We start from the raw sequence: 230,686 nt of genomic DNA, 5'->3' as shown, positions 1-230,686 counted from the left end.
ACGGCGCCTACACGGATTTCGCCACCAAAATCGACGGTCGCCACATCCGCCACAGTGATTGGGGTGCCGTCACGTTCGGCGACAGGAATCGAGGCAATGGCTGCCAAACCTGCGGTTCCCGCGGGTAACAAGCCATAACCACGCACCACTAACTGTTCTTCACCTCGGGGCATAAACCAGCCACCCGCATTGCGGTTACTCTCCTCCAACGTCTGCTGTAATTGCGCCAAACTCAAATGATATGCTCGCAGTTTGTTGGCATCGACCCGCACCTGATACTGGCGGACCTCGCCACCGAACGACAACACATCAGTAACGCCAGCAACCGGCATCAACAACAGTTTCACCAAGTAATCATTGAGACTGCGTAACTGTGCGGCGTCCACCCCACTTGCTGGCGTTGCCCGCAGCACATACTGATATACTTGGCCGAGTCCTGAGGTGTTGGGGCCAATCTCTGGGGTTCCCAGCCCAGCGGGGATCAAGGTTCTAGCCGTTGCTAACTGTTCGAATACCTGCTGTCTGGCGAAATAAATATCGGTGCCTTCGGCAAAGACCACAGTCACCACTGACAGCCCGGTGCGCGACAACGAACGCACTTCAGTCACATCCGGCAGCGAATACATGCTGGACTCCACCGGGTAACTGATGAGTTTTTCCACCTCTTCAGCGGCTAAGCCTTCGGCCTCGGTATTGACCGTAACCTGCACGTTAGACACATCAGGAAATGCGTCCAGATTCAGCTTGGGCACCACCACAATCCCGGCGATCAGCAGCGCAAATAAGGCGAGCAACAGTAACAGACGATTGCGCACCGCCTGTTGAATTAGGGTAAATAACATATGGCCGCCCTCAGTGGTTGTGCACGTCAAAACCGGACTTTGCCAGTTCTGATGCCAGGAAGAATGCGCCAGCAATTACGACTGGCGTACCGGGCGCGATCCCCGTCACCAGATTCATCCCACGCTGCTGCTGTTGTACCTGTACTTCCTGTGCCCTGAATCCTGCGGCCGTTTCGACAAACACCTGCCAATCACCGTCTTCGCTGCGACTCAGCGCCGCATCGGGTAATAACACTCCGGGTTGTTCTGGCTGTGGCAGAAAGACCTCGGCAAACTGGCCGGCATGCCAATAAGTCTGGCGGTTATCGAGTTGCGCAATCAGCCTTTCGGTGCGGGTACTGCTAGAAAGCTCGTGTGCCCGACCTATGATACTGGCGCGAGCCATAGTGGCACCGACGCTCACCAGCAGTTCATTAGCCTGCGTCAGTTGTGCCGACTGCTGTGGAGTCATCTCTGCCACCACCCACAAAGAGGATTCATCCGTAAGTTGCAACAAGACGCTACCGGCTTCTTGCAGTTCGCCTAAACGGGTGTTGTCCTGTTGTACCCGCCCGTTGATAGGTGCCAACAGTTGATAACTGCCGATGAGTGTCGGATCAGCCTTCAGCGCAGCTATCTGTGCGGTTGTCATCTGCAACGCTTGCAGTACCGCGCGGCACTGTTCCTTAGCCACCAGCGCCGCTGCCGCTCACTATCGCTGATCGCCGTAGCACTCATAGCACTGATGCGCTGCCAGTTACTGGCGGCATTGATGAAATCGGCCTGCGCCTTGGCCACCTCAACGCCGCTCAGCGTCAATAATGGCTGGCCGATAACCACCTGTTGCCCAGGCACGACATGACGCTGTTTCACTATCACATCCAGTTGCGGTGTTAAGGTGAAAGTGCGCTCACGGTCAACCTGTAACACAGCATTGGCCACCAGCTGCGGGCTAAAACCACTGTTGGCGGGAGCCACCTGAATACCCGCCAACTGCTGCTGTTCTGCACTCAGCGTTAATAATGGTGGTGCATGTTCATCGCTGTGGTCATCGGCTTTAGCGGCAAAATGTAGCCACCCAATAACCAGCACTATCACCTGATACTTGGTTGAAATTTTTGAAAGGATCACGAAATACTCCTGCAACTGCGCTCACAGGAAATGCCTGCTGATGATGCAGTTGTTCTGCAATTAATCTGACGCGTCCACGTCCGACATGGACGTTAACCCAAGACAAAATGGTTCAGACAATTACAGCAATCGGAGGGCGGTAAGCAGGTTCAGAAGCGACTGGCAGATAGGAGGCCATTGCTGCGCTGAGTGAGTGGGAAACCAGCAAGGCATGAGCGAACAAGGGCTGTATAGGCAGTGAGATATGACCACCGTGACAGGGGCAGTCCAGACACAGATCTACCTGTTGCAGCTCCTGATGTGGCAGATGATGCATCGCCGATGGTTCAGCCGCCAGCGGTTCACCATCATGACGTTCACAATCGGCCACGGCGACAATTGGCTGGGTAATCTGTAAATGGCTATGTTGCAGTGTTTCTTCGTAGCTGTTACCGGCATGCAACTGGTGAGTACCAATGTCTGATACTGCAAATTGCAGCATCAGCAGTAATGCCAAACACCAGGAAAGCCAACGGCCGGTAACTATCATAGAGGATAAAACTTATTTGAATACGCAGTGTTTGGCGTAATCTTTGGCTTCATTAGCCGTCCAGTCACCAGAGGGCTTTTCCTTCATCTGTTTGCACCAGGCTTCACTGCCGACTTCTGGCGCACAAGCACTGAGCAGGCTTACTAACAGCAAAGACAAAGTAACAATGGTTAATTTGGACATAATATTTCCTTGTTTTGAACAGTTATCCTGGTGCTAGCTTACCAGAGCCCGCCATATTTCCACACTACTTATCCGCGCGCAACCACTTGCGAACGTTTGTGGATCCATTGAATAGCCTCGGTTTTACGCTCCAACGGATACCAGGCAATCTCGCCGGCAACAAAAGGTCCAAGCAATCGCACCGCATTGCCCACCCAATCGGGGCCACCAACCAGTACCAGCGCATCAAATCTGGGTAACTGCACTTCGCCGATACCCGACAACGACTTAGTTTCCCAGCCTTCCAGCAGCACATCGGCTTCAATATACAGGCACACTTGGCCCCAGTTGTCGCGAGCACTTTTGATGGCAGGTTGTAGCTTGGTGCGATAGTCCAGTGCCGTTAAACGACCGCTGACAAACAAACTGATCACGCCCTTGGTAATTTCCGGGATTTGACACAGCATATGCGCTCCTGCAGCAAAGACTCTGGGCATCATAACAGTCACGGCTGGGGGTTGCGATCTGCATCATCGCACCATTAGTGATAAACTGCCCCACAGCTTACTCACCACTTTTTTGCACTGAACGGGACGATGATTAAAATTTCCAATCGGGTACAACTCCCTGAACAGGAATTAGACTGGCAGTTTATCCGCGCCAGTGGTGCCGGTGGTCAACACATCAATAAAGTTTCCACCGCGGCACAACTGATCTTTGATATCCGCGCCTCATCGTTGCCAGAAGTTTATCAGCAAAAACTGTTACAGCTGAGCGATCACCGTATCAGTGCCAGTGGCAAAATCATCATCAAGTGCCAGCAAAGCCGTAGTCAAGATGACAACCGTCAGCAAGCATTGGCGCAGTTTTGTGAGCTGATCCTGAGTGTCACTCGCGTGCAAAAAAAGCGCATTGCCACCAAAGCGACCCGTTCCAGCCAGATAAAACGCGTCGATAGCAAAAAGAAACGTGGTGCCATCAAATCCATGCGGCAACAGAAGATCGCCACATAACCGCAGTGGGAGTCGACAAATCACCTGGGATTTGCTGAAATCAACCACTGGCGACATTGCCATTGCCAAGGACATCGCATGAGAGATAAAGCCAAAATACTGCTGCTCAACGGCCCCAATCTGAATCTGCTGGGGCGGCGGGAACCGGAAATCTACGGGCATCAGACATTAAACGATATTGTCACCGACTTGATGCAGCAGGCATCAGATGCCGGGTTTACGCTGGAACATCTGCAGTCTAATGCTGAGTTTCAACTGATCGATGCAATTCATGCCACCGATGCGGCGTTTGTGGTCATTAATCCCGGCGGTTTTACCCATACCAGCGTGGCATTACGAGACGCATTGCTGGGCGTAGATTTACCTTTTATTGAGATCCATCTGTCCAATATCCACGCCCGCGAACCCTTCCGCCATCACTCTTATCTCTCAGATAAGGCCAAAGGCGTGATTGTCGGTTTGGGTGCCCAAGGCTACAGTTTTGCTCTCGCGGCCGCGATTAAACATTTGCAGCAATAATATTGCGGCGATATTTAACATCGCCGCCTTAATATCACTCAGATGCTGAGGCATCGCCGACAGGCACATACTGCTGGATATTCCAGTCAAACCGATAGAGCTGTCCCTGCCATTGGTAAAGTGTGCGACCATCTTGCTGAATGACTTTGGCATTCGCGGGTAGCTCACTACGACCTTGAGGGCCGACATTCACCACCCGATAGCCAGTTGTTACCTGCGTCGGCACAGTTGTTACTGTGGTAGCGACCGATGGCGAAGCAGGACGTAGCGGTTGCGCTGCTGGCGCCATATAACGGGGCTGTTGCCAACTGTAGTTGTCCCAAACCCAAGGACTCAACCATAAAGCGCTCAGCCCAAGATTCCAGCCCCAGTTATTGTAATGATGATTGTGATGATAATGATGGTAACGGGGCGGGTGCGGCCGATGTCCGGCACTGGCCGGCAAACTAAAGCTGGCAGCTAAGGCAACACACAGCAACAGACCGATGCGATATTTAGCCGAATGAATTGCTGACATAACCTTCTCCTATCACCGCTAATGCTTAAATAACATGCTACTCCAGTCATGATGGTTATGCACCCGTCAATCCCCCATTGCCCATCGCTTTTCGCCTTAGCAGTTACCTCGCCAGCAGAAAAATGCTATAGTGCGCGCCATCACATTTTTGCGTGCTGGGCCTAATTCCATATGAGTTTTAAGGATTTACGCAGTTTTCTCGATCATCTTGAACAGCAAGGTGAACTGAAACGCATCAGCCATCCGGTTGATCCACATCTTGAAATGACCGAGATCGCTGACCGAGTATTGCGCCGCGGTGGGCCAGCACTGCTATTTGAAAACCCCGTGGGTAAATCCATGCCGGTATTGCTGAACCTGTTTGGCACACCAAGACGGGTGGCAATGGCATTGGGAAAAGAAGATCCGCTGGCATTGCGGGAAGTGGGAGAACTCTTAGGCTTTTTAAAAGAGCCGGAACCTCCACGTGGTTTTCGTGATGCACTGGAAAAACTGCCACTGTTCAAACAAGCATTGAACATGCCGCCCAAATCGGTACGCAAAGCGCCTTGTCAGGAAGTGGTGCTGAGTGGCGATCAGGTCGATCTGACGCAACTGCCAATACAGCACTGTTGGCCTGGAGATGCGGCACCGTTAGTGACTTGGGGATTAACCATCACCAAAGGTCCGCGGCAGAAACGGCAGAATATCGGCATCTACCGTCAACAGTTGCTGGGCAAGAATAAGCTGATCATGCGCTGGTTGTCACACCGCGGTGGCGCGCTGGATTTTAAAGATTTCACCGAAAAATTCCCCGGAGAAAAATATCCGGTGGTGGTGGCATTAGGTGCCGATCCCGTGACCATTCTGGGCGCGGTGACCCCAGTACCAGACACCATGAGCGAGTACGCATTTGCGGGTTTGCTACGGGGCGAGCGCACTGAAGTGACCAAAGCGCTGAGTTGCGATCTGGAAGTGCCAGCCACCAGCGAAATCATACTGGAAGGTTATATTGATCCGCAGGAAACTGCGGTTGAAGGCCCTTATGGCGATCACACTGGTTACTACAACGAAACCGATACCTTCCCGGTATTTACCGTGACCCATATTACTCATCGCCGTGACCCCATTTATCACAGCACTTATACTGGCCGGCCACCCGATGAACCGGCAATGTTGGGGCTGGCATTAAATGAAGTGTTTGTGCCCATCCTGCGCAAACAATATCCGGAGATTGTCGATTTTTATCTACCGCCAGAAGGTTGTTCCTATCGCATGGCGGTGATCTCCATGCGCAAGCAATATCCAGGGCACGCCAAACGGGTGATGATGGGCGCTTGGTCGTTCCTGCGCCAGTTTATGTATACCAAATTTATTGTGGTGGTAGACGATGACATTAACTGCCGCGACTGGAAAGATGTGATCTGGGCCATCACTACCCGCATGGATCCTATCCGCGATACCGTACTGGTTGATAACACCCCGATTGATTATCTGGACTTCGCTTCTCCAGTTTCCGGACTCGGCTCCAAGATGGGGTTGGATGCCACTAACAAGTGGCCGGGCGAAACCCAACGTGAATGGGGCACGCCTATCCAAATGGATGCGGCAGTAAAACAGAAAATTGACCAAATTTGGGAGCAGTTGGGCATTGATGATGCACCCACGCTGTAACTGTGACAAACCGGCAAAGTCCGGCAGATAAAGGTAAACCGATGAACAGCATTCGCTGCAAAGTTGAAAAAGTGACGCCCTTTAATGACGCCGTGTATCAAGTGCTGCTGCGTCCACAAACCCCGCTGACCTTCGCCGCAGGCCAGTATCTGAGTATTGTAATGGGCGACAAAGATAAACGGCCATTCTCTATCGCTTCAGCGCCCGGCAGTGAACTGCTGGAGCTACACATTGGCGCCGCCGTCAGCGAGAGTTACCCGATGCAAGTCGTTGAACGACTGCAAAACCATGAGACTATCGAAATTGAAGCCCCTGCGGGTGAAGCCTTTTGCGCCATCAAAGCAACCGACCGCGACTGTTGATTGCTGGCGGCACTGGCTTTTCCTATATCAAGAGCATTATCGAGCAGCAAATCGCGCTGGGACAACAGTTAGAAACCACCTTCTATTGGGGTTGCCGTACACCAGCAGCCATGTATTACCAGAGTATCGCCCAGGAATGGCAACAACAGCATCCTTGGCTACACTTCGTGCCAGTTGTCGAGCAAGCAACGGCCAACTGGTCAGGTAAAACCAACCTGTTGTTGGCGCAGATACGCCAGGACTTTGTTAGTTTGGTGGGGTACGACATCTACATCGCTGGCCGTTTCCCAATGGTAGGTGCCGCCCGCGAGATGTTCCGTGAGATGGGCGTAGATGAAGCTCACCTGTATGGTGATGCCTTCGCTTTTATCAAATAACTTTCTGCCAGAACCTTAAAACAGCCCGCAGATGCGGGCTGGTGACATATTTAGCGACTTTCTTAGCTACTTTTACTGCCGGTGTACACAGGGTCACGATCGTCTATCAGCTTATCCTGCTCAAAAAACTGTGCTAACACTTTGGCTTGCGAGACTTCGTCCACTTTGAAAACCTGCATCAGATAACGCAGGAAATTCTCGTTGTCACACATGGTTTTCCCAGGCGTATCCGAGATTTTCGCCACAGGTTGGCCATTGAGTTGGGTCAGTTTCATTACAATATTGATCGGCTCGTTGACAAACATATCGCCCATCAGCCAAGTACCAATGCCAAACGAGGTATTGATACGCCCACGGAAATGGCGGTAGATTTTTACGGCTCGCTCAAAGTCTAGTGCGTCAGAAAAAACTAATCGCTTGTACTGTGGATCCACATCGAGTGCTTCCAGTCGCTGGATGATTTTCTCGCCCCAGATGATAGGATCACCGCTGTCATGGCGGAAACCGTCATACAGTTTTGCAAGATAACGGTCGAGGTCGCGACAAAAAGCATCCACCCCGATGACATCGGTCAGTGCCACGCCCAAATCGCCACGATACTCCTTCACCCAGTTTTCCAACGCCATTTTCTGGCTATCCACCAGCCGATAGTTCATCGCCTGATGGCTTTGCAGCCATTCATGGGCCATAGTGCCCTGGCAGCGTAGATTCAGCTCCAGCGCCAAATGCGGATTAGAAGTACCGACAAAGTTATCGGGTAACTGTTGCTGTAACTGGGTGAGGATCTGCTTTTGTGCCCGGAAACTAAAGCGGCGGCGAGTTCCAAAATCTGTGAATAAAAAATCGCTAAGATCCACTTCATCCCCGAGGCGCTCCAGCATGGCAATCTTTTTACTGGTCGCGGCAGCAATCACCTCACAGTCCACTTCTGGATAGCGGGTGCGGTTACGGATCTCAGAGACCAGTGCCAGCACTGGGATCTCCATGGGCGACACATGCATCAGCGGCCCATGCGCTTCAATCACCAACTGGCCATCGATGGCATTGACTTTGAGGAACTTGGGATTAAAACGGTACAACCGCAAAAATTCCAGATAATCAGCTTTCAGGAAAGGATAATTGCCAAGATGTGCCAATTGTTCTTCTGAGGCACTGCATTCTGCCAGTTGTTCAAAGGCTTCCTGCAGCGGTGTTACGTATGCACTCAAGTCCTCATTACTGCGACAACGAAACGTCCAGCGGGACTGGGTAGCGGGCTGTTGATGCAAATAAGCCTGCTGCATCGTGAGTTTATAAAAGTCGGTATCCAGTAAACTCTGGATCGCCGGTTCTCCAAACATAATCAATTGCTCCCTTGCAGTGACGCCGCCAATGCCTGGCTGTCTTTTACCAGCAAAATCCCGGCCTGACGCATCTCATCACATGCGGCAACAGCGCCAGTTTCACTGATCGCCCGACATGCCGCCAGATTCAGATAAACCTTAAAACCTGCTGCTGCCAGTTGTAAGGCGGTGGTCTTAACACAGAAATCCAACGCTAGACCGCCAACCAGAACGGTGTCCACATCATGATATTTCAACCATTCAATCACGCCGGTAGAAATACGGTTGGCCAAATCGTGGTAACAAGCACCGTATGGATGCATGGCGGTTTCCACGCCTTTGTATACCAGAAAATCGTACGCCGATGCTTCAGGGAGTCCGGGGATCAGTTCAAACCCGGCGGTACCCGCCTCGGCATGTCGCACCCACGTAAGATCTGCATCTGGATAATCCAACGGCTGTAGCATGTTAGCGTGACTGGCGACCACCCATTTAGCCGCTGGAGAATGGGCGTCTTTAGACGCTATCCGCAACTGCGCCAACTGCGCCTGTGCGTTTAACTCAGCGGCAATTTCATCCCCACCTGCGACAGGCAGCTCATTGGGACACAAAGGTGTAAAGGTGCGTTGGGCATCGACATCAAAAGCGGCAATCATAGATAAATTCCGTTCAAAAACCGATGGCTGCACTATACCAAAAGTGTGAGTTAGCTCTAAGCACTAATATGGTATCAGGCAAAGAAAACCCCAACGCTGCGATGCAATACCACAGCGATTTACTGAAAATTAAATCCTAAAGTTGAGTTGTTAACCCGATAAAAAATCTGGCAAATTTGTAAAGGTGAACCACACTTTAAGGAGTCGCATCCAATGCGACTCCCGACATAACTCCCAAAGGTACAACTAGATGAAAATTGCTTCCATTCAGGGAAAAATTGCAACTGTGGCAGGGATATGCCTTTTGGGTTCAGCTATCGTGTTAATTGGCTACGCACTCTTCTCGGCTAAGAATACCGAGTCTCTGGTATCTAACCGTGTTGGGTCGTTGGTACAGAAACAAGCCAGTGACAGTCTACAAACACTTGCTGAAGAACGTGCTGGTAGTATTGCTACCGAATTTGAACATGCTCTGGATATCTCTGGCACACTTGCCAGTAGCTTTGAATTAGTTCATGCAAACTCGGGGACTGTCAAACTCAGCCGTCAAAGCGTCAATGACATTCTGCGGAATGTGCTCACCAAGAATAAAAATCTTAATGGTACCTACAGCTGTTGGGAACCGGATGGTTTAGATAACAATGATCAGGCATTTGTGGGCGGTGGTGATGGCAATAATCCACAAACCGGTCGATTTACCCCTTATTGGACCCGCAATGCCCAAGGCAATATTGCCGTACAACCGTTAGTGGAATATGACTCTGACAGCCGCCATCCCAACGGTGTACTAAAAGGTGGCTGGTACAGTAAACCAAGGACATCACTGCAACCCAATGTGCTAGACCCCATTCCTTATGTTGTACAAGGGAAACAGGTGTGGCTGGCGACTATCTCGTCACCGATTGTTACCAACGGCAAATTTTACGGTGTAGTTGGCGTCGACTATGACCTGACATTTGTCCAGACGTTGACGAAAAAGCTGCAACAAGAGCTGTATAGCGGTGCGGCAGATGTTTCGATTATCAGCTATCAGGGGCTGTTAGTGGCCAGCAGTAGTCATGCCGATGATATCGGCCAGCCACTGAGCAAGTTTCTGGCGGCAGATAAAGCGGACACCTTGATTAAACAAGTGCAGCAAGGGCAATCCCGAGTGTGGGAAGATGCCGACAATATGAGCGTGATTGCGCCCATTGTTATGGGCAATACGGGTAAACCTTGGGCAATCCAAATCTCTGTTCCCAAAGCCAATGTGCTAGCCGAGGCGATTGCGCTGACCGATGAACTCAGTAACAACAGCAGTAGTAGCAGTACCTGGCAATTCGTGGTCGGCATTGTGGTGACCTTGTTGGCGCTAGCTGCCTTATGGGTTGCCGCAGGTAACATAGCTCGCCCCATCCGCCGCGCAGCAGAATTAGCCTTGACCATCAAAGATGGTGACTTCTCGCAGCAGATGACACACAAATCAGAGGATGAAGTGGGTCGGCTCGCCAGTGCACTGAATCAGATGTGTGGCAGTTTGCGGCAACGGGCGGTTCTGGCTAAAAAGATCAGCGAAGGCGATCTCACTGTTGATGTAACGTTAGCGTCAGATCGCGATCAACTAGGGTTGGCACTGCAAGAGATGGTTGGTCATCTGAGTCAACTAGTGAGCCAAATCCAGCGCAGTGCTGACAGCATAGGAACCAGCTCCAGCCAGGTATCGCATCTCAGTGAAGTGCTATCCGATGGTGCCATGCAATCTGCCTCCTCCATAACGCAGATGGGCGCGGCGATGGTGGAGATCTCCAGTCAAACCAACGCTAACGCTGACAATGCCAGCAAAGCCAATCGTTTCTCGCGGGAATCCACAACTTCTGCCGAGAAAGGCAGTGAACATATGGGAGAAATGGTGGCGGCGATGGAAGCTATCCACGCTTCCGGCGAGCGTATCCACCAAATCATTAACGCCATTGATGAAATCACCTCGCAGACGAATCTGTTGGCATTAAATGCTGCCATTGAGGCGGCCCGAGCGGGCGATGCAGGCAGAGGCTTTGCCGTGGTTGCCGATGAAGTGAGACAGCTAGCACAACGCAGTGCCGATGCTGCCAGCGATGCCGCCAAACTGATAGATGAGAGCTCTGCCAATACCCAGTCCGGTATTGAGATCTCCCGGCGCACCGCCGATGCCTTGGAGCAGATCCGCCGCAGCACTGGTGAAGTATCAGAGTTGGTTGCCAGTATCGCTATCGCCTCTGAAGAACAAGTGCAAGGCATCAACGAAACCACCACTGGACTTAATCAGGTTGATGGTGTCACGCAGCGTAATAGTGAAAATGCCCGCGACTGTAAAAATGCCGCCGCAGAACTATTGCAAGAGGCCACACAGTTGAAGCAACTGCTGCAACGCTTCAAGGTAAATTAATGCGTTATGACGACCCGCTGTCTGTGGCGGGTCGTCATTATTAGCAGCATTACACCTGCAATGTGCCTCGTAGCACAGTGACCGCTTCACCGCGTAGCCACACCCGGCCAGCATCCTGTAATTGCATGAATACAGTACCGCCACGGGCGGATGCCTGATACCCAGTCAGCACCTGACGCCCCAGCTTTTTACCCCAATAAACCGCCAGAGCACAATGCGCAGAACCGGTGACGGGATCCTCATCAACACCAACCCAAGGAGCAAAGTAACGGCTTACCACATCTTCTGGCCGTGTTGCGGCCAGCGCGGTAAGCACGACCCCGCGACCAGGTAAGCGACGTAATGCCGAAAAATCAGGCTTAAGTGCCAGCAGTTTTGCCTCGCCAGCCAGTTCCAGCAACAACTTAGTGTCAAATGTGGCACTGGCAATAACATCCGCCCGAGTCAATGCCAGGGCAGACAATAAGGCATCGGTTACTGGCACCTGATAATCCAGAGTAGCCTGTGGAAAATCCATGGTCAGCATTGAGCCTTCGCAGGAAACAACTAGCGGCCCAGATAATGTATGAAAAACGACACTCCTGCCATTTCCCAACAGTTCCAGTTGCCGTAAAACATGCGCAGTGGCCAGCGTGCCATGACCACACAAGGCCACTTCAACATTTGGCGTAAACCAGCGCAAACGCCAGTCATTTAGACTAAGGAACGCAGTTTCAGATACGGCCATCTCGGCGGCAATGGCCTGCATCAAGCCAACATCCAGCGGTTCACGGGTAATACAAACGCCTGCCGGATTACCACTAAAAGCCTGTCCGCTGAAGGCATCCACCTGATAGATGTCCAACTCCATATACAACCGCCTCCGTCATGGCAACAAAATAGCGTTAAGCAACAGACTGCAGCATGCCACAGTCTTATCTTAGTTGCCGCAGATTACCCAACGGCAATGCGTTGAGCAGCTCGCACGACAAATATTGCATCGTTATTTTGGTTAAAATTTTGTTATCAATAGCAAAAAGTGACCATCTGCATATAAACTCTAACTATTGTCCTTATGTCCAACCAGTGAGCAGCCGAGTACTAATTTGCCGCATCCACAAACCAAAGCGGATTACGAGTCGCCGCAAAGAAAACTATGGAGCTACTCGACCCTTATCAGTATGCCAGTATTAAGTGATTTGCTACTGATAATAATATGGATGTTGTTATGGAAAGTCGCTTCAATCATGGAGTATGCACCGCATGCCAGTATCTGGTTTCCACCCGCGGGGCTGACATTTTCCGCCATTTTATTACTCGGGCTGCGTGCCATTCCAGCCATCGCCTTTTGCTGCATGGCGGCAACGTTTTGGGAGGATGCCACTTATGGCACCCAACTCCCTTGGCAACAGTTGCTAGAAACCGGCGCCTTGTTCACCCTTGCCCATATTTCGGCTTACGCCATCGGTGCCAGCCTGCTGAAACTCCTGATAAGCCGCCGCGATGCGCACCAGTTACCCTCGTTATTATTAGCCTTCACAATTATCGGCCCCGCCTCGGCATTGCTGGCGGGTTATCTGACTCAAACAGCACTGATTATCAGCGGCATGCTACCAGATTCGCCAAGTGGTCATCAGTTGTGGTTACCGTTATGGGTGGGTGATCTGCTGGGAATTTTGGTATTGACGCCACTATTGATTGGTGTGCTACGCCGGATTTACCCGCGTTATGGCGTCTGGGTCAGTGAACTGGGGCTACGACAATTGCCCGGTTCTGGCTGGGAATTTTTATTAAAACTCGCCACTACCTTGTTACTGATGGTAGTCGTGATGTTGCTGACAGCTAGTCTACAGAGCAAAGAGATGGCCTTTGCCATATTTTTCCTGTGTATTCCGCAAATGTGGATTGTTTACACCGAAACCCCGTTACGCAGTGGTATCAGTATCGCGTTGATGAGCTTTGCCACCGCGTTGTTGGTTAAATATCTGGCGTTACACGATGATGCGTTAGTCTTTCAGTTTTCAATAAGCGTCCTAGCTGCCAGCACTTACTTCGGGCTGTTGATCCCAGTACTGGCATCCAGTAATTCGCGTCTGCGGGAAATGACCCGTAAAGATTCACTGACCCGCGCCTATTCACGGCAACACTTTTTTCAGGCAGAGTTAGAGATCCAACGTGCCCGTTATTACCAGCAACCCATTTCACTCATAGTGTTCGATATCGACTTCTTTAAACAGATCAATGACAGATTTGGGCATACTGTCGGAGACTTGGCATTGATTTCACTGGCAGAACTGGCCACCACACAACTACGGCAAGCCGATATGTTGGGGCGTTTTGGCGGCGACGAATTTATGTTACTGCTCCCCGGTAGCGGGCAAATAGATGCAACGACGACCGCAGAAAGATTACGACTGGCACTGCCCAACTTGCGTGTCGAAGGACTAACCAGCCAGATTACCGGGAGTTTTGGGGTTACCGAGATCGCGGCGGAGGACACGGTTAATTCCGCTTTTGAAAAAGCCGATGTGTTGTTACTGGAAGCCAAACGGCTCGGACGCAATCTGGTGCTTGGAACCATTACCGCCACCGAGTGAGTGGCGCACTACGCCCAATGTTTTTGCCTGTGGCATAATGTTGCACCTTAGGCGTCATCCTTTGGAGAACAGGATGCAAATCATTCGCTGCAGCTATGAAGCTCATGGCGCTGCCATACAGCAAATCTTCAATTTTGCCATTACCCAAACCACTGCGCTTTATGAATATCAGCCGCGGGATCAACAGCGCATTGCTCAGTGGTTTGCCGCTAAAACACAGGGTAATTGGCCAGTAATTGCGGCGGTAGATGAGCAGCAGCAACTGTTGGGATTCGCCAGCTATGGGCCATTTCGCGGTTATCCTGCCAACAAATATTCCGTGGAACATTCTGTCTATGTGGCACCGGAGCATTATGGCAAAGGCATAGCCACGCTACTGATGCGACAGTTAATTGAACTGGCACAGGCACAACAGTTACATGTCATGGTGGGCGCTATTGACGCCGATAACGCCGCCAGCATTGCCCTACATGAGAAACTCGGCTTTAGCCACAGTGGCACTTTGCCTCAGGTGGCATTTAAGTTCGGGCATTGGCTGGATCTGGCTTTTTACCAGTTGATACTGCCAACGCCCGAAACCCCAACAGAACGTTAATCCTTGAGTTTATAGCTGACTTCAACACGATCACTGAAAGTCACCTTGCCATACTGGTAACTCTGACTTTCAGCGCTATCCATCATCGCTTTGCGACTCACACTAAGCATAGGCACAGGTGTTTGGTCGAAATAACGAATAGACCAGACGCCGTCTAGTTTAGCGCCAAAACCCGCGGCGAGTTCCTGCGCTTTTTGCTTAGCATCTTTAATGGCCGCATCGCGCGCCTGTTTACGCAAAGCGGCTTCATGGCTGGATTTCAAACTGATCTGCCGCACGCTGTTAATCCCTTCCTGTAAGGCTTTATCCAGCACAGCGTTTAACTGCTCAAGCGCTAGCTCCAGCGTTACAGTTCGGCTCGCCCGATAACCTGATAACTTGGGCTCGCCGCCATGCTCTGGGTACACATATTGAGGTTGTAAATTCAAATTAGCACTGCTGATGTGATCCTTGCTCACACCCGCCTGTTGCAGCCGTTCAATAAAAGCAGTTACGGCTTTATCGGCCTGTTTCTTGGCATCTGCGGCATCATCCGCTTTTATGATCACTTCTACCGTGACCTGCGCCTGATCAGGATCGGTTTCAATCTGGCTCACACCAACGGTTTCCAATAATGGCCGTTCCTGTGCACCTACGTCGTCTGCCAAACTCAACATGGGTAACACCAATGCCAACATCATCCCGGGTAACATTGCTTTATTCATCAGAGCGTTCCTTTAATATTTCCATTGCTGCCTAAGCTAGGCAAAGCCGCCACCGTTGGCAAGTTTAATCCGCATATCATTCAGCTACGCTTCAGCATATTTTTTAACCACTTGAGCTGTACCTTTTGGCTGGCTGCGGTATAATCGCCGCCACTTTTTGCCCGGCCAGACCGGTAGCCAATCAACTGTATTGCGGAACGCGGATCTTGAAAAACCCTGTAGAAACTTTTGACCCCAAACAGACCACCACATTGGACACGCCAGCCAAAACCATCGCCCAGACAGCCGCCGAATCCGATGCGGTAACTGGCGCTAATCGCATTGGTTTTGTCAGCTTGGGCTGCCCGAAAAATCTGGTGGACTCAGAACGTATTCTGACCCAATTACGCATTGATGGTTATGAAGTCACCAACACCTACAATGACGCCGACTTGGTGATTGTAAACACTTGCGGTTTTATTGATGCAGCGGTGGAAGAATCACTGGATGCCATTCGCGAAGCGCTGGAAGAAAACGGTAAAGTGCTGGTGACAGGCTGCCTTGGTGCCAAGGAAAACCAGATCCGCGAAGTTCACCCAGATGTATTGGAGATCACCGGCCCGCATAGCTATGAAGCGGTGCTGAATCATGTGCACAAATACGTCCCCAAGCCAGAGCATAATCCGTTTACCTCACTGATCCCGCAAACCGGAGTAAAACTGACGCCCAAGCATTACGCTTATCTGAAAATTTCTGAAGGCTGCGATAACCGCTGCACTTTCTGCATTATCCCATCGCTGCGCGGCGACCTTGATAGCCGTGATATTGGCAGTGTACTGGATGAAGCCAAACGTCTGGTGGAAAGCGGTGTGCAAGAGATTTTGGTGGTGAGCCAGGACACCTCGGCCTATGGTAAAGACAAAGCCGGCCGCACCGGTTTCTGGAACGGCATGCCAGTTAAGCAGAACATCACAGAACTGGCAAAACAACTTGGGCATATGGGGGCTTGGGTCCGTTTGCATTATGTTTACCCTTATCCTTGGGTAGATGAGCTGATCCCGCTGATGGCACAGGGGTTGATCCTGCCCTATCTAGATCTGCCGCTGCAACATGCCAGCCCGCGAATTCTCAAGCTGATGAAACGTCCAGGGCGAATCGATCGCCAGTTAGAAGCTATCCGCAAATGGCGCGAGATCTGTCCAGATCTGGTGATCCGTTCTACCTTCATCGTCGGTTTCCCCGGCGAAACGGAAGCCGATTTCCAGATGTTGCTAGATTTTCTGCAACAAGCCCGTTTGGATCGCGTGGGTTGTTTCAAATACTCCGAAGTGGAAGGTGCCGTTGCCAACGATTTGGGTGAAGCATTAATCAGCGAAGAGGTGAAAGAGGAACGCTATGCCCGCTTCATGGAACTCCAGGCAGAGATCAGTGCCGAACGGCTAGCGCGTCTGGTTGGCCGAGAGCTGGACATTCTCATTGATGATGTAGACGAAGAAGGTGCGATTGGCCGCTGTTATGCCGACGCCCCGGAAATCGATGGCATGGTGTTTATCAACGGTGAAACTGAGCTGGAACCGGGTAATTTGGTACGGGCAGTGATCACTCACTCTGATGAGCATGATCTGTGGGCTGAACTGGTCGATATGCCAGATGAGACTGAAGCGCAATAACCTTTGCTTTTAGCAACATAACCCATATAAATCAGAAGGGGCAAAGCCCTTGTAAGCTTGCCCCTTCTGGTTACGTTGTTTGCGTTGGAATGCCCCTTTGCCTTTCTTGGTTTTTTCCGTGCGGCTGCGAAACAGCTGACTGGTTACCAATGCTTTAAGCGCATTATCCTTGATTTCACCACGGCCCAAATCGTGCGGCTGTGGTACTGATGGTGTTTTACTCATATAGCCTCCTAAAGTACTCCCGTTATTCGACCAACATAGACGTTGGACGTTCAATAACGCGCAAATTTTATCCTTTATGCCATAAAAAGCCAGCCATTCATGCGGTCCGAAATAGCCCGTCACTTTGTGGCAACTGCGACCTTATTACCAAGGATTGTCTTACTGGATGTTAAAAATATTCGTTATTTGAGTACATTCCAGACTGTATTTATCTGACCGCTTGTTTTAAATTGAAGCGACAGATTAAACGATCCATCAGAGATCGCTGGGTTTATCTGCAAAACTGCAAGATACAAACTCAATAAGTACAATCTATTGAAGGTTCACAATTGATGGCCGTTAGCATAAAAGGATTACTGCGCGCGAGCGTATTGCTGTTTTACCCTATTAGCCTGTACTGGTGCCAACCCGCATCTGCCGTACCGGTGAGTATTCCACCACTGATGACGGCGGCCGAGATGCTGACCCAGTTGAATCAGCGCCTAGTGCATAGCAAGAATGCCCCGGCAACGCTAAGTCATTGGTGCAGCCAGCAATTGAACAACGCCGATGCTTGGCAAGTTATCTTGGATACTGGCAGACAATTACCTCCGCCAGCCGAGGTATATCAGTTACTGAACATTGCCCCCAAGACACCGCTCAGTTATCTCAAACAACGTTTCATGTGCAGTGGCAAGGTCGTGGCCGTGTTTGATCACTGGTTCCGCGCCGATATGCTAACGCCAGCCATGCAGCAAGCATTGGCAAAACAAGATACCGCCTTGGGCAGTATCGCCCGAGAGGCCGGTTTTTTCGCCGGAGTCTCAGCAATAACCCGTTGTGGCCAGATGAAGGCTCATTGCCGGTTTTTGTCATGGAACATCAAGCGGTCATTTACCGCAGTGACAATACGCCATTCAGCTTCGTCCAAGAACATTACACCCGGCAGTTACTACCACGAGCACAGCAGTTAGATCCCTATTAAAAAGGCGCCAACTGGCGCCTTTTGCTGCAATGTCACTCAAGAGTTAACTGCCCGCAATCTTCATGTTGTCCAGCAAGATTGCTCCGGTACGGATGGATGAGCGCAGTTCTCGGTCGTTGGCAACGGCCTGAATGTTACGGAACATCTCCCGCAGATTGCCAGCAATGGTAATCTCTTCAACCGGGTAACAGATTTCACCCTTTTCCACATAGAAACCCGCAGCCCCACGGGAATAATCGCCGGTGACCATATTGACGCCCTGGCCCATCACTTCTGTGACGATCAATCCTTTATCCATACTGCGGACTAACTCCTGGAAGCTCTTACCACTGTCAGTCACGGTCCAGTTATAGATGCCACCGGCGTGACCGGTATTCTGCATGCCCAGCTTGCGGGCCGAGTAACTGGTAAGTAGATAGCTCTGCAATATACCTTGCTCAACAATATAGCGATCGCGGGTAGCAACCCCTTCACTGTCGTAATTGGCACTGGCAAAACCACCCAGCAACTTGGGTTGTTCGTGAATGGTAAACCACTCAGGAAAAATCGGCTGACCTAAAGCATCTAACAGAAAGCTTGATTTACGGTAAAGCGTAGAGCCGCTAATGGCGCTCACCAGATGCCCCAGCAACCCTGTGGCAACATCGGCAGCAAATAGCACTGGCAGATTCCCGGTCGCCAGTTTGCGGCCGCCTAAGCGACTGAGCGTCTTGTCAGCAGCACTGATGCCCACTTTATCTGCCGCCAACATCTCATCAAACTGCCGTGCCACGGTGTAATCATAATCACGCTGCATATCACCGTTATCATCACTGCCGATCACCACACAACTGAGGCTGTAGCGACTGCTGCAATCCCCTTGCAAAAAGCCATGACTGTTACCATAAACCCGCACACTATTATGGGCATTGACGGAGGCGCCGTCTGAATTGGTAATGCGCTTATCACGACCTAGCGCAGCAGCTTCGGCAGCAATTGCCAATTGTGCCAGTTCATCTGGAGTGGTATGCCGTGGGTGATATAACTGTAAATCGGGAAACTCAGTGGCCATCAACGCCTTTTCTGCCAGACCAGATGCAGGATCCTCACTGGTATAGCGGGCAATACTGTCAGCGGCTTTCACTGCTTCACGAATCGCAGCGGCGGACAGATCTGAAGTCGAAGAGTTGCCCTTGCAGCCATCGCGATACACGCTAATCCCGAGGGCACCATCTTTATTAAATTCAACGGTTTCCACTTCCTGCAAGCGCGAGGAAACACTCAATCCCTGTTGTTTACTGATCGCCACCTCAGCGGCACTCACGCCCAACCCTTGGGCAAATTCTAGCGCCATAGCAACTGCATCTTTCAAGGATTGCAGTTCACCATCGATAAAATGTGCAGACACAACGATACTCTTCTTTGAAGACATGTAGCCTAGCATAACAAACACAGCTAACATTCGCAGCGCAAACTGACCAAGCAGCGGTAAAAATCCGCCACAAGACGCGCCTTAGCGACAATGTTACAATTAACCGCAGTAGCCAAATAGAGATGTTGAGTACCATGAAAATCGTTGATGACTCCGAAAAGATGAAGCAGCCCTACGACGATGATGAAAATTACGTCAGTAAATCCGCCCTCAAGCGGGAAAGTACCGCCGCGCAGGAACTGGGGAAACAGCTATTGGGACTGAGTAACAGCCAGCTAGAACGTATCCCGCTGGATGAAACGCTGCTGGACGCACTCGCCTTAGCCAAACGCATCAAAGTCAATACCGATTCCCACAGACGACAAGTGCAATACATTGGGCGGTTGATGCGTGATGCTGACTTGGACGGCGTGAAACAAGCGCTGGATAAAGTACTGAACCGCTCCAACCAAGTAGCGGCGCAAGATCAAATCACTGAAAAACTGCGTGATAAACTGTTGGCTGAAGGTGATGACGCCATTCAGCAACTGCTGGACGAACAACCGCATCTGGATAGACAAAAACTCAGGCAACTGGTGCGTCAGACCAAAAAAGAGTTGGAGAAGACCCCAGAATCAAAATCTGCACGAGAACTGTTCCAGTATCTACGCCAAGAACTCGAATGATATAACGCCGACGACCGTCGGCGTTTTACTGTGTCATCAAGGCGCCCTGCTACGCGAAAAACCGCGATTTTTTACTCAAACGGTGTTTAACACATTGCGGGATTTACAGCTTTCTATATTATGAATTTCAATATAATTTGATTTTTATCAAATAGTTAAATAAAAATCTTCACTGTCATTATCGGCATAAATGGCTCGATACGGCTAGCAACACCAATGCAGTATCATGTTGGGGAAATCACCCGCACAGCGGTAACGCGTTAGGAAGCTGTTACAAAGGCATCACCCATTGAATTGTGCTGCCCGATTAGATTGGTGCTACCGCCAAACAAAAAGCGAAATGGAGTAACCGAGTCGTACAACTCGCCATGAATGCCAAGCGCTAGTTCGCCAAAATCGAGAGATTCACGCCAGGACAGAAACATACCGGTTAACCAGCGTGAGCCGCCGCCATCAGATCTGACGGGATAGCCAACAGCTCACCGTCAGTTGCATTGAGCCAATCCAGCTAACTTGCACCAATACCTCGCCGTGGTATGGCCCAGATTTATGTTACCAATAAGCGGTTTTACTATGAGCGCTCAGCGTTAAACCCCAATTATCAGATTGATATCACATAACATTGTGCTCATTTACTATCAAAAATCTCAAAACTGTGTAATAAATAATCAGTTACTTTCTTTTTGTTAGCTACCAAGCAGTATGTATTGATTAGCCAATGATTCTATCTGAAGAGGGGTCTTACTGTGCGTCAAAATAACTCTGATACCAAACCTGTAGCTAAGATCCAAACCACAACATCTGCTGCGCTTAGTCGGCGCGTTGAGGAACAACCAGCAAGCAGTGTGGACGCTGACACTTGTACATTAGCAACGCCGGTCACGGATAATGTACCAACGCATACCCACACACCAACCGATTTTGACTTTGATTTCTATTACACCCAACCAGACATTTCCCGTATTCTGCAAAACCTGAAACAGTTTCAGGCACAAATCTCCCCGCAACTCGATGGCAATGTGGAAAGACAAAGCCAAATGCATGGGTTTCCATCTATCTGTCTTATTGGTCTTGGCCGTTGTGGCTCCAATATCGCCACTGACGTAGCCTTACTGGTGCATGGCGCCCGTAATTTCTATCTCAACGAGTTTCTCAAAACCGAAGAAGCGAACGCCAAAAAGGCGGGCAAGGCGAAATCTTCGGGGGTGGCTGGCTGCAACGGGGTTTAAAACTTCATGGCACAGGAGCCAAACCAGTATTTCTGATTGAACCGTTAGTGATGTTGGGCGATTTAGATAAAGATATTGAAGGACGAGTTCGTTATTCCTCTAATGGCCGGGGCCAATTACTTGAGGACTACCATAAACTCAAAATCATGAACTTCAGTGAAGTGCATGCAGGCGGTGCCGGTAATGCGCCCATTCTTGGGCAATATCTCGCCAAGATTATTCTGAATAAAGATACCGAGCACTTTAGCAACGCGGATTGGCCTTTTATACATTCCTACTTAGTGGATTCCTGCGGTATTCGCGCTAACCAATCACGGTTGTATTTTTATATTTTCAGTGCCGGAGGTGGTACAGGTTCTGGGATGGCATCGGAATTTGGACTGGCACAGCAAAGCTCTTATATCCGCAAAACCTTTGATATACGTCCAGAGTCAGATGTGGATGGACAGAATCAGTCATTTGTTTTCGAGCCAATCTTTACCAGTGGTATTTGTATTTTGCCAACGATTTCCGCCTCACCCGATATGTCTGAAGCGCTGCATATCAATGCTGGACGCCTGTTATGCAAATACCTGGCTGAAGAGTGGAATTTCTCTTATAACCCCGAAAACATTAATGATGAGAGCTACGACGTGACACAACGCGTCCGGCCATGGAATGCCATGATGTTGATATCTAACGATATCATGAGTTATGCCGAGCAAAGTAATGAAGACAACAGCCGCTATATTGATGTCAACTCAATGGAGAAATATGCCAATCAATATATCAGCCAGCAGATTTTCAACATCCTCAGTGCGCAGGCGGTCACCTCGGATTATGACGAAAATTACTTCCGCCGTGCGGGCATCAACATTGGTGAAACCATCCGCTTAGATGCCAATGATCTATTCATGAGTCTGGCCGGACCTGTCGCCACGGCTTATGCAGAATCTGTCGTGCCTGACAACTCCACCATGGCAGAAGGGCGACGGCTATTTGAAAATGATAAATCGAGATTGGATATTGACGATCTGTTCTGCCGCTCAATCGATTTACCTCATTTTAATAATAAGACCCAGGCCATCGAAGGGATCAGCCTGCTGCCAATAGCGGCAACTCAATATCGTGAAGCGTTGACCAAATACCGTGAGTCAGGTTTCAACGCTGATCACCTAAAAAACCTGTGTTTTTTCAATAGCTGCTCCTCAGTGGTATGTATTGTGTCCCTACCTAAGGACTACAAACTCTCTTATGTGGATTTAAATAAACTCAAAACCCATCTTAATAATCTGTTTCCTAATACCACCCTTAAACGTTATGCACTCGTCATTGGCGCTTCGGCCAACCTGTCATTGACTACGCTGATTGCCAAGAGTCCGTGTATGAGTGATGACTTCCTAACCTTGATTGTGGCCTATATCAAACGCTGTTTTGCACGAGCAGAGTATCGCTATGGCGATATGTTGGAAGAGGCGGTGTTAGAGTGTATCCGTCAACCCGAATTCGACGATAAATGTCTCGATGAGATGTTAGATGAGTTTGAAAATCCCGCGAAAATCCTTGATACCAACTGGCACGCGATAAAGCCGATGTACGAAAAGAAATACCGGGAGCTGATCCGTGACGCCAATAAGTTTATCTCTATCAATGACATTCGTCTTAATAGAGATTCGGTGAAAAATGCCATTAAGTACTTAAGGGAGATTTATCGTCACCGTGTAAGTAAAACCAAAATCGTCAGTCTCAATAATTATGCGGCCACCAAGACCAAAACAGAAAAATCTGAATAGTTGCACTGAGACAATCACAATAAGCGGGTGTCATCACTCGCTTTTTTATTGCCGCGGCTTAACCGTTTTATTGAAGAGATAAATTACATCATGCTGCCGTTAGTGCTAACTGTTTGCAGCGGCGATGCACGCCCCACCAAGCGAGCGGCAGATATAACGCTAATAAGCCCCACAATTGCAACCAACGCGGCAAGAGCTGACTCCAATCAGCCCCTAACTGATTCAGTTGTAGCATGCCCATAATACCCGGCACAGCCGGCACCAGTTGTGATAACCACACCAATGGTTGCGGAATAAGCGTCAATGGCCAGACAAAGCCGCTGACAAACAGAATCGGCATGGAAGATAACAGCAACACCTGCGTTGGTAGATCGCGGCGATTAAACAAGGTACTGAAGGCCACCCCACAACAGGCGGTTGCCAGCAAAAATGGCAGCATCAGCAGCAACACTTGGCCGAGCGAGGCGAGCAAACCGACACCATACAGGTAATAACACCAGCCGATATAAAAGGCACTGAAAAAGCAATACAACAGCGTAAACGTACCGATGCGGCATAACACAATGGCCAGCGGACTTAGCTGGTGCCAGTAACCGTGCTGCCGCCACTGTCCTGCCCCTAAAATCCCGGTACCAATCAACAACGTCTGATGCAGGATCAGTAAAAACAGCCCAGGGATAACATACGCCGGATAGCCTAATCCTTTGTTAAATACCGACACCGCGTTCAATGAGATGGCATCCAGGCTCTTTTCAGCTTTAGTGGGGTTAGTCCCTTGAGCCAACAGGCCACGCAACTGCACTTGATGGCCGATATCGAGTCCGGCCTGAGTCAGCCCCTGTACCACTGCCGAATAGATCAGAAAGTAACTGGCATCGCCGCCATAACCCAGCGTGACTTGTTTGCCACGCAGTAACTTATGGCGAAAGTCTTCTGGGATCACCAGCATACTGCTGGCTCGACCATCGATCAGCCACTGGCGCGCCTCATCAGTAGAAGCAGCATAACCCTTGACTGAGATGCCAGGATTGGCATCTGCGTGGCGGATCATCTGCCGCGATAACGCCGAATGATCCAAATCTACGACGACCAGCGCCTGAGCCGTTGGCACATTATTCAGATAAGGCGAGGGATACAAAATGGCGTAAAAACTAATGCCGCCAAACAAGGTCAAGGCGATTGCGCGGTCTTTCACCACCGACAAGAGATCGAGCCATATCCAGCGCCACCAACTCATAGCAGTGCTCCCGAGGCTTGGCGCTCAGGGTACAGTGCCCGGCCATAACGCCGCGCAAAATACCAAGCGGGCAGCAATAACAGCAAAAAACCAAGGTAGCTAGTGCTTTGCTGCAGTACAGTGAGCAGCCCCTGCCCATGACTGACTATCGCAACATGGGTCTCAATATAGTGGCTGGAAGGAATTAGTGCACGCCACCACTGGGCAACCAGTGGCATATTCGATGTTGGAAAGGTAATGCCCATAAAGGCGAATGCCGGAGCAAACAATCCGGTACACATGCTGATGATGCGGGCACTATCCGCCATCACGAAGAACATTGCCTGCACCCAGAGCCAAACGGCAACGAGCATGATCAGTTGCGCGGGGAGCAACCACAGCAGGTTGCCGGCCATAGGCAAGCCGAGATAACCGTACATCATCACCAACAGCAACATGCCGTGTAACAGTATTAACGGTGTATAAAATAGGAATTTTGCTGCCAGTACCCGCACTATGCCAAGCTGATAACAGTGCGCCAGCGATTGCTCGCGCAGCTCCCGGCTAAGACTATTGGCGTAACAAAGCATAGCCACCAGTTGCCACAGAGCAATCAGCATTGGTGGCACCAGAAATCCCACATAATTCATATTACGGTTGAACAGTGCGGTACTCTGAGCCGCGACGGGAGTCAGCCGCACATCGACCTGAGCCGGGTTCACCCCCGCCGCCAGTTGTTTCGCTCTGGCAATCTGCTGCAACCCGTCCGCCAGCGTTAACTGCAACTGGCTGGATAACAACTTACCCACTAGCAAAAACTGGCCGTTGTAACGCAAGTCGATAGTGGGTTTGTGCCCGGTCAATAAATCTTGTTTTAACGCATAGGGTAAGCGCACCACGGCAAATACTTCACCACTGCGCATGGCTGCCACGGCTTGTTGAATATCGGTATAGGCTATCGGTTCGGCGACCGAATTGGCATCGATGTAACGACCCAACTCGCGGCTGACACTGGAGTGATCTTCATCCACCAGGGCAACCGGCAGTTGTTGTGGCAACGCCGCAGAAAACAACCACCAGAGAAACAGAAAACCCAGCACTGGCACATAACTTATTAAGGCCAACTGCCAGCCATCACGCTGCAAGGCATGAAATTCCCGTTGCAGCAACTGCCACATTATTTATCTCCGGCCAGCAGTACTGACATTCCAACGCGCAGATCGGCGATCGGCTGAGTAGGACGCAGTTCTACTTCAAAGGTACGCATATCAAAATCGTGACCGCTTTCGGTGGCACGCCAGGTGGCAAAATCGCCCAACACACTGATATAGCTCACCTGATATTCGTAGTCCTTACCCAGTGCTGGAATTTTCAAACGCTTTTTATCGCCTTTATGAAACTGTGCTAACTGGTCTTCCCGCACCTGAAACACCGCCCAACTGTCACTCATATCTACCAGCGTTACCACTGGAAAGCCTGTCGGAGCCAGTTCACCGGGTTGCAGCAGCACATCGGTAATTTCTCCCGATTTAGGCGCCTTCATCTGGCTGTCGGCCAGTACCGCGTTAACCTCCTGCACGGCACCTGCCGCCCGTTTGGCATTCCCCGCCGCAGCGGCTTTTTGCTCATCACGGGCGCCTTCTGCCGCCATATCGTACATGGCTTTGGCCGCCTGCTCGGTGTATTTGGCCGCTTGCCACTGCGTAAAGGCTTCATCACGTTTTTGTCTAGCCAACACGCCGTCGCTGAACAGGTTTTCAACGCGATCATACGTCGTTTTTGCTAATTCACTGGCCGCTTTGGCTTTCAGCCACTGTTCCCTAGCGGCGGCAATCTGTTGCTTACGCGCGCCATTGTCGGCTTCTTGCTGCATGGCTTTGGCAGCATCCAAGGCACCACTGGCTTGTGCCAGCTTGGCGTTAAGTTCTGGACTGTCGATGGCGAACAGCAGATCGCCAGCCGCGACATCATCGCCTTTACGTACCAGCACCTGCTCTACCCGCCCGGCCACTTTTGAGGAAACATTGTATTCGCGCGCTTCGATTTGTCCTTGTAACAGCTGTGGCTTAGGGCTGTAAGCGAGGATCAGTCCATAAATCAGTGCGGCTGCCACTGCCGCCAGTGTCACTGTTGCCAGTAATGGATTAACCCGCATGACCTGTCTCCTGCTGCTTACTGTGTCCGATAAATTCATCCAGTTGTCCACTGACCGCCATCAAGCGAGCATAAGCCTGCAGATAACGATAATGCGCTGCCAGCTCCTTGGTTTTCACGGCGCTGAGTTTGATTTCTGCATCGACCCGCTCCAGCGAAGTGGATAATCCCTGACTGAAAGCGAGTTCTCGCAGTTTGAGGTTCTCTTCCGCCAGTGCTTTGGAACTTTCGAGCGCGGTGATCTCTTCCTGTGCCTGTAGCATCTGCCGATAACTCTGATCCACCAGCAGACTCAAATCTTGAGTGGTTTGTGCTTTGGTATAACGCGCTTGCAGCAAAGCGCTCTTGGCGGCCTGTACCTTGCCGCTGCGGCCATCGCGAGTGAGCAGTGGCACTTTAACCCCCACGCCGACCATCCAGTCTGGCGTCATCTGCGATAGCAGTGAATCGTCTTCATAAAGGGTGTAATTGCCGTAGAGGTAAACGGTGGGCAGATACTTACCGTTTTCTAGGTCTATCAGTCCCTTCGCTTGCTGTTCTTTAGCGTTGAGCAATTTCAGCGCCGGATGCTGCTTCAGTGTCAGCTCGGTCAATTGGGGCAGAGAAAGCGGATTTTGCAGCACAAACATGGGCGAGCTGATACTGGCATCGGCATCATGTAACAACCGCGACAGGGCAATATGTGCCATCTCATATTGGCGTTTGGCACTGCCAAGGGTAACGGCGGCATCGTCCAGTGCCACCCGCGCATTCAGGCGCTCCACTTTGGCAATCTGGCCTTGTTGTTCCAGCTTTAATGCATGTTGATAGTGCCGCTGTAAAGAATCCACCAGTTGTTGCTGGGTCTGCACTAGGGCTGCGGTCACGCTCACGGCGTAATATCGGTCGACCAGTGTGGTAAATAACTCGCGGCGACTCAGTTCATGCTGCTGCTGTTCTTCTGCAACTTTAGCTTTTTGGATCCCTTGCGCGGCGGTGATCTGTCCACCAGTATAGATGGGCCACATCGCCTGCAAACTGGCACTGAAGATATCCTGTTCAGTAAACGGTGTAACAAACATAGAGCCGGGAATGGCGCTGAGAAGCGCCGCATATTCGGCGGGTAAGGTAGCCACATCCAGCGATGCCAGAGGATTGAGTTTACGCAGATCCAGCTCCAACGGCTGTTCCATGCGGGTGTAGCTGCCGTTGATGCTGAGGGATGGCAGATATAAATCTTTGGCGGCGTCTCGTTCAGCCTCGGCCCGATGCAGTTGCTGGTTATCAGCGGCAAGTTTATCACTGACATTAAGCAGTCGCTGCCAAGCCCTGTCAAAGCTGAAATCTTCAGCAAAAACGGAGGGTAGCGCCAGTGGCCACAATAGCAACCAGACGAATCGCAGTCTTTTCATTCACACCTCTAGAGTAAAAACTCTAATTCCTTGTTGAATGATAACATTTAAGCTTTTGCCTTACTACTGGCGCAAAAGCCTCCAGATCAGGCAGTACCGCCAACGGTAAGCCGTGCTATTTTCAAGGTTGGCTGACCAACGCCCACAGGCACACTCTGCCCATCTTTACCACAAACGCCAACGCCTTGATCCAGCGATAGATCATTACCCACCATGGCGATTTGTCCCATGGTTTCCGGGCCATTGCCAATCAGCGTTGCGCCTTTAATGGCCTGAGTGATTTCACCTTTTTCGATGAGATATGCCTCTGAAGCAGAAAACACAAACTTACCGGACGTAATATCGACCTGACCGCCACCAAAATTGGGCGCATAAATGCCCTTATCTACTGAGCGAATGATGTCTGCCGGATCTGACTCGCCAGCCAACATATAGGTGTTAGTCATGCGCGGCATCGGTAGATGGGCGTAGGATTCACGGCGACCATTACCGGTCGGTTGCTGCCCCATTAACCGCGCGTTGAGTTTGTCCTGCATGTAACCTTTAAGCATACCGTTTTCAATCAATACGGTACGGTGAGTTGGTGTACCTTCATCATCAATAGTGAGCGAGCCGCGACGATTGGCAATGGTACCATCATCCACAACTGTCACTAACGGTGACGCCACTTGTTGACCAACGCGACCACTAAAAGCACTGCTGCCTTTGCGGTTAAAGTCACCTTCTAAGCCATGACCCACGGCTTCATGCAGCAACACTCCCGGCCAGCCAGGACCAAGCACTACTGGCATTTCACCTGCTGGTGCATCTACCGCATTAAGGTTGACCTGTGCTTGGCGTACCGCTTCGCGAGCAAAGGCAAAGCACACTGGCAAACCATCGTCGCCAGCAAGCATCAGCGCATGGTAATCGTGACGCCCACCGCCACCGGAACCTCCGCGTTCACGACGGCCATTTTCTTCCAAGATCACCGAGCAATTAAAGCGCACCAATGGCCTAATATCAGCCGCTAAGGTGCCATCGCTGGCGGCGACTAGGATCTCTTCATAAACGCCTGACAGGCTGATCACCACCTGGATAATTCTGGGGTCGAGACTGCGCACATAGGCATCAGCCTGTTTTAATAGCTGGATTTTCGGCGCTTCGGTCATTGCCGCAATGGGATCGGCACTCTGGTACAGCGACTTTACACCGCGCCGTTTCCAGGCATGAACTTTGCCTTTGTCACCACTTTGGGCAATACCACGAGCCGCCTCCACCGAGGCATTCAGCGCTACCGGCGAAATATCATCGGCATAAGCGAATCCGGTTTTTTCACCAGTGATGGCGCGCACGCCCACCCCACGTTCGATGTGGAAACTGCCCTCTTTGATAATGCCATCTTCTAGTACCCAAGACTCATGACGGCTGCCTTGAAAATAAAGATCCGCGAAATCCACTTGATGCCGATGGATCCGCTCAAGATAGCGGTGCAGGTCTTCCAGTGTCAGTCCCTGCTGCAGCAAACTTTGTCCCACTTGGGTTAACAATGACATGTATGCTCTCTCAATGGGCCACGGCCCGTATAACTGATTAATATTTGGCTGACGACAATAATGTCGGCGGCGAAAATCGATTGTGTTGTGACACCGGCATCTGCTGGCGAATTTTTTGCAGTTCATCCATATCGAGCCGCGCCTGTAGCCAACCGGTGCCTGCTGGTAACTGCGCCATAATCCGTCCCCAGGGGTCAACTATCATACTCTGCCCCCAAGTTTCCCGGCCCCCTGATTGTGGCTGCCCCACTGCGCGGCCGCCAACACATAACACTGGGTTTCAATCGCCCGTGCCCGCAACAGCACTTCCCAGTGGGCCGCCCCGGTAACCCGGGTAAACGCCGCCAGGCACCAGTATGATCTGCGCACCTGCTAGGCGCAATGCCCGGTACAGATCGGCAAAACGCAGATCGTAGCATACCGACAAACCAATGCAGCCAAACGGGGTATCGACCACACTGATGCGATTGCCGGGGCAGAAGGTGTCGCTTTCGCGGTAATTAGCGGTATTGTCGCTGACATCCACGTCAAACAGATGCAATTTGTCGTAGTCGCCCAACACTTGCCCTTGGTCATTGAACAGGTAAGTGCGGCTGTAAACCCGGCCATCACCACTGGCAACCGGAATAGTGCCCGCTGCCAGATACACTTGATGCTGTGCGGCCATCATAGATAACTGCTGTTGCAGTGGTGTCTCGTCACTGTGACCCGCATACGCCAACTGTTCACCTTCGTGACCACCGAACAACAGGGCACATTCAGGCAACACCACCAGTTGGGGTTCGTCCGGTTGCCGAGGCAACTGTTCAAGCTGCGCGTTGATAAACGCCAGATTCTCTACGGGCTTGCGGCTGCTCTGGCACTGGAGAAGATTTACCTGCATCTACCGGTTCCTCTGTAGGCTTTTGTGGCGGTTCGGCGGTTTTTGAGGGTGTAGCACTAGCTTCGTGTTGTTGAGCATTGACTGCCGCCCCTTGAGTCGAGGTCGCATTAGCTGCTGACGGTTCGATAGCCGCGTCATTGGCTACGGGTTGCTCCTTAACTGGCAAAGCGCTTTTAGGAATTTCAATCTCTTTACTCTTGCGCTCCAGCTCTTCGAGCTTAGGATCTGACATGGTACCCGTCAGGCGGAAACGAATTTCAGAGATAACCTCAATCATGGGTTCTAACACTTTGGTTAAAGCAAATGCCCCGATGCCCATAGTCCAAGCACTGGTACTCAGCAACACTACGGTTGGCACACTGGATGCCAACTTAGGCGCAAACCGGATATCGTAGTTGAGACTCTCAGTATTAAGGTCAGTATAACCTCGTACCTTCATGTTACCCGCGATAGCATCCATTTCGGTATTGGTAGTTTTTACCATGCCGTTATCGATACGCAAATCGCCACCAAAGCTATTGAAATAAAGACCTTTACCAAATACATCAGAGAAATCTAGCGACAATTTACGTAGCAGTGAATCCAGGCTAAACAACGAGAAAATACGTGCGCCCTTGTCACTGATCTGCTCCATGTGCCCCTTGCCTAACTCAAAATGCACATCACCGTTTAATGAAGGCAGATTAAACGCTGTCGGCGCGCCACGCCAATCCAGTGTCGCCTTGAGCTTGAGTGGTGATTCCTTAACGCCAGGATTCACATCAAACAGTTGTGCCAGTTGTTCAAAATCCGGTGAGTCGATATTGAAACTGACTTTGGTCTGGTTCGCACCGTCGGTAGATAACCAATCCCCTTGACCTTCCAGTTTGCCCTGCGGGGCGGTGACCGATAAGGTCTGAATATGATAACCGCGCAGTGCCGGTGCGCTTTGCAGTATCAGATGACCCATAGCAATGTTTTGGAAGCGAAAATCATCGACGTCTACGGCAAGCGGTGGCAGATCATCCACTTGCTGAGTGGCCGCTCTCTCGGCGATATCGGCGGCACTGCCCAGCGGTTGTAACGGGTTTAAGTACAAACGTGAGGCTTTAAGTTTCAATCCTTGTCGATACCAGTCAGGGAAGATTTCCACGCTACCGGAAAATTCTGGCGATAGCCCTTCAAACTGCCAGGACTGGCCGGTTGGATGCGCGGTCATCTGCAACTGAGTAAATCGCTGCCCTAGCAGGGACAGATCATTAATCCTGGCCTGAATGCCTTTAAGTGCCGGGAAAAATGGCTATCAACCGTAGGCTGCTCGGGGTTTGGCGTATCGTTCTGCGCTGCCGCCGCTGGCACCGGAGCGGGCGATGGCGGATTAGCAACGTTTGCGGTGGCTGGCGCAGCCTCAGTAAATGCGGTAATGACGGGCAACCACTGGGCAAAATCCGCATGCTCCAAATCCAGCCGTAATTGCCCACCGTCTTTCACCAGTTGATCACCACTGCGGAATAATCGGCCGAGTAATAGGTCATAGTGTTTTAGACGATCGCCCGAGTCGGCCGCGAACCCGCCCCAAAACTCGGCTTTATCACCCACCTTGATACCAAGAGAGGCTTGTTGATCATCCCCCAGCAGTTCGGCCTGTAACGCTAGCGGTTGCCCTTTGCTCTTGGCAAAAGGAGCCGGCAATGACAGCGCGGTATTGGCTAGATCAGCATCCACATTGGCCTGAAGCGTGTAACCACTGCCATCAAAAATCAGTTGCAGCGCCCCCGCCCAACTGCTGCTCCCTTGATAAAATGGGGTCAGCGGATTGTCCAGTTCTTCGGGCAAACGGGATAATTGCCAATTTCCCTTGGCATGCAGATTCACGGCAAATTTGTCATTCTGATCGCCGGTCGTGAAGTCGATACTGGTGGGTTGCCCATACAGCAAGGCACTGATGCCCTGCGCGGTGACCACCTCATTATGAAAACTGACGGTACCATTAACCTTGTTGAGTTTCACCCCGGGTTTGCGGATATACACAGGGGTGTCGTGGAAGCTGACCGTTCCTTGTATATCGGGGGCTTCACCAGCATATAACGGGATGTCTAACTGCAACTTACCCGCCACGGTATCCTGGATTTTTACCGTATCCAGCGTAGTACCAACGCTTTCTTTGAGTGGTGACTGCTGCATCACAGCGGCAATATCCCAGCCCTTGGCGGCAATAGCGGCATCCACTAACAAGTGACTATGACGTTCAAGGCTAGGGATCACCACGCTAGCGCCGCTGATATCCACATTCAGCAGTTTGCCCGCCAACAACTTCAGCTCCATCCGGGCATTTTCAAATAACCCATCCAGCTTCAATCCTTTGACTGTTGGCCAGTCAGGTTGAAAAGCAAACTGACTATCGTCCATAGTGAATGCTGCCTGAAACACACCGCTATGCTCGGCAAAAGGGAAGTCATGCAATGGACCGCGCCACACCACGGCAGCATTGTCACTGTGGCCAGTTTTCAGTGCCTGTTCCAGATATTGACTCAGATCTTCCCCATCTGTCGCCGCGGGAAATAACGGCCAGCATGGCTGGCATTGTGTAACTGGACGGCGGCCGCCAGCGCCATGCTCGGTTCATCGTGTAAATCCAGCCGTAAGGCAGCATCAAACTGCAAATCGTCGTTGCTCGCTTGCAGCTCCGACACAAACAACTGCATGGCTTTGCTGTCAAACCCCACAGAGAATGCCGAGCCATCAAAAGCCAATGGTGATTTAAATTCTTTTGGAATATCAATTTGGTAGTGCTGTGCTGGCAAGCTGGCACTCAAATAACCATCACGCCAGCCTAAGCGCAAATCGACAGCCGTAGTACCGGGAAAATCACCTGCGGCACGCCATGTCAGAGCATGAATCGGCAGCGCCGCCTGCCAGTCCTTATCCGCTCCGCGATAAACTTGCAGCGGCCCCAATTCCCTTGTAGTTGCAGCGCCAGCAACTGTTGTAACTGCGCCTGATCAATGCCTGGGATAAGCGGCAATAACGGTGTTAACTGTTCGAGCTTAATACTATTCATCGTACCGAACAGCTGCTGTTGTTTGCGTAGTTGCAGCTGCAACGGTTGCCACGGTTGACCATTAGATTGCAACTGCAAATCTTGACTCTGCAACTGCCAACCATCAGGCTGCGGCTGCCAACTGATACTGCCGCCCTCAATGGCAAAACGTTGTTGCTGTTTCCCCAGTGACCACTGGAACCATGAAGGGCTAAAGCGCACCATGCCTGAACGCAAGGAGCGGTGCGCGAACTCCACCCAACCTTGCAGATTTACCACGCCTTCCAGCGGAATATCAGCCAATGCTGGCTGGGTTTTACTCTGTTCCGAAGCCCAGCGGCCAATATCCAGCGACTGCGCCTGTACATACGCCTGACCACTGAGGCTATCGGGTGTATAACCATCCCCGCTCAGATCGATACGCAGGGTAAGATGCTGTTGCAGCTGCTGAGAATCGTCCAGATACAGGGCACCGCTGCCCTGATGTTCATGGCCATGATTCAGCCAACGCAGATTGCCGATATGGATTGGGCGGTAATGAATATCACGCGATACCAGTTGCACCGTGGCATCACCAATGGAAAAGCGCTGCAATTGTTCCAGTAACAACGCATACAACCAGTCCATGTTGGTGCTGGCATGGTTATCACCCGCCGCTGCTTGATTGGGAGCATTGAGTTGATCGAGATCCAGCGCCAGCTGCACCCCATTAAAAATGACGTTCTCGACTTGGGGTTTAGCGGTCAGCAAGGTTTCCCAGAAATCTAGTTTTACCTGCACGTTCTGCACAACTAGAGTGATAGGCAAGTGTTCCTGCTTTGGCAACACCAGCCGTTCCACCGTCAGTGATGGCCCATATGCCTGCCAATGCGCAGATAACTGCCCGACTTCAACTCGCACCCCATATTGCTGTTCGATGTAACTGGTCAATTGCTGCCGCACCTGATCCAACTGTGGCAATAAACCACGGATCAGACTCACCAGCAAAGCAAACAGCAGCAGTGATACCGCTAGCAATTGCCAGCAGAAGCGGCCAATTTTAAAAGGGCTAACGCGAAAATTCACTACACCATCACCACGTCGTATTTGCTCTGCACATACATAGGTTCACACTGAATGCGCACCCGTTTGCCGATATAGACTTCCAGTTCGGCGACTGAATGTGCCTCATCTGCCGCTAACACTTCATAGACCGCGGGGGCACAGTAAATCAAAAACTCGTCAGCCTGATAAGTACGATTGAGGCGAATGATCTCCCGGAAAATTTCGTAGGAAACCGTTTCCACTGTCTTCATCGTTCCCGTTCCACGGCAGGCGGGACATTCGCCACACAGCACGTGTTCCAGACTTTCACGGGTACGTTTGCGGGTCATCTCTACCAAGCCGAGGCCAGAAAACCCGGAAATATTGGTTTTCACCCTATCGGCACTGAGCGCTGACGCTAAGCTGCTGAGAACCCGCTGTTTGTGCTCCTCTTGCAGCATGTCGATAAAGTCGATGATGATGATCCCGCCGAGGTTACGCAAGCGCAGTTGGCGAGCAATGGCCTGTGTAGCTTCCAGATTGGTGTTGAAGATGGTTTCTTCCAGATTACGGTGCCCGACAAAACCACCGGTATTGATATCCACAGTGGTCATGGCTTCAGTCTGGTCGATAATCAGATAGCCACCGGATTTCAGCTCAACTTTGCGCTCCAACGCCCGTTGGATCTCGTTTTCCACATCGTACAAATCAAAGATGGCAGCAGGCCCAGTGTAGTGCTCAATCTTGGCCGCCACATTTGGCATAAACTCCTGCGCAAACTGCAACAGTTCTTCATAGGTGCTTTGCGAATCGACGCGAATGGAATCCAGTTCGACCCCCACAAAATCCCTAACAACCCGCACCGGCAGCGCTAAGTCTTGATATAACAGCGTTGCGCCTTGGCGTTTGCGGCGCTCACTGACTTTAGCCCACACCCGCCGCAAAAATGCAGCATCTTGGGCTAACTCTTCTGCGCCCACACCTTCGGCCGCAGTACGGATGATAAAGCCACCATCATCATCCACAAATGGCAACGTGATGTCTTTCAGCCGCGCCCGTTCTGCTTCAGATTCAATTCGCTGTGACACCCCGACATGGCTAGAGTCAGGCATAAACACCAAGTAACGGGACGGCAAGGTAATATCTGTGGTTAACCGTGCACCTTTGGTGCCCAAAGGATCTTTGACCACCTGCACCATGATGTCCTGCCCCTGACGCACCAACTCGGCAATATTGCGTACCACAAAATTACCTTTCTCGGCGTCTGCCACACATTCGGTATGGGGAAAGATGTCTGAGGCGTGCAAAAAGGCAGCTTTATCCAAGCCAATATCCACAAATGCCGCCTGCATGCCCGGCAGTACCCGACTGATTTTGCCCTTGTAGATATTGCCCACCAAACCACGCTTCATGCGACGTTCAATGTGGACTTCCTGCAGGACACCATGCTCTACCAGTGCCACCCTGGCTTCTGTCGGTGTCACATTGATCAGCAGTTCCGATCCCAGTTTTCCGGGAATTCTGTGATTTGCTGTGCCGCTGTGTCTCACGTTAGACCCTTTAATGAATGCCGATGGAATGATTTTATCCACAGAAGGCGGGGAAATCTGCCAGAAATTGCGATTTTATCTCAATGCCGCCCTATAACAGCAGCATCTTTTGTAACAGGATTCTGGTTTCCACCAAGGGCAGACCGACTACCGCGGAGTAACTGCCGTTGATCCGGCTGATGAAACTGCCACCAAGCCCCTGTATACCATAGGCACCGGCTTTATCCATTGGTTCCCCACTGGCAACATATGCCGCAATCTGCGCGGTGTTTAGGGAACAGAAAGTGACGTCAGTGCTCACTAATACCGATTCGCAATGCTTGCCATCGGTTACCGCAACTGCGGTCATGACCTTATGACTGCGGCCACTGAGTTGTTGCAACATGGTGTGTGCGGCCGCCGCATCAGCAGGTTTACCCAAAAGGGTGTCATCTACCACAACTATGGTATCAGCCCCCAGTACAACCCCATCTGGATGCTGCCAGCGACTGTGGCCGGCGGCCGCTTTTTCACGCGCGAGACGACTCACATAAGTCGCGGCGTCTTCTCCCTGATGCTGAGTTTCGTCAATATCGGCGGCTAAGATTTCAAAGGAAAAATCCACAATCCCCAACCCCAGTTGCGCTAACAGTTCACGACGGCGCGGAGAGGCTGAAGCCAACAACAACTGTTTCATTATCTAACCTTGTAACGGCGCCTTAAACGGCGCAACAACCAATAGATCCACGGCCAGATCACCATTCCAGAAAGCACCGGCAACAGTTGCTGCACTTGGAACTCACTGTGGAAAATAACGAACTGCATCCAGTAGATAATCAAATGATATAGCAACAACAAGAAGGCAATAATCAACGCCTGTTGCCATATGGGAAAATTACGCAGTTTCTGATAGTTAAGCACTATGATGTAGATGACGAGCGAGAAGGTCAGCGAACGAATGCCCAGATAACTCCCTAGCAGCACATCCAGTACCGTGCCCAACACCCAAGCAGTCAGGATGTTATAACGATGGGGTAATGCCATCGCCCAATAAATCATGATCAACAGCAACCAGTCTGGACGAGAAGCATCGACGATTTCTGGCACTGGCATCAGTTGAAACAGCAACCCGAGGAGCATGGAGAACCATACCACCAGACTGCCACGGGTATTTTGCAGCATCATGGGGTTTCTCCCTTACTGGTATCATCTGGGGTTGCCGGCGCAGTGGTCTCGGTAGCAGGTGTTGGCTGTTGTTCTGGCCAAATCAGTAACAGATAACGGATGCGATCCAACGCTGCCATTGGCTGTGCCATCACTTTCAGATAACTCTGACCATCGTCATTGGTAATCGAGATAACCCGAGCCACCGGATAACCTTCTGGGAAACGGTTACCTAGACCCGACGTCACCAACAAATCGCCCACTTTGATATCGGTGCTTTTGGGCACATAGCGCACTTCAATTTCATCCACTTCACCAGTGCCGTTAGCAATCAACCGCACATCATTACGGGTGATACGTACGGGCACCCCTTGTTCAGGATCGGATAACAGCAACACTCTGGCGGTCAATTCACTGACCTGTACCACCTGACCGACAACGCCCTGGGCATCCACAACGGGTTGCCCGACAAACACGCCATCGCGGCTACCGTGATTGATCACTACGTATTGATGAAAGGGATCGGAGGCCACTTCCATCACTTCAGTGACCATCTTGCGCGAATCCATATGCACCGGTGAACCGAGCAAGGCTCTGAGCCGTTCATTTTCCTGGCGCAGATGTTCATAGCGCTGCAAGCGCTCGCTCATCAACAGTTGCTGTCGCAATAGCTCCTGATTTTGCTTTTGCAGCATCTCACGGGTAGCGATGCTTTCTGAGCCCCAATCGAGCAGTTGTCCAGGCACATTGGCCAGGTATTGAATCGGGCTGAGCAAGGATGCCAGTGACTGCCGTACTGGCTCCAGCCGATTATTAGCCAGCATCAAGATCACCGACAGAATAACTGCCAGTGTCAGACGGAATTGGTTGGAAACACCGCGAACAAAAATAGGTTTCATAATAAAACCAAGGCGGTGAATTCACCGCCTTGACTACCTGCTATCAGGTTTCTTCCGAGAACAGGTCACCGCCGTGCATATCGATCATCTCCAATGCCTTGCCGCCGCCACGGGCAACACAGGTGAGAGGATCTTCTGCTAGCATCACCGGAATACCGGTTTCCTGCATCAACAGGCGGTCAAGATCGCGCAGCAGCGCACCACCACCGGTAAGCACCATGCCACGTTCAGAGATATCAGAGGCCAATTCTGGTGGTGACTGTTCCAGTGCCACCATCACCGCACTGACAATCCCTGACAACGGCTCTTGCAAGGCTTCGAGAATTTCATTGCTGTTCAGGGTAAAACTTCTTGGTACCCCTTCCGCCAGATTGCGCCCACGCACTTCTATCTCCAGCACTTCATCGCCAGGATACGCCGTGCCAATGGTGTGTTTGATTCGTTCAGCCGTAGCTTCACCAATTAGGCTGCCATAGTTACGGCGCACATAATTGATAATGGCTTCATCAAATTTATCGCCGCCGATACGCACGGAAGAGGAGTACACCACGCCGTTCAGCGAAATAATCGCCACTTCAGTGGTACCACCACCAATGTCCACCACCATAGAACCTGTGGCTTCAGACACTGGCAAGCCGGCACCGATTGCCGCCGCCATTGGCTCTTCAATCAGATAGACTTCACGAGCACCTGCCCCCATCGCCGATTCTTTAATGGCGCGACGTTCAACCTGAGTGGCACCTACTGGCACACACACCAGCACGCGCGGACTCGGCCGGAAGAAACTGTTGTTATGCACCTGCTTGATAAAATGCTGCAGCATTTTTTCAGTCACATAGAAGTCGGCAATCACGCCATCTTTCATCGGTCGAATAGCCTGGATATTCCCCGGCGTTCTACCCAGCATCTGTTTTGCTTCCATCCCCACGGCCGCAACGGACTTCTGTCCGGAGCTATTACGCTCGGCGCGGATGGCGACCACAGAGGGCTCATTCAGTACTATGCCTTCATTACGAACATATATAAGTGTGTTGGCTGTACCCAGATCGATCGAAAGATCATTAGAAAAAACGCCACGCAGCTTTTTGAACATGTAACTTGCCTGTATTCTGTGGAATCAGAAGAGAAGAATTAAAAATCAGCTAACTTTATCAATGCCACCCCCATACCACAAGCCTTGCTAGACCAACATTTGCGAATAATTGGATTTTTTTAGCTGGGCGGGCAATGACACCGGATCACAGCATTGAGTACTGTAAAATGGCACAGATTGAGCGCTGATTTTCTGCCACAGTCAAGTAGTTTTCCGGCAGTTAATCAGCGTACCTCGCGCCAGTTAATAATACGGTCATTACCGCGGTAACGGCCAAAGTAAGCACTGGCACGCGGGTCAAGCAACTCACTGTTATTGCCGTTCCAGTCCCAATACCACTTGAGCCAATCGGGCACCGCCAGCGGAGCGGTGACTTTGCCTTGATAACCACCATCAGCGCGCCACAGCAATTGCAATTCGCCATGACTGAGTTTGCCGTCGCCTGCACGCTGGATACTCTGACCATTCGCCAACGCGGGATCAAACACATAACCTAAAGCGCTGTCATCTACCTGAGTCTGTAGTGCGGGAGTTACCAGGCTACAACTGTCATCGCTATTCAGTTGCCAATGACTACCGTTCCAATACTGCGCCTGCCCCGGCATTAACAATTGCTGGTTTTCCGGCCCATAGGTATTGGCTAGCACTATGCGGCCATGGCGCATGTTGAGATTCCCCAGTTTGACCGCGGCTAAAGTTGGCATCATGTGCTCGCTGTCTCGCATCATGGGTATCGCATCTGGATCTACAGCCACCACGCCGACGGCTAGTACCGGAAACGGCCCATCCACGTTTGTAGGTGCCAATCGCTGAAAACTGAGCGTGCCATTGTTGAGAATGATCTGCCCATGATCCCAACTACCGCTAAACTCGCTCATTCTGGCCGATAAATCTGTACCGCTATTTTCCGCTTGCCAGGAGGCAATTCCTTTAGCGAATTCGCCGTGATAGTTCAAGGTTATCTGTGATGCAGTGTTGACGGCATTCATCACCAGTTTTGTTACATTAACCTGCTGATCCATATAGGTAAAACTACCGCAACCTTCGGTAAGGGTAGCGTTTTCCACCGTAAACGCGGCCGGATAAAATCGGCCGACTCGGGCCTTATTACCCGCCGGGATCTTAAATGCTGAACTCCCTTCATACGGTAACTCTGTGGAGGCATCAAAACCAAAAATCCCCACTTCACTAACACTCTGCTCCACTAAGGTGCCGTCAGTGCCTATTTGCTGACGAAACTGCTTGGTTCCTAATTCTCCGGGATTACCATTTATTGGGGCCAACAGCTCGTGCGCCATGGTGATACCATTCATAGCAAAGGAGGGCGTATCTGGGTTATCGCAGATGTCAGGATCGTTGTCAGCGCTCCAAGCTTTGGCTCGTACCCGTAAACTAAAGGAATCGCCCGCTTTTTTATACCCGCTGCAAGCCGCATAGTTATTAGCGCTACACTGGATGTCATCTTTGGGCGTGACACATAAGCCCACAGGGAAACTGACAAAACTGCCAGCACCATCCATCACCAGCCCTTGGTCATTACTACTAGCAGAACCGCTGTAACGGACATCAAGTTCAACTTTACCAGCGTCCGCATAATTAACATCTATGCGGGCTTGTCCTTGGTTATCGAAAGCCAATGCAAATGTTTTAGCGCCACTTTCTTCATTGCCGATATTGGTCCAACTGGTTTGTCCCGAAGGCCTTAACTGTACGCTATAAGGACTTGCAATAACTTCAGAAAGGTACTGACTCCAGAAGTTCACCTGCCGAGTCACATTGGCAAACGCAGGAACGCATTGGGCACTACCATCGCTTTTTACAGCCTTGAGTAAAACATTACTTACTGGCTTTCCGGCCAACTTATCAGGAATATCCAGCATAAAACCGCTGTCAGCAAATGTAAGAGTGCACGCGGCGGCGCTCAATGCACCACTGCCCTTACGGCATAATGTTTGACTAAACGCTTTCGTTAAAGGCTCAGATCCCAGCACGCCTACAGTGACATTTCCCACTTGTGTGTGTGCTAAGTCCACCGTGGTACTGCCGCCAGTGAAACTCACCACATTGCCACCGTTCCAGCCTCCTGTTGCATTACTGGTTGGCGTTAATGTGGCTGTCACCGTGCCAGTATACAACTGGCTGCAATCAGCATTGGCACAGGCTTTTAGCGTCAGAGTCTGAGGATTACACGTAAGCGGAGTTCCCGAGTAATCAAACTCGAAATGATCGATAAGCGTGTCAACTGGTGAGGATTTCAGCGCACAAATTTGTAAACTGCCCAGTTCGTGAATATTGGTCAAACTGCCAGTAGACCCCGTCAGTGATAACAGGAAATTATCCGGGGCGGCACTCTGTCCCGACTGTGAATTGACATTGAACGAATCAATCAACGTGTTGTAACCGTTGCCAGTATTACGTTCAACTTTAACCACAGAACCGCCAGCAACTCGCGAGTCGATAGTAATACGATAGCGATAATTGCCATTACTGTTGCCATCGATGGCAGGAGACAGGCAGTTAGTACCTGTGTTATAGGCGCCATTGTTACAAGTACCGCGCAAGTAGCGATAGCCAGAGGTGCCACTACCAGAACCACGGATCACCACCGACTGCCGACGCGAGCCCACATTGGTTGAGCCACCTTCGGCCGAGTAATTGCCGTATTCATCCAGACCGATCCCTAACCAACCACCCGCAAAACCTGGAATACCCGGCTTAAAACCGTACCCCAACGGGCCACCAAACGCGCCGGGTTGCGGTGTTACATGTGCATCAGACACCACAATTGCCATACCGTCAGCACCACTGCCACCGTACGCATAATGGTTGAATTCAATGGTGACGAGATTGTCATCACCGGGGAATAACCGCTGATATGTTGCTGAAGTGGCTTGGTTAACGATATTTTGCGTTAATCGCAGACGCTGATTCACAATAGAGGGGATGAAATTACCACTACTGCGAGCAGCCACCCAATTGTCACCTAGTGTGTTACTGGTAAAATTATCGGTAAAACACGTGAGCGGCGTTACTGGTGAAGATCCTGCATAAATAATTTTACTGCCCGATTTAATATTGACGTTTCTGGCACTGACCTGTCCGGTGATAATAGAGTTGTTTTCCAGTGTCACATCGCCTTCCACATAAAAACTACCCTGAGTTTGGCTAGTGCTGGTCATGGTCATGTTGCCAGAGACATAAACATCCAAGGCACTATCCCCAGACAGAGTTGAGGCACCATCCGAACGGTAATCACCATTGATATACAACTTGGTAGAGCCGCTACCAACAACACTGATAGCACCCGAGTTTATATTCAGCGTACCGTCAATAATGTAGGTTTTGCCTGCCAGTAACGTTAACTTGCTATCGTTATAAAAAGTCAAACCGCGAATTACATAGGTATCATAACTATCAGAAAAGCTAGCGCTCCCATAATTAATAACAACCCGTCCCACATCCCAGCGACTACTACTTACCGCATAGCCGTACCAAAAATTTTGGCCGAAGGTGACTGGGGTGTCGGTCCAAGGAGACACGGTGTAGCTATAAGGATCATTAGATTGTAAAAAACTCACCTGATTGCGGACATTACTGGGTGAGTGAGTCACCTCGCACTTACTGACACCGCAGGCGGTATTACTCATCTCAGAGTCATAATGTTTGACATTCACAAAGCAGACATCCGGCTGGTTATAGCCTTCAATCTTGGAACTCGACTGCATGTATAAGGTTCCCTGCGCATCATGGCTCTGCGCCGGGCCGGGAAACACACTATTACAGTCAATTGCCGCCAATGCCGGAAGCGATGTCATTAGCCATAACATAACAGCAATTAGCCTCGGCCATTTATGCACTCGTGACGAACTAGTGATACCCAGCAGACTATTCACGGGCTTCAACCTCCACGCTACGACTGACACGCAAACACTGCTCACTATCGCCACTACTACAATCACCCGTTTCACACACAGCAGTGCTGCGCACAATATATTGAGTGACATCATTGGCGGTTTGGCTGACGCAACTCAGAGATACGCTACAACCGTGAAAACCGGGTTTATCTGGCGGTGTCCAAATAGAACTCGACGCACATGTTGCGACACTGCCATTGAGTGGGAATAACTGTGCCAAGGCGGCATCAGCGCCGCTATTGGCTGCGGCGAAAGCCCGCAGACTCCATACTTCCAAGTTAACATCTTCATCAGCGTTATTGCCCATGCGCAGCAAGGCTACCGCTAAAAATGACATCATCACAATGACAAAAATAGCAATCACCAAGGCACTGCCCTGTTGTTGTCGACGTGGCTGAATGGGGTTCGGACTAAGGCACATTAAACACCTGCACCTGGTGCTGATAAGTGAAAGACTCGCCTAGGATACTGAATCTAGGACGTAACTGCACAATGGCATTGTTAGTCAGGCTCGGAGGTGTCAGCGCTAACGGTAACTCTGCTAAAAAATCATTACTGAGATCTTCTGCCATGAGCACTCCGGTTGCCGCCGGTGGCAATGGCTGTAACGCCTGATAACCATAATTGCTATAACGACGGATCTGACCGCTGGCAAAAAAACAGTAGCTGACAGGTTGCCAAGCGGCATACCAGCGACGGCCAGGAGACTCTTCAGCAAAGGCAACTGAACTATCAAACACGATTTCAGTGGTATCACCTGTGGTGGAGGCGTTCTTGATATTATAACGTTTATGATTGGCAACCGTATAAACGTCAGCCGTAGACAGCGGATACACCAGCAGTTGCATGCCATTTTGCAAAGAGGTTGGCGGTGTAAAAACCTGCATACGGTCAGCCGTAGTATCCGGCGCCATTGGCAGCGATAGATAACTGCCAGAAACACTCACAGGCAAAAACTCTAAGCATTGCAAATTGCCACTGTCGGCTAGGCGAACACTCCCCGGCACAGTATTTTGCAGTTCACGGGTGAGCCGACTCATAACAAAACGGCTGCTGCCGATGATGCGATCCACCGCGCTGGAATCCATAAAAATACGGGTGCCAAAGATAAGAAAACTACTAACACCCACCGCAAGAATACCGAGAATAATAATCACGGTAACCAGTTCCACCAGCGTAAACCCCATGTGCCGACGCATCAGTAGTTACTCCTGAGCGCATTAAACTGGATAGCTTCGCCTGCGGGCGTTGTGACTGTGATGGTAATCAGCTTACTGATTTTCGGATCATCACTGCTGATGTTGACAACCAAGCCATAGCCTGGGTAGGTATCGTGATAAGTCTGACCGCTGTTAAGCATCTCTGAATTTTCGTTCAGACCATCATAATCATCCACAATATTGTAATTATCGCGATTCTTTACTGTATGACTGATGGAACAAGGATTATCAGCCCGGCTACCGCACGCTGGCACACCGCCGAAGCCAGTATTTTTATCATAGGTTTTACCCCAGATTTCATTCAGTACTGAACCTGCCAGTTCGCTGGCACGCACTCGTTGCAAGGTGGCGGCCGCGCGGTCACTCTGCGGAAACAGCACGCTAGTCAGTAACACCATCGCAATACTCAACACCAACATGCCGATGACCAGCTCAATCAATGTGAAGCCTTGCCGCTCAGCCTTCATGGATATAGCCCTCAGACTCAATGGCAATCCCCAGCGTTTCATCCGCAATCACCTGCAAACAGGCGCCGCTACAGCTTAGGCTTCCGGGGAAAAAGATACTACGACCATCGCTATCAAACTGGATGGAAAAGGTCGCATTATTGTGAAATTCAAGGTGTGAGTAACGCGGGAAAAGTTGAGTGTTACCGTTAGAGGGCACCTGAGCCTCATCTTTGGGCTCACTATTACAATCACTTTCTAGATGATCAACCCGATAACCCTTGTCATTAACCTGCAGCCAATAACAACGATCGGGATTGTTCACGGCAAGCATCTGCACCCGCCGTAACTCACTGATAAATTGCTGCTGCAAAGCGTAGGCGCTGAACGAACCAGCGCCGATAAGCTTGGGCAACACTACCACTGACAAGATTGCCAGCAGTAGGATGGTGACTACCAGCTCAACTAGCGTGAAGCCCTTATTTAACCGGGTTCTTAAAACAAGAGGAAAAATCACCTGTACATTTAATTCAGAACCCAAGGCGACCAATCCTCCTATTATTAGCAACCTGTAGTAACAACTACCACAGAAGGCAGACTTTTACTTGTCGCTTCAGTGTATGTAGCACTGCAAGTATTACCGTCTGCATCAGCTGGAGCGCCCTTCTGCCATATTGTTGCTGTACCAGCGGTATCATCGGTACCGGCCGTAACATTTATAATCCAGTCATTTGTAACCCCAGCAGTAGGTCCTGAACCTGCACCTAGATCTATGTCAGCACCTTTCTTTAATCCATCGATAGTTGCAGGTAAATAACCATACACAATGTCTATTGTCTGATCTTGGTTGTCTTTAATTGTCGATTTACCTAATTTTTCTTTCCCAGCCAACGCAGCTTTTGAATACACCAGTGAGTTAGCCCCCTGAATCGCGCCTTTTAATCCCTGCAAGGCGGAGACGCGGGCATCTGACTGCAAATTCAAAAACTTAGGTGCCGCCACCACTGCCAAGATCCCCAGAATGATGATCACCACCACCAGTTCGATCAGTGTAAAACCTTGTTGCTTTCTCATATAAAAACATCCCTTAAACGTTTGTAATAAAAGTTAATTGGTAAAACTCAATACCTGACCGGTACCCGGATTATAGGTAATGCCTTTAACACCAGAGGTGTTTATATCCGGTGTAGGACTTGGAACACCATTTGTCTGATTAAGCACTAGCGAAGACACTTGGTAAAACACACACAGATCCAGATTATTGACCACTGTGCCATTGATTGCGGTAGCACTGCCACCGCCACCACTGATAACCTGCACCACATAGCGCTGGGTTCTGGCATCCTGAGTCACACGCACATTCTTAGGTGCGCTTTGCAATACATTGTTAAACACTTCTTGGCAACTGGCGCTGGTCATGCCAGTAGCCGAAGTATTGGTCAAGCCAGTGGGATAACCGAAGCGGCTGTCTAGGGACACGGTAGTGCCGTCCAGCGTGACATTAGTGTTGTTGCGACCATCCACTTCCCATTGTGATCGCACAAAAGCTACCGCAGTAGCCAAACCGCCAGTGACCCCTTCAAGACTGGCATTTTCCGCATCATCGGTGACATTAAGAAATCTAGGAATGGCGGTTGCAGCCAATAGTCCCAAGATCACAATCACGATCACCAGTTCAATTAATGAAAACCCCTGCACATTCCGCTTCATCTAACACTCCTCTCATCAGGAAAGTCGATCTTAACAACTATATGGCTATTTGCCTCATTGTTCTGCTTTGGCAGTCAAAAAAATGACTCTACCGTTACGCAACTGGTAGCGGATACTTGGCCCAGAACTGCTCTGATAATCGCACTGCTGTGCATCCGTCTGATAACTCACCGTAATACCAGCCTGCGCCACCGAAGCTCCTAATAGCTGTTGCCAGAGTTGCTGGCAACCCGCGGCATCAAAGGTCGCAGGCAACGGCCAGCCGCCCTTATCCATCAACAGTGCATCTTGCTGAGGCACTCCTGACAGTTGCCAGTCAGCCAGTAAGGTGGAGGGTTTGCCCTGGCTGAGCCACTGTGAGCGCACCATGGCTAACACATTCAGTAAACGGTTATGCTCCAGCTGTAAACTGTTGTCTGCCACTTGCTGCAAGCCATTAAAGTAGCGGATACCGATAATCCCCAGGAGTAACAACAACAGCGCCAAGGCAATAAGCTGGCGATATATCGACATCAGGCTGTCATCGGCACTGCGCTGCGCTGCCATTATCGGCCGCCCTTGACCACACTGAGCATATCCCACATCGGCAGGTAGATCCCCAGCGCCAGCACCAATACAATGGCCGCCACAAAACCGATAAGAATCGGTTCCAGCTTGGCGGTGAGATTCTTCAAATCGAAATCCACTTCACCTTCATAAAAATCGGCGGCATCATTCAACAATTGGTCTATCTGCCCCGTTTCTTCCCCGACCGCCACCATCTGTAATACCAACGGGGTGAACAGATGGCTGGTGTTAGAGACCCGCAACATCGACTCGCCAGCTTCAATGCCGCGCCGCATATCAACAATCTTGTCGTGCATATAACTGTTATCCACCGCATCGGCCACTAGACTCAACGCCTGTGTCATGGGCACCCCGGCACTCAGCATCATGGCAAAACTACGGCAGTAACGCGCCAAGGTGGAACGTTCGATAATGGAACCCACTGCCGGGATATGCAGCTTCCACTGATCCCATTGCTTCTCGCCTTTTTCGGTGCGGTGCCAGTAGCGGATCCCCACAATTGCCAGCAGCAGCGCAAATAGCATCAGCGGCCAGTAATTCACAAACAAGTTGGAAGTACCGATCAAAATGCGGGTGGGTAACGGCAGTTCGGCGTGAAAACGGGCAAACATATCAGCAAATTTGGGGATCACCATAATATTGAGGATCACCATCGCCAACGCGACCGCGATCAACACAAAAGTTGGGTAACGCATTGCCGATTTAATCCGTCGCCGTGTCTCCTGCTCCCGCTCGAGATACACCGACAGTTGCATAAAGGCGTCTTCCAGTTTGCCGGTGTTTTCCCCAACATGCACCATAGAGACAAACAAGGCGTCAAACACATCAGGGTGATGGTTCATCGCTGACGACAGGGTATGCCCGGCAGTAAGTTGCTCAGAAACATCTTGCAGCGCTTCTTTCATTCGCTGTGAATGGGTGGTTTCCGACAGTCCAGCAATAGCCCGCAGTATTGGGATACCGCTGCGGGTCAGCGAATACATTTGCCGGGTAAAAATTTGTAGTTCATCCAGCCGGACTTTGCGCTTTAACAGGCTAGATAAATCCAACTGTTGTCGCGGTTTGATTTCGCGTAACTGCAATGGAATAACCGCCCTTGCCAACAGCATATCGGCAGCCGCACTCTCGGATGTTGCTTCCAATGTGCCATTGACCGCCACCCCGCTGCCATCGCGTCCGCGATATTCATATAGCGCCATCAGTGTGCCTCATCCCGTGCTTGCAGCTGTTGCGATAACGACTGCGGACTTTCGGAGACATCTTCCACCAGCTTGGCCACTTCCTCGATGGTAGTGAGCCCCTGTTGCAGGTAAGTCAGAGCAGAAACCAACAAAGGGGTAAATAACTGGCTGGCCTTGGCGGCTTCCGCAAAAGCCTGAGGGTTGCCAATGCGCATGGCATCAATCATCGCCTCGTCCAGCTCCAGCAGCTCAAACACCCCGATACGACCGCGATACCCAGTGCCAGCACAACTCTGGCAACCAGTACCCACGCGGAATGTGGCTTGACTGAAATCCTGCTGACTGACACTGGCTAACCAGGCGTGTTCCTGGGCTGTTGGCTGATAAGGAACCGCACAGTTTTTACAGACGCGGCGCACCAGCCGCTGTGCAATAATCACCCGCAAAGCACTGGCCACCAGATAGCTGGCAGCGCCCATATCCAGCAGTCGCAAGGCACTGGTGATGGCGTCATTGGTATGCAAGGTAGAGAGGACGAAGTGACCAGTCAGTGCCCCACGCAGGCCAATTTCCACGGTTTCCTGGTCACGCATTTCCCCCACCATGATAATGTCGGGGTCTTGACGCAACGTAGTGCGCAGTACGTTAGAAAAATCGAGGCCAATTTTATGGTTAACTTGTACCTGGTTGATACGTGGCAACTGGTATTCCACCGGATCTTCCACTGTGATGATCTTGCTCTCGGCCTTGTTCAGCTCACTCAGAATGCCATACAGCGTGGTAGTTTTACCGCTACCGGTCGGGCCGGTCACCAGCAGCATGCCGTGTGGCCGTTTTATCTGCCGCCGAACCCGATTAAGAATATACGGCGGCATCCCGGTTTCATTTAATGTTAGCAAGCCAGCGGATTGATCCAGCAAACGCATCACCACAGATTCACCGTGATAAATGGGCATGGTGGACATACGCACATCGATTTGATGGCCTTTGACTTCAATGTGAAAACGGCCATCCTGCGGCAAGCGTTTTTCAGAAATATCCAGCCCGGCCATGAGTTTCAGACGCAGCACCAACGCTGATGCGATATTGACTTCCTTGAGTACGGTTTCCTGCAACAAGCCATCCACCCGTTGGCGGATACGCAGCGATTTGTCACCCGGTTCGATGTGAATGTCTGAGGCGCGAACCTGCACCGCATCTTCAAAAATGGTCTGTAACAATCTGACGACAGTGGTTTCGTTGTCACTGTCACCCTGCGTCAGGCTGGCAAGGTCAAACTGCTCATCGGCGGCATATTCCTCTTCCAACTGTCCGGCCATTTCAGCGATATGTCCGGTAAGACGGTAAAGGTTGTCAAAGGCATCAAATAGCTGTTGTTCCTTAACCACCACCAGTTCCAGCCGCCGCGGCGCCAGCAGTATTTCCAGTTCATCCAATGCCTGCAAATCGGCCGGATCACTCATTGCCACTTGCACACTGTCACCGCTGGCGCTGATAACTAAGGCGCGGAAACGCCGAGCTTGGGTTTCGGTCAGCAGGTTGACCACTTCCGGCGGGATCGCCCGGCGACTGATATCAACTAAAGGAATATTCAGCTGCTGCGACAAAAACTGGAGCAGTTGATCCTCGGAGATATAGGTCATATCAATCAGTGTACGCCCCAGCTTGCGACCGGTTTTTTCTGCTCTGCCAAAGCGTTGAGCAACTGCTGTTCTGAGATGATCTGTTCTTGAACCAACAGGTCACCAAGGCGCATTTTCAGCTTAGGCTTCACTGACGGTCTCCTATCTGGGCAATTCGGTTTTCAATATAAGCGCGGGCATCTAGCGACAGGTTGTCGCGTTGCAATGCCTGACGGTATGACGCCAGCGCGGCCGGATAGTCGCTAGCGGCGTCCTGCGCATGTGCCAAGCCCAGCCACCAGCGGCCATCATTGGCAGCCGAGGCAACCAGTTTCTGATAGCTCTGCTGCATTAACACCCAGTCACTGTTCTGCTGCCCAAGTTTAGCCAAGGTTAGCCATTTATCGGTGGCCAACTCGGACGTATCAGCAATATGTTGCAAACTGGCCTGTGCCTCGGCAGATTTGCCCTGCGCCAGTTGTACGCGACCCAGCAGCAACCAAAACTGCTGCTGTGAGGGATAATGATTAACTCCGTTTTGCAGCAAGGCGGCAGCATCGGTTAACTGTCCGGCACCGTAATAAAGCGCCGCTAACTGTGTACGAGCGGAATGCAATGCCGGATACAACTCCAGCGCCCGCTGCAAGGCGGCAACTGCGGTAGCCATATCACCGTTTTGCTGGGCATTCATGCCGGCCTGATATTGCCGCTGCGCCAGTTGTTCCGGCGTCAACTTGACTTCAGTGATCTGCATCTTGCCGGTAGTTGCTGTCTCTGTTGGTTTGACTGCGGCAGCGTTAATACTGGGTTTGCGAGCGTCTGCTACTGCGGTTTGCGGATTACCGTCTGTATCACTCGCGGTTTGGCGGTTAGCTTTTGGCAACTCTGCGGCTACCGCAACCTCAGGAGTTATGGTGGGCGCAGCAACAGCAGAAGACGGGCGTGATGCCGCATCTACATGAGTCGTTATAGGCACAGCAGTCGCTGTTGGCTGCGCTGCCGTTTCTTGAGTAACCGTTGTTGGTGCTAGTGCTGCTTGAGGAGTTTCCGTTGTAACGGTTGGCGCGGCAACTGTCTGAGTTTCGGTCGCGCTTGCAGCCGCCACCGCTGGCGTTGGCAGTGCTGACATTTGTGGCGCTGACGGTGAAACAGTGCCGGCATGAGGACGGTTGTTAAAGATGGTCCAACCATAAATGCCCACGGCGACTAGCAGCACACCAGCGATAAGTCCTAACCAGAGTAACCGCCAGGGCTGTGATGCTGAGAGCGGCACTGCGGTATGTTGTGGCACGCCAGACAAGGCATGCGGTTGCTGGCGCTTGTCGAGATCTTTTAGCATCTGATTGACAACGCTCACCAGGACACTCCTTTTATATATCCAACCACTGCCAGCGATACCAGTAACAACGCCCCCGTCCACAACCAACGATGGCTGTTCAGTGGTGAAGCATCCTCGGTATCGGCAATGGCCGCCCGCAACTGTTTATTGGTCACCTTGGCAAGCCCCTCGCCATAACTCAGCAACAGTGCTTTATGGGCAAGAATGTTGATCAATCTTGGAATACCTCGGGATGCTTTGGTCAGTTTTTTAATCATGGAGACGCTGAACAACGGGGCACCTTGATAACCCGATACCGCTAAACGGTGTCGCAAATAGGCGCCGACTTCTGCCCCCTGTAGTGGCCGCAACTGATAGCTAAAGGTGATACGTTGGCGCAACTGTCGAAACTGTTTTTGCGCCAAACGCTGATCCAGTTCAGGCTGCCCAAACAATACCACCTGCACTAACTTGCGCTGTTCGGTTTCCAGATTGGTAAACAGCCGTAATGCCTCCAAACTATCATCAGGCAGCGCCTGCCTCATCCAGTAGCAGCACTATCTGCTTATCTTCCGCACTGAGCTGCAACAATCGCTGTTGAATAAGCCCGGTTAAATGCTGTTGGTCACAACTCTGCGGCAATGAAATCCCTAATTCCTCGGCGACCGCGACTCGCAACTCCGCCGGAGTCAGGTAGGGATTAGGCAACCAAGCACAGACAAACTGCGCCGACAATTCGTTAAGCAGTTTGCGGCAGATTAAGGTCTTGCCGGTGCCCACTTCGCCAGTAACTTTGATAAAACCTTCACCGGTCTGCAACGCCACTTGCAGCACTTGCAGCGCCTCAACATGCGGCGGCAGTCCGAAAAAACTCGGTGTTCGGCGTCAGTGCAAACGGCATGCTACGCATACCAAAATGCTGCAGATACATGGCACCTCTGGCCTGTTAGTTACTCTGCGGATACCAGCGATCCAGCAGGGATTGTGAACGCTTTAATTCCTGTTTCCAGGTATCACCTTCTACCACAGTTGGTTTTAGCAAGATCACCAGTTCGGTTTTCTGCACCGCTTTAACCTTGTTGGTAAACAGTTGTCCTAAAAGGGGCACATCGCCCAATAACGGCACTTTGGAGACTTTCTCTGAGGTATCACTTTTCATCAGGCCGCCAATCACCACCACATCACCTGATTTAGCGCGAATGACAGTGTCAGACTCACGGATCTGACTCTGAGCTAATGGCAGATCCAGCGTTGAATCGCCCACTTGGATACTCTTTTGCTGGTCATTCACCTCGGTGACTGAGGGGTGAACATGCAGTAATACATTGCCGTTATCATCAATCTGAGGGGTCACGTCCAGCGCAATGCCCGAGAAAAACGGGGTTAACTGCACATCTGGCGTGGTGACGGATGTGGCAGAGCTGGCTACGGTAGTAGAAGAAACATCGGTGACATAGTATTCATCGGTACCGACTTTAATCACCGCCTTTTGATTGTTGGAAGCTGTCACCCTTGGGCTAGACAATACGTCTACATCGCCTTGCGTATCGAGCAAGCTGATCAGCGCCGAGAAATCCGACCCCGTTAATGACAAAGAGGTCACACCGCCCAATGACTGACTGATAGTGTCACTAAACTGTCCAGGGCTGGTATTGAAACTTACAGAGGTGTTGCCATGCGCTAAAGCACTGCCGAGCACATTCTGCCACTGGATCCCTTGTTGGTAGCCATCAGACAGTCGCACTTCCAAGATTTTCGCTTCTAGGATCACCTGGCGTTGCAGATGATCTTCCGATTGTTTCAAGAAGCTATGGATCTGGCGTAATTCATCGGGATAGGCGCGTATAGTTACCAGTCCGGCCTGCGGGCTGACCACAACGCCACGACCATCACCCGACCCGACAATAGCTTCAAGAGTCTTTTGCAGTTGCGTCCAGAAGTCAGTTTTGGTTTCGGAACTGATAAAAGTGCCATTAGTGCTGTTGCTGCGGCTATTGCTATCACGGTTATTGCTATAACCTGATGAATCAAACTTGGACGAAAACGAGCTGTTTCCTGTTCGGTTATTTTGGTTATTGTTATTATTGTTGTTGCCATCACTGATACGGCCAGAACTGACCGAAGTCAACGACAACCCCACCCGTTCCATATCCAGATAATTCACCGGGAAGGTTTCAGTGCGCATGCCCGCCGGGAACACCTGTAGCACTTTGCCATCGCGGCTGATTTCATAGCCGTAGATATCCTGCACGACTTTCAGCACTTCACTGAGCGTGACTCCTTTCAACGATAAGGAAATGGTGCCGCTAACATTAGGGTGCACCGCAACACTGAGTGGTGTTCCTTCAACTAAGCTGGCAAAAAATACTTTGGCATCCACATCGTGCGCAGACACGTTGAAACGACGTTCCGCCGCCACTTGGGTATCAAGGCCACTGAGCAGATTATTTCCTGTCAATTCTTGTTGTAACTGCTGCGGCAAGGGCGCTGCGGGTGGCACAGGTTTCGCCGTTGCCGGTTGTAAAGATTCCCGCAGAGCCGAGCGAGAAGCTTCTGGTGCCGGACGTGTGGTCTGACAGGCCGCCAGCGTCACCGCAAGCAAAGGCAGAATAAAAATAAGTTTGCTCATGCGTTATCTCTTCTTATTTGGCTCGGTGATTTTTTTGAACAACTGTAACCTGCGGCCATCTGCCAACAGCACTTCGTTAGCGCCAATATAGCGGATTGCCGTACCTTGCAGTCGCGCACCTTGGCGATACAACTGATTGTTAATAATCGCTTTGGCTCCAGTAGCCCCTTGAATAATGCTGTTCAATACCAGCGACTCAGCCGTGCCACTGTGAGTGGTGTTAACACTTGTCATCCCTACGGGAGGCATAGTGGGGTCACGCAAACTGGCGGCCTTGGCGGGTGCTGCCAGTATCAACAGTGCCAATACGGCCACATTAATGAGTTGCCACACTGATAAAGTCCTTATTGATGCTGACGGTATACAATGCCAGTTTGACACTAGCTTCGGGGAACTGCTGTACTTGATAATCCAGACTTTGCCAGTAGAGTTTTTCTGGCATCTCTTCTACGGTACGGACGAATTTCAACACAGAAAAATAATCCCCCACAAATGTCAGGCTGATGCCATGACTATAGAGGTTCATCTGTTCCTTGCCCTCATCGCCCACCACCAACAGCGGCGTAGGAGCGATAGAATGGAACTCTTGCAATTTCACCCCTGACTCTGCTGTAGCAGTTTAGTCAATAATGCAGGCATACGCGCCGCCGGGATGAGATCGACCGTTTCACTGTTTAGCCGCTGATCCAGCGCCACAATCTGTTGTTGCAGAGTATCAATCTGCTGGTGCAATGCCTGATTGGGATCTTGCGCAAGACGTTGCTGTAACAATGCAATCTGCTCACTATTGCCCTGGCGCAGATTGACGACTGAGTGTAACTGTTGCTGTTGCCGCTGATATTGTAGCCATAGGGATTCCATAGGCAGATACAGCAACACGGCGATCAGCACCCAGCAGACACCAGCGACCATAACCCGTTCACGCCGCGACAGTTGGTCAAACTTCGATGACAAATTCCCGAAGGCACTCATTGTTTTTCTGCCTCCTTCGCCGCCGTGGTCAGCCGGAAGGCCAACGGTTGTTGCTCGCCACGATTCATGGTCATTGAAGCGAACGCTTTACCTTTAAAACTTTCGGTGTCACTGAGACGCACCACCCAGTTAGGCACATTTTCTGGCTTCAGGGTATAACCTTCAAACAACAGGTTTTGTGGTGCTAAATGGATATGGGATAACCAGACACTACCATCGGCCACCTTGGCCAACTCCTCTAGCATGTTGGTAAACCCCGATGACTTGAATTGCTCACGCTTAGCCAGTTCCGTTAATAGCAGTGTTTTAAGCTGCTGCTCCTGAGTCATCTGGCTTAGTTTTGCCTGTAGAGCGGCGTCCGGCTGATGTTTGCTCAGCGCCTGTTGCAGACTATTTTTCTGTTGTTCTAGCGTGGCATTTTGTTGCTGTAACGTTTGCAGTTGCTGATTGACTTGTTGCTGTTGCCACCAGCCAAATGCTAGGAACACGCCCCCAACAGCAGCAGTCCTAAAGAAAATAACAGCGTTCTGGCAAAACTCAGCCGTAACTTAGCGGGCAGCAACTCAGCGCTATACAGATTGATCCGGGTTTTACTCATGCCCTCTCCCGCTGTAATTCGGCAAACGCTAACGCCGCCATTTTCGCGCCCACCTGTTCACAGGCCGTTGCCTGTACTGGCTGGTTGAAATTCGCGGAAACCGCTTTGACCAAGGCATCCGTTGCGCCCTGTACCAGCAGGTCGATAGCCGCTACCGGCGGTTGCCGCAGTTGGCTTTCAAAGAAATCCATGGAGCGCTGGATCTCTAGGCTAAGATTATCCGCAACTCCCAAATGCAGGGCATCGGCATCAACATTATCCAGTTCCCGAAAACCACGGATGCGTCGATGCATACACAATTCCCCGGCACGCACCACCGTCAGCAGTACATCTTCAGCGGGGACATGACTGATAACCAGTCTGGCATGTGACTCATCAGCAAACAGGTTGGTTGGCATCAACTCTTCCACTGAGATGCCGGCAAAACGCATACCCGCCGCATCAGCACTTTGGGCAATAGCTGACAACACGGCTTTATCCGTAATAACCACTTGTAACTTGTTGCTATTGGTCAGTGACGACTCAAAATAATCCAGATGAATATTCTGTGGCGGCATTGCCACCATATCTTTAACCGACCAGAGTAATGCCTGTGCCACTTCTTCGGCAGCCACTGCTGGTTTATCCGCCGTAACCAATTGATAAAATGTCGGGCAGAGAACCAACTGGATCAGTGATGGGCCGATGTCGGCAGCGATGCGGTTAAACAGTGCAGACCAATTTTGGCTGTGGGGATAACTGGCGCTGTAGGGCGTTTGTCCCGCCGCCGAACGGTATACCCAGGCGGTGTCATCTCCCAGAAAAATCCCGGTAGGTGTTACTGCCAAACGAGATTTCATAAACGGCATTTTTATTAATGGTTTATTTGCCATATCAACAATCGGTTCCACATCCTGTAAAAATCGCTTTGCGAGGCCTTAACTTGCGGCTTAATACATTTGACAGTGTCAATAAAATGTCATGACAAAGTTATTCTACACGCTAATTTTTTCATTTTATAAGGAATATTTACGTAAACCCTGAGGTAGCGCAAGCCTATCAAAATATTTAACTCACCGCGGCCGGTTCTGGATCAGCAAACCAAGGGCCTTGTGCGGCACTGACCCCCAACACCCGTAATGTCTGCCACTCTTCAAACTGTTCAACGCCCTCGGCGATCACTTCCACATCGGTTTGATGCAAACCACCGAGCAAACTACGGATAAACAGTTGATTCTCAGCCCGCAGGTGGATCTGTTTGATCAGCGAACGATGTAACTTTAACAGCGCAAAACTACCTTCAGTGATGTACTGGCTGCTGACCACCTGCAAGCCCACATGATCGACACACAAGCGGGCGCCCATTTTGCGGATCAGCCGTAGCTTAGGTTGTAATTCCTGCTGGCAACGGCTGGCAACCGCTTCATCCACTTCGAAGATCAGCCGCGGCGCCAAATCCCGATGTTCCAGTAATAAAGTACGCAGCCAACGCATGAAATCATTATTCATCAGTGTATCTTCCGAGAGATTCACGCTGAAAATCGCCTCGGCGTTGGCTTTAGGCAGTAGTTCATAAACCACTTTTTCTATCGTTTGTCGTTCAATTTTAGGCAACAAGCCACATTTTGCCGCCATTGGCAAAAACAGGGTCGCTCGCACCAAAGTACCATTGGGTTCCTTAGCGCGGGTAAATATTTCCTGGTGATGTAGCTTACCTTCCGTATCAAAAACCGGCTGCGCAAATACAACAAAACGCCGCTGTTCTAATGCCAGTTCCAAAAAGCTACGCCAACGCACGGAGCCTCTGGCAAACTCAGCATCGACCGCCCCTTTATCATACATAAACCAAGTGCTAACGCCTTGGATCTGTGCGGCTCTGAGGGCCATTTCAGCTTCTTCCAACAACTGTTGTTGGTTATCGCCCAACTTGAAATATGCACCACCAAGATGACAACTGTTACTACGGTTTTGCAGTTCGCGTGGTAACAGGCTGGTGCACAGTTTAATCAACTTGGCCGCTAGCTGCTCCGCTTCTGCCAGACTGATTTGAGTCACCACAATCGCCAACTGATTGTAACTGCGGCGGGCGAACACACTGTTGGCTTGGCTATGTAACAACCGACTGATATGGGCAACATTGAGATTGAGATAATCGCCCATTTGCCCTTCGCCGCTGAGCTGCTCCAACTCTTCAAATTCCAGTAACAACAATACGCCATGCGCCATCATGCCCTGTGCATTACTTAGCGCATTCAGACGGTTGTCTAAAAACAGGCGGTTGCCGATATGGGTTTCATGATCCAGAAAAGTATTGCTGCGGATGAAATTATCAAAACGAGCACGCTCTTTACGGGCATCGGCAAGCTCATCCAGTAACTTACTTAACGCCCGGTTGATAAAACGAGGATGACTAACACTGCTTAGATTACGTGCTTGCGGGTAACGCCCTTTGAGGATCAAGCGGCAGCGGTCGGCAACGGTTTCCATCCCTTGCAGTTGCTGCGAATACCACAGATATCCGAGTCGCAACAGCAGCAAGAGTAACAACAGCGTTGTCAGTAATAACCACCAGTCACCGCTCGATGGGAAATAATGCTGCCATGGCGAGCGCAGTCGCAATTCAGCCCAGATATCCGCCTGTTCATCCAACAACAGACGCATGCTACGCTGGCCGTTTGAGGCATGAGCGCGACTAAATTGTTGTCGCAGTTGTGTCCCTTGCCAGATCCGCACTTCGGTAATATCGGTCAGTGCCAATAGCGGTGGTAACCAATTATCGGCCTGGGTTAGCTGCCCATCCCGATAATGTTGCAACAACTGTTGCTGTATCACATTTAGCTGTTGCTGTTGCTGCTGGCTGACAATGCGCCAGTAGCCAACAAAAGTGAATAGCAAACCAATAACCAACAACGCCAGCAATGACCACAACCAGAAGCGGGTCAGTCGGGTTGTCAGCATACGGGTAAGATTCATGGTCTGGCGTTCCTGCCGTTGGTAATAAGACATCCAGCCACAGTGCAATTGATGCAAACTGCAGTGCCACCTGGTTGATTATTAAGCTGAATTAACCAAATGGCAACCATATAAAGGATTAAGAAGTCGGCCGCAAACGCACCAGATGCGGCCACGACCCAAACGATCAGCGCAGATAATCTGCCGGCAGCTCAGTCACCTGGGCACTGCCAGAAGCAATCGCTGCTTCAGCAACCGCTCGGGCTACTCGCGGCAGCAGCCGTGGGTCCATCGGCTTTGGCAACACATATTCAGGCCCAAAACTGAGCGAATTAACATCTGGATAAGCAGCCAACACTTCGGCGGGAACCGCTTCCCGAGCCAAACCGGCAATGGCATGCACCGCCGCCAGTTTCATCTCATCATTGATGCGCCGTGCTCTGACATCCAGCGCCCCACGGAAGATAAATGGGAAACACAGCACATTGTTGACTTGATTAGGATAATCACTGCGACCAGTGCCCATGATTAAGTCTTTACGCACCGCATGGGCCAGTTCCGGTTTGATTTCTGGATCTGGATTTGAACAGGCAAACACAATTGGCCGTTCTGCCATGAGTGCAATATCGTCGGCGCTTAACACATTGGCGCCAGACACCCCAAGAAACACATCCGCCCCTTGAATAACATCATGCAGGGTGCGTTTGTCAGTGTTGTTGGCAAACAACGATTTATATTCGTTAAGATCGCTGCGGCGGCTATGGATAACGCCTTTACGATCGAGCATATAGATGTTTTCCCGTAATGCCCCACACTTAACCAGCAGCGACATACAGGCAACGGCCGCAGCGCCCGCACCCATGCAAACAAATACCGCTTGCGCGATCTGCTTGCCCTGAATTTCCAACGCATTCAGCATCCCCGCCGCGGTGACAATAGCGGTACCATGCTGATCATCGTGGAACACCGGAATACTGCAACGCTTAATCAGTTCCTGTTCAATTTCAAAACACTCTGGCGCCTTAATATCTTCCAGGTTGATACCGCCAAAAGTATCGGCAATGGCCGCCACCGTGTTGATAAATTCTTCATTGGTACGGTGTTTCACTTCAATATCGGTAGCATCGATATTAGCAAAGCGTTTGAATAACAGTGCTTTACCTTCCATCACCGGTTTCGAAGCTAAAGGCCCAAGATTACCTAGCCCTAAAATAGCGGTGCCATTGGTGATCACCGCTACGGTATTGCCTTTATTGGTATAGCGGTAAGCCTCGGCAGCGTTGGCGGCGATTTCTCGCACTGGCTCTGCCACGCCGGGGCTGTATGCCAAGGCCAAATCCAAACTGGTGCTAGCCGCTTTCGTCAAGGCAACGGCGGTTTTTCCGGGAACGGGGAACTGATGGTAATCAAGTGCTTTCTGACGTAAATCGCTCATGGTGGATCCTGATACAGGGCAAAGTATTTTAATAATTATTCGCGAACCGAAACATTAAGAGCAAAGCATCGGAACGCCTGAAAATAGGGGCTGTAAAGATACTTGAAAGCTTAGGTGAATAAAACTGCTTCTGGCTATTTTTTACTATAAAAATAAGAATTTATCTAATGGATGCCAAAGCGAAGTAACGCATGTGCGAGAGAATAGAAGCCAGATTCCAAGAATGTATTAAAACAACATTCTGCGCCCCCTAAAAGCGGCTTTTAATGGTGATATTGCGGCTAAATTTAATTAACTTACTGATCTCTGATACTAACTGACATTTTCATTGGTAAACCATTTTTTTGCGTAACGACACCACAAGCGGGGGCAGTAACAACCGCTAAACCTGCTTGCGCAACTGACCACTTACGGACAGATATTACCCTACAGTGCCCATCTTATTGATGAAGAAGCACAGAGTGAGGCACGCGAACAGTCGATGTCCATCCGTTTACTGCGTGAAATGCGCTCAGCGTTTAACAACAAGCGGTACGGCAATGTGCGTAAACCTGGCTCAGCTAAACACCCGCGTTTGCCTATTTTGCGCACTATGTTTGCTGCATCGGCTTACCTGAAAAGGTGTTTATCCTTTTGCTTGCTCACGACTGATAGGTATTAACAGTGATTGCCGCCGAGCAAAACGCAGACACCCCGCAGATTTTGACCTAGAAAAACATAAAAACAGTTATTACTGATAAATATCAAACTATTACAAATCATCTTGGATGATAAAATTTTGCTTATTCGACTGTGTTATTTGACAAAACATCACCATTAATAGCACTATATAGCGCTATTAAGCACTTATAGTTAGCCATTTTATGTCCTTACCCATAGAGCAATACCTGTCAGTCCCGATTCCTGAATCACTCTATCTTGCATTAGCACAACATTATCCCACTGGGGTCGCCGCCAGCATCGCTAACATTCTAAGCGACCATTTAGCCAATAAAGATGAAAACGCTCGACAGGAATATAGTGGTGAAGGCAGTTTCCAATGGGCGCAACTCACGCTGCCACACAAAACGCAACTGCGAACCAAATACTACGGCAAGTATCTGATAGCCGATATTATTAACGGCAAACTGATCTGGAACAGCAAAAGCTATCTTTCCGTGAGTGAACTCATCAACACCATGCGTGGCGGCACCCGCAATAACGCTTGGAGATGTACTGAAATAAAATATCCCAATGAGACTAGCTGGCTGTTGGCCGATCGCTTAAGAAGCCATGAAACCAAACGCTTTCCACTCTAACGTGGTGGCAGGAAGTGAAGTAGCGGGGCAGTAAAAGCATAGGTTTGGCGGCGGTGAGTAGACGAAAAAACTGACGCTCAGATACAACAAGGGCCGTAAACCTTGCGGTTACAGCCCTTGAATCAGCTTGCCAGGCGCATGACCTGAACAGCGCTAGTCGTATTATTTTTTGCCCAACATGCCGAAGCGTTTGTTGAACTTTTCAATACGGCCGCCGGTATCAACAACTTTCTGAGTACCGGTGTAGAATGGGTGGCAAGCACCACATACGTCCAAGTGCAGATCTCTACCTGCAGTGGAATGAACTTTGATCACGTTACCGCAAGTGCAGGTAGCAGTGATTTCTGCATAGTCAGGATGAATACCTGGTTTCATTTGGGATTACCTCAATAAAAGGCCATGTCGCTCTTCCAACCCGAAGTCGGACACCACATGCGGTTATACATAGTTTCAGGGCGCAGAATGCTACAGTATCTGCACACTAATGGCAATAGCTTACAGCAATGCCTCAAATTTTTCCTTTGCCAACGCCTTGTCTTGATAAGATTGCCACTGCGCGGGTTGTGGGCAATGTAGCTGTGCATCACTCCGCAAATTTCCGGGCTTACCTTTGACAAACGCTTTAGGGTTTGCCTCCATGATTGCCAGCGCCGCAGCGTACACATGCGTACGCCATTGCTTGGCATAACGGCTCGCCAGATGCCACAGTGTTTCGGTGCCATGATAATCCAGTAGACACTGGGCGGAAGCTATCTCAGTAACTGCCTTTTTAGGCGGAGCAACGGGCTCTGGAGCGCGGCTTGCTGGCATCGGCGCTGGTGGCACTACCTCGGTAGCCGGCACAATTTCAGACGGCGGTAAGACACTGGGCTTAACTGGATTACGATACATCGAGAATCGCGCGGGATCTGGCGGATTGCCCACTGGCACTGTTTTGGCAAACAAGGGTAACTGGCTGATCTCCTGCCATTGGTTGGTTTGATACAACTGCACCAGCAGCAATGCGTCGGCGTCAGTCACTTCGTCCAGCCCCATCAGCAACAACAGGTAATTGTTGATTGGCTGCACCATCAGTTTTTCTTCACCGCTCTTTTGCCGCAAAATAAATTGCATACGGTCAGGATCTGTCGGTGCGGCAACGATATTAACCTTAATTAACGGCAGCTTGCCTAAATCAAACAGCCGTTGATTAATGCTGACATGGGTGACTTCGGCCTGAGCCAATGGCATCAGCAAGAGCCCAAGCAGTCCGCAGCCGAGACATCCCAGCCAATGGAACCCTGTCGTTACGCGAGATATCTTCATGCCGTCTTCCCCTGTAACTAATTCACTTTGCTGATTTATTTTAGAATATTCTGCGCAGGACTGGCTCTGTTGTGTCAGCCTGAGTACACTGGCCGTCATGTCTGACCATTCAATGCCAATCACCATGCCGCAGTTTGCTGAAGTTGCCCTGCCAGTCCCTATGCGGCAGAACTTCACCTACAAGATCCCACCTAATCTTGGCTGGCCGCTGGAAGTCGGCATGCGGGTGCGCGTTCCGTTTGGGCGGCAACAGCTGATTGGTTTGGTCGTTGCGACCACAGATGAATGCACGTTAGCACCGCAACAGTTAAAAAACCTTACGGCGGTGCTGGACAGCTCACCGTTATTGTCTGATCCACTGTATAAACTCACCTTGTGGGCAGCAAGATATTATTTGTGCAGCCAAGGTCAGATGCTGACACAAGCCTTACCCGTCGCGCTGCGTAAAGGCGCCAGTGCTGCACCAGAATTTATCAGTTACTACGCGCTCACCGACAAAGGAGCGGAGGCCACGCTAGCAAGTCTCAAACGCTCGCCAGCTCAGCAAAAAGTGTTGCAGCAACTGCAACACGGCGAACTGACCACCGAAGAAGTCCAAGTACTGGAACTCAGTAAAACCGCGATCAAGGCACTGAAAGACAAAGACTGGATTGGGCTTTATGAGCGGCCATTAGTTGCCGACCGCCACTGGCGCGAGCAGCTGGAACTGGGTGAGCAGCCGCTTAAACTCAACAAACAGCAGGCGGTAGCGGTAGCAGCACTCACCGCACAAAGTGGCTATAAGTGTACGCTGTTGGAAGGGGTCACAGGTTCCGGTAAAACCGAAGTCTATCTATCGTTGCTAGAAACGGTACTGAAACAAGGCAAACAGGCACTGATCCTGGTGCCAGAAATCGGCCTGACACCACAGACCATCAATCGCTTCAAACGCCGCTTTAAAGTGACCATTGCGGTGATCCATTCTGGGTTAACCGATAAACAACGGTTAGACGCCTGGCGACAGGCTCGCTGTGGTGAAGCGGCGATTATTATCGGCACCCGCTCCGCCTTGTTCACCCCCATGATGTGGCCGGGAGTGATCATTCTTGATGAAGAACATGACGCCAGCTTCAAACAACAGGAAGGCGTTGGCTATCATGCGCGCGATCTGGCGGTGATGCGCGGGCATCTGGAAGATATTCCGGTACTGCTTGGCAGTGCCACACCGTCGCTGGAAACGCTGCACAATGCCCTTAATGGCCGCTACGCCCACCTGCAACTGGGAGAACGCGCCGGTGGCGCGCTGAAGGTACGGCAGGGGATCATTGATATCCGCAATCTGCCGCTGCGTGCCGGCATGTCACAACCGCTGCTGAACGAAATGCGTTTGCACTTGCAAGCGGGCAATCAGGTGTTGTTGTTTCTCAATCGGCGCGGCTTTGCACCGGCGCTCATCTGCCACGAATGCGGTTATCTGCATGAATGTGACCGTTGTGACGCATTTTTACTGTGCATCAAGCACTGGGAGAAATCCGCTGCCATCACTGTGGCAACCAGTATGCAATTCCGCGCCAGTGTCACAACTGTGGCAGTACCATGTTGCAGGGACAAGGCATAGGCACCGAGCAGTTGGAAACCATGCTGACCCAAGAATTCCCCGACTACCCGGTGGTACGTATTGACCGCGATACCACCAGTCGCAAAGGCTCGCTGGAAAAACAGCTGGCGGCCATCCACCGCGGTGAATATAAAATTCTGGTGGGCACCCAGATGCTCGCCAAGGGCCACCATTTCCCCGATGTCACCTTGGTAGGATTACTGGATGTGGATGGCGCACTGTTCAGTGCCGATTTTCGCGCCCCGGAACGTTTTGCCCAACTGTATACACAAGTGGCTGGACGCGCAGGTCGCGCCAGTAAACCCGGCACGGTATTGCTGCAAACACATCAGAGCGACAATCCGCTACTCAAGGATTTGCTGCATCGCGGCTATGGCGAATTTGCCCGCAGCCAGCTCAGCGAACGACAGCAGGCGTTGTTGCCACCGGCATGGCATATGATCCTGATAAAAGCCGAGGCGCATCAGGCTGTCGATGCCGACACCTTTCTGGCAGAGTTTGCCGCATTATTACCGCAGGATAATACCTTTGAGGTGATTGGTCCGATGCCGGCACCACTGGATCGCAAAGCCGGTAAATTCCGCCGGCAACTGCTGGTACAAGCTGCTGACCGCAGGCGTTTGCAGCAGGTTTTTGAACAACTATTGCCGCAAGCGGAAGCACTAACCAGCGGCAAACGCTGTCGCTGGAGCCTAGATCGTGACCCGCAAGATCTGCTGTAACCTCGCGGCATTTCAGCGCTGTTAACTGAAACCGCGCCACAAAAATGGCCGCAAGCGTAGCAATCTTCCTGCCATAACGGCTAGAATGTGCGGTTATTCGTTATCAACCCTATTTTTGTAGTCAGTACCGACAGAACGCCAATGAAATCACATATCCAAGCTTTACTTGAACAGACAGTAGCCAAGTTAAAACAGCAGGGAATTATCCCCGAAGATACTGATCCGCGCATTCAGGTAGACCGAACCAAAGATAAGAGCCACGGCGATCTGGCGACTAATCTGGCAATGATGCTGACCAAAGTGGCAGGGAAACCACCACGGGAGCTGGCGCAGATGCTTATCGACAACCTGCCAGAATCCAGCCATGTCGCTAAAGTGGAAATCGCCGGCCCCGGCTTTATCAACTTCTTTCTCGACGACAATGCGCTGGCCAAACAGCTACAACAAGCGCTGGCAGATGCGCACTTGGGTGTAGCGCTGCCGCCCGCGCAAACTGTAGTGGTTGACTACTCATCCCCTAACCTTGCCAAAGAGATGCACGTGGGCCATCTGCGTTCCACCATCATTGGCGATTCCGTTGTGCGCGCCCTAGAATTTCTCGGCCATAAGGTTATCCGGCAAAACCATGTGGGCGACTGGGGCACTCAGTTCGGCATGTTGCTGGCCTATATGGAAGAACTGCGGGCGGCCAATGGAGCTGAGTCGGAAATCGAGCTGTCGGATCTGGAAAGCTTTTACCGCGCCGCCAAAGTGCGTTTCGATGAATCCGAAGAGTTTGCCAACCGCGCTCGCCATCTGGTGGTAGAACTGCAATCCGGTGACGAGTATTGCAACAAACTGTGGCGCGAATTCAATGAAATCTCGCTGAGCCACTGTCACAAGGTCTATCAACGCCTCGGCGTTAGTCTGACCCGCAAAGATGTGCGCGGTGAAAGTGCTTATAACGACGATTTGCCACAGGTGGTACAAGATTTAGAAGCGCAGGGGTTATTGACCGAAAGTAATGGCGCCAAGGTGGTGTTTCAGGAAGCATTTCGCACCAAAGAAGGCGAACCATTACCGGTGATCATCCAAAAAGCTGACGGTGGTTATCTGTATGCCACCACAGATCTGGCCGCCATGCGTTACCGCTCATCGGTATTGCACGCCGACCGGGTGCTGTATTTTGTGGATCTGCGCCAAGCGCTGCACTTCCAGCAGGTTTTCAGCCTGGCGCGTACTGCCGGGTTTGTGCGCCCAGAAATGTCGCTGGAACACATGGGCTTTGGTACCATGAACGGCGAAGATGGTCGGCCATTCAAAACCCGTACTGGCGGAGTGGTAAAACTCATCGACTTGCTGAATGAAGCCCATGATCGCGCGCTGGAACTGGTGCGCAGCAAGAACCCTGATATGGATGCCGCGACGCTGGAGCAAATTGCTGCGGTGGTGGGCGTTGCTTCGGTGAAATACGCTGATTTGTCAAAAAATCGCGCCAGTGATTACATCTTCAGTTTCGACCAGATGCTGAGTTTTGAAGGCAATACCGCCCCTTATCTGCTGTACGCCTATACCCGCGTCGCAGGTATCTTCAAGAAAGCCGAAGATATCGACCTGTCAGCCGCCACCATTCTCTTAGAACATGACAAAGAGAAAGATCTCGGCAACAAGCTGGCGCAGTTTAGCGAAGTGTTGGCTCGCATGGTGGATAAAGGCCAGCCACATCTGCTGTGCGCTTATCTGTATGAACTGGCAGGTGCGTTCTCCAGCTTCTATGAAGCTTGCCCGGTACTGGCTGCGGACACAGCAAGCCAACGCGATAGCCGCCTGTTACTGGCGAAGCTAACCGCGAAGACCTTGAAGCAGGGGCTGTCGTTATTAGGGATTGATACTCTGGAGCAGATGTAACCGATGCGCAGCGATTACGCTAACAGCAAGCCGCGCCGACAACAGCGCGGCAATCTCAAGAAACCACAGCCGCCCAAACGGCCGCCGTTGCTGCTGTTTCTGGTGGTATTGGTGGTAGTCGCTGGTTTTGGTTATTTTTTGTGGACGCTGAAGAACGGCAGTCCGGCACCGGTAACTCAAGAACCAGTAAAAGTGGTCATCCCAGAAAAGACCGCGCCCAAGAAAGATCCCAACGCCCTGCCGCCCAAACCCAAAGAAGAGTGGACGTATCAGCAGGAGTTAGAGAACAAACAGGTGGAAGTGGATTTACCGGAAAAGAGCAACCAACCAACACGCCCCTATCAGATGCAGTGTGGCTCCTTCCGTAAAGAATCACAGGCGCAGGAAATGAAAGCGGTGATCGCCTTCCAGGGGCTAGAAGCGCAAGTGCGAAAAGTCGATGGTAGCAGCGGTGTCTGGTACAAGGTGGTGCTAGGGCCCTATCAGAGCAAACGCAAAGCCGAAACTGATCGTCACGAACTGCAACGCGCCGGTCTCAACGGCTGTATGATCTGGTTCTGGGAAAGTTAACAGCCCCCAAGCACACAAACCAAACCGCAAGTCATTGGCTTGCGGTTTTTTATCGCTAAACCTGATGGTATACCCTTAAAAACTGCGGTTTCTGTGCTTGATATTCATCAGGCTATCCCCATATTAACCTCTATCGCACCCTGACGGCGCCGCCCGTCAGCCAGCTAAGAGGATTTATCGTGACAACAATCGTATCAGTACGCCGTGACAAACAAGTGGTAATGGCCGGTGATGGCCAAGTTTCTCTGGGAAATACCGTCATGAAAGGTAATGCCCGCAAAGTCCGCCGTCTGTACCACGACCAGGTGATCGCCGGATTCGCCGGTGGCACTGCCGATGCGTTCACCTTATTCGAACGCTTTGAAGCCAAATTGGAAATGCATCAAGGGCACTTGATGAAAGCCGCCGTGGAACTGGCCAAAGACTGGCGCACCGACCGTATGTTGCGCAAACTTGAAGCACTGTTGGCGGTGGCCGATGCTGAGTGCTCACTGATCATCACAGGTAATGGCGATGTACTACAGCCGGAAAATGACCTGATCGCCATCGGTTCCGGTGGTAACTACGCCCAGGCAGCCGCTATCGCCATGCTGGAAAATACCGAACTTACTGCACGCGACATTTGCGAAAAAGCCTTAACCATCGCTGGCAACATCTGCGTGTTTACCAATCAGTTCAAGACCATTGAAGAACTGAATTACTGAATTCTGCGTGAGGAAGTACCATGTCGGAAATGACACCCCGCGAAATCGTCCACGAACTGGACGCCCATATTATCGGCCAGCAAAAAGCCAAGCGCTCAGTGGCGGTCGCCTTACGTAACCGTTGGCGGCGAATGCAGCTGGATAGCGCGCTGCGCCAAGAAGTCACCCCTAAAAATATCCTGATGATTGGCCCTACCGGTGTTGGTAAAACCGAAATCGCTCGCCGTCTGGCAAAACTCGCCAATGCGCCGTTTATCAAGGTAGAAGCCACCAAATTTACCGAAGTGGGTTATGTAGGCAAAGAAGTGGATCAGATCATCCGCGATCTGACCGATGCCGCCGTCAAGATGACCCGCGAACAGCAGATGCTGAAATGCCGCACCCGAGCCGAAGAAGCGGCAGAAGAACGGGTACTGGATGCACTGTTGCCCAAGCCCAAAAATGATTGGGACAGCGAAAAAGAAGACAGCTCGCACACCCGGCAGATCTTCCGCAAAAAACTGCGCGAAGGCCAGTTGGATGACAAAGAGATTGAGATCGATGTCGCTGGCCCGCAGATTGGCGTGGAAATCATGTCACCTCCAGGGATGGAAGAGATGACCAACCAGTTGCAGAGCCTGTTCCAAAATATGGGCCAAGGCCAGACTAAACGCCGCAAACTGAAGATCAAAGACGCCATGAAGCAGTTGACTGAAGAGGAAGCTGCCAAACTGGTGAATCAGGAAGACCTTAAAGATCAAGCGATTGAACTGGTCGAACAGCACGGCATCGTCTTCTTAGATGAAATCGACAAGATCTGTAAACGTGGTGAAACCTCTGGCCCCGATGTCTCCCGCGAAGGAGTACAACGCGACCTGTTGCCATTGGTAGAAGGCTGTACCGTTAATACCAAGCACGGCATGGTGCGCACTGACCACATTCTGTTTATCGCTTCTGGTGCATTCCAGATGACCAAACCATCAGATCTGATCCCCGAGCTACAGGGGCGTCTGCCTATTCGTGTCGAACTGGATGCCTTAACCGCTGGCGACTTCAAACGCATTCTCACCGAGCCACACGCATCGCTGACCGAACAGTATGTCGCCTTGATGGCAACCGAAGGCGTAACGGTAGAATTTACGGAATCAGGCATCGACCGCATTGCCGACGCCGCCTTCCAAGTGAATGAAACCACCGAAAATATCGGTGCAAGACGGCTGCACACCATCATGGAAAAGCTGATGGAAGATATCTCCTATGAAGCCGCCGACAAATCCGGCGCCAATTACCTGATTGATGCCGAATACGTCAACGCTCATCTGGAAACCTTAGTGCACGACGAAGATCTCAGCCGCTTTATTCTTTAAAAACAACCTAATATTGTCTTTTACTGCCGCCTTAAAGGCGGCAGTCTGCTATCTGGCATAATTATTTTGCTATCTACGTCTATCTTTGCATCCGTTGTAACAAAAAAATGCTGCACCCTCTGCTGCCACTTGTTAATATCGCTTACCGCAAGTTAACATTTATAACCCACAATGGCACGGAAGCTGCTCATTTGTCCCCAATGTCAATGCCCGTGCCGATTCCAGAGAAAGGCACCATGAAAAAACTCGTTACGTTAGTAATGGCATTCAGTCTGCTGACCGCTTGTACTTCTGCGACAAGAGAATCAGTAAACACACTGCCAATAGCCACGCCAAAAATTAGCCCAACACTCCAAACACCAGAACAGCTTGGTCTAAAACGTGTCGTGGCCATTGCCCGTTTCACTGATGAAACTAAACGTGGAAGTTTCCTCCTTGATAAAGATGGTGATCGGATTGGTAAGCAAGCGGCGGATATCCTCGCTGCGCGCCTGACTGAAACACATAAATTCATCATGTTGGAAAGAAACGACCTGAATAAAGTGTTATCAGAAAATAAGTTGGCCGGTACAACCATGCAGTCAGTGGGAGCTGATTTTCTGATTATCGGCTCAGTTTCTGAATTCGGTCGCACAACCACCAGTGAAGTCGGCATTTTCAGCCGTAATAAAATTCAAAAAGCCAATGCAACTGTTAACGTACGTTTGATTAACACACGTACAGGGGAAATCGCCTATTCAGAGGAAGCCTCGGGGAAGCTGTTGTTGAAGCCAACCACGTATTTAATGTTGGTGAACGTGCCAGTTATGACTCATCGCTAGACGATAAAGCCGTCTCTGCTGCCATTTCCAAACTTGTCAGTAATATCACCGAAAATCTACTCGATAGCCCATGGCGTGCTTACTTGATCGGTCAGCAAGGTTCGCTATGGATGATGACAGGTGGACAATCACAAGGGCTGAAAACCGACGAGCTTTTTGACGTTCTCAAAGAAGGTGAAACGGTCAAGAACCCCCAGACCGGACTATTAATAACGTTGCCAGGTGAAAAAATCGCCACGATTAAAGTTAAAAGTTTTATTGGCAAAGGTAGTAATGAATTGTCTCTATGTGAACTGGTGTCAGGAACAATCAATCCTAAGCAGCTCTCAGGTCTTGTGGTTCAAGAACAGAAAAAGGCATAACCCATGAAAAAAATATTTCTCATAGCCATAACGCTTTTTCTAAGCGCTTGTAGCTCACATTATGAAACAACAACTCAGGTAGATGACAAAGCTTATCTCCAATTAACTGGCAGTCTGGCGGGAGCACTGTTGGTTTTAGATAAACAACCGGCGATAAATTTAGATGGGGTCACTAGTTACACGGAGAAAGATGAAACGGTGATCAAGTTTGTGGTGGCGACTGGCAACCATTTAATTGAAATCCAGAAGAACGGTGAAACATTAGTTAAACGCAATATTTTTGTGACTAACGGTAATACTTTTGAGATACGGATCCCCTGATGAGAAAACATAACACCATACTCACAGCAATAGCGCTGATAGTACTTAGCGGTTGCGCGGCCCATAGTAACAGTATTTATTATTGGGGTAATTACTCACAGACTGCATATGAATATCAAAAATCTCCAAGCGAAAGCAGCCGCCAGGCACATGTACAATCACTGACTGCCATCGTTGAAAATGCGGTGGCGCAACATAAGAAAATTCCACCTGGCATTTGTGCAGAATTAGGTATGCTACAAGCTCAGAACTCACCGGAACTAGCACTACAGTATTTTAATGAGGAAAAAATTTATTCCCCGAGTCAGCACCGCTTATGGATAAGCTGATAAACGATCTACACAAGGATGCTCGTTCACTATGAGAAAAATAATTCTACTACTATTAATCACCACCGCATCTTTGCTGACAGGCTGTGCAACTCCCAATTATGTTACTAAGCAGGCTGCATATCCCCTGATGTACCAACAACATCCACTCTCAATATTAGTGGTGCCAGCAATTAACCATTCAACCGCTGCCGATGCACCAGAACTGTATTCGACAACCATAGCTACCCCGCTGGCCGAGGCTGGATACTATGTACTGCCGCTACCAATTACTAATATGCTGCTCCAACAGCAAGGGGTTGTTGACGGAGAACAGTTACAGCAGGTTGATGCCACTAAGTTCCAAGGACTGTTTGGGGCTGATGCGATTTTGTTTGTTACTATTAATCAATGGGATACAAACTATTATATTACTGGTGGCAACGTAACGGTGGGAGCCGCTTTTCGATTAGTCTCTACCAAAGACAATGAAGAATTATGGCACTATAGCCAGACCATTGTTTATGACACCTCAGGCAACAGTGGCGGAGGTCTCCTTGCAGCGATTATTTCAACGGCGATATCCACTGCCACAACTGACTATGTCCCAATTGCCAGAACCGTTAACGGAATCGTGGTCAATACGCTTCCTGCTGGCAAATACAGTCAGCACTACGATAAAGATGGCACAGTAAAAATTCTTGAACAGAAGCAAGTGAATTAATCACTATATCTTCCTTTGGGCGGCTGTCTTAGCACAGAGCTAAACAGTCGCCACCCTAAGACTATGATTAAAGGAAAAACACCAAGAAACTTAATCAGAATACCGGTTTATAAGTTTCTGCGGTTGTTATTTTCACGCCTTCATTTGAGAGTTTAACTTTGGTAAAAACCTCACACTTAACAGAACAGTGAAGCCAAAAAAGACTCACGCAAATACACCATTCAGTATTATAAATAGCCACAACCTTAATCGCGCTGCTGCGTCTGTAGGGTTTTCAGCCAGAAAATCTCTTGGCAATGATTGGTAAACGCTTTGCGCTGAGGGGAGATAGCGATATCTGCGGGTGCGCTGACAACCGTGTACGTACTCCAACATTCGGCACACAGTTGCTCATCTTCGACGTCATCTTTTTCGTACTGATGCTGCACCACCACGCCATCGGCGAAGTGGTACTGGGTATCAATGGCTGTCACCGTCACACCATCATCTTGATACGACAAATCTCGTTGCTGCTGAGCCACAATCAGGGCACTGCGCTGGTGAATAGCGGTAATATAACGGGCGAGTGATGTCATACAATGACCTTTTGCGATAGGAGTTAGCAGGATATTCTTGCTGTCTGCGCCATTTTAGCAGACGATAATACACCAATCATTGGGTTGTGGGCGTGACCGATGTCGGCGCTTAGCAGCGCTAAGCTTTTAATCGTCGTCACCGCCAACAATGGTTAGGATTCAATTATTGCAATCTGGAGTGTTCATGAAAACCACTGCCTTTATCTGCGCTGGCCTGTCATTGCTGGCCAGTTCATTAGCTGCCGTCCATGCCGAAGAGTTTACACTGAAAAGCCCGGATATCAGCCCTAACGGCACCATTCCTGCCCGTTTTGAAACCAATACTTTTGGCTGTAATGGCGATAATCAATCACCTGAACTGCGCTGGAGTGGCGCACCATCAGGGACACAAAGCTATGCCCTGACAGTTTACGACCCAGATGCACCTACCGGCTCTGGCTGGTGGCACTGGATGGTTGTAAATATTCCCGCCAGCACCACGCATTTACCCGCCAATGCCGGGGTTTTAGGTGATGCCAGTTTGCCAAAGGGTGCAAGCCAGGTTCGTATCGATTATGGCGTAAAAGCCTGGGGCGGCACTTGCCCACCAGCAGGTGACAAGCCCCATCGCTATATTTTCACGCTTTATGCGTTGAAAACGGCCAAACTAGAAGTTCCGGCCGAAGCTACCGCTGCTGTAGGTGGTTTTATGATTAACGCCAACGCACTAGCGAAAGCTAGCTTTACCGGTTACTACGGCCGTCCGGCGCAGCAGTAAGCCAATGAATCACCGCATCAGTAAATCCTTGCTGATGCGGTCTGGCAATCAAAGCAAGCGCGCCAGGCAACCCTAGAATGCCTCAAACACTGTCTTGAGCATGCGCGGCAAACTCCGCAAACGCCTGCAATTGTTTACCCAAAAAATCACGCGTCGCAACATCGGTCAGTTTACCATCACTGATTTTGTCCAGAGCCTGCCCTATCATTGCCTCGGGTTTGTTCATCACTTTGGCATCAAAAAACACCAGAATTTGCCGTAGGTGATACTGCATCCGCGCGCCACCGATCACGCCAGGAGAGGCACTTTCGATCATCACTGGCTTGCCTGCTAATGGCTGTGGGCTTACCCGCGATAACCAGTCGAGAGCATTTTTCAACACTCCGGGAACAGAGTAATTGTATTCAGGAGAGACAATAATCAGCCCATCAGCCTCAGCAATTCGGTACGCCATTTTCAGCACGGCATCAGGGAACCCCTGAGCTTCCTGCACATCGGCGTTATACAGGGGAAATTCACCAATAGAACCCAAAGGCACAATTTCCACATTAGCAGGTGCCAGTTGCGGTAATGCCCGAGCAACGGTGGCATTCAGAGAATCCTTACGCAAACTACCAACCAGCGTGACAAACTTTAAGGTGTTTTCGCTCATAAACCTGACTCCATGTTAGCGGATATAACTCTTTGCATCATACGCTGGAGTCAGGGGAGTGTCACATGTCTATCCGTTAGCCGCTTATGCCAAAAACGCTTGCAGACTAACATTACCGCTCAAGCCTTTAAGGTTAAAGCGGTCACCCGCAGGCCCTTGCGGCAGCAACTGCTGGTCGCCCACCTGCAATTTCTGCCAGCGTTTCCCCTGCGGTAATCGCAGCGTTAGCCATAACGCTTGTGGTTGTCCATTCGGTAGACTTAGTTTGCCATCAACCCGCTGTAATTGCGGATCATATTGCAGGCTCAAGCCTGTTTTCCCCACGGCGTGGGCACCGGCTCGCAACTCACTGGCTTGCCACTGAACAACCAGGCATGAGGCACGGCTTTGGCTAAATGCAAACCATGATCGTCATCGAACACCAGTGCCCAACGTAACAATAACGGTATCGTCAACTGTGCCAGGCATGCAGAATAGTGGCATTCCGCCAGTGATGTCGGTCACCTCGCCGGCCGTCCAGCTGCCGGGAGTGTGCGCATGGTGACGATGGGCGTACATAAACAACAGATACTCGTCTACCCGTCCGAGCGATAACAACTGCCGGGCGTAGCCATATGAGATAAAGCCCAGCAGATTGCGCTCATGCTCGTTAGCCGCGGTGATATTGGCCACCACCCCCATACTGGTTGCGCCATAGGCCCGCATGCAGTCGATTACCAGATGTGACAATTCCGCTGGCAACACGTCTGCATGCAGTAACTCAGCATAAACCCGATGCGGCCATCCCTGCTCACTGGGTTGTTGTTGCGCCAAAGCCTGACGGAAAGTGAGTTTGGCGCCTGGCAAGGGGCCGAGATAAGGCGGTTTCATATCGTAGCGAATGTTGGCGCGAATACTTTGCTCCAGCCGCGCATTCAGTTGTTTAGCCCGCTGTTGCCAGTGTTGCGCTAATGCTCGCTCGCCCCCAATTTGCCCCAAACGGCGGCGATATCATTCAGCCCACGGACGGTCATGGCGCTGTTGGCAAAATAGGGTTTCCACCAGATAGCCGGATCTTCAAACAGGCCAGGCATCGGATTCATTCCAGCCATGGATCAGTCCATAGCCCGGATCGTCTACGGGCAATTGCAAACTGACATCATGCAGCTCCAGCAAAATACTGGCGGTAGCGGCAATTTTGTGGCGATGCTTCTGTAACAAGGCTTTATCTGCGGTATACCGGTAGTAACGAGCCAGTAGCGATAATGTCAGTCCGAACTGGGCGGTTTCTGGGCCACGCATATTGATCATGCCATCATCGGCGACAAAATCGCTAAAATAACCATCCAGCACCGCCGCGGCCAGTGCAAAACGGCCCCACTCCAGATTGGCATACAGCGAACTGGTAAAGGTATCCTGAAAACCATCGTATTCCTGGCCGTAGTAATCGCGATCTACCGCGCCATACTTGGGATAAACACCATCCGGACGCACAATTTGCTCACGGGCAAAAGCAAACTGCACCATATCGCCCCAGCTTTGATCGGGTAAGGTAACACTGGCGCAATCTTGCAATAACTGTTGCCAGTAACCACTGAAATGCAGCAGTGCCCGGTAAAAATCGGCAGCCGCCGGCGGCTGTCGCCGTGGCGGGTAGGCGGGATAGCTGTAGCCATAATGCACTTCGCTGACTTTGCCATCTTCAATCAATGCGGAACGATGCCAGGTCTGGGTGATAAATCGATCGGTGGCATCCACATCGGCAAATACCAGCAGGTCATAGTAGCGGTTGCTGCTGATTGGGATCACTTTATGCACTGCTGGTAACCAGCCACCTAACAGCCCCTCATAACGCTTAGCCGCCAGCGCATCATCACCGCAGCCCTTCAGCACCTGCCGTGGATGATAAGTGCGGGTGCGGCCATTGGAATAAACCATCATGGTGTCGTCGCATTGGCGAGTACCGATGAAACTGTTCCATGGCAGACGACCACCATAATCTTCAGCATTGAGCTTGGACGCCAATGGCGGCGCAACGGTGCGCACTTGCTGTTCATCCGGCTCACCATTTGCCAGCAGTTTATCTGCCAGCAGATCCGCATCTGCCATCGCGACTTTTGCCAGCGACATCCCAAAATAATAAGCGCTATCGTTGGCAAAGGTGGCTTCCAGCCGTTTATCCAGCAGCAACACTTGTTGACCATGACAAAGCGCTAAGGCACCGTCAGGCTGTTGCAGATCTTCATACACAGACCAGCTAAGCCCCAGTTCATCAAATTCGCCCATATGCGTGAAGCCATCGAGTTGCGAACCTGATAATGGCTGTAATCGTGGGCTGGCATTCAGTTGCGGCTGCGAAGTGGCCGCCTGCAATCGGCCAACCGCAACGGCGGCGGTGGTTAATGCCACTGATTGTAAAAAGTGCCTTCTGTCCATCTGCAATCCCCGGTTTGATAATGGTAGGTAAAGGGTAATCTCTCGTCGCTGCACTCACGCGTGCTTGGTTGATTAGTGTTCAACAAATAACATTTTATATCGTATACCATATAAAATTATTAGGTTGCAACCTTAAATCATTCATCGACCAGCTAAGGAATGCGGCTTGCCAGGTTTACCTACCGCTATCGATGGCGCTGATAACTGGATAATTGGGGAAACCTCAAGTTTCCGTTATCATGCGCTTTTTGCCAGTGATTGCTGGCAGTCTGAGCATTGGACAAGGCATGTCAGAACAGTTGCAAACAGCGCCATTTTCACTACGCGATTACCGCATAGTAGCGCTGTCGGTGCTCGGTGGAGCACTGGAAGTCTATGACTTTATTATCTTTGTGTTTCTGTCGGTAACAATTGCGGATGTGTTTTTCCCACCATCGGTTCCGGAATGGCTGCGCTTGCTACAGAGCCTAGTGATCTTTTCTGTCGGTTATCTGGCTCGCCCGCTGGGCGGCATTGTGATTGCCCACTTTGCCGATAAATTCGGTCGCAAACACATGTTCAACTTTACGGTATTGTTTATGGCACTGCCCTGTTTGTTGATCGGCGTGTTACCCGGCTACGCCGCCATTGGCGTCTGGGCACCACTATTATTGTTACTGGCACGTATTATTCAGGGTGCGGCTTTGGGCGGCGAAGTCCCCAATGCTTGGGTGTTTGTGGCAGAACATGCGCCACCACCACATCGCGGTTATGCCTTGGGACTACTGCAAGCGGGGTTAACAGTGGGCTATATGCTCGCGGCGTTAACCGCGACATTAATCACCCGCAATGTGTCTGATGCCGAGTTACAACAATGGGCCTGGCGTATCCCGTTCATCATTGGCGGCATTTTTGGCTTTATTTCGGTGTGGCTACGGCAATGGCTTAGCGAAACACCAGTATTTATGGCGTTACAACAGCAACAACAATTAGTGCAGAAACTGCCGCTGTCCGCCATCTTCCAACAGCACAAGTATGCCGCGATACCCGCAGCACTGCTGACGGCTATGCTGGTGTCGGCAGTGGTGATGACGGTCGTCGTGACGCCCATTGCGCTGCAAAAATTTTATGGGATGGACGCCGCAACCACCTTTGAAATCAGCTGTATCGCCATTTTGTTCCTGAATGTGGGCTGTGTGATAGCGGGTAAACTGGCAGATTTGCTGGGGCGTTGGCGCACGCTGGCGCTCTATAGCGTGTTACTGGCCATTGGTACATCGGTGCTAACCTTGGTGCTGGATGCGCCCCCGAAAACACTGCTGTTAGGATACGCCATCGCCGGGCTCTGTAGCGGTATTATCAGCGCGGTGCCTGCCATCGTGGTGCAGTTATTTCCTCCCGCAGTCAAGGTCACTGGGATTTCGCTGGTATATAACCTGACCTACTCCATTTGCTCCAGCATTATGCCGCTGGCGCTGCTGGCATTACTGCATGCGCACCGCTGGGGCATGGCAGTGTTTGCCTGTGGCATGATGTTGCTTGGTCTGGCAACGGCTTATATGTTCCGCCATGTCAGATGTTACAGTGATTAAAGCGGTTGCCGTTGCCACCGATGTTTTTTGCCGAACCCCAAGCGATTATCGACCATTTTTACCGTCTGTAACTGCAACTGCCATAGCGGTGCAGACTTGAGCTTAGCGATGGGAAAACGCTGGCAATAAAGTACTTTGACTGCGGCTATTTCGGCCTCTGCGACCTTGGCGGCCAGCGCCGTATACTGAATGCCCTGAATATGCAGTACCGATTCTGTTTGTTCAGCAATAGTGCCTGCTACCTGCGCATTCGCCAGCATTGCTTGCGTATGGCGACTGTTGTCGGCAGTCATCAGATAACAGCACATGGTGGCGGCATCAAACACGTAAAAACAGCTGGCACACCACAGCCCTGCGGGATCTTGAGTGCAAAGTGTCAGCACATGCTGCGCCGACAGATAATCCACAATCGCTTGGGGGACATTAGCTTGTGAGATATTGTCCAATGTTGCATATTCCTATGGGTAACAACATCTTAGTATAAAATACTCAATCCCTCAGTGCTGCCACACCACTAACATTTCAGCTCTGCGGTATGCCACCACATCACATAACTGCGCGTTGGGCAGAACAAGCGCCATCCACTTTCGGTGGGCGTGAGATGTTTATCGACATTGGCTTGGTATAAGGCTTCTTTATCTGGTGGGATCTCACCAACAAAACGCAAGGCATCATACGCTTCCTGCTTATGACTAAATTCCGCTTCAAAACCATCATCCAAGATCCGAATATTGGGTTCTGCGCCCATGTCATACAGCATGTTAAAGGTGACGTTATAACTCAGTAGTCTGTCTTCCTCCTGAAAACGGTGTTGCGGAACATCACTGATCCCCGCCAGAAAACTCAACTGAATTTCACGCAGGCTCGGTGCGTTAGCAAAGCTTAAAACCACCGCATATTTACGGGCGATACGATTCAATTTGAGTAGATCATAAAAGCCCACGGAACGGGATGCGACCGCAATATCATGTACACCGATCTGCGCTACAGCATCTTCCTGCTGCCAGTCTTGCTGTAAGGCTACAACATTACTCAACCCCGCTTCACGCACATTGTGCTGACAGCGCGCCAACATATTGCTAAAGGCATCCACACTGGTGACACTGCGCGCTTTTTTAGCCATAGGGACGGTCAAACGCCCGGGGCCGCAACCAATATCGACCACAGTGTCATCGGCGGTAATTGGCATACAATCGACCTGCATCTGGGTAAAACGCCGTTCCAAACGCGCCATACCATCGTACATTTCGGTGATATCGTCCCAATTGACCGCCGGCATTGCACCACGGTGCACTGGTCCCAACATACGCTCGCGGATCAGCCGCCAATTTACCAGCCCTTGCATAGATGCTCCTTGAGAAATTTTTAATTCCAGCCTTTACGCGCCCGATGTAACACCAACAGAAATAACGGCAAGCCGAGACACTCGGTAACAATCCCAATAGGCACTTCTACCTGGCTGATAACCCGCGACAAGCAGTCGGCCAACAACAGGAAGATTGCGCCCAGCACTATGCTCACCGGCATTAATCTGGCGTTAGCAGGCCCTACCAACATACGAGCGACATGAGGAGTCAGCAGCCCCACCCAACCGACAATGCCGGCAATGGATACCGACAAGGCGGACGCCATGGTCGCGGCGATAATCACGCCATAGCGCACCCACAATACCGGAACGCCCAAGGCTTTGGCCTCATCGTCGCCCATAGACATGGCATCCAGCGCTCTGCCAAATCCGCAAAGCACCAATACCGCTAGCAGCATCACCGGAACCAGCCACAGCACGTCCGACAGGCTTGAGAGCCCTAAGCTGCCCATCAACCAATAGATAATCGATGGCAGTTCGTCTTGCGGATCGGCGACAAATTTCACCATGGATAACAGCGCGCTGAACAAGGCGCTGCTGATAATGCCGCCGAGTAGCAAGGTAATGATGGAGCCGCGCCCAAAAATCATGCCGATGGCAACGCCTAACGCAACCGCCAACAAACCAAACAGGAAGGCACTGCTTTGGATGACCAACCAGCTGCCATGCCACAACATTCCCAAGGTGGCGCCAAAGGAGGCGCCCGCCAACACGCCGAGCATACCGGGTGACACCAAAGGATTACGAAACACCGCCTGAAACGCCGCCCCAGAACCGGACAGCGCCATGCCCACCAGCACCGCGGCGAGCACGCGCGGTAAACGCACATCGATGAGAATGTTGTATAACAGGTCATACTGCGCTGCATCCATGGCGCTAATGCCAGTTAATGCCCCCAAAAAATGCAGGATGTCAGTAACCGTCATGGGGTAATTGCCTAATGACAGCGACAACAACATCGCCGCCAAGAGCAACAGCACTAATCCCGAAAACTGTCCAAACAGGGTCATCGTTAGCCCACCATTCCCCGAGAAAACGCAGCAAGTTCCTGTACGGTCAGATCATACAATGACTGTATCGTAGGCGCAGAAAGCACCATGCTGGGCTTGCCTTCTCCCATCACCACCCCGTCTTTCAGCAGCAACGCCCGATGCGCAATCATGCGAGCATGATGCGGGTGATGGGTCGTCATGACAACGGCGTAACCTTCATCGGCCAGTTGTCGCAGTTGTGTCAGCAAGCGTGCCTGATGACCAAAATCCAGTGCCGAAGCGGGTTCATCCAGCAGTAACAGTGTGGCCCCTTGCACCAATGCGCGGCACACCAGCGCCAACTGGCGTTCGCCACCAGAGATTTGGGTATACGGGCGATCCGCCAGGTGTTCAATGCGTAACCGCCGCAAATGTTGCTCAATAAGCTCATCATCTTGATGACTGCGGCCAAACATTCCGGCCTCATGGTATCGCCCCATGGACACAATCTGCCGCACTGTATAGGGGAACGGACAAACATGATTCTGCGGCACATAGGCAATTTGTGCGGCAATGTGGCGACGGCTTAATGATGCCAGTGGTTCACCGCGCAATAACACACTGCCTGATGCCGGCGTTTCGAGGCCGAGCAGCAACCGTAGCAAGGTACTTTTGCCGGTGCCATTCGGTCCTAATAAGGCCAGAACTTCACCGGCATAAACCGTCAGACTGACTTTTTCAGTACTGGGCGATCGCCATAGGCATAAGCCAAATCTTTGGCTTGTAACAAAGGTGATGCGGCAACCGCCGACGAAGATGGAGACGGCACTAACTACTCCTGAGGATGCAAAAAGTCAGCAACATCGGCATCCGTCAAATGAATGTTATAAAACTGCTGATAGAACTGTTTGGTTTCCTGCGGCATATCGATGTCGGCAAAATGTGTGGGATACAGCAGTTTTGCCAACCACAAAAATTGTAACGCTTCTTCTGAGGTTTCACGGCACCACCAAAACAATCCGCGCGGGTTAGCATATACTCGGTCATTTTTTACCGCTTTAACATTGCGCCAACGAGGATCCTTATGCAGCATGGTCGCCACATCACCAGCACGCATGCTGATAATCACATCCGGCGCCGCGGCAATAATCGACTCAATGCTAACATTTGCCGAACCATGGTGCACATCACTCAGTTGCCAGTGCTCGGCAATATTGATCCCACCCGCCAGATCTATCCAATCCTGATTTAAAGAGGGTCGTCCCGATGTGGTCAGCGGTGTCCCCGAAGCAATATAGACTTTGAGCCGTTGCGCTTGCGGAATATTTTTCAGCCGTTCTGCCACCAGCGCTTTGTTGCGGGCAAAATACTGTTGATAGGCTTGCGCTTTGGCTTCAGCCTGTGGCCCAAGCATTTTTCCGGTCAGCCCCACACGTTCCACTAAGGCGTCCATAGAATTGGCGCGGAACCACGCCACGGCAATCCCAGCCCGTTCAAGTTGAGCCGCCTTGTTTGCTGGAAATCCTTGAGAAGCAAACAAAATATCTGGGTGTAACGCAATTAACTGTTCAACGTTGATGTTGGCCGAACCACTCATAGTGGTGAGCGCCGCATCTTTTATGGATGGTACAAATTTCTGAAACGCTGGGGTATCGCGGGCATAACGGGTAGTGGCGACAATTTTGTCACCATAGCCCAGCATGGCCAGAATAGAATTCTGCGCTTCCCAACTGGTTGCCACGCGCGTGACCGTATTGGGCACTGTCACCGCCACATTGTCGTAATAACGCACTGTATGCACCTCATCGGCCGCTACAGCGCTCGCAGATGCTAACAGAAAAACGAACGCGCCATAATACTTCGCTAGCATTTCCAGCAGTCCTCCCCCAATGGGCGTGTTAAGGTGCCGGGCGTAACGCCCGGCGGGTTAGATCAGAATTTCACGGTAGCGGTTAACCGGATCTGCCGCGGTTCGCCCAAAAATGCCGTATTGCTAGCACCGGGAGTGCCGTAAATATTGCCAGGGAAAATCGCCGCCCAGTAATCGCGGTCGAACAGGTTGGTCACATTGAGTCGCAAGGTGGTTTCACTACCAATGAATTTTGGTATGACATACTTCGCGCCAATATCCACTGTGGTATATGAACTCGCCCAAGTGCTATTGATATTGTTAGCAGCGCGTTTGCCGGTATAGTGCACGTTGGCATTGAATGACACGCCAGCGAGTTGTTCTACGGTATATTCGGCTAACAGGTTACCTTGCCACTTGGCAACGCCCACCACTTCTTTGCCAGCGGTGCGCGGGTCATAACTGTCCTGCAACTCCGCATCGAGATAGGTTACCCCACCGTATATTTTCAACTCAGGAGTCAGATATCCGTTAATGCTCAGCTCTGCGCCATTGTTACGCTGCATCCCTTGCTGACGGTAGTAACCATCTTCACTTTCATATGCCAGCGGCCGTTTTACTCTGAACACTGCGGCATTGATGTCGAAATCCCCTAAACTGGCTTTCGCGCCCAATTCTGTTTGATAACTTCTGACGGGGTCGAGAGTTTCACCAGCATTTTGTGCGTCTACCGATGCACTACCGCCCGCTTCCAGACTATCGGCGTAAGTGATGTAAGTGGAAATTTCAGCAATCGGTTTGAAAATCATAGACACGGTGGAACTTACGCCATCCTTGCTATAATTGCCGGTTTTATCGCCGTTACGGTTATAGTTAGACACATCAAAATCACTGTAACTGCCAATCAACATGGTGGACAGATAGTCATTCCAAGTGATGGTGTCACCGATAATGCCACTCTGAACCTTGGTATTACCAGATTTGTATGTGGGCACATGCAGATTGATTTCTGGTGAGTCATAAACCTGTGGCTCATCGATGGGAGAAGTGCCCAATACCGCAGAAGAGCGGCCAGTGGCACTGTAGATTTTCCAGCTATAGCCGGTAGTGCCAAACACCAAATCATGACTAACACTGCCAGTGTTCACGCGGCCGGTTAAGTTCGCCATATTGCTGGTGACGGTAAATTTCCCAGCAGCACCAGAAGTTGACATGCGCGAAGTAAATGTCCCATCCGCATTCAAGGTGTTGGTTGCCCCAGTGAGGGTACGTTTGGCTTCCTGATACAAGGCACCGGCGCTCAGTTTCCAGTTTTCATTCAACTGATGGATCACTTTACCGCTGCCGGTGGTGGTTTCTAGGCTGCTACCACTGAATACTTGCCCATAACCCCGTTTAGTCGGGTCCATTGCCGATGGCAGATCGATAGATGACGCATATGAAAAACCACCTGGGTAACCAAACTTGTCAAACTTGTAATAGCTGCCGTTCAATTGAACAACGGTGTTTTCCCCTGGATTGATATCCAATGCCAGACCTGCCAGTTTACGATTGAGGTGGGAACCGCTAACGTAACCATCCCCTTCTTCCTGCAACAGGTTAACCCGGTAACCAAAGTATTTGTTAGGGCTACCACCAGTATCAGCATGCAACAACCAGGCACCATCATCTGTCATGCCAGCAGATACTGCGTTGTAGTAATCCTGAGTTGGCCGTTTAAACACATAGTTAAAGTTACCAGCCGGGCTTGCGGGGCCATACAAGGCGCCAGTCAACCCTTGGATCACCTCAATCCGTTCGTACAGTTCCATTGGCTGGGCAGTGGTGGCTACCACGTTCATACCATCCAGATGGTTGTTATCAACTACGCCACCTTCCATACCACGGGTTTGTGGACGACCAATGTCAGTGCCGCCGCGCGCTTCCATTTGTGTTGATGGCATGTACTTAAGCACATCATTCAAACTGGTAGCATTGACACTGTCCATAAGCTCCCGGTTAAAGATACTGATGGCATACGGGGTATCTTTCAGAGACCGAGTCCCCAACGGCCCCAAGTCAACGGTTTTTGGACGATAACCGTCTTTATTTTCACGTTCTCCCACCACGACAATTACTTCAGTTTTATCTTTGTCAGCCTTAGGCTTTTCGCTGGCATTGTTCGCCAGCGGCTGTGCAGCCAATGCTGGGCCAGCCAATACCAGACTGATAACCAGCGCGAGCTGGTTCCCTCGGAATCCCCTCAACATAACACGGCTCCTTTCTATAGTTACGACAACTCTTGAGTATTAAAAACAACGATTACTATTTGTTTTTATTAGTTTTCTTAGGGCGAACAGCACAGGCATACCACATGCAGCGTTCAGAGAGAGGCTCCGAAAGCGGCAATAAGATACCTCAATGTGTTCGTGACAGTACCAACGACGAATCACTGCGACAGGCAGCTAAACTTGGATAGCGGCGGGGAACGACAGACAACTCGTTATATATCGAGATATATAACGATATAATGAGTTAGCCACTGTGATCTACCGTGCTGGATCACACAATAACAGAATCACCTGAAATTCAGATTTGTCTCGGTAATGCGCCAAACAAGCTGGCCGGGCAAGCGCGGCAGCGGTAACGATAGTTTATATTTGCATTAAAAATCATTTGGTTAATAAAATTATCAACCACCATCGGCTATGATAGCGGAGACTTATCAACGATTGAGCTGAGATGTTTGCTCTAGCGCGATGGCAGCAACAGACAGATGGCAGTAACAGATGGGCAGTCGATTGCGCCGGCCAAAAGCCATGACGTCAAACTAGCGGAGCCAATGCCAGACTGGCGTTTGCGACTCACTTCGTTTAACAGGATCACAGCGTCACAGCCTCGGCGACGGCGCAAGCCAGAACGCCAAATGACGCCGATAAAAAGCGCATAGCAGTCGCGCCATTACGCATGTAATTCAGATGCAAACTGCAACGTAAAACAAGCACCGCCAGTGGTTTTGTTGCTTGCAGTAACAGTTGCGCCATGCAGTTGAGTCACCGCTTTGACAATGGCCAAACCCAATCCATGACCATTACGGTTAGGGGAAATTTGGCAAAGGGTTCAAATAGACTATCCAACAGTTGTGGGTGAATACCACTTCCTTGATCTTCAATCGTGAGGCAACCAGCGGCGGTCAATGCCACCTTAATTTCGCCTTGCTCAGGTGTAAACGAGATAGCGTTGTCAATCAGGTTAGACAATGCTACCTGTAGCAAATCGTCATCGCCTTTAATCACATAGCGTGGCACTTGGGCATCTAAACTCAGCGTACAACTTCTATCCAGTGCATACGGGGTGCGCTCGGCAATGACTTTTTTACAACAGGCCACTAAATCCACCTCTTGGGTAAGTTCTTTCGGCCCGCCGACCCGCATAAGTCGCAGTAATTGATTGACCAGATTAACCAATCGGCGCACATCATTGATCAGTTTTTCTTTAATCTCGCTATCGTCCAAGACTTCCAGTCGCGTGCGCAATATGGTCAATGGCGTACGCATTTCGTGGGCGGCAGTAGAGAGGAAAAAGTTGTGTTGTTTTTGGGTGTCATCCACTTTGGCAATCATTTGGTTGACCGCCCGCACCAGTGGCAACACTTCTTGGCTCAACCCGGTTTCAGGCAACTGCTGCTCTAGGTGTTTAGGGTCAAACGAATTAGCCAGGTTTACCAAACGGCGAATCGCCCGCATATTCAGCAGCAGGATCAATATGGCAATCACAAATACCCCACCCGCCGCATATACGGAGGTTCTGCTATTTGACCAGAACCAGCGTTCATAGTAATCGGTCAGATCATAGAACTTAGGCTGCAAGGGTTTAGTGATCCCCGAAAACTCCATGTAGTAATTCGCCCCGTCACAGTACGAATACATGACCGACACCTGTTTTTTCTCATCGGCCAGCGAAGTGCTGTAATTTGCATAAGTACACACATGCATATTTTTTTGCTGAGAAATCATTTGGTGCAATTGCTCCAGCTTTAACTGGGCCATGTAATGATTGGTGTCAGTGTTACTGTAGACATAATTATCCTGACGCAGGTAATACGTGAAATCCGGGTTACTAGCTAACACTTCGGCAATCGCAGGATAGGATTTTATTTTTTCCGCACTGTGCGGATTTTGTTTCATGTCATACAAGAACTGACGCATTTCACTGGTGACCAGACTGACTGTGGTCGCCATAGGGTCATCGCTACCGTCAGGCACATCCATTAATGGTTCGATAGCCATAAAATAAACAAATGTCCCTAAAAATATCAGGGTCAACAAGGCCATTTGTCCAAACATGGATTTGGGAAGTTGCAGCAGCAAGTGGTGTAATTTCATAATGCTTTGAGTAAGTAGCCCACACCGCGAACGGTTTGAATCGTGACGCCGGTATCGGCTTGAGTTAATTTTTTACGTAGTCGAGACATGTGCGACTCTAGCGTATTGGAGGTAATTTCATCATCAAAGCTGTATACCGCCTGTTCGATGGCTTCGCGGGCAATGACGCGATTAGCCCGTTTCATTAACAATCCCATAATCGCCAGTTCACGCCGAGACAACAAAAAGAGTTGGTCACGTAAAAATACGTTATGGGATTGGCTGTCATAACGCAACTGCCCAACCGTAATGATATGCTCAACGGCTTGTAAGGGATGGCGCATCGCCGCGCGAATACGCGCTAGCAGCTCTTGCGGTTCAAAAGGCTTGGTCACGTAATCATCAGCGCCAAGGTTGAGTCCGGTGAGTTTATCGTTCAGCTGATCCATTGCCGATAACACCAAAAAGCGGTTGAGCAATCCCTGTTGCTGACAAAAGCGGATCAGTTCAACGCCATCACCATCGGGTAACATTCTATCCAGAATTACCACTTCGTATGGAAAGCTCCGCAGGGCTTCGCGAGCAAAGCGCATCGAATCCGCAACATCGACGGTAAAACCTTGTTTTTTAAATACTCACCAGTGGTTTCCGCGATGTCTGGTTCATCTTCGACTAACAAAATACGCATAGACAGAGAGCATATAACCGATCCACGATGGCTGAAAATATCACCAAGTGTCAGCGACCACAACTTTTCAAGTTGCAAGGTTGGTGCAAGCAAGCTAGTGGATACTGACAAGCATAATGGGTCTTGAGGTAGCAAACACGAAAATGGATAACAATGAATTAGCAATCGCCAAACAACGCGCCGTCGAGTTTAAAACCACCTTTAACAAAATTAAAGCCGAAGTTAACAACATGATGGTGGGTCAGCAAGAGGTCGTAGAAGGTGTCTTAATTGCACTGATGGCTGGCGGTCACGTATTGCTGGAAGGTGTTCCTGGTCTGGGTAAAACCATGCTGGTCAGTTCTATCAGTCAGGCAGTTAACTTGCAGTTTTCGCGTATCCAGTTCACGCCTGACCTGATGCCAGCGGATATTCAGGGCTCTACCGTATTGACAGAAACCGCCAATGGCGGCCACGAATTGCGCTTTCAGCCTGGGCCGATTATGGCGAACCTAGTGCTCGCCGATGAAATTAACCGTGCCACACCGAAAACACAATCAGCGTTGCTGGAAGTGATGCAGGAAAAGCAGGTCACCGTAGGTCGTCAAACCTTAAAACTGGACGAACCCTTCTGTGTTATGGCAACGCAAAACCCTACAGAGCAAGAAGGGACTTATCCTCTGCCCGAAGCACAGCTCGACCGCTTCCTGTTTAAATTGATCGTAGGCTACCCAACCGAGCAGGATTACCACACCATTATTGACCGCACCACCAGCGGTGAAAAAATCACCATCAATGCGGTCACTGAAGCTAAGCAACTCTGCGATTTACGGGCGATTGTCCGTCAGGTACCGGTACCGGAACTGGCCAAGACCTACGCTATCCGCTTGGTTATGGCGACCCAACCAGGCAGTGAATATGCGCCTGATGAGGTTAATAAGTTTGTCAATCTCGGGGCCTCGCCACGCGGGATCCAGGGCTTGATGTTGGCAGCAAAGGTGAAAGCCTTGCTAGATGATCGCTTTGCGGTGAGTTGTGATGACATCAAGGCCATTGCCGCCCCGGTTTTGCGTCACCGTATGGTACTGAACTTCCATGCTCAGGCCAGTAAAATCACCAGTGACCAGATTATCCAGACCATCTTGGCGTCGCTGAAATTCAGTTGATAGAGAGAACTTTGCAACCGTAAAGAGATTTCCAACACTTGCGTTCCCAATCCATCGGATAACGGTAAACGTATCTAGAGCTTCCCTTGACTCGCCTGGGATACGTTACGTTTTGCAAACCAACCTTGTGTTTGCTGGGCGGGTTGTGAGTATAACGCCTGAGAGTTACCTTTTTGTGTTGATTTAAGAGCCAACACTTTTGTTAAACTGCAAACGGGTAACTCTCATCTTTTCAACATCACAGGTCAGCGGCTAGCTGCACGCATCTAAGCAAGTTCCCAATGTGTTAACTGATATAGCACTGTTATTAACAGCCAACTTTTCTATTTCACATAGGTTTACAATTCAGTAAATTCTAGCTAACGATACTATTTACCAGTAAGCCGCTATTGGCTACCTAGTAAGCCACTATTTGGAGATTTTCCCGACTTTAACGAGAGATCACTACAATAATTGCGCTATTTATCCCGCTGATCAGCTCTGTGCAAGGTTGGTGCAAGCTTTATCTGTTAATAAAAAGTTAGATCGATAGATCTAAAAGGTAATCACAAAAAATACCGACCCTCAAACAAGAAAAACAGACCAAAGCTGAAGGAAGAGACAAAGTGCAAAGACAACATTTCCGATTATCCGCGCTGACATTAGCACTATATGGGCTATCGTCCATGGCAATGGCAGCGGACGACACCGATCTGAAAGACATTGAGGTAAAAGCAGTAGCCCAATCTCAAACAGCTCAAACATCCACTCCCAAGAAGCAAAAGAAAAGTGACGATATCACCAGCGAGGCGGTAGAACGTATCGAAGTTACCGGCTCACGCTTGCAGCACGGCAATATCACTTCACGCCAAATGATCATCGATGCCGACGAGATCAAAGCGCGCGGGGTTACCAGCGTAGAAGAACTGCTACGAACCCTACCGCAAAACCTGGCCACCATTGGTGCGATTACCAATGAACGCTCAAGAGGTGAATTAAACCAACGAGGAAATCAGGCTTCGGTTTCCCCACTGGGTTCACTGGGGGTGTCAGCGGCTAACCTCGGAGGTATAGGTGCCGGGCAAACGCTGATATTGATCAATGGGCGCCGTATTGCCGGTGCCGCCGGGATTGAAGATGGCTTTGTTAACCTCAATGGCATCCCATTAAGTGCCATTGAACGGGTAGAAATCAGTTTGGACGGGGCATCAGCCATTTACGGGGCGGATGCCATGGGCGGGGTCATTAACTTTATCCTGCGCAGTAACTTCTCTGGCAGCACCGTCAGTGTACAACACGAAGTGTCTTCCAATGATGCAGACAATAGCCGAATTAGCCTGTTCACTGGTCGAACATGGACTAGCGGTAATGTGTCACTGTCTTTGGAACACAGCAAGCGCGACCCAGTTAATAACTACAAGTCTGGTTTTAGGACGTTGAACTACGCTGACTATTATAACGATAGCGCTTATGATCTGCGGAGTTACAGCAATGGTTCACAACCGGGTTTGATAACTTGGGGGCAATACGATGCAGACTGGAACTATAGTGAAACGGGTATCACACTGCCAAATGGCACGGACGGCGTGCCAAGCATAGGCGATTTTATCCCGTTAACCGATGCTGACAAACTGGACTATGTTCCGAAAGATGCGGGGCCTAAAACCAAGTCAACCAGCGCCACCTTAAATGCCGAACAAAAGCTGACCGAGCACATCAGCGCATTTTTTAACGGTCTGTATACCCGTAGTGAATATAGTCGTGAACTCGATTACAGTACATCAGCGTTAAACATAGAGCTTGCGCCCGGTCAGTACTATAACCCCTTCCCACTCGACTATTTTTATGACCGCACCTATAGCAGTGCCACCAGAGTGTACTATCGCCCAATCGATGAAGTCGCAACCGGCGTTTTACCCTCAGGCAGGATCAGCAGTACCCAAACAGCCTGGAACTTTAACGCGGGGTTGAGCTATGAGTTTAATAGTGATACCAAGCTTGACTTTATCTATTCAAAATCAGGTTCAGGCAGCGATGGCGATCAATACAGCCTTAGTTCATTAGTTTCCTTTCTTGCGGATCCTAACTCACCCAATGGGGTTGCCTGTTACAATGGCGCGCTGGCAGAAGGCAGCTATACTGCTAGCGAAGCTGAATATTACCAGCAAATTTTTGATAAGCAGTGTGAAGCCGTCACCAGCAACGACCCGAATGTGGCGTTTAACCCGTGGAAATCTACCGCTGAAAGTTCCGGCGCTAGCATCATGGATTTTTATGTCCAGAATATGGTCGAAAATCGTTCATCGTCTATGGACAACTACGAGCTACGGCTCAACGGTTCTGCCTATGAATTACCTGCAGGCACCATTTACTATGCCTTGGGCGGTGAATGGCACGATAGCGGTGTAAGTAGTAAGGAAGTCAAAAACTTTACCGGCGGAGAAATCAGCCGTGATATGTATGCGTTTTTTGGCGAAATGACCATCCCGGTATTTGGCAAAAACTTTACCGTTCCAGGCATCAACGCATTAACATTGAGTTTATCCGCTCGCCGAGACATCACTAAATCCAAAGGCGCCGTTGGTACCGTAGGTGGTGTGACATATGAACCTGGGGTTGAGTTGGTCTATGCTGACAATACCTTTGCACGTACCACTCCCAGCTTTGGCTTTTACTGGGAACCGGTAAAAGATATCAACATCAGAGGTAAGTGGACTGAGGGCTTCAAGGCTCCGGTTTATACATCATTATTTAATGTATCCGGCACCCACACCTATGACACAACTATTTCTAACGACCCCTATTACGACTGTACCGCGCATAACGACTGTCTGTATGACTATGGCACTTACAAAGCCTATGCTGCCGCAAGTTATCTGGCACCCAACCCTGATTTGAAACCTGAGACCTCTACCCAGGAATCTTTGTCAGTAGGCTGGCAACCAAGCGGCACGTTAGCGGGTCTGAATTTGACTGTCAGCTATCATCGCACCAAGCGTAAAAATGAATATGCAGACTTGAGTGACCTCATGGAATTAGTGGCATCTGATCAGCGCCTGGGCCTAGAGCAGTTTTATCCTCGTGATGAAAATGGCAAAGTCACCGAGCAGCGTGCTATGCAGTTTAATATCGCTGGCTCCGAGTTTGAGTCGATGACTTATGAACTGAGTTACTACTTTAATACCGCTTACGGTAGTTTTGAGCCAAAAATCACTTACCTAGACAATATGACTATGGAAACCCAAGCATTTAAGGGGGTGACAAAGTCTCACGTTTAGGGAAAATTGGCGGCGTTGATGACTACAAAATCAATGGTTCTCTGAGGTATAACTATAACGATTTAACCGCAACGTTATACGCTTACTACCTGCCCAAATATCTCAATAACTACCTGAGTTATATGTCAGCTGGTACTGTCTATGGAACAGAGCACGACCGCGAAGTAGACTCATACCTTTGGTTTGATTTAACAGCGTCATATCAACTGACCAATAGCTTACGGATCAACTTTGCTGGCCGTAATATCTTTGATAAAAAACCGCCACTGGCCGTAGTTGACCAACGGCCGTACGACTCTTCACGCTACAATGCAGCAGGTCGTACCTTCTCATTGGAAGTGCAGTACGAGTTCTAATCTGTACCAACAATTATGCTAATTAAAACGCCCAGTTAATCTACACACTGGGCGTTTTTGTCAGTTTTATGCAAGCTTATCTTCGTAGACTCGTCACATAGAAAGCTAATGACGAGGTCTGCCATGCGATTGTTGTTAATTGAAGACGAAGAAGGCATTGCCGAAACGCTAGTCGCGTTTTTAGAACGTCATGAGTTTGTGGTCGACGTTGCCCCAACCTTAGCGATTGCCAAGGTCGCCATACTGGAAAATGAATTTGATTTGGTGATTGTTGATCGGCTGCTCCCAGACGGGGACGGCATTAGCATTCTCAACTTTGCCAAGACACAACATAAACCGCAGCGTTTTATCCTACTTACCGCTCTGGCTGACAGCCATGACAAAATTCAAGGCCTAGAACTTGGAGCGCTCGACTATATTGCCAAACCTTTTGAACCCCGCGAGTTACTGGCTCGGATACGCAATTGTTTGCGGTTGCCATTAGAAGTTGCCGCCCAAACCAAACAGTTTGGCGCCTTGGTGTACAACTCCATCAGCCACACCTTCACATTGAATAAAGAGCCTTTGCTGCTCAGACGTACCGAAGCTTTGGTGTTAGAAGCACTGATGACCAGACCAGGAACCCTGGTTACCCGGGAAGCGTTAGAAGCTCGGGTATACGGTTACGATAAGTTTGTTACCTCCAATTCATTGGAGTCCCAAATCTCACGCCTACGTAAAAATCTGGCAGAAAAAAGTGACCACATTCGGATAAAAACGGTACGTGGCATGGGGTACAGCCTGGTAGAAGATGACAGTGATAACGAGTAAGGCAAGGGTAACGAACAAGTAACTGCCGAGCGACAGCTGAGCATTAGCAGGAACGGGTTGAACCCCGAGGTATAACATCCCCCATCAGCAAGACTCGAAACTAAGCTTTACACTTCGCGGCTGCCGAGAAAATCGCCATATAATCGATGATTAAGGTTTTCATTAAGATTTTATAAATGTTTAAAAGTATTGAAACTTTTCGCTAATAACATGGCCATTGTCTTTTTATGAGTACAATGGAAAACTATGAAATCGAAAACAGCTGTTTCGCTACTACAGGTAGCGATTGTTGGGGTGTTATTAGCAGGTTGCAACTCTGGTAGTAATGACAATACCGATGATACGGTAACCACGTCAGGACGTTGGTTAAGTGGTGATATTCATGTGCATACGGCGGTTTCGCAAGATGCGCGCTCACCACTAACCGATGTGCTAAATAAGTCGTTTAACTCTTTTGGTTTGGACTATGTCAGCATTTCAAACCACATGCGCAATAATAGTCAGGACAATGACGATAATGATGTCGGCGGTCTACTGTATTATGACGCGTTAAGCCGTTACGAATTACCGGCCATTAAGTCATTACAAGCCGAACAATATCCAAACAAACTGATTTTTCTTCCTTTGAGTGGGACATGCCAACACATGAGCATTATGGCATTGGCATCATTTGGGACGATGCAGATCAAGCACAAAGACTAGCCGCAGTTAAAGAATTTGAATACCGTTTCAGCAGTAAAAATACTCTGTCAGATTTCAATGTTGACGATGTGAATCAATGGAACGAAGCTGGAATTACGCGGCAAAATCAAACCCATGATGATGCCATTGCGGCATTAACCTGGCTTGAAGAGCACTTCCCAACTTCCAGTTTTGGCATGCTCAACCATCCTCGGCGCTATGCGAGTAGTTATACCATTGCTGATGTTCGCGATTTAAATAATGCCGCACCGGATGTGTTCTTCTTGATTGAAGGGATGGTAGGTAACCAGTTTACTGATCACCGCGGTGATTATGCCGACAGCAGTTTTGATGGTGTTTATGGCGGTGTAGATCCTACGGTGGCTCAAGTTGGCGGTTGGTGGGATGCATTGCTCGGGGAAGGACGTAAAATTTGGAACGTGGCCAACTCTGATCACCATTTTAAAACCAGAGACAGCTATGCCAGCGGCTATTATCCTGGGGAATACGCCAAAACCTACACCTGGGTTGATAATAAAACCGCGGCGGCAGATCCTATCTCAGCACAAACGCTACTGAATGCAATGCACACGGGCAATATGTGGGGCACTTATGGCGACTTAATCAATGCCCTTGACTTTAAAGCATCAAATAAGGCACGAGACTCGGTCACTATGGGTCAAACATTAAGTGCCAAGCAAGGCGAAGCCGTAACCATCACGATTCGCTTTAAATCTCCAGCCACCAATAACCGAGAAGCGGTTGTTAATAATGAAATTTATGCAGCAACCAATCCTGGCGTGAATCATATCGATTTAATCGTAGGTGATGTTGGCGAGAAAGCCCTGCCGGGTACAGATGCGTACAATAACTCAACAAATGCCTCCGCCCATGTTGTCCGTTCATTTTCAGCCCAAGACTGGACGGTGGATAGCGATGGTTATACAACCATGACCTATACCTTTACCGCCGCCAAGGATCAGTACTTCCGTCTGCGAGGCACAAATTTAGCGTATAACGTGGCCGGTTTAATCGTTAATGGCGAACCGCAACGTTCCGCAAATGTTGATGGTGCCAATCCGGATTATTTTGAACAGCTAAATGAACGTAACTACGCAGATTTGTGGTTCTATTCAAATCCACTGTTTGTTGATATTGATGGTTAATCATTGAACCGATAGATTCAACCTATAGACGGTGTCGCTTAAGCCAATATCTCAAACGATCTTGGCTTTTTCCTTCTCTGCTAGAAGCTGTTTATGCGATGAAACCGACAAACATACTTATGACAATAATCTCCAGAGAGAAGCGATTTAATCTTGAGTTGGATATAGTTGTTAAAGCAGTATCAGGGCAGCCAATGGCCAAGAGTTGGCTAGTCGTGGGTTAATACCGTGCGTTACAATTATATTCTGGGAGAGTGAGACAATCTGAGCAGATAACGCACACTATCGAGTTTCCGGTTCACGACCAATCGCAGCTCATGACTTAAACGAGTTAGATTACAATAATAAGCACCCTCCTAAAGAGCACATATACCGTTTATTGCCTTCTAAATGACATTAATGAGTGGGCTACACACTTGGACTAAAAGAATTCCCCCAAACGTTGATCTGGCAGTAATATCAGAAATAACCGCGGAATTGTAAATCTAAAAATCAAATATTGATCATGATCAATTACACCTAGTTTAATCTATTTAGTCCTTGACGTTTTTAGCTAAAACATGGCAACTTGCCAACGGATTTCTGCAACAGTATAGATAGCGTTCAATATGCGTAATTTGCTGTTATTAATGACATTGCTGATAATGCTAACTAGTCAGGCTATTGTTCCTAGGCTGGTTTTTGCTATGCCAATGTCGCAGCAAGTGACAGAAACTTCGCAAATACATAAATTTCAAACTCCCACTGACTGCTGTCAAGGGGGAAAAGGATGTAAATGTGATATGAATAAAAGTGGCTGTGGTCAACTAGGACATTGTTCAAGCCATTGCAGTAGTTTAGTTTCTATCATATCGCCAATTAATCCCCTCCAAATTCAACCAACGTTAACACAGGAAATTTCTTGCTCGACTTGGAGCATTCGCTCCATAACTGTAGGCGTACAAACACCACCGCCAAACATCCAGTAATTTTGATCAAAACAATCGTCTGATAAGCCAAAAGCTTTGAACTAAGATGTTGTATTTTTTAAAATTCTGGAGAAATTGTTATGTTCTCAAAAATAGCTATTACAGCAGTTGCTGTACCTACACTAACGTTATTGAGCTTCTTCACTTCACCAACACAGGCCGCTCAAGTCTTATTATCTAACCAGCTAGAGTTGCTTGATGTAGATGGGCATACCAATAGCAACATCCTTCATTCAGTAGAATTACCAAAAGGTTCACATGTTTTAGTTGTTCGCTATCGAGATCTATTCTCCGGTGTGAATGCGGATGCCCCATCCATTTGGGTAAAGTCACAGCCCCTGTTTCTACAAGTAGTTATTGCTTCTGAGAAAATCACCTTAGCCCCACCGCCATTAGATAATGAGGATGAAGCTAATGCGTATCTCAAGCATCCGTATCTGACACTAACACCAGATAAAGGTGCTAATACAAAATTATCACTACTGCCTATGACGAGTGTTATTACTAATTTGCTGTCAGCCAAAGATTAATTTTGAAAGAGTTATCGAGGTGCAGCATTACGTTGATATCACTTTTCCATGTGAATAAATTTCAGCCAATTTTGCGTTAACAGCTGTTATGTTGTTGTGCTCCCCAACTTCAGTTGTTATTGCAATCTAAACAATGGACTGTATTGGCTGTTATTTGGTGAATTAACAATGGGTAATTGACTATTAATTTCTTGATTAATAGTCATGTACACCCGCTGTTGTAACGCTGCGCCTCTTCTTCTCTTTCTGGTCTCACTTCATATTTAGCATGTTTCTACATTAGCAGTAACAGTTAGATTGAAGTGAATAATATGCATTGGCAAATAGCATTGGTATGGGGCCAATCTAAGTCATTGCAACTTAGATGAAATCGTAGAAGGGTAAATTATGAGTAATAAAAATATATCTATATTTACACTAAGTTTTATTTTTAGCACTTCAGTTTTTGCAAATGATACAGTTTCCAGTTTTGATCAATGGTTTTCTGCTGGAAATGTTCATGGTGCGATGAAATCATATTACTTCGTACAAACATTTGACAAAGACGGCAGCCATGATAGCCAAATCTGGGCAAATGGGGGAAATATCACATTCAATACAGGGAAGTTCAATGGTTTTGAATTAGGAGGTGAGTTTCAAGGCTCTTATATTAATAGTATCAATGATAAAGATGCAAAAACCGCTGGTAATATGGATGCAGATGGAGCAATTCTGTCGGAATCTTATCTTAAGTACACACTAGGCAATACAATCTTCAAAGGTGGCAGACAACATTTTTCATCACCATTTGTTGCTAACTCTGGTTCAAGACTCATCAAGGAGTCATTTGAAATGTATCAAATCCGTAACCACAGCCTAGTAAATACTGAAATTTCAGCAGGATATGTATCTAAATATCAAACACGAACTGATAAATCATATTATGCAGATAATGATTTTGTAGATTTTGAGAAAAAGGAACAGGTCGTCCAGGTGAATTTTATGACATTGGCAATAGCGGTATGTGGTTTGCCCAGATAAACACGTCACCATCTAAAATTATCAAAATTCAAGCTCAATACGCTAATGTAGTAGACGAGGTTAAAGCATTATATACAGATATAAAGTACACATTACCAATTCCTTTAAAAAGCTATATTGCTGCGCAATTTTACACCAACTCATGGGACAACTCTAATTTTGCTAATAATGACTTATTTGGGGTTAAAGTTGGTGCCTCCCATAAAAATTTCGAATTTTTTGCAGCATATACAACTGCAAGTGGCTCAGAAGGTGAGCATCGCGTTTTTAGAGGTGTTGGACAAGGAGCATATTATCAATTTACCACAACAACAAAAACTGCTGGCGTGGCCGCTTTTGAGGCCGGTACTAACTCATATCAGATCGGTATGGAATATAAAATTACCCAACTAGATGGAATGATAAGATATACATCATTTGATAATCCAGAAGTTGGAAAAGATCTTGATGAATGGACTCTCAACCTAGTCTACAACTTTCCAGGAAGCTTAAAAAATTGCGCTTTATCAGTTGATTTTTCAGTTCTAGATTATGAAGACAATGATAAAGATGCTACTGACTTAAGAACAAAATTTATCTATAAATTTTAATTTATAAAGATTCAACCAACTCATTATGAGTTGGTTGAATTCCATAAAAAACGAATTATTTAAAATTTGAGGAATAGCGGATATTGAGAGACTTCAAACCTGTGGGGCATATCAAGGCATCCACCAATATTTATGCTCAGTTACGTACAGCGATTTTAGATGGACGGTATGCGGCAGGACAAAAACTGCCATCAGAAAGTGAATTAATTAGTTATTTTAATGTGAGTAGAACAACAATAAGGGAAGCAATAAAAGGGTTAGAAGCTAGTGGTTTAGTTGATATTAAGCGTGGTGCAATGGGTGGAGCTTTCGTTAAACCAATTGGTTTTGAACGGGTCGAATCAGCATGTAACGACCTATTTTTCTCTGGGAAATTTTCATTCTACGAGTTGCAATATGCATTGTTACTCATTGGACAGATGATCGCCAGACAGGCTGCACATAATTGTACGAGTGAAGATGCCAAAATTCTCCAACAATTTGCTTTTGAAAACAAAAAATCGTGTCAATTTCTAGCTGAAAAAATAGCTAACTTAACACATAATCGCTTTCTTATTGGATTATTCCAATCACTGGTACAAGTAACTTCCGGTGTTAAAAAACAGCATCAATCTAACGCTATATCAGCTCATTTAGATTACCAAGGATCAAATCTAGTTAATGCCATAATTCAGAGAGATGAAAGCATGGCTGAAATGGAAATGAGCCAAATATTGAGGAGCTATTTTGATGAATTAACCTTATTTAATAATGAAATTTAATAAAAGCTAAAGTGACTACTGTAGCTTTTCAGTAAGGTATTTACAGTAACGATTAATCGCTAAAAGAGCTTCCTAATTTTTCGACAATAACATGAGATTCAGCTGTGTTACAGCCACCGATCGTCGAACAACAACGGTGTAGTATATTGCCACGACAATGCGCAGCGCTGGGTGATGTACAAATACCTTTTCTAGCATCTAGTGTTGCAGAGCCATAAAAATGACCGTTTTTATGGCTCATATCTTCCTAATCTGTTAGATGATGTAAGGTTATCTCTTTGAAATTAGTGTGTGTGGTTGTGTTTATGTTCATGACTACTGCCTTCGCCCATATCTTCATCGGGCGGGGCTTTAGCTACGAGCTCTTGGTATTGTGCAGGACTTAAATCTGGGAGTTTCATCAAAAATGCCACCATGCTCCAAATTGTCGGATCATCATGACTAAACCCCCAAGCTGGCATAGCGCTCATTTTTACACCGTGTTTGATCACCCAAAAACCTCATTAGGCACTACACGATGCAGCGAAAGATTAGGTGGCTGAGGGTAAAGACCCGGACGTATTTCTGAAGTAGCTTTGCCAGGCGCGAGATGACAGTCTGTACACATGGCAGCATATTGACCAGCGCCCTTTAAGATAAGGGCGGGATCATCCAAATCTGGTACTAGGATATCTTTGGCATGCTGCTCAATTGAGCTTTGACGTAACACTTTTAAAACTTCATACACGGGTTTTACATGAGGCGCGTCTGCACCAATGTTATAGAAACCAGAGTAGATTATCCCTGCCGCTATCAAACATAGGAGTGTTATAAATAATATAAAAGTCAGTAAGTAATGTTTTATGCTTTTCATTGTGTCGTAACCATTTTGTACGACGTCACAGACAACCGTGATGATTGCCACGCAACGCCTTACACACTGATGATCCAGAGTCAGATCAGTTCAAAAATAACAACTTAGTTGGATGTGATGATGGCACTCAGGTGCCCATCTCTAGCAGTTGTTTCTATCAATCTCAGAGCACCACAAATTGAAGATACAACTGTCCTGTACTAGGCAAAAATTGGCGGGCGGAAATTAGGAAAGACTAACAGAAAGAGGCGAGCATCAACCGTCATAGCGATGGCATCTGAACTCGTGATTAAGTTATCAATAGTTAACTTGTGTCCCACGGTAATTGCTGTGAAATGGCATGAAAAACAATGGGTTTTAACTTTACAGCATAGCGGTATCTGAGCTGCTTGTTGGCTATGGTTTGGCAAGGCTTGCTCATGCTCTGGTGACATCATATCGATATGGCTCGCAATAGCGCCATACGCCAACGTCTGCCCCATAAAAGCCATTAGCGTGATCCCAACCAGCCAATACAAGAAGCCACTTTTTCTCATGTTTAAGAGATAGAAACAAAATAGTGATAATAATTTTTAATTACATTACCAAAGAAAAATACATAGTTCTAGTCAGAACCGTACTGACGGTTGTCAAACTAACATCGATAACCTGACCACAGGTATCAGCATGAGCACTTTAGCCCTGATACTGACCTTCAGGTACTCACACTTTATTGCGTTGTGAATGTTGCTTGAGAATTCTACTTGGTCAATATTCATGGCAAATAGTGTCCAAAAGAACCCGCCAATTGAGACAAATACGGCAAGATATCTACAGCATCTGGATGAAAATGTTCAGTAACTTTTCCTGGATACACAAATGCCAAAATGCCATAGAATCGGCAATGACAGCTAGCCAGCGAGTTTTAAAGTTGATACGGCTAACGATATGCAGAACCGCAAGTAACATCGCCAGAAATACAAACTACTATTTATTTTATAAACAATTTTTAGAAAAAATCTTGGTACAAAATTAGCGATTCATCACCGCTTTTTAACCCAGATAGCCATGGCATACTTCACTGCCATGGCGGTATTCGAAATTCTTCCACCAGAAAGTCCACCAGCTTTCGTACCTTCAGCGGCAGCTGTTTCCGCGTTGGATATAGTGCAAAAATGCCCAAGGTTGTCGCTCGATACCCAGGCAGCAACGCTTCCAGACGCCCGGAACGCAGATCTTGGTATATCAAAAAGTCAGGCAGTAACACAATCCCCTGATGGGCAAGTGCGGCAGCGCGGCATGTATCACCGCTATTGGTTTTAATACGCGAATGAACATTCACGGTCACCTCGCCTCTGGGCCCATGAAAACTCCAAGCATTGCCAGCAGACCAATAGCTGTAGGAAATAATGTCATGTTTGACAAGATCTTCAGGACGCTGCGGATAACCGCGTTTACTCAAATACTGTGGCGATGAGCACAACACCATATTGGTGTAAGCTAATGGGCGGCTGATCAAGCTAGAATCGGGAAGTCGTGCAATACGAACAACGAGGTCATAGCCCTCTTCCACAACATCCACAATGCGATCAGATAATTCCACGTCGAGAGAAACCTGTGGATACAGCGCGGCAAAACGTCCCCATAACGCAGCCAGATGTAATAAACCAAAAGTCTGTGGTGCGCCAATTCGCAACTCCCCTGAACTTCAACAGTACTCGCGCCGACTTCGGCCTCGGCTTCACGCACCGCTAACAAGATTTCTTTACAGCGCTGATAGTACGATAACCCCTCGCGTGTCAGGGACAGCCGCCTGGTCGTACGCTGGATCAGGCGCGAACCTAAGTGTTGCTCAAGTTCGGCTATATGCCGCGATACCGCCGGTTTTGACAGGCCAATAGCACTCATGGCACCAACGAAACTTCCCGCCTCCACAACGGCAGTAAAGGTTTTCATTGCCTGTAAAACATCCATAGTCTCGAATTCCTGAACAATTTGTTTAAAAATACTTGGTTTATCTGCATTGTCAACCACCCTACAATGAGGCGCATTGCAGACGTTATTATGGATGCACAGATATGTCACATGTAAACAAATCAATTAAATATCATAATATTAACAATAAGCATTAGTATTGTTTGTCGCTACAACCGCGGTCTGATAACTCCGCTTCACCAAGGTTAACGATAGTGTTGAACTTGTATACAGTCTCCCGTTCAAGACCCAAGCACTTATCAACAGGCACTTATAACGTAGCTGGCGGCAATGCCAAAGAGGTTACACCGACCACATCCGTGATATCTCTTGCGATGGCCCGCTGAACACGTCGGTGGTGGCAAAAATTGTCAGTTAAATAAAGGCATTAGCCTTTTGGGAACGGGCGCCACGCTCAGATAAGTGCCACTGCCGATATTAACGTTAGCATGGTGACAGCATCCGTTTGATTGATTAGGCAACCGCCGCCAACGCAGCGCGAGATAAATCTTTGGATGGTATTTACCTCACGACGCGTGAATTAACATTTTCAGATGTGTTTTCTTGGAATCGCAAATACATCACATCGTTTTAACTTAAAACTAAGTGGATCAACATGAGTAATATATTAATCATTAATGGTGCAAAGAATTTTCTTTTATCAAAAGGGGAACTTAACAATAAGTTTGCCTCTCTCGCTTATGACTATCTGGCATCTCAGGGTCATAACGTATCGATGACAACTGTAGATAACGGATACTCAATTGATGAGGAAGTCACAAAAATCGCCAATAGCGATCTCATCATTTTCCAAATGCCAGGTTGGTGGATGGGCGAGCCTTGGACGATTAAAAAATATATTGATGAAGTGTTTACCGCGGGACATGGCGTTTTATACGCAAGTGATGGGCGTTCGCGGACTGATCTGACCAAAAAATATGGCAGCGGCGGACTACTTCTCGGCAAGAAATATATGTTATCCGTGACCTGGAATGCGCCGCTAGAAGCCTTTAATGACCCAACACAATTTTTCAATGGCGTTGGGGTAGACGGCGTTTATCTACATTTTCATAAAGCGAATCAATTTTTAGGATTAGAACCTTTGCCGACATTCATTGCGAACGATGTCCAAAAAATCCGCAAATTGAAAAAGATGCCGCCAGATATCTACAACATCTGCAACAAAATATTCGGTAATTTGCTTGCTCGTAATGCAACGCTGGTTTTCTCGCCGTTGGGACGTTAGTTAAACTGCCATTGATAGCAGCCAACACCTTGCCATATAGCGAGAGAACCAGCTGACTAAGTTGTGATTAGATTGAGTGAGTTACAGACGAGCTTCATATGGAAACCGACAACTATTTAAGGGAGTAAATTTATGCGCACCGTTACCCATTCATTCTTGCAGAGTCGCTGGCTGTGGTTACTTGCCAGAGTACTTTTAGCTGTGGTTTTCGTCTCATCAGGTTTGGCTAAGCTTATAGACTTCCAAGGCGGGATAGCCGAGATGCAACACGCCGGATTATCACCAGCATGGTTATTTAACATAGCAACAATTGTGACCCTGCTAGGTGGCTCAGCATTGTTACTCGCGGATAAAGCGCTATGGCTCGGCGCTGGGATTCTGGCATTCTTCCTGATACTTTCCATCATCATAGTGCACCATTTTTGGATGCTCCCCGCAGAGCGAGCAATGCCAGCTTTGTATATCGCACTTGAACATATGTCAGTGATTGGCGGGCTGCTAGCGGCAAGTATCGCCAGCCACCAGCGTAAAATTTATGCTAATGCGATACAGGGCTAACTTCCCTATTAATGGTTGACCTAGAAGCCTGCGGATATTTCGCTAAGTACCGCAGGTTAAAACCATGACCATATTCTGGTCAGCTGCTGACGTCGGCTAGACGCTCGCGGTGGGAAACGATACCGAGTATGCCACCGCTGCCGACTAAAACCGCCCTAGTCCATTGCAACAGATACCAATCACCAATAGCGGCCGTCACAACACAGCAACGCGGTAAATCGTGGTTAGCGCAACAAGATATTACAGCCGCTGTTGATGCATGGTATTAACCCGCCATGCATCAATGCCTCACGCAACCTTTATTGCGCTGGCAAAGGCTCCTTAGCCAGCGGCGTCAGTACAGTACGATAAACCTCACCCGTCCCGGCTGGTTGCAAGCGTTGTTTGGCCTCACTCATCAGATATTGCTGCCATTGCGGATTAGACCAATACGCTAAATCGCCAGTTGCTCTGAGCACATCGACAAGGCCCGGCCAAGCCTCCAATTTTTGCAAATTCTGTTTGCTGTACAGTCGCCCATAGAGTGGCAGCAAAGCATTCAATTGCTCGCCACCAAAGGTATTAGTGGTTTGCAAATTATCCAGCCACCGCTGCAAATGTGCTTTGGCGGCCTCAATATCATGTTGTGCTAACGCCTTGCTGACAGCCGCCAACCCGGCGTCAGAATTGTGAGAAATATCCTGCTCGGTCAAACTGAATTGTTGTTCGTTTACTTGGCTGTTATTGGGCAGCAATAATGTCATCCGCGTGATAAACGCCCGAATGTTTGCTGGGTCATTCACATCTGACTGCGTATTGAATACCCGCTGCATCAGCGTGGTAAATACCCGGTCTCGGTGTTCGCTGTCATCCCACTTAAGCAGTTGCGCAACCAGCATATTGATGCCCACGGAAGTGCCATCCACCAACAGCCCTTGCTGCATTGGCTCACTACCTGCCAGCAATTGCCAAGAGATCAGCTCAAGTAGCTGTTCCGCGTTGTCATAATCGCCAGCTTTACTGAACTGCACAAAGGCCAAATATTCCGGATAATCCGCCAACAAAGGTGACTGCTGCATTTTACTCAGTAACTGTTGCCGCGCCGCCGCTGACAAACTGTAGTCTTGCTGTTGTGCCAGCGTTAGCAACAGTTGCAGCCCATGATTGGAAATATCGCCAGCAACCAGTTGCTGCTCCAACGTTTGCAGTGTTTGGGCAGCATCGCCTTGCTTGACAATCCCCTGTGCCAAAATGCCATATAACGCTTGTTGATATTGGCGCTCGTCATCTGGCATGGCCTTGAGATAAAACGCTAATTCGTGGCTACCTTTAGCTGTTTTTAAAGCATCGACTAATGCAAAAACGTCCGCGGGTGAACTTTTTCTTGCCAGTAATTTTGATATTCCGATGTCAACACGCCTTGGGTTGATAAGCGGTAACGATTGTTCAACATGCTGTAACGGCTAAGCTCTTTACCGGATACGGAACTGAAGCGCCACAGTGCGCGAAGTTGTGACGTCCAGTCAGGGTTACCGGCAACATATTCATTAACGAGTGGCTGCAAGCGATTGAGGTTCTCGCGACTGTTGCTTTGCGCCATTTGCTGTGAGCCTTTTAACAAAGGTTGCCACTGCTCGTCGTGCTGCTTGGTTGCCAAAAACTTCTCAGCTTGCGATCTCAGCGCCGTCAGCACATTGGGTTCATAATTGCCGTATCTGTCATTGATGGCCTTCTTATAAAGCTCACTGAAGAAGGTGACATCGTCCAGTTGTGGCCCGCCATTGGCTTGCACTTGCGCCAAAACCGCATTGGCGGCAGCATCCTGCTGGGTATTTTTCAGCATGTAAAATAGCAAGGCGGCGTCATTAACCGGGTAATTTTTGGCTTTGACATAAGCTTGCAAATAATCGATTACCGTAGCGGTATCGCCGTGTCGCAGTAATAAGTCCAGTAAACCATATAAAAATATTTCACTGTCAGGCTTCAGTTGTACCAGCTTCTGGTAGTGTTTTATCACTTGCGCTAACTCGTCTTGGCCTGTAGCAAATCGCTGCCCTAGAGCAAATCGCTGATAAAACGCATAGATCTCTGCATCGCTGGCAGAATCCTTGCTCAGGAAACGCTCAATATGCTGGGTTTCTGGTTCCTTCAAATATTGCGCAACAATATCAAGGGTATAATCCATACCCACGGCGATAGCGGAGGTTTCGGCATACAGTTGCATCAAGCAGTTGTAGGCGGTGTTTTTTCACCACGGTAAAATGCCTGTAGGAAAGGCGCCAGTTGTGTCACCGTACTAAAGCGCTGTGATACAGCATTTGCCAAGTCTATCAATAACGGTTGCTGGGCAGTGGGTAAATCGAGCACTAATACCGAACGCACATAGTCACTGGCCGTGCGCGCCTGATCTTTTGTTTCAGCGCTTAATTCCTGTTTAAAACCTGCAATAAACCGTTGTTGCTGCGCCTTGGTCTGTGGTTGATGCACCAGTTTGTTGAACACCAGCGGTTGTACGTTTATGACATTGCCAGAGATTTGCAGGTGTTTGACCAACTGCAAATACAGGTCGATCTGGTCATCAGTATTCAGCCGTTGCGCAATAAAATCTTGCAGATTGGCTTGTGAAGCCGGACTAAAAAACAGCCCTTCTGTACCCGGCTGCAGCAATAGCTCAGTTAGTTGGCGATTACTCAGCAAGGTCTTGCCAGCACGTTGTTCAAGCAACGCAAACTGTTCAGGGTGAGAACTTATCAAATCCAGGTAAACCTGCTCAACGCCTGGCATTTGCGTTAATTCGGCCAGCACTGTTTGCCGGAAATCATCCGCCGACAACTGTTTTAGGGTGGCGCTGATGATGCTGTTCAACGCGTTATTGCCGTTATTCCCCATGCCTTGTAGCGCCAGTTGTTGCTGGCGTCTTACTTCAGCAGCAATGGCCTGTTTTGCTATCTGTGTCACTGTGCCCAGATCGCGTTTGGCCATCGCCATCGCCAACGTTAACCCACTGTCATTTGTTAGCGCTGCCCGTTGCGACAGCAGGTCATAAACCCAGTTGTCATTGCTGTGCGTAGGTGCTGTCCAGCCTGCCTGTGCCGCCAAGGTATCGGTCAGTTTCGATAAGTAACTGCCGTTAACTTGCAAAGGCGCAATGGTGCGGTTGATTTGTTCAAACCAGTCACGATGTTGTTGCTGCTGCGCCACGTTGACTAACAACTTCGTCCAGGCGGCAACCTGGGTCGCAGCGGCATGGTTATCGTTGCTAAGTTTGAACGCCTGTTGGGTTTGCTTAACTGCTGCGGCTAATGCTTGCAGCATCAAGGTGAAATTGTGGGAAGACTTAGCCGGGTCTTGCGGCCAAGTAATGAGTAACCCTTCACTCAAGCCACCATAATAGCGGTTGTAGTCAAGCACACTGCTGTAATAGATATCCTGACTGAGCAAGGGGATCTGGCTGAACAGCCCGGTTAATGCCTGCACGTAGATCTCTTGCGCACGAGCGAGGTTACCAGCTTGTTCCAGTAAGATGCCGCTGTTCAATGCCAACGACATATTGTTGTGGTCGTACAACAACGCTTGGGTAAAATTGAACCGGGCTTTTTGCGCATAGCCTTGCTGATCGAAAATCCGCGCTTTAATTTCAGCAACGTTGGTGAGCCCGGTCGTATCGTTGATCATGGCAAAGGCTTGTTCGGCTCCGGCTTCGTCACCTTGTTGCAGTAAGGTTTTTGCCAAATCGGCATAAAAATCTGGTGGATAAGCCCGTTGCAACGCTAATAAGCGGCGACCAAAGCGCAACTTTTGGGTGTTATCAGTTTTTCCTTGGCTCCCAGCCACAGCACCGCCACTGTATAAAGTGACCAATTGTCTTAACAGATAAGGCAGTTGCTCACCCGCATCCGGCATGATGTTTTGTGTGATCCGCGCCTGCATGGCGGTATCTTCACGCTGTTCTGCAATGTCACCCATGAGCGCAAGCAATGACGCATCGCCCGACAAAATATAACGTGAGAATAACTGCCGTTGCGCCCACGCCAGCATATTGGTCAGCTCTTTGATGCGATAAGTCTGCTTACCAATTTGGTTAAAGGCGCCGGAATACACATTGAGCAAGCCATCCATCGCAATGCTAAATTCTTTGTCATCGGTAGCGTTCAGTGCCACTTCTTGCAACATATACATGGTTTCAAAAAGCTGACCGCTTTTCATCATCAGATCGCTCAGCAGCAGCCAGTCATCGGTTTGTTCTGGATGCTCCGCCAGATTGGCACGGTAGGCGTTGATGGCCTCTTCCGGCAGATGTGCCATGGTGTAAATGCCAGCTTTAAACTCACTATCATTAGAACGCTGCGTGACCTTAGCAAACTTTGCTAGCAACGCATTAGCCTGCGCCGTCCGCGCGGCTTTATCAGCTTGGGCCGACATATCATTGAGTGTCACTATCGCAAAATTACGAAGATGACTCTCGGCATTGGCGGGATCGACATTGGCTAATTGCTGATAGGCCGCCAGTAATTTAGGGTTATTGTGCGTACGTGAATACAGTTTTACCTGTTGCTGCAATATCTGCGTCTGGTTTAAACCAATTTTCGGCGCTAAACGCGTTAATACCGCTTCGGCCCCGGCCGTGTCTTGGCTCACCATATGCAGCGCTACTAACAAATCAATGGCGGAGACACTGCCTTTGCCTTGTTGAAATTCTGCTTCCAGCTGTTTCTTGAGTTTGTCGATGCCTTTACTAACAGTTGCCAGCTTTACTATCTGGTTTTCCAGAAATGCCCGGCGGGCGGGCAAGCGCGTGTCACGCCACAACTGAATGTAGGCATCGAGCGCGGCCGCGGTCTGACCATTGCTAGCCGTTAGGCGTGCCAGATGCAGTTGTTGGTCGTAACCTATGTTGGGATTGGCTTGTGCCAGACGCATCAATACCTGCTGCGCCAGTTTTGGCATGGAAGCACGCTCGTAAGCATCAACCACTTGAACATTGCGCATATCCTTGGCGTTCAGCTCAGCGGTTAACTGTTTTAAGTTAGCGAGTACGGCTTCGGTTTGTCCCTGTGCCAGTAGCAAGTCAACCAGCGCGATAGTCTTGTCCACTCGTTGTGTAGTATCGACTTTGGCCGACTCAAGTAGTGCAACAGCCTGAGTGCCTAAACCCAGTTTCTGCATACTGCTGGCGGCGGGCAACAGTAGCGGCAACTGCCCCGCGAAACGGGCAAAGAGATCACGATACAGCTGCTCGGCTTCTGTCTGCTTACCCTCACTCATGTACACAACGGCTAGCGCCTTGAGTGCACTCAAATCTTTAGGTGATGTCTGCAACTGTTGCTGGTAGTACTTGCTCAGGGCAGCAAAATCGCCCTGCATGGTAAGTACCATCTGTTTTTGCAACTGAATATCGGCGTAGGGGCTCTGTTCAATATAAGCCAGTGCCTGCGTCAGCTCGCCACTCGCCAACAATAGATTCAAACGAGCTTGCGCCAGTACCTCAGAATCCGGCTGCTGTGCCAATTGCGTCAACGCAGTGTGGATATTCCCCTGCTGGCGGAAACCTTCCTGCCATAAAGCCAATGCGTAACGCTGCTGCATGGGATCTTTGGTGCTTTTGAATGCGCGCCAAGCGAATTCCGCAGCGCGGGTGGTGTCGCCACTGTTTAGCGCCCAGTCGGCCAACCGCACGAGTTCACTGTAGCCCTGTGGATCTGCATACAATTTGTTGGCGTCACTTAATTCACCACGCATTGCCAGCACAATAGCTATGCGCTTGCGTTGCTCGTCAGAGACTTGTGCCGTCCACTTGGATTGTTGCCCTAAGCCTTGTAGTGGTAACAACTCGGCATGAATTAAGCGCGTTTGTGATGTATTGCTTGCCAATGCCAACGCCTGTTGATAGGCCTGAATCGCTTCGGCAGTTTTGCCTGTGACATTTAACAACCTTGCCTGGCAATAAATAGCCATCAAAGCTAGGCGTTGCCAACACCTGCTGGGCGAGTGATGACGCCGCATCAATATCGCCTTGGCGCCACTTGGCATAGGCATTCGCTACCGTCTGGCTTTGCAGCTGTGTCTTTTGGGGGACCGCTTGGGCAGACTGGGCAAACACGTCAATGGGGGAAACTGTGCCCAACAACAATCCAATACTTAGCGGTAAACAGGCATACTTCATGCGGACTTCCTCACACCAGACTGGCGCGCAGCCAACGGCCAACGTCGTAACAGAACTTCAAACAAATACAGCAGTAGCGCGAGCAGTACCAACCAACGGGTCATGGCGACTGCCTGCCAGTTAGTCTCGCTTTCGGCAAGCTTAGGTAACGATGCGATATCAGCTTGTGCAGGCAGAAATACCCCGCCAGTGGCCGCCGCAATATACGCCAGCGGCATCTGTTTTGATAACGGCACCTCAGATTCAGCTAACCGGTCTGACGCCGCAATATCGGTCACATACCAAGGCTGTTTATCATTGGCGATCTCAAGATACAGATTGCTAGCGTGCGGGTAGCTAAATTGTGCGCGATACCAAGCTGGCGCCACTTGTTCTGCCACAACTGGCGCGGTGAGATACTGAGTTGATTCGCCCTTTGGCATTAATGTGAGCATGGCGCTGTTGTTATCCGGTAGCGCAGTATTACGTTTAAGCCACAGTGTCAGCTCATCGCCATTTCTATTTATCAGCGATGAAAAAGCCGCTGAGGTGTGTGCTACTTGCCGGATTTGGGTCGCTAACCAACTGCCATAACCATCCCACTGTTGCCAGTTTTGCAAGCCTGGGCCAAACAAGGCGCTAGAGAGCGCGGCGATTTCTCCGCGGCCAACGGGCCAACTGGCATAAAACGGGGTCGGCTGTGCGGTGGCACCATTAGCGACCGACAGCAACAGCCGTGCATCGGTTTGTAGCTTAGTTTTGCTATAACCATTGATAGCGGGCAGTTGAAGGTTTTGCGGCGCGCTGTTACGCACGTCAAATTGACCGGCTTGCCTATTGGCTTGCGGTTGAGGCTGTGGCAGATGGAAATCCAGCTCTACTAAGCTAAATTCATCATTGATCACATAAAAACGCCCCTGCCCCCAATTGGCCAGTTCCTGCATTTTATCTTCGCCCATGCCACTGCCACCGACCAGCAAGGTAGACACATTGATGCCGTCCTGGGAAATAGCACGTAACAGTTGCTGATAGTTTTCTTCTTCAACCCCCGCATCACTAATAACCAGCATGTGTTTGAAGCGAGTTTTAGCTTGCTTTAAACCGTAATAGGCTTCTTCAATGGCGGGATAGAGTACGGTTGAGCCAGACGCTTGAATTCGGCCAATCGCCCGCTCAATGTCAGCAGATTTGGCGACAGGTTGCATGGGCACGGCCCACTGCTTGTTACCATAAAATTCCACAATACCAATCTGGTCGCTCGGCTGTAGTTTGCGTACCGCCAGTCGCGCAATTTTCTTGGCAAGCGATATGGGCTCACCTTCCATCGAACCAGATGAGTCGATGATGATCGCCAGTGCCACGCTGGGATCTTTAATCTGCTGCTGTGGGTCGGCAATTAAAGGCAAGCTCTGTTGCAAGGGCTGGCTCAGATCTTTTTTAGCAAAAGCATTCTGGCCCCCGCGTATAGCAAGCCAACACCTTGTTCATTCACTGCCGTCAATAACCGCTGTTGCTGCGGTAACGGCAGTTGTTCACTGGCAACATCATCCATAATCACTGCGGTAAATTGCGCCAAATCCGCGACATCATGTAACGCCGTTGGCGTCACGGAGGTAATGGTAAAACCGCTGCCCAACAGCGTTGCCAAGGCATTGAGCTGTTCTGGATGAGTACTGACATACAGCAAAGAAAGTGGTGCCTGACGCCCCAGCGTCAAGGTCTTTTGGCTGACGATGGTGGCACCGTCCATTAATGCCAATTCCAGCGTATTGATCTCATTATCAGGCAAGGCCGCCTTAATGCTGACAAGCGCCTGCTGATTGTTGATGCCCTCAACACGGGCTAACTCACGGCCTTGTTGGCGCAACACCAACCTTAACTCATTGCCACTCTTCGCGTTATCCGCACCGAGAATATTGACCTCGGCTTGAAACTGCTGCCCGTGATACCAAGGCTGAACGGCAACATCAGCAATCACAGCATGGGTTTGCTGGGCTGGTAATGCTAGCACTGAAAGCGGGATACCTCTGGCGGCCAAGTGTGCCACCGTAGTTTGCCAGTGCTGATCGGTTGCCATACCGTCAGAAATCAGCGTGACTTCGCCACTGGCATTATTGGGAATGAGCGCTGCGGCTTGCTGCATTGCGTCACTGATAGTATCCGCATGTTGCACACCCTGAGTATTGAACTCGGTGAATCCTTCCGGCATCACCGAACGATGAGTGACCATAATCACTTCTGGCGATAATGCCCCATGCTGCTGTTGCCAGTGCTCGAATAACACCTTGGCACGTGCAACCCCTGCGACCCGACACTCTCGCTCAGGTCAACAATAACCACTTGTTTGGAAGTTGCCCGCTGGCTAACCCATACAGGTTGCATCAGCGCCAACACCAATAAAGCGGCCACCAAACTACGAACCCAAGGTAACCAAGCATGGCGTAACTGGTGGCGTCTGAACCAAAGCAGTGGCAGTAATAACAGTAAAACCGACCACCACGGAGACAGAAAACTAAACGACATTGTTGACTCCTTAAGGGATCAGATTACGACGCAGTGCCAACCATTCAACGGTCAGCAACGACAGGATGATGACCAGCAGCATGCTCAGCAAATGGTTGGCCGACCAGGTAGCAATATCAAGGTTGGCGGTCACGCTAGTGGCAGGCGCTTGCTGCTCACTCAGGGTCTTCGCTGGTTCAATAGAAAGGTATTGCGTGGTGTTACTGTCAAGCAATCCTGTTTCCGGCGCACTTTCAGCCGCGATTTGACGAGCAACAACCGCCGTTTTCGATTGCACTTGAGTTAAAGAACAGGCATCCAGTCCTGCTTGTGACAAACGGGCAGACACCTTCAAGCAAGGCGAATCGGCCAGCCAGCCAAGCAAACGGGACACCACAACAGGCAACATCCGCGGTGCCTCCGCTGGGTTATTGAACCAAGCGACCGGCAGTTGCACGGCACGATGAGCCGCCGCAGTAAACTCTGTCGGAACGCCATTATCGAGTAACGCGATCACTGACTTCAGTTGTTCGGGGCTGTCGCTCTCTGCCACATATTGCACTTGCACCTTTCCGCCCTGGACTAACACCAGCGTGGGAATAGACGCCGGCAATGAGCTGTTGGTCATTGATGACATCACCGCAACTTCAGGTTGCATAGCGGGGTCGTCAGTTGTTAGTAGCTGCAATGCCACGTTCAGTTTGAGCATTTGCTGCAACCATACAGGCGACTTGGCATCCAACTTAACTGTGATTGGTGATGCTTGGGCTAGCTGGATACTGGCGTGATTATCGGTATTCAAGGCATCAGGCTGTGTCAGTTCAATACTCAGCGTCTGCCCATTGGCTGCCAGGTTGCGCAGGATAAATTGCTCACTGCCCAGCGCCTGTGGCGTAAGCATGGTGTTGGCTTGTAAGTCAGAGGTAATCTTGAAGGTGGGCGCCTTGCTCACGGGCATATTCGTGGCGATGCGAAAGTATACATCGCGCTTATCCACCTCACCGGAAGCCGCTGGCTGTTGCGCCAGCGCCACAATGCCCACATTAGGTTCATTGACTTGATAAGCGGCTTGCTGCGTAACGCTCAGGTTAGCGGCTAACCTTGGTGGTACAGGTACGGCTGGGCCGCCAAATATATGAATATCAACCGCTTGTGGTGCGGCAGATAATGACTCATTGGCTATCTGCTGCGCCAACCATGACGGCAAGGCAGACGGCTGCGGCACAAATACGGTGGCGTCTAAACGCTTTTCCATCAACACTACCGGTTCACCGGGCGCCAAGATGGTTGTAACACCAGTTCGATTGGCATCTGCCAGCAAGACCCGCCGCGATTGCACCGGGGTATGTTGCAAGCTTTGCAGCAAGGCCTGCCGTGCCTGCTCAAAACGGCCATGCTCCTGCATAATGGCGGAAGCATCCAAGTAAAACAGCTGCATCCGTTGCGGTTTGTCAGCTGCCATATGTGGTTCAGCAATCACCAGCCACATCAACAGTGCCAACAGTAACACCAGCAACCAAGCCCAAAAATGCCGGAACTTACCAACAATTTGCCGAGCGGGCGCATTTTGCAGCGCAGTGGCCCAGAACTGGTTTGTCGCCAGCACAACTTGCCGATAGCGATGGCGTAAAAATTGTAATGCCGTGACCACTGCCGCCAGTGCTGCAATGCCAGAAATAAAAAGCCAAATGGGCATGGTTAGCAATGACATAACAAGGCTCCGAAATTCAAGAAAAGCGGCGGCAGACCAAACTGCGACACCGGCTGCACAGTGCCAAAAGGAAATGAAGCAACAAGGCTATTGACGGTGACACTCACAGACTAACCCCTTGGGACAGCCAGTCGCCCAATTGATCGACAATATCTAACTGGCAATTGAGTTGTAGCAACCCGGCTTGGCGGGACTGAGCATAATCGGTCAACTCAGTATTAAAAGCCTGATACACAGCTTGATAAGCTTTCACTGCCTGCGGTGATAACACCACTTCGGTGACACCCAGCGTTTCACAATCCTGAAACCGCACTTCCGCACCACTATTGTTCAAATCAGGATGTAACTGCGGTTGGGCATCCCAAGGTTGGGTTAATTGCACCAGCAGTTTAGCGTGGGGCAAAGTGTCCAGCGCATCCGCCAAAGCGGGTAAGCCTTCGGGACTAAAAAGTCAGACAACAGCACCACCAGCCCACGTCGCAAAGGCATACTGGCAAACTGCTGCACTGCCGCCGCTAAGTTGGCCTCTGGGAGCATCTGCACTTGGCTAAGTTGCTGTGCCAAACGGGGCAAACTACCACGGCCAGACAGGCTTCGCTGAATTTGCGCCGCCTGCTGTCCCAAGGCAAAGACGGCGACTGAATCATGCTGCGACAGTACTATGGCCGATAGCGCCATGGCACAACGCAGTGCCGCATGGATCCGTGGTGACTGTGCTTCACTGAACATGCTGGCCGATAAATCCACTAAAAAGTACACAGGCATGGCCTGCGGCTCTTCAAATAACCGTACAAACACTTTGCCGAGGCGGCGATAACTGTTCCAGTCAATCGCTCGTAAATCATCACCTGCCACGTACGGTTTAAAATCGGCAAATTCCAGCCCTTGCCCACGCGCCCGAGTACGTTGCTCCGCCAAACGGCCACCGAGCTGAACATTACGTACAGAGAGTGTCAGATGTTCAATGCGGCTAAGCAGTTCAGGATCAAAAAGCATCTGTGGATCAATAACCTGACGATCAATTGCCATTCTGTTCACTCTGATTAATAGTTGACGGTTGTGGCGGGGTATCAGTCGCTGCGCGCTGATAAAGCTGCTCTAACAACTTCTGTTCCTGGGCATCCAGCACACTGTCAGCAGCCGCTTCATAAGGCTTGGCCGGGATCGGCGCCGCTGGATTAACCGCTGGTGAAGTGGTCGGCTGTTGGCCGTTGTAAGCTTGTTGGGTGGTTTTTCTCGGCCCGCGTTAGGGGTTCCCACTAACTGATCACCCATGGGCACTGACAGCAAGAGTTCCGCCACACCACGGGTTTTCTTCAGCGCTTCACTGGTGCCGTGACTTTTATTTCCCCGCTGTCCTTTTCCGCCATTGCCCTGAGACTGCCCTTGATTACCACTCTGATCGCCACTTTTCGAATTGGCATTTTGCTGTTGCTGGGCACCGCCGTCCTTATCGCTCCCCGAATTCTGTTGCGTACCGGTGGGCAGATTGGCATTTTTATTCCCCGGACTTCGCCGTCACCAGCCTGATCGCTATTTTTTGAGTCTGCTGCGCGTTATCATTTTCGCGAGTCCCGGCCGATTGCCCTTGATCTTGTGACGCTAACGCCGCAGTTTTAAGCGCCGCGTCAGCAGCTGAGGAGATGTCACCAAGACTGTTTTGACTGGCCGCGGCACTCTGCTGCATTGCACTCACGCCAGCATTGCTCTTGGAAGATTGCATAGCGGCAGCGCTCGACGCGGCGGCTGACTGAGCGGTGCCGTGCCCATCAGCACCACTTGGCGTAGCGGTAGCTAGGTTGTCGTCTTGCTTAGCGTCAGAGGTTGAAGACACTGGCGCCGCTTCAGCAGGTGGGCTTTTTCCTGCAACGCTGGTGCTTGAGTCTGAGACTTGAGGTTATCTTCAGCTTGGCTAGCAGCATGAAACAAAGTGTTGCCGCTATCAGCCGCGATGGATGCGGTTGCCACGTCAGGTGCGCCATGTTGTGGGCTTTGAGATAGTACAAACCAGCCCACCAACACACTTAATAGCAGTGTTAGCAACAAATGGGGCCAACGCTTCACCTGTGGGAGAGTTAAGGGGTGCTCAAGGGCTGAGCGCGGCATAGCTAAGGCTTGTTTGATGACAGCTTTGGCATCATCAACCGCCAGTTGATAAAATGGCGTTGGGCCGTCGAGCAATAAAAATTCGTCTGCAGTGGTCAGGCGGTCATCATCTTTAAGCAAACGTCCAAATTGCAACAATGCCTGACTACGGCTAAAGCTCACGCCGCGGATATTGAACCAGTAGCCCACCACCAGCAATAACAACGGCAGCAGGCATAACAAACTCAGTGCAACCGACCACGGCAGCAGCCACGCCACACAAAGGATCAACATTGGCGCAACGGGCAACCAGGGCAGCCATCGCGTCCATACTTTTGCAAGAGCGCTCGCTTTAGCCGCCTGTTTTAGGCTAGCATCGCCCCGCAAAACCAGCGTGTTAAGCTGCTCTTTCAAATCCTTTCGGTCATTGTCGCACATAATGCCGCGGTTACCATTTATCGTTATGTTATTCCGGTATCCGATATTTCACTACAGTAAACTTGCACCAACCTTGCAATCTGAAAAAGATGTTCAGCAATTCGTCAGGCTGGTGCAAGGTTAGTATGACTAAATGTCATCGTTATTTTACATCCTGTGAGGAGTTTACTGGTGACATTTATAAGAAAAACCTTGGCGCTTGTAATGCTAAGCACCACATTAACATCGTGTGCCGCTACGCCACACCCGGAGCAAGCGACTGCGCCTGAAGTTAAGGCAAGCGTGCCTGCAATCAACATTGGTTATGAAAAATTTGTGCTGCCCAATGGCCTGACCACTATCGTGCATACCGACCACAGTGTACCCGATATATTTGTGGGTATTTGGTACAAGGTCGGTTCAAAAGATGAGCCAGAAGGCAAAACAGGTTTTGCCCATTTATTTGAACATCTGATGTTCCAAGGTACATCAAACCGCAAAGGCGAATATTTCCTGCCATTCGACAAGATTGGTGCTACCGGAATGAACGGTACTACCAGTCTGGATCGCACTAACTACTTTGCTACCGTGCCTAGCAATGCGATAGACACCGCACTATGGATGGAATCAGATCGTATGGGTTATCTCCCTGGCGCGATCACACAGGATGCACTGGATGAACAACGCGATGTTGTAAAAAATGAAAAACGTCAAGGCCAGTTACGCCCAGGCAGTAAAGCCGGCCAACGTTTCCAAGAACTGTTTTACCCCATCGGCCACCCGTATGCCCATACCACCATTGGTTCCATGAAAGATTTGGAAAACGCCTCACTGGCTGACGTAAAACAATGGTTTAAAGATTACTACGGTGCCAGCAATGCGGTATTGGTATTATCTGGCGACATCGATTTAGCAACAGCAAAAGAAAAAGTGAGCCACTATTTTTCTGATGCTCCAGCCGGTAGACCTACCGATAAAATCGATCAGTGGGTGCCCACTATTTCAGAGATCAAACGCGACATTAACTATGATCAGGTCGCGACCACCAGCTTTGTTCGCACTTGGCCACTGCCTAACAGCGACACTCGTGATGCGGCCCTGATGGAAGTTGTTGCAGCAACCCTAGCCGGTGCTAAAACCACGCCACTAAACCAGATACTGGTAGACAAATTACAGCTAGCAAACAGCGTTGGTGCCAGCGTATCGCCCAATGAAGTTAACAGCACTTTCTCTATCTTCGTATCACTCAGACCAGGCGTTAGCGTTGAAGAAGTAGATACTCAGCTCCAGAAAATTCTGGCTGACTACTACACTAATGGCCCGACACAAGAACGTTTAGATGGCTTGAAACTTAGCCTAGATATTAGTTTGATCCGCTCACTGGAAAGCCCAGAAGGTGTTGGTGAAAAACTGGCAGAAGGTGAAGTATTCCATGACAATCCAGCCTTCTTTGAAGTGCAACGCAACTGGCTCAATACCACCAATGGTCAGGAGCTTAAAGCACTCGCCAAAAAATGGCTCGACAAACCTTACTTTGAATCACAGCTACGCCCACTGCCTCTTGTACAGGCAATGAATGGTAAAGTTGACCGCACTAAGATCCCAGAAGCTGGTAAATTTACTGGCAAGGTAACCTTCCCGGATATCCAGCAAACCACGCTAGCCAATGGCATGAAGGTTGTCGTTAGCCCACGCCCAGGTCTGCCGGTCGTGGACATCAGTATGCAGTTTGCAACAGGCACCGCGCTTGATGACAAATACGGTACCAGCGTTGCGGAAAAAGCCTTTGGCATGCTGTCGCAAGGCACAAAAGACATGAATGTCGATGCCATTGCCTCAACCATGGAAAAAATCGGTACCACTATTGCGGGTGCAGCCAGTGAACGCCAGAGCGGCATTAACTGGGGTCCGTTGACACAATATCTGGAACCTTCTTTTGCCTTGGCGGCCGATCTCATTCGCAATCCTAGCTATCCACAAAGTGAGATAGATAAAGCGGTTGAGCGGGTCGATATGGCCTACGACAATTACGAACGTAATCCGATGAATGCTGCCGGTTCTGCCTACAGCCGTGCTATCTGGGGTGCCGATCATCGCTTTGGTCATATCCCTTCTCGTGAAGAAGAAAAAGCGTTAACTCGCCAGAAGATCGTTAATTTCCACGACCATGAAATCGTGCCAAATAACGCTACGCTGTACATGGTGGGTGACATCACCTTAGAAAAAGCTACCGAACTGGCAAACCGCTATTTTGGTGACTGGAAAGCTGGCACTCCTGATAAGCTTCCTGGCGTAGCCGCAGCCCACAGTGCTGTTGGTAAAGTGATTCTGATCAACGCCCCAGGCATGGTACAAAGCAGCATTACCGTAGGTCATGCCGTAGCACCGTTTAACGCCGATAATTCAGCCGCACTGTCATTGATGAATGCTGCATTGGGCGGTGGCTTCAACAGCCGCTTGAATATGAATCTGCGTGAAGATAAAGGCTGGGCTTATGGCTTTGGCTCAGGCATCTCCAATGCGTCTGTCGGTCAACAGGTGTTCACCGCCAGCGGCACTGTGCAAGCAGACAAAACCGCCGCCAGCATGAGTGAAATCGCGAAGGAAATTCGCCAGTTCGTTACCACTCGGCCGATCACTGCTGAAGAGCTGGAACGCGACAAAGAATCAGCTATTCATTCAATACCGTCTGGCTATACCACAAACGGTGCATTCGTGAACGCCATGATCAGCTCACAGCTATTTAACCTGCCATACAAATACGCCGAAGGCGCTATGGCGCGGTTGGATAAAGTAACCTTAAGTGACGTGCGCAACATGGCAAAAGCAACACTTCACCCTGACCAATTAACTTGGGTAGTCGTAGGCGATCTCAGTGTTATTGAAGCTGACATCCGCGCGCTCAAGTTAGGCCAAGTTGAAGTTTGGGATGTATACGGCAACAAAGTACGTTAATGTCAATTGCTGACAGCAAACTACTCAAACCGTAATCTTTTGCTAGGTGGGAAGAGTTAACACGCTCACCTAACACCAAAATCCGATGACCAACGTCATCGGATTTTTTTATGCAGTGAACTTGCTTGCCTGTTTGTTTGCCAATGGTTATGTCGACAACACTAGGCGTTCGCAACATCAGACAATATTTACCACGCGCTAAAACTGTCACTAACGCGGTGGCTACGCCTAAACCATAAGCAAACGCACACGTTCCAAAACAAAAATGCCAGTCAGCTTAACTGACTGGCATTAACCATAGTGCCACCTGCTAGCGGCTACGACAGCGGATGAGCCTAAGCATCGCCCCATACTTCATGCGCGATCTCTACCACCAGTTCCAGCTTACGGCGCTGTTCATCAAAGGCGATATTGTTACCATGCACGGTTGAGGAGAAACCACATTGCGGTGACAGTGACAACTGTTCCAGCGGCGCATAACGGGCGGCTTCATCAATACGGCGTTTGATAGCATCTTTGGATTCCATCTGCCCGAATTTACTGGTGATCAGCCCCAATACCACGTGTTTGCCTTTGGGTAGAAAACGCAGTGGCCGAAAATCACCCGAGCGCTCGTCGTCATATTCGAGGAAGAACGCATCCAGTTCCATTTTGGCTAATAGCGCTTCCGCCACCGGCTCATAGTTACCTGCTGCCGCGTAAGTGCTGCGGAAATTACCGCGACACAAGTGAATGCCCAAGGTCATGCCTTGAGGTTTATAAGCCACCACCCGGTTAATAAAATCGGCGTAGCGATACGGTAGTTCATTCGGATCATCACCGCGACTACGCGCCGCTTCACGCATTTTTTCGTCACACAGATAGGCCAGATTGGTATCGTCCATCTGCACATAGCGGCAGCCCGCATCCGCTAGTGACTGCAACTCGGCACCGTAGGCTTTGGCTACGTCTTCATAGAATTCAGGTTCCAGTTGTGGATACGCCTGTGTGCTGATCCCGGCCCGACCACCGCGAAAATGCAGCATGGTGGGTGATGGCAAGGTCACTTTTGGCACCAGCGCACTAGCTAATGCTTGGGTCTGCTGTTGCAGATAGGCAAAATCCGCCAGTTGGATATTTTTCACATGGCGTACTTTGTCCATCACCTTGATAACGGGCGGCGCTAATTCCAAGCTGCCATCGTCACGGGTAATAGTGCGCGGTTCTTCACTGACTACGCCACCTAACTGCCGCAAAAAATCCACATGAAAATAGGTGCGCCGAAACTCACCATCGGTGATCACCTTTAGCCCAACATCTCGCTGCATGCCAATCACCTCGGCAATGGCGCGATCCTCCACTTGCCGCAGTTGTGCAGCGTCAATGCTGCCGCTGGCAAAAGCCGCTCTGGCCTGCAACAGGTAATCTGGACGTAGAAAACTGCCGACATGTTCGGCACGAAATGGCAACGGGACAGCTGAACTCATGGTTCCTCCGACGAGGGTAGAAAATACTAGACAGGACATGCTAGCACTGGCGCTACAATTAACGGCAGCAATAACACGCTAGACACTGACTTAGTTGAACAGGTTTCAGCAAACGCCGTGTTGATCATGAAAAACTTTCAACATCCCAGATATGCCCTACGTTTCCACGAATGCCTTGACCGCAGTGCAACCGCGGCGGCACTATGCAGTTTTCCGTCGACACCTGAACACACATGCCTGCTGAACTTTTTATCCTGCGTCACGGCCAGACCCGCTTTAATGCCGAGCGCCGCCTGCAAGGCCAATGTAACTCGCCACTCACCACCTTGGGTGAACGGCAAGCGCATGCGATGGGCGTTACCCTCAAACAACACATCCGTGATATCCAGCAGTGGCGCGTTGTTAGCAGCCCCTTGGGGAGAACGCTGCAAACGGCGCGGTTGGTATGTGCAGGCCTTGGCATCGGCAATGATCACATCGGCATCGATGCACGCGTGCAAGAGGTTGGGCTAGGACAATGGGAGCAGTGCCGTATTGATGAAATTCTGGCATCTCAGCCACAACTGCAACAACTGCCAGACTGGTATTTAAAAGCACCGCAAGGGGAAGATTTTGCCGCCATTCGTCGACGACTCAACAACTGGCTAGCGGAATTGCATTCTGGGGACAAGCTGATAGTTATCAGCCACGGATTAACCGGCATGATACTGCGGGCATTGTTGCTACAGTTGCCTTACGAAGATATCTGGCAGCAGGAGCGGCCACAGGATGCGTTTTACTACTATCGGCACGGCGGTCTTAAAAAAATCAGTGTTCCGCCGGAGTTGCTTGCGTCAAACGTCTATCAATAGCACAGAGTAACCGGCTGATAAACTCATTGTCGGAGGCATCATGGCTGCCCGTGTGCGCATGGCACAAACATAAATCACTCAATAACATCTTACTGAGTTCATCATGACAACACGCCTGCCATAACTGTGCTGCCGCCACTTCGGCCGTGTTGTCATATTGCTGCCGCTGTAACCACAAAAACGCCATTACTCGCTGCTGTGGCAATGCGTGGCTAAAGATAAAATGCCAATCCATAATCGTTGCTTTCAGTTAGACAAGTTAACCCGATCGCGGCCGTCTTTCTTCGCCCGATACAGTGCGGTATCGGCAGCAAACAGCAGTGCTTCAGGAGTACGGAACTGACCATTAACCTCTGCGGCAATCCCCTGGCTCACGGTAATTCCTGACTTGCCCGCCAGTTCACCGCAATTAATCTGCGCAATACGCTCACGCAAACCTTCGGCAATGGTCTTGGCCTGAATACCATTCATGCCCGGCAGGATCAGCGCAAACTCTTCGCCACCATAACGTGCCGCCAAACAGTTATCATCCGGCAGGGCTTGTTGCAGTGCATACGCCACCTGCTGCAAACAACGGTCACCCTGGATATGGCCAAAACGGTCGTTAAAGAGTTTGAAGTGATCCACATCCACAATCACTATGGAAACCGGGTCGCGGGCCGTGGTGCACTGTTCCCACAGTTTCTGCAAGGTATCAAAAAAGGCACGGCGGTTTGCCAGCCCGGTTAACGCATCGGTACACGCCAGTTGATGCAACCGCTGGATTTCGGCTTTCTGCGCTCTCAAATCTTGAAAAGTCGCCAGCAAACAAGGCTGTTTTACCGGCATAAACGACAGCGACATATTCACGGGGACGGCGGTTTCATTGATATCGATCATCATTTCAGAGGCACTGTGGATCAGCGCTTGCGGATCGCCATACTGTGCAAAGCAATTACGATAGAAAGTTGACCATGGCGCAGCAAGAAACGAGTGTAATTGCTTACTTACCAAGGTATCGGCCGTGGCCGCAAACAGCGATAACGCCGCTTTATTGGCATAAACCACTGTGCCTTGTAAGTCCACCTGTAACGTGGGCTGCTGCAGCCGTTCCAATAACAGTTGCAGCAGGTCTACTTCATTGGCAGCCTGGGCAATTTCCGTTGGTATAACATCTTCAACTACAGCGATAGACGGTTTTGAGTTTGATTGTGAAGACATTGTCCTTCTCCTGTTATTTATGTCTGACTACAGACACAGTTTTCAGGGTTAGGCTACAAACTCCGCTCGGCAATTACCTTCTGCCAACCTTACGATGTAATATATTGATTAATATTGCTTTATTTTTACTGGGTAACGTGAATCAAAGCAGCATCTGCCATCAAGCAAGCGCAATTTTGACATCACATATCTGTAACATATCAAAAATCATGGGGCTGGTTTGCCGACTTAGACATGCAACCCTGTCGCTGTTATGGGTGAAATTAACTAAGGAGGAAACGCAAGGGTTTGATAGTGCAAGGTGTAGTTGGGACAGCCATCAATTTGCAGTATTGACAGGTATCAACTACGCTGAGTCATTCACATGGAGTGAAGTTACTACAACAAGGAGTGTATTATGACCGTTGCCCGCCGTCGTTTGATTGATGTTGAATCAACCCCTTACTATCACGTCATTAACCGTTGTGTCCGCCGTGCATTTCTCTGTGGTGAAGATACTGTAACCGGACGCAGCTACGAACATCGCCGAGGTTGGATAGCCAGCAAAATCCGTCAGCTTTCCGCTATTTTCTGTATCGATATTTGTGCCTATGCGGTGATGAATAATCACTATCACCTCGTGCTAAAAATTGATGCCGAACGCCAACAGACATTGAGCCCGACAGAGGTCATCGAGCGCTGGACGCAACTATTCCATCCTACCATATTGGTAACTCGATTTATCAAAGGCGACAAGCTCGATAAAACACTGCAATTACAGTTGGATATGTTGATTGAAGAGTGGCGTAAACGCCTCGGTGACATCAGTTGGTTTATGCGCTGCTTAAATGAAGACATCGCCCGTAAAGCCAATAAAGAAGACAACTGCACCGGCGTATTTTGGGAAGGCCGCTTTAAGTCGCAAGCGCTACTTGATGAACAAGCACTGTTAACGTGCATGATGTACGTTGATCTAAATCCCATCCGTGCCGGGATTGCAGACAGCATTGTGAACTCAGATTTCACTTCTATTCAAGCACGGATTAAAGAGCAGCAAAGTGCTCAGCCAGATAACCCAACATCACCGCACAAAACCACCCCATTATTAAAACCGCTATTAGATTTTGACGGTGCTACTCACACTGCCACACAATCAGGCATTCCGTTTCACTTTGCTGATTACTTGGAACTGATTGATTGGACCGGGCGCGCTGTCCGCACAGACAAACGCGGTTCCATTTCCGAAACAGCACCTAAGCTATTACAACAATTGGGAATAGCATCAGACGCTTGGATGCGAAGTGCTACCGAATTCAGCAAACAGTACGCTCGCGCGTGTGGCAGTTGGGCGGCGATGTGTGAATTCAAAACCCGCCAAGGTGGCAAATGGTGTCGCGGTAAACAATACAGCAGTGAGCTATATCAGTAACACAAACAGATAAACCAGCTGTTCATCAAGAACCAGTGAAACTAGCGCGGCGTTTCACCCACTTCGTCTACCCAAATCATGCGATTACACCGGTTTTATCGTCGTCAGACTAACTGTTCGACGCTAAACAGCTTTATTTATCACCTAAAAGCGATTTAACAACAAAAGAACGAACTAAAGAAATAGCCTACAAAAGTGATGCCTGTCCTCATATTTCATTCACTTGCATGATGTACGTTGATCTGAATCCCATCCGTGCCGGGATTGCAGACAGCATTGTGAACTCAGATTTCACTTCTATTCAAGCACGGATTAAAGAGCAGCAAAGTGCTCAGCCAGATAACCCAACATCACCGCACAAAACCACCCCATTATTAAAACCGCTATTAGATTTTGACGGTGCTACTCACACTGCCACACAATCAGGCATTCCGTTTCACTTTGCTGATTACTTGGAACTGATTGATTGGACCGGGCGCGCTGTCCGCACCGACAAACGCGGTGCCATTGCCGAAACAGCACCCAAGCTATTACAACAATTGGGAATATCATCAGACGCTTGGATGCGAAGTGCTACCAAATTCAGCAAACAGTACGCTCGCGCGTGTGGCAGTTGGGCGGCGATGTGTGAATTCAAAACCCGCCAAGGTGGCAAATGGTGTCGCGGTAAACAATACAGCAGTAAGCTATATCAGTAACACAAACAGATAAACCAGCTGTTCATCAAGAACCAGTGAAACTAGCGCGGCGTTTCACCCACTTCGTATACCCCAAATCATGCGATTACACCGATTTTATCGTCGTCATACTAACTGATCGACGCTAAACGGCTTTATTTCTCATCTAAAAACGATTTAACAACAAAAGAATGAACTAAAGAAATAGCCTACAAAAATGATGCCTGTCCTCATATTTCTCCCTGATCGATGCTAAACGGCTTCATTTCTCACCTAAAAGCGATTTAACAACATAAAGAAATAGCCTACAAAAGTGATGCCTGTCCTCATATTCAGTGCTTATTCCTTGTATGTTATTTAAGAAGATGGCGAGCGGATGCTCGCCATTATTAATATTCTATAGATAGAATGAACTTATCGCTTTATTCAACACCTTTATTTATCACTTCAGGATCAGGACTCATCATAACCAAGGTATTTTCATCACTCTTAAGTAAGAGGTGAAAACCTGTAGTGCCGTTATCTTTACACAAATCTTCTAAAATCAAAGTAGCACCATCATCACTTACAAAAGCATTTTCTATAATGCCATCATAGGGAGTTTTAAATCCTGCACCGATAAATTTCAGGCCTTTCGGTGCCATATTAGTATTAATTAGTTTATAAAATATAATTGTCGGACCAGTCACTGTAACTGCTCGTTGTTTTTCATTTAATGGCTCAGGATTCCCTGGTTCATAATAGGTAAACGTGGGAACTTTATTTGCATTAACTGTAACACAAACATTAAACGTATATGTATCAACTTTTTCGCTTCCATATCTAGCATCCTATTTTAAAGTGTACCCTTTCAAACAGTTTTCGATCTCTTTATTCATAAAAATAAATGCAGGGTCATTTGTCTGCATTAAAAGTTCTTCATTAATTTTTTTTGCCTCCATACACTTATCATTCTGTAAAAAGCTTCCATAAGCAAGTTGTTCCAGTTTGGTTCCATAAACTAAATACCGAATGTATATAAGCTTCTCATCTACAGTATTTGCTTCTATTTCTGATAAATATTTCTTCATATTTAAATTAATTTCTACTGCTTTTGAAAAATCATTTAATTTAGTAAATAGAATCAATTTCGATATCCCTATACTGGAATATAAGAATGGATAAGATTTCTTATTCTTCGAAGATTTCAATAAACTCTCAACTTCATTATACTCCGAAAAATCAAAATCAATACCAAGTAATGCTTTAAAAAGAAAAATTTTTGCCTCTATCTTAATAAGATCTTTCGTCCAGAGGAAGTTTTTACTATCCTTATTCATTTCGCCAATAACTTTCAGTTTTGCCATATTTAAAATATTTAAAGATTCTTTGAAATTCCCCACATAAAAATAGTACCCTCCTAACAAACTCATTGCAGAAGAAATACGATCTTGAATATAAGCATTATCTTTATATTCCGGCTTATCAAAGTCTCTACGGATCGATTCCCACATTTTAATAGCGGCATTTGTGTCGCCTTCTGCCACTAACGCGCTGGCGACCCAAGATCTCGCATTTACCACATCGCCCACTAACGACTGATTAGCAGGATCGGCGGCAAGCATTTTTTCTTTTTGCACCAATGACTGTTCAAACAAGGTCTTGGCTTCTTTAAAGTGTTTTAATTTGAGCTGCACCGAGCCCAAGTTATTAAGGGCGTAAGACAGTTCCATCTGTGCATCTTTGTTATCTGGTGCAATGTCCACCATCTTCTGGCTATAAGTTAAATACTGCTTAAAGTGTATCGACGTTGGCTGCCAATCGGCTTTGTCAAAGGCCAATTGTCCTTGCCAGAAAGCATTGGCACCGAGGGATTTGAGCAGTTCCAGATTATTGGGCTGTTCATCCAATAGCGGCAAAAACTCTTGCTGTGCGGCCAGTAAGGCATTTTTTGCCTCATCGATTTTACCGCGGGAATGGGCTACTTCGCCAATGGCTTCCAGGGTTTGCCCATGCTGAAAGCGCCCTTCAAAGCCCAAGGTTTTGTCCTGAATATTGTCTTTGGCGGTAAAGTATTCCAGCGCTTTATTGGAGATACCGTCCAGCAAATCCATACGGCCGATACTGCGCAGTTTGTCAGCAAAATCACCCACCATAAAACCTAACAAATTTTCGGCATCTAAGCGCCGAGCAGTGGCTTGCTGCTGCGCCTGGCTGGCTACGCAGGCTCATGGTTACTGAGATCACCGTTAACACACATAACAGCAGCACCGTGCTGCGGCGCGTCCAGCGACGCCAGAATGCCCGTTGCGTTGAGGCATGAACAAATTGCTGCTCGCCGGCATCCAAGGTAAACAGCGGATTTTGGGTCAATAGTTGCGCCTGTTGCAGAGGTTTACCATCCACCAGCAGGAAGGCCCCACTTTTGTGTTCCGCCAACCAGCGGCGGCTTTGATGATACAGGCGAGCCCGCTGCGCCAGACTGTCTTTGTGCTGATTGATCCACGCCACCGCTTTAGGCCAACGCCGCAGCAGTGCTTCGTGCGCCACATGAAATCCAGCCTGTTGCTGATTTAGCGAGGACACAAACAGACGCTGTTCCACCATCGCCTGGCACCAGTGTTTTTTCAGCCTCGGTTTGCAGTTGATCCCAGCGGGCACTACGGCTGGTGATCGACTGTTCATCTTCCCGCAAGGTCACCAATAGTGACAGTACCCGCGACAGCGCCTGTTGCTCCGGCTCACCAAGGGACGCCAACAGCGCATCGGCGGTTTTCCCAATGGCGCCTTCGATGCCACCCAAAGCTTGATACACGGCAATCTGCATGGTGCCATCGGCGGCACGTTGCAAATACAGTTGCTGCAAGGTGTATTGCAGCAGCGGCAAGGCATCAGGATTGCTAGCCGCATCGGCACAGAGGATTTCATCCAAGGGCATAGCGGTGTCAGGGTCTTGCTGCCAGCTCAGCCCGGCGCTGACTGCTGGCAAGCGGATCATCTGCAACAGTTCCTGGCGCCCAGGAGGTGCCAGATCGAAATGCGCGCCGCTGCCCTTACCCGCCCGCAGGCTCGGATAACTCATCAGTTGCGGGTAAAAATCGTTACGGCAGGCGCTGAGCACCAAGATCGCTCGGCTATGAGCCAGTTGTTCTAGCACATCGACAAACTGCTGCCGCTCGTCATCACTGAACAGGGGTGACGATAACAGTACTTCTAACCGATCAATAAACAGGCCGAAACGAGCAGTGCCATATTGAGTGTGTTGCAGCAAGGGTTGCAACCCCGCCAGCAGGGTGGCAGGTTCCAGCAACTTAGCGGCCAAGGTACTCGCGCTTTCGCCTGCAAATACCGGCGCGTCGTTCAGCTCCCAATCCAGCATAGTGCTTGCCAGCGACAGCAACAGGTCGCCCGCTTGCACATCGGCCAAATCGAGCGTGGTATGGTCGAGTAATCCTAAGCCGTTAGCGCCCTGTTCCGACATCAGGTTGGGCACAATGCCCGCATGGATCAGTGACGATTTACCGCTGCCGCTGGGGCCAAGTACCAGACAAAAATCGCGGCCAAAGCGCACTTGCTGGGCAATTCGTTCCAGCAGCAGTTGGATCTGTTCACTACGGCCGAAAAACACGCTGGCATCAGCGGCACTGTATGCACGCAAGCCTGGGAAAGGTGAATCCCCTTGCCATTGCTGCGGTGCCACACTTTGTTCATGACCAACCGGGAAACGCACTTCAGCCAGCGTGCGATAACCGCGCTTACGAATGGTTTCGATATAAACTGGGCTGGTAGCGCTGTCATCTAAGGCGCGCCGTAACTGATTGATAGTCTTGTGCAGTGGGTTATCGCCAGTGTCGATACCCGACCAACATTCGCTGAGCAGGGTTTCGGCACTGATCACCTCTCCCGCATGGCGACACAGGTACAGCAGCACATCCATGGCTTTGGGTTCTACTTGTTTCTGCCGGCGTCCTTTCTGCAGAGTGTTGGCATCAGGGTTTATCTGCCATTCGCCAAAATAAAAGGTACTTTGGGTCATCAGTTTGCGTCCACTGCGTCAATAATGCTGCTTCTGTCAAAAAACAGAAAATACAAGGCATTATTACAAGTGTTTTACATAACTGCCAGTGCTATTTATCACAGAAGGGGCTCCCCAATTAACACTTATGTGCGGTTGGGATTCACTTTTGCGGCAGAGCGAGTCACCATAGCGCAAATGTTTTTGGTTAATGGAACACTCATGAGCAGTCACAAAGTCACCTCTCTAAAACTCAAACGTAAGTCGCGCCTGCTGGAAATCGCTTTTGATGATGGCAATGAATACCAGCTTACCTGCGAATTTTTACGGGTTAACTCACCCTCAGCCGAAGTGCAAGGACACGGTAATCCCACCTTGGTTACCCATAAACGCAATGTGAATATCAAGGCCATTGAACCTGTAGGCAACTATGCGGTGAAACTGATCTTTGATGACGGCCATGATACCGGTTTGTTTTCTTGGGATATTTTGTACCAGTTCTGTGTCAATCGTGAAGTGCTATGGCAGCAGTATCTGGCACGGTTGCGCGCCGAAAAAGGCAGTCGCGAACCATTAATCGACATGCAAATCCGTTACAGCTAAGGGTTCAGCGCGGCATTGGCCGGGTCAGGGTTTGTCCTAACGCTTGGGTATCCTGGCGTGAAAACCAACTGTCCGGCAACTGCACTTTTGACCACATCTCCTGACACAGCGTTTGTGTGTCCTGCCAGTTGCCTTGCAGCAACCAACTGACCAGCATGTCACCCACATCGGGATAACAGATAGGCTGCGGATTACTGGCGCGTAACCAACGGCGTAACGTTTGGCGGTTGAGGCTGTGCATACTTTCAGCCGCCGCCAGCAACTCCAACGCCGCCACATTGGATAACTGTTCGAACTGCCCCATCAACGGTTTTACCAGCAATTTTTTACCCAGTGTCATCGCTTCGCTGGCCAGCTCAAACCCCGCATTACCTATCACTCCGCCACAACGCGCCATCGACGCTTTAAACCCCTCACGATTAAACCCGTGCCAATGCACATGTGCGGGCAGTTGTTTAGGTGCGCTAGCGGCGTGATAGACATGAAACTCATAGCCATCAAACGGTAGCAGTAACGTGCAGATATCCTCGGCACTTTCAAATGGCAGATACACCAAGATCTCATGGGTCTGCTCGCAGGTAACGGCAGCGACTTCCACAAAGGGCGGTAGAATCGGAAAACCAAAATGATGCCAGTGGCACCCTAACGCCATGGTGACTGGCGCAAAATACTCGAGTAACCCATCATTGAACCAACTGCCGCCCACCTTGGGCACTGGCCAGCGTAGTGCGGCCTGATGACTGATACCAATGCAAGTAACCCCTTGGCGCCGCGCCGCCCAGGCCGATACTGGCTCAAAATCATTCAACACCAGATCATAACCGGAGAGATCCAACGCCCGGATATCACGCCACAACCCCAATAGTGAGTTACGCTGCACCGTTGCAGCAATATTCACCTTGCCACGGTGAGTAGCAAACGACAGTCCGGCAAGTGCCCGGAAATCACCAAACGCCTGCATGTCAAAGTATTTATCAGCAGCGCGGCCACTGAACAGATAATCCACATCAACGTTGTGAGCCGCCAACGCTTTCGCCATGACTCGAGCGCGGCTCAAATGGCCGTTCCCCGTCCCCTGCACTCCATAAAGAATCCGCATTGATTAACCTTGTAACAATTGTCCGGCCCAATAACCGGAAGAACAGCCAAGCAGCATGCCGGCCACAATATCTAGCGGATAATGCACGCCGAGCACTATCCGCGAACTGCCCACCAGCGCAGCCCAACACAACACCGGAATACCAAATTGCGGATATACCTGCAGCACGGCACAGGCAAACACAAAGGCACCCGCGGTGTGACCAGAAGGCAGGCTGTAACGATCAGAGGGTTCAAAATCGTGCACCAGTCCCGCAGGTAAGCAGTGACAGGGGCGCGTTCGGCGAATGGTATTTTTCAGCAGCAGATAGCAAGGCAATTCCAGCAGAAAGCTGGCTAGCAGCAGGTTGAAGAAAGACTGGCCATCACGATGCAGCAGCAGTAACAACACCGCCAGATATAGGTAGGTTGGGCCGTTGCCCGAAGCCGACAGCTTTAAGGCTATCGGTGTCAGCCGGTATTTTTTGCCCCAGCACAATAATAGGCAAAATCCCCGGCGATCCAGCTCAGCAAGGTGTAACAGCATGGCGTTAACTCCATCCAGTCATCTGTTGCAGAGACTAAGAATCGGCGATGACGCGACCGTGACAGTTACCCTAAGCTTTTATGACAAATGCAACATTAAGATAACATCGCTGACTGGCGAGTTTTCAGCAGATAGTAAATGTTGACGCAGACCCCAAAGGCATTCATCGACACCACCGGCCAGGATTCAATGGCGACACCATAGGCCACAAATAATCCGCAACCACACAAGTTGACCCAGCGCAGGCGCACTATATCTTTCATCATCAGCGATAACGCCACCATCAAGGATGCGCTATAGCCAATCACCTCAATCACATTAAGCGGTGCCATCTTCAGACCTCAAACTAGCAAAGCCTTCTGCCATCCTTGAGCTAAACGGGGGTTCCGTGCCCCAAAAGCAGATAAAAAAACAGGGGAAAGCAAATTTAAGGGGCATATACTAGCAGACGCTATTCATCGGGCGTAGCCAATTGCAACGGTAAAAGGGTCTACCGAGCTGCAGTCCAGCTAAGACAATTGCGTGATTAATGGCACTTTTCTTTTAACGAATCCCTTATATACTGACGTTTAGTGCGCTAACTGATGCCTTCTCAGGCTGAGCGGAAAACAGGAGTTTGATTATGGAATACAACACTTCAGAACTTTGTGACATGTACCTGGATGTTGTTGACGTTGTGGAACCCATGTTCAGTAACTATGGTGGCTGTAGCTCTTTTGGCGGCGCCATCAGTACCGTGAAATGCTATGAGGACAATGGACTGATCCTGGATATTCTGCAGGAAGATGGCGAAGGTAAAGTGTTACTGGTGGACGGCGGCGGTTCGCTGCGCCGAGCGCTGGTAGATGCCTCAGTCGCCGAACTGGCAGTGAATAATAATTGGGAAGGGATCATCGTTTACGGCAGTGTGCGTGAAGTCGATGCGCTGGAAGATATGGACATAGGGATTCAGGCCATTGCGTCAATTCCTGTGGGTGCCGATACCAATGCCACTGGCGAAGTGGACGTCCCGGTAAACTTTGGCGGGGTAACCTTCCTGCCGGGCGATCATATCTATGCCGATAACACGGGCGTTATTCTGTCACCGGAACCATTAGACATTGAATAATGCTAAGGTTCTGAGCTGACATCAAAAAGTCGACATTGTCGGCTTTTTTGTTGCCACTTTTTGTTGCCACTTAGCGCACGAATATGATGCGTCACAGAGCTATGCTCTTGCGGCAGATTGTGGTCTAATGCTCAACCTGATTGAAACAGGTTTTTCCTGCAGTGATCACAGCTTGGCAGTGCTGAGATTCAGCCGACACCTCTGAAGGCATACACTGCCAGCCATCATTAGTTAATCAAAGGAATACACGATAGATGTCTGAAGATTCTTCCAAAAGCACACATTTTGGTTATAAAACCGTTGATGCTGCCAAAAAGGCCGAAATGGTTGCAGGTGTGTTTCACTCTGTGGCCACGCGCTACGACATTATGAATGATGTATTGTCCTTTGGTATTCACCGTCTCTGGAAACGCTTTACCATCGAATGTGCCGGCGCCCGTCCTGGAATGAAAGTGCTGGATCTTGCGGGTGGCACTGGCGACCTTACCGCAAAGTTTTCACATCTGGTGGGTGATACTGGTGAAGTGATCCTAGCGGATATCAATGACTCCATGCTGAAAGTCGGCCGCAGCAAACTGCGTGATAAAGGCTTTGTGGGTAACATTAGCTACGTGCAAGCCAATGCTGAAGCATTGCCATTCCCAGATAACACCTTTGATATCATCACCATCGCTTTCGGTCTGCGTAACGTGACCGATAAAGATGCCGCCTTACGCTCAATGCAGCGGGTACTGAAACCAGGTGGCAAGCTGCTGGTTCTGGAATTTTCCAAACCGCAACACGCCATCATGAACAAAGCTTACGATCTTTACAGCTTCAAGATGCTGCCGCTGATTGGCAAGCTGGTGGCACATGATGCCGACAGTTACGAATACCTAGCAGAATCCATCCGTATGCACCCAGATCAGGAAACCCTGAAAGGCATGATGGAAAACGCGGGATTGGAACAGGTGGACTACATCAACATGACTGACGGTATTGTGGCGCTGCACCGGGGCTACAAGTTCTGATATGACCGCATTAAGCCTTGAGCGTCAGTGGCGACTGTTAAGTTGCAGCGCACTGGAAACGGCGTTAGCCAAACTGGTGCAGGCCGCAGGCGGCGAAGCGCTGCGGCTGAAACCTCTGCACGGCAAAGTCTTCTGTTTTCAACTGCAACAACTGTCGTGGCCCTTGTATCTGGTGTTTGCCAATGAGATCCAGGTACTCAGCGACTATCAAGGTATTGTCGACGTTAAAGTGATTGGCAATGCTACTGATCTCTATCGACTGCGCGAAGGTGAAAGTCTGACCGAGCTGATCAAGCAAGATAAGCTTCGCATTGAAGGCGACCTGACCCTATTACAGCAGTTCAGCAATTTTTTGCAAAATGTCAGCATGGATATTGCCGAACCTTTATCAACACTGCTGGGTGATGCACCAGCTTACTGGCTCAGCAGTAGTGCTAACCGTGCCAGTGAAGGATTGCGACAGGTACTGCAAAAAACCTGGTCTCATCTTGGTCAGTTAGCCACCGAAGAATATAAAGTGGCACCGCATAAGCTTGAATTTATTCGTCATTGCGACAGAATTGACGAGCTAACTGCGGCAGTGGATGCGCTGGAGCAGCGAATTGCCACATTGAAGGATAAAATCAGCCCATGAGTTTCACCAGTATCAAGCGCGCTTATCAGGTTATCAGCATCGCCTTACACTACGGCCTAGATGAACTGTTACCCCCAAACTCGCGCCCTGGTACTTCCGTTTGTGGCGGTTAAGTCTGTTCTGGCTGCGCAACAAACATAAACAAAAACCCGGTGGTGAACGCTTAAAACTAGCATTACAAGAGCTTGGGCCGGTTTATATCAAATTCGGCCAAATGTTATCGACCCGCCGCGACCTGTTGAGTGACGAATGGGCCTACGAACTGGCGATGTTGCAAGATCGAGTGCCACCGTTTGACTCCAAACTTGCCCGTGAGGCCATCGAAACCGAACTAAAAGCGCCTATCGAATCACTGTTCGATGATTTTGATGAGAAACCGCTGGCATCAGCCTCCATCTCCCAAGTACACACAGCAACACTGAAATCCAACGGCAAACCTGTGGTACTAAAAGTGCTACGGCCAAACGTTGAAAAACAGATAGTGGCCGACCTGCAACTTATGAGTCAGACCGCGGAGTTATTGGAAACCCTGCTAGGCCCCAATAATCGTTTGCGGCCCGCCGAAGTGGTGGAAGATTACCGCACCACCATCATGGGTGAACTGAACCTGAAACTGGAAGCGCTGAATACTATCCGGCTGCGTAACAATTTTCTGGATTCCAATTCCTTGTATGTGCCTTATGTGTATGAAGAGCTGAGTCATCCACGTTTACTGGTGCTAGAGCGCATTTACGGCATTTCGGTGTCGGATATTGCTGCATTGCGAGCACAGGGCACCAACCTCAAACTGCTGGCAGAGAAAGGCGTCCAGCTGTTTTTCACTCAGGTATTCCGCGATAATTTCTTCCACGCGGATATGCACCCCGGCAATATTTTTATCTCCCGTGAGCATCCGCAAGATCCTTATTACATAGGGCTGGACTGCGGCATCATGGGCACCCTCAGCGATACCGACAAACGCTATCTGGCAGAAAATTTTCTGGCCTTTTTTAACCGTGATTACCGCCGTATTGCTCAGCTTTATGTGGAATCTGGCTGGGTTTCACCTGATACCGACTTGTTAGCCTTCGAGCAGGCAGTAAAAGTCGTTTGTGAACCTATGTTCAATAAGCCACTGAATGAGATCTCTTTCGGTCATGTGCTGCTAGAACTGTTCCGTACAGCCCGCCGCTTTGACATTGTGGTACAGCCGCAACTGGTGCTACTGGAAAAAACCTTGTTGTATATCGAAGGCTTAGGACGGCAGTTATATCCACAGTTAGATTTATGGCAGACCGCTAAACCGTTTCTAGAAAACTGGATGGCAGAACAGGTTGGCCCCAAGGCGATGCTGCGCAAAGCTAAAGCACAACTGCCCTATTGGTCAGATAAGCTGCCAGAAATTCCAGAGCTGATATATGACAACCTGCGACTAGGCAGAAATCTGCTAGGTTCGCAGCAGCAAATGTTAGATAAGTATCTGAGACATCAACAGAAGTCACATAAAAGCAACTATCTGCTAATCACTTCTGCCGTTTTGTTGATCTGTGGCACTATATTATTTAGCCGTGACGTTACACTTTGGTTCTCCCACAGTTGTCTGGGCGCTGGGGTGATTTTTTGGCTTATCGGATGGCGATCTAGGCCAAAAATCCGAAAATTTTAATTCGTATTTGCTAATCAAACGTTCATAATAGAACCGAACAATGAGTTAAGAGGAAACCTTCATGGGTGGTATCAGTATTTGGCAACTTCTCATCATCGCATTAATTGTTGTACTGCTGTTCGGTACCAAGAAGCTGCGTTCACTTGGCAGCGATTTGGGTGGCGCTGTGAAAGGATTCAAGAATGCTATGACCCCGGAAGAGGAAACCAAAACCATCGAAAATAACGCTGCGAAAAGCGAATCTGCCGAGGCAACTGAGAAGAAGCCTGAGTCCAAGGACAAAGAACAGGCGTAATCTCACATGTTCGATGGTATCGGCTTTTCCGAACTGCTATTGATTGGGATCTTGGGGCTGGTGGTACTCGGCCCCGAACGCCTACCGATAGCCGTTCGTACTATCTCTAACTTTATCCGGACCATGAAACGCATGGCAAATTCGGTAAAGGATGAGCTTGAACAAGAACTCAAGCTGGAGCAACTGCACGCCGATTTGAAAAAGGCGGAAAGTAAGGGGCTGGGTAATCTGTCCCCGGAATTGCAGGAATCCATAAACCAGCTAAAAGAAGCAGCGCAGTCCGTTAATCGTCCGTATCAGATTGACAATGACAAGCCTGCCAACGCCGTAGAAGACACCAAACCAGCAGCACCAGAAGTAACTGCTGAGACAGCTACTTCCGAGCCTTCATCTGCCTCCGACACTGATAAAAAATAGCGGGTAAAAAATGTCGCAACAGCAGCCGTTAATCAGTCACTTGCTGGAACTGCGCAATCGATTGCTCAGAGCCACTGCCAGCGTGTTAATCGTATTTCTGGCAATCGTTTATTGGGCCAAAGATATTTATCACTACATGGCGGTGCCATTACTGAAGGCGCTGCCATCCGGTGGTACCATGATTGCTACTGATGTAGCCGCACCATTTTTTGCGCCGTTCAAACTGACATTAGTCTTGGCATTTTTTATTGCCATTCCTTACGTGTTGTACCAAATCTGGGCCTTTGTGGCACCTGGGCTCTACAAACACGAAAAACGCTTGATTGCCCCCTTGTTATTTAGTAGTACTATCCTGTTTTATCTAGGGATTAGTTTTGCCTATTACGTAGTGTTCCCACTCGTATTTGGTTTCTTCGCCAATGCCGGCCCCGAAGGGGTTCAGGTTGCTACCGATATCAACAGCTACCTCAACTTTGTGTTGAAGTTGTTTTTTGCCTTTGGTTTGGCCTTCGAAATCCCGATTGCTGTGGTACTTTTATGCTGGGCAGGTGTGACAACTCCAGACGATTTGAAAGCACAGCGTCCATACATTGTTGTAGGGGCGTTTGTTGTGGGGATGTTGCTAACACCACCAGATGTGATATCACAAACTATGTTGGCAGTACCTATGCTGTTGCTGTTTGAAGGGGGATTATTTGCCGCCCGTTTCTACAGCAAAAAAACGGATGATACCGACGCCGATACCAGCGAAGAAAATCAGTAGCCAACCCACAGCATTTGCCGTGTTAATTTTCATATAAGGATGGTTAGATGCGTTATTTGTGGATTGCTGCCTTCTCTTCTTTACTCACTGTTCAAGCTCATGCGTCAATAGAGCAACAGCTGGTTCAATGTGCTGCCATCGCCGATGATATGAGCCGATTACAGTGTTACGATCAGTTGGGGAAAGGTGTTTCACAGCATGTTGCAACAGTGAAGACATCAAAAGATGATGTAACCCAGAGTTACCATGAATCAACTGCTGTTGAACACAGCCAGCAAAATGCAAAACAGACACAAGTCGATAAGTTTGGCATCAGAGAAAAAGCGCCAGAACCTGAACTCAATGACATCAAATCAACCACAACCGCAGTCACTAAAAATCCCCACGGCTCATTAGTTATTGATTTGTCGAACGGCCAACGCTGGCAACAAATTGGCTCGGCATTTTTTAGATTAAAACAAGGGCAAAACGTGGTTGTTAAACGTGCAGCATTAGGATCATTTCTTCTTTCTGTAGATGGGCTTAATAGCAGTATTAGAGTCAAACGTCTGCAGTGACCGTTAAATGCGCTATATGGACATAGCTGTCAATCTGATCGGCAGCAAGCTAGAACAGGATTTGCTACAGGTGCTCCAAGACGCCACAGACGTGCGTGTCTCACCTTTATTGCTGATCGGCAGTGACCTTGCCGAGAGTGAGCGCTGTATCCAAGTAGCACAGCAGTACCCACGCCAACTTTATACGACTGCGGGGGTTCATCCCCATCATGCGGATAGTTGGCAAGCGCACAGTTTGCAACAACTCACCGAGTTGTGTTCCCATGCCCCAGTAGTAGCCGTAGGGGAATGTGGTCTTGATTTCGACCGCAATTATTCCAGTCGGGCACAACAGTTAGCAGCATTTGAAGCACAGCTTGCATTGGCCGCTGAGTTACAGTTACCAGTGCTGATGCATCAACGTGAAGCCCATGATGATTTTCTGAACATACTAAGCCGTTATCGTTCATCACTACCTGCGGCAGTATTACATTGTTTTACTGGTGATAAACAGCAAGTTGCGGATTATAACGCACTGGATCTGTATTTAGGCATTACTGGCTGGGTCTGTGATGAGCGACGGGGCCAAGCGCTGGCAGCAGCGGTGCCTGAAATACCGGCAGATCGTTTAGTGCTAGAAACTGACAGTCCCTACTTGTTGCCACGCAGTATGCGGCCAAAACCCAAATCTGGCCGTAATGAACCCAAATATTTGCCTTATATTGCTGAGGTTGTCGCAGAATTGCGACAGCAACCGCCACAACAGCTTGCGCAACAATGTTATCAAAACAGTCTGCGGTTATTTGGACTGGAGTCGATATAATGACACGCTGGCTGCTGATAGCATTACTGCTGGGGTTTACTGCTGAAGCCTTGGCTCACGACCCGATGCCTTTGATGGTTAACGGCTCTGACACTAGCGCCATAGACCTCAAACGATACACCTTATTTACTCAACAACCGCCAGAGGCAACCTTGCAGCAGGTAATGGCCTTACCTGAAAGCGCATGGTTACCAGCAAACAAACAACTGCTGCTCTCGATGGGGAGTGATGGTGACTGGTACCATTTTCGTTTATTACAGGCACCAAACGCTCCCCATAAATGGTTATTGGAATTTGATAATCCCAATATAGATCGACTCACGTTTTATCATTTCATCAATAATAAGCTGCAACACACGATAACAATGGGCGATGCGCTCCCCTTTCGCCAACGCCCTGTATTACTTAATAATTTCATTTATCCGTTGCTGATGCAGGCAGGGGAACTGCACGATTTCTGGATCAAAGTAGACACCCAGGGCACGAGCTATCTACCAATAAAATTATGGACACCAGACCATATGCTGCGGCATGTGAGTGATGACAACATGATGATCGGGATCCAGTTAGGGATCCTTGGTGCCATAGGTTTGTTCTCACTGTTTATGGCCATGACCACCAGTTCTTACAGCTACGGTTACTACTGTGGCTATGTTATGACCATGGCGCTGTTGGTTGCTTGTGCTAATGGCACCGCCTTTAATCATATATGGCCAAATTTCCCAGCATTACAAAATCATATTATTGCACCACTGATCCCGCTGGTGCTGGTGTTCAATGTCCTTTTTACTGAAAAAGCCTTACAACTCAAATACTTTAGCCGTTCACTGTTACGATTAGGGCGGCATTTAACCGCCATAAGCACCGTCCTCATCCCGGTTTCATTAGTATTACCCTATAAAATTGCCCTGTACTGCGACCTAATCGCCGTCGTAGTTGTCTCGGTTATTCTGCTGCTGCTGAGTATTCAACAAGCGATTATCGGTAACCAACTCGCACGCCTGTATGCCATCTCATCGTTAGGCAAAACCGCGGGAGTGCTGTTAAGTGCCTTTATGTATATTGGGATTTTATCGCTGCCCTTAAATCCCCTCACACCTGTAATGTTAGGACTCACGGTCGAAGTTATTTTTATGGCCGCCGTTTTGGCCGTGCGCTATAACGAAGAACGCAAATCCAAAATGCGCATCCAGCATGAAGCACTTATTCAGGCACAAAGGATCCGCGAAGCCAAAGAAGAAGCTCTGTTACTGGAAGCCAAGAGTAATGAACGGCTGGAACACATGGTGCAGGAACGCACGCTAGAGCTGGAATTTGCCATGCGTGAGCTCAATGAAGCGAACCGCAAACTGACAGAAAAGTCACAGATGGATGCGCTCACAGGGACGCGCAATCGCGAAGCCTTTGATAAGAAATTACAGGCAGAAGGCCGCATCAGTCGTCGCCAGCAGACGCCTCTCGCCATGTTGATGCTGGATATCGATAAGTTCAAAACCATCAACGATAGCTATGGGCATCTGGCCGGCGATCAAACATTAAAAGCCATTGCGGCAACATTGAAAGTGCATCTAAAACGACCAGGCGATCTGGTGGCCCGTTTCGGTGGCGAGGAATTTGCGGTGATCCTGCCTAACACCGATATTGATGGGGCCAGACAGTTAGCGGAGCAACTTCGACAAGCGATTGCGGCATTAGCCGTGTCATGGGATGGGCACGCCATTGCGCTCACCGCCAGCATAGGTGTCAGTGCCGATGTGATTAAAGCCGATAGCGATACCGTGCAACTGCTAGCCCAGGCCGATCAGGCGCTGTATCAAGCAAAAAATCAAGGTAGAAATCAAGTTTGTTGTCATGTGCCACAAACGGCGATGCCCTCAGTGGAAGGCTGAAATTCATAGTGTTTTCACTCCCATGAGTTGTTTAGATAAATAGCGCTAATTCAGACACTAATTTAGTGATCCTGCTAACATTCATACCCTTTGCTCCTTTGTCTATAGCAATACTGGTGGTTGAATCATTACCTTGGTTTAGGATGCTTAAAGGAAGTACAATGCAGCAAAATGTAAAAGTATTGCTGGCCACCACAGCGCTGTTTTTCAGCTGCCAGACATTGGCCAATGATGGTTGTAATTTTAAAGAGAATGAAGGCGGCTTTATGGCGACCTGTAAGCAAGAACAGCAGGAAGTAATCCTTACCGGTGTTATCGATGGTAAAAAACTGGTCACTGAGTTACCGCCATTTGAAAGCGGCTACCAGAGTTATGAGGTAGATACAGCGGCAATTGCCCCATTAAAAGCGGTCAGCAAACCGACTCAGATTGTGGTTATCATTGGGACTTGGTGCCCGGATTGTCATCGGGAAACCCCGCGTTTTATCAAGATCATGGAAGCAGTTAACAACCCCAATATCTCAGTAAAATTTATTGGGGTCGATCGTAAAAAACATGATCCTGAAGGGCTAGCAGCCAAATATGACTTCAAGCGCATCCCAACCTTTATGGTGATCCAGGACGGCAAAGAGATTGGCCGCATTGTAGAACGTCCAACCGAGTCTCTTGAAAAAGACCTAGCGAAAATTCTTGGATAATCACGCGTAATAATAACAAAAGGACCACATAGGTCCTTTTTTGTTATTGTCGGTGAGCTTGCTTGGCAACAGTGCCCAAATCATCCCGCAACGCGCTTGGCCAGCATCAATAACACCCCTTCACGGAGTGCCCCACCTGACAAGGCTAGCTGTTGGATTTTTAAGAGTTCAAACAGTGCTAAAAGTATGGCAACCCCGGCCGCAAAAGTCGGAGCCCGCTCCCGCGATAAGCCTAAGATCCCCGGTAACTCCAGTGATTGTTCTGCCAAAATTTCCAGCTTGAGTTGCTGTAACACTTCAGCGGTGATGATTTCCGAAGCTCTGCGGTGCTGCAATAGCTCCACCACAGATTGCACCGCCCCAGAAGCGCCGACCACAGCATGCCAGCCTAAGGCCAGCAGTTGCTGCCGATATTCCCCTAGCGCATTGGCTACACTCAACTGCACGTCATCAAAATCCATCTGTTGCAGTGGTGCCGAACCGAAAAAGCCCGGTTGTAGGTGACGCTGCCAAAAGGCAAACTGGTTTTAAACAGTAACTGCTCGCCATCACCAATAATAAATTCGGTACTGGCACCGCCAATATCGATCACTAACCGACGGCCATGACCTTGAGTGGTGGCTACCATGCCTTGATAGATAAGCTCGGCCTCACGCATACCACAGATGATCTCGATCGGCAGCCCTAATATCGGCAGCGCACGAGCATTGAATTCATCGGCATTATTAATACTGCGCAAGGTAGCTGTGGCCACTACTGCCACATTAGCAATCGCAACACCGTGTTGCTGCAACATCTCGGCAAACATCGCCAAGCAATCAAGACCGCGCTGCATTGCATTCTCTTGCAAGCGCCCATCACTGCCGATCCCTTCAGCCAAACGCACTTTACGTTTGTATTTTGCGATGACTTTCGGCTGGTTGCCCACGGTATGAGCCACCAGCATATTAAAACTATTGGATCCCAGAGTTATGGCCGCGTAGAGACTCAAATATGTCAGTTCCTGCGGCTACGGTCAGGGCGACGTCCCGATGGTCGACTCCCTTGTGTCCGTTCTCTTTTATTACGGGGAGCCCGGCGATGCAGTTTCACTGGCGCCGGAATATCATCGAGCAAGGCTTCACGATCATAGGATGTGAGCGGGATGGGATGCTCAATATACGCTTCAATAGCCGGCAGGTTCAGCGCATATTCCTCACAGGCAAAGCTGACGGAGATCCCTTTTTCACCGGCACGGCCAGTACGGCCAATGCGATGCACGTAATCTTCGCAGTCATCTGGTAAATCAAAGTTATAGACGTGAGAAACATGCGGAATATGCAGCCCGCGGGCGGCCACGTCAGTCGCTACCAGAATGTCCAGTTCGCCCTTGGTAAACTGTTCCAGAATTTTCAGACGTTTCTTCTGTGGCACATCGCCAGTGAGTAATCCCACCCGATGACCATCACCTTCAAGCCAACCCCAGAGGTTTTCACATTGGTGTTTGGTATTGGCAAAAACAATAGCTTTTTCTGGCCAGTCTTCTTCAATCAAGGTCAATAACAATGGAATTTTATCTTCCATCGAAGGGTAAAACAGCTCTTCTTTGATGTTCTTTGAGGTCTTTTCTTCTGGCGCAATTTCCACTTTGACCGGGTCGTTCATATGGTCATATGCCAGTTCCTGTACCTTCATCGACAGCGTGGCTGAAAACAGCATGTTCAGCCGCTGGTCTGCGGCAGGCATGCGCCGGAATAAGAAGCGGATGTCCTTGATAAAGCCCAGATCGAACATCCGATCCGCCTCATCGAGAACCACCGCCTGAATGGCGCCTAAATTGATCACCCCTTGACGCACATAATCGATAATTCGTCCGGTGGTGCCAATCAGAATGTCGACCCCAGCATCCAACACTTTACGTTGGGCATCATAACCTTCACCGCCGTAAACAATTCCCTGTTTTAGGCCCGTATGCTTAGATAGCAACTGGCCATCTTTCGCAATCTGGATCGCCAATTCTCTTGTCGGGGCCATAATGATGGCGCGGGGTTGATTGAGCTGATGATTTTCAGGGGCCGGATGAGCTAGCAGATAATCAAAAGTGGCAACCAGAAATGCCAATGTTTTTCCTGTACCCGTTTGTGCCTGACCAGCAATATCCTTGCCTTTCAATAGCACCGGCAGTGACAGCGCCTGAATTGGCGTACAGTATTCGAAGCCGTTCTCCGTCAGCGCCTGAATCACCTCAGGGTGCAGCGGCAGATCAGCAAATTTTTGTTGAGATAAATGTGTTTCGCTCATAGCGGCAGCATACCAGTTTTGGGTTGCAATAAGATACTCGATAGTTTGAAATAGCAACAAGGGAAACGATAACTTGATTTACCGTTCCACGACCCCAATATACAGGTAATGCCGATTACAGACCAGTAATGGCACCCAATGGAGAAGATCATGAGTGATAAAATTATCTATGTAAGCGATGACAGCTTCGAATCTGATGTGTTGAAGTCTGACAAGCCAGTGCTGGTAGACTTTTGGGCTGAATGGTGTGGTCCATGTAAAATGATTGCACCCATCCTGGATGACATCGCGACTGACTATGATGGCAAACTGACCATCGCTAAAGTCAACGTAGATCAGAACAACGCCACCCCAGCCAAATATGGCATTCGTGGCATCCCAACACTGCTGCTGTTCAAAAATGGTGAATTAGCCGCAACTAAAGTTGGTGCGCTGTCCAAGACCCAACTAAAAGAGTTTATCGACGCGCAGATTTAGCTCAAGAAGTGATACCCGGCACGCAATTGCAATAAATTGCTTGCCGGGCAAGCAAAGCGCTGGACGCTCCCGTTTTATAGTGCTAACTTATTAACCAGATTCTATCTAAAACCCACTTCTCGCAGTTCAATCAATTTCCTTCAAATCCATTTTGAGTGATTGAGCACGCGCGTAAGCTTTGTCGCTAAAAACAAGACCCACCAAAATGAATTTAACTGAATTAAAAAACAAGTCTATTGCTGACTTAGTCGCTCTCGCCGAAGAAATGAACTTGGAGAATATGGCCCGTGCCCGCAAGCAGGACATCATATTTTCTATTCTTAAAGCCCACTCCAAAAGTGGTGAAGATATTTTCGGTGGCGGCGTACTGGAAATTCTGCAAGATGGTTTCGGATTTCTACGCAGTGCCGATGGTTCCTATCTCGCCGGCCCAGACGATATCTATGTTTCTCCAAGTCAGATCCGTCGCTTCAACATGCGAACGGGCGATACTATTTTTGGCAAAATCCGTCCGCCAAAAGAAGGGGAACGTTATTTCGCCCTGCTGAAAGTGAACGAAGTCAACTTCGACAAACCTGAAAATTCCCGCAACAAGATCCTATTTGAAAACCTTACGCCGCTGCACGCAGAAGAGCGTTTACGTATGGAACGCGGCAATGGTTCAACCGAAGATATCACTGCCCGTATATTGGATCTGTGTTCGCCTATTGGTAAGGGTCAGCGTGGTTTGATTGTCGCCCCGCCAAAAGCCGGTAAGACATTGCTGCTGCAAAACATCGCTCAGTCCATCACCTATAACAATCCTGAAGTGGTATTGATGGTGTTGCTGATCGATGAACGTCCAGAAGAAGTGACCGAAATGCAGCGTCTGGTGCAAGGTGAAGTGATTGCTTCAACCTTCGACGAACCCGCCAGCCGCCATGTGCAGGTTGCCGAAATGGTGATTGAAAAAGCCAAGCGTCTAGTCGAACACAAAAAAGATGTGGTGATCCTGCTGGACTCTATCACTCGTCTAGCGCGGGCATACAACACAGTAGTGCCTTCATCTGGTAAGGTATTGACTGGTGGTGTGGATGCTAACGCCTTGCATCGTCCTAAGCGCTTCTTTGGTGCTGCCCGTAATATTGAAAACGGTGGCAGCCTGACCATTATCGCGACCGCATTGATCGATACCGGTTCAAAGATGGATGAAGTGATTTACGAAGAGTTTAAGGGCACAGGTAACCAAGAACTGCATTTGTCGCGCAAAGCCGCAGAAAAACGCGTGTTCCCGGCCATCGACTTCAATCGTTCAGGCACTCGTCGTGAAGAGAAACTGACTACGCCAGATGAACTGCAGAAAATGTGGATCCTGCGGAAAATCCTGAACCCGATGGATGAAGTCAGCGCCATGGAATTCCTGATCGACAAACTGGCGATGACCAAAACCAATGAAGAATTCTTTACCGCGATGAAACGCGCCAAGTAAAGATTAGCTTGATGCGAGCCACTATCAGTGGCTCATTGCTGAAAAGTCAAAGGCTGCAAGCATGCGGCCTTTTTGTTACGCAAATGTCAGTTGCTGCTCTTATCTTCCTGTAGACCAATAGCACTCATCCACTGCTGAAAATCTACCAGATTGGCGGGCACAACCACGCGACTCCCCGTTTTCCCCAGTTTATTGAGTTTGCCAAGATACTGCTCACCCAACTGCATCCGCAGTGCATTGCGGCCACCGGGCGCACTGATCACCGCCGCTAGCTTTTCAATGGACTCGGCCGTTGCTTGCGCCAACGCTAAGATCTCCTGCGCCTTACCTTCGGCCTCGTTAATACGCCGCTGCATCTCCCCTTCTGACAGGTTGATCATCTCCTGTTTCACCCCTTCAGAACGGTTAATTTTACTCTGCTTATCACCTTCACTTTTCGCCAGCAGCGCCCGTCGCTCACGTTCAGCATTCACCTGCATTTCCATGGCATTTTTAACGGTTTCTGGCGGTGTTATATTCTTGATTTCGTAGCGGTGCACTCGAATACCCCAAGATGCCCCGGCCTGATCTAACACCTCCACCACTTTGGCACTGATAAGATCCCGCTCTTCAAAAGTACGATCCAACTCCAACGTTCCAATTACTGAACGCGTGGTTGTCTGAGCCAGTTGAATCGCCGCATAACGGTAATCGGTCACGCCGTAACTCGCCTTAACCGGGTCGACAACCGACAGATAAATCACGCCGTCAACTTCAACATTTACCTCATCGCTGGAAAAACATTCCTGTGGCGGTACATCAATGGTTTCTTCTTTAAGATCATGAATATAAGCCACCTTATCCACAAAGGGGATCAAGGCGTGAAACCCCGCATCTAAGGTTGCATGATATTTACCCAGTCGTTCAACAAGGTAGGCAGATTTAGTTGGCACCAACCGAATAGAGCGGAACAGATTCACAATAAAAATCAGAAAAATAATGCCCCAGATAGCTAACACCAGCATATCGGTATCAAATTCTGTCGGGATCATACTTTTGCTCCTTGTACGCTGTCGGCCACTTGTTCCATACCCGCAAAGAATCCTTCCATTTTGGCAAGTTCTGTCGGTACTACGGCAATATCGGCCTGCGCGATCACCTGCCCAATCTGTTCAATAAACTGCTCTTTCAACTGCATATTCATCGCTTCATTGCCACCATCGGCGGCTAATGCCTTAGCAACCAGCGACATTGCCTGCGCCTGGGCATTGGCCACAATGGCAATTTCTTGGGCGGTACCTTTGGCCTCGTTAATACGCTTCTGTTTCTGCCCCTCGGAGATATTGATCGCCTCTTGACGTTCTCCCTGTGACAGATTGATCGTGGCTTCTTTCTCGGCACTGGCGAGGGTAATCTCCGCCCGTTTACGCCGCTCAGCTTCCATCTGTTTTTCCAGCGTATGGATCACATGCCGTGACGGACTGATATTCTTGATTTCATAGCGCAACATCTTAATCCCCCAGGGATCTGAGGCTTTATCTATCTCCCGCACAATCGCTTCATTAAGGCGTTCGCGTTCTGAAAAAGTCTCGCTGAGGCTAAGTTTGCCTATTTCAGATCTCATAGTGGTTTGTGCCAGATTGACCGCTGCCATGCGGTAGTCTTCAATACCATAACTGGCGAGTTTGCCATCCATGACTTTGAGATATACCAAGCCATCGACTTCCAGTTGGATATTGTCCTTGGAAATACAGCTTTGGGGCGGAACATCCAGCACTTGCTCGCGGGTATCGTGGCGATAGGCGACGCGGTCAAAGAATGGGATTAAAAAGTGAAAACCTGGCTCCAGCACAGTACGGAATTTTCCAAGACGCTCAATAACATGTACTTCGCGCATCGGCACGATGAGCAATAACTTATAAAGTATGAATCCTATAAAAAGGATAAGAATGGTAAAAGCAAACATAGTGTCCTTCCTGTTTGTGATCACTCACCGTCCTGCAACGGCTCCACCACCAAAGCGATATTCTCGCGGCAGATAATTCTGACGGCTGTTCCAGCGGGGATCACACTGCCATCCCCCAATGCTGGCCAGTCGGCCCCTGAAACGTAATACGTCCGGTCTTTTCACCCGGCCCTATGGTCTCCTTCACCTGTGCTCGCTGATTGTAGATGTCCAGTTCTTCATCGGTATTATCAACATGGGAGTCACCGCCCACCATGCGTTGCGTCACCTGTCGGAACCCCAGTAGCAGCACAATGGAGCTGATAAACCAGAGAGTTAAACTCTGCACCCAACCATGTACCATACCGGTCCAGAGTGCACCGGCCACCACCACACAAGCCGCCCCGAGGAATACCACTATGCCGCCGGGAATCACTAATTCCGCCAGCATCAGCACAGCCCCGGCAAGCAGCCAGTACCACACAGCACTCGAAGACATCATATTTCTTCCCCCGAAATCAACTCTGCACCGCACCACTATAGCAACAGTTTTTAACCGAATCGACATAATATGTCAAAAGATGAAATAAAACTGAATGGGAAATAGATAAAACTGTGGTGAAAATCCCGGCAAAAGTTGCAACGAGATCACAAATTCAACATCTGTGCTGATGCCACGGCCTAATCCCTACGTCGTTCTGTTGTTTAAAATTGATATTTTATGTTTGTATTCAATAGATTGAAGATTATTCAACGAAAAACAAAAAATGTAAAAATCCTTTGAGTCCCGCAGCGTTTTTCCCTATATTGCCTTGGTTTTTTAAGCCGGGTGCGGATCAAAGAATTCAACCATAGGACGTGATGATTTTTGCACCAATGGAACTCGATACCGGTCGCGATAATTACATTGCTTACTACTCTACAACTAGGGATAACCCATGATGAAAAAACCTGCCTATTACTGGCACTGTTGCTGTCACCACAAGCCTTCAGTGAAGACTTGGTACAGTGGACAGATACCAGTGTCACCGTACTGTACGGCGACGACTATAAACTGGCACCTTCAGACGAACAAACCACTGTGACCATTGAGTCTGCTGGTGGCTGGAAGTATGGCGACTGGTTCCTGTTCCATGACTTCATTCATCTGAATGATTCCAATGGCGAATCAAACACTAACTATGGTGAAATTTCACCACGCTTCAGTGCCAGTAAAATCCTGGGACAACCAGTAGGTTATGGTGCCATTACTGACGTATCCCTAGCGCTGACCTATGAACACGGTGAAGGGGATGTTGAAAGCTTCCTGTACGGTGTGGGGCTGGATGTCAAAGTGCCTTATTTCTCTTATTTGCAGCTAAACACCTATCGTCGTGATGCTGACAATAATAACAGCAGCGGCTGGCAGTTTACGCCTGTATGGCGCATTGATATCCCGGTTGGCGATAGCAATATCGTGTTCGATGGTTTCATTGACTGGGTATTCGCCTCTGACGGTGACCTGGGTTACAAAGAAAATATCCATATCAATCCACAGATCAAATACGACCTTGGAGCCCTGATCTTTGGTTCAGCACAAAAGAATCGTTTGCTGGTGGGGATTGAATACGATTACTGGAAGAACAAATATGGTGTAGACGGTGTCGATCAGGATACCTACTCCGTGATTGTGAAGTATCACTTCTAATTTTCAAACCGCATACAACTCAACCCGGGTGCCAATGCCCGGGTTTTTATTGGTTTTTATCCACACTTTCACACTGTTGGACAGATTCACGGCACACAGGATTGAGCACAGTGTCATCTACAGGTAACATAAGCGGTCGAATTTCTATCCTGTAGCGGAGCCCTGACGTTGTACTTTATTCGTGGCTGTCTCGCCTTTTGCTGTTATGTCATTAACACCTTGTTGTGGTGTGTCCCTTTATTATTGGGCAGTGTGATAAAACTGCTGTTGCCGCTACCTGTCATTAAACGGCTCAGTAGCCGCTTTCTCGATCGCTGTGCGACTGGCTGGATCAGTACTAATGGTTTGATTGAAAAACTATTTCATCCGCTAACAATTCACGTGGATGCCATGCCGCCGCTGTCCGTCAATGAATGGTATATGGTGATTGCCAACCATCAGAGTTGGGTAGATATTCTGGTGTTGCAGCGGCTGCTTAACCATAAAATCCCATTCCTGAAATTCTTTCTCAAACAGCAGTTAATCTATGTGCCGGTATTGGGATTAGCTTGGTGGGCGCTAGATTTTCCCTTTATGCGGCGTTATACCACTGCGCAACTCAAGAAAAACCCTAAGCTACGTGGCAAGGATATTGAAATCACCCGTAAGGCCTGTGCCAAGTTCAAGCACAATCCCGTCAGTGTGATGAATTTTGTGGAAGGTACCCGCTTCCGTCCGGCTAAACATAAGCAACAAAATTCGCCCTATCAGCATCTGTTACGACCACGGGCCGGCGGCATGGCATTTGCGTTGTCAGCCATGGGCGAACAGATCAACAAAATGCTAGATATCACCATCTATTATCCGCAACACATTCCTACCTTCTGGGATTACATCAGTGGACATCTGCCTGAGGTCTATGTGCACCTTGAACTGCAAGAGATCACCGCCGATATGCGTGGTGATTATATGAATGATCGCGAGTTCAAACAGCATTTCCAAGAAAGGCTGAATCAGATTTGGCATCACAAAGATCAGGTACTGGATCGTCTGCAAGCACAGACGCGAGGAGATGCCTGATGCTGAATTTTCTGCCTAGTACCATCTTGTTTGCGTTAAGCACGCTACTGCTGATACTGAACACTATTCTCTGGAGTTCGTTGGTCTGTGTTGGGGGCTTGTTTAAACTGTTGTTGCCTTGGCGCCCCTGGCAAGTATTGGTCACCCGATTGATGAACACTTTTATGTGGGCTTGGGCGACCTGGAATGGCGGCATTCTGCATCTGATTGCGAAAGTAGAGTGGGATGTACAAGGACTGGAACATCTTAAAAAAGATGGCTGGTATCTGTTAATCAGTAACCATCTGAGTGGTTTTGATATCGCGGCCCAGACTTATATATTCCGCAATCATATTCCTATGTTGAAGTTTTTCTTGAAGAAAGAGCTTCTTTATATTCCGCTGATGGGGTTAGGGTGCTGGGCGCTAGACATGCCCTTTATGAACCGTACCAGCCCGGAAAAACTCAAGAAGAACCCCAAACTTAAGGGCAAGGATCTGGCCACGACCCGGCGCTCTTGCGAAAAATTCAAGGATCTGCCCACCTCCATCATCAATTATGTGGAAGGCAGCCGCTTCACTGATGCAAAACGCAAACGCCAAAATTCGCCCTATCGACATTTGTTGAAGCCTAAAGCTGGCGGAATTGCCTTTACCCTATCGGCCATGGGTGAACAGTTTGATGCGTTACTGAATGTCACAGTGGTTTACCCAGATGCCCCAAAAGATATTCTTAATGCGGTGATGCACGGTAAGGTACATAAGATAGTGATCCGGGTTGAAGCTTTACCGGTTCCAGACGTGGATGCCGAACAGTATTTCAGTGAACCGGAATATCGAGTGGCCTTCCAACGTTGGCTTAATCAAATATGGGAAGCCAAAGATCAGCAGATAGACAACTTACTGACCCAGCATCAGCAACGTACAGCTAACTACAACGACAAGGTGTTGTCCTAGTCACGCCTCATCCCGTAAACGCCGTTGCCACCAGGCAATGGCTTCGGGTAACTGCAATTCACTAAATACCTTTATGCCCATCTGTCTTAACGCCGCGGCGGTCACACCATCGCCAGCAATGAGCCGTCGGCTAAAGCTGCCATCGTAAATCTGCCCGACACCACAAGATGGACTCCTAGCCTTTAGAATAGCCATCACCACCTGCTGCTGTTGTGCCAATTGCCGCGCACACTCAGCGCCACGCTGAAATGCGGCGGTAACATCAGCACCATCACAGGTGATCACCCTAGCGCCTAGCTGCTCCGCAGGTGCCCGTGGAACTGGCAAACCACCCGCCATTTCCGGACAGATAATCAGCAGACGTTGCGCTTGCTGCCAACCTTGTATCACTGGATGCGTTATCAGATTGTCTTGGCCATCATAACGCACCTTTTCGCCCATCAAACAGGCGCTAATCAGGATTTTGCCACGCGACATGAAAATACCATTGCGCTTGTTAACAATGGCTTGATTGTAACAAGCCATAAGAGATGACGCATTTATATCAGTTCGAAATATTGTCTACAAAACACATCAGCATTAACTTAACTTAAAGAATATTTTTTGCACGATTTATATAATTAATATATTGATATTAAACATAAATATATTTATTAGATATTTTTGTTAGACTTACGTCTAACATTGCATATTGTTGACAATTAACACCCACAACTTTAAGGTCAATGCACATTTTGTCAACAGGACTGCACATGGGACAGGCGCTATCACCCCAGAATTTGCCAGAATTTACGCCGCAGGAAAAAGCCTCACGCTGGTGGAACAGGTATTGGTGCAGATCCAGACCAGCATCATCAAAGGTGAGCTGCCCGCCGGTAGCAAAATCAACGAGCAAGCATTAGCAGAAAAATATGGCATCAGCCGCGGTCCAACCCGCGAAGCATTGCAACTGCTAGAGCGGCAGCGCTTAGTGGTGCGGGTGCCCCATATTGGTGCCAGAGTGGCGGCACTGACGGTTGAAGAACTCAACGACCTCTATGAATTGCGCAGCACGCTAGAAGTCATGGCCTGTGAACTGGCAGCCAAGCGTATTACCCAACAGCAACTCGATAACCTGTGGCAGTTATTAGAGCGCCAAGAGGCCGCTTTAGCTGACGGTGACAGTTATTTCCAGCAAGAGGGTGATGTCGATTTTCACTATCAGATCATCCGTGCCAGCGGTAACCGTCATTTGCAGGAAACCCTGATTGGTGGCCTCTACCACCTGTTACGTATGTACCGTTACCAATGCACCAACAACAGTCGCCGTCCGGTCAGAGCCATCGCAGAACATCGTCGTATCGTTGAGGCCATCGCCCAACGCGATGCCGAACTCGCGGGCTTGCTGATGCGCCGTCATATCGAGCAAGGGCGACAGAACACCGAACAGAGATTGAAACAACTTCAGGCGCAAACGCTGGCGGCCAAGCCCCAACAAGTTTGCTGAGGACACAAGGAGCAACAGATGAAAGCAAGTGCCGGATTGAGATTTCGCCAAGCGGTGGCAAACAATAAACCGCTGCAAATCGTTGGTACCACTAACGCCTATTTCGCCTTGATGGCAGAACAATGCGGCATTCAGGCGCTATACCTTTCGGGTGCCGGCGTGGCCAACGCCTCTTATGGCCTGGCCAGATCTGGGAATGACCTCGATGAACGATGTGCTGATCGATGCCAGTCGCATCACCTCAGCCACAGAGCTGCCACTGCTGGTAGACATTGATACCGGCTGGGGCGGCGCATTTAATATCGCCCGTACCATTAAGGAATTTGAGAAAGCCGGTGTGGCCGCAGTGCACATGGAAGATCAGGTATCGCAGAAACGTTGTGGTCACCGACCCAATAAAGCGGTCGTCAGCATTGATGAGATGGTTGATCGCATCAAAGCCGCGGTGGATGCGCGCCAGGACGAGAATTTCGTCATCATGGCGCGGACAGATGCCGTGGCCGTGGAAGGGTTGGAATCCGGTATCGAACGTGCCGCGGCATACATTGAAGCCGGTGCCGACATGATTTTCGCTGAAGCGCTGACCGAATTGCAGCAATACGTGCGCTTCAAAGAAGTGGTCAAAGCCCCCATTCTTGCCAACATGACCGAGTTTGGCAAAACCGAGCTGTTCAATAAGGAACAACTGGCGGACGTTGGGGTGGCGATGGTGCTTTATCCATTGAGTCCATTCCGCGCGGCGAACAAAGCGGCACTCACAGTGATGCAAGCTCTCGTGGCCGATGGGCACCAGCGCAATGTGGTTGACACCATGCAGACCCGTGAAGAGCTGTACCACTATCTGGGATATCACCAGTACGAAGACAAGCTGGATCAACTGTTTAGCAAATAACCGGCAGCACATGCACCAACCTGCTGCCCGATTGCGGGGGCGAACGGCAGCAGGCTGGGCCGGACCAGGCAATGATTGCCAATATATAAAAATGTTCAACGGAATAGAGGAAGCAGCAATGACTGATAAGAAACTGAGTGGTGCTGGACTGCGCGGACAAAGCGCGGGTGAAACGGCACTGAGTACCGTAGGGAAATCTGGCTCCGGCCTGACCTACCGCGGCTACGACGTAAAAGATCTGGCAGAACATGTCAGTTTTGAAGAAGTCGCTTATCTGATCCTCTATGGTGAACTCCCCAACGTGGCCAAGTTAGCCGCCTATCGGCAAAAACTTAAGGGCTTGCGCGGCTTACCACAGGCGTTGAAAGAAGTGTTGGAACGCATTCCCGCCAGTTCCCACCCTATGGATGTGATGCGTACCGGTTGCTCCATGCTCGGTAATCTGGAGCCAGAGAAGGATTTCAGCGAACAGCAGGATGTGGCTGACCGTCTGTTAGGCGCGTTCCCGTCCATCATCTGCTACTGGTATCGTTTCAGCCACGATGGCGTGCGGATTGAAACCGAAACCGATGACGAGCAGATTGGCGCACATTTCCTGCATCTGCTGCATGGCAAAAAACCAGCTCCGCTGCATGCCCGCGTCATGGATGTATCACTGATCCTCTATGCCGAACATGAATTTAACGCTTCCACCTTCACCGCTCGGGTTTGTGCCTCAACCTTGTCGGATATGTTTTCCTGCATCACCGGTGCCATTGGCTCTCTACGTGGGCCACTGCATGGCGGTGCCAACGAAGCGGCAATGGAGCTGATCCAGAACATGCGTGATGAAGAGGATGCCCGCGCAACCTTGCTCGGCAAACTGGAACGCAAAGAAAAGATCATGGGGTTTGGTCACGCCATCTACCGGGAGTCCGATCCCCGTAACGCCATTATCAAGAGCTGGTCTGAAAAGCTGTCAAAAGAAGTCGGCGATGAACGGCTTTACAAGGTGTCAGTGGCGTGTGAAGCACTGATGTGGCAAGAGAAAAACTGTTCTGTAACGCTGACTTTTTCCATGCCAGCGCTTATCACTACATGGGCATCCCGACCAAACTGTTCACGCCCATTTTTGTCTGCTCCCGCCTGACGGGATGGGCGGCACACGTGATGGAACAACGCGCCAACAACCGCATTATCCGCCCCAGTGCCGATTATGTAGGCGTTGCCCCCGTGAAGTTCCCCCAATCGAGCAGCGTTAATCCGGCCAATCTTGCGAGTGATTGCGGGCAATGTGCCCGCACAGCTTAACTGACTTACGGGTGGAAGCACCATGAATACAGCATTCCGGGTGCCGCTAAACGGCACTTCTTTCTCTTACTATGATGCGGCAGCCGCCGTAGATGCCATCAAGCCGGGCGCCTGGGCCACATTACCCTACACTTCACGGGTACATGCTGAAAACTTGGTACGCCGCGCCGCGCCAGCCAAACTTAACGACTATCTGTCGCAACTGATTGAGCGTAAACGCGAACTGGATTTTCCTTGGTTTCCGGCGCGGGTGGTCTGCCATGACATTCTTGGGCAAACCGCACTGGTAGACCTTGCCGGGCTGCGCGATGCCATTGCGGCCAAAGGCGGTGACCCGTCCAAGGTGAATCCAGTCGTTCCCACGCAACTGATTGTCGATCACTCGTTGGCGGTTGAGCATGCCGGGTTTGAAGCCGATGCCTTTGAAAAAATCGCGCCATTGAAGATCGTCGTAACGAAGACCGTTTTCATTTCATCAACTGGTGTAAGACAGCGTTTCGCAACGTTGATGTGATCCCGCCGGGTAACGGCATCATGCACCAGATCAATCTGGAGCGGATGTCGCCAGTAATCCATGCCAAAGATGGCGTTGCTTTTCCCGACACCTTAGTTGGCACTGACAGTCACACACCCCATGTGGATGCGCTCGGGGTGATTGCCGTTGGCGTGGGCGGTCTGGAAGCCGAGAGTGTCATGCTGGGGCGTGCATCTTGGATGCGGCTGCCAGATATTGTTGGCGTGGAACTCAGCGGCAAGCCGCAACCGGGCATTACCGCCACCGATATTGTGCTGGCACTGACCGAATTTTTGCGCAATGAAAAAGTGGTGTCGGCTTATCTGGAATTTTTCGGTGAAGGCGCTGCCCATCTGACCCTAGGCGATCGCGCCACTATCGCCAATATGACGCCTGAATACGGCGCCACCGCAGCCCTATTCGCCATTGATCAGCAGACACTGGATTATCTGCGTTTGACCGGCCGTGACGAGCAGCAAGTACAGTTGGTCGAAACCTATGCCAAACAGGCCGGACTGTGGGCCGATACTCTGCAAGATGCCCAGTATGAACGAGTGCTCAAGTTTGATCTCTCCAGTGTTGGCCGCAACATTGCCGGGCCATCTAACCCACATAAACGGGTCGCCACCGCCGATTTGGCAGCCAAAGGTATCAGTGGCAAAGTGGAGCATCTGGACAATTTAATGCCGGATGGCGCGGTGATCATTGCCGCCATCACCAGTTGCACCAATACCAGCAATCCACGTAACGTTATTGCCGCTGGCTTGCTGGCCAAAAATGCCGTGAATAAAGGGCTGGTGCGCCAACCTTGGGTGAAAACCTCACTGGCACCCGGCTCAAAAGCCGTAGCGCTGTATCTGCAAGAATCTGGGTTATTGCCTTACCTAGAACAGCTAGGGTTTGGCATTGTCGCCTTTGCCTGCACCACCTGCAACGGTATGAGTGGCGCGCTGGATCCGAAGATACAGCAAGAGATTATCGACCGCGACCTGTATGCCACGGCGGTACTTTCTGGCAACCGTAACTTTGATGGCCGCATTCATCCCTACGCCAAACAGGCATTCCTAGCCTCGCCACCACTAGTAGTAGCTTACGCCATTGCCGGTACTATCCGTTTTGATATTGAAAAGGATGTGCTCGGCACCGATGCACAAGGGCAGCCCGTTACCCTGAAAGATATCTGGCCAGATGATGCCGAGATTGATGCCATCATCCGTCAATCGGTAAAACCCGAGCAGTTCCGCCAAGTGTATGAACCGATGTTCAACTTGAAAGTCGAATACGGCGAACATATCAATCCGCTGTACGACTGGCGGCCAATGAGTACCTATATCCGCCGCCCGCCTTATTGGGAAGGCGCGCTTGCCGGTGAACGCACTTTGAAAGGCATGCGGCCACTGGCAGTATTGGGTGACAACATCACCACCGATCATCTGTCACCTTCCAACGCCATTTTACCTAGCAGTGCCGCCGGTGAATACCTGACAAAAATGGGCTTACCGGAAGAAGACTTTAACTCTTATGCCACCCATCGAGGGGATCATCTGACGGCACAACGTGCCACGTTTGCCAACCCGAAACTGTTCAATGAAATGGTCAAAGACAGCAACGGCAAAGTGATTCAGGGCTCACTGGCGCGCATCGAACCAGAAGGCAAGCAGGTACGGATGTGGGAAGCAATTGAGACCTATATGCAGCGCCAGCAACCTTTGTGCATTATCGCCGGTAAAGATTATGGTCAGGGTTCTAGCCGTGACTGGGCCGCCAAAGGCGTGCGGCTTGCCGGCGTCGAAGTCATTGTGGCTGAAGGCTTTGAACGTATTCATCGCACCAATCTGGTGGGTATGGGAGTTTTGCCATTGCAGTTCCTGCCTGGCACAAACCGCAACACCTTAGGGATTGATGGCAGCGAAACCTTTGATGTGCTGGGCGAGCGCACTCCCGGGACACAACTGACATTGCGGCTACACAAAACAGACGGTAGTACCGTAGAAGTACCAGTACTGTGCCGCTTGGATACCGCTGAAGAAGTGGCCATCTATGAAGCGGGTGGCGTATTGCAGCGTTTTGCTCAGGACTTTTTACAGGAGCAGGGGCAAGCGTAATGGCTAAAGTACAGATTAAAATCCCGGCCACTTACATGCGTGGTGGCACCAGCAAAGGCGTATTTTTCCGGTTGCAGGACTTACCACCAGCGGCGCAGCAACCAGGTGCCGCCCGTGATGCTTTGCTATTGCGAGTGATTGGTAGCCCAGATCCTTACGGCAAACACACCGATGGCATGGGCGGTGCAACCTCCAGTACCAGTAAAACCGTCATTCTCAGTCGCAGCGACAAAGCGGAACATGATGTGGACTACCTGTTTGGTCAGGTGGCTATCGACAAGCCCTTTATCGACTGGAGCGGCAACTGCGGCAATCTCACCGCGGCAGTTGGTGCCTTCGCCATCAGTAACGGCCTGGTTGCCCCAGAACGCATCCCCGATAACGGCATATGTACCGTGCGCATCTGGCAGGCCAATATCAGCAAAACCATTATTGCTCACATCCCAATTGCCAACGGCCAGGTGGTCGAGTGCGGCGATTTTGAACTCGATGGCGTGACTTTCCCGGCGGCAGAAGTACAGATTGAGTTTCTTGACCCCGCCGACGATAGCGCTGGTGGCGCGATGTTTCCCACTGGCAAGCTAGTGGATGAACTGCAATTGCCGGACGATTTAGTGGCGGGGGCAAACTCAAAGCCACTTTGATCAACGCTGGGATCCCAACCATTTTTGTCAACGCCGCGGATCTTGGTTATAGCGGTACAGAATTACAAGACGCCATCAACGGCGATGCTAACGCGCTGGCACGTTTTGAGTTACTGCGGGCCTATGGCGCTATCAAAATGGGACTGATTGAGACATTGGCGCAAGCCCAAACCCGCCAACATACGCCGAAGATTGCCTTTGTTGCGCCACCGGCGAATTACACCGCATCCAGTGGCAAAGCAGTTAGTGCTAGCGATATCGACCTGCTGGTTCGCGCATTATCCATGGGCAAATTGCACCACGCCATGATGGGCACTGCCGCTGTTGCCATCGCTACCGCCGCCTGTATTCCTGGCACGCTAGTCAATCTTGCGGCTGGCGGAGGTGAACGGGGACAGGTACGTTTTGGTCATCCTTCCGGTACCCTCAGAGTGGGCGCAGAAGCCCAATGCAATGACGGCCAATGGCAAGTCAGTAAAGTCATCATGAGCCGCAGCGCCCGAGTATTGATGGAAGGCAGCGTGCGCGTACCAGAAGACTATCTGCCTGTCTGAACCGAGTTCAAAGCAAAAAGGCCTTGCTTCCTCCCCTTCCGGCAAGGCCTTTTTTATCCGTAGCAACGGTAGGCAGTTTCCACTGCTTGTTATAGGATATGTAACTCATAACCTATAGCAATGTTACAGGCTACTTTTGCGTCGATTTCTGAGTATATTCATGCTGCTAATGGGCCTCGGAGTGCTATCTCCTCCGCTGCAAGCCGTGGCTTTGTCGCAGCTCAGGTTTCAACATATTAATAGCCTTAACGGCCTGCACCAAAACAGTGTCTATTCATTGTTTCAAGATAACGGCGGCATCTTGTGGATTGGCACTCAAGATGGCTTGCAGAGTTACAACGGTACTGACTTCAATCTCTTCCTACATGACCCGTTTCGGGATGATAGTCTGAGCGACAGCTTTATCACGGATATTGTCCAAAGCGCTGATGGCACTATCTGGGCCGGAACCTACAGTGGTGGGGTAAACCGCTTCCAACCAGAAACCGGCAGTTTTCGCCGTTATGGTAAGGCTCAGGGGCTGAAAAACTTACAGATTGTGGAAATGGCAACCGTAGGGAAGCAACTCTGGGTTGGCACGCCACAAGGATTGTATCGTCTCAGTGATGATCAAAATCAACTGCTGCCAGTGGCCGTTGGTCAAAGCGCATTTCCGGTCGTTACCAGCCTGCATGCCCTAGACGCCAACAGCTTGTTTATCTCTACCGCCAATTCAGGCGCTTATATTTTCCGTGCCGGACAATGGCTCCCCATCACCCTGCCACCCGATAAACAACGAATTCGTCAGATAAGCAGTTCTCCCGATCACAGCCTCTGGCTGGCACAAGGCAATAGTCTCTGGCGCTACCACAATTTATCGGCGGCTCCGGAACGGATATACCAGTTACCACAAGACAATCAGGTGATTCGCGATATCGTCTTTGTCTCTGATGACAACATCTGGCTTGGGGGCGATGGTACCGGACTCATTAACCTACAACGTAAAGGCGAGCAATGGCACACCACGGTTTTCCGTTATAGCCCGTTCGACGCTAACGGCTTGAGCGATAACGATGTGTTTAATCTACTACTGGATAAGCAAGGGAATCTCTGGATCGGGACGCGCTATTCGGGACTCAATCGCATCAACATTACCCGGCAATATTTCACTCATATTTACAATCAGCAAGATCCCTTCAATCAGCAGCATTTCAATAATTTCCGCGCTATATTCCGCAGCAGCGATGGCAATCTGTATCTGGGCACCAACAATGCTGGGCTGTTCCGGCTGGATGCCAATGGTCATTTTCATTCCTTTAATGCGCAGTTCGCCAAGGTGTTGAATGTACCGCTGAAAACGCTGCATCTGCGCATCATGGACATTGTTGAAGATAATGAGCAGCAGCTATGGCTGGCCACCAATAGCGGTTTGGCCAAGCTGACATTGGACGGACAGCTAACGGTATATACTGAAACCACACAACTAGGATTTATCCGCACCCTGACCATAGATGCGCAACAACGCCTGTGGTTGGGTGCGGGTCGCCAGCTCTATCAATTTGATCGCAAGACGGCAACCGCAACCGCGTTTACTGCGGCCAATAACATCCTTCCCGCTAACGATGAACCCCAGCAAGTCATTCTCAATGTTAAGGCGAGCCCAGAGGGTTTATGGGTCAGCACCATGATGGGCGCCTATCGTTTAGATCCTGACAGTGGCGACAAGCTAGTATTTCCAGGCAAAGCTTTGCCACACCCGTTTGTTCGTGATGTATTGCAAGCGCAAGACGGGAGTATTTGGCTGGCAACACACGGCGGCCTGACACGTTATTACGATGGCAAACTAACACAAGTTGCCCCACAAAACGGCCTGCTTAATAACACCACTTATGCCTTGGTTGAAGATCGTCAGGGCTACATCTGGTTCAGCAGCAATGCCGGGATCAGTCGCCTGATCCAAGCGACAATCGCATTGAGAGTTTTAATGAAAACGAAGGCTTGCAAGCGCTGGAATTTAACGGTGGTGTCCGTTGGCAAGATAGTGACGGCAGTATCTGGTTTGGCGGCATCAATGGGCTGAATCACTTTTACCCAGCAGAGATCCCCCCAAACGTGCCAAGAATCGTATCGCCTTAGCCGCGTGGCAACTCGGGGCGTTACACCACCCCTATTACCATCTCAACAATAGTCATCTGATAACACTGCCCTACAGCGATAAGGTGCTTAACTTTGAAGTGACCTCCAGTGACTTCAGTTATCCAGGGCACGACAATTTCAGTTTTTATCTGGAAGGGCAAGACAGCAGTTGGACACCGCTGCGTAACCAACATCTTGTAAGCTACACCAATCTGGCACCGGGTCATTACCGTTTATGGGGGCGCTATCAACTAGACGGCAATAGCCTTGAAGCCCCACAACTGCTGGCGGATATTCATATCGAGCCGCCCTACTATCGCACCACCTCGGCTTATGTCATCTATGTGCTGCTAACGGCATTAATGTTTAGCTTGCTGACCCGTCGTTATTTTAAACAACGTTACCATGCCCAACGTATTCAACAGGAAATCAGCACCTCAGAGAAACGTTTGCGCTTGGCCTTGCTGGGCTCAGGTGGACGTATGTGGGACTGGCAGCTTAAACATAATCGCCTGTATATCACCAGCCAACATGATGGTGACGAGTACAGTGAAGAGATTGATCGCCAACAATTCTACAGCCAGGTGCACCCAGATGATTTACCCAAAATTACCGAGGCGCTACAGCTCTATATCAATGGCGAAACCCCGTTTTACGAAGCCGAATATCGTTTAAAAAATACGACTGACGGTGACTGGTTATGGGGGCTCGATCGCGGTAAGGCAGTGGAATGGGATAAACATGGCAACCCTATCCGCCTAGCGGGAACACTGACCGATATCTCGTTGCGTAAACGCCAGGAAGACCAGTTACGACTGTCTTATCAGGTGCTGGAAAGTATGAATGAGGCGGTAGTGATTACCGATCTGGATTATCGGGTGATTGACGTTAATCCCGCCTTCACTGACATCACTGGCTTTACCGAGCAGGATATCAAAGGACGTCCCGTATTATTCCTCACCCGTGGTCTTTATCCTCGCAGTTTTTATCAACAGGCGGAATCCGTCATGCTCAACCGCCACAGTTGGGCGCGGGAAATGCAGATCCGTACCCGCCGAGGCAAGCTGCTGCCAGTCTGGATGGAAGCCAATCAAGTGCTAGATCATCGTGGTCACACCAGCCATCTGGTCATGGTGTTCAACGATATAACTGAGCGTAAAAAAGCAGAAGAAGACTTGCGGCTGATGGCCAACTATGACCAGCTAACTGACCTGCCCAACCGCACTTTATTTCAGGATCGCTTGCAACACGCTTTGGCACAAGCCATCCGTTGTGACACCAAGGTGGCACTGCTGTTTCTGGATCTCGATCGCTTCAAAAATATTAATGACACCCGCGGCCACCAAGTGGGCGATCAACTGTTATCGGCGGTGGCTGAGCGGCTACGCCGGGTGATCCGCGAAGGCGATACCGTAGCCCGCATCGGCGGTGACGAGTTCACCATTATTCTCGAAGGGGTGCATAAAACCAAAGCCGCAACCGTTATCGCCGAGAAAATTATCGATACGCTGAAACAACCGTTCGCCGTGGGGCAGATGATGCTGGATATCACCACCTCCATCGGTATCAGTATCTTTCCTGACGATGCTGACAATACCGAAGAGCTGCTGAAATTCGCCGACACAGCCATGTACCATGCCAAAGCGATGGGACGGAATAATTTCCAGTTCTACACCGCATGTATGAACCAGGCCGCGGTCAGGCATATGCAGTTGGAGAGCGGCCTAAAACAGGCTCTGGCAAATAATGAGCTGTATCTGGTGTATCAGCCGAAATATGAAGTCAAAAGCGGCAAACTCATCGGCATGGAAGCGCTACTGCGCTGGCACAGTGACAAACTCGGCCCAGTCTCGCCGGTGGAATTTATTCCATTGGCAGAAGAAACCGGCATGATCAACACCATCGGGGGCTGGGTGCTGCAACAGGTGTGTCAACAGCTAGCGCAGTGGCGCCAGCAAGGATTACAACCCGTACCGGTGGCGATCAATCTTTCGGCAAAACAGCTGAATAATCACATTGTGGATGAAGTACAGCAAGCATTAACAACTTGTGAGCTAACGGCCTCATTACTGGAATTGGAACTGACAGAATCCGCCGTTATGCAACATCCAGCGGAATCTATCGCGATTCTGGCACGCTTGGAAGCCTTAGGACTGACCTTAGCGGTTGATGACTTTGGCACTGGCTATTCCAGCCTCGCCTACCTCAAGCGTTTCCCTATCCACACGCTCAAAATTGACAAAGAGTTCGTACGGGATATTTCGGATGACCCTGAAGACGCCGCCATCACCAGCGCGATTATCGCTTTGGCTCATAGCCTAGATCTGCTGGTGGTCGCCGAAGGTGTAGAAACGCAAGAGCAATTGCATTTCCTCGCCAGTCAGGGCTGTGACCAAGTGCAGGGATACCTGCTGGGCAAACCTATGTCCGTAGCCGATTGCAGCGGTTTACTGCAAGCCAAGGCTGAGCCATAAAAAAACGCGGTTCTATCGCCGCGTTTTTAGTTGAGGTTCGCTTAATGACCTAAATGAGGCACAGGTTGTAACCACCCGGCGGGCGCTTTACGCTCACCACGCTGTATGGCGGTGTACACTTCATAGATGTGCTTCACGTGTTCACCCACCTTGCCATCACCTACGTTAAGACGCCGACCATCTTCGAAGATGTAGGAACCCACGGGTGATACCACTGCGGCAGTACCAAAGCCACCGGCTTCGATAATTTCACCGGTTTCGATGCCTTTAACGAAGTCATCCAGGCGCACCATTTCCTGACGTACCGGATAACCCAGTTCAGTCGCCAGATCGATGATCGACTGCGAGGTAATGGAACGCAAAATGGTGTCGGTAAATTCAGGAATAATCACTGTGCCATCTTTCAGGATATGGAAGTGGTTCATTGCGCCAGCTTCCTCGATGTACACATTGTTGTTATCCAGGTACAGCACCTGTGATGCGCCCACTTCTTTAGCGGCACGCCCTGCCCGTAATGATGCGGCATAGTTACCAGACGCCTTACTAGCGCCAGTACCACCGGGAGCCGCACGATGATAATGGGTACTGATCAGTAAACTGATAGGACTCAAACTGGTGCCGTAATAAGCGCCGCTCGGACTCAACACCACGCAAAACGTGTATGACGTTGACGGGCTCACAGAGAGGCGATCTTCCGTTGCAAAAATAAACGGCCGAATATACAAACAGGCGCCATCCTGCATTGGGAACCACAGACGATCCACATCAATCAACGCATTGATTGCCTGCAATTGCTGAGCTTCCGGCAGATAGGGAATACACAGGATATCGGCAGAACGATTCAAGCGTTCCGCATTCTTGTTGATACGGAAAGTGTAGATCTCGCCGTCTTGATGCATGAAAGCCTTAGCACCTTCAAAAATAGACTGACCATAATGGAGAGCCACTGCACCCGGAGCAACCGAGAAAGGACCATATGGAACAATACGCGGATCACGCCATTCACCGTCGTAATAATCCATTAAAAACATATGGTCGGTACGCAACCGGCCAAACCCGACATTACCCTCCGGACGGAACTGCTCCTGGCGGCGTTCTGCGGCAGGTTTTAACTGATACTTGATTTCCATTTTGAACTACCTTGACTATTGTTCAAGCAGACTAGGAAGCGCGACAGTGAAAGTCAATAGGCATCGGGGATTGCAAACGATAACAAACCGATTTTTTCCATAACAGGCGGTAACAAACTCATAAAGCGCTCACTGACCATGGAATATGAGTATTAGGCCGAGGCGCTACGGCGACAAATGTTAATGATTTCGCCTGCCAAGCCACGACTTGTTGTCCATAATTTGCAATCTCGTATGGTTTTTCGGCAGTTACCTAGCGGTCACTATTCGTCAGCTAGCCAGCACGGTAGAATCAACCCACATTTACTCAATGACCGGAAGGACTTTCCCCATGAGCCTTGAATTACTGTCCAAACTGGAAGCCAGTATCCAGAATGCACTGGAACAGATTGAATTATTAAAATTGGAACTGGATGAAGAAAAACAGAAAAATTTGTCACTCAGCGAGCAGAACCAACGACTACAGCAGGAACTCAACACCTGGAACGACAAAGTGTCTGGGCTGGTAGGCCTGCTCACTGATAAAGTAGATTAATTACACCGATGACGCGCCATGCGTCTGCTGATCCAGTAATTGATTAAGTTCGATGACCGCCTGCTTCACCTTGGGCAGGCCCTTTCCTGGCAATAAAAAACGCCCTTTTTCAAATTCAAGCCGTCCTAGGTCTTTCACCCAGACCGCACCTTTCAGAAAAATCCGCGCATGTTTGGCAATGAGTTTCGGAGCATAAACGGGAAATACGCGCACGGAGCCTCCATATTTGTTGTTGTCTGACATTGTCATTGGACAAGCAGCAACGCCGCTGAGTTTCATCCGCATGACGTTTTTTTAAGTGGTTAAGTACTGTTCACTTAGAAAAATAAATAAAATCAGTGATTGCCAATTTTTTGACGCTTAGATATATTATTGACGTTACTCAGGGTAAAAACTGAGCCTCTGGCTCTAAATCCGTACGTCTCGTCATGAGAAGTACGGTTTTTTTGCCTAAAATTCCCCAACAGCCACATTTTTACTGCGCTCTAGCCAGTAAAAAACCGGACACAAGGCCCGGTTTAATGGAGTGGGGAAGCGCTTATTCCAGTTTGCTGAGATAGTTGATGATAGCGGCAAGCTGCTCAAAAGATTTCAGTGATGAGGTATCGATCAGATACTTCTCATTCACCACCAGCGCTGGCACACCTTCAATTTGGGCATTTTCAGTGCTGCGTTTCATGCTCGCCACCATGCTGTTAACCATAAAAGAGTTAGCGGCGGCTTCAAACTCTTTAGCATCAACGCCTTCGGCCACAAAGAACTGTTTTACGTCCTCCATACCACTAAAACGCTGATGTTTTTCATGGATTGCCGCAAACAAAGTCGGTTCGATTTTGTCACTGACGTTAAGCAGTTCGGCAATTGCCCAAGCGCGGGACATGACAACCCCCATTTCACGTCCAATAAATTCCACATGAACCTGCTTGAACGTCATGTCTTTCGGCATATCGGCTTTCAGCTTAGGCAGAAATGTTTTGGAAAAGTGATAACAGTGAGGACAGTAAAAAGAGAAATACTCGGTGAGATTGGGTTTCACTGACGCTGGCTTGTCAGAGATAATTTTGTAGTTCACACCTTCTTTAAACTCAGAGGCGTTTGCCGCAAGTGGCAGCAACAGCAATGCCGCAGCCAATATCAGTAGTTTTTTCATTGGGGTTCCTTGCTTTATTATTCTGGACCGGAATGACTGGTCGCCGACTAAAATAATCTTCTTTTCGAGTGCAACTCAAGCCCTGAGTTCCAAATTTCCGGGAATTAACCTAAATCAATAAGGGATCAGGCTCAACGGCGGCTGTAACATGCGCTGCTGTTGCTCGGCAAACACGTGTAATTGCTGTTGCCAATAATCTTCGCTGGCAAACCAGGGAAAATGTCTAGGAAAGGCCGGATCCTGCCAACGTCTGGCCAGCCAGCCGTTATAGTGCAGCAGTCGCAACGCCCGCAAACATTCAATCAACTTCAGCTCTGAAGGATGAAAATCACCGAACTCGCTGTAAGCCTCCAGCAATACTTCCAATTGCAGTTGCTGCTGGTTGCGATCGCCACTCAGCATCATCCATAGATCCTGTACCGCCGGGCCATTGCAAGCATCATCAAGATCGACAAAGCCGGGGCCGTCAGGTGTCCACAAGATGTTGCCCGGATGCAGGTCGCCATGTAGCCGCATTTTAGAAGGGGTCTGCTGTTGCCACACTTGGTTCACTTGTTGCAGCAGGGCGACGGTAACCTCCTGCAGCGGTTGCCGCAGTTTGGTCGGGATCAACTCACACGCCAGCATCTCGGCTAGCCCCGTGTCACCAAAAGTCTGTGGGCTAATGGCTATTCGCGCCTGAAAACGGCTGCCTTTGGCATACTGGTGCATCCGCCCAATAAACTGACCGACCGCCTCCAGTTGTTCCAGATTATCCACTTCAAAACTGCGGCCACCAATGGATGGGAACAGGGCAAAACGGTATCCCTGAAAGTGATGCAGGCTGACACCATCCACTTGGATCGGCGCAGCCAGCGGGATTTCTGCTTGCTGCAATTCAAAGGTAAAAGCATGTTCTTCGAGGATCTGAGCATCACTCCAGCGCTCGGGTCGATAAAACTTCACCACATAACGTTGGCCGCGGTCACAACGAAACTGATAAACACGATTTTCGTAGCTGTTCAGTGGTAACAGCCCACTCTCCGGATAGATGCCAATATTTTCAATGGCATCCAGAATCAGTTCCGGTGTCAGTCCGCTGAAATGAAATGCGGCACTGTTATCACTCATCATTGTGACTCCCATAATTTTTTGAGGTACTGCAACACCTCAAAATCCTGCGGTTGCTGACAGCTAAGCCAGCAGCTACCACTGTAAAATTCAAAATGCAGCCATAAGAGCGTGCCTTCAAATTCCACCAACCACTGATGCCGATCGGCGCCCCAGTTACGCTCTCGCACCTGCAAATCTAGCCGTTGACACAGTTGCACCGCCAGTGGCGGAAATTGCTCAAAATCGCAGGTCAATTCGAACAGTAAAGTGTGCTCTGAGTTATCGAGTGTGGCACAGCCAACACCCGCTATGAGTTGTTGCAAATCAAACGCTCCCTAACTGCTGCAGGACATAATCAACCCTTCACCCCATGCGGGTGGCCGCTGGCTAAATTCAGCAAACTCCGAGGTAGTATCATAAGGGCTTCGCAGCGCGCGATACAATCGCTGTAGTGGTGCGGTATCGCCCTGTTCCGCAGCCACTATCACCTGCTGGGCCAGATAGTTACGCAAAATATATTGGGGATTATGTTGCCGCCGCTGCGCCTGCCACTGGCCAACATCCGGGATTGGCCCGAGACGCTGACGATATTGTGCCAGCCAGTGATCAAATGCTGCGGTATCAACAAATTCATCGCGTAATGCCGAGCTAGCCGAAGTGGGGTCTAACGAGGCAAATTGCCGGAATGTTAAGGTGTAATCCAGCCCTTGTTGTTCCAGCATGGTGGTAAACGCACCGATAAGCGCCAAATCATTCTCGGCAGGCACTGCACTAGCGTCTGGGAGCCCCATCTTTTGCCGCATCAGTTGCAGGTAGTGTTTGACCAGCATCGGCTGATAGCACCGTAATGCGGCCAGCAACGCATCAGATGAGATGATGGGAGTCAATGCTTGCGCCAAACATTGCAGATTCCATAAGCCAATGCCGGGCTGTTGTCCAAAGGCATAACGCCCTTCGGGATCGGAATGGTTACAGATAAAGTCTTCTTTGAAAGTATCAAGAAATGCAAATGGCCCGAAGTCAAAACTGTCACCCACAATCGACATATTATCGGTATTCATCACCCCATGGGCAAAGCCAATCGCCTGCCAGCTTGCAATGAGCCGAGCGGTGGCTTCCACCACCTCAACAAACCATTGCTGGTAGCCCGCAGCATCACAATCAAGGTGTGGGAAATGCTGCGCGATAGTGAAATCTGCCAATTGCCGCACTCGTTCAGCCTTGCCGCCGGTACTGTAGTAACAGTGCTCAAAATGCCCAAAACGAATATGACTACGCGCCAAACGCACGGTGATGGCGCCTTTTTCCAAGCTCTCCCGCCATACTGGCAATTCTGAGCCGATAACGGCTAACGCCCGAGTGGTGGGGATGCCGAGATGAAATAACGCTTCTGATACCAGAAACTCGCGAATAGCAGAACGGGTCACGGCTCGACCATCACCATGCCGCGAAAAAGGCGTTGGTCCGGCACCTTTAACGCTACATCCCAATGACCTTGGGGGCCAACCGCTTCCCCCAGGATGATTGAACGGCCATCGCCCAGTTGTGGACTGTAACCGCCAAACTGATGACCACTATAAACCTGGGCATAATAGCTGGCGCCCGGCATTCGTTGGTTACCGGCCAACTGCTGTAACAACGGCTCATCGGCTTGTTGCAGCCCGAGCAATGCGGCAGCGTCGTCACTCCACGCTAACCAATGGGGCGACGGTAAGCCAGGCAGTACCTCTTCATAAAAATCCGGCAGTTGCTCAAAAAATCCTGTTTGAAATGCATCAAGGCTCAGGGGTAAAAGTGTGCCATTGATCACAGGTTACCACATTCGCATCATCCAAGCGGCAGCGATGTGCACACTGAAAAACCGCCGGCTCGTCGGCCAACAGTTGCATGCCATGGCCCTTAGCTTCACATTGCTGCAGCGTTTCATAATAACCACTGATGGCTTCATAGTGGTGTACCGTTTGCGGCAGTTGCTGTTGCTGCGGATAGTAGAACAATGTCCATTCTGGCACCTGAGTACATGCAGTACACAGCAAGATGGCCACCAGCCCAAAACATAAACGTTGCATCCGCGACCTCTACTTGAAAAAATAAACCCGGCACGATTGGCCGGGTCTGAATCATAAAACCCACAATACCCTTACGGCAATCAGCCGCCCGCCTTCAGCCGGGTCTTTTCAATGCGCTTGATGCGGCCATCGAACCCGGTCACTGTGCCATCGCCTAACCCCAAGTCCAGCGCTTGCTGGCATAGGTCGATAGCCTGCTCATAATGGCCGGAATCGCTGCATAAGGTTGATAACTGCATAAACCCAACCCCTTTTAATTCGGCTTTGGCATCGGCCGATTGCAATGCCGCCATACTATCGCGGAAGCGTTGCGGATATTCCTTAGCAAGGCTCTGCCCCAATTGCAGGTAGTGCGGGTTTTTACGCTGTTTGTAACATTCAGCAACTACCGCTAGCAGCGTTTCATGACGCGCAACCGCGCCATCGGCCGCGGCATATTGCGTCATGGCGCGTTTGAGCGTGACATTGCCCCAACTGATATCGCCTTGCGTTGCCACTGCTGGCTCTGGCTCTGGCTCTGGCTCTGGCTCTGGCTCTGGCTCTGGCTCTGGCTCTGGCTCTGGCTCTGGCTCTGGCTCTGGCTCTGGCTCTGGCTCTGGCTCTGGCTCTGGCTCTGGCTCTGGCTCTGGCTCTGGCTCTGGCTCTGGCTCTGGCTCTGGCTCTGGCAGCGGAGTATCGTCGGTTGCTGGCGCTTCTGTAAAATCTGCATCCTGGTGCTGTTTCGCTGGCACAGCATCCCGTGGTTGCCGAGGGCTCTCTTTCGCTGCTAGCGTTTGGGCCCGCCGGTATAAAAATATCCCCACGCCGATCAGCGCAATGATGGCTATCAATTTCAACATGTTGTTTCACCGTTTGACTGGGAGGGTGGCATGATCAGCAAGACACTATGCAAGGTTTGCTGATCCGACTGTGTTACCAACCATAGATTTAATGTATTCTCTCCGTAAAAATCAAGTATTTAACTTTACGGATTTACCCTGTCGGTCCTCAATCCTGTGACCAGTGTAACGTCTCGTGGGTAATTCGGTCATATAGCTGCCATTTAATTCAGGCAAATAAGGATATCGGTTATGCAAAAAATATTGATTGTGGCTCATGCCAGCCCTTATGGCTCAGAAAAAATGTTTAACACGCTGCGTATTGCCGTAGCGATGAAAGAATTTGCGGCAAATGAGGCGGAACTGAAACTGTTCCTGATGTCAGATGCCGTATTCAGTGCGGTCAAAGGACAGCAAACCCCAGATCTCAGCTACAACCTGCAACAGATGCTGGAAATTCTGACGGCGCAGAAGGTACCGCTGTTACTCTGTAAAACCTGTGCTGAGTCTCGGGGCGTCACCCAGGAGATGCTGGTTGATGGTGCAGCTATCGGCACGCTCGGAGATCTAACGCGCTGGACGCTAGAAGCCGATAAAGTCATGCATATCTAAATGCCTTAAGGGTGCGCATGATAACTTGCATTTTGTGCGCACCTTCAAACTCTCCACGACTGTCACTACTGCTCTACATCGCCCTTCGCTAAACTTGTGACATGGGCTGTTCGTAGGAGCCGTTATGTCACTGCTACAAGGTAAGCTACAAACCGAATTACAAACCATTACGGCGATGACACACATATATTGCCGCGCACATCATCAAACACAGGATGTCTTGTGCCAAGAGTGTCAAGCATTGCTAGACTACGCCGAAACACGGTTGGATCGCTGCCCTTATGGTGAAACCAAACCCGCCTGCAAACATTGTCCGGTACACTGTTATAAAGCCGAGCCGAAAGAGCAAGTCAGACAGATCATGCGTTACGCTGGCCCGAGGATGCTGTGGCAGCACCCATTGCTGGCTATCCGCCATCTACTGAACGAACGTAAACCGTTTCCCGATAAACCCCCACATAATGCTTCCAATCGCGCCAAGCGACAAAAAACGCCATAGTACATTTTTATTGCAGTTGTCGTTCGCTGTGATAACAATGAGCTAAGTAGAGCTGGCGGAGATCGCCGTGGCGGCACTTGGTGGTTTTGTTACAGATGCCTACTGGTGGTTATCACTCCTTGGCGGCCTGCATTGTCTAATGCTGGCGGGCTACGTGCTGTTTTTCTACATTGAACGCAGTGAACAGAGATGGCTGCTAACCGGTATTTTTGGACTGATGGCGCTGTACTTTTTTACCGGCATGCTCAATCGGGATAACATCCCCACACCATTGCACCTGCTGTTTATCCTGCTGCAACCTACCTATTTTCTGCTGTTGCCGCTGTTATATCTTTACTGCCGTCGCTTGTGTTATCCCCTGCTCAGCATTCAATTGCCATTACGTCACCTGTTGCCAATGCTGCTCACTATGTTGCTGGTAATGCTGGCGCTGTTACTGCATCACGCCAATATGACCGACATACTATTGAGCAAAACCAGCAATCCGCTCAATGGACTTGCGCTGTTGCTGCCACTGGCACTGAGTCTGCAAACCTTGGTCTACGTGTGGTTGATCCTGCGTTTACTCATCCGACATCGCGGACAGATGACACAGAGTCATGACCCAATGTTGCAACTGCGTTTTCGCTGGCTACTGCTGCTGACGATAGCACTCATCATCAATTGGTTGGTACGTAATCTGGCTTTTGTATTGCCGTTGCTATTTGGTGACCAGTTGGCCTCTGTCAGCCGTACGCTTCCTCATGTAATACTATTGCTAACGCTTTATGCCCTGGCGCTTTACGGTTTAAAGCAACTCACCCATATCGCTTATCTTCGTGGGCGCGCAGCACGAGAAAACCGCCAGACCACCACCCAAGATGATGTGTTAAGTGATGAAGAAAAGCGTTTTATTCGCCAACTGTTAAAGCAACCGAAAGATCGTCAGTAACCGTCTTCATAACATCTATTAAGATATGCAATAGCGCTATTCCGTACAGCGTTTTATCTGAACCTAAGCTGACAAGTAGCCAAAAAAGAACGCTTTTTTATTTTGTCACTCTGTTTTTTTCAGCATTGGACGGTAAGCTAATGCTCAATCGACAGGGACACCTGCCGTTAAACAGATAGATGGAGGTTCCGATGAAAACCTTTAGCAGTATTTTACTGGCAGCGGCTGCGCTGCTCGCCAGTCTGAGCTTTTCAAGCCAGGCCTTAGCTGAAGACAGCTATAACGATGCATTGGCAACTTTTCAAAAGGCCAGCGAAACCCACAAATTCTTTAATACTGCCTATGGCTACGCGATCTTTCCAACCGTAGGCAAAGGGGGCATTGGCATAGGTGCCGCCTATGGTAAAGGTCGGGTGTACCGCGGCGGCGTTTACACCGGCGATTCATCTTTAACCCAGGTTTCCATTGGTTTTCAGCTTGGTGGTCAGGCCTACAGTGAAATTATCTTTTTCAGAGATGCCAAAGCCTACAATGACTTTACCAGTGGCAGTTTCGAATTTGGTGCTCAAGCGTCTGCCGTTGCCATTAACCTCGGGGCCAATGCTCAGGCCGGCACTACCGGTAATTCAGCTGGTGCCGGACAACATGGCGGCAACCAATCCGCCACCGCGGCTTACATCAATGGCATGGCGGTATTTACCGCGGCCAAAGGTGGGCTGATGTTTGAAGCGGCTTTAGCCGGACAATCCTTTACCTTTGACGCAAAATAGTCATAGCCACAGATGAATAATAAAGGCGGCATTAAGTCGCCTTTATTATTACCAGCCAATCCACTGCCGCGAACCGTCTCCGAGCCACTTCTTGATGGCACTGGCAATCCAGACACTGCCGTACAGCAATAACAGGAAGATAGCTACCGATAACGCAATGGATGTCAGCGCCGAACCGGGAGCCAGTTTAAAGTGTAATAATTTACAGGCATCGGCGAACAACATTGAAAAAATCGGGTGCAGGAAAAAGATAGCAAAGCTCATATCTGCAATCCGCTCCAGCCAAGGAAACTCGCCGCAACGCGCCAATATTTCACAGCCTTTCAGCACCAAAATACACAGACAGAATTTCTGCACAAATTGCCAGTCTATGCCGCCATAACTCAGGGCATATTTGTGATAATTGCCCACATGCCCATCAATGTTGGTTTGCACCCACAAACTGATGAACAAGCCGAGCCACGCCAGAATATTGAGCACAACCGTCAGCCGTTTGACCACAGCCTCTTCTTGCGAATAAAGCATCCCCAACAGATAAAACGGCGTGAAATACAGCAAGGACTGCAACACATTGACATTGCCTATCGGCCGATGCAGCAATATCGACACCAACATTGACAGCAACAACAACCCCAGCCGCCATGAGCGAGATAAGTGAATGTAAAACAGAAAAACCGGTGACAGCGCAAACACCAACATGATAAACGGCACGTACCAGTGTGGAAACAGCACATAGCCATTACGAACGGTGTACCAAACATCAAGCAATAACTGTGATGCTGAGTGGCCCTGTAACCAATGCCATTCCACCAGCAACAGCATTAAACCTGCCAGCGAAACCCACAAAAATGGCAACAGCACATTACGGATCTTGGACGTCATAAATCCTTGATAGGCAAAGCGCGGATAGAACACCCGGTGGAAGAAATAACCGGAAATAAACACAAACAAGGCAGTGCCCCCGCGCAGCAGATTTTCCAGCATCAATGGAAAGCCTTCGCCAGAGTTGTAAACGCTGTGCCCGGCCACAATCAGTAAAATGGCAACACCACGCATATAGGTAAATTCGGCTTGTTTCTGGCGCATAAAGGCCTCTCGCAACCAACAGGGATTTAATATCAGGGGAGTTGAGCGACCGGAGGTATAGATGCCGGGCACTGACAGCGGAAATGATCTTCAGAGTGAAAACGCCGTCAGCATAGCGGTAATGCAGTAAAAGCGGAATAGCCGCCAGAAAATATTTTTTACCGACAAACAGAAAATAAAAAGTAAAAAATATCAGTCTATTACATCAATCGCCAAACCAACGTTTCAGGGTTGAAGCGGCCTCAGCGTGAACACTATCGTCAATGTACATGCTGACCATAGCTAACGCCGCCGCCAAGGCTCCGAGATCATCACTAAAACCGACGATTGGTGTGAGATCCGGAATCGCATCCAATGGTGAGATAAAATAAGCCAGTGCGCCAAAAATGATCGTTTTTGCCCACTTGGGGTATTCTCGCGCTTAGCGGCGTAATACAGCAGTAACGCATTTTCAACAACGTCCCTGCCAGCCTTTAGCGCAAACCCTTTCAGCTTCTCCCAAAACCCCTGTTCGCTGTATTCCTGCTGCATAATGAACTCCCATTCATCAAGTGTTATATCGTTCAGGGTTGCCACTTACCAGCGTTCGGCACATCCACCAGCACATTACAACTAAGCGTTAGCAATTTAACAACATTCTACTTTCAAACTGTCATCAGATGTTCTAAGGCAAATTTCATCCGTTGGTCAGCATGTACCGGGGTTGGCGTCATCCATTTAAGCCACTGGCTAATCTGTTCCCGAGTCGGCACACGTTTGTCTGATTGCCCTAACAGCTGTATCAACGCATAGCAGTATTGATAGTAGAGCTGCACATCATGAGCATCAACAGCCTCTTCACTGACGTTGATCATGGTGCCACGAATGAAGTCCCGTACCAATGTGCAACGGTCAAAACCTTGCACTTCCCCCATCTGTTGGATCTGCTGTCGATTCCAGTACAGATAGCGTTCATAGGCTTTTGTAAACGCCGCCTGATGATCAGCACTGGCCTGTTGCTGCAACTCGGTATTGGGCATCACCCGTGAAATTACAAACCGTTTGCGACAGGTCACTTCATGTAAACGCCAGCAATAATGGTACAGATACCAATATAAAGGGTTGTGCGGATACTGGGTGATACTTTGCGCCTGATGCCAGAAATCATTAAATTCAGCCGCCGCAACCGCAACGATTAAATCTGACTCATGTGGAAAATGATTATAGATTGTCCCGCGCGATATTTGGCTAATTTCAACAAGATGAGAACGACAAAGGTCAAATACTTTATGGCCACGTAATTTATTTTGTGCTAAAGACACTAAATAATTACAACGCTGTTGCCAGCTGCTCATTTTGGCCTCCTAAATAATAGCCTTTCTTCACACTCTCATAATATCAGCCTAGGGAGTTAATCCTTATTGAGTAATAATTAAGGCACCATAAGCAACTGCAATATTTGATGCTGAAATTAGAATTATTGGAAAGTCTGATTGCCGTTGCCGAAACCGGTAATCTGTCAAAAGCCGCTGAGCGCCTCTGCCGTACTCAGTCGGCGCTCAGTTTGCAGATCAAGAAGCTGGAAGAGAGCGTTGGTCAGGTATTGTTACTGCGCGATAACAAAGGCGCCAAACTGACAGACGCGGGCGAAAAACTGCTGAACTATGCCTACAAGATGTTGCAACTCAGTAGCCAGGCGATGGATGAATTGAAAGAAGACAGCCAGCAAACAATTCGCCTGGGGATCCCCACCGACTATGTCAAATGGTATCTGGAAAGCGGTCTGATCGAATTTATCCGCGAATTTACTCACTTGCAGTTAGTGATAGATACCGATGTTTCCGGCAATCTGTTCCGCCGGCTGCAAAATGGGGAATTTGATGCCATTATTGCCACCCACTGGAAACCTCAACCCAACAGTGAATTTCTCTTTGAGCGACGCTTTGTGTGGAGTGCAGCCAAAAATGGGCAGGCGTACAAACGCACCGTGATCCCGGTGGCACTATATCCAGAAAATTGCCCCATCAGGGTTCAGGTATTTGCGAACCACAATCTGTTGATGCGGCCACTGAATGTCCTGCTAACCACACCATCGCCGCAGGCAATCTGCAGTGCCGTGGAGGATGATCTAGTGATTGCACCGCTGGCAGAATTCCGAGTCAGTGACAAAATGCAGATATTGGATCCCGACACACATGGACTGCCATCATTGCCATTGTTCAATGAGTCGCTGTACGTTAACCCGGCATCTGAATCCAAAGCGATTGAACAGCTAAAAGAGCTACTCAAAGCCAACTTGTCACGGTTGTCACTGCGACATAAAAAGAGTGGTAACTATTCCTAGTTACCACCCACAGCGGTCACAAATGGTGATCACTCTTTGAAGTTACTGAATTTAAAGGTATGGCAGTCCTTACAAAGCGGCTGTTTAACGACATGTTCACCATGACATTCAGTACAAGGGACATCTTTACCATAATGCAGATTATTGTGCGGGTTTTGCCATAGTTCATCGCCCTGTCTGGCGGTCTGCTGCGCCAGTTTGTCGACAGAATGGCATTTTAGACAGCTGTTATCAGGCGCACGACTGCTCGGTTTATCCACCCCATGACAGGCAGCACACTTATGCTGCGTATACAGTTGTTGGTGGTAACTACGTCCGAGTATTTTGCCTTGCGCCACAAGGGTTTCGCCCGCAACCACAGTGGAAGAAAATGCCAACAGCATTGCCATCATCGCGGCACCGGAAAAAATGATTTCATTGTCGATTCCTCCTTTAAGCGCCCATCATGCTGCGAGCAGCGGTCATGCCCATCACCATACATTCAGGGATGGAGCAACTGCCGAGCCGACTGACGCCATGGATACCGCCACACACTTCTCCAGCTGCATACAACCCTTTGATTGCTTTACCAGTATTACTGTCTAGCACTTCGGCATTGGCATTGACCTGCACCCCGCCTTGGCAGTAATGCACCTTCGGCCACAAGCGCACAACTGTGTACGGTGCAGCGATATACATGTCTTTGGCCTTAGCCATGCTCTTACCAAACTGCTTATCGTCCCCCGCCTTCACATAGGCATTGTATTCGTCCACTTGCTGCTGCAATGGCTGCAACGGAATGTTGAAACGCTTAGCAATGGCTTGCAAACTGTCAAACTTCCAGCCGACACCATACTTCAGCACTTTCTCGCAGGTAGGATGTTCCTTGGCGTGGGCATAACTGGTAATCATGATAGGTGGTAACGGTTTACCGGCTGCATCCCGACAGGCTAATTCGGCATCGGCGCGGGTTTTACGGTCTGCAATTTCATTCATGAAACGCTTACCGGTCAGGCAGTTCACCGCAATGGAATGAGGGAAATTAAAAATAGCGTAGTTAGAAACATAGCCAAATCCACCTTCATCCGGCGATGCCCACGGGCCAGACTGAATGTAGGCCAGATGCACTGGAACCGCTCCTAGACGGAACATTTCCAACATGGCTTCACCGGTGGCCCCTTTGGCATTCGTGCAGCCAACTTCTGCGGTCAGCGTTGGATCCTGAGCCATACGCAGATTGACATTTTGCGCGAACCCACCGGTTGCTACCAACACCCCTTTGCTGGCACGGATATTCACGATGTTGCCGCTATTTTCATCTTCAAAATAATAGGGATAGCGAATACGAATACCGGCGACGGCGCCCTCTTTGGTCAGGATGAAACCTTCAAACTTACTGCGGTTTTGCAGAGTGACACCAACTTTCCGGCACTCATGCAGCAAAGGCTGGGTAATGCCCGCACCACAACTGACCTTGGTCTGATAGGTTCTGGGAACAGAATGGCCGCCAAGCTGCTGTAAATAGGGATAATATTCAGCGCCCGCGTCAATGGTCATCTGTAATGCATCGCGGGCATGCGAGGCGATATGGCGCAATAATTTTTCATCAGCCACGCCCCGGCCTGATTTCAGTTGATCCGCCACCATGATATCGACGGAATCGTTAATCCCTTTCTGCTGTTGCAGTGGCGTATTCGGCGCGGCAAACAGTCCGCCGTTGATAGCCGAGTTACCACCATATACCGCCATTTTTTCATAGATGGTCACCGCCTTACAGCCGTGCTTTATCGCTTCAATTCCGGCCGCTAATCCGGCGAAACCAGAACCTATGATGGCCATCTCTACCTGTTCGTCCCAATGAATGCCATCCGCCGCGATAGCAGTTGCCATTGAGGGTGCCGCAAACACCACCCCAGTAGCGCCAAGTCCTTTAATAAAATTACGGCGAGTTAAAAAATCGATTTTGTTCATATAATATTGCTCCCGTGCTCACTTTCCAGAAAAGTGTATAAATGGAATGATTTCCAAAATAAGAAGTGGGAGTAATCGCTAAAGATTAATTCAGTCGGCCTTACTAATCCTGGTCGCTTTTATTTAAAACCGCTGACTCAATATCAAATTGGAGCTGAATCCGATTCATGAGCTAGTTATTTTTATCGATTTATTCTTGTGCAAATAGAGATATATCAATATTACATTTCAGCTGTTAGTAACTAAAAAATTTTTTATTCTTATTTAATATCTGATAAATTAACCAGACTTAATTTACCTCAATAAAAATGATGAAAACCAGAGCGGTCACCCATCACGATGCCCAAGCGCTATCGGCTTATTTCTACCGTAATCAGGCACATTTTTCGCCGTGGGAACCATTACGGCCGCAGGAACACCATTCACTTAGCAACTGGCAACATCGGCTACAACAGCTGTTTGCTGAGCCAATTAACGAATACTGGTTTGTGCTGGACAGCGGCTTGCAGATTGTTGGACATTGTACCTTGAGTAACATTATTCGCGGGCCATTTCAGGCATGCTATATGGGCTATGGCATTGATGCTACCCTGCAAGGTCAGGGCTTGATGCCACCCCTATGTCAGGCCGCGTTGGACTTTGCATTCAATGAGTTACGGCTGCATCGGGTGATGGCTAACTATATGCCTAGCAATCAGCGCTCCGCTAAACTGTTGGCGCGGCTGGGGTTTGAAAAAGAAGGCATCGCCAGACGTTATCTTAAAATCAATGGTCAGTGGCAAGACCATGTTTTGACTGCCAAGCTGGCAACGACCGATTAGGTTGCACACAGGGAACATTCAGGGAGCACTATGATCCAAGTTCATCATCTCGAATCATCACGTTCTTACCGTATCATCTGGCTGCTGGAAGAGCTGGGGGTAGAGTACGAAGTCATCACTTACCGCCGCGATCCGAGTTATGCCGCCCCGGCAGCACTAAAACAGATACATCCGCTGGGCAAGGCGCCGGTGCTCACCGATGGCAATCTTACCATTGCCGAGTCTGGCGCCATTATCGAGTATCTGCTGGATCGTTATGACAGCGAGCATGTGTGGCGCCCCCAAACCGGGCAAGCGCTGTTGGACTACCGCTACTGGTTGCACTTTGCAGAAGGTTCATTGATGCCCTTGCTGGTGATGCGACTGGTGTTGGGCAAAGTCAAAGAAAAGCCGATGCCATTTTTTGTCCGTCCGATTGCGCGCAAGCTGGTAAACGGGATTGATCAATTATTCATCCAAGCCCGCCTGACACCGCAGTTGAATCTCATTGAAAGCTGGCTGGCACGGCACCCCTGGTTTGCCGGAGAAAGCATCTCGGGGGCAGATATTCAGATGGAATTGGCACTGCAACTTGCCGCGCGCAGAGCGGATTTAAGCGGTTATCCCTGCATTCAGGCCTATCTGGCAAAAACGGCGGCCAGACCTGCGCACCAATTGGCGCAGCAAAAAGCCGCCTGACGCCAGATTACCCGCCGCTTCAGGCGGGTTTCTTCTTACCAAAAACTGGCCGGGCACCAGGTCGGTTATGACCACGTTTGCCCGCACCCTTGTTATCGGCTATCGTGTTATCTGCTGTCGTGTTATTGGCCTTCGCCCCTTGGCGTTTAGTGGGGTTTCCTGGCCCTTTATCAGCCTTGCTCGCCCCAGTGGGCTTATCAGTAGCAAACTGATTGCTGCTAAAACGGGTCAGCCCCTGTTGCCCTTTGGCGGCGGGTTTATTGCCTTGTTTACGGGCAAATTGTTCAGCACGCCCCGCCGGTGGCACCAGATGCTGTGGCCCAGTACCTATCAGATCTTCGCGTTGCATATTGATCAACGCTTCGCGGATCAGCGGCCAACCTTCGGGATCATGATAACGCAGTAGGGCTTTATGCAATCGACGCTGACGCCCCTTCTTGGGAACCACCACCTCTTCACTGTCATGTTTAACATTACGCAGTGAATTCAAGCCAGTGTGATACATGGTGGTGGCATTGGCCATCGGCGACGGATAGAAGTTCTGCACCTGATCCAGCTTGAACTTACGGGCCTTGAGCCATAGCGCCAGATTCAGCATATCTTCGTCAGTGGTGCCGGGATGGGCCGAAATAAAATAGGGGATCAGGAACTGCTCTTTACCCGCTTCTTTTGAATACTGGTCGAACATCTCCTTGAACTTGTCATAGGTGCCCATGCCAGGCTTCATCATCTTCGACAAGGGCCCTTCTTCGGTATGTTCCGGCGCGATCTTCAGATAACCGCCCACATGATGCTTCACCAGCTCTTTCACATAACGCGGATCTTCAATCGCTAAGTCGTAGCGCACGCCAGAGGCGATCAGCACTTTTTGATCCCCGGCACATCGCGCGCCGCCCGATACAGGTCGATGGTGTGTTGATGATCCGTGTCCAGATGGCCACAGATTACCGGATAAACACAGGATAAACGACGGCAGGTCTTCTCGGCCTTTTCGCTCTTGCAGCCCAGCCGGTACATATTGGCCGTTGGCCCGCCAAGGTCAGAGATGACCCCGGTAAAGCCTGGCACTTTCTGCTGAATATCTTTGATTTCGCGGATAATGGAATCCTGCGAACGACTCTGGATAATTCGGCCTTCATGCTCGGTGATGGAGCAGAATGAACAACCACCAAAACACCCTCGCATGATGTTGATGGAGGTTTTGATCATGTCATACGCCGGGATCTTCTGCTTGCCATAAGCTGGATGTTGTACCCGCTGATATGGCAGGTCGAATACGGCATCCATTTCATCAGTATTCAGTGGAAACGCTGGCGGATTGACCCACACACCGCGATCGCCGTGCATTTGAAACAGCGCTCTGGCACAGCCGGGGTTGGTTTCCTGATGCAGTACCCTTGACGCGTGCGCATAGAGGAACCGATCGTCACTTACCCGTTCAAATGCAGGTAATAACACATAGGTTTTTTCCCACGGTTTGGGGCGGGGTGGCTGCACAGTGATGGCTTGTGGAGCGTCATTATCAAAAACTTTGTTGTTGCTGGGGCCAGACAGATTCTGGCAGCCAACATCATCAGCACCATAAGGATTGGGAATGGGATCGATTTTATGCAGTTGGTCGATTTTGCGGGAGTCGACACCTTTCCACTCTGGCAGCGCGGTTTTACGCAGTACCGCGGTGCCACGAATGTCCTGCATCTCACTGATATCATCGCCTTTCGCCAGACGATGTGCCACTTCGGCCAAAGGCCGTTCGGCGTTGCCGTAAATCAGCAGGTCGGCCTTACTGTCAAACAGGACACTGCGGCGCACTTTATCTTGCCAGTAATCATAATGGGCTATGCGGCGCAGACTGGCCTCAATCCCCCAATAATCACCGGCACCTCTTTATAGGCTTCTTTGCAGCGCTGGGTGTAAACCGTTACCGCCCGATCTGGCCGTTTGCCCCCACATTCCCTGGGGTATAAGCATCATCGGTGCGCAACCGGCGATCGGCAGTGTAACGGTTGATCATCGAGTCCATATTGCCAGCGGTGACACCAAAGAACAGATTGGGGCGACCGAGGCGCATAAAATCGTCTTTGCTCTGCCAGTCTGGCTGGTCGATGATGCCGACACGGAATCCCTGCGCTTCCAGCATGCGGCCAATTACCGCCATACCAAAGCTGGGATGATCCACGTAAGCATCGCCAGTCACCACAATCACATCACAACTGTCCCACCCCAGTTGCGCCATCTCTTTGCGGGACATAGGCAGAAACGGTGCTGGTTTCAAATCAGCACGATAGCGGGGATAACGGAATAAACTGGACTCGACTTGCATGTGTATCCAACCAACTGGGTTAAACAATATCCGGCAACTGGGCCTTCAGGGGCGCGGAGTATAACAGGGCGATCAGAATAAGTGTGAACGTTTTTTCAGCAAAAAGCGTTTTTTCGAGCCACAATTTAATACCCTTATTTTGTCAAAGGGCTTTATACATCAAGGAATAGCACGATATTGACCACCGCCAGTGCCACCATCACGCCCCAAGTTCCCAGCACCCCCAACAAGCGGCCAATATTGGTCTTGCCTTTGCCCTGGGTCAAACCGATAGCATGTAACAAACGAGACACCAGTAACACGGTACCAAACAGATGTAACCAGCCCGCATGTAAGCCATCCAGCTCGGCAATAGCGAGCAGTAACAGTCCTAGTGGCGCGTTTTCCAATAAGTTACCGTGGGCACGGCGCGCGATATAAATTTCCGGATGATCACCGTTGCCGATCCCCACTTTAAAACGTGCCCGCAACTGCACCACCCGCGCACTCAAAAACAGCGCTAACAGCGTAGTTAATGCGCAATAAAAACCTGAAATATACAGTGTCATTATCATTCTCCGAATACTGCCATCATTATGCCTGAATGGCTTAATTAACCTTAGGAAATTTAATTTTTTATGTCATTATTCCCTTTGTATAAATTTGCTTTAAAATGCGCGCCAAACTGGCAAGTTGCCTTGTCGGCGACCTTGATACACAAGTACGAGGCATCCGAGTGGACAATCAGGAATTTCTGGAAAAGCGCCGCTTTATCATAAAGCTGGGCAAGGCACTGCACAAATTCGGCACGCCGGCCTATCGGCTGGAAACGCACCTGCAAACCGTTGCTAACACACTGGGGCTCGATGGCTATTTTTTGATCTCGCCCACCTCCATGACCTTTGTGTTACAACACGATACCGATCAGGAATACAACCACGTAGCCCGCGTTAAACCGGGAGAATTGGATCTCGGAGCCCTAGCTCGAACCGACGCCTTGGTGGAAGAACTGCGCAGTGGCCAGCGCTCACTGACAGAAGCGCTACAACGGCTCGAGCAAATTGCTGAAATGCCCAATCCTTACGGGCCATTGCTGACACTTGCGGCTTACGGTTGTGCAGCTGCCGCCTTTGCCATGCTGATGGCCACCAGCTGGAATGATGTATTCTGGTCAGGTGTTGTTGGGCTGGTGGTCTATGCCTTGGTATTCGCGGCCGAACATTCTAAACGGATGGCGGAGTTGCTAGAGCCGTTGGCGGCAACCGTTGCGGGCATTGTCAGTTGCGGATTAGCGCAGCTAGACCCATCCATCAATATTCCGGTGGTGATCTTGTCCGGCATTATTGTGTTTATCCCTGGACTGGCATTGACACTGGGGCTGGCAGAGCTGTCGGCCCGCGATCTGATGTCCGGCACCATGCGTATCATGGATGCGGTGATGGTGCTGTTCAAACTGTACTTTGGTGCCGTTTTAGGCGTAGCCATTGGTAACGCGCTGTTTGGGCAGGATCTCTTTGTTGAACCGACATCATTACCGCGTTGGGCCAGTTGGCTAGGGGTGCCTTTGTTGTCATCCGCGCTGGTGTTTATTTTCAAAGCGCGGTTGAAAGATGCACCGTGGGGCATTTTTGCCGGGATTTTAGCGTTTGTCGCCGCCATGTTCGGTGGCATCTATCTGGGCGATTCCATTGGCATTTTTTTTGGTGCCTTGGCAGTAGGGATCTACGCCAATCTGTTCTCCCGCTGGACCAAAGCCCCGGCGTCTATCGCGCTGCTACAAGGCATAGTGATCTTAGTGCCAGGGAGTAAAACCTACCTTGGACTTAATGCGTTTGTATCGGGCGATACCTTGCTGGCGCAGCCGCATCTAGGCGCGCAACTGTTCCTGATTTTTATGTCGCTGGTGGCGGGATTGATCTTCTCCAACGTAGTGGTAACCCCCGTTCTACTCTGTAAATGAATCGTTAAAACGCTAACTGCATTCCGCCACACTCACCAAAAACGACTATGATTCAAATAGTCCGGTTAACAACCGAGTGTATTTGGGGAGCGCAGAATGCATTATCACCAGCTACTGTGGTTACTGGCAACGAGCGCTATTGGGCTGTCGGTGAATGCAACACCGGCAAGTAACAATGACGCTAACAACACCTTTGTGGTTGGTCACATTCAGGTTGTCAGCAACCCCATATTCGATGAATCAGCGTCCAATGCCATCTTTCTGCATCACTGGGCCAACGCGCTTCATATCAATACCCGCGAGTCTGTGGTCCTCGACCGTCTAAGTTTTAAAGAAGGCGATGTGATTACGCAAAAACAGCTGGAGGAAGCGCAACGAATTTTACGCAAAGAGCCTTATCTGCGTGATGCCAAAATTGTGCAAATCCCCGCCAAAGATGACCAACCACAACCACAGGTGAATTTGCTGGTGGAAACCTGGGATCAGTGGTCATTACTCCCTACCATTGACTGGGGCCGCAGTGGCGGCAAGAACCGCTACTCGTTTGGGATTAAAGACGACAATATTCTGGGGTTGGGGATGCAAACCCAACTGGAATACCAATCCGATGAAAACCGCACCGGTTATAAGTTTGATTTCGAAACGCCATTGACCGTGGTTAAAAATGCGCGCGTTGCCGCCAGTTTTGCTGATAATGATGACGGAAAATCCACCTGGCTGATGTTCGACAAACCGTTCTACACACTGATGGACACTCGGGCTTACGGCGCGGAATATCAAAGCGTTGACCGCACCAATACGTTTCGCCAGAACGGTGAAGACCTGCAGGAGTATCAGGAAAGTCTGGATTTTGCCGAATTTTACTGGGGAATGTTGCTGCAACAGCAAGGCGATGTCCGGCAGCGCTTGCGCTTTGGGATCACCCGTGATCGTCACGCCTTTACCGCCATTGTCGGCCAGCCCATGTTACCACTGCCACAAGATCGCAATTTTACCTATCCTTGGGCTGAATGGGAGTATCTACAAGACGATTATCGGGTAATGACTAATGTACATCTTATTAATTTTACTGAAGATATTAATCTTGGCTGGCACCATAAGCTGCGTTTTGGGGTAGAAACCAACGATGGTGACAGTCTGGGTTATCATCTTGATTGGCAACTGAACCGTGGTTATGCCGATGACAACGAATTGCTGCTACTGCAACTCGACGCCGCCGGTATTTTTGCTACGGCACAACCCGACTACTACCGGGTAGCAGCCACTGCCGAATATTTTTACCGTTTTAATCACAAGTGGTCGGCTTATTCTCGAGTGCAGCTGATTAGTTCACGGCATAATTTCCGTGATTTACCTTTAGCGCTGGGCGATGAAACCGGCATGCGTGGCTACCCGAATGATTTCCAGCATGGGGATCATCAATGGTTGGTCACCACCGAATTACGTAATTACCCCAACATTAATCTGTATCAGCTAGCAGAACTGGGCTGGGCCGCCTTCATCGATATAGGTCACGCCTTCGGCGGCCCATTAGCCGAAGATAATGAGATTTCTCACCCGATTGGCGCCATTGGGATTGGCGCTCGTATCTATTCATCCCGTTCCAGTTACGGCAACGTGGTACACATCGACTTTAGCTTGCCGATGAGCAACGGCGAACATGTCAGTGGCTGGGAATGGCGTTTTGAAGTTAAAAGCCACTTCTGAGCAAAGCATCTTGCAAGCTATCGCGTATTGGTGCTTACAATGACCACTATCACTGCTAGTCGCCATCCGGTGACAGGCAGCCATCTTTGCAAAGGAGGCGTTGTTCGTGGCTAAGCTTTTCAATCCCCTGAGTCTGGGCAGTCTTACCCTAAAAAATCGCATCATCATTGCCCCCATGTGTATGTATTCTGCCGACAACGGCGTGCTACAACCTTGGCACTGGCAACACTATGGCAATCTGGCACAGTCCGCCGCTGGCATGCTGATCATTGAAGCCTCTGCTGTGGCCCCGGAAGGCCGGATTTCCTACGCTGATGTGGGTTTATGGAACGATGAGTGCCAGCAAGCGCTGCAACGGTTGGTACACGATATTCGCCGTGATTCAGCTATGCCGTTGCTGGTGCAGTTAGGCCATGCCGGACGCAAAGCCTCTTGCAATAAACCTTGGGAAGGCGGCCAACAACTCCCCGCGACCGATGAGCGCAGCTGGCAGACCATCGCTCCCAGTGCTATTCCTTTTGCCGAAGGACAACGGCCACCACAGGCCATGACGCGCGCCCAGATAGACGACTGTATCAGCCAGTTTGTGGCTGCCGCCAAACGGGCACATGCAGCGGGGATCAATGGTGTAGAACTGCATGCGGCTCACGGCTATCTGTTGCATCAATTTCTGTCACCACTAAGCAATCAGCGTGATGATGAATTTGGTGGCACCCTCAGCAACCGCATGCGACTGCCGCTGGCGATATTCGATGCCGTGCGGGCAGCGCTGCCACGTGATTTTGTCGTGGGTGTGCGCATCAGCGCTACCGATTGGGTTGATGGCGGCTGGGATCTGCCACAAAGTATTGCGTTTGCACGGGAACTGGATCATCGCGGTTGCGATTATATTCATGTTTCCAGCGGCGGCTTATCGGAAAAGCAACAAATTGCCATCGGCGCTGGCTACCAAGTGCCATTTGCCGCCGCGATTACCGCCCAGGTACAGATGCCGGTAATTGCCGTCGGGCTTATCACCGACCCGCTACAAGCCGAAAAATTCTGCAACAGGAACAGGCTGACGCCATTGCGCTAGCGCGCGGCATCCTTTACGACCCACGCTGGCCTTGGCACGCTGCTGCCGCCCTGGGCGCTGAGGTACAAGCCGCACCGCAGTACCTGCGCTGTCAGCCTCATGGCCTCAAAACATTACTACACCGCTAGCTAGCCGCTGAGGCACGAGATGTTAGCACAGACGTGCCTGGGCAAAGCGCACACTTCCTGGTGACTCACGGGAAATACATTCCTATAAACTCGACGCCTGCATCCATACTGGCGTCGTTCAAAAGCATAGATATACTTTAAATTCAATATATTAACCTGTGAATCGCTAAGTGATTTCAGACTTTATTAAAGCTTAAGCCAAGCGTTAACTTTGCTATTTCCTCAAATCACCGCCAAATCTAAATAATGCGATGGAGCACATGGAGGTGCGAAAACAGCAAATGCCTCACTTGCGCAATGTCTGTTCAATACTCCTACACCGAGCCGATAGGAATTCGGTGTGACCTGCTGGTTGCTAGCAATTGTTGGACAAAAGTTAATGGGAACTACAGGCCTTTGGTACGCCTTAGATTACTATTTGTATAAATTACCCCCACTTAACTGGCCTGAAATACCTTGGATTTTTAGAGCCAAGTACAGCTCATTGTGTGTGGCTCACAGATCATGCGTTTGTTAGGCATCGGCAGCCTTCAAGTGCATAGATGTATTTTTTAGAATAACTATCCCTATATCAGCTCTTTCTTTGTTTAAAATATTGGAAAATGCACTTTGCACAAATGGAGCAACCCAGTGCTGTGAATTTTCCGGAAGAGTCATACCGCATTCTAAATGCTCAAGGTAATCACTAGCCATCATATAATGTTCGCAAACTGTAAGAATGTAGCTCAAATGAAGAATGAATATAGAGCTTATATCTTCAGACAGCTCATTTAGGGATTGAGCTCGATTCTTTAGATATACATCACTATCATTTAGAAGAACATTCTGAAAATAATTATAATGCGTATGGTCATTACAGCGATCCCTGATCATCTTATAACGACAATCAGAATATAAGAGAGCATTTATTTCATTTAGCACACTACTATTTCTTATGTATTGTGACATTACCCTAAATTCTGGTAACTTCTCCTTACCATGAAGCCAGTTGTTTATCTTTTCTACAATTTTATTTTCAATGCCACGATGTTCTTCGAGATATAAATTCGAATACGTATTTATAATTACAGAGTCATAATACTTCCTAACCAAGCTATAACAATCATTAATCCTCCCTTTTTCCAAAAGAGTCCTTATCGAATCAACGGTTCCCTGAATTGAAGAATAAACATATGTATCAATATTGATTAAAGCCGTAGTTCCCATAGTGGCAAAACTCATCACCGACATGGACAATCTACGATAGAAATTTATGTATTCAGCTAACTTGGCGAATATCTTATGCTGTTTATAGCTTTCATCGTTCACCATCACGTGACAAGAACTCCTTCTGTTATCAAACGCACTAGTAGCGGACAATATGTAGTTTACGTTGTGTTAATTTAGAACGCAGCGATAAAGCAAACGGAGAGTTTTATGTCCCAGACAAGCGTGTTTGGCTAACACAAACTACAGGCTTTTTCTAAAGACAAAAAACCTTTTCTACCCATTCGTCTTTTGCAAATGGACCATGAATTGATTTGAAACAACCGCGGCTCTCTTCGATGTTGCGGTTTAAGTCAGTAGCAACCCAGTCAACTGTACATACAACTTTATCTATATCTAGGATGACACCTTTGATAATGCCAAGATGAAGAACTTTTATGCCAGTTTGACCACGACCTTTCATGCGTTTAATTGCAATTCGGTCACCAGCTTTTATTTGTAAAGCATTTTTATATTGTGCTGGTTGATCTTCTTTTTCCCAACCAAGCATCCATATTCCCTGTTGAAGGAATTTTTTATCTTGATGTTCAGTCCCGCCCCAAGATGCCCCAACTACCCAATACTGACTCATTTATTGTTCCATGTATGATGGTGAAAACGCAATGGTAAAACCTAAGTCTATAAACACTCTGTAGCATTAATAAAATTTGGTCAACCAAGTGGTTAACAAAAATCAAAGATTGGTTGCCACTAACAAACATTGGGACAAATATTCTTGATAATAGCTGCATCTCAACACCAATAATTCAGGAGAACACCTAAATCCCCAGCACATGCGGGTCAGTGGCCGTTGCCAGCATGGATGCTGGCGACGAGCTTCCAGGGATGGATTCACAGCGTGCCACTGAACTGCATGTGCATACAGCCCGTGGCAGGCTATTTAACACATTAAGCTATTCAGCACAGCTAAGCGCAGTGAAAGTGGAATATTTTCGCCAACGCAGCTTGCCATCGCGTGCGATAAATCTTGCACAGGTGTGAACCTTACAACACCACAAAGAAAAAGCCCAGCTGGTTAGCTGGGCCTAAAAGAGGTGAGTTGGCACTATATAAGCCGGGTTCTGTTCTCCCCGAAGGGAGCGGCAGCCATTCCTCTAGGCCTGCAATCACTCGCAGGCTCAAGCAATCTACCCGGTTCCGACGCGAGCCACGCCATAAGGAACCCTATTTGATCTTGCTCCGGGTGGAGTTTACCGTGCCACGGACTGTTACCAGCCGCGCGGTGCGCTCTTACCGCACCCTTTCACCCTTACCGGCCCGAAGGCTGGCGGTCTACTCTCTGTTGCACTGGTCGTCGGCTCACGCCGCCCAGACGTTATCTGGCACCCTGCTCTATGGAGCCCGGACTTTCCTCCCCGTTCTTGCGAACGCAGCGACTGCCTGGCCAACTCGGCGCGGATTATAGCCTAGCCGGGCTCACTGGCAAACTATTTCTGTTACCAACCCAACTCCAACCCTTGCTTGTAAAGGGCATTTTTTCAGTCCATAAATTTCAGCCGTGATAGCCGCGGCTTTTTTCAGCGGTAGTTCGGCACACAGCAGTTTCAGTGTATCTAGCGCTTTGGCGGGAATGACGTCTTCATCAGCACTGATATAACCGTGGCACATCAGTATCATTTCGCCTTTTTGTTGGTTCGGATCGGCCTCCACCTGGGCGCGGATCTCGCTGATACTGCCCACCAAAAAGGTTTCAAAGGTTTTAGTGAGTTCCCGGGCCATTACCATGGGGCGCTCGGCACCAAAAACCTGCTCCAGCGCGGCCAGACTTGGCAGGATGCGGTGAGGCGACTCATAAAATATCAGCGTGCGACTGTCTTCCTTGAGCGATTCAAGTTTATCCAAGCGGGCTTTATCTTTGGCAGGCAAAAAACCTTCAAATGAAAAACGGTCTGACGGCAAACCAGAGGCGGACAGTGCCGTAATCGCCGCACAAGCTCCCGGCAAGGGACTCACCTGAAAGCCCGCTGCACGCACTTGAGATACCAAGTGATAACCCGGGTCAGAAATCAGTGGCGTACCAGCATCGCTGATCAATGCAACCGATTCACCTGCCTGTAGTTTTTCGATAAACCACTGAGCCTTAGCGCGCTCATTGTGATCATGTAGTGCCATAGTGCGGGTGGTAATATTGAAGTGACTCAACAACTTACCGCTATGCCGCGTGTCTTCACAGGCAATCAGGCTTACCGCTGATAGCACTTCCACCGCACGCGGCGTCAAATCCCCTAGATTACCGATCGGTGTTGGAACAATATAAAGTGCAACAGGCACGCTCATAACTACCTCGGAGAACAGATTGTCCGGTCTTTCGCTGGACAACATAGAAGGTTAAACTAAGGCCAGCATCTTACCAGAGTACAGCCTTGTGTTGAAAAGCCAGAATATGATTAAGCCTACTATTGCCGTCCTGTTATTGGTCAGCCTCTGGGGCTGTGGCAGCAGGCCATCACAACCAACGATAGTGACTGATAACGTTACTACGTCGTTGGCCACAGCAGAAGCTACCCCTGCGGTCTATATGGCGCAAGCAGCGAAAGCCTCCGAGCCCATGGCGCGCCAGCGCTTGCTGTTACTGGCGGCCAAAGCCTATCTGAACAATAACCAGCCGGAATCTGCCGCAGAGATCCTCAATTCATTACAGGCAAAGCTGCCAGCAGAGCCTGAGCTACAGGCAGAGTACCGTTACCTCAGTGCTAGAGTGCTGGAGCAACAAGGGCATATTGGTGATGCGCTGACCAAATTGCAATTCAACTCGGCATGGCAGTTACCACAATGGCAGTGGAACAACTACCACCAGATGCGCGTACGACTATATGAAAAAACTAAGCAACCCATTCTGCAAGCTCGGGAATTAAGTGACTGGAGCGGTTATCTGTCTGCCGAAGAAGCACACAAATGCTATCAGCAGATCTGGTCACTGCTAAAATCGCTGCCAGAAGACGCATTGGAAGCTCAGGCAAACAAGAGTCATGACACCATGTATCTGGGATGGTTGCAGTTGGCTTATCTGGCCAAACATTATGCGGTTGATCCCGCCAGTTTGGTCAGCCATCTCGACAGTTGGCAAAAGGCCAATCCATCGCACCCGGCGGCATTACAACTCCCGGCCGATTTACAACGGGCGCTAAGTACCAAGCCCTATCATCCACAACGCATTGCGGTACTGCTGCCCTTGACCGGTGAACGAGCAGATATTGCTGAACCATTGCGGCAAGGTATTGTGGCTGCATATTTGGCAGAACCAGACGAGAATATCAGCATCAATTTTTACGATACCGCCGTTGCTGCCGACAGCGCTTATCAGCAAGCATTGCAAAATGGTGCTGATTTTATCATTGGGCCATTACTGCCCAATGCCGTTGACCAAGTGCTGAAACTACAACAATCGCCCGTAAACCCGCAACCAACCGCAACATCTGCTCCTACGCCGCAGCAGAATGTTGCAACCGCCATGCCCAAACCACCAGAGCTGTTTTTGAACCACACCAGCCGATTAGTCGTGGATAAGGACAAGTATTATTTTGCCCTGTCACCTACCCAGGAATCGGCCGATGCTGCCCAGCGTATGTACCAGGATGGTATCGAACGGCCATTGCTGTTGGTTAGTGATGACAATATTGGCCACCGCATGGCCGAAAGTTTTAATGTGAACTGGCAGTCTCTCACCGATGAAGCGGCTGAAGTGCATTATTTCTCAGCTGATAAAATGCGTGACACAGTGCAGGATGCCTTGGGGTCAGCGATAGCCAGACCCGTATCAATCAGATTAAAAATCTACTGGGGAACCAGATTAAAGCTGATTTCCGTTCGCGGCGCGATATTGATGCCATTTACATGATCTGTAGTAATCAGGCATTACCGCTGCTCAAGCCTTATATCGATGTGAACTTCAGTGTCTTCGCCGAACCCGTGCCCATTTACACCAGCAGCCGGGCACGCCAGGATGACAGCCATCAGACGGTGCAGGAATTGAACAATATCACCATGAGCGATATTCCATGGTTGTTACAAAATAGCTCTGACGCCAATGTCGCGGCACTTTGGCCTTCTTGGGGAACACCCAGAAACGCCTATATGCCATGGGTTATGATTCACTACAATTGGTGAACAAACTGGCGCAAATGCGCGCGTTCCCAGGTTATCAGTTCAACGGCCGCACCGGTCAGTTGTCAGTAGGTGCCGATGGAGTGTTGAACCGGCAGTTACAGTGGGGCAAATATTGGCACGGAGTGCTGCGGCCCCAGTAATCACAAGGAATTGATGACATGACGAGCGGCAAGGATGCTGAACAACTCGCCCGGCGTTTTCTGGAACGCCAAGGCTTAAGGTTTGTCGAACAAAATGTTCGCTATCCCTTTGGAGAGCTGGATCTGGTGATGAAACAAGGCTCCGAGTGGATATTCGTTGAGGTAAAATATCGCGCAACCAAAGGGTTTGGCGGCGCCTTGCAGGCACTTTCGGCCGCCCAGCGGGAACGCATCCGCAAGGCGGCCAGTTTATATCTGCAACAACACAATATCAGGGAAGGTTGCCGCTTTGATGTGATAGCTATCGACGGCACCGAAGTGAGCTGGCTCGCTGGAGCATTTTAGCAAGCCATTGATCAACATTATTTTTACACTTTTCATGCCTGAAAAATCACGGCAACTGTGGCATGATAGTGACTCTTGTCAGTGAAGGATGAACGGATGTTAGAACGTATCAAAGACTGTTTCACCGAGTCAATTCAGACCAAAATCGATGCAGCCGAGGCCTTGCCTGATGATATTGAAAAGGCCGCTGCCATGATGGTGAACTGCCTGTTGGGCGGCCACAAAATTCTCGCTTGCGGTAACGGTGGTAGCGCGGGTGATGCCCAGCATTTCTCAGCAGAGTTATTAAACCGTTTTGAAATCGAGCGCCCGCCTTTGCCGGCCATAGCGCTGACAACCGACAGCTCGACTCTGACGGCCATTGCCAATGATTACAGCTACGATGAAGTATTTTCCAAGCAGGTGTTAGCCTTGGGTCAGCCAGGCGATATTCTGCTGGCGATCTCCACCAGCGGTAATTCTCGCAACGTGATTAAAGCCATGGAAGCCGCCCTGAGCCGCGATATGACCATAGTGGCGCTGACCGGCAAAGACGGCGGTGCTATGGCGGGCTTGTTGAGTGCCAACGATGTCGAGATCCGCGTGCCATCAAATGTAACGGCTCGCATTCAGGAAGTGCATCTGCTGGTCATCCACTGCCTTTGTGACAGTATCGACCGCACCCTGTTCCCTCAGGACGATAATCAATGAAATATCTGCTCCTGCTGGGACTGATTTGGCTGCTTAATGGCTGTGCTGGGGCGATGATGGCCGGAACAGTCAGCGGGGCAGTTATGCTCAACGATGAGCGACCGATCGGCACCCAGCTGGACGATACCAATACTGAGTTTCGTATTAGCAGTGCTTTATCTAACGACGAAGAACTCAAATCTCAGTGTAATCTCAGCGGGATCAGTATGAATGGTAATGTGCTGCTGATAGGTCAAGCGCCTAACTCCCGCCTGCGTGATAAAGCCGTACAACTGGTGCAAGATCTGCAACTTGGCGGCAAGATACACAACCAGATCCGTATCGGTAATCCGGTTTCGTTCACCACGCGCAGCAATGATGCTTGGATCACCACCAAAGTGAAGGGCCGCATGCTGAATGATAAAAATCTGGATATGACCCGCATTAAAGTCATCACTGAAAATGGTGAGGTTTTTTTATTGGGCGTCATCAGCCGTGAACAAGCGGATCTGGCAACCGATATCGCCCGCAACACCTCTGGTGTGCGTAAAGTTATCCGGATGTTTGATTATGTAGAGCCCAAGCCATAAGTAGTTATGGCAGACAAACACGCGCACAAAAAAGCCGGAAGCGACTAAGCATTCCGGCTTTTTGTTACCGACTCAAGGCTCAGAGTAGGAAACCTAATTTATCATAAGTATCTTTAAGCGTTACGGCGGCGCGAACCCGAGCTTTTTCAGCCCCTTCATGCAAGATCTGGTTGAGATAACCAGGATCCTGTCGGTATTGCTGATAGCGCTGTTGCAGCGGTTCCAGCATCGCAACGACGGCTTCACCCGCGGCAGTTTTCAAATGCCCATACATCTTGCCTTCAAATTGCGCTTCCAGTGTTTGTACGCTTTCCCCGGTTACCCCTGACATCAAGCTCAGCAGGTTAGACACCCCAGGTTTGTTTTCCACATCAAACCGTACTACAGGCGGCTCTTCACTGTCGGTCATGGCTTTTTTGAGCTTTTTCATTACCGCTTTAGGGTCTTCCAGCAAGCCAATCACGTTGTTGCGATTGTCATCGGACTTAGACATTTTTTTAGTGGGTTCCTGCAACGCCATCACCTTGGCGCCCAGCTCTGGAATAAAGGGCTCAGGAACCGTGAATGTATCGCCGTAAGCATTATTGAAGCGGATAGCAATATCACGCGTCAGCTCCATATGCTGTTTCTGATCCTGGCCCACCGGCACTAGGTTAGCTTGATACAGTAAAATATCTGCCGCCATCAACACCGGATAGTCGAACAAGCCCACGTTAACGTTGTTCGCATGGCGTTGCGACTTATCTTTAAACTGCGTCATACGACTCAGCTCACCCATTTGGGTGTAACAGTTGAGCGCCCAAGCCAGCTGTGTGTGTTCTGGCACTTGAGACTGCATAAAAACGGTACTTTTTTTAGGGTCGACACCACAAGCCAAATAAATTGCCAGCGTATCGAGACAGGCTTTACGCAGTTGCTCTGGATCTTGGCGGACGGTGATGGCATGTAAATCCACTACGCAGTATATGCAATCATGGCTCTCCTGCATGTTCACCCACTGCCGCAGCGCTCCGATATAGTTGCCGATGGTCAACTCGCCAGAAGGCTGAGCTCCGCTGAATACAATAGGTTTACTGTTACTGCTCATGATGTTTCATATGCTCCGTTTATTTAGATGCTAATAACGCCAGAATTTGCTCAAAATGGTCACAGACAGCATCCGGGCCGCTGAGACTGATATCTTCACCGTAGTTGTAACCGTAGGTCAAGCCGACTGAGGCTAGCTTTGCCGCTTTCGCGGCTCGAATATCGTTGCGAGAATCGCCCACCATCAACAACTGCTCACTGCTCAGTTGCCATTGCTGCTGCACATGCTGTAGCGGTAACGGATCTGGCTTCATCTTTGCCAAACTGTCGCCCCCAAGCACCACAGAAAACAGCGGCGCGATACCGAAAAACTCAAGTAATGGCATGGTGAAGTGGTATGGTTTATTGGTCACTACCGCTAACTGATAGCCCTGCCGATGTAACTGCGGTAATACCTCAGCAACGCCAGGATACAATTGGCTATATTGATTGAGGCAACGCTCATAATGCCGCATAAATAAAGGCATTGCTTGTTGCATCAGCATTTCTGAGGGTTCATCACCGAGGCTGTTATGCAGCGCACGCCGCATCAACATGGTGGTGCCATTGCCGACCCAGTTCCGCACCTGTGCATCGCTGCACTCGCTATAGCCCATGTCGCATAACACCGCCCGACAGGCGGCGCCCAAATCAGGTACGCTATCCACCAGCGTACCATCCAAATCAAATGCTATCCCTTTTATCTTACTGAAATCTGTCATCCTTACATCCCTGCTAATGCCTGCCGCATCCGGTCAATGACCGCGCGGTAATCATCCTGTCCAAAAATTGCCGAGCCAGCAACAAACATGTCGGCTCCCGCACTGGCGATCTCTGCAATATTATCTTCCTTGACGCCGCCATCCACTTCCAGACGGATATCGTAACCGCTGTCATCAATCAACTTGCGTACCTGAGCTAACTTGGTCATGGTTGCCGGGATAAACGATTGCCCACCAAAGCCAGGGTTCACTGACATCAGCATGATCACATCCAATTTATCCATGACATAGTCAAGGTAAGTCAATGGTGTTGCTGGATTAAACACCAGCCCGGCTTTACAACCATGATCGCGGATAAGCTGCAACGAGCGGTCAACATGTTCCGAGGCTTCTGGATGGAAAGTGATGATGGAAGCTCCCGCTTTCGCAAAATCGGGGATCAGGCTATCGACGGGTTTTACCATCAGATGCACATCAATATCCGCTGTCACCCCGTATTTCCGTAGCGCCTTACAGATCATCGGCCCAAACGTCAGGTTGGGCACATAATGGTTGTCCATCACATCAAAGTGGATGACATCTGCTCCGGCCGCCAACACAGCATCAACTTCTTCACCTAGACGGGCGAAATCAGCCGACAAAATAGAAGGGGCTATCAGAAAAGGTCGCATAAGATTCTCACGGGATGTTGAAGAAGTCGCTTATTTTACCCGGCGTAGCCGCTTGGCTCTAGCAAAAGTGCGGTATTTCTGCGGCAAATGCCGATAAAAGCGGATTTTCACAACACCGTCAAAAACCTGTTTAATTTAACAGCAGTTTTGTTATACTCCAAGGTTCGTGACATCTTTGGTACAGGGAAAATGACTTCCAGAACTGAGCATTGTGTCTCCAGCATAAAATCCGCAGTGATACTGGCTAGTGTTGCCGGTACGGTGGGGATTGCTGCACTGGTAGTTCAGGCCCTAAGCGCCGCCGATAATACCCTCTCGCAAAACTGCGGCAGTGTCACTGAATACAACGCTAAGCTTCCCAGCAGTCATCCCAATAACCGTTGTGCGGTACAGGATGATGATCTCAGTTGGACGAATTGGCTCAGTGGTAAGAGTCGTTCTGGTCAGTTCCACTTTATTGATTTACTAGAGCTATTACATGGCCATGAACGTAAACCACTGGATGACATGACTCCCAACAACTCCGGTAGTTCGACTTCCAGACTGTAAATTTATAGCCGCATTAACCCGTTATGATGACTGTTCGTCCAAGGTTCTGGGACAAGTGTGATCATATAAAGCGATTAATTCATCCACTTTATTTCTGGCACTGCCTTTTTGGCTGATATTTCGCTGAACGCTGACCGTTTCCATTTTAGCGCCACGGTATAACTCACGCGTCAACGCAATATCATGATTGCTGATAACCACCGGGATCCCTTTATCCAATGCAGTAGTCCGTGAGCAACGCGCGAGAATTGCCTGGTCATCCAAACTGAATCCGGCACCAACATAAGTGGTAAAACTGGCCGTGGTGGACAAAGGGGCATAGGGCGGATCGCAATAAACCACATCGTCATGTCGGAGCTGCGCAAACGCTTGTTCATAGCCGATACAGACAAACTCTGCCTGTGAAGCTTTGTGCGCAAAAGCCCGTATTTCCTGTTCTGGGAAGTAGGGCTTTTTATAGGAGCCGAATGGCACATTGAAAGCCCCGCGGCGGTTATAACGACAAAGCCCATTAAAGCCATGACGATTGAGGTATAAGAAACTCACCGCCCGATCAAAAGCACTACGGCTACGATTAAACTTGTCGCGCACCCGATAAAAGGCATCACTGGCATTCATGGCCGGCACAAACATCTCACCAACAGCCCCGATGTAACGTTCCGGTTCTCGCTGAATAATTTGGTACAGGTCGATCAGATCCTGATTGATGTCGCACAACAGGTAACTCGGATAGTCAGTATTGAGAAATACTGAACCAGCTCCCACAAACGGTTCAACCAGCCGCTGGCCTGAGGGCAAATGACGGGTAATGGCATCAACCAGCTTGAATTTTCCGCCTGCCCATTTCAGAAAGGCTCGTTGTTTTTCTTCATTTATGCGTTTGATGCCAACTCTTACAAAGCCCAGGATTGTACCCTGTTTAACAATAAATATCACTGCTGAGGCAACGGCTGTGGCTGGTAATTTTGCAAGGTTTTCCAAGGCCGAACCCAAGGTGCTTCACCCCTTGTTGTTGCCAGTTTTTGGCGGCCTGTAATGCCTGTTGACGCGAACTGAAATGACCGCTAAAAATCACCCACCACGGGCCATTGCGACAGAGCCAAACCGGGCTGCCCACAGGTAAGGCCGCCAGTTGTCCCGCCACCGACTGCTGTTGCTTCACGCTGGCAATTTGCAGGGTGTATCCCTCCTTGGGAATAGATGGTTTGGGAGCGGATGATTTAGGCGTAGATGGCTTAGGAGCGGATGGTTTGGTAATGGCCGGGGCTTTAGGCTCAGTGGTTGTTGCGTTAGTTTTCTTGCTTATAGCAACGCCACCAGCAGCACTTGTTTTCTCAGCGGTGACCAGCGGGGTTGTTTCGGCTGAGGTAGAGTTTGCCACTTGCCCCAACTCCACTTTTTGTGAATTATCCACTACCGCTATTGCTGATGTGGCGACATCGGCCGTGGCAGCAGCGTCCTGCAATAGTTCGCTGGTTTCTGTCGCTATCGCTATATCGGGCTCTGGAACTTGTGCCACCGACCTTGTCATGGGCACTCCATCGCGCCAAGGGATGACGGCTGTTGGCAAAGCACTGTGACTGTCTGGTCGCCAGGCGTGAGGCAGCCACGCCAGTAACATCGGAGGCAAGGCAGTTGTTGTGCTAAACACCAGAGTAGTAGCCTGCTGTTTAGGTAAAGGCGTTCTCATCTTATCTGTGTACCAGATAGCGATAGCCAGCACTGTCACGGCGACCACGGCTGATGAGATAATCCGACGCCATGGCTTACGCGGCGCGGCTGGCGGTTCACCATGCAGCGCCAACTGCAATAGTTGCAACACCTCAGCGGGAGTGCCCGCCTGCTGCTCCAACTGTTTGATGACAATGCTTCTCGGCGTGAATGTTGGCTGTTGTGCGCGCGCCAGCAGTGTTTGGTATAAGCCTTCTCGCTCAGCTAAAGACAAGGGTTCAATACTGACAGGTAATAACCATTGTCTTTGTTGCTGTGGCAATTGCGGTAACAGTTGTTTGGTAAATGCTGGTGGTGCGGTAAGTGTTAGCGTCACGGCCATGCCCGCACACTGCAGTTGGGTTAAGAATAGGCATTCGGCCCATAATTCCAATGGAAGATTATCGGCATCATCCAGCAAGATATGCAGCGGTTTTTGTAGTTGTGGCACAAATCGCAGCAAAGTATCAACCAGCGGCGCTTCATCATCAAATAACGGATCTGGCAACAACTGCATAATGATTTTGCGACGAATTTCTGCCGCACTGGCATGCTGTGGACAAGCCACCAATGCCAGATTGTAGTCTTCCAACTCATTGGCTAATGCCGTAATCAGTGCTGTTTTTCCTGCACCTGCGGCCCCCGTAAGCAGCACCAGCTGCTCACCATAACTGGCAAGATGCTGTAATCTGTGTAGAAGTGCTTCCTGAGAAGGTAAAAGAAGTTGTTCGCCAGCCACCCGTCTCACCACAGTGATTAATGTTGGCGGATAACCTGCTCCAGCAGTGCGTCACTGACATCGGCAAAAACACCGGCACGCCCTAATGCAGTAGGCAATACCAGGCGGATCTGACCAGCCAGGACTTTCTTATCTCGCCGCATATGTTTGATAAAACCACCAAATCCCATAGATTGCGGCGCCTTAACCGGCAACTCGAAAGTAGCCAGCAGTTGGCGGATGCGACAAACAATTGACTCATCCAGCAATCCCATAGCATTTGCAGTTTCAGCAGCAAGGACTGTGCCAGCGGCTACAGCTTCCCCATGCAGCCAATTGCCATAGCCCATTTCTGCCTCAATCGCATGCCCAAAGGTATGTCCTAAATTGAGCAAGGCTCTGACCCCATGCTCGGTTTCATCTTCGGCCACAACTGCGGCTTTTATCTCACAACAGCGGCGAATGGCATACGACAGGGCTTCCGGGGCTAATGCTTTTAATTCATCAACATGCTGTTCAAGCCAAGTAAAAAACTCAGCATCCCAGATGATGCCATACTTGATCACTTCTGCCATTCCTGCGGCAAATTCACGGGCAGGCAATGTTCTTAAGCAATTGGTATCTATCAGAACCGCTTTGGGCTGGTAGAACGCACCAATCATATTCTTGCCCAGCGCATGATTGACCGCCGTTTTGCCCCCACAGAAGAGTCTACTTGAGCCAGCAGCGTAGTGGGTAACTGTACAAATGCAACACCGCGTTGGTAACTGGCCGCCGCAAATCCGGCCATATCACCAATCACTCCACCACCAAGCGCGACAATGACAACATCCCGCCCACAGTTATGCTGCAATAATGCAGTAAAAATATGCTCCAGATGTGTCAGGGTTTTGAACTGTTCGCCGTCAGGAAGCTCTACCGCATGGATCTGTTTGGCGCTAGCTGCCAATACGTTGGTCACCTGTTGTAAATACAGGGGACCAACCGTGTCATTAGTGACAATACAGAGGGTTTTTCCTGCCAATATTGGCAGCAGTTTGTCAGCCTGCAGTAACAGATCCTGGCCGATATAAATAGGGTAACTACGTTGGCCCAACTCCACCTGGATCTGTTGCTTCATTAGCTTAAAAACCTAACTGTTCGATGATCTGATTAGCGACAACTTTGGCGCTCTGTTCATCGGTTTTCACGACGATATCCGCAATTTCTTCGTAAAGTGGATTACGCAGCTCTGCTAACTCTTCCAGAACTTCACGTGGATTATCCACTTGTAACAAAGGTCGGCGTTTATCACGTTGAGTTCGCGCCACTTGTTTGTCGATGGTTGTTTCAAGATAAACCACAATACCTCTGGCAGAGAGGTAGTTACGGATGTCTTTGCTCTGAACCGAGCCACCGCCTGTTGCCAGTACAATACCTTGTTTTTCAGTTAAATCGGAGATGACCTGAGCTTCACGGCGGCGAAACCCCTCTTCGCCTTCTACGTCAAAAACCCACGCAATATCTGCGCCGGTGCGACTTTCAATTTCCTGATCAGAATCGTGGAATTCCAGGTGCAGCATTTGTGCTAAGTGGCGGCCAATAGTGCTTTTGCCCGCACCCATGGGACCTACCAAAAATATATTACGTTTTTCAGCCATTTCTTATACGTCTGAATCTTATGAAAAGTTTGCCGAAAGCCGGTTTAGGGTCAAACCGACAGGATGTTTTTACCTTGCTCTAATGAGACTTGACCGGGGATTATCTCAGCTAATGGCGGCGTTAGGCAAGCTCACCCCACCATTAAAGCCAAAATTCTTGAAAGTAAAGCCAATGACTGGCACTGGCTTTACCGACAGTCACTGCAATATCAGAAATTTTCAGTCACTATTTTTGGGGTTACAAATATCAATAACTCATGCCGTTCATTGGAATCTGAAGTGTTACGAAATAAAGCCCCTAACACCGGGATATCGCCCAAAACAGGCACCTTATTGACACTGTTGATCAACTGCTGTTGATAGATCCCCCCAACACAATAGTCTCCCCATTATTAACCAACACTTGAGTCCCCACTTTCTGAGTGTTGATTGATACGGCCTCACCCAAAGGTGTTGTCACGACCTCGCCCTTGGAGTCTTGAGTGATCTCCAAATCCAGAATGACTTTATTATCTGGCGTAATCTGAGGTGTTACCCGCAACGATAACACAGCTTTTTTAAAACGCACCGTTGCCGCACCGCTAGAAGCCGATTCAACATAAGGTATTTCCACCCCTTGTTCAATATATGCCGCTTTTTGATTTGAGGTGGTAATCCGTGGACTGGCGATAATCTCACCTTTATTTTCCTGTTCCAGCGCACTCAGCTCTAAATCCAAAATTGTGCCATCAGCCAGTTTAGACACATTAAATGCAATACTGGCCGCATTATTGGCACCTGCGGGCAGGTTCACGTTCAGACGTTCATCTAGAGACGGCGTAGTACCCGATACCAACGATGAAGCCCCTCCAATGTGCCAGAGGTTCCTTTATTCCCCTGCAGATCGGTAATACCCCAACGCACCCCCAAGTCCTGTGCAACAGTATCACTCACAGTCACCATGCGCGATTCAATCAACACCTGTTTAATCGGAATATCCAGCACATCCACCAGGCGGTGCACATTTTCTAGGGTTTCGGCAGTATCTTTCACCAACAAGGTATTGGTGCGCTCATCTACGGCAACTGAGCCTCGCTCTGTCAGCAAACTGGTGCCTTCACCTTTCAGCAATTTGGCAACGTCGGTGGCTTTGGCATAATTGATCTGCAGATATTCAGAGTACAAAGGCGCCAGTTTTTGTACTTCCTGTTTATTTTTCAGATCCTGACTTTCCCGAATGGCAATCTCTTCTGCGGGAGCCACCATTAAAATATTACCTTCAATGCGCTTATCTAACCCTTTGGTTTTCAAAATCAAATCTAACGCTTGATCCCAAGGGACGTTATCCAATCGCAGGGTAATGCTGCCTTCCACGGTATCGCTGGTTACCAAGTTGAAGTGGTTGTAATCTGCCAAGATCTGCAACACGGTACGCACCGAAATATTCTGAAAATCTAACGATAGCTTTTTCCCGGTGTATTTTTCTCAGGCTCCACAACGGTAGTTTTTTCATCCTCACTCATGGTCAGCATGAACAGGTTACCCTCCTGTTTATAATCGTATTTATACGGTCCCTTAATATCGATCAGAAAGCGGGTAGTTAAGTCATCGCGGAAGGTCTCAAAACTGCGCACCGGCGTGGAAAAATCCTGCACATCCATCACATACAGCATGTCATCCGGGATATCGGTGTTATAAAATTTTACTTCCAGTTTGGCGCCGACCTGTTTTACATCCGCAGCCACGGCAGAGTTGCCCAGTTGCACCAACAGCTCGCCACCTTTATCCCCTGCACGATGAAAATCGATGTTTTTGATTTTATTGACAAAGGGACTGGCCGCTTTGTCGGCTGCAGTCATGGTTTCATCATTAATGGTCAGCCGATAAGTACTGCCGATGACTTTCCCCTGATAGGGGCGGATCTTATCAAGTTGCAACGCAACCTGTAGCAGCTCAGGTTGTTGCTCAGTGGCCAATTGCTCAACCCCAACCTGCTTGATGGGAATTACCGCTTGTTGCAGTGATGATACTGCGTCATGGAAATTAAGTTTGATAGCAGCAGGATCGGCGCTGAGTTTGATTTCCGGTTCAGAGACCGGGCCATCAAATACCAGCTCTAGTTCCAATTGATGATCTATGATGGTGTGATATTTCACATCGACAAGTTTGTTCGCAGCCAAAGCACAAGGAACAAGACTCACCATCAACACGCAGCCCAATGCAACTTGCCACCAGTTGCCTGCCGTTTCATGGATTTTTTGCACCAAAGAAAATCTCATTATTTCTCTTCCTTTGCTTATTATTCGCCGGTCAAATCCAGACTGCTGCTGCGTTCGGTCCAACAACCGGAGCCGTCCGGAATCAATTCTGTAAGCTCAATACGACTAGGCGTAATTTTGGTAATGTGACCACTGAAAAGTCCCAGATAATTGCCAACGCCAAGCCGATAGACATTACTGTCAGTCGTTTCAATCAATGCCCAGATAACGCCACCGTCACTGAGCGTGCCGCGCATTTTCAGGTTATCCAGCGCGTATGTTTCCAGCCGCTCTTTGCGCCGATCGAGGTCTGGATGACGGCAGTCTTTCGTCGTATCTACCGCTTCGGCAGTCAACTCCCGAGATGGCGGCACAAAAGGACTCCGCAACAAGTCAGCATCATACTGAAAATGCTCAAATTTAGGTGGTTCCTTCAAAGGAGGAATACGAGCTACATGATTTTGTTTCACGCTAGCAACAAACTGTTGTAGATCGGCACGGTCACCAATACAGCCGGCCAGTAGCATTGTTAGCATCAGGGGCAATATCCATCTCATTTGCTCTTCCCCTTAGCCTTGGCATTATTTGCCGGCACTTCAGCGCCTTCTTTAAAGCGATAAGTCTTGGCAAGCACTTCCATTGACAGATTGCCGTCAGTCTCACGCTTGATCACAAAATCATGCAGACTGACAATGCGAGGCAACTTGGCAACACCGCTGACCATGTGCCCCATCTGGTGATAGTCACCGGTCACGGCCATGCGGATGGGATATTCGATGTAAAAATCGCGCTGAATCTCAGCATCCCAGTCGATGCTACTGATCCGTAGTCCTGAGTCGGTGGCGACAAAGGTCAGGTCATCCAACAACCCCGGCATCTCATTTTGCGAAGGCAGCATCTTCAGCAGCTCAGCAAACTGAGCTTCCATCTGTTTTAACTGTTCCCGATATAGTTCAAGGTTAGCGGCTAACTGGTACTTAGCACGAAAGTCTTCACGGAGCTGTTGCTCTTTACCCTGTTCAACCTTGTAGGCGTCGATGGCATCCGAAACAAACAGGAAATAACCGGCAACAAATACCAGAATGGCTAAGATAACGGCAAAAACCGCCTTTACCTGTGCCGGCCAGCCACCGATATTTTCCATGTCTAGGTCATTGAACTGACTGAAATCAAATTTCATTTAGCCGTTCTCCCACTAGCCGTCTGGGTTGTAGTTGCTGGCGTTTCACCTTTAATGGTGACTTTGAGGCTAAATCGTTGTAACGCTCTAATATCATCTTTTTGAGAGACGATAGATTGCATGGTTGGATCTTGCAGCCATTCTGACGCTTTTATCTTGCGCATCATGTTGGCCACATTGTTATTGGATTCACTGCGGCCTTCAATCCAGATAATGCTGCCTTTTTCTCAACACTGGACAGATATATACCAGGAGGAATGACCCGCACGAGTTCATCCAAAATATGCGTTGGCAGGTTACGCGATTGCTGCAAATCCAGGATGATCTCGGTACGTTTTTCAATATCGGTTTTACGTTGTTTAATCTTATTGATCTCAGCAATCTGCTTATCGAGCTGCTGAATTTCATGTTGCAGGTAAGCATTACGTCCACGCTGATCATCCGTCATCAGGCCAATAAACTGTAATGCCAGATACACCAATATGGCGGCCCCAATAAAGACCGCGGCCAAAATGCCAATATAATCTCGCTTCTGTTTTTCCCTCGCTTCATCACGCCAGGGCAGCAGGTTTATGTTCGCCATTGCCCATAACTCCTTAATGCGAGACCGCAAGCAATCATATATTTGCTGATATTGGGCTGTAGTTGTTTCTGCACACTGTCATCTGCCCGCAACGCACCTTTGAAAGGGTCAGCAATGAGCGTTGGCACGCCCAGTTCATTGGTTAACAGATTAGCCATGCCCTGTAGCTTGGAAGTGCCGCCACACAACACCAGTTGGTCAACTTTATCTTTACCGCTAGAAGTGCAGTAGATCTGCAATGTGCGCTTGATCTGCTGTAGCAACTGATTCTGGAATGGAGAAAGCACTTCAAACATATAGTTGCGCGGTAGATCGCCTTCTACTTTGGCTTTCTCCGCTTGTTCATATGGCATGCCATAAAAAGAAAGGATTGATTGAGTAAAGATTTCACCGCCAAAAGCCTGTTCGCGGATAAAGGTAGTTTCTCCGTGCTCCACCACCGCAAACGTGGTCATATTGGCACCAATATCCACCAGCACCACTACGCCTTTAGCGATATCTGCCGGTAATTGACCAGCAATAAGTTCATAAGCCCGCCCCAGCGCGTAGCCTTCAACATCAACTACTTTAGCTTCTAGATCTACCGCATCTAGCACATCTACCCGGGAATCGATATTTTCAGTACGGCAGGCACTCAGCAACACATCCACTTTGGATGGGTCAGCTTTGTTAACATTTAATGTTTCGAAATCGATGGAGACTTCATCAAGGGAATAAGGGATAAGATTGTCGGCTTCAATCTCGATCTGGGCTTCCATTTCGGCTTCTGTCAGTGCCGCATCCATGTATATCACTTTGGTCATCACCGCTGACCCGGAAACGGCCACCGCCGCAAATTTACTGGATTTTGGCAGTTGGCGACGGAGTTGCCGTAATGATTCAATAACGGCTTCTGCGTCCCTGATATCATGGTCGCTAACAGCGCCCTTTTTCACGGGAACCACCGCGTAAGCCTGTATTCTATAACCATCAGCAGTCTTACCCAGCAAAACGGCCTTGACCTCGTGCGAGCCGATGTCGATCCCGACCATTTGAGGGGCTTGACGCTTCCATAGATTAGAAAGCATTGTCCCAGAGCCTTATTGTTATTGTTGAACCAAAGCGTAGCACAATCATAGTTTAGTTGTGATCTTTATATAATATTCTATTAACATTTTTGCACAGTTTATTTTTAATAATTGCAATTCACTTCACCCCAGCCGTTGCGCCTTATATACTATTGAACCCTCAACAGGTTATGGAATAATCCGGTGAAGTGGTTAAAACGTATACTCATTGCTGTTTTTAGTCTCGCGCTATTGGGAATCATCGCAATTGCTGGCGCTTATTTTTACGTTTTGCCAGATCTTCCTGACGTTGCCACCCTAAAAACCGTAAAATTGCAAACACCACTGAAGATATATTCCAGTGATGGCAAACTTATTTCACAATTCGGCGAAAAGCGCCGGATCCCATTACAGCTAAACGATGTACCTAAACCGTTATTGCAGGCGTTTATTGCTACGGAAGATTCCCGGTTTTACGAACACAATGGTGTTGATCCGGTCGGGGTGCTACGGGCGGCATTGGTGATGATCACAACCGGCCAGAAACGCCAGGGAGCCAGTACCATCACCATGCAGGTGGCACGGAACTTCTTCCTGACCCGAGACAAGAAATTTATTCGAAAAATCAAAGAAATATTTATTGCGCTTCACATAGAGCAACTCTTGACCAAAGATGAAATTCTCGAACTCTATGTTAATCGCATCTATCTCGGTCAGCGCGCTTATGGCGTGGGCGCAGCGGCACAGGTGTATTACGGCAAAGATGTACAAGATCTAACGCTGGCAGAGATGGCCGTGATTGCCGGACTCCCCAAGGCACCGTCCACCGTAAACCCTATCACCTCGCCAGAAAGAGCGATGGCACGGCGTAATGTGGTACTCAGACGTATGCTGGATGTGGGTTACATCAGTCAAAACGAATACCAGACCGCTGCGGCAGCACCCATTACCGCCAAGTATCACGGCGCAGAAATCGATCTATATGCACCCTATGTTTCGGAGATGGCGCGTGATTATATGGTGCAGAAATACGGTGAAGAAGAAGCCTATACCGGCGGCTATAACGTCTATACCACCATCAATTCTGATTTACAGCAAAAAGCCCAGAAAGCGCTGCGCAACAATGTTTATGCCTATGATGAACGGCATGGTTATCGCGGCCCCGTAGCCGTATTGTGGACGAATACACCACCGCCACAGAACGAACTGCTGGAAACCCTGAGAAAAACTGAACCTGTACAAGAATTGCAACCGGCTGCGGTTGTCAGCGTTGAGGATAAACAGGCGGATGTGTTGCTGACCAATGGCCATACCGTCACTATTCCATGGCAAGGACTAAATTGGGCCCGCAGCTTTATCAGTGATCGCCGTCAAGGCGCCTCACCAAAATCCGCTGCTGACGTAGTAAAAGTTGGGGAACAGATTTGGGTCAGACCGATGGCCGATGGCTGGCAATTGTCACAAGTGCCGCAGGTTGCCAGTGCCATGGTGTCGTTGGATCCACATAACGGTGCAATCCGCACTTTGGTTGGCGGCTTTAGTTTCACCCAGAGCCAGTATAATCGAGTGGTACAAGCCAAACGCCAGCTTGGCTCCAATATCAAGCCATTCCTTTATGCGACCGCACTGGAGAGAGGCTACACACTAGCAACACTGATCAATAATGCGCCCATAAATAAACCCGACTTGAGTCAGGGCATCGCTTGGCGCCCGAAAAATTCACCTGATGTCTATGGTGGTCCAACCCGGCTGCGTGTGGGATTAGCACAGTCGGTGAACGTGATGGCAGTAAGAACATTGCGTTATATTGGATTGGATGCGGCTGTCGATAAACTGAGCCAGTTTGGTTTTGATCCAAGTGATCTGAACCGTAATGAGTCGCTGGCGCTGGGTTCACCGTCTGTCACACCTTTGCAAGTGGTGACTGCCTTTTCTAGCTTTGCTAACGGCGGATTACTGCTGGAACCTTATTTTATCGACAAGGTAGAAGATGCTTACGGTAAGACCATAGAACATGCCGAACCCACTCTAGCCTGTGATACACCAGTATCAACAATTGAGCCCGAAAGTTTAGCTGCGGCACCTGCCGCAGCCACAGTCACCACGCTGGAACAAGCGGCGGACAATCCTGTGCCCGTCACCAATAGCGCTAATAATTTGCCTTACACTTGTGACAATCCTCAGGCACGGCATGCTAAACGCGTGATATCGAAACAGATCGCATTTTTGATCACCGATGCGCTCAAGAGCGTGATCTGGGGTGGCGGTGACTGGAATCATGGTACTGGCTGGAATGGTACTGCTTGGCGGGCCGCACGCGTCATCAAACGCCATGATATTGCGGGTAAGACCGGGACAACCAATGAATCGCGCGATACTTGGTTCAGCGGTTTTAATCCTAGTCTGGTGACCACTGCCTGGGTTGGATTTGATGACCACAGCCGCCAATTAGGGCGTGTGGCCTGGAATCCAAACGGTGCCAAAGATCAGATCTCTGGTGCCGAATCCGGTGCCAAAACCGCTGGCCCCGCTTGGAATGAGTTTATGCACGATGCGTTAGAGGGCACCCCAGAGATTTCCATAACCCCGCCGCCAGGGATTGTTTCCGTGCGTATTGATCTGGCGACCGGCAAGTTATCCCGCAAAAATGACTACACCAGTGACTTTGAATACTTTATTCAAGGAACTGAGCCTAAAGAATATGCCAATGACAGTACGGAAGATGGCAATATCTTCCTCGACTCAGGCAAATCGTCAGAAGAACTGTTTCATTAATTTTTCGAGTAACCGCCCATAAAAAACGCGCCGAAAAGGCGCGTTTTTTATGGCGCTGACTGATTAGTATTTCTTGGCAGCCAATGCGGCCTGGATCTGCGCTACGGCAGTACCGCCAAGTACATTCCGTTTATCGAGACACGCTTCAATGGTGAGATTGGGATAAACATCTTCGGCAATTACTGCGGCATAGGACTGTAAAGTCGCCAACGGCAACTGTTCTATCGGTTTACCTTCGGCAATCGCTTTTAACACCACTTCCCCCACCACATGGTGTGCTTCACGGAATGGCATGCCTTTAGAGACCAAGTAATCGGCCAATTCGGTGGCATTAGCGTAGCCCTGCTGGGCGGCCTGCAAAGCACGATTACGGTTTACTTTTACACCTTCCAGCACCAAGGCTGCCATCTTCAGACACAAACTCCAGCTGTCCATCACGTCGAACAAGCCTTCTTTGTCTTCCTGCATGTCTTTATTGTATGCCAGCGGTAACGCTTTCATAGTGGTCAGAATACCGGTCAAAGAACCATACACCCGGCCGGTTTTACCGCGGATCAACTCCAGTGCATCCGGGTTTTTCTTCTGCGGCATCAAGGACGAACCCGAGGTGACGTTATCAGCCAACTCAATGAAATTTGCTTCGCCGGAATTGAAGAAAATCATATCTTCCGCCATCCGGCTAAGGTGCATCATGCTGATAGCGGCATCACTGCACAGCTCCACCACATGGTCACGATCAGAGACGCTGTCGAGACTGTTCAGTGTCGGGGCAGCAAACCCCAAGCTTAGCGCCAAGGCTTTACGGTCAACCGGGTAAGCTGTGCCAGCCAGTGCACCACTGCCTAATGGGCAAGTGTTAAGGCGAGTCATGGTATCTTGCAAGCGGCTGAGGTCACGCTCAAACATCTCCACATAGGCCAAGGCCCAATGCCCCATAGTGATCGGCTGCGCCCGTTGCAGGTGGGTGTATCCTGGCATCACCGCATCCAGCTCGCGCTCAGCAAGCGCCAGCATGGCCTGTTTTAACTGTACCAGTAAGGTAAGTAAATGCTCACCTTCTTCTTTACACCACAGTTTGAGATCAGTGGCGACCTGATCATTGCGGGAACGTCCGGTATGTAGTTTTTTGCCGAGATCGCCCACTTTTTCGATCAGCTTTTGTTCCACAAAGCTGTGAATATCTTCAGCGCCGGAACTCAGGATCAGCTGTGGCTGATCTTTTACTTCAACGAGCAATTCCTGTAGTGCTTGTTGCAATGACGCCAGTTCCGCCTCAGTCAACACGCCAGCTTTGGCAATGGCTGCCGCCCAAGCGACTGAGCCCTGAATGTCCTGTTCTACCAGACGATAATCTACCGGCAATGAGTCGTTGAAGAGTTGGAAAAGTTCGCTGCTCGGGCCACTGAAACGGCCGCCCCATAATGCCATGTTGAAATTCCTCTGTTGCTGATAAACAAAGGGGCGCCTGAGCGCCCCATAAATCACAGACTTACTTATTGCTGTTGATGGCGCGAATACGGCTTGCCAGAGAATACAAACGGATAAAGCCTTCTGCATGTTTCTGGTCGTACACAGTATCTTCACCAAAGGTGGCAAATGCTTCTGAGTAGAGGCTGTTAGGCGAGCGTTTTTTCACTGGAGTCGCCTGACCTTTATAAAGCTTGATCACCACTTCGCCGTTAACATCTTTCGCCAGCGCTTCAGAAGCGGCTAGCAGCGAACCACACAGCGGGGTAAACCAGCGGCCGTCATACACCAGGTGCGCCATCTGCGCCGCAACTTGTTCACGCCAGGCGCGACTGGTCTTGTCCAGTACCAACTCTTCGACAGCACGCAACGCGGCCATCATCACAGTGCCGCCGGGTGTTTCATAGCAGCCACGAGATTTCATGCCCACCAGCCGGTTTTCGGTGATATCGACACGGCCAACACCATGAGCCGCAGCGATTTCGTTGAGCTTCACCAAGGCGGCATAAGGTGCTAATTGTTCACCATTAACCGCGGTCACACGGCAATCTTTCACTTCTACAGTGACATATTCAGGTGCATCTGGGGCGTCTTCTGGTTCAACGGTCCAAGTCCACACTGCTTTGCTAGGCTCGTTCCATGGGCTTTCCAGCTCACCGCCTTCGGTAGAGATGTGCCAAGCGTTAGCGTCACGGCTATAGATCTTGGTTGCTGACGCGGTAGTTTTGATATGGCGTTCCGCCAGATAGGCCAGCAGGTCTTCACGACTCTGCATGGTCCATTCCCGCCACGGGGCAATCACTTTCAGATCCGGCGCCAAAGCAGCAAAACAGCCTTCAAACCGCACCTGGTCGTTACCTTTACCGGTACAACCGTGCGCCAGCGCATCAGCACCTACTTTACGGGCAACTTCAACCTGCGCCTTAGCGATAATGGGGCGCGCCATAGAAGTACCCAGTAGATAAGTTCCTTCGTAAATGGCACCTGTGGCGATGGTTGGGTAGATGTAATCTTTAACAAATTCTTCTTTCAAATCGACGATATGGCACTCAGATGCGCCTGATGCCAGCGCCTTTTCAGTCAAGCCCACCAGCTCTGCTGGGTCCTGACCGATATCGGCACAAAAGGCCACAATTTCGCAGTTATTATAGTTTTCTTTCAGCCATGGGATGATGGCCGAGGTGTCCAAACCACCAGAGTAAGCCAGCACCACTTTTTTCACTTGAGTGTTTTTCTGTGCAATAGACATCTTATATTTCCTGGATTAAAAGGCCGTTGGCCATCAACTTAACAGAGTAACAAGTACCGCATTTTGGGCGTGCATCCGGTTTTGTGCCTGCTGCAGGATCAACGAACCTTCACCGTCCATGACTTCATCCGTCACCTCTACCCCTCTGTGAGCGGGCAAGCAATGCATGAAATACTTGACCTTATATTTTTCCATCAGTTCTTTTGACACCTGATATTGCGCAAACTTGACGGCAATATCTGACAATTTGGTGCTGTCACCCATGGAGATCCATGTATCAGTGTAGACCGCATCTGCGCCTTCGAGTGCACTCACATCCGGTGTTAGCAATAAACTGCCGCCGTGAACTGCCGCCAATTGCTGCGCTTGAGTCACAGCAAAACCGTCAGGGAAATGCCCTTCTGGACAGATGACCGTCATCTGAGCACCAAGGATTGCGGCCCCCAGCATCAGAGAGTTAGTCACATTGTTACCATCACCAATGTAAGCCAGTTTTAGCCCTTGCAGACTGCCAGTGGCTTCCTTGAGGGTCAGAAAATCGGCCAGCACCTGACAGGGGTGATACAGATCCGACAAGGCGTTAATCACTGGCACTGTGGCGTATTCAGCCAGATCTTCCACCGTCACATGGCTGAAGGTCCGCGCGACAATGGCATCCGCCCATTGTGAAATGTTGCCAGCAAAGTCACGCACGGATTCCCGTTTACCTAAAGCACCATTTTGCTGATCCATGTAGACACAGTGACCACCGAGCTTGTTGATACCGATATCAAAGCTTACTCGGGTACGCAATGAGGGCTTTTCGAACAGCATCACCACACTCTTGCCATCGAGTGCATGACGGTATTCGGCTGGGCTGGCCTTGATCTTTACGGCGAGATCCAGCAATGCCAACAGTTGCGATTGGCTCAGGTCTTTAAGGGACAACAGGTGCTTCATAACTAATCCTTACTTACGGTTGAATTTGGGTTCCGATGTTCTCTCCCCGGGCAAGGGCAGCCAACTGGGCTGCATCCCGCCATGAGGCTACCTGTACCGGTTGCCCCATCTGCTCCGCCACATCTAGCGCAGCTTCTACTTTAACTTTCATGCCTTTTTCGATAACGCCCTGCTTTACCAGCTGTTGGATCTGTTCGCGATTCAGTTGTGGAATTAACTGGCCTTTACCGTCCAAGACGCCAGATACGTCAGATAGCAATACCAGCTTACCGCCCACGAGTTTTGCCAGTACGGTAGCGGCTTCATCAGCATTCACGTTCAGCAAATCGCCGCTTGTTGACACAGCGATAGAACTGACGATTGGCATCCAACCTTGTGCCAGCACAAAATTGATATATGTACCATCTTTAGGTGACACTTCGCCCACCAAGCCAAGGCGTTCATCTTTAATACGTGCATCCACCAGATGACCGTCTGCCAGACTCATGCCCACGGCCACAATCCCGGCTTTTACCGCGGCAGCTTGCAAAATTTTGTTAGAGGTGCCAGCTAAAGCTCCAACAACGATGGGCATTTGCTCAGCAGGGGTGACACGCAAGCCGTCCAACTTAACGGTTTCCATGCCATTCACCTGTAACTGTTCGTCCACCAAATAGCCGCCGCCGTGAACCAGTACCACTTTCTGTCCCTGGGACAACATCTTGGCAGCCGTTTCCATCAGTCGTGCCATGCCCATCTCGCACTGCATCAACGCGCCACCGACTTTCAGAACCAACACACTGTCATTTGTGCTCATAAAGAAAACTCTCAAAATGCCTCAAGGGTCGATTAAATCAAAGATTAAAATGAATCTTTATGCACTGCAGCGCCTGGCTAGCAGCACCTTTCATCAAATTGTCGATAGCACTCGCTACCACTAGATAACCACTCGCCTCATCAAACTTCCAGCCGATATGGCAGTTAGGTGTCAACACCACATCATCAACTTTCGGGAAGCGATTATGGTTGACCTTTACCAGCGGTGAATCATCGTAAATGCTATAGGCCTGAGCTACTTGTTCAGTGGTGGTTCCAGGCTGCAGTTGCGCGGTAATGGTTGCCAGAATGCCCCGCTTAAAATTGCCCAGATGCGGCGTAAAAATTACTTGCTGCCCCAGATGAGTGGCAATTTCTGGTTGATGGCGATGGCCGAGCACACCATAAGGCGTCAGGCTTACTTCGCAAAAACTGGTATGTAACTGCGCCTTGCGGCCGGCACCCGTCACCCCACTGACGGCATTGATCACCGGCCAATTAGCGGTGAGCAGAGATTTCACGGGTTTCAACGCTAATAAGGATGCGGTTGGATAACAGCCAGGCACCGCAATCATGCGTGTCGCGGCAATCTTGTCAGCATTCCACTCAGCCAAACCGTAAACCGCCTGCGCTAATACTTCAGGCTGTGTGTGTTCAAAGCCATACCATTTAGGGTATTGCGCAGCGTCAGCAAAACGATAGGCGCCACTGAGGTCAAACACGCTCAGCCCTTGCTGGTAGAACCATGCGGCCAGTTCCAGACTGACGGCATGTTCCGTTGCTAGCACCACCGCAGCGGATTCGGCAACGATCTGCGCTTTAGCGGCTGCAGTTAGCGGCTGCAAGACATAGGGAATGTGTTGATATACTGGATAAAGGTCAGCTAACGCTTTGCCTTTGTCGAGGCTATTTTCAGAAACATACAATCCCTGCACACTGAGCCCGGGGTCATTTTCAATCAACGCGGTTATCTGGGCTCCGGTGTAGCCACTGGCACCGATAATGGCAATATTTTTCATGATCTCAAATCTATATCTAGTCAAAAGGAAGGGCTAAAGTCGTGCCCGGGCAGAATGCCTGATGACAAGTTTAACGCTGCTGGGATTATCTGCAGCTTTTATCTGTATTAAGCTCAATAATGAGCACAAACAGGGTATTTTAGGCTGGGGTCTGCGTTTACCTGATGACACCAGTCTCAGCTGTTTGCTAGACTACCACACTAGTTTATTTATGCAATATATGTGAATAGTTATTTTAACTATTTTTGGCGGAATTATGACCAAGCTACCGGAACTTAAGCACAGCTTCAGCGCACTTATCGCATCCCCTCCATCAGCGCGATAGAAGCTGACCAGGATCAAAGCAACAAGGGAGTACTCGATCTACTCAGTAACTGGTTTACCGAACTAGGGTTTCAGTGCCAACAACAGGCGGTGGCCAATAGCCGTAACAAATATAATTTGCTGGCATCGTTAGGCGCTGGCAGCGGTGGCCTGTTACTGGCTGGGCATACCGATACTGTCCCATTTGATGATGGCCGTTGGCATCAGGATCCGTTTACGCTGACAGAGAAAGATGGCCGCTGGTACGGGCTGGGCACCTGCGACATGAAAGGCTTTTTTGCACTGATCCTCGAAGCCCTTAAAGATATGCCGTTATCACAATTCAAACGGCCATTGTATATCCTTGCCAGTGCTGATGAAGAAACCACCATGAGTGGCGCCAAGACGTTTGCCGCTAACGCCGCCATTCGCCCCGAGTATGCCATCATCGGAGAGCCAACCAGCCTGCGGCCGGTCTATATGCATAAAGGCCATCTGGCGCAAGGGATCCGCATAACGGGTCGCAGCGGTCATTCGTCCGATCCGTCGAAAGGGCTAAATGCCATCGACATCATGTATCAGGTCATCGGACAGTTACTGAAATTAAAACAACATCTGGCCGACAATTATCGGGAAAACGCTTTTAGCGTGCCTTACCCAACCATGAATTTCGGCCATATCCACGGCGGTGATGCCGCCAACCGGATCTGTGGCTGCTGTGAGCTGCACATGGATATCCGCCCCTTGCCCGGTATTGCCATCGCCGATCTGCAACTGATGACACAGCAGTATCTGCTGCCTATCAGTGAAAAATATCCCGGAGCCATCAGCATCAGTACCTTGTATCCTGGTGCCGAACCTTTCGCGGATACCGCAAACTCGGCCTGGAGTCAGTTAGTAGCCAAACTGTCTGGCAACGCCCCTGAAGTGGTGAATTATGCCACTGAGGCACCCTATATTCGCAGCCTCGGCTGTCATACTTTGGTGCTGGGGCCGGGCAGCATCGACCAGGCGCACCAACCGGATGAATTTTTGGATCTGGCGCAGGTCAAACCAACTATCTCTCTGTTAAAACAGCTGATTTACCACGCCTGCATCGAATAAGATAAGCAACAAAGCAACATCAGCGCGTTGACGGCTAGGGTGTCCGCTGGGTATGGTGACGAGCGGCAACAGCCACACATTTTTGGGGAATGGGAGCCACAATGGAACAAACGACCGATATGTACGCTTCACTACGGGCCAATGTCAGTAAACTGGGGCAGATCCTTGGCGACACCATGCGTGATCATCTGGGTGAACCGTTCTTGGAGAAAGTCGAACAGATCCGCCAGTTGGCTAAACGTTCCCGTAATGGTGACAGCGCCGCCCGCGAACAGATGCTAGAACTGCTCAATGCGCTGCCCGATGACGAGTTAGTTCCGGTAGCCAAAGCCTTTAACCAGTTTCTCAATCTGGCCAACATCGCCGAACAGTTCCACAGTATCAGCCGCAATTGTGATGAGTTGGTATGTGTGCCCGATCCGGTTGAATTACTACTTGGGCGCATGCTCAACGGGCCAATCGATCAGCAGCAGATGCTCGATTGCCTGAAAACTATGGACATAGATCTAGTTCTCACGGCACATCCCACTGAGATCTCACGGCGCACATTGATCCAAAAATATGCTGCGGTGGTTGACTGTCTGGCGGCCCTAGAAAACGATAAGCTCGGCCAGCGAGAGATGAAACAGCTGACATTACGGCTGCGACAACTGGTGTCACAGATCTGGCATACTAACGAAATCCGTAGCGTGCGTCCGACACCAGTAGATGAGGCCCGCTGGGGACTGGCAACCATTGAAGCGTCGCTGTGGCAAGCAGTGCCGGACTTTTTGCGACAGCTAAATGATCAGATAGAGGAACGTACCGGCACCCAACTACCGATTGATATCGCGCCGGTAAGATTCTCCAGCTGGATGGGCGGCGATCGCGATGGCAACCCGTTTGTCACCGCCAAAGTCACCCAGGAAGTGCTGGATCGCAATCGCCACGCCGCCGCGCGGTTACACCTGAAAGATGTGGTGGAGTTAGTGGCTGAGTTGTCGATGGAAGATGCCAATGACGAACTGATGGCTTATACCCATAACAGCCGCGAGCCTTATCGCGATGTCCTGCGCGACTTACGCCAGAAACTGCGCAACACCATCGACTTCCTCAATGCCCGCATTGCTGGCCACCAACCAGAAGTGGACTACAGCAGCATCATCTGGCACAAAGCCGATCTACAAGCACCGCTAATGCTGTTATATCGCAGCCTGTGTGATTGTGGTATGCGATTGATTGCTAATGGTTTATTACTAGATATGTTGCGGCGTCTTTGCTTTGGCATCCACATGCTCAAGCTGGATATTCGTCAGGATGCCGCCAGACACGCCGAAGTGCTAGGCGAACTCACCCGTTACTTGGGGATCGGTGATTATGCCCATTGGGGCGAATCGGAAAGACAGGGATTTTTACTGAAGGAACTGAGCAGTCGTCGACCACTGCTACCGGTCAACTGGCAACCATCGGAAAACGTTGCCGAGGTGCTGGCAACTTGTCGGCTTATCGCCCAACAACCAGCCCAGGCGCTCGGTTCTTATGTGATCTCAATGGCGGGCAAACCATCCGATGTACTGGCAGTGTTACTGCTATTAAAGGAAACCGGCTGCCCACATCCAATGCGAGTCGTACCGCTGTTTGAAACCTTAGAAGATTTGAATCATGCCGCCAGTTGCATGACCTCCTTGCTGAATATTGACTGGTATCGTGGCTATACCCAAGGCACTCAGGAAGTGATGATCGGCTACTCCGATTCCGCTAAGGATGCCGGGGTGATGGCCGCGGCCTGGGCGCAGTATCGAGCACAGGAACAGTTGGTTGCCGTCTGTCGTAATGCTGGCGTCAAGTTGATACTGTTCCATGGCCGCGGTGGTACTGTAGGCCGCGGCGGCGCACCAGCACATGATGCCATTCTGTCGCAACCGCCAGGCTCTGTTGATGGCCGGATCCGCGTCACCGAACAAGGGGAGATGATCCGCTTTAAGTTTGGCTTGCCCAAACAGGCAGTGCAATCGCTGGCGCTCTATACCTCAGCCGTCATGGAAGCTACCTTACTGCCACCACCAGAACCCGAACCGCAATGGCGTGAGTGCATGGAACGAATTGCCACCGATTCCGTGGCCGCTTATCGCAAAGTAGTGCGTGAAGATCCGGACTTTGTTGCCTATTTCCGCGCGGCTACGCCAGAAGTGGAACTCGGGAAGTTGCCACTTGGCAGTCGTCCGGCCAAACGTCGGGTTGACGGTGGCATCGAAAGTCTGCGAGCGATCCCGTGGATCTTCGCCTGGTCACAAAATCGCTTGATGTTACCCGCCTGGCTCGGTGCCGGTGAGTCGTTACAAGCTGCTATCGACCGTGGCGAAAAAGCGCTGCTGCAAGAGATGGAACAGCGTTGGCCATTTTTCCGCACCCGGATCTCTATGATGGAGATGGTCTACGCCAAAGCTGAACCCAATCTCGCGCGTTATTATGAAACCTGTTTGGTACCGCCAGCACTACACCACCTAGGCGATGCACTGATCGAACGGTTACAACTGGGCATTAAGGTGGTATTGGAACTGACAGAAAGTAATACGCTCATGGCGCATACCCCGTGGAACCGTGAATCCATCAAGCTGCGTAACCCCTACATAGACCCGTTAAACTTCCTGCAAGCCGAGTTATTGCGGCGGACTCGCAAAGAAGCGCAAACCTCAGCAACGCTGGAACTTGCATTAATGCTGACAATTGCCGGTGTTGCCGCCGGGATGAGGAACACAGGTTGATGAAATACTTACTGTTATTAGTCGCGATACTGTATTTGGCGGGTTGTGCCAGCCAATACAGTATCAGCGAGCAACAAGTCGAGCACTATCTTAACGATAAGCTCGCCAAACAATATCAGCTAAAAGAAGGCTCATCGGCACTGTCGATGGGACTGCGCAGCATGTCGGTCACCCTTGGGGATAAACCCGGCGTTATGGCCGTCACGGCAAGGGCTGAAGTGAAACTGGCTACGCCTATCATCCCCCTCAGAGCAGAGCTACAGGCCACATTTGCGGCCAAGCCGATGTATGACCGTTCCAGTCATAGCATCTTTCTGAAAGACCTGCAGTTGCTGCAGTTAACCTCAACACCGGCCAAACTGCAGCAGTTACTTAGCGGTGTAACACCACAGTTAGTGGAGATGACCAGAACCCTGCTGGAAAACCAACCTGTGTATGTATTGGATAGTCACAACAGTACTCAGGCAAAACTGGCCAAGATCACCCAGGATATCAAGGTAGAAAAGGGCAAGCTGGTTCTGCAATTTGAGTAGCCACCGCACGAGTGACTACTCACCAGCCCAATTATTTGGGATAACGCTGAATGAAGGAGTAATCAACGATGACCGCTTCATTCAGCAGTTCCCGCCGCAACATGTCATAAGCTACCGCGGCGCTAATACTGCGCACCAATTCTCGTGAACGGCCAGATAGCAGGATCATCTGGCTATATACCGCATTACGGGTCGCCAGTGCGATAGCTACTGTGCCAACTGGTTTTTCCACCGTGCCACCATCAGGCCCAGCAATACCACTGGTTGCCAGAGCAAAATCACTGTCCAGCAACTCACGGGCACCTCGCGCCATCTCTTCCACCACCGGAATAGAAACCGCCCCGTAGTCATCAAGTGTCTGAGGCTTAACGCCTAACACCTTCACCTTACTTTCATTGGAGTAGGTCACTAAGCCCTGATGTAAATAGGAAGAACTTCCCGGGAAGGCAACTAACTGGCTGGTGATCATGCCGCCAGTGCAGGATTCGGCCACACTCAGGCTTAAGCCGGATTGATATAACCGCTGATGGATCTCTTCCGCCAGTGATTGACGGTTTTCGGCCACGACGGCGGTTCCCAGCGCGGCCTTCACGTTTGCAGTCACATCCGCCAGCTGGGCAATCGCCGTTTGTCCTCTGGCAAAAATCTTAATTTCGATGTGTGGCATCGCTGAACGGTAACCTAGAGTGATGCCATCCGGTAACGTCAGAGGTTCCAGTTTTGCAGCCAGTGAAGATTCACCGTGCCCAATGGTCAGCAGTTTTTCTACGGCGATGTCGGATTGAATGGCAAATTCTTCACGGATAAAGGGTAAGAACTGCTCCTGCACCATGTGTTTTAGTTCAAAAGGCACCCCGGGCGTAAAGAACAACCAGGCCCGATTGAGCTTGACGCGAAATCCGCAGGCGGTACCAACGGGGTTATCAACCATAATGGCCGATGCTGGTAACAGCGCTTGCTTGAGATTGTTGGCGGCCATTGGGCGATTATTTCGGGCAAACCAGTCGGTAATGCGCTGACGCCAGATGGTATTTTCGACCAAGGGTTCTTCTTTAGCCTTGGCCATTGCCTCGGCGGATAAATCATCCGATGTCGGCCCTAATCCACCATTAACCAAAATCACATCGGCATGCATGCTGCGCTCACGGAATACAGCAATAAGGTCTTCCATACGATCACCTACAGTGACCCGGCGCTGCACTTCTATACCTTGTTCCATCATCAGATTGGCAAACCAGGCAGCATTGGTATCCACTATCTGTCCGGAAAGTACCTCTTCACCGGTACAAATCATCTCCAATTTCATTAACACACCTGCTTATATTCAGATTCCCTCAACGTACACAAGGTTACGCTAAATCATCTGATAAGGGTATGAAAAGGAGAGCGTTGCTAGAAGCCAATACCGTATGGCGCAAGAAAACAGCCCGTAAATACGGGCCGTTTCGAGCTAGCGATTACTGGAGCTGTGGCGCCGGCTGTAGCGCTAGCCCCAGCGAGGCCATGATCCCCAGCGCAGCTTTGCGACCATCCGACATGGCGGTCACCACCAGATCTGCGCCACGGACAATATCACCACCGGCAAAAATCTTGGGATGATTGGTTTGACATGGGAAACGGCCGTTTCGTGGAGCTTCAATCAAGCCCCAGCGATTACACGTTACCTTAGCGGCTTCCAACCAAGGCATTTGATGAGCACTAAAACCAAAGGCAATAATCAGCGCATCAGCTTCCAACACAAATTCGGAGCCGGCGACTACTTGCGGCCGTCGCCGACCGCTACTATCAGGCTCACCCAACTCGGTACGCGCCAGGCCGATACCCGCAAAATGCCCTTGCGCATCCAGTTGAATAAACTGCGGTTGCACATTAAAGAGGAACTCAGCGCCTTCTTCTCGGGCATTTTTCACTTCTTTTTAGAGCCGGGCATGTTGGCTTCATCGCGGCGATAAGCGCAAGTGACGCTAGCAGCCCCCTGCCGCAATGATGTGCGCAGACAATCCATTGCGGTATCACCGCCCCTAAAACCACTACTTTTTTACCCGCAAGATTGATATAGGGTTCATCGGCTAACGCCGGTAAGCCCATTTCGTGTTTGGTATTGGCAATCAAAAACGGTAGCGCCTCATAAACACCTGGCGCATCTTCATGCTCTAGACCCGCTTGCATCGACTGATAAGTACCAGTGCCGACAAATACCGCATCAAATTCATCTAACAGCTGTGACAGCGATACATCGCGACCGACTTCAGTATTCAGCCGAAACTCAATGCCCATGCCGCTGAACAGTTCACGACGATTAATTAATACCTGTTTATCCAACTTGAAGGCCGGAATGCCAAAAGTCAGCATGCCGCCGATCTCAGGATGGCGATCAAACACCACCGCCTGCACCCCATTACGACTGAGGATGTCAGCACATCCTAATCCAGCCGGGCCAGCACCAATAATGGCAACACGCTTACCAGTAGCAACGACATGGCTAAGGTTAGGCTTCCAACCATTGGCCAGGGCGGTGTCAGTAATATAACGTTCCACATTTCCTATGGTGACAGCACCATACTTATCTTTGAGTGTGCACGAACCCTCACACAAACGATCCTGCGGGCACACTCGGCCACACACCTCAGGCAATGAACTGGTTTTATGGGATAATTCAACCGCTTCGTCTATCCGCCCCTGTTTTGCCAACGTCAGCAACTGAGGAATATTGTTGTGTAGCGGGCAGGTCCACTCACAGACTGAGCGATCACTACAACGCAAGCAGCGATCCGCCTGAGTCTCTGTCTGTTGTGCAGAAAACGCTTGGTAGGTTTCCACAAAGGTTGTTTTGCGTAATGCCAGGGAGTCTTTAGTGCCTCCTGGCGTGGCCGTTCTGCCAATGAAGCCAGCATTGGCGTCAATCGATGAATCGGTGTAGCGCCCAGATCATAGGCAACGCCAGCACTGCGTAGTTGTTTCTGTCGCCGCAATTCTATCAGCGCTGCTTCATCCAACAAACGCAACGCCTTGGTCGGACAAGCTTGCACACAGGCAGGGCCCTGTTCACGCGTATGGCAAAGGTCACACTTATGAGCGTAAGCCTTACCCTCAGCACCTGTGGCGTCTTCATAGATCATATTGATGGCGCCAAATGGACAAGCCAGCACACAACTCTTGCAGCCAATACATTTATCCTGTTGCAGTTGGATACTGCCATCCTGACGCGTAATCGCACGCACCGGGCAAGCATTGGCACAAGGTGCATCTTCACAATGGCGACAGACGGCAGCAGAGATCCGCGATCCCCCTCTAACGACTTTAATCCGGGGCTGGAATGATTCAACAGTATCAGGATAACGCCCATCATTGTGCGACAAGACACAGGCGACTTCGCAGGCCCGGCAACCAATACAGTCATTGGCGTTGGCAATCACAAACTGATTCATTAGTTCTCCCCAAAAACAGTTAGGCACCTCAGCTGCATTCTGCTCCCCAACAGTATTTAGCTGAAACAGGCAACGGGCCGTTGCACATTTGAATATTCTAACCTGCTAAACTGGAGTGAAAACTTGATGCTGGACAGGAAGCCAACAGTTTTTAATCAGGAGAAAGTAAGAAAAGCACTCATCCGATGACATAACATCAATAAAATTGCCGTTACAGGGATGTGAGTTCTAACAAAATAAGGGTTTATATGGGGAATATTGATTAAAGATTCCCTGGTGTTTACGGCAAGGCAAAATAATATCACTCGGTCAAAGACGAGCGACTTGATTGATTGCTAACTTCACCGTTAAAAACACTGAATGATAAAAAGCAAAAGGCCTCGTCATAGACGAGGCCTTGCTATTAGTGGCGGGATGGACGGGACTCGAACCCGCGACCCCCGGCGTGACAGGCCGGTATTCTAACCAACTGAACTACCACCCCACTGGGCCTAAGCCCAATCCTTACGGCCAGACGCATCGCATCTGACAAAATAGGCGCTTGGCGATGACCTACTCTCACATGGGGAGACCCCACACTACCATCGGCGCGATTGTGTTTCACTTCTGAGTTCGGGATGGAGTCAGGTGGGACCACAATGCTATTGTCACCAAGCAAATTCGGTCAATTCGGAAAGCTGCTTTCGTTAGTAGACGGTTCTCTTACTTCAATCAAGCCTTGCCATTCACTCAAGCTTCTTCAAAACCCATCTGGGTTGTATGGTTAAGCCTCTCGAGTCATTAGTACAGGTTAGCTAAACGCCTCACAACGCTTACACACCCTGCCTATCTACGTCCTGGTCTCGAACGGCTCTTTAGTGGACTCATGTCCAAGGGAAGACTCATCTCGGGGCTCGCTTCACGCTTAGATGCTTTCAGCGTTTATCAATTCCGAACATAGCTACCGGGCAATGCCATTGGCATGACAACCCGAACACCAGCGGTTCGTTCACTCCGGTCCTCTCGTACTAGGAGCAACCCCCTCAATCTTCCAACGCCCACGGCAGATAGGGACCGAACTGTCTCACGACGTTCTGAACCCAGCTCGCGTACCACTTTAAATGGCGAACAGCCATACCCTTGGGACCGACTTCAGCCCCAGGATGTGATGAGCCGACATCGAGGTGCCAAACACCGCCGTCGATATGAACTCTTGGGCGGTATCAGCCTGTTATCCCCGGAGTACCTTTTATCCGTTGAGCGATGGCCCTTCCATTCAGAACCACCGGATCACTATGACCTGCTTTCGCACCTGCTCGACGTGTCTGTCTCGCAGTTAAGCTGGCTTGTGCCATTACACTAACCGTACGATGTCCGACCGTACTTAGCCAACCTTCGTGCTCCTCCGTTACGCTTTAGGAGGAGACCGCCCCAGTCAAACTACCCACCAGGCACTGTCCCTAATCCCGTTCAGGGACCCAGGTTAGAACATCAACACTGCAAGGGTGGTATTTCAAGGTCGACTCCATCAGGACTGGCGTCCCAATTTCATAGTCTCCCACCTATCCTACACATGCAGGGTCAATGTTCAGTGCCAAGCTATAGTAAAGGTTCACGGGGTCTTTCCGTCTAGCCGCGGGTATACGGCATCTTCACCGCAATTTCAACTTCACTGAGTCTCGGCTGGAGACAGCCTGGCCATCATTACGCCATTCGTGCAGGTCGGAACTTACCCGACAAGGAATTTCGCTACCTTAGGACCGTTATAGTTACGGCCGCCGTTTACCGGGGCTTCGATCATGAGCTTCTCCTAAGATGACCCAATCAATTAACCTTCCGGCACCGGGCAGGCGTCACACCGTATACTTCCTCTTGCGAGTTCGCACAGTGCTGTGTTTTTGATAAACAGTTGCAGCCAGCTGGTATCTGCGACTGCCGTCAGCTCGGGGAGCAAGTCCCTCCACCAACAGCAGCGTACCTTCTCCCGAAGTTACGGTACCATTTTGCCTAGTTCCTTCAGCCGAGTTCTCTCAAGCGCCTTGGTATTCTCTACCCGACCACCTGTGTCGGTTTGGGGTACGATTCCTGCTAACCTGAAGCTTAGAAGATTTTCCTGGAAGCTTGGCATTAACCACTTCATCACCTTAGTGACTCGTCATCAGCCCTCAGTATTATGTGCCCGGATTTGCCTAAGCACACTACCTACAGCCTTAAACGCGGACGACCGACGCCGCGCTGGCCTAGCCTTCTCCGTCTCTCCATCGCAGTTAGCAGCAGTACGGGAATATTAACCCGTTTCCCATCGACTACGCCTTTCGGCCTCGCCTTAGGGGTCGACTCACCCTGCCCCGATTAACGTTGGACAGGAACCCTTGGTCTTTCGGCGTGGAGGTTTTTCACCCCCATTATCGTTACTCATGTCAGCATTCGCACTTCTGATACGTCCAGTGTGGGTTACCCCTTCACCTTCATCCGCTTACAGAACGCTCCTCTACCGCTCATCCATAGGATGAACCCGTAGCTTCGGTGAATTGCTTAGCCCCGTTACATCTTCCGCGCAGGCCGACTCGACTAGTGAGCTATTACGCTTTCTTTAAATGATGGCTGCTTCTAAGCCAACATCCTAGCTGTCTAAGCCTTCCCACATCGTTTCCCACTTAGCAATTACTTTGGGACCTTAGCTGACGGTCTGGGTTGTTTCCCTTTTGACGACGGACGTTAGCACCCGCCGTCTGTCTCCCGAGTAGTACTCATTGGTATTCGGAGTTTGCAAAGAGTTGGTAAGTCGGGATGACCCCTAGTCTTAACAGTGCTCTACCCCCAATGGTATTCGCTCGAGGCGCTACCTAAATAGCTTTCGAGGAGAACCAGATATCTCCCGGTTTGATTGGCCTTTCACCCCCAGCCACAGGTCATCACCGTCTTTTTCAACAGACGTGTGTTCGGTCCTCCAATTGATGTTACTCAATCTTCAACCTGCCCATGGCTAGATCACCGGGGTTCGGGTCTACACCTAGCAACTATTCGCGCAGTTAACACTCGGTTTCCCTACGGCTCCGCTATTCGCTTAACCTCGCTACTAAATGTAAGTCGCTGACCCATTATACAAAAGGTACGCAGTCACGGTCTCAAGAACCGCTCCCACTGCTTGTACGTATACGGTTTCAGGTTCTATTTCACTCCCCTCACTGGGGTTCTTTTCGCCTTTCCCTCACGGTACTGGTTCGCTATCGGTCAGTCAGGAGTATTTAGCCTTGGAGGATGGTCCCCCCATCTTCAGACAACATACCACGTGTGTCGCCTTACTCGTTTTCATCATCGGTTAGCTGTCGTGTACGGGACTATCACCCTGTACCGTGGTGCTTTCCAACACCTTCCACTAACACCCCAATGACTTAAGGGCTACTCCCCGTTCGCTCGCCGCTACTAGGGGAATCTCGGTTGATTTCTTTTCCTCGGGGTACTTAGATGTTTCAGTTCTCCCGGTTCGCCTCTGCATGCTATGTATTCACATACAGATAGTTGCTTATGCAACTGGGTTGCCCCATTCGGATATCTGTGGCTCAACGGGTTTTATCACCTCACCACAGCTTTTCGCAGATTAACACGTCCTTCATCGCCTCTGACTGCCAAGGCATCCACCGTATACGCTTAGTCGCTTAACCATACAACCCGGATGAGTTTCCTCTTTGACTTGCTACTCAATGACCTGTCTTTATTGTTTGTTTCGTTCATCAGTTATGTAGTTGACTACACGCCTTCTTCACTCAACAAACGGCTTCGACACGCTATCGATTAGCTTCGCCAGTCCGAATCGTATCAACGACCCATATTGGTTTTTCTTTCGCCTTGATGTGTTTCATCGCTGAAACACTAGAATCACAAAACACTTGATTGAAGTATTTTGAGAACTCATTTTGATTAAATATCACTATTTAATCTCTACTATCAGCTTTCCAAATTGTTAAAGAACAAACATCACTTCCGTAATGCCGGTTTGAGACAAACCTATCTGTGTGAACACTCACAACAAATTTCATCGTTTAGGTAAGGAGGTGATCCAGCCCCAGGTTCCCCTAGGGCTACCTTGTTACGACTTCACCCCAGTCATGATCCACAAAGTGGTAACCGCCCCCCTAAGGTTAAGCTAGCTACTTCTTTTGCAAACCACTCCCATGGTGTGACGGGCGGTGTGTACAAGGCCCGGGAACGTATTCACCGTGGCATTCTGATCCACGATTACTAGCGATTCCGACTTCATGGAGTCGAGTTGCAGACTCCAATCCGGACTACGAACAGCTTTTTGGGTTCCGCTCCACGTCGCCGCTTTGCTTCCCTCTGTACTGTCCATTGTAGCACGTGTGTAGCCCTACTCGTAAGGGCCATGATGACTTGACGTCGTCCCCACCTTCCTCCGGTTTATCACCGGCAGTCTCCCTACAGTTCCCGGCATTACCCGCTGGCAAGTAAGGATAAGGGTTGCGCTCGTTGCGGGACTTAACCCAACATTTCACAACACGAGCTGACGACAGCCATGCAGCACCTGTCTCAGAGTTCCCGAAGGCACCAATCCATCTCTGGAAAGTTCTCTGGATGTCAAGAGTAGGTAAGGTTCTTCGCGTTGCATCGAATTAAACCACATGCTCCACCGCTTGTGCGGGCCCCCGTCAATTCATTTGAGTTTTAACCTTGCGGCCGTACTCCCCAGGCGGTCTACTTAATGCGTTAGCTTGAGAGCCCAGCGTTCTAGACGCCAAACTCCGAGTAGACATCGTTTACGGCGTGGACTACCAGGGTATCTAATCCTGTTTGCTCCCCACGCTTTCGTGCCTGAGCGTCAGTCTTCGTCCAGGGGGCCGCCTTCGCCACCGGTATTCCTCCAGATCTCTACGCATTTCACCGCTACACCTGGAATTCTACCCCCTCTACGAGACTCTAGCTTGCCAGTTCGAAATGCGATTCCCAGGTTGAGCCCGGGGCTTTCACATCTCGCTTAACAAACCCTGCGCACGCTTTACGCCCAGTAATTCCGATTAACGCTCGCACCCTCCGTATTACCGCGGCTGCTGGCACGGAGTTAGCCGGTGCTTCTTCTGTCAGTAACGTCAATGTGCTGAGGTATTAACTCAACACCCTTCCTCCTGACTGAAAGTGCTTTACAACCCGAAGGCCTTCTTCACACACGCGGCATGGCTGCATCAGGGTTTCCCCCATTGTGCAATATTCCCCACTGCTGCCTCCCGTAGGAGTCTGGACCGTGTCTCAGTTCCAGTGTGGCTGATCATCCTCTCAGACCAGCTAGAGATCGTCGCCTTGGTGAGCCCTTACCTCACCAACTAGCTAATCCCACCTGGGCTTATCCATTCGCGCAAGGACCTAAGTTCCCCTGCTTTCCCCCTTAGGGCGTATGCGGTATTAGCAGTCGTTTCCAACTGTTATCCCCCTCGAATGGGCAAATTCCCAGGCATTACTCACCCGTCCGCCGCTCGTCATCAAACTAGCAAGCTAGTTCATGTTACCGCTCGACTTGCATGTGTTAGGCCTGCCGCCAGCGTTCAATCTGAGCCATGATCAAACTCTTCAATTAAAAGTTTTGACTCTAATGAATGACTGTTCTATTCGAACACTCTTCAGTGAGTTTTAAATCGTTTTGCGATTTCATTCACTGCGAGTGCCCACACAGATTTGCTTGTCTCATCAATTGTTAAAGAGCGTTGCCCGGGGTTCTCTCCGAGCAGGGAGGTGCATTCTACACCACCCCAACTTGGCGTCAAGTGGCTTGCGCCAATCTTTTCGCCCAGACAAATCAGCGTCTCCGCCTTGCCTGCCTGCACCGCCAGCGTGTTGCTGTTGCCGTGTCAGTGGGTGCGCATTATAGGGGGCTTAATCTTTTGTGCAAGAGGTATTTTAAAGAAAAAGATCGCTTGCCGATCTTTTAGGCAAAAGCGATCTTTTTATGGGATCTTCGTAGTGTTCAGGATGACTTTGTGGCGGCTTTAGCTTCGGCTTGGCGCTGCTGTTCTTTCTCAATAAAGCTATTGATGAGCGCTTCGGCCTGAGGATCGTCCCAGTCAACAAAACTACGTACAAACGCAATCAAGGTGCCATTGCCATCGAGAATGAAAGTCGCGGGGATGGTATCTAACGGGAATATAGCGTCTAGTGCCATCTTGGGATCATAGAAACTGTCAAACTCCGGCATCCCCAACGATGTTAAGAACGGCACTACTTGCTGTTTGCCCCTTGATCGATGGAGATGGGTAGAAATGCGAATTTACTTTGATCGAATTTCTTCTCGAAACGCTGTAATGCGGGCAGTTCCCGCACACAAGGTGGACACCAAGTGGCCCACATATTGATGAGCACGACTTTTCCACGATATTGGGCGAAGTCATGGCTATGCCCTTGAGCGTCAGTGAAAGGAACAAGCTTTAGTGGGAAGCCATGAGCGAGGATATTGATCTTATCGACGCTAGAGTCAGCACTCGCTTTTGCCACAGCTTTGGGTGAATTATCCTGAGCAGCACTGCTGGCAAATGCCAGCAGTGCCCATCCCAGAAATAACGCTGATTGCAGCAACTTCATTTATGTTGCTTCAATAATTCAGCTAGCTGCTGCTGATCTTCCGCCGACAACTCGGCTGGCTTGTCAGCATGACCACGCTGTTTGCGGATAAAGATAAATGCCACCAGGGCACCAAACAACAGTAAAGCAACCGGACCTAACCACAGAATGTAGGTTTTGGTTTCCAGACGCGGTTTGTACAGCACGAATTCACCATAGCGACTGGTCATGAATTCGATAATCTCGCTGTCGCTCTTACCCGCATCAACCATTTTGTACACTTCCATGCGCAGATCTTTGGCCACTGGCGAGGCGGAATCCACAATATCCTGGTTCTGACACTGTGGACAACGCAAGCTGCGAGCCAATTGCATGGCATGTACTTGGTTGGCTTCATTCTTGAACTGATAGGTGTCAACCGGAGTCGCTGACACCTGATACGCGAGGCCAAATGCCAGCACTGCGCTAGTCAATATTCTCAGCAATGCTTTCATGACGCTGTTCCTTCTGTCGCATTTCCCTGCTGGGCTGTCGCCGCTTCTTGTTGCAACTGTTTCACCAGTGGGTAAATGGTTTCATTCCAGACGCGCATATCTATCGGCCCGGCATAACGGAAGCGAATGATGCCGTTGTGGTCAACAATGAAACTTTCCGGTGCACCATAAACCCCAAGATCCAGCCCAAGCTTGCCATCTGGGTCAAAAATATTGAGTGAATAAGGATCGCCCTGACGTGTCAGTTCCTGCACCGCCATACCACGCTGATCCCGATAGTTAATGCCGTAAATGGGCACTAACTTCTGCTGGGCTAACTGCAGCAAATATGGATGTTCATATTTACAACTGGGGCACCAGGTTGCCCAGACATTCATGATATACACCTGACCCTTGAGGTCATGATTGGAGATCATGACCTTAGCGTCTTCCAGTTTCGACAAGCGAAACTCTGGTACAGGTTTACCTTCTAGGGCGGAATCTAGCTGTTGGGGATTCAAGTACAAGCCACGGTACAAGAAAATCCCCATCACCAGAAACAACACTAGCGGAATAAAAAGTATTAACTTCTTCATAATCTCAACTATCCGTCTCAGGCAGATGCCAGACTGGCTTTCTTATCACTTACTGTATCTGTCGCCTTCTGCTTCACGCGGTAGCGTTTATCAGAAGCCGCAAACAAGCCACCAATCATCATGAATACACCACCGAACCATAACCAACGTACAAAAGGTTTATAGTTGAGGCGCACGGCAAACTCAGTACGGCTAACAGGGTCACCCATTGTAATGTACAGGTCACGGAAGAAGCCCCAGTCGATGCCAGCTTCGGTCATATCCATGGTACGTACGTTATAGATACGGCGATCCGGTTTCAAGAAGGCGACTTCTTTACCATCTTGAGTTACGCGAACTTGCCCCTGCTTGGCGGTGTAGTTAGGGCCTACCACATCTTTCGTTTCTAGATAGTGGAAAGTATACCCGGCCAATTCTTGGCTGATCCCAGGGCCCATGCGCACGCTTTTTCCTGTGAGTAGTTAGACACCATAGTGGCACCCACCACTGACACCGCGATACCAAAGTGCGCAATCAGCATACCCAGTTGGCTACGACCGATACGGGCCAGACTGAATTCAGCATCGCTCGGTTTCGCAAAATTGTAGGCAGCGCGCAATGTAGACAACAATACCCACAACGCCATCCCCAGACCAAACATCACCCAAGCATTAAATTTGCCATCAATCACGAATGGCATAGCAACACCAAACACCAGTGCCACTAGTGCAGGGATTAACAACTGCCGTCTTAATTCGCCAGGCTTAGCCTTCTTCCAGCGGATGATGGGACCAATCCCCATGAAAGCAAACAGAGCAAAGGCTAGCGGTACAAATACCGCGTTGAAGTATGGCGGGCCAACAGAGATTTTACCCATGCCAAGCGCATCGATCAGCAGTGGGTAGAGAGTCCCCAGCAGCACAGTGCCAGCGGCCACCGTCAGCAACACGTTACAGACTAACAGCATGGTTTCTTTAGACAGCAGTTCAAACCGAGCCGGGCTGCTCATTTCACTGGCACGGAAGGCAAACAGCGTCAACGAACCACCAATAGTCAGACCCAACAGCAGTAGGATGAACATACCGCGACTAGGATCGGCCGCAAACGAGTGTACCGAAGTCAGCACCCCAGAACGTACAATGAAGGTACCAAGCAGACTCAACGAAAAGGCAAAGATAGAGAGCAGCACTGTCCAGTTACGGAAAGCCCCACGTTTTTCAGTCACACTCAGTGAATGCAATAACGCAGTTCCCACTAGCCAAGGCATAAAGGAGGCGTTTTCTACCGGATCCCAGAACCACCAGCCGCCCCAGCCCAGTTCGTAGTATGCCCACCAGGAACCCAGCGCAATGCCACCAGTCAGGAAAATCCACGCGGCCAGTGTCCAAGGACGAGTCCAACGTGCCCAAGCAGAATCGAGACGGCCACTCATCAAAGCAGCAATGGCAAAGGCAAAGCTGACAGAGAAACCGACATAACCGAGATACAGCATAGGCGGATGGAAAATCAGCCCCACATCCTGCAACATCGGGTTCAGGTCGCGGCCTTCCATCGGTGCTGGAGACAAACGCTCAAACGGACTGGAAGTCAATAACATGAACAGGCTGAACCCAATCACGATAACCGCCAGAATCGCCAGTACCCGCGCAGTAAAGACTTCTTCTAACCCTTTACTGAAAAAGGCCACCGATGCGGTCCAGATGGACAATGCAAATACCCAGAACAGCAGTGAACCTTCATGTCCCCCCAAACGGCCGCGATCTTGAAAAAGATCGGCA

General features: G+C 49.8%; 192 protein-coding genes, 1 tRNA gene, 3 rRNA genes, 1 other RNA gene and 31 pseudogenes (2 of these 228 only partly in view). 85 read left to right on the top strand and 143 right to left on the bottom strand.

Annotated features, from left to right (window positions below):
- The 6 genes and pseudogenes from KHX94_RS11360 to KHX94_RS11335 all read right to left on the bottom strand — a co-directional run.
- Positions 1–842, bottom strand: a pseudogene (locus KHX94_RS11360) (efflux RND transporter permease subunit); it reaches 2,313 nt to the left of the window's first position.
- A 10-nt stretch (positions 843–852) separates the two neighbouring features.
- The gene (locus KHX94_RS11355) at positions 853–1,515 is read right to left on the bottom strand and encodes an efflux RND transporter periplasmic adaptor subunit (protein WP_213680726.1); all 663 of its coding nucleotides are present in this window, start codon (positions 1,513–1,515) and stop codon (positions 853–855) included.
- Entirely contained in the window at positions 1,470–1,952 is a 483-nt protein-coding gene (locus KHX94_RS21120) for an efflux RND transporter periplasmic adaptor subunit (RefSeq protein ID WP_213680725.1), read from the bottom strand. The genes KHX94_RS11355 and KHX94_RS21120 overlap by 46 nt, the downstream gene beginning before the upstream one ends.
- A gap of 112 nt (positions 1,953–2,064) precedes the next feature.
- Entirely contained in the window at positions 2,065–2,481 is a 417-nt protein-coding gene (locus tag KHX94_RS11345) for a hypothetical protein (protein ID WP_213680724.1), read from the bottom strand.
- Between the two features lie 12 nt (positions 2,482–2,493).
- Entirely contained in the window at positions 2,494–2,664 is a 171-nt protein-coding gene (locus tag KHX94_RS11340) for a DUF3012 domain-containing protein (protein ID WP_213680723.1), read from the bottom strand.
- Positions 2,665–2,732: 68 nt separating this feature from the next.
- Positions 2,733–3,110, bottom strand: coding sequence for a SpoIIAA family protein (locus tag KHX94_RS11335; RefSeq protein WP_213680722.1), 378 nt, complete (start codon positions 3,108–3,110; stop codon positions 2,733–2,735).
- Positions 3,111–3,239: 129 nt separating this feature from the next.
- On the opposite strand from KHX94_RS11335, the gene arfB reads away from it, so the two are divergent.
- Positions 3,240–3,656, top strand: a complete 417-nt coding sequence (gene arfB / locus KHX94_RS11330) for an alternative ribosome rescue aminoacyl-tRNA hydrolase ArfB (RefSeq protein WP_213680721.1) — start codon at positions 3,240–3,242, stop codon at positions 3,654–3,656.
- 78 nt (positions 3,657–3,734) lie between these two features.
- Positions 3,735–4,175: a type II 3-dehydroquinate dehydratase gene (aroQ, locus tag KHX94_RS11325; RefSeq protein ID WP_213680720.1), complete on the top strand. Its 441-nt coding sequence runs from the start codon at positions 3,735–3,737 to the stop codon at positions 4,173–4,175.
- 34 nt (positions 4,176–4,209) lie between these two features.
- Here aroQ and KHX94_RS11320 read toward each other — a convergent pair whose 3' ends face one another.
- Positions 4,210–4,692, bottom strand: a complete 483-nt coding sequence (locus KHX94_RS11320) for a hypothetical protein (protein WP_213683533.1) — start codon at positions 4,690–4,692, stop codon at positions 4,210–4,212.
- A 171-nt stretch (positions 4,693–4,863) separates the two neighbouring features.
- Between KHX94_RS11320 and ubiD the strand changes: the two genes are divergently transcribed.
- Positions 4,864–6,345, top strand: a complete 1,482-nt coding sequence (gene ubiD, locus KHX94_RS11315) for a 4-hydroxy-3-polyprenylbenzoate decarboxylase (RefSeq protein ID WP_213680719.1) — start codon at positions 4,864–4,866, stop codon at positions 6,343–6,345.
- A gap of 41 nt (positions 6,346–6,386) precedes the next feature.
- Positions 6,387–7,084 (top strand): annotated as a pseudogene (gene fre, locus KHX94_RS11310) (NAD(P)H-flavin reductase).
- A 62-nt stretch (positions 7,085–7,146) separates the two neighbouring features.
- Here the strand turns inward: fre and pncB are convergent.
- Together pncB and KHX94_RS11300 are read right to left on the bottom strand one after the other, a co-directional pair.
- Positions 7,147–8,424 carry a nicotinate phosphoribosyltransferase gene (gene pncB, locus KHX94_RS11305; protein ID WP_213680718.1) on the bottom strand — a complete coding sequence of 426 codons (1,278 nt, stop codon included), beginning with the start codon at positions 8,422–8,424 and terminating at the stop codon, positions 7,147–7,149.
- A gap of 2 nt (positions 8,425–8,426) precedes the next feature.
- Complete coding sequence (locus KHX94_RS11300; protein ID WP_213680717.1) at positions 8,427–9,062, bottom strand: isochorismatase family protein; 636 nt, start codon at positions 9,060–9,062, stop codon at positions 8,427–8,429.
- A 250-nt stretch (positions 9,063–9,312) separates the two neighbouring features.
- Here KHX94_RS11300 and KHX94_RS11295 point away from each other — a divergent pair, with 250 nt between their 5' ends.
- Positions 9,313–11,466 (top strand): methyl-accepting chemotaxis protein, encoded by a 2,154-nt coding sequence (locus KHX94_RS11295; protein ID WP_213680716.1) that lies wholly within the window; start codon positions 9,313–9,315, stop codon positions 11,464–11,466.
- A 49-nt stretch (positions 11,467–11,515) separates the two neighbouring features.
- Here KHX94_RS11295 and KHX94_RS11290 read toward each other — a convergent pair whose 3' ends face one another.
- Positions 11,516–12,316 (bottom strand): PhzF family phenazine biosynthesis protein, encoded by an 801-nt coding sequence (locus KHX94_RS11290; protein ID WP_213680715.1) that lies wholly within the window; start codon positions 12,314–12,316, stop codon positions 11,516–11,518.
- 310 nt (positions 12,317–12,626) lie between these two features.
- Between KHX94_RS11290 and KHX94_RS11285 the strand changes: the two genes are divergently transcribed.
- Together KHX94_RS11285 and KHX94_RS11280 are read left to right on the top strand one after the other, a co-directional pair.
- Positions 12,627–14,042: a GGDEF domain-containing protein gene (locus KHX94_RS11285; RefSeq protein ID WP_280529654.1), complete on the top strand. Its 1,416-nt coding sequence runs from the start codon at positions 12,627–12,629 to the stop codon at positions 14,040–14,042.
- A gap of 73 nt (positions 14,043–14,115) precedes the next feature.
- On the top strand, positions 14,116–14,637 hold the full coding sequence (locus KHX94_RS11280; protein ID WP_213680713.1) for a GNAT family N-acetyltransferase: 522 nt from the start codon (positions 14,116–14,118) through the stop codon (positions 14,635–14,637).
- On the opposite strand, the gene KHX94_RS11275 is transcribed toward KHX94_RS11280, so the two are convergent.
- Positions 14,634–15,341, bottom strand: coding sequence for an oxidative stress defense protein (locus KHX94_RS11275; protein ID WP_213680712.1), 708 nt, complete (start codon positions 15,339–15,341; stop codon positions 14,634–14,636). The two genes, KHX94_RS11280 and KHX94_RS11275, sit on opposite strands and share 4 nt — an antisense overlap.
- Before the next feature lie 206 nt (positions 15,342–15,547).
- Between KHX94_RS11275 and rimO the strand changes: the two genes are divergently transcribed.
- Positions 15,548–16,990 carry a 30S ribosomal protein S12 methylthiotransferase RimO gene (rimO, locus tag KHX94_RS11270; protein ID WP_213680711.1) on the top strand — a complete coding sequence of 481 codons (1,443 nt, stop codon included), beginning with the start codon at positions 15,548–15,550 and terminating at the stop codon, positions 16,988–16,990.
- Between the two features lie 9 nt (positions 16,991–16,999).
- Here rimO and KHX94_RS11265 read toward each other — a convergent pair whose 3' ends face one another.
- Positions 17,000–17,215 (bottom strand): ribosome alternative rescue factor ArfA, encoded by a 216-nt coding sequence (locus KHX94_RS11265; RefSeq protein ID WP_213680710.1) that lies wholly within the window; start codon positions 17,213–17,215, stop codon positions 17,000–17,002.
- 332 nt (positions 17,216–17,547) lie between these two features.
- Here KHX94_RS11265 and KHX94_RS11260 point away from each other — a divergent pair, with 332 nt between their 5' ends.
- The gene (locus KHX94_RS11260) at positions 17,548–18,168 is read left to right on the top strand and encodes a hypothetical protein (protein WP_213680709.1); all 621 of its coding nucleotides are present in this window, start codon (positions 17,548–17,550) and stop codon (positions 18,166–18,168) included.
- A 54-nt stretch (positions 18,169–18,222) separates the two neighbouring features.
- Here KHX94_RS11260 and pmbA read toward each other — a convergent pair whose 3' ends face one another.
- Positions 18,223–19,566, bottom strand: a complete 1,344-nt coding sequence (gene pmbA / locus KHX94_RS11255) for a metalloprotease PmbA (RefSeq protein ID WP_213680708.1) — start codon at positions 19,564–19,566, stop codon at positions 18,223–18,225.
- A gap of 158 nt (positions 19,567–19,724) precedes the next feature.
- On the opposite strand from pmbA, the gene yjgA reads away from it, so the two are divergent.
- The 3 genes from yjgA (at position 19,725) to KHX94_RS11240 (ending at position 23,256) form a co-directional block, all read left to right on the top strand.
- A complete protein-coding gene (gene yjgA, locus KHX94_RS11250; protein WP_213683418.1) occupies positions 19,725–20,255 on the top strand; it encodes a ribosome biogenesis factor YjgA in 531 nt (176 codons plus the stop codon).
- A 746-nt stretch (positions 20,256–21,001) separates the two neighbouring features.
- Positions 21,002–21,484 carry a hypothetical protein gene (locus KHX94_RS11245; RefSeq protein ID WP_213680707.1) on the top strand — a complete coding sequence of 161 codons (483 nt, stop codon included), beginning with the start codon at positions 21,002–21,004 and terminating at the stop codon, positions 21,482–21,484.
- 50 nt (positions 21,485–21,534) lie between these two features.
- The gene (locus tag KHX94_RS11240; RefSeq protein ID WP_213680706.1) at positions 21,535–23,256 is read left to right on the top strand and encodes a hypothetical protein; all 1,722 of its coding nucleotides are present in this window, start codon (positions 21,535–21,537) and stop codon (positions 23,254–23,256) included.
- A gap of 88 nt (positions 23,257–23,344) precedes the next feature.
- Here the strand turns inward: KHX94_RS11240 and KHX94_RS11235 are convergent, their stop codons facing one another.
- The 33 genes and pseudogenes from KHX94_RS11235 to KHX94_RS11085 form a co-directional block, all read right to left on the bottom strand.
- The gene (locus tag KHX94_RS11235) at positions 23,345–24,493 is read right to left on the bottom strand and encodes an ABC transporter permease (protein ID WP_213680705.1); all 1,149 of its coding nucleotides are present in this window, start codon (positions 24,491–24,493) and stop codon (positions 23,345–23,347) included.
- Entirely contained in the window at positions 24,490–25,650 is a 1,161-nt protein-coding gene (locus KHX94_RS11230; RefSeq protein ID WP_213680704.1) for an ABC transporter permease, read from the bottom strand. The genes KHX94_RS11235 and KHX94_RS11230 overlap by 4 nt, the downstream gene beginning before the upstream one ends.
- Positions 25,650–26,627 carry an HlyD family secretion protein gene (locus KHX94_RS11225; RefSeq protein ID WP_213680703.1) on the bottom strand — a complete coding sequence of 326 codons (978 nt, stop codon included), beginning with the start codon at positions 26,625–26,627 and terminating at the stop codon, positions 25,650–25,652. The genes KHX94_RS11230 and KHX94_RS11225 overlap by 1 nt, the downstream gene beginning before the upstream one ends.
- Positions 26,617–28,017, bottom strand: a complete 1,401-nt coding sequence (locus KHX94_RS11220) for a TolC family protein (protein ID WP_213680702.1) — start codon at positions 28,015–28,017, stop codon at positions 26,617–26,619. Before KHX94_RS11220 ends, KHX94_RS11225 begins: the two co-directional genes overlap by 11 nt.
- An 86-nt stretch (positions 28,018–28,103) precedes the next feature.
- A complete protein-coding gene (tldD, locus tag KHX94_RS11215; protein ID WP_213680701.1) occupies positions 28,104–29,552 on the bottom strand; it encodes a metalloprotease TldD in 1,449 nt (482 codons plus the stop codon).
- Between the two features lie 37 nt (positions 29,553–29,589).
- Positions 29,590–30,435: pseudogene (locus KHX94_RS11210) on the bottom strand (carbon-nitrogen hydrolase family protein).
- The gene (locus KHX94_RS20490) at positions 30,359–31,663 is read right to left on the bottom strand and encodes a YhdP family phospholipid transporter (protein WP_483315920.1); all 1,305 of its coding nucleotides are present in this window, start codon (positions 31,661–31,663) and stop codon (positions 30,359–30,361) included. The pseudogene KHX94_RS11210 and the gene KHX94_RS20490 overlap by 77 nt, the downstream one beginning before the upstream one ends.
- A pseudogene (locus KHX94_RS22025) lies at positions 31,657–34,435 on the bottom strand (YhdP family protein). Before KHX94_RS22025 ends, KHX94_RS20490 begins: the two are co-directional and overlap by 7 nt.
- An 83-nt stretch (positions 34,436–34,518) precedes the next feature.
- Positions 34,519–35,985 (bottom strand): ribonuclease G, encoded by a 1,467-nt coding sequence (rng, locus tag KHX94_RS11200; RefSeq protein WP_213683417.1) that lies wholly within the window; start codon positions 35,983–35,985, stop codon positions 34,519–34,521.
- A 133-nt stretch (positions 35,986–36,118) separates the two neighbouring features.
- On the bottom strand, positions 36,119–36,703 hold the full coding sequence (locus KHX94_RS11195; protein ID WP_213680700.1) for a Maf family protein: 585 nt from the start codon (positions 36,701–36,703) through the stop codon (positions 36,119–36,121).
- On the bottom strand, positions 36,703–37,191 hold the full coding sequence (gene mreD / locus KHX94_RS11190; RefSeq protein ID WP_213680699.1) for a rod shape-determining protein MreD: 489 nt from the start codon (positions 37,189–37,191) through the stop codon (positions 36,703–36,705). Before mreD ends, KHX94_RS11195 begins: the two co-directional genes overlap by 1 nt.
- Positions 37,188–38,069 (bottom strand): rod shape-determining protein MreC, encoded by an 882-nt coding sequence (mreC, locus tag KHX94_RS11185; RefSeq protein WP_213680698.1) that lies wholly within the window; start codon positions 38,067–38,069, stop codon positions 37,188–37,190. Before mreC ends, mreD begins: the two co-directional genes overlap by 4 nt.
- A gap of 43 nt (positions 38,070–38,112) precedes the next feature.
- Positions 38,113–39,162 (bottom strand): rod shape-determining protein, encoded by a 1,050-nt coding sequence (locus KHX94_RS11180; protein WP_133038463.1) that lies wholly within the window; start codon positions 39,160–39,162, stop codon positions 38,113–38,115.
- 224 nt (positions 39,163–39,386) lie between these two features.
- The gene (locus KHX94_RS11175) at positions 39,387–42,989 is read right to left on the bottom strand and encodes a DUF6701 domain-containing protein (protein WP_213680697.1); all 3,603 of its coding nucleotides are present in this window, start codon (positions 42,987–42,989) and stop codon (positions 39,387–39,389) included.
- Positions 42,990–43,047: 58 nt separating this feature from the next.
- A complete protein-coding gene (locus KHX94_RS11170) occupies positions 43,048–43,497 on the bottom strand; it encodes an MSHA biogenesis protein MshP (protein WP_213680696.1) in 450 nt (149 codons plus the stop codon).
- On the bottom strand, positions 43,487–44,275 hold the full coding sequence (locus KHX94_RS11165) for a PilW family protein (RefSeq protein ID WP_213680695.1): 789 nt from the start codon (positions 44,273–44,275) through the stop codon (positions 43,487–43,489). The genes KHX94_RS11170 and KHX94_RS11165 overlap by 11 nt, the downstream gene beginning before the upstream one ends.
- Positions 44,275–44,763: a type II secretion system protein gene (locus KHX94_RS11160; RefSeq protein ID WP_244859113.1), complete on the bottom strand. Its 489-nt coding sequence runs from the start codon at positions 44,761–44,763 to the stop codon at positions 44,275–44,277. Before KHX94_RS11160 ends, KHX94_RS11165 begins: the two co-directional genes overlap by 1 nt.
- Positions 44,753–45,283: a prepilin-type N-terminal cleavage/methylation domain-containing protein gene (locus KHX94_RS11155; protein ID WP_244859112.1), complete on the bottom strand. Its 531-nt coding sequence runs from the start codon at positions 45,281–45,283 to the stop codon at positions 44,753–44,755. Before KHX94_RS11155 ends, KHX94_RS11160 begins: the two co-directional genes overlap by 11 nt.
- Before the next feature lie 20 nt (positions 45,284–45,303).
- Positions 45,304–45,816 (bottom strand): prepilin-type N-terminal cleavage/methylation domain-containing protein, encoded by a 513-nt coding sequence (locus tag KHX94_RS11150; RefSeq protein WP_213680693.1) that lies wholly within the window; start codon positions 45,814–45,816, stop codon positions 45,304–45,306.
- 33 nt (positions 45,817–45,849) lie between these two features.
- Positions 45,850–46,452: a pilus assembly FimT family protein gene (locus tag KHX94_RS11145; protein WP_213680692.1), complete on the bottom strand. Its 603-nt coding sequence runs from the start codon at positions 46,450–46,452 to the stop codon at positions 45,850–45,852.
- Positions 46,453–46,506: 54 nt separating this feature from the next.
- Positions 46,507–46,998: an MSHA biogenesis protein MshF gene (locus tag KHX94_RS11140; RefSeq protein WP_213680691.1), complete on the bottom strand. Its 492-nt coding sequence runs from the start codon at positions 46,996–46,998 to the stop codon at positions 46,507–46,509.
- On the bottom strand, positions 46,998–48,218 hold the full coding sequence (locus KHX94_RS11135) for a type II secretion system F family protein (protein ID WP_213680690.1): 1,221 nt from the start codon (positions 48,216–48,218) through the stop codon (positions 46,998–47,000). Before KHX94_RS11135 ends, KHX94_RS11140 begins: the two co-directional genes overlap by 1 nt.
- Positions 48,218–49,974 (bottom strand): annotated as a pseudogene (locus KHX94_RS11130) (GspE/PulE family protein). Before KHX94_RS11130 ends, KHX94_RS11135 begins: the two are co-directional and overlap by 1 nt.
- Entirely contained in the window at positions 49,971–51,179 is a 1,209-nt protein-coding gene (locus KHX94_RS11125; protein ID WP_213680689.1) for a tetratricopeptide repeat protein, read from the bottom strand. The pseudogene KHX94_RS11130 and the gene KHX94_RS11125 overlap by 4 nt, the downstream one beginning before the upstream one ends.
- Positions 51,176–52,071: pseudogene (locus KHX94_RS11120) on the bottom strand (ExeA family protein). Before KHX94_RS11120 ends, KHX94_RS11125 begins: the two are co-directional and overlap by 4 nt.
- 15 nt (positions 52,072–52,086) lie before the next feature.
- Complete coding sequence (gene mshL, locus KHX94_RS11115) at positions 52,087–53,769, bottom strand: pilus (MSHA type) biogenesis protein MshL (protein ID WP_213680688.1); 1,683 nt, start codon at positions 53,767–53,769, stop codon at positions 52,087–52,089.
- Positions 53,770–53,772: 3 nt separating this feature from the next.
- Complete coding sequence (locus KHX94_RS11110) at positions 53,773–54,102, bottom strand: MSHA biogenesis protein MshK (protein ID WP_213680687.1); 330 nt, start codon at positions 54,100–54,102, stop codon at positions 53,773–53,775.
- Positions 54,086–54,367 carry a hypothetical protein gene (locus KHX94_RS21485; protein WP_342345761.1) on the bottom strand — a complete coding sequence of 94 codons (282 nt, stop codon included), beginning with the start codon at positions 54,365–54,367 and terminating at the stop codon, positions 54,086–54,088. The genes KHX94_RS11110 and KHX94_RS21485 overlap by 17 nt, the downstream gene beginning before the upstream one ends.
- Entirely contained in the window at positions 54,364–54,741 is a 378-nt protein-coding gene (locus KHX94_RS21480) for a hypothetical protein (RefSeq protein ID WP_342345760.1), read from the bottom strand. The genes KHX94_RS21485 and KHX94_RS21480 overlap by 4 nt, the downstream gene beginning before the upstream one ends.
- The gene (locus KHX94_RS11100; RefSeq protein WP_213680686.1) at positions 54,738–55,229 is read right to left on the bottom strand and encodes a PilN domain-containing protein; all 492 of its coding nucleotides are present in this window, start codon (positions 55,227–55,229) and stop codon (positions 54,738–54,740) included. The genes KHX94_RS21480 and KHX94_RS11100 overlap by 4 nt, the downstream gene beginning before the upstream one ends.
- Before the next feature lie 106 nt (positions 55,230–55,335).
- Entirely contained in the window at positions 55,336–56,178 is an 843-nt protein-coding gene (locus KHX94_RS11095; protein ID WP_213680685.1) for an MSHA biogenesis protein MshI, read from the bottom strand.
- 208 nt (positions 56,179–56,386) lie between these two features.
- Entirely contained in the window at positions 56,387–58,291 is a 1,905-nt protein-coding gene (csrD, locus tag KHX94_RS11090) for an RNase E specificity factor CsrD (RefSeq protein ID WP_213683415.1), read from the bottom strand.
- 166 nt (positions 58,292–58,457) lie between these two features.
- Complete coding sequence (locus KHX94_RS11085; protein WP_213680684.1) at positions 58,458–59,705, bottom strand: malic enzyme-like NAD(P)-binding protein; 1,248 nt, start codon at positions 59,703–59,705, stop codon at positions 58,458–58,460.
- Positions 59,706–60,568: 863 nt separating this feature from the next.
- On the opposite strand from KHX94_RS11085, the gene KHX94_RS11080 reads away from it, so the two are divergent.
- Entirely contained in the window at positions 60,569–61,003 is a 435-nt protein-coding gene (locus KHX94_RS11080) for a hypothetical protein (protein ID WP_213680683.1), read from the top strand.
- A gap of 162 nt (positions 61,004–61,165) precedes the next feature.
- On the opposite strand, the gene rpmE is transcribed toward KHX94_RS11080, so the two are convergent.
- Both rpmE and KHX94_RS11070 read right to left on the bottom strand, forming a co-directional pair.
- Entirely contained in the window at positions 61,166–61,378 is a 213-nt protein-coding gene (gene rpmE, locus KHX94_RS11075; RefSeq protein ID WP_133038442.1) for a 50S ribosomal protein L31, read from the bottom strand.
- Positions 61,379–61,498: 120 nt separating this feature from the next.
- Complete coding sequence (locus tag KHX94_RS11070; RefSeq protein WP_213680682.1) at positions 61,499–62,308, bottom strand: LysM peptidoglycan-binding domain-containing protein; 810 nt, start codon at positions 62,306–62,308, stop codon at positions 61,499–61,501.
- Positions 62,309–62,432: 124 nt separating this feature from the next.
- Between KHX94_RS11070 and priA the strand changes: the two are divergent.
- The 10 genes and pseudogenes from priA (at position 62,433) to KHX94_RS11025 (ending at position 71,670) form a co-directional block, all read left to right on the top strand.
- Positions 62,433–64,627 (top strand): annotated as a pseudogene (gene priA, locus KHX94_RS11065) (primosomal protein N').
- Positions 64,628–64,768: 141 nt separating this feature from the next.
- Positions 64,769–66,514 (top strand): arginine--tRNA ligase, encoded by a 1,746-nt coding sequence (gene argS, locus KHX94_RS11060; RefSeq protein WP_213680681.1) that lies wholly within the window; start codon positions 64,769–64,771, stop codon positions 66,512–66,514.
- 3 nt (positions 66,515–66,517) lie between these two features.
- The gene (locus KHX94_RS11055) at positions 66,518–67,084 is read left to right on the top strand and encodes an SPOR domain-containing protein (RefSeq protein WP_213680680.1); all 567 of its coding nucleotides are present in this window, start codon (positions 66,518–66,520) and stop codon (positions 67,082–67,084) included.
- Between the two features lie 179 nt (positions 67,085–67,263).
- On the top strand, positions 67,264–67,788 hold the full coding sequence (hslV, locus tag KHX94_RS11050; RefSeq protein ID WP_213680679.1) for an ATP-dependent protease subunit HslV: 525 nt from the start codon (positions 67,264–67,266) through the stop codon (positions 67,786–67,788).
- Positions 67,789–67,808: 20 nt separating this feature from the next.
- Positions 67,809–69,134, top strand: coding sequence for an ATP-dependent protease ATPase subunit HslU (gene hslU / locus KHX94_RS11045; RefSeq protein WP_213680678.1), 1,326 nt, complete (start codon positions 67,809–67,811; stop codon positions 69,132–69,134).
- A 107-nt stretch (positions 69,135–69,241) separates the two neighbouring features.
- Positions 69,242–69,955, top strand: a complete 714-nt coding sequence (locus tag KHX94_RS20470) for a CsgG/HfaB family protein (RefSeq protein ID WP_244859111.1) — start codon at positions 69,242–69,244, stop codon at positions 69,953–69,955.
- A gap of 83 nt (positions 69,956–70,038) precedes the next feature.
- Positions 70,039–70,317 carry a hypothetical protein gene (locus KHX94_RS20465; RefSeq protein WP_244859110.1) on the top strand — a complete coding sequence of 93 codons (279 nt, stop codon included), beginning with the start codon at positions 70,039–70,041 and terminating at the stop codon, positions 70,315–70,317.
- Between the two features lie 3 nt (positions 70,318–70,320).
- Positions 70,321–70,638, top strand: a complete 318-nt coding sequence (locus tag KHX94_RS11035; protein WP_213680677.1) for a putative periplasmic lipoprotein — start codon at positions 70,321–70,323, stop codon at positions 70,636–70,638.
- A complete protein-coding gene (locus KHX94_RS11030) occupies positions 70,638–70,967 on the top strand; it encodes a DUF4810 domain-containing protein (RefSeq protein WP_213680676.1) in 330 nt (109 codons plus the stop codon). The genes KHX94_RS11035 and KHX94_RS11030 overlap by 1 nt, the downstream gene beginning before the upstream one ends.
- Before the next feature lie 31 nt (positions 70,968–70,998).
- The gene (locus KHX94_RS11025) at positions 70,999–71,670 is read left to right on the top strand and encodes a GNA1162 family protein (RefSeq protein ID WP_213680675.1); all 672 of its coding nucleotides are present in this window, start codon (positions 70,999–71,001) and stop codon (positions 71,668–71,670) included.
- Positions 71,671–71,915: 245 nt separating this feature from the next.
- On the opposite strand, the gene KHX94_RS11020 is transcribed toward KHX94_RS11025, so the two are convergent.
- A complete protein-coding gene (locus tag KHX94_RS11020) occupies positions 71,916–72,245 on the bottom strand; it encodes a hypothetical protein (RefSeq protein ID WP_213680674.1) in 330 nt (109 codons plus the stop codon).
- Positions 72,246–72,429: 184 nt separating this feature from the next.
- Between KHX94_RS11020 and KHX94_RS11015 the strand changes: the two genes are divergently transcribed.
- A complete protein-coding gene (locus KHX94_RS11015) occupies positions 72,430–73,002 on the top strand; it encodes a YbhB/YbcL family Raf kinase inhibitor-like protein (RefSeq protein WP_213680673.1) in 573 nt (190 codons plus the stop codon).
- A gap of 82 nt (positions 73,003–73,084) precedes the next feature.
- Here the strand turns inward: KHX94_RS11015 and KHX94_RS11010 are convergent, their stop codons facing one another.
- The 5 genes from KHX94_RS11010 to KHX94_RS10995 form a co-directional block, all read right to left on the bottom strand.
- Positions 73,085–73,654, bottom strand: coding sequence for an NADPH-dependent FMN reductase (locus KHX94_RS11010; protein ID WP_213680672.1), 570 nt, complete (start codon positions 73,652–73,654; stop codon positions 73,085–73,087).
- A gap of 84 nt (positions 73,655–73,738) precedes the next feature.
- On the bottom strand, positions 73,739–73,963 hold the full coding sequence (locus KHX94_RS11005; RefSeq protein ID WP_213680671.1) for a hypothetical protein: 225 nt from the start codon (positions 73,961–73,963) through the stop codon (positions 73,739–73,741).
- A 102-nt stretch (positions 73,964–74,065) separates the two neighbouring features.
- Entirely contained in the window at positions 74,066–74,632 is a 567-nt protein-coding gene (locus KHX94_RS11000) for a hypothetical protein (protein WP_213680670.1), read from the bottom strand.
- Complete coding sequence (locus tag KHX94_RS21115) at positions 74,602–74,727, bottom strand: hypothetical protein (RefSeq protein WP_280529561.1); 126 nt, start codon at positions 74,725–74,727, stop codon at positions 74,602–74,604. The genes KHX94_RS11000 and KHX94_RS21115 overlap by 31 nt, the downstream gene beginning before the upstream one ends.
- The gene (locus KHX94_RS10995; RefSeq protein WP_213680669.1) at positions 74,711–76,069 is read right to left on the bottom strand and encodes a glucosidase family protein; all 1,359 of its coding nucleotides are present in this window, start codon (positions 76,067–76,069) and stop codon (positions 74,711–74,713) included. Before KHX94_RS10995 ends, KHX94_RS21115 begins: the two co-directional genes overlap by 17 nt.
- A gap of 212 nt (positions 76,070–76,281) precedes the next feature.
- On the opposite strand from KHX94_RS10995, the gene KHX94_RS10990 reads away from it, so the two are divergent.
- Complete coding sequence (locus KHX94_RS10990) at positions 76,282–77,640, top strand: MFS transporter (protein ID WP_213680668.1); 1,359 nt, start codon at positions 76,282–76,284, stop codon at positions 77,638–77,640.
- On the opposite strand, the gene KHX94_RS10985 is transcribed toward KHX94_RS10990, so the two are convergent.
- The 10 genes and pseudogenes from KHX94_RS10985 to KHX94_RS21105 all read right to left on the bottom strand — a co-directional run.
- Positions 77,637–78,086 (bottom strand): YhbP family protein, encoded by a 450-nt coding sequence (locus tag KHX94_RS10985; RefSeq protein WP_213680667.1) that lies wholly within the window; start codon positions 78,084–78,086, stop codon positions 77,637–77,639. The genes KHX94_RS10990 and KHX94_RS10985 overlap by 4 nt on opposite strands.
- Positions 78,087–78,154: 68 nt before the next feature.
- The gene (locus KHX94_RS10980; protein WP_213680666.1) at positions 78,155–78,985 is read right to left on the bottom strand and encodes a class I SAM-dependent methyltransferase; all 831 of its coding nucleotides are present in this window, start codon (positions 78,983–78,985) and stop codon (positions 78,155–78,157) included.
- A 20-nt stretch (positions 78,986–79,005) separates the two neighbouring features.
- Positions 79,006–80,016, bottom strand: a complete 1,011-nt coding sequence (locus tag KHX94_RS10975) for a FecCD family ABC transporter permease (protein ID WP_213680665.1) — start codon at positions 80,014–80,016, stop codon at positions 79,006–79,008.
- Positions 80,017–80,018: 2 nt separating this feature from the next.
- On the bottom strand, positions 80,019–80,681 hold the full coding sequence (locus KHX94_RS10970) for an ABC transporter ATP-binding protein (protein ID WP_244859442.1): 663 nt from the start codon (positions 80,679–80,681) through the stop codon (positions 80,019–80,021).
- A gap of 128 nt (positions 80,682–80,809) precedes the next feature.
- A complete protein-coding gene (locus KHX94_RS10965; protein WP_213680664.1) occupies positions 80,810–81,847 on the bottom strand; it encodes an ABC transporter substrate-binding protein in 1,038 nt (345 codons plus the stop codon).
- A 62-nt stretch (positions 81,848–81,909) separates the two neighbouring features.
- Positions 81,910–84,075 carry a TonB-dependent siderophore receptor gene (locus KHX94_RS10960; RefSeq protein ID WP_213680663.1) on the bottom strand — a complete coding sequence of 722 codons (2,166 nt, stop codon included), beginning with the start codon at positions 84,073–84,075 and terminating at the stop codon, positions 81,910–81,912.
- Between the two features lie 612 nt (positions 84,076–84,687).
- Entirely contained in the window at positions 84,688–84,849 is a 162-nt protein-coding gene (locus KHX94_RS20460; protein WP_244859109.1) for a hypothetical protein, read from the bottom strand.
- A 9-nt stretch (positions 84,850–84,858) separates the two neighbouring features.
- Positions 84,859–86,190 carry a sensor histidine kinase gene (locus KHX94_RS10950; RefSeq protein WP_213680661.1) on the bottom strand — a complete coding sequence of 444 codons (1,332 nt, stop codon included), beginning with the start codon at positions 86,188–86,190 and terminating at the stop codon, positions 84,859–84,861.
- A complete protein-coding gene (locus tag KHX94_RS21110) occupies positions 86,187–86,513 on the bottom strand; it encodes a winged helix-turn-helix domain-containing protein (protein WP_280529653.1) in 327 nt (108 codons plus the stop codon). The genes KHX94_RS10950 and KHX94_RS21110 overlap by 4 nt, the downstream gene beginning before the upstream one ends.
- A gap of 18 nt (positions 86,514–86,531) precedes the next feature.
- Positions 86,532–86,789, bottom strand: a pseudogene (locus KHX94_RS21105) (response regulator transcription factor); the annotation flags it as partial.
- Positions 86,790–87,000: 211 nt separating this feature from the next.
- Between KHX94_RS21105 and KHX94_RS10940 the strand changes: the two are divergent.
- The 10 genes from KHX94_RS10940 (at position 87,001) to KHX94_RS10905 (ending at position 98,141) form a co-directional block, all read left to right on the top strand.
- Positions 87,001–88,002: an AAA family ATPase gene (locus KHX94_RS10940; protein ID WP_213680659.1), complete on the top strand. Its 1,002-nt coding sequence runs from the start codon at positions 87,001–87,003 to the stop codon at positions 88,000–88,002.
- Between the two features lie 605 nt (positions 88,003–88,607).
- Complete coding sequence (locus tag KHX94_RS10935; RefSeq protein WP_213680658.1) at positions 88,608–91,259, top strand: TonB-dependent receptor domain-containing protein; 2,652 nt, start codon at positions 88,608–88,610, stop codon at positions 91,257–91,259.
- A 122-nt stretch (positions 91,260–91,381) separates the two neighbouring features.
- Complete coding sequence (locus KHX94_RS21100; RefSeq protein WP_342345759.1) at positions 91,382–91,615, top strand: hypothetical protein; 234 nt, start codon at positions 91,382–91,384, stop codon at positions 91,613–91,615.
- Between the two features lie 123 nt (positions 91,616–91,738).
- Positions 91,739–92,425, top strand: a complete 687-nt coding sequence (locus KHX94_RS10925; RefSeq protein ID WP_213680657.1) for a response regulator transcription factor — start codon at positions 91,739–91,741, stop codon at positions 92,423–92,425.
- A gap of 246 nt (positions 92,426–92,671) precedes the next feature.
- Entirely contained in the window at positions 92,672–93,127 is a 456-nt protein-coding gene (locus KHX94_RS20455; RefSeq protein ID WP_244859108.1) for a PHP domain-containing protein, read from the top strand.
- The gene (locus tag KHX94_RS10920; protein ID WP_244859107.1) at positions 93,061–94,272 is read left to right on the top strand and encodes a CehA/McbA family metallohydrolase domain-containing protein; all 1,212 of its coding nucleotides are present in this window, start codon (positions 93,061–93,063) and stop codon (positions 94,270–94,272) included. The genes KHX94_RS20455 and KHX94_RS10920 overlap by 67 nt, the downstream gene beginning before the upstream one ends.
- A gap of 1,048 nt (positions 94,273–95,320) precedes the next feature.
- Positions 95,321–95,770: a DUF2057 family protein gene (locus KHX94_RS10915; protein WP_213680656.1), complete on the top strand. Its 450-nt coding sequence runs from the start codon at positions 95,321–95,323 to the stop codon at positions 95,768–95,770.
- A gap of 387 nt (positions 95,771–96,157) precedes the next feature.
- Positions 96,158–96,790: an OprD family outer membrane porin gene (locus tag KHX94_RS20450; protein WP_244859106.1), complete on the top strand. Its 633-nt coding sequence runs from the start codon at positions 96,158–96,160 to the stop codon at positions 96,788–96,790.
- Positions 96,772–97,380, top strand: coding sequence for a hypothetical protein (locus tag KHX94_RS20445; protein WP_244859105.1), 609 nt, complete (start codon positions 96,772–96,774; stop codon positions 97,378–97,380). Before KHX94_RS20450 ends, KHX94_RS20445 begins: the two co-directional genes overlap by 19 nt.
- Before the next feature lie 83 nt (positions 97,381–97,463).
- Positions 97,464–98,141, top strand: a complete 678-nt coding sequence (locus KHX94_RS10905) for a FadR/GntR family transcriptional regulator (RefSeq protein WP_244859104.1) — start codon at positions 97,464–97,466, stop codon at positions 98,139–98,141.
- Positions 98,142–98,425: 284 nt separating this feature from the next.
- Here the strand turns inward: KHX94_RS10905 and KHX94_RS20440 are convergent, their stop codons facing one another.
- From KHX94_RS20440 to KHX94_RS21800, 5 genes and pseudogenes are all read right to left on the bottom strand, one after another.
- Positions 98,426–98,632 (bottom strand): c-type cytochrome, encoded by a 207-nt coding sequence (locus KHX94_RS20440; protein ID WP_244859103.1) that lies wholly within the window; start codon positions 98,630–98,632, stop codon positions 98,426–98,428.
- The gene (locus tag KHX94_RS20435; RefSeq protein WP_244859102.1) at positions 98,629–99,045 is read right to left on the bottom strand and encodes a hypothetical protein; all 417 of its coding nucleotides are present in this window, start codon (positions 99,043–99,045) and stop codon (positions 98,629–98,631) included. Before KHX94_RS20435 ends, KHX94_RS20440 begins: the two co-directional genes overlap by 4 nt.
- A 149-nt stretch (positions 99,046–99,194) precedes the next feature.
- Positions 99,195–99,485, bottom strand: coding sequence for a hypothetical protein (locus KHX94_RS10895; protein WP_213680655.1), 291 nt, complete (start codon positions 99,483–99,485; stop codon positions 99,195–99,197).
- Between the two features lie 566 nt (positions 99,486–100,051).
- Positions 100,052–100,669 (bottom strand): substrate binding domain-containing protein, encoded by a 618-nt coding sequence (locus KHX94_RS10890; protein ID WP_244859101.1) that lies wholly within the window; start codon positions 100,667–100,669, stop codon positions 100,052–100,054.
- A gap of 152 nt (positions 100,670–100,821) precedes the next feature.
- A pseudogene (locus KHX94_RS21800) lies at positions 100,822–100,881 on the bottom strand (hypothetical protein); the annotation flags it as partial.
- A 682-nt stretch (positions 100,882–101,563) separates the two neighbouring features.
- Here KHX94_RS21800 and KHX94_RS10885 point away from each other — a divergent pair.
- Entirely contained in the window at positions 101,564–102,193 is a 630-nt protein-coding gene (locus KHX94_RS10885) for an NAD(P)H-dependent oxidoreductase (RefSeq protein ID WP_213680654.1), read from the top strand.
- A 132-nt stretch (positions 102,194–102,325) separates the two neighbouring features.
- The gene (locus KHX94_RS10880; protein WP_213680653.1) at positions 102,326–102,751 is read left to right on the top strand and encodes a DoxX family protein; all 426 of its coding nucleotides are present in this window, start codon (positions 102,326–102,328) and stop codon (positions 102,749–102,751) included.
- Between the two features lie 299 nt (positions 102,752–103,050).
- Here KHX94_RS10880 and KHX94_RS10875 read toward each other — a convergent pair whose 3' ends face one another.
- From KHX94_RS10875 to KHX94_RS10825, 11 genes are all read right to left on the bottom strand, one after another.
- The gene (locus tag KHX94_RS10875) at positions 103,051–104,025 is read right to left on the bottom strand and encodes a hypothetical protein (RefSeq protein WP_213680652.1); all 975 of its coding nucleotides are present in this window, start codon (positions 104,023–104,025) and stop codon (positions 103,051–103,053) included.
- A gap of 56 nt (positions 104,026–104,081) precedes the next feature.
- Positions 104,082–104,954, bottom strand: a complete 873-nt coding sequence (locus KHX94_RS10870; RefSeq protein ID WP_213680651.1) for a hypothetical protein — start codon at positions 104,952–104,954, stop codon at positions 104,082–104,084.
- Positions 104,954–108,766, bottom strand: coding sequence for a tetratricopeptide repeat protein (locus KHX94_RS10865; protein WP_213680650.1), 3,813 nt, complete (start codon positions 108,764–108,766; stop codon positions 104,954–104,956). The genes KHX94_RS10870 and KHX94_RS10865 overlap by 1 nt, the downstream gene beginning before the upstream one ends.
- Positions 108,767–108,889: 123 nt before the next feature.
- Positions 108,890–110,278, bottom strand: a complete 1,389-nt coding sequence (locus KHX94_RS10860) for a vWA domain-containing protein (protein WP_213680649.1) — start codon at positions 110,276–110,278, stop codon at positions 108,890–108,892.
- Between the two features lie 20 nt (positions 110,279–110,298).
- Positions 110,299–111,156: a hypothetical protein gene (locus KHX94_RS10855; protein WP_213680648.1), complete on the bottom strand. Its 858-nt coding sequence runs from the start codon at positions 111,154–111,156 to the stop codon at positions 110,299–110,301.
- Positions 111,105–111,395, bottom strand: coding sequence for a hypothetical protein (locus tag KHX94_RS10850; protein WP_213680647.1), 291 nt, complete (start codon positions 111,393–111,395; stop codon positions 111,105–111,107). Before KHX94_RS10850 ends, KHX94_RS10855 begins: the two co-directional genes overlap by 52 nt.
- 10 nt (positions 111,396–111,405) lie before the next feature.
- Complete coding sequence (locus KHX94_RS10845) at positions 111,406–113,085, bottom strand: hypothetical protein (RefSeq protein ID WP_213680646.1); 1,680 nt, start codon at positions 113,083–113,085, stop codon at positions 111,406–111,408.
- A gap of 103 nt (positions 113,086–113,188) precedes the next feature.
- Positions 113,189–113,467 carry a hypothetical protein gene (locus tag KHX94_RS10840; RefSeq protein ID WP_213680645.1) on the bottom strand — a complete coding sequence of 93 codons (279 nt, stop codon included), beginning with the start codon at positions 113,465–113,467 and terminating at the stop codon, positions 113,189–113,191.
- Positions 113,458–114,114, bottom strand: a complete 657-nt coding sequence (locus KHX94_RS10835) for a DUF58 domain-containing protein (RefSeq protein ID WP_213680644.1) — start codon at positions 114,112–114,114, stop codon at positions 113,458–113,460. The genes KHX94_RS10840 and KHX94_RS10835 overlap by 10 nt, the downstream gene beginning before the upstream one ends.
- Positions 114,115–114,583: 469 nt before the next feature.
- Positions 114,584–114,919, bottom strand: a complete 336-nt coding sequence (locus tag KHX94_RS10830) for a hypothetical protein (RefSeq protein WP_213680643.1) — start codon at positions 114,917–114,919, stop codon at positions 114,584–114,586.
- Positions 114,880–115,584, bottom strand: coding sequence for a hypothetical protein (locus KHX94_RS10825; protein WP_213680642.1), 705 nt, complete (start codon positions 115,582–115,584; stop codon positions 114,880–114,882). The genes KHX94_RS10830 and KHX94_RS10825 overlap by 40 nt, the downstream gene beginning before the upstream one ends.
- A 195-nt stretch (positions 115,585–115,779) precedes the next feature.
- On the opposite strand from KHX94_RS10825, the gene KHX94_RS10820 reads away from it, so the two are divergent.
- A complete protein-coding gene (locus tag KHX94_RS10820; protein ID WP_213680641.1) occupies positions 115,780–118,542 on the top strand; it encodes a M16 family metallopeptidase in 2,763 nt (920 codons plus the stop codon).
- A 335-nt stretch (positions 118,543–118,877) separates the two neighbouring features.
- Here the strand turns inward: KHX94_RS10820 and KHX94_RS10815 are convergent, their stop codons facing one another.
- On the bottom strand, positions 118,878–120,008 hold the full coding sequence (locus tag KHX94_RS10815; protein ID WP_213680640.1) for a 5-methyltetrahydropteroyltriglutamate--homocysteine S-methyltransferase: 1,131 nt from the start codon (positions 120,006–120,008) through the stop codon (positions 118,878–118,880).
- A 233-nt stretch (positions 120,009–120,241) separates the two neighbouring features.
- On the opposite strand from KHX94_RS10815, the gene KHX94_RS10810 reads away from it, so the two are divergent.
- On the top strand, positions 120,242–120,859 hold the full coding sequence (locus KHX94_RS10810; protein WP_213680639.1) for a histidine phosphatase family protein: 618 nt from the start codon (positions 120,242–120,244) through the stop codon (positions 120,857–120,859).
- Here KHX94_RS10810 and KHX94_RS10805 read toward each other — a convergent pair.
- The gene (locus KHX94_RS10805) at positions 120,816–121,094 is read right to left on the bottom strand and encodes a hypothetical protein (protein WP_213680638.1); all 279 of its coding nucleotides are present in this window, start codon (positions 121,092–121,094) and stop codon (positions 120,816–120,818) included. The genes KHX94_RS10810 and KHX94_RS10805 overlap by 44 nt on opposite strands.
- A gap of 11 nt (positions 121,095–121,105) precedes the next feature.
- The gene (locus KHX94_RS10800) at positions 121,106–122,059 is read right to left on the bottom strand and encodes a sensor domain-containing diguanylate cyclase (protein WP_213680637.1); all 954 of its coding nucleotides are present in this window, start codon (positions 122,057–122,059) and stop codon (positions 121,106–121,108) included.
- Positions 122,060–122,456: 397 nt separating this feature from the next.
- On the opposite strand from KHX94_RS10800, the gene KHX94_RS10795 reads away from it, so the two are divergent.
- Together KHX94_RS10795 and KHX94_RS10790 are read left to right on the top strand one after the other, a co-directional pair.
- On the top strand, positions 122,457–123,467 hold the full coding sequence (locus tag KHX94_RS10795; RefSeq protein ID WP_213680636.1) for a transposase: 1,011 nt from the start codon (positions 122,457–122,459) through the stop codon (positions 123,465–123,467).
- 227 nt (positions 123,468–123,694) lie between these two features.
- Positions 123,695–124,165 (top strand): hypothetical protein, encoded by a 471-nt coding sequence (locus KHX94_RS10790; RefSeq protein ID WP_213680635.1) that lies wholly within the window; start codon positions 123,695–123,697, stop codon positions 124,163–124,165.
- Positions 124,166–124,566: 401 nt separating this feature from the next.
- Here the strand turns inward: KHX94_RS10790 and KHX94_RS10785 are convergent.
- The 4 genes and pseudogenes from KHX94_RS10785 to KHX94_RS22010 form a co-directional block, all read right to left on the bottom strand.
- Positions 124,567–124,923 (bottom strand): annotated as a pseudogene (locus KHX94_RS10785) (DP-EP family protein); the annotation flags it as partial.
- A 51-nt stretch (positions 124,924–124,974) separates the two neighbouring features.
- Entirely contained in the window at positions 124,975–126,291 is a 1,317-nt protein-coding gene (locus KHX94_RS22020) for a tetratricopeptide repeat protein (RefSeq protein ID WP_483315916.1), read from the bottom strand.
- Positions 126,269–126,730 (bottom strand): nSTAND1 domain-containing NTPase, encoded by a 462-nt coding sequence (locus KHX94_RS22015; protein ID WP_483315915.1) that lies wholly within the window; start codon positions 126,728–126,730, stop codon positions 126,269–126,271. The genes KHX94_RS22020 and KHX94_RS22015 overlap by 23 nt, the downstream gene beginning before the upstream one ends.
- Positions 126,639–128,159, bottom strand: coding sequence for an nSTAND1 domain-containing NTPase (locus KHX94_RS22010; RefSeq protein WP_483315914.1), 1,521 nt, complete (start codon positions 128,157–128,159; stop codon positions 126,639–126,641). Before KHX94_RS22010 ends, KHX94_RS22015 begins: the two co-directional genes overlap by 92 nt.
- A 201-nt stretch (positions 128,160–128,360) precedes the next feature.
- Here KHX94_RS22010 and KHX94_RS10775 point away from each other — a divergent pair, with 201 nt between their 5' ends.
- Positions 128,361–128,741 (top strand): gamma-butyrobetaine hydroxylase family protein, encoded by a 381-nt coding sequence (locus tag KHX94_RS10775; RefSeq protein WP_213680634.1) that lies wholly within the window; start codon positions 128,361–128,363, stop codon positions 128,739–128,741.
- A gap of 4 nt (positions 128,742–128,745) precedes the next feature.
- Here the strand turns inward: KHX94_RS10775 and KHX94_RS10770 are convergent, their stop codons facing one another.
- The 3 genes from KHX94_RS10770 to KHX94_RS10760 all read right to left on the bottom strand — a co-directional run bounded on the left by KHX94_RS10770 (position 128,746) and on the right by KHX94_RS10760 (position 130,697).
- Positions 128,746–129,840, bottom strand: coding sequence for an MJ1255/VC2487 family glycosyltransferase (locus tag KHX94_RS10770; protein WP_213680633.1), 1,095 nt, complete (start codon positions 129,838–129,840; stop codon positions 128,746–128,748).
- 3 nt (positions 129,841–129,843) lie between these two features.
- The gene (locus KHX94_RS10765; RefSeq protein WP_213680632.1) at positions 129,844–130,365 is read right to left on the bottom strand and encodes a phosphatase PAP2 family protein; all 522 of its coding nucleotides are present in this window, start codon (positions 130,363–130,365) and stop codon (positions 129,844–129,846) included.
- Between the two features lie 95 nt (positions 130,366–130,460).
- On the bottom strand, positions 130,461–130,697 hold the full coding sequence (locus tag KHX94_RS10760) for a YgjV family protein (RefSeq protein WP_213680631.1): 237 nt from the start codon (positions 130,695–130,697) through the stop codon (positions 130,461–130,463).
- Positions 130,698–130,987: 290 nt separating this feature from the next.
- On the opposite strand from KHX94_RS10760, the gene rraA reads away from it, so the two are divergent.
- The 11 genes and pseudogenes from rraA to KHX94_RS10705 all read left to right on the top strand — a co-directional run bounded on the left by rraA (position 130,988) and on the right by KHX94_RS10705 (position 140,183).
- Positions 130,988–131,473 carry a ribonuclease E activity regulator RraA gene (gene rraA / locus KHX94_RS10755; RefSeq protein WP_213680630.1) on the top strand — a complete coding sequence of 162 codons (486 nt, stop codon included), beginning with the start codon at positions 130,988–130,990 and terminating at the stop codon, positions 131,471–131,473.
- A gap of 254 nt (positions 131,474–131,727) precedes the next feature.
- A complete protein-coding gene (gene ubiE, locus KHX94_RS10750) occupies positions 131,728–132,483 on the top strand; it encodes a bifunctional demethylmenaquinone methyltransferase/2-methoxy-6-polyprenyl-1,4-benzoquinol methylase UbiE (RefSeq protein ID WP_213680629.1) in 756 nt (251 codons plus the stop codon).
- A gap of 1 nt (position 132,484) precedes the next feature.
- Positions 132,485–133,117 (top strand): ubiquinone biosynthesis accessory factor UbiJ, encoded by a 633-nt coding sequence (locus KHX94_RS10745; protein ID WP_213680628.1) that lies wholly within the window; start codon positions 132,485–132,487, stop codon positions 133,115–133,117.
- Positions 133,114–134,762 (top strand): annotated as a pseudogene (gene ubiB / locus KHX94_RS10740) (ubiquinone biosynthesis regulatory protein kinase UbiB). The gene KHX94_RS10745 and the pseudogene ubiB overlap by 4 nt, the downstream one beginning before the upstream one ends.
- Before the next feature lie 61 nt (positions 134,763–134,823).
- Positions 134,824–135,057 (top strand): Sec-independent protein translocase subunit TatA, encoded by a 234-nt coding sequence (tatA, locus tag KHX94_RS10735; RefSeq protein ID WP_213680627.1) that lies wholly within the window; start codon positions 134,824–134,826, stop codon positions 135,055–135,057.
- Positions 135,058–135,063: 6 nt separating this feature from the next.
- Positions 135,064–135,474 (top strand): Sec-independent protein translocase protein TatB, encoded by a 411-nt coding sequence (tatB, locus tag KHX94_RS10730; RefSeq protein WP_213680626.1) that lies wholly within the window; start codon positions 135,064–135,066, stop codon positions 135,472–135,474.
- A gap of 10 nt (positions 135,475–135,484) precedes the next feature.
- A complete protein-coding gene (gene tatC / locus KHX94_RS10725; protein ID WP_213680625.1) occupies positions 135,485–136,237 on the top strand; it encodes a twin-arginine translocase subunit TatC in 753 nt (250 codons plus the stop codon).
- 47 nt (positions 136,238–136,284) lie between these two features.
- The gene (locus KHX94_RS10720) at positions 136,285–136,794 is read left to right on the top strand and encodes a hypothetical protein (protein WP_213680624.1); all 510 of its coding nucleotides are present in this window, start codon (positions 136,285–136,287) and stop codon (positions 136,792–136,794) included.
- A 7-nt stretch (positions 136,795–136,801) separates the two neighbouring features.
- On the top strand, positions 136,802–137,596 hold the full coding sequence (locus KHX94_RS10715) for a TatD family hydrolase (RefSeq protein WP_213680623.1): 795 nt from the start codon (positions 136,802–136,804) through the stop codon (positions 137,594–137,596).
- Positions 137,596–139,485 (top strand): sensor domain-containing diguanylate cyclase, encoded by a 1,890-nt coding sequence (locus tag KHX94_RS10710; RefSeq protein WP_213680622.1) that lies wholly within the window; start codon positions 137,596–137,598, stop codon positions 139,483–139,485. The genes KHX94_RS10715 and KHX94_RS10710 overlap by 1 nt, the downstream gene beginning before the upstream one ends.
- 161 nt (positions 139,486–139,646) lie before the next feature.
- Positions 139,647–140,183: a TlpA family protein disulfide reductase gene (locus KHX94_RS10705; RefSeq protein ID WP_213680621.1), complete on the top strand. Its 537-nt coding sequence runs from the start codon at positions 139,647–139,649 to the stop codon at positions 140,181–140,183.
- An 80-nt stretch (positions 140,184–140,263) separates the two neighbouring features.
- On the opposite strand, the pseudogene KHX94_RS10700 reads toward KHX94_RS10705, so the two are convergent.
- Together KHX94_RS10700 and rhlB are read right to left on the bottom strand one after the other, a co-directional pair.
- Positions 140,264–141,129 (bottom strand): annotated as a pseudogene (locus KHX94_RS10700) (Ppx/GppA phosphatase family protein).
- A 50-nt stretch (positions 141,130–141,179) separates the two neighbouring features.
- On the bottom strand, positions 141,180–142,463 hold the full coding sequence (rhlB, locus tag KHX94_RS10695) for an ATP-dependent RNA helicase RhlB (protein ID WP_213680620.1): 1,284 nt from the start codon (positions 142,461–142,463) through the stop codon (positions 141,180–141,182).
- Positions 142,464–142,613: 150 nt separating this feature from the next.
- Here rhlB and trxA point away from each other — a divergent pair, with 150 nt between their 5' ends.
- Both trxA and rho read left to right on the top strand, forming a co-directional pair.
- Positions 142,614–142,940, top strand: a complete 327-nt coding sequence (gene trxA, locus KHX94_RS10690; RefSeq protein WP_213680619.1) for a thioredoxin TrxA — start codon at positions 142,614–142,616, stop codon at positions 142,938–142,940.
- A gap of 205 nt (positions 142,941–143,145) precedes the next feature.
- Positions 143,146–144,408 (top strand): transcription termination factor Rho, encoded by a 1,263-nt coding sequence (gene rho, locus KHX94_RS10685; RefSeq protein WP_213680618.1) that lies wholly within the window; start codon positions 143,146–143,148, stop codon positions 144,406–144,408.
- A gap of 86 nt (positions 144,409–144,494) precedes the next feature.
- Here the strand turns inward: rho and KHX94_RS10680 are convergent, their stop codons facing one another.
- From KHX94_RS10680 to KHX94_RS10670, 3 genes and pseudogenes are all read right to left on the bottom strand, one after another.
- Entirely contained in the window at positions 144,495–145,439 is a 945-nt protein-coding gene (locus KHX94_RS10680; RefSeq protein ID WP_213680617.1) for an SPFH domain-containing protein, read from the bottom strand.
- Complete coding sequence (locus KHX94_RS10675) at positions 145,436–146,353, bottom strand: SPFH domain-containing protein (RefSeq protein WP_213680616.1); 918 nt, start codon at positions 146,351–146,353, stop codon at positions 145,436–145,438. The genes KHX94_RS10680 and KHX94_RS10675 overlap by 4 nt, the downstream gene beginning before the upstream one ends.
- Before the next feature lie 20 nt (positions 146,354–146,373).
- Positions 146,374–146,834, bottom strand: a pseudogene (locus tag KHX94_RS10670) (NfeD family protein).
- Positions 146,835–147,239: 405 nt separating this feature from the next.
- Between KHX94_RS10670 and KHX94_RS10665 the strand changes: the two are divergent.
- The 3 genes from KHX94_RS10665 (at position 147,240) to KHX94_RS10655 (ending at position 150,013) form a co-directional block, all read left to right on the top strand.
- A complete protein-coding gene (locus tag KHX94_RS10665) occupies positions 147,240–148,019 on the top strand; it encodes an outer membrane protein OmpK (protein WP_244859100.1) in 780 nt (259 codons plus the stop codon).
- A gap of 168 nt (positions 148,020–148,187) precedes the next feature.
- Complete coding sequence (locus KHX94_RS10660) at positions 148,188–149,078, top strand: acyltransferase (protein ID WP_425314008.1); 891 nt, start codon at positions 148,188–148,190, stop codon at positions 149,076–149,078.
- The gene (locus KHX94_RS10655) at positions 149,078–150,013 is read left to right on the top strand and encodes an acyltransferase (protein ID WP_213680615.1); all 936 of its coding nucleotides are present in this window, start codon (positions 149,078–149,080) and stop codon (positions 150,011–150,013) included. The genes KHX94_RS10660 and KHX94_RS10655 overlap by 1 nt, the downstream gene beginning before the upstream one ends.
- On the opposite strand, the gene KHX94_RS10650 is transcribed toward KHX94_RS10655, so the two are convergent.
- On the bottom strand, positions 150,014–150,538 hold the full coding sequence (locus KHX94_RS10650; protein WP_244859099.1) for a 2-thiouracil desulfurase family protein: 525 nt from the start codon (positions 150,536–150,538) through the stop codon (positions 150,014–150,016).
- Positions 150,539–150,779: 241 nt separating this feature from the next.
- Here KHX94_RS10650 and KHX94_RS10645 point away from each other — a divergent pair, with 241 nt between their 5' ends.
- The 7 genes and pseudogenes from KHX94_RS10645 (at position 150,780) to KHX94_RS10615 (ending at position 162,087) form a co-directional block, all read left to right on the top strand.
- Complete coding sequence (locus KHX94_RS10645; protein WP_213683408.1) at positions 150,780–151,499, top strand: GntR family transcriptional regulator; 720 nt, start codon at positions 150,780–150,782, stop codon at positions 151,497–151,499.
- Positions 151,500–151,517: 18 nt separating this feature from the next.
- Positions 151,518–152,391 (top strand): annotated as a pseudogene (gene prpB, locus KHX94_RS10640) (methylisocitrate lyase).
- Between the two features lie 118 nt (positions 152,392–152,509).
- Positions 152,510–153,632: pseudogene (prpC, locus tag KHX94_RS10635) on the top strand (bifunctional 2-methylcitrate synthase/citrate synthase).
- Between the two features lie 71 nt (positions 153,633–153,703).
- Positions 153,704–156,300: pseudogene (acnD, locus tag KHX94_RS10630) on the top strand (Fe/S-dependent 2-methylisocitrate dehydratase AcnD).
- A pseudogene (gene prpF, locus KHX94_RS10625) lies at positions 156,300–157,498 on the top strand (2-methylaconitate cis-trans isomerase PrpF). The pseudogenes acnD and prpF overlap by 1 nt, the downstream one beginning before the upstream one ends.
- Before the next feature lie 160 nt (positions 157,499–157,658).
- The gene (locus KHX94_RS10620) at positions 157,659–159,557 is read left to right on the top strand and encodes a ligand-binding sensor domain-containing protein (RefSeq protein WP_213680614.1); all 1,899 of its coding nucleotides are present in this window, start codon (positions 157,659–157,661) and stop codon (positions 159,555–159,557) included.
- A gap of 139 nt (positions 159,558–159,696) precedes the next feature.
- Complete coding sequence (locus KHX94_RS10615; protein ID WP_213680613.1) at positions 159,697–162,087, top strand: EAL domain-containing protein; 2,391 nt, start codon at positions 159,697–159,699, stop codon at positions 162,085–162,087.
- A 41-nt stretch (positions 162,088–162,128) separates the two neighbouring features.
- Here KHX94_RS10615 and KHX94_RS10610 read toward each other — a convergent pair whose 3' ends face one another.
- Positions 162,129–163,217 carry a branched-chain amino acid aminotransferase gene (locus KHX94_RS10610; protein ID WP_213680612.1) on the bottom strand — a complete coding sequence of 363 codons (1,089 nt, stop codon included), beginning with the start codon at positions 163,215–163,217 and terminating at the stop codon, positions 162,129–162,131.
- A gap of 331 nt (positions 163,218–163,548) precedes the next feature.
- Between KHX94_RS10610 and KHX94_RS10605 the strand changes: the two genes are divergently transcribed.
- Positions 163,549–163,752, top strand: a complete 204-nt coding sequence (locus KHX94_RS10605) for a cell division protein ZapB (protein WP_213680611.1) — start codon at positions 163,549–163,551, stop codon at positions 163,750–163,752.
- Here the strand turns inward: KHX94_RS10605 and KHX94_RS10600 are convergent, their stop codons facing one another.
- The 7 genes and pseudogenes from KHX94_RS10600 to KHX94_RS10570 form a co-directional block, all read right to left on the bottom strand.
- Positions 163,753–163,965 (bottom strand): DUF1107 domain-containing protein, encoded by a 213-nt coding sequence (locus KHX94_RS10600; protein ID WP_213683407.1) that lies wholly within the window; start codon positions 163,963–163,965, stop codon positions 163,753–163,755.
- Positions 163,966–164,290: 325 nt separating this feature from the next.
- The gene (locus KHX94_RS10595) at positions 164,291–164,902 is read right to left on the bottom strand and encodes a thiol:disulfide interchange protein DsbA/DsbL (protein ID WP_213680610.1); all 612 of its coding nucleotides are present in this window, start codon (positions 164,900–164,902) and stop codon (positions 164,291–164,293) included.
- Positions 164,903–165,016: 114 nt separating this feature from the next.
- Positions 165,017–166,015 (bottom strand): serine/threonine protein kinase, encoded by a 999-nt coding sequence (locus KHX94_RS10590; protein ID WP_244859098.1) that lies wholly within the window; start codon positions 166,013–166,015, stop codon positions 165,017–165,019.
- Positions 166,012–166,317: a DUF3630 family protein gene (locus KHX94_RS10585; RefSeq protein ID WP_244859097.1), complete on the bottom strand. Its 306-nt coding sequence runs from the start codon at positions 166,315–166,317 to the stop codon at positions 166,012–166,014. Before KHX94_RS10585 ends, KHX94_RS10590 begins: the two co-directional genes overlap by 4 nt.
- Before the next feature lie 12 nt (positions 166,318–166,329).
- Positions 166,330–167,780 (bottom strand): annotated as a pseudogene (locus tag KHX94_RS10580) (protein adenylyltransferase SelO).
- Positions 167,770–168,063, bottom strand: coding sequence for a hypothetical protein (locus KHX94_RS10575; RefSeq protein WP_213680609.1), 294 nt, complete (start codon positions 168,061–168,063; stop codon positions 167,770–167,772). The pseudogene KHX94_RS10580 and the gene KHX94_RS10575 overlap by 11 nt, the downstream one beginning before the upstream one ends.
- An 80-nt stretch (positions 168,064–168,143) precedes the next feature.
- The gene (locus KHX94_RS10570) at positions 168,144–168,902 is read right to left on the bottom strand and encodes a hypothetical protein (RefSeq protein ID WP_244859096.1); all 759 of its coding nucleotides are present in this window, start codon (positions 168,900–168,902) and stop codon (positions 168,144–168,146) included.
- 231 nt (positions 168,903–169,133) lie between these two features.
- Here KHX94_RS10570 and KHX94_RS10565 point away from each other — a divergent pair, with 231 nt between their 5' ends.
- From KHX94_RS10565 to KHX94_RS10550, 4 genes are all read left to right on the top strand, one after another.
- The gene (locus KHX94_RS10565; RefSeq protein WP_213680608.1) at positions 169,134–169,493 is read left to right on the top strand and encodes a DsrE/DsrF/TusD sulfur relay family protein; all 360 of its coding nucleotides are present in this window, start codon (positions 169,134–169,136) and stop codon (positions 169,491–169,493) included.
- Positions 169,494–169,617: 124 nt separating this feature from the next.
- Positions 169,618–169,992: a nitrous oxide-stimulated promoter family protein gene (locus tag KHX94_RS10560; protein WP_213680607.1), complete on the top strand. Its 375-nt coding sequence runs from the start codon at positions 169,618–169,620 to the stop codon at positions 169,990–169,992.
- A 67-nt stretch (positions 169,993–170,059) separates the two neighbouring features.
- Positions 170,060–170,923: a hypothetical protein gene (locus KHX94_RS10555; RefSeq protein ID WP_213680606.1), complete on the top strand. Its 864-nt coding sequence runs from the start codon at positions 170,060–170,062 to the stop codon at positions 170,921–170,923.
- A gap of 191 nt (positions 170,924–171,114) precedes the next feature.
- Positions 171,115–171,693 carry a YSC84-related protein gene (locus KHX94_RS10550; RefSeq protein WP_213680605.1) on the top strand — a complete coding sequence of 193 codons (579 nt, stop codon included), beginning with the start codon at positions 171,115–171,117 and terminating at the stop codon, positions 171,691–171,693.
- Positions 171,694–171,741: 48 nt separating this feature from the next.
- Here KHX94_RS10550 and KHX94_RS10545 read toward each other — a convergent pair whose 3' ends face one another.
- From KHX94_RS10545 to KHX94_RS10535, 3 genes and pseudogenes are all read right to left on the bottom strand, one after another.
- Positions 171,742–172,779, bottom strand: a complete 1,038-nt coding sequence (locus tag KHX94_RS10545; RefSeq protein ID WP_213680604.1) for an acyltransferase family protein — start codon at positions 172,777–172,779, stop codon at positions 171,742–171,744.
- 205 nt (positions 172,780–172,984) lie between these two features.
- Positions 172,985–173,310 (bottom strand): annotated as a pseudogene (locus KHX94_RS10540) (YkvA family protein).
- A gap of 113 nt (positions 173,311–173,423) precedes the next feature.
- Positions 173,424–174,113 carry a TetR/AcrR family transcriptional regulator gene (locus tag KHX94_RS10535; protein WP_244859095.1) on the bottom strand — a complete coding sequence of 230 codons (690 nt, stop codon included), beginning with the start codon at positions 174,111–174,113 and terminating at the stop codon, positions 173,424–173,426.
- Positions 174,114–174,220: 107 nt separating this feature from the next.
- Between KHX94_RS10535 and KHX94_RS10530 the strand changes: the two genes are divergently transcribed.
- Entirely contained in the window at positions 174,221–175,102 is an 882-nt protein-coding gene (locus tag KHX94_RS10530) for a LysR family transcriptional regulator (RefSeq protein WP_213680603.1), read from the top strand.
- A gap of 29 nt (positions 175,103–175,131) precedes the next feature.
- Here the strand turns inward: KHX94_RS10530 and KHX94_RS10525 are convergent, their stop codons facing one another.
- Entirely contained in the window at positions 175,132–175,494 is a 363-nt protein-coding gene (locus tag KHX94_RS10525; RefSeq protein WP_244859094.1) for a cytochrome c3 family protein, read from the bottom strand.
- Positions 175,495–175,534: 40 nt separating this feature from the next.
- Entirely contained in the window at positions 175,535–177,052 is a 1,518-nt protein-coding gene (gene ardA / locus KHX94_RS10520) for an acrylate reductase flavoprotein subunit ArdA (RefSeq protein ID WP_213680602.1), read from the bottom strand.
- A gap of 308 nt (positions 177,053–177,360) precedes the next feature.
- Here ardA and KHX94_RS10515 point away from each other — a divergent pair, with 308 nt between their 5' ends.
- Positions 177,361–177,873, top strand: coding sequence for a GNAT family N-acetyltransferase (locus KHX94_RS10515; RefSeq protein WP_213680601.1), 513 nt, complete (start codon positions 177,361–177,363; stop codon positions 177,871–177,873).
- A gap of 30 nt (positions 177,874–177,903) precedes the next feature.
- Positions 177,904–178,551 carry a glutathione S-transferase gene (locus KHX94_RS10510; protein ID WP_213680600.1) on the top strand — a complete coding sequence of 216 codons (648 nt, stop codon included), beginning with the start codon at positions 177,904–177,906 and terminating at the stop codon, positions 178,549–178,551.
- A 19-nt stretch (positions 178,552–178,570) separates the two neighbouring features.
- Here KHX94_RS10510 and KHX94_RS10505 read toward each other — a convergent pair.
- Positions 178,571–180,874: pseudogene (locus tag KHX94_RS10505) on the bottom strand (YgiQ family radical SAM protein).
- Positions 180,875–181,026: 152 nt separating this feature from the next.
- Positions 181,027–181,422: an MAPEG family protein gene (locus KHX94_RS10500; protein WP_213680599.1), complete on the bottom strand. Its 396-nt coding sequence runs from the start codon at positions 181,420–181,422 to the stop codon at positions 181,027–181,029.
- A gap of 167 nt (positions 181,423–181,589) precedes the next feature.
- On the opposite strand from KHX94_RS10500, the gene KHX94_RS10495 reads away from it, so the two are divergent.
- The 3 genes and pseudogenes from KHX94_RS10495 to KHX94_RS10485 all read left to right on the top strand — a co-directional run bounded on the left by KHX94_RS10495 (position 181,590) and on the right by KHX94_RS10485 (position 185,723).
- Positions 181,590–182,813, top strand: a complete 1,224-nt coding sequence (locus KHX94_RS10495; RefSeq protein WP_213680598.1) for a threonine/serine exporter family protein — start codon at positions 181,590–181,592, stop codon at positions 182,811–182,813.
- 96 nt (positions 182,814–182,909) lie between these two features.
- Positions 182,910–184,520 (top strand): BamA/TamA family outer membrane protein, encoded by a 1,611-nt coding sequence (locus KHX94_RS10490; RefSeq protein WP_244859093.1) that lies wholly within the window; start codon positions 182,910–182,912, stop codon positions 184,518–184,520.
- 106 nt (positions 184,521–184,626) lie between these two features.
- A pseudogene (locus tag KHX94_RS10485) lies at positions 184,627–185,723 on the top strand (NADH:flavin oxidoreductase/NADH oxidase).
- Between the two features lie 513 nt (positions 185,724–186,236).
- Here the strand turns inward: KHX94_RS10485 and KHX94_RS10480 are convergent.
- The 4 genes and pseudogenes from KHX94_RS10480 to rsmI all read right to left on the bottom strand — a co-directional run bounded on the left by KHX94_RS10480 (position 186,237) and on the right by rsmI (position 189,266).
- Positions 186,237–187,037: a hypothetical protein gene (locus KHX94_RS10480; protein WP_213680597.1), complete on the bottom strand. Its 801-nt coding sequence runs from the start codon at positions 187,035–187,037 to the stop codon at positions 186,237–186,239.
- A 148-nt stretch (positions 187,038–187,185) separates the two neighbouring features.
- A complete protein-coding gene (locus KHX94_RS10475) occupies positions 187,186–187,560 on the bottom strand; it encodes a hypothetical protein (RefSeq protein ID WP_213680596.1) in 375 nt (124 codons plus the stop codon).
- A gap of 460 nt (positions 187,561–188,020) precedes the next feature.
- Positions 188,021–188,381, bottom strand: an RNA gene (rnpB, locus tag KHX94_RS10470) — RNase P RNA component class A.
- A gap of 44 nt (positions 188,382–188,425) precedes the next feature.
- Positions 188,426–189,266: pseudogene (gene rsmI / locus KHX94_RS10465) on the bottom strand (16S rRNA (cytidine(1402)-2'-O)-methyltransferase).
- An 88-nt stretch (positions 189,267–189,354) separates the two neighbouring features.
- Between rsmI and KHX94_RS10460 the strand changes: the two are divergent.
- From KHX94_RS10460 to dolP, 4 genes and pseudogenes are all read left to right on the top strand, one after another.
- Positions 189,355–191,236: pseudogene (locus tag KHX94_RS10460) on the top strand (penicillin-binding protein activator).
- 18 nt (positions 191,237–191,254) lie between these two features.
- Positions 191,255–191,581 carry a YraN family protein gene (locus KHX94_RS10445; protein ID WP_213680592.1) on the top strand — a complete coding sequence of 109 codons (327 nt, stop codon included), beginning with the start codon at positions 191,255–191,257 and terminating at the stop codon, positions 191,579–191,581.
- A 96-nt stretch (positions 191,582–191,677) separates the two neighbouring features.
- A complete protein-coding gene (locus tag KHX94_RS10440; RefSeq protein ID WP_133040307.1) occupies positions 191,678–192,271 on the top strand; it encodes a phosphoheptose isomerase in 594 nt (197 codons plus the stop codon).
- Positions 192,268–192,840, top strand: a complete 573-nt coding sequence (gene dolP / locus KHX94_RS10435) for a division/outer membrane stress-associated lipid-binding lipoprotein (RefSeq protein ID WP_213680591.1) — start codon at positions 192,268–192,270, stop codon at positions 192,838–192,840. Before KHX94_RS10440 ends, dolP begins: the two co-directional genes overlap by 4 nt.
- Before the next feature lie 79 nt (positions 192,841–192,919).
- Here the strand turns inward: dolP and trpS are convergent, their stop codons facing one another.
- The 3 genes from trpS to rpe are packed head-to-tail and all read right to left on the bottom strand — an operon-like array spanning position 192,920 to position 195,298.
- Positions 192,920–193,927 (bottom strand): tryptophan--tRNA ligase, encoded by a 1,008-nt coding sequence (gene trpS, locus KHX94_RS10430; RefSeq protein ID WP_213680590.1) that lies wholly within the window; start codon positions 193,925–193,927, stop codon positions 192,920–192,922.
- Positions 193,928–193,946: 19 nt separating this feature from the next.
- Positions 193,947–194,627, bottom strand: coding sequence for a phosphoglycolate phosphatase (locus KHX94_RS10425; protein WP_213680589.1), 681 nt, complete (start codon positions 194,625–194,627; stop codon positions 193,947–193,949).
- A 2-nt stretch (positions 194,628–194,629) separates the two neighbouring features.
- Positions 194,630–195,298 (bottom strand): ribulose-phosphate 3-epimerase, encoded by a 669-nt coding sequence (rpe, locus tag KHX94_RS10420; protein ID WP_213680588.1) that lies wholly within the window; start codon positions 195,296–195,298, stop codon positions 194,630–194,632.
- A gap of 189 nt (positions 195,299–195,487) precedes the next feature.
- On the opposite strand from rpe, the gene KHX94_RS10415 reads away from it, so the two are divergent.
- Entirely contained in the window at positions 195,488–195,847 is a 360-nt protein-coding gene (locus KHX94_RS10415; RefSeq protein ID WP_213680587.1) for a hypothetical protein, read from the top strand.
- A 21-nt stretch (positions 195,848–195,868) separates the two neighbouring features.
- On the opposite strand, the gene KHX94_RS10410 is transcribed toward KHX94_RS10415, so the two are convergent.
- The 9 genes and pseudogenes from KHX94_RS10410 to KHX94_RS10370 form a co-directional block, all read right to left on the bottom strand.
- Positions 195,869–196,723 (bottom strand): Dam family site-specific DNA-(adenine-N6)-methyltransferase, encoded by an 855-nt coding sequence (locus KHX94_RS10410; protein ID WP_213683400.1) that lies wholly within the window; start codon positions 196,721–196,723, stop codon positions 195,869–195,871.
- A 43-nt stretch (positions 196,724–196,766) separates the two neighbouring features.
- A complete protein-coding gene (locus KHX94_RS10405) occupies positions 196,767–198,296 on the bottom strand; it encodes an AAA family ATPase (RefSeq protein ID WP_213680586.1) in 1,530 nt (509 codons plus the stop codon).
- 17 nt (positions 198,297–198,313) lie between these two features.
- Positions 198,314–199,395 (bottom strand): annotated as a pseudogene (gene aroB, locus KHX94_RS10400) (3-dehydroquinate synthase).
- 4 nt (positions 199,396–199,399) lie between these two features.
- The gene (gene aroK / locus KHX94_RS10395) at positions 199,400–199,915 is read right to left on the bottom strand and encodes a shikimate kinase AroK (protein ID WP_213680585.1); all 516 of its coding nucleotides are present in this window, start codon (positions 199,913–199,915) and stop codon (positions 199,400–199,402) included.
- Between the two features lie 209 nt (positions 199,916–200,124).
- Positions 200,125–202,173 (bottom strand): annotated as a pseudogene (locus KHX94_RS10390) (type IV pilus secretin PilQ).
- A gap of 20 nt (positions 202,174–202,193) precedes the next feature.
- Entirely contained in the window at positions 202,194–202,709 is a 516-nt protein-coding gene (locus KHX94_RS10385) for a pilus assembly protein PilP (protein WP_213680584.1), read from the bottom strand.
- On the bottom strand, positions 202,706–203,332 hold the full coding sequence (locus KHX94_RS10380; protein ID WP_213680583.1) for a type IV pilus inner membrane component PilO: 627 nt from the start codon (positions 203,330–203,332) through the stop codon (positions 202,706–202,708). Before KHX94_RS10380 ends, KHX94_RS10385 begins: the two co-directional genes overlap by 4 nt.
- Positions 203,329–203,915: pseudogene (locus KHX94_RS10375) on the bottom strand (PilN domain-containing protein). The gene KHX94_RS10380 and the pseudogene KHX94_RS10375 overlap by 4 nt, the downstream one beginning before the upstream one ends.
- Positions 203,903–204,982 (bottom strand): pilus assembly protein PilM, encoded by a 1,080-nt coding sequence (locus KHX94_RS10370; RefSeq protein ID WP_213680582.1) that lies wholly within the window; start codon positions 204,980–204,982, stop codon positions 203,903–203,905. Before KHX94_RS10370 ends, KHX94_RS10375 begins: the two are co-directional and overlap by 13 nt.
- 183 nt (positions 204,983–205,165) lie before the next feature.
- Between KHX94_RS10370 and KHX94_RS10365 the strand changes: the two genes are divergently transcribed.
- On the top strand, positions 205,166–207,736 hold the full coding sequence (locus KHX94_RS10365; RefSeq protein WP_213680581.1) for a penicillin-binding protein 1A: 2,571 nt from the start codon (positions 205,166–205,168) through the stop codon (positions 207,734–207,736).
- Positions 207,737–207,799: 63 nt separating this feature from the next.
- Here the strand turns inward: KHX94_RS10365 and argH are convergent, their stop codons facing one another.
- The 5 genes from argH to argC all read right to left on the bottom strand — a co-directional run bounded on the left by argH (position 207,800) and on the right by argC (position 213,205).
- Positions 207,800–209,164, bottom strand: a complete 1,365-nt coding sequence (argH, locus tag KHX94_RS10360) for an argininosuccinate lyase (protein WP_213680580.1) — start codon at positions 209,162–209,164, stop codon at positions 207,800–207,802.
- Between the two features lie 61 nt (positions 209,165–209,225).
- Entirely contained in the window at positions 209,226–210,452 is a 1,227-nt protein-coding gene (locus KHX94_RS10355) for an argininosuccinate synthase (RefSeq protein WP_213680579.1), read from the bottom strand.
- A gap of 33 nt (positions 210,453–210,485) precedes the next feature.
- The gene (locus tag KHX94_RS10350; RefSeq protein WP_213680578.1) at positions 210,486–211,391 is read right to left on the bottom strand and encodes an ornithine carbamoyltransferase; all 906 of its coding nucleotides are present in this window, start codon (positions 211,389–211,391) and stop codon (positions 210,486–210,488) included.
- A gap of 13 nt (positions 211,392–211,404) precedes the next feature.
- Positions 211,405–212,187, bottom strand: coding sequence for an acetylglutamate kinase (gene argB, locus KHX94_RS10345; RefSeq protein WP_213680577.1), 783 nt, complete (start codon positions 212,185–212,187; stop codon positions 211,405–211,407).
- Between the two features lie 37 nt (positions 212,188–212,224).
- Entirely contained in the window at positions 212,225–213,205 is a 981-nt protein-coding gene (gene argC / locus KHX94_RS10340; RefSeq protein ID WP_213680576.1) for an N-acetyl-gamma-glutamyl-phosphate reductase, read from the bottom strand.
- Between the two features lie 256 nt (positions 213,206–213,461).
- Here argC and argE point away from each other — a divergent pair.
- The 3 genes and pseudogenes from argE (at position 213,462) to KHX94_RS10325 (ending at position 217,889) form a co-directional block, all read left to right on the top strand.
- Positions 213,462–214,612 (top strand): annotated as a pseudogene (gene argE, locus KHX94_RS10335) (acetylornithine deacetylase).
- Between the two features lie 101 nt (positions 214,613–214,713).
- Positions 214,714–217,356 (top strand): phosphoenolpyruvate carboxylase, encoded by a 2,643-nt coding sequence (ppc, locus tag KHX94_RS10330; RefSeq protein ID WP_213680575.1) that lies wholly within the window; start codon positions 214,714–214,716, stop codon positions 217,354–217,356.
- Positions 217,356–217,889 carry a YceB family lipoprotein gene (locus tag KHX94_RS10325; RefSeq protein ID WP_213680574.1) on the top strand — a complete coding sequence of 178 codons (534 nt, stop codon included), beginning with the start codon at positions 217,356–217,358 and terminating at the stop codon, positions 217,887–217,889. Before ppc ends, KHX94_RS10325 begins: the two co-directional genes overlap by 1 nt.
- A gap of 31 nt (positions 217,890–217,920) precedes the next feature.
- Here the strand turns inward: KHX94_RS10325 and KHX94_RS10320 are convergent, their stop codons facing one another.
- The 11 genes and pseudogenes from KHX94_RS10320 to KHX94_RS10270 form a co-directional block, all read right to left on the bottom strand.
- On the bottom strand, positions 217,921–219,195 hold the full coding sequence (locus KHX94_RS10320) for a CinA family nicotinamide mononucleotide deamidase-related protein (protein ID WP_213680573.1): 1,275 nt from the start codon (positions 219,193–219,195) through the stop codon (positions 217,921–217,923).
- A 151-nt stretch (positions 219,196–219,346) separates the two neighbouring features.
- A pseudogene (locus KHX94_RS10315) lies at positions 219,347–220,772 on the bottom strand (FAD-dependent oxidoreductase).
- Positions 220,773–220,894: 122 nt separating this feature from the next.
- Positions 220,895–221,317: pseudogene (locus KHX94_RS10310) on the bottom strand (4Fe-4S dicluster domain-containing protein); the annotation flags it as partial.
- A 407-nt stretch (positions 221,318–221,724) separates the two neighbouring features.
- Positions 221,725–221,801: transfer RNA gene (locus KHX94_RS10305), tRNA-Asp, on the bottom strand.
- 55 nt (positions 221,802–221,856) lie between these two features.
- Positions 221,857–221,972 (bottom strand): 5S ribosomal RNA (rrf, locus tag KHX94_RS10300).
- 104 nt (positions 221,973–222,076) lie between these two features.
- A 23S ribosomal RNA gene (locus tag KHX94_RS10295) occupies positions 222,077–224,961 on the bottom strand.
- A 383-nt stretch (positions 224,962–225,344) separates the two neighbouring features.
- Positions 225,345–226,883: ribosomal RNA gene (locus KHX94_RS10290) — 16S ribosomal RNA — on the bottom strand.
- The 16S, 23S and 5S rRNA genes sit together here with 1 tRNA gene alongside, the layout of an rRNA operon.
- A 387-nt stretch (positions 226,884–227,270) precedes the next feature.
- Positions 227,271–227,881, bottom strand: a pseudogene (locus KHX94_RS10285) (TlpA disulfide reductase family protein).
- The gene (gene nrfF, locus KHX94_RS10280; RefSeq protein WP_213680572.1) at positions 227,878–228,354 is read right to left on the bottom strand and encodes a heme lyase NrfEFG subunit NrfF; all 477 of its coding nucleotides are present in this window, start codon (positions 228,352–228,354) and stop codon (positions 227,878–227,880) included. The pseudogene KHX94_RS10285 and the gene nrfF overlap by 4 nt, the downstream one beginning before the upstream one ends.
- Positions 228,351–228,929: a DsbE family thiol:disulfide interchange protein gene (locus KHX94_RS10275; protein ID WP_213680571.1), complete on the bottom strand. Its 579-nt coding sequence runs from the start codon at positions 228,927–228,929 to the stop codon at positions 228,351–228,353. Before KHX94_RS10275 ends, nrfF begins: the two co-directional genes overlap by 4 nt.
- A 17-nt stretch (positions 228,930–228,946) precedes the next feature.
- Positions 228,947–230,686: pseudogene (locus KHX94_RS10270) on the bottom strand (heme lyase CcmF/NrfE family subunit); it runs 235 nt beyond the window's last position.

The organism is Shewanella dokdonensis (genome assembly GCF_018394335.1).
In the GTDB taxonomy this organism is placed as follows: domain Bacteria; phylum Pseudomonadota; class Gammaproteobacteria; order Enterobacterales; family Shewanellaceae; genus Shewanella; species Shewanella dokdonensis.
The sequence above is the reverse complement of the archived record's forward strand: the minus strand, read 5'-3'. Positions and strand labels throughout refer to the sequence as shown.

Bases quoted from the DNA above. Each gene is read 5' to 3' on its own strand.
- KHX94_RS11180 (WP_133038463.1), bottom strand. From the start codon at position 39,162: ATGTTCAAAAAGCTGCGTGGCGTTTTTTCTAATGATCTTTCGATCGAT.
- KHX94_RS11235 (WP_213680705.1), bottom strand. From the start codon at position 24,493: ATGAGTTGGTGGCGCTGGATATGGCTCGATCTCTTGTCGGTGGTGAAA.
- KHX94_RS11175 (WP_213680697.1), bottom strand. From the start codon at position 42,989: ATGTTATGGCTAATGACATCGCTTCCGGCATTGGCGGCAATTGACTGT.
- tatA (WP_213680627.1), top strand. From the start codon at position 134,824: ATGGGTGGTATCAGTATTTGGCAACTTCTCATCATCGCATTAATTGTT.
- KHX94_RS11260 (WP_213680709.1), top strand. From the start codon at position 17,548: ATGGCCGTTAGCATAAAAGGATTACTGCGCGCGAGCGTATTGCTGTTT.
- KHX94_RS10675 (WP_213680616.1), bottom strand. From the start codon at position 146,353: ATGTTTGCTTTTACCATTCTTATCCTTTTTATAGGATTCATACTTTAT.
- KHX94_RS10765 (WP_213680632.1), bottom strand. From the start codon at position 130,365: ATGCTGTTACACCTTGCTGAGCTGGATCGCCGGGGATTTTGCCTATTA.
- KHX94_RS11300 (WP_213680717.1), bottom strand. From the start codon at position 9,062: ATGATTGCCGCTTTTGATGTCGATGCCCAACGCACCTTTACACCTTTG.
- KHX94_RS10275 (WP_213680571.1), bottom strand. From the start codon at position 228,929: ATGAAGAAGTTAATACTTTTTATTCCGCTAGTGTTGTTTCTGGTGATG.
- KHX94_RS10385 (WP_213680584.1), bottom strand. From the start codon at position 202,709: ATGAGATGGATATTGCCCCTGATGCTAACAATGCTACTGGCCGGCTGT.
- KHX94_RS22010 (WP_483315914.1), bottom strand. From the start codon at position 128,159: ATGACCCAAAGTACCTTTTATTTTGGCGAATGGCAGATAAACCCTGAT.
- yjgA (WP_213683418.1), top strand. From the start codon at position 19,725: ATGAAAATCGTTGATGACTCCGAAAAGATGAAGCAGCCCTACGACGAT.
- KHX94_RS11265 (WP_213680710.1), bottom strand. From the start codon at position 17,215: ATGAGTAAAACACCATCAGTACCACAGCCGCACGATTTGGGCCGTGGT.
- pncB (WP_213680718.1), bottom strand. From the start codon at position 8,424: ATGTTTGGAGAACCGGCGATCCAGAGTTTACTGGATACCGACTTTTAT.
- KHX94_RS10445 (WP_213680592.1), top strand. From the start codon at position 191,255: ATGACGAGCGGCAAGGATGCTGAACAACTCGCCCGGCGTTTTCTGGAA.
- KHX94_RS11140 (WP_213680691.1), bottom strand. From the start codon at position 46,998: ATGGCAGCGCAGCGCAGTGCCGATGACAGCCTGATGTCGATATATCGC.
- KHX94_RS10960 (WP_213680663.1), bottom strand. From the start codon at position 84,075: ATGTTGAGGGGATTCCGAGGGAACCAGCTCGCGCTGGTTATCAGTCTG.
- KHX94_RS11055 (WP_213680680.1), top strand. From the start codon at position 66,518: ATGCGCAGCGATTACGCTAACAGCAAGCCGCGCCGACAACAGCGCGGC.
- KHX94_RS20470 (WP_244859111.1), top strand. From the start codon at position 69,242: ATGCTGCACCCTCTGCTGCCACTTGTTAATATCGCTTACCGCAAGTTA.
- KHX94_RS11150 (WP_213680693.1), bottom strand. From the start codon at position 45,816: ATGAGAAAGCAACAAGGTTTTACACTGATCGAACTGGTGGTGGTGATC.
- KHX94_RS10510 (WP_213680600.1), top strand. From the start codon at position 177,904: ATGATCCAAGTTCATCATCTCGAATCATCACGTTCTTACCGTATCATC.
- KHX94_RS10610 (WP_213680612.1), bottom strand. From the start codon at position 163,217: ATGGAAATCAAGTATCAGTTAAAACCTGCCGCAGAACGCCGCCAGGAG.
- KHX94_RS10815 (WP_213680640.1), bottom strand. From the start codon at position 120,008: ATGAGTTCAGCTGTCCCGTTGCCATTTCGTGCCGAACATGTCGGCAGT.
- KHX94_RS11345 (WP_213680724.1), bottom strand. From the start codon at position 2,481: ATGATAGTTACCGGCCGTTGGCTTTCCTGGTGTTTGGCATTACTGCTG.
- KHX94_RS11335 (WP_213680722.1), bottom strand. From the start codon at position 3,110: ATGCTGTGTCAAATCCCGGAAATTACCAAGGGCGTGATCAGTTTGTTT.
- KHX94_RS21115 (WP_280529561.1), bottom strand. From the start codon at position 74,727: ATGCCTGGCCTGTTTGAAGATCCGGCTATCTGGTGGAAACCCTATTTT.
- arfB (WP_213680721.1), top strand. From the start codon at position 3,240: ATGATTAAAATTTCCAATCGGGTACAACTCCCTGAACAGGAATTAGAC.
- KHX94_RS21100 (WP_342345759.1), top strand. From the start codon at position 91,382: ATGTCAGCTGGTACTGTCTATGGAACAGAGCACGACCGCGAAGTAGAC.
- KHX94_RS10595 (WP_213680610.1), bottom strand. From the start codon at position 164,902: ATGAAAAAACTACTGATATTGGCTGCGGCATTGCTGTTGCTGCCACTT.
- KHX94_RS10995 (WP_213680669.1), bottom strand. From the start codon at position 76,069: ATGGACAGAAGGCACTTTTTACAATCAGTGGCATTAACCACCGCCGCC.
- rraA (WP_213680630.1), top strand. From the start codon at position 130,988: ATGGAATACAACACTTCAGAACTTTGTGACATGTACCTGGATGTTGTT.
- KHX94_RS11340 (WP_213680723.1), bottom strand. From the start codon at position 2,664: ATGTCCAAATTAACCATTGTTACTTTGTCTTTGCTGTTAGTAAGCCTG.
- KHX94_RS10525 (WP_244859094.1), bottom strand. From the start codon at position 175,494: ATGATGGCAATGCTGTTGGCATTTTCTTCCACTGTGGTTGCGGGCGAA.
- KHX94_RS10575 (WP_213680609.1), bottom strand. From the start codon at position 168,063: ATGCAACGTTTATGTTTTGGGCTGGTGGCCATCTTGCTGTGTACTGCA.
- KHX94_RS10940 (WP_213680659.1), top strand. From the start codon at position 87,001: ATGGATAACAATGAATTAGCAATCGCCAAACAACGCGCCGTCGAGTTT.
- KHX94_RS10925 (WP_213680657.1), top strand. From the start codon at position 91,739: ATGCGATTGTTGTTAATTGAAGACGAAGAAGGCATTGCCGAAACGCTA.
- KHX94_RS10620 (WP_213680614.1), top strand. From the start codon at position 157,659: ATGCTGCTAATGGGCCTCGGAGTGCTATCTCCTCCGCTGCAAGCCGTG.
- KHX94_RS10980 (WP_213680666.1), bottom strand. From the start codon at position 78,985: ATGCAAGGGCTGGTAAATTGGCGGCTGATCCGCGAGCGTATGTTGGGA.
- ubiD (WP_213680719.1), top strand. From the start codon at position 4,864: ATGAGTTTTAAGGATTTACGCAGTTTTCTCGATCATCTTGAACAGCAA.
- KHX94_RS10775 (WP_213680634.1), top strand. From the start codon at position 128,361: ATGAGCAGTCACAAAGTCACCTCTCTAAAACTCAAACGTAAGTCGCGC.
- KHX94_RS10655 (WP_213680615.1), top strand. From the start codon at position 149,078: ATGCTGAATTTTCTGCCTAGTACCATCTTGTTTGCGTTAAGCACGCTA.
- KHX94_RS10965 (WP_213680664.1), bottom strand. From the start codon at position 81,847: ATGCTAGCGAAGTATTATGGCGCGTTCGTTTTTCTGTTAGCATCTGCG.
- KHX94_RS21480 (WP_342345760.1), bottom strand. From the start codon at position 54,741: ATGAGTGCCTTCGGGAATTTGTCATCGAAGTTTGACCAACTGTCGCGG.
- KHX94_RS10875 (WP_213680652.1), bottom strand. From the start codon at position 104,025: ATGCCAGATGACGAGCGCCAATATCAACAAGCGTTATATGGCATTTTG.
- argC (WP_213680576.1), bottom strand. From the start codon at position 213,205: ATGAAAAATATTGCCATTATCGGTGCCAGTGGCTACACCGGAGCCCAG.
- KHX94_RS10810 (WP_213680639.1), top strand. From the start codon at position 120,242: ATGCCTGCTGAACTTTTTATCCTGCGTCACGGCCAGACCCGCTTTAAT.
- KHX94_RS10720 (WP_213680624.1), top strand. From the start codon at position 136,285: ATGCGTTATTTGTGGATTGCTGCCTTCTCTTCTTTACTCACTGTTCAA.
- KHX94_RS11160 (WP_244859113.1), bottom strand. From the start codon at position 44,763: ATGAAGGCTGAGCGGCAAGGCTTCACATTGATTGAGCTGGTCATCGGC.
- KHX94_RS10790 (WP_213680635.1), top strand. From the start codon at position 123,695: ATGATGTACGTTGATCTGAATCCCATCCGTGCCGGGATTGCAGACAGC.
- rho (WP_213680618.1), top strand. From the start codon at position 143,146: ATGAATTTAACTGAATTAAAAAACAAGTCTATTGCTGACTTAGTCGCT.
- rpe (WP_213680588.1), bottom strand. From the start codon at position 195,298: ATGCGACCTTTTCTGATAGCCCCTTCTATTTTGTCGGCTGATTTCGCC.
- aroQ (WP_213680720.1), top strand. From the start codon at position 3,735: ATGAGAGATAAAGCCAAAATACTGCTGCTCAACGGCCCCAATCTGAAT.
- KHX94_RS10795 (WP_213680636.1), top strand. From the start codon at position 122,457: ATGACCGTTGCCCGCCGTCGTTTGATTGATGTTGAATCAACCCCTTAC.
- rpmE (WP_133038442.1), bottom strand. From the start codon at position 61,378: ATGAAACCAGGTATTCATCCTGACTATGCAGAAATCACTGCTACCTGC.
- KHX94_RS11145 (WP_213680692.1), bottom strand. From the start codon at position 46,452: ATGAAGCGGAATGTGCAGGGGTTTTCATTAATTGAACTGGTGATCGTG.
- KHX94_RS11035 (WP_213680677.1), top strand. From the start codon at position 70,321: ATGAAAAAAATATTTCTCATAGCCATAACGCTTTTTCTAAGCGCTTGT.
- KHX94_RS10425 (WP_213680589.1), bottom strand. From the start codon at position 194,627: ATGACAGATTTCAGTAAGATAAAAGGGATAGCATTTGATTTGGATGGT.
- KHX94_RS11295 (WP_213680716.1), top strand. From the start codon at position 9,313: ATGAAAATTGCTTCCATTCAGGGAAAAATTGCAACTGTGGCAGGGATA.
- KHX94_RS10870 (WP_213680651.1), bottom strand. From the start codon at position 104,954: ATGCAACTGTATGCCGAAACCTCCGCTATCGCCGTGGGTATGGATTAT.
- KHX94_RS10650 (WP_244859099.1), bottom strand. From the start codon at position 150,538: ATGGCTTGTTACAATCAAGCCATTGTTAACAAGCGCAATGGTATTTTC.
- KHX94_RS20445 (WP_244859105.1), top strand. From the start codon at position 96,772: ATGTGGTTTGCCCAGATAAACACGTCACCATCTAAAATTATCAAAATT.
- KHX94_RS10530 (WP_213680603.1), top strand. From the start codon at position 174,221: ATGCTGAAATTAGAATTATTGGAAAGTCTGATTGCCGTTGCCGAAACC.
- KHX94_RS10710 (WP_213680622.1), top strand. From the start codon at position 137,596: ATGACACGCTGGCTGCTGATAGCATTACTGCTGGGGTTTACTGCTGAA.
- KHX94_RS10920 (WP_244859107.1), top strand. From the start codon at position 93,061: ATGCCAACACATGAGCATTATGGCATTGGCATCATTTGGGACGATGCA.
- KHX94_RS11095 (WP_213680685.1), bottom strand. From the start codon at position 56,178: ATGAAATCTCGTTTGGCAGTAACACCTACCGGGATTTTTCTGGGAGAT.
- KHX94_RS10370 (WP_213680582.1), bottom strand. From the start codon at position 204,982: ATGCTTTCTAATCTATGGAAGCGTCAAGCCCCTCAAATGGTCGGGATC.
- KHX94_RS10975 (WP_213680665.1), bottom strand. From the start codon at position 80,016: ATGACCCTGTTTGGACAGTTTTCGGGATTAGTGCTGTTGCTCTTGGCG.
- csrD (WP_213683415.1), bottom strand. From the start codon at position 58,291: ATGAATCTTACCCGTATGCTGACAACCCGACTGACCCGCTTCTGGTTG.
- KHX94_RS10475 (WP_213680596.1), bottom strand. From the start codon at position 187,560: ATGAGTCAGTATTGGGTAGTTGGGGCATCTTGGGGCGGGACTGAACAT.
- KHX94_RS11240 (WP_213680706.1), top strand. From the start codon at position 21,535: ATGTTGGGCGATTTAGATAAAGATATTGAAGGACGAGTTCGTTATTCC.
- mreD (WP_213680699.1), bottom strand. From the start codon at position 37,191: ATGATGCTGCAAAATACCCGTGGCAGTCTGGTGGTATGGTTCTCCATG.
- trpS (WP_213680590.1), bottom strand. From the start codon at position 193,927: ATGAGCAGTAACAGTAAACCTATTGTATTCAGCGGAGCTCAGCCTTCT.
- KHX94_RS11085 (WP_213680684.1), bottom strand. From the start codon at position 59,705: ATGAGCGATTTACGTCAGAAAGCACTTGATTACCATCAGTTCCCCGTT.
- dolP (WP_213680591.1), top strand. From the start codon at position 192,268: ATGAAATATCTGCTCCTGCTGGGACTGATTTGGCTGCTTAATGGCTGT.
- KHX94_RS20455 (WP_244859108.1), top strand. From the start codon at position 92,672: ATGAAATCGAAAACAGCTGTTTCGCTACTACAGGTAGCGATTGTTGGG.
- KHX94_RS10355 (WP_213680579.1), bottom strand. From the start codon at position 210,452: ATGTCTATTGCACAGAAAAACACTCAAGTGAAAAAAGTGGTGCTGGCT.
- ubiE (WP_213680629.1), top strand. From the start codon at position 131,728: ATGTCTGAAGATTCTTCCAAAAGCACACATTTTGGTTATAAAACCGTT.
- KHX94_RS11010 (WP_213680672.1), bottom strand. From the start codon at position 73,654: ATGAGCGAAAACACCTTAAAGTTTGTCACGCTGGTTGGTAGTTTGCGT.
- KHX94_RS10570 (WP_244859096.1), bottom strand. From the start codon at position 168,902: ATGTTGAAATTGATAGCCATCATTGCGCTGATCGGCGTGGGGATATTT.
- KHX94_RS10500 (WP_213680599.1), bottom strand. From the start codon at position 181,422: ATGACACTGTATATTTCAGGTTTTTATTGCGCATTAACTACGCTGTTA.
- KHX94_RS11280 (WP_213680713.1), top strand. From the start codon at position 14,116: ATGCAAATCATTCGCTGCAGCTATGAAGCTCATGGCGCTGCCATACAG.
- KHX94_RS10885 (WP_213680654.1), top strand. From the start codon at position 101,564: ATGAGTAATATATTAATCATTAATGGTGCAAAGAATTTTCTTTTATCA.
- KHX94_RS10560 (WP_213680607.1), top strand. From the start codon at position 169,618: ATGTCACTGCTACAAGGTAAGCTACAAACCGAATTACAAACCATTACG.
- KHX94_RS10950 (WP_213680661.1), bottom strand. From the start codon at position 86,190: ATGAAATTACACCACTTGCTGCTGCAACTTCCCAAATCCATGTTTGGA.
- KHX94_RS11080 (WP_213680683.1), top strand. From the start codon at position 60,569: ATGTCCTTACCCATAGAGCAATACCTGTCAGTCCCGATTCCTGAATCA.
- KHX94_RS10325 (WP_213680574.1), top strand. From the start codon at position 217,356: ATGAAATACTTACTGTTATTAGTCGCGATACTGTATTTGGCGGGTTGT.
- tatC (WP_213680625.1), top strand. From the start codon at position 135,485: ATGTCGCAACAGCAGCCGTTAATCAGTCACTTGCTGGAACTGCGCAAT.
- KHX94_RS11070 (WP_213680682.1), bottom strand. From the start codon at position 62,308: ATGAAGATATCTCGCGTAACGACAGGGTTCCATTGGCTGGGATGTCTC.
- KHX94_RS10705 (WP_213680621.1), top strand. From the start codon at position 139,647: ATGCAGCAAAATGTAAAAGTATTGCTGGCCACCACAGCGCTGTTTTTC.
- KHX94_RS10490 (WP_244859093.1), top strand. From the start codon at position 182,910: ATGCATTATCACCAGCTACTGTGGTTACTGGCAACGAGCGCTATTGGG.
- argS (WP_213680681.1), top strand. From the start codon at position 64,769: ATGAAATCACATATCCAAGCTTTACTTGAACAGACAGTAGCCAAGTTA.
- rhlB (WP_213680620.1), bottom strand. From the start codon at position 142,463: ATGAGCGAAACACATTTATCTCAACAAAAATTTGCTGATCTGCCGCTG.
- KHX94_RS11020 (WP_213680674.1), bottom strand. From the start codon at position 72,245: ATGACATCACTCGCCCGTTATATTACCGCTATTCACCAGCGCAGTGCC.
- argB (WP_213680577.1), bottom strand. From the start codon at position 212,187: ATGAGCACAAATGACAGTGTGTTGGTTCTGAAAGTCGGTGGCGCGTTG.
- KHX94_RS10605 (WP_213680611.1), top strand. From the start codon at position 163,549: ATGAGCCTTGAATTACTGTCCAAACTGGAAGCCAGTATCCAGAATGCA.
- KHX94_RS22015 (WP_483315915.1), bottom strand. From the start codon at position 126,730: ATGGTGGAACAGCGTCTGTTTGTGTCCTCGCTAAATCAGCAACAGGCT.
- tldD (WP_213680701.1), bottom strand. From the start codon at position 29,552: ATGTCATTGTTAACCCAAGTGGGACAAAGTTTGCTGCAGCAGGGACTG.
- argH (WP_213680580.1), bottom strand. From the start codon at position 209,164: ATGGCATTATGGGGCGGCCGTTTCAGTGGCCCGAGCAGCGAACTTTTC.
- aroK (WP_213680585.1), bottom strand. From the start codon at position 199,915: ATGGCTGAAAAACGTAATATATTTTTGGTAGGTCCCATGGGTGCGGGC.
- KHX94_RS11135 (WP_213680690.1), bottom strand. From the start codon at position 48,218: ATGGCGCTATATGAATATCGCGGACGCGATGGCAGCGGGGTGGCGGTC.
- nrfF (WP_213680572.1), bottom strand. From the start codon at position 228,354: ATGAAAGCATTGCTGAGAATATTGACTAGCGCAGTGCTGGCATTTGGC.
- KHX94_RS10845 (WP_213680646.1), bottom strand. From the start codon at position 113,085: ATGTCATTGCTAACCATGCCCATTTGGCTTTTTATTTCTGGCATTGCA.
- KHX94_RS10320 (WP_213680573.1), bottom strand. From the start codon at position 219,195: ATGAAATTGGAGATGATTTGTACCGGTGAAGAGGTACTTTCCGGACAG.
- KHX94_RS11025 (WP_213680675.1), top strand. From the start codon at position 70,999: ATGAGAAAAATAATTCTACTACTATTAATCACCACCGCATCTTTGCTG.
- KHX94_RS11285 (WP_280529654.1), top strand. From the start codon at position 12,627: ATGCCAGTATTAAGTGATTTGCTACTGATAATAATATGGATGTTGTTA.
- KHX94_RS10415 (WP_213680587.1), top strand. From the start codon at position 195,488: ATGACTTCCAGAACTGAGCATTGTGTCTCCAGCATAAAATCCGCAGTG.
- KHX94_RS10850 (WP_213680647.1), bottom strand. From the start codon at position 111,395: ATGTCGTTTAGTTTTCTGTCTCCGTGGTGGTCGGTTTTACTGTTATTA.
- KHX94_RS11230 (WP_213680704.1), bottom strand. From the start codon at position 25,650: ATGTGGCAGTTGCTGCAACGGGAATTTCATGCCTTGCAGCGTGATGGC.
- KHX94_RS10745 (WP_213680628.1), top strand. From the start codon at position 132,485: ATGACCGCATTAAGCCTTGAGCGTCAGTGGCGACTGTTAAGTTGCAGC.
- KHX94_RS11290 (WP_213680715.1), bottom strand. From the start codon at position 12,316: ATGGAGTTGGACATCTATCAGGTGGATGCCTTCAGCGGACAGGCTTTT.
- KHX94_RS10380 (WP_213680583.1), bottom strand. From the start codon at position 203,332: ATGAAATTTGATTTCAGTCAGTTCAATGACCTAGACATGGAAAATATC.
- tatB (WP_213680626.1), top strand. From the start codon at position 135,064: ATGTTCGATGGTATCGGCTTTTCCGAACTGCTATTGATTGGGATCTTG.
- KHX94_RS10565 (WP_213680608.1), top strand. From the start codon at position 169,134: ATGCAAAAAATATTGATTGTGGCTCATGCCAGCCCTTATGGCTCAGAA.
- KHX94_RS20460 (WP_244859109.1), bottom strand. From the start codon at position 84,849: ATGGCGCAACTGTTACTGCAAGCAACAAAACCACTGGCGGTGCTTGTT.
- KHX94_RS10915 (WP_213680656.1), top strand. From the start codon at position 95,321: ATGTTCTCAAAAATAGCTATTACAGCAGTTGCTGTACCTACACTAACG.
- KHX94_RS11195 (WP_213680700.1), bottom strand. From the start codon at position 36,703: ATGAAACAGTTGTTGTTGGCTTCAGCCTCTCCGCGCCGTCGTGAACTG.
- KHX94_RS10880 (WP_213680653.1), top strand. From the start codon at position 102,326: ATGCGCACCGTTACCCATTCATTCTTGCAGAGTCGCTGGCTGTGGTTA.
- KHX94_RS11225 (WP_213680703.1), bottom strand. From the start codon at position 26,627: ATGCGGGTTAATCCATTACTGGCAACAGTGACACTGGCGGCAGTGGCA.
- KHX94_RS10515 (WP_213680601.1), top strand. From the start codon at position 177,361: ATGATGAAAACCAGAGCGGTCACCCATCACGATGCCCAAGCGCTATCG.
- KHX94_RS11220 (WP_213680702.1), bottom strand. From the start codon at position 28,017: ATGAAAAGACTGCGATTCGTCTGGTTGCTATTGTGGCCACTGGCGCTA.
- KHX94_RS10550 (WP_213680605.1), top strand. From the start codon at position 171,115: ATGAAAACCTTTAGCAGTATTTTACTGGCAGCGGCTGCGCTGCTCGCC.
- KHX94_RS21110 (WP_280529653.1), bottom strand. From the start codon at position 86,513: ATGCGCCATCCCTTACAAGCCGTTGAGCATATCATTACGGTTGGGCAG.
- KHX94_RS20450 (WP_244859106.1), top strand. From the start codon at position 96,158: ATGAGTAATAAAAATATATCTATATTTACACTAAGTTTTATTTTTAGC.
- KHX94_RS11030 (WP_213680676.1), top strand. From the start codon at position 70,638: ATGAGAAAACATAACACCATACTCACAGCAATAGCGCTGATAGTACTT.
- KHX94_RS10805 (WP_213680638.1), bottom strand. From the start codon at position 121,094: ATGGATTGGCATTTTATCTTTAGCCACGCATTGCCACAGCAGCGAGTA.
- KHX94_RS10545 (WP_213680604.1), bottom strand. From the start codon at position 172,779: ATGCGCCAGAAACAAGCCGAATTTACCTATATGCGTGGTGTTGCCATT.
- KHX94_RS10590 (WP_244859098.1), bottom strand. From the start codon at position 166,015: ATGATGAGTGATAACAGTGCCGCATTTCATTTCAGCGGACTGACACCG.
- KHX94_RS11170 (WP_213680696.1), bottom strand. From the start codon at position 43,497: ATGTGCCTTAGTCCGAACCCCATTCAGCCACGTCGACAACAACAGGGC.
- hslU (WP_213680678.1), top strand. From the start codon at position 67,809: ATGTCGGAAATGACACCCCGCGAAATCGTCCACGAACTGGACGCCCAT.
- KHX94_RS11165 (WP_213680695.1), bottom strand. From the start codon at position 44,275: ATGCGTCGGCACATGGGGTTTACGCTGGTGGAACTGGTTACCGTGATT.
- KHX94_RS10865 (WP_213680650.1), bottom strand. From the start codon at position 108,766: ATGCCTATGCCAAGTGGCGCCAAGGCGATATTGATGCGGCGTCATCAC.
- KHX94_RS11320 (WP_213683533.1), bottom strand. From the start codon at position 4,692: ATGTCAGCAATTCATTCGGCTAAATATCGCATCGGTCTGTTGCTGTGT.
- ppc (WP_213680575.1), top strand. From the start codon at position 214,714: ATGGAACAAACGACCGATATGTACGCTTCACTACGGGCCAATGTCAGT.
- KHX94_RS10440 (WP_133040307.1), top strand. From the start codon at position 191,678: ATGTTAGAACGTATCAAAGACTGTTTCACCGAGTCAATTCAGACCAAA.
- mreC (WP_213680698.1), bottom strand. From the start codon at position 38,069: ATGAAACCTATTTTTGTTCGCGGTGTTTCCAACCAATTCCGTCTGACA.
- KHX94_RS10350 (WP_213680578.1), bottom strand. From the start codon at position 211,391: ATGAAGCACCTGTTGTCCCTTAAAGACCTGAGCCAATCGCAACTGTTG.
- KHX94_RS10715 (WP_213680623.1), top strand. From the start codon at position 136,802: ATGCGCTATATGGACATAGCTGTCAATCTGATCGGCAGCAAGCTAGAA.
- KHX94_RS10680 (WP_213680617.1), bottom strand. From the start codon at position 145,439: ATGATCCCGACAGAATTTGATACCGATATGCTGGTGTTAGCTATCTGG.
- trxA (WP_213680619.1), top strand. From the start codon at position 142,614: ATGAGTGATAAAATTATCTATGTAAGCGATGACAGCTTCGAATCTGAT.
- KHX94_RS10760 (WP_213680631.1), bottom strand. From the start codon at position 130,697: ATGGCACCGCTTAATGTGATTGAGGTGATTGGCTATAGCGCATCCTTG.
- KHX94_RS10835 (WP_213680644.1), bottom strand. From the start codon at position 114,114: ATGGCAATTGATCGTCAGGTTATTGATCCACAGATGCTTTTTGATCCT.
- KHX94_RS10535 (WP_244859095.1), bottom strand. From the start codon at position 174,113: ATGAGCAGCTGGCAACAGCGTTGTAATTATTTAGTGTCTTTAGCACAA.
- KHX94_RS11275 (WP_213680712.1), bottom strand. From the start codon at position 15,341: ATGAATAAAGCAATGTTACCCGGGATGATGTTGGCATTGGTGTTACCC.
- ardA (WP_213680602.1), bottom strand. From the start codon at position 177,052: ATGAACAAAATCGATTTTTTAACTCGCCGTAATTTTATTAAAGGACTT.
- KHX94_RS10800 (WP_213680637.1), bottom strand. From the start codon at position 122,059: ATGTCTTCACAATCAAACTCAAAACCGTCTATCGCTGTAGTTGAAGAT.
- KHX94_RS10770 (WP_213680633.1), bottom strand. From the start codon at position 129,840: ATGCGGATTCTTTATGGAGTGCAGGGGACGGGGAACGGCCATTTGAGC.
- mshL (WP_213680688.1), bottom strand. From the start codon at position 53,769: ATGAGCAAACTTATTTTTATTCTGCCTTTGCTTGCGGTGACGCTGGCG.
- KHX94_RS10895 (WP_213680655.1), bottom strand. From the start codon at position 99,485: ATGGCTTTTATGGGGCAGACGTTGGCGTATGGCGCTATTGCGAGCCAT.
- KHX94_RS11015 (WP_213680673.1), top strand. From the start codon at position 72,430: ATGAAAACCACTGCCTTTATCTGCGCTGGCCTGTCATTGCTGGCCAGT.